The sequence below is a fragment of the Paracoccus indicus genome (genome assembly GCF_003056335.1).
Classification (GTDB): Bacteria; Pseudomonadota; Alphaproteobacteria; order Rhodobacterales; family Rhodobacteraceae; genus Paracoccus; species Paracoccus indicus.
In genome coordinates this window covers 112003-341585 of record NZ_PYWA01000003.1, presented here as the reverse complement: position 1 = coordinate 341585, position 229583 = coordinate 112003, and the positions used below count along the sequence as shown (strand labels likewise).

General features: G+C 65.2%; 212 protein-coding genes, 1 tRNA gene, 1 pseudogene, 2 riboswitches and 1 other annotated feature (2 of these 217 only partly in view). Of the genes and pseudogenes, 108 read left to right on the top strand and 106 right to left on the bottom strand.

Going from position 1 to position 229583, the window contains the following annotated elements:
* The 9 genes from hydA to DDE75_RS06910 form a co-directional block, all read left to right on the top strand.
* On the top strand, positions 1-992 hold the 3' portion of the coding sequence (gene hydA, locus DDE75_RS06950) for a dihydropyrimidinase (protein WP_108501640.1). Its footprint begins 460 nt before the window's first position; only the last 992 of its 1452 coding nucleotides appear in the window; the start codon falls outside the window, past its left edge; it ends in the stop codon at positions 990-992.
* Positions 993-995: 3 nt separating this feature from the next.
* Positions 996-1775 carry an ABC transporter ATP-binding protein gene (locus DDE75_RS06945; RefSeq protein WP_108501639.1) on the top strand — a complete coding sequence of 260 codons (780 nt, stop codon included), beginning with the start codon at positions 996-998 and terminating at the stop codon, positions 1773-1775.
* On the top strand, positions 1768-2643 hold the full coding sequence (locus tag DDE75_RS06940; RefSeq protein ID WP_108501638.1) for an ABC transporter permease: 876 nt from the start codon (positions 1768-1770) through the stop codon (positions 2641-2643). The genes DDE75_RS06945 and DDE75_RS06940 overlap by 8 nt, the downstream gene beginning before the upstream one ends.
* A complete protein-coding gene (locus DDE75_RS06935; protein WP_108501637.1) occupies positions 2640-3473 on the top strand; it encodes an ABC transporter permease in 834 nt (277 codons plus the stop codon). The genes DDE75_RS06940 and DDE75_RS06935 overlap by 4 nt, the downstream gene beginning before the upstream one ends.
* 34 nt (positions 3474-3507) lie before the next feature.
* Positions 3508-4491 carry an ABC transporter substrate-binding protein gene (locus DDE75_RS06930; protein ID WP_108501636.1) on the top strand — a complete coding sequence of 328 codons (984 nt, stop codon included), beginning with the start codon at positions 3508-3510 and terminating at the stop codon, positions 4489-4491.
* Between the two features lie 172 nt (positions 4492-4663).
* Positions 4664-5704: a TRAP transporter substrate-binding protein gene (locus DDE75_RS06925; RefSeq protein ID WP_108501635.1), complete on the top strand. Its 1041-nt coding sequence runs from the start codon at positions 4664-4666 to the stop codon at positions 5702-5704.
* Positions 5705-5706: 2 nt separating this feature from the next.
* Positions 5707-6228: a TRAP transporter small permease gene (locus DDE75_RS06920; RefSeq protein ID WP_108501634.1), complete on the top strand. Its 522-nt coding sequence runs from the start codon at positions 5707-5709 to the stop codon at positions 6226-6228.
* Positions 6225-7547 carry a TRAP transporter large permease gene (locus DDE75_RS06915; RefSeq protein WP_108501633.1) on the top strand — a complete coding sequence of 441 codons (1323 nt, stop codon included), beginning with the start codon at positions 6225-6227 and terminating at the stop codon, positions 7545-7547. The genes DDE75_RS06920 and DDE75_RS06915 overlap by 4 nt, the downstream gene beginning before the upstream one ends.
* Before the next feature lie 7 nt (positions 7548-7554).
* Positions 7555-9255 carry a thiamine pyrophosphate-requiring protein gene (locus tag DDE75_RS06910; RefSeq protein ID WP_108501632.1) on the top strand — a complete coding sequence of 567 codons (1701 nt, stop codon included), beginning with the start codon at positions 7555-7557 and terminating at the stop codon, positions 9253-9255.
* A 4-nt stretch (positions 9256-9259) separates the two neighbouring features.
* Here the strand turns inward: DDE75_RS06910 and DDE75_RS06905 are convergent, their stop codons facing one another.
* The 3 genes from DDE75_RS06905 to DDE75_RS06895 all read right to left on the bottom strand — a co-directional run bounded on the left by DDE75_RS06905 (position 9260) and on the right by DDE75_RS06895 (position 12307).
* Positions 9260-10711 carry an aldehyde dehydrogenase gene (locus DDE75_RS06905; protein ID WP_108501756.1) on the bottom strand — a complete coding sequence of 484 codons (1452 nt, stop codon included), beginning with the start codon at positions 10709-10711 and terminating at the stop codon, positions 9260-9262.
* An 892-nt stretch (positions 10712-11603) separates the two neighbouring features.
* A complete protein-coding gene (locus DDE75_RS06900; protein WP_108501631.1) occupies positions 11604-11915 on the bottom strand; it encodes an ETC complex I subunit in 312 nt (103 codons plus the stop codon).
* A gap of 80 nt (positions 11916-11995) precedes the next feature.
* Entirely contained in the window at positions 11996-12307 is a 312-nt protein-coding gene (locus tag DDE75_RS06895; protein WP_211659307.1) for a hypothetical protein, read from the bottom strand.
* 94 nt (positions 12308-12401) lie between these two features.
* Here DDE75_RS06895 and DDE75_RS06890 point away from each other — a divergent pair, with 94 nt between their 5' ends.
* Complete coding sequence (locus tag DDE75_RS06890; protein ID WP_108501630.1) at positions 12402-12680, top strand: hypothetical protein; 279 nt, start codon at positions 12402-12404, stop codon at positions 12678-12680.
* Here DDE75_RS06890 and uvrB read toward each other — a convergent pair.
* From uvrB to coaBC, 10 genes are all read right to left on the bottom strand, one after another.
* Positions 12677-14860 carry an excinuclease ABC subunit UvrB gene (gene uvrB / locus DDE75_RS06885; protein ID WP_108501629.1) on the bottom strand — a complete coding sequence of 728 codons (2184 nt, stop codon included), beginning with the start codon at positions 14858-14860 and terminating at the stop codon, positions 12677-12679. The genes DDE75_RS06890 and uvrB overlap by 4 nt on opposite strands.
* Positions 14861-14929: 69 nt before the next feature.
* A complete protein-coding gene (locus DDE75_RS06880; RefSeq protein ID WP_108501754.1) occupies positions 14930-16144 on the bottom strand; it encodes an NAD(P)/FAD-dependent oxidoreductase in 1215 nt (404 codons plus the stop codon).
* Between the two features lie 101 nt (positions 16145-16245).
* Complete coding sequence (locus tag DDE75_RS06875; protein ID WP_108501628.1) at positions 16246-17457, bottom strand: cysteine desulfurase; 1212 nt, start codon at positions 17455-17457, stop codon at positions 16246-16248.
* On the bottom strand, positions 17454-18047 hold the full coding sequence (locus DDE75_RS06870; protein WP_108501627.1) for a Yip1 family protein: 594 nt from the start codon (positions 18045-18047) through the stop codon (positions 17454-17456). Before DDE75_RS06870 ends, DDE75_RS06875 begins: the two co-directional genes overlap by 4 nt.
* Complete coding sequence (locus DDE75_RS06865) at positions 18044-18562, bottom strand: hypothetical protein (protein ID WP_245894643.1); 519 nt, start codon at positions 18560-18562, stop codon at positions 18044-18046. The genes DDE75_RS06870 and DDE75_RS06865 overlap by 4 nt, the downstream gene beginning before the upstream one ends.
* Positions 18535-19878, bottom strand: a complete 1344-nt coding sequence (locus tag DDE75_RS06860) for a SufB/SufD family protein (protein WP_108501625.1) — start codon at positions 19876-19878, stop codon at positions 18535-18537. Before DDE75_RS06860 ends, DDE75_RS06865 begins: the two co-directional genes overlap by 28 nt.
* A complete protein-coding gene (sufC, locus tag DDE75_RS06855) occupies positions 19878-20633 on the bottom strand; it encodes a Fe-S cluster assembly ATPase SufC (RefSeq protein ID WP_108501624.1) in 756 nt (251 codons plus the stop codon). Before sufC ends, DDE75_RS06860 begins: the two co-directional genes overlap by 1 nt.
* Positions 20634-20711: 78 nt before the next feature.
* Positions 20712-22232 (bottom strand): Fe-S cluster assembly protein SufB, encoded by a 1521-nt coding sequence (sufB, locus tag DDE75_RS06850; protein WP_108501623.1) that lies wholly within the window; start codon positions 22230-22232, stop codon positions 20712-20714.
* A 3-nt stretch (positions 22233-22235) separates the two neighbouring features.
* The gene (locus DDE75_RS06845; protein ID WP_108501622.1) at positions 22236-23318 is read right to left on the bottom strand and encodes a cysteine desulfurase family protein; all 1083 of its coding nucleotides are present in this window, start codon (positions 23316-23318) and stop codon (positions 22236-22238) included.
* The gene (coaBC, locus tag DDE75_RS06840; protein ID WP_108501753.1) at positions 23315-24523 is read right to left on the bottom strand and encodes a bifunctional phosphopantothenoylcysteine decarboxylase/phosphopantothenate--cysteine ligase CoaBC; all 1209 of its coding nucleotides are present in this window, start codon (positions 24521-24523) and stop codon (positions 23315-23317) included. Before coaBC ends, DDE75_RS06845 begins: the two co-directional genes overlap by 4 nt.
* A gap of 128 nt (positions 24524-24651) precedes the next feature.
* Between coaBC and DDE75_RS06835 the strand changes: the two genes are divergently transcribed.
* The gene (locus DDE75_RS06835; RefSeq protein ID WP_108501621.1) at positions 24652-26166 is read left to right on the top strand and encodes a YifB family Mg chelatase-like AAA ATPase; all 1515 of its coding nucleotides are present in this window, start codon (positions 24652-24654) and stop codon (positions 26164-26166) included.
* On the opposite strand, the gene gshB is transcribed toward DDE75_RS06835, so the two are convergent.
* The 3 genes from gshB to rsmI all read right to left on the bottom strand — a co-directional run bounded on the left by gshB (position 26163) and on the right by rsmI (position 28375).
* Complete coding sequence (gshB, locus tag DDE75_RS06830; RefSeq protein WP_108501620.1) at positions 26163-27113, bottom strand: glutathione synthase; 951 nt, start codon at positions 27111-27113, stop codon at positions 26163-26165. The two genes, DDE75_RS06835 and gshB, sit on opposite strands and share 4 nt — an antisense overlap.
* Before the next feature lie 66 nt (positions 27114-27179).
* On the bottom strand, positions 27180-27545 hold the full coding sequence (locus DDE75_RS06825) for a YraN family protein (protein WP_108501619.1): 366 nt from the start codon (positions 27543-27545) through the stop codon (positions 27180-27182).
* Positions 27545-28375, bottom strand: a complete 831-nt coding sequence (gene rsmI, locus DDE75_RS06820; protein ID WP_245894653.1) for a 16S rRNA (cytidine(1402)-2'-O)-methyltransferase — start codon at positions 28373-28375, stop codon at positions 27545-27547. Before rsmI ends, DDE75_RS06825 begins: the two co-directional genes overlap by 1 nt.
* A gap of 181 nt (positions 28376-28556) precedes the next feature.
* Between rsmI and DDE75_RS06815 the strand changes: the two genes are divergently transcribed.
* The 3 genes from DDE75_RS06815 to murJ are packed head-to-tail and all read left to right on the top strand — an operon-like array spanning position 28557 to position 34102.
* The gene (locus DDE75_RS06815) at positions 28557-29765 is read left to right on the top strand and encodes a penicillin-binding protein activator (protein WP_108501618.1); all 1209 of its coding nucleotides are present in this window, start codon (positions 28557-28559) and stop codon (positions 29763-29765) included.
* Positions 29766-29786: 21 nt separating this feature from the next.
* Positions 29787-32570, top strand: coding sequence for a [protein-PII] uridylyltransferase (locus DDE75_RS06810; RefSeq protein ID WP_108501617.1), 2784 nt, complete (start codon positions 29787-29789; stop codon positions 32568-32570).
* The gene (murJ, locus tag DDE75_RS06805; RefSeq protein WP_108501616.1) at positions 32567-34102 is read left to right on the top strand and encodes a murein biosynthesis integral membrane protein MurJ; all 1536 of its coding nucleotides are present in this window, start codon (positions 32567-32569) and stop codon (positions 34100-34102) included. The genes DDE75_RS06810 and murJ overlap by 4 nt, the downstream gene beginning before the upstream one ends.
* Here the strand turns inward: murJ and DDE75_RS06800 are convergent.
* Positions 34093-34794, bottom strand: coding sequence for a rhomboid family intramembrane serine protease (locus DDE75_RS06800; RefSeq protein WP_108501751.1), 702 nt, complete (start codon positions 34792-34794; stop codon positions 34093-34095). The genes murJ and DDE75_RS06800 overlap by 10 nt on opposite strands.
* A 76-nt stretch (positions 34795-34870) precedes the next feature.
* Between DDE75_RS06800 and trpS the strand changes: the two genes are divergently transcribed.
* The 3 genes from trpS (at position 34871) to DDE75_RS06785 (ending at position 38521) form a co-directional block, all read left to right on the top strand.
* Complete coding sequence (trpS, locus tag DDE75_RS06795) at positions 34871-35905, top strand: tryptophan--tRNA ligase (protein ID WP_108501615.1); 1035 nt, start codon at positions 34871-34873, stop codon at positions 35903-35905.
* 126 nt (positions 35906-36031) lie between these two features.
* Positions 36032-36087: a sequence feature (sul1 is cis-regulatory element that is thought to sense ions involved in sulfur or methionine metabolism; They are found in Alphaproteobacteria), on the top strand.
* Between the two features lie 67 nt (positions 36088-36154).
* Positions 36155-37651, top strand: coding sequence for a SulP family inorganic anion transporter (locus DDE75_RS06790; protein ID WP_108501614.1), 1497 nt, complete (start codon positions 36155-36157; stop codon positions 37649-37651).
* Positions 37652-37663: 12 nt separating this feature from the next.
* Complete coding sequence (locus DDE75_RS06785) at positions 37664-38521, top strand: universal stress protein (protein WP_170310932.1); 858 nt, start codon at positions 37664-37666, stop codon at positions 38519-38521.
* Between the two features lie 60 nt (positions 38522-38581).
* Here DDE75_RS06785 and DDE75_RS06780 read toward each other — a convergent pair whose 3' ends face one another.
* The 3 genes from DDE75_RS06780 to DDE75_RS17235 are packed head-to-tail and all read right to left on the bottom strand — an operon-like array spanning position 38582 to position 40488.
* Positions 38582-39577 carry a GGDEF domain-containing protein gene (locus DDE75_RS06780; protein WP_162798933.1) on the bottom strand — a complete coding sequence of 332 codons (996 nt, stop codon included), beginning with the start codon at positions 39575-39577 and terminating at the stop codon, positions 38582-38584.
* Complete coding sequence (locus DDE75_RS06775) at positions 39574-40140, bottom strand: heme NO-binding domain-containing protein (protein ID WP_108501611.1); 567 nt, start codon at positions 40138-40140, stop codon at positions 39574-39576. Before DDE75_RS06775 ends, DDE75_RS06780 begins: the two co-directional genes overlap by 4 nt.
* A gap of 57 nt (positions 40141-40197) precedes the next feature.
* Entirely contained in the window at positions 40198-40488 is a 291-nt protein-coding gene (locus tag DDE75_RS17235; RefSeq protein WP_162798932.1) for a DUF3572 family protein, read from the bottom strand.
* Positions 40489-40599: 111 nt separating this feature from the next.
* Between DDE75_RS17235 and DDE75_RS06765 the strand changes: the two genes are divergently transcribed.
* From DDE75_RS06765 to DDE75_RS06755, 3 genes are all read left to right on the top strand, one after another.
* Positions 40600-41991, top strand: a complete 1392-nt coding sequence (locus DDE75_RS06765) for a diguanylate cyclase (protein ID WP_108501610.1) — start codon at positions 40600-40602, stop codon at positions 41989-41991.
* Positions 41992-42071: 80 nt separating this feature from the next.
* Complete coding sequence (locus tag DDE75_RS06760) at positions 42072-42464, top strand: DUF983 domain-containing protein (RefSeq protein WP_108501609.1); 393 nt, start codon at positions 42072-42074, stop codon at positions 42462-42464.
* The gene (locus DDE75_RS06755) at positions 42461-43120 is read left to right on the top strand and encodes an NUDIX hydrolase (RefSeq protein ID WP_108501608.1); all 660 of its coding nucleotides are present in this window, start codon (positions 42461-42463) and stop codon (positions 43118-43120) included. Before DDE75_RS06760 ends, DDE75_RS06755 begins: the two co-directional genes overlap by 4 nt.
* Here the strand turns inward: DDE75_RS06755 and DDE75_RS06750 are convergent, their stop codons facing one another.
* The 8 genes from DDE75_RS06750 to DDE75_RS06715 form a co-directional block, all read right to left on the bottom strand.
* Positions 43121-43891 (bottom strand): enoyl-CoA hydratase-related protein, encoded by a 771-nt coding sequence (locus tag DDE75_RS06750; RefSeq protein WP_108501607.1) that lies wholly within the window; start codon positions 43889-43891, stop codon positions 43121-43123. It lies immediately after the preceding gene.
* A gap of 66 nt (positions 43892-43957) precedes the next feature.
* A complete protein-coding gene (locus DDE75_RS06745) occupies positions 43958-44428 on the bottom strand; it encodes a cytochrome c-type biogenesis protein (protein WP_108501606.1) in 471 nt (156 codons plus the stop codon).
* A complete protein-coding gene (locus DDE75_RS06740) occupies positions 44425-46389 on the bottom strand; it encodes a heme lyase CcmF/NrfE family subunit (protein WP_108501605.1) in 1965 nt (654 codons plus the stop codon). Before DDE75_RS06740 ends, DDE75_RS06745 begins: the two co-directional genes overlap by 4 nt.
* Before the next feature lie 101 nt (positions 46390-46490).
* Positions 46491-47003 (bottom strand): holin family protein, encoded by a 513-nt coding sequence (locus tag DDE75_RS06735; protein ID WP_108501604.1) that lies wholly within the window; start codon positions 47001-47003, stop codon positions 46491-46493.
* Entirely contained in the window at positions 46994-47605 is a 612-nt protein-coding gene (locus tag DDE75_RS06730) for a holin-associated N-acetylmuramidase (RefSeq protein WP_108501603.1), read from the bottom strand. Before DDE75_RS06730 ends, DDE75_RS06735 begins: the two co-directional genes overlap by 10 nt.
* A 97-nt stretch (positions 47606-47702) precedes the next feature.
* A complete protein-coding gene (ccmE, locus tag DDE75_RS06725) occupies positions 47703-48152 on the bottom strand; it encodes a cytochrome c maturation protein CcmE (protein ID WP_108501602.1) in 450 nt (149 codons plus the stop codon).
* A 25-nt stretch (positions 48153-48177) separates the two neighbouring features.
* Positions 48178-48990 carry a glutamate racemase gene (locus tag DDE75_RS06720; RefSeq protein WP_108501601.1) on the bottom strand — a complete coding sequence of 271 codons (813 nt, stop codon included), beginning with the start codon at positions 48988-48990 and terminating at the stop codon, positions 48178-48180.
* Between the two features lie 67 nt (positions 48991-49057).
* Entirely contained in the window at positions 49058-52447 is a 3390-nt protein-coding gene (locus tag DDE75_RS06715) for an indolepyruvate ferredoxin oxidoreductase family protein (protein ID WP_108501600.1), read from the bottom strand.
* Positions 52448-52608: 161 nt separating this feature from the next.
* On the opposite strand from DDE75_RS06715, the gene DDE75_RS06710 reads away from it, so the two are divergent.
* From DDE75_RS06710 to DDE75_RS06690, 5 genes are all read left to right on the top strand, one after another.
* The gene (locus DDE75_RS06710; protein WP_108501599.1) at positions 52609-53514 is read left to right on the top strand and encodes a LysR family transcriptional regulator; all 906 of its coding nucleotides are present in this window, start codon (positions 52609-52611) and stop codon (positions 53512-53514) included.
* A gap of 328 nt (positions 53515-53842) precedes the next feature.
* The gene (gene purL, locus DDE75_RS06705; protein ID WP_108501598.1) at positions 53843-56023 is read left to right on the top strand and encodes a phosphoribosylformylglycinamidine synthase subunit PurL; all 2181 of its coding nucleotides are present in this window, start codon (positions 53843-53845) and stop codon (positions 56021-56023) included.
* Positions 56020-57165: a bifunctional 2-C-methyl-D-erythritol 4-phosphate cytidylyltransferase/2-C-methyl-D-erythritol 2,4-cyclodiphosphate synthase gene (locus DDE75_RS06700; RefSeq protein WP_108501597.1), complete on the top strand. Its 1146-nt coding sequence runs from the start codon at positions 56020-56022 to the stop codon at positions 57163-57165. The genes purL and DDE75_RS06700 overlap by 4 nt, the downstream gene beginning before the upstream one ends.
* A gap of 3 nt (positions 57166-57168) precedes the next feature.
* Positions 57169-57663: a phosphatidylglycerophosphatase A family protein gene (locus DDE75_RS06695; protein ID WP_108501596.1), complete on the top strand. Its 495-nt coding sequence runs from the start codon at positions 57169-57171 to the stop codon at positions 57661-57663.
* Entirely contained in the window at positions 57663-58130 is a 468-nt protein-coding gene (locus tag DDE75_RS06690) for a CinA family protein (RefSeq protein ID WP_108501595.1), read from the top strand. The genes DDE75_RS06695 and DDE75_RS06690 overlap by 1 nt, the downstream gene beginning before the upstream one ends.
* On the opposite strand, the gene DDE75_RS06685 is transcribed toward DDE75_RS06690, so the two are convergent.
* The 11 genes from DDE75_RS06685 to DDE75_RS06635 form a co-directional block, all read right to left on the bottom strand.
* On the bottom strand, positions 58131-59171 hold the full coding sequence (locus DDE75_RS06685) for a threonine aldolase family protein (protein ID WP_108501594.1): 1041 nt from the start codon (positions 59169-59171) through the stop codon (positions 58131-58133).
* Positions 59168-59608: a YcgN family cysteine cluster protein gene (locus tag DDE75_RS06680; RefSeq protein ID WP_108501593.1), complete on the bottom strand. Its 441-nt coding sequence runs from the start codon at positions 59606-59608 to the stop codon at positions 59168-59170. Before DDE75_RS06680 ends, DDE75_RS06685 begins: the two co-directional genes overlap by 4 nt.
* Complete coding sequence (locus tag DDE75_RS06675; RefSeq protein ID WP_108501592.1) at positions 59608-60537, bottom strand: bifunctional riboflavin kinase/FAD synthetase; 930 nt, start codon at positions 60535-60537, stop codon at positions 59608-59610. The genes DDE75_RS06680 and DDE75_RS06675 overlap by 1 nt, the downstream gene beginning before the upstream one ends.
* 31 nt (positions 60538-60568) lie before the next feature.
* Entirely contained in the window at positions 60569-61012 is a 444-nt protein-coding gene (locus DDE75_RS06670; protein ID WP_108501749.1) for a MaoC family dehydratase, read from the bottom strand.
* 174 nt (positions 61013-61186) lie between these two features.
* A complete protein-coding gene (locus tag DDE75_RS06665; RefSeq protein ID WP_108501591.1) occupies positions 61187-62056 on the bottom strand; it encodes a TIGR01459 family HAD-type hydrolase in 870 nt (289 codons plus the stop codon).
* Positions 62056-62973: a manganese-dependent inorganic pyrophosphatase gene (locus DDE75_RS06660; protein ID WP_108501748.1), complete on the bottom strand. Its 918-nt coding sequence runs from the start codon at positions 62971-62973 to the stop codon at positions 62056-62058. Before DDE75_RS06660 ends, DDE75_RS06665 begins: the two co-directional genes overlap by 1 nt.
* Positions 62974-63121: 148 nt before the next feature.
* The gene (locus tag DDE75_RS06655; RefSeq protein WP_108501590.1) at positions 63122-63634 is read right to left on the bottom strand and encodes a CarD family transcriptional regulator; all 513 of its coding nucleotides are present in this window, start codon (positions 63632-63634) and stop codon (positions 63122-63124) included.
* Positions 63635-63950: 316 nt separating this feature from the next.
* A complete protein-coding gene (gene fdxA / locus DDE75_RS06650; RefSeq protein ID WP_108501589.1) occupies positions 63951-64289 on the bottom strand; it encodes a ferredoxin FdxA in 339 nt (112 codons plus the stop codon).
* Positions 64286-64621: an RNA-binding S4 domain-containing protein gene (locus DDE75_RS06645; protein WP_108501588.1), complete on the bottom strand. Its 336-nt coding sequence runs from the start codon at positions 64619-64621 to the stop codon at positions 64286-64288. Before DDE75_RS06645 ends, fdxA begins: the two co-directional genes overlap by 4 nt.
* Before the next feature lies 1 nt (position 64622).
* Positions 64623-67475, bottom strand: coding sequence for a helicase-related protein (locus tag DDE75_RS06640; RefSeq protein ID WP_108501747.1), 2853 nt, complete (start codon positions 67473-67475; stop codon positions 64623-64625).
* A gap of 9 nt (positions 67476-67484) precedes the next feature.
* Positions 67485-67994, bottom strand: a complete 510-nt coding sequence (locus DDE75_RS06635) for a tetratricopeptide repeat protein (protein WP_245894641.1) — start codon at positions 67992-67994, stop codon at positions 67485-67487.
* Positions 67995-68116: 122 nt separating this feature from the next.
* On the opposite strand from DDE75_RS06635, the gene DDE75_RS06630 reads away from it, so the two are divergent.
* Together DDE75_RS06630 and DDE75_RS06625 are read left to right on the top strand one after the other, a co-directional pair.
* The gene (locus tag DDE75_RS06630) at positions 68117-68401 is read left to right on the top strand and encodes an SCP2 sterol-binding domain-containing protein (protein WP_108501586.1); all 285 of its coding nucleotides are present in this window, start codon (positions 68117-68119) and stop codon (positions 68399-68401) included.
* 5 nt (positions 68402-68406) lie between these two features.
* Positions 68407-69351 (top strand): alpha/beta fold hydrolase, encoded by a 945-nt coding sequence (locus DDE75_RS06625; protein WP_108501585.1) that lies wholly within the window; start codon positions 68407-68409, stop codon positions 69349-69351.
* 4 nt (positions 69352-69355) lie between these two features.
* Here the strand turns inward: DDE75_RS06625 and DDE75_RS06620 are convergent, their stop codons facing one another.
* From DDE75_RS06620 to alr, 6 genes are all read right to left on the bottom strand, one after another.
* On the bottom strand, positions 69356-70297 hold the full coding sequence (locus tag DDE75_RS06620; protein WP_418304175.1) for a hemolysin family protein: 942 nt from the start codon (positions 70295-70297) through the stop codon (positions 69356-69358).
* Positions 70297-70791, bottom strand: a complete 495-nt coding sequence (ybeY, locus tag DDE75_RS06615) for an rRNA maturation RNase YbeY (RefSeq protein WP_108501583.1) — start codon at positions 70789-70791, stop codon at positions 70297-70299. Before ybeY ends, DDE75_RS06620 begins: the two co-directional genes overlap by 1 nt.
* Positions 70784-71860 (bottom strand): PhoH family protein, encoded by a 1077-nt coding sequence (locus DDE75_RS06610; RefSeq protein ID WP_108501582.1) that lies wholly within the window; start codon positions 71858-71860, stop codon positions 70784-70786. The genes ybeY and DDE75_RS06610 overlap by 8 nt, the downstream gene beginning before the upstream one ends.
* Positions 71861-72013: 153 nt before the next feature.
* On the bottom strand, positions 72014-72718 hold the full coding sequence (locus DDE75_RS06605; protein WP_108501581.1) for an ABC transporter ATP-binding protein: 705 nt from the start codon (positions 72716-72718) through the stop codon (positions 72014-72016).
* A complete protein-coding gene (locus DDE75_RS06600) occupies positions 72715-73479 on the bottom strand; it encodes an MlaE family ABC transporter permease (RefSeq protein ID WP_108501580.1) in 765 nt (254 codons plus the stop codon). The genes DDE75_RS06605 and DDE75_RS06600 overlap by 4 nt, the downstream gene beginning before the upstream one ends.
* Positions 73476-74492: an alanine racemase gene (gene alr, locus DDE75_RS06595; RefSeq protein ID WP_108501579.1), complete on the bottom strand. Its 1017-nt coding sequence runs from the start codon at positions 74490-74492 to the stop codon at positions 73476-73478. Before alr ends, DDE75_RS06600 begins: the two co-directional genes overlap by 4 nt.
* 166 nt (positions 74493-74658) lie before the next feature.
* Between alr and DDE75_RS06590 the strand changes: the two genes are divergently transcribed.
* From DDE75_RS06590 to DDE75_RS06570, 6 genes are all read left to right on the top strand, one after another.
* Positions 74659-76191: an acyl-CoA carboxylase subunit beta gene (locus DDE75_RS06590; protein WP_108501578.1), complete on the top strand. Its 1533-nt coding sequence runs from the start codon at positions 74659-74661 to the stop codon at positions 76189-76191.
* 205 nt (positions 76192-76396) lie between these two features.
* A complete protein-coding gene (locus DDE75_RS17230) occupies positions 76397-76552 on the top strand; it encodes a hypothetical protein (RefSeq protein WP_158529972.1) in 156 nt (51 codons plus the stop codon).
* A gap of 90 nt (positions 76553-76642) precedes the next feature.
* The gene (locus DDE75_RS06585; RefSeq protein WP_108501577.1) at positions 76643-77059 is read left to right on the top strand and encodes a hypothetical protein; all 417 of its coding nucleotides are present in this window, start codon (positions 76643-76645) and stop codon (positions 77057-77059) included.
* A 127-nt stretch (positions 77060-77186) separates the two neighbouring features.
* Positions 77187-77426 (top strand): hypothetical protein, encoded by a 240-nt coding sequence (locus DDE75_RS06580; protein WP_108501576.1) that lies wholly within the window; start codon positions 77187-77189, stop codon positions 77424-77426.
* A gap of 78 nt (positions 77427-77504) precedes the next feature.
* Positions 77505-77726 carry a hypothetical protein gene (locus DDE75_RS06575; RefSeq protein WP_072296023.1) on the top strand — a complete coding sequence of 74 codons (222 nt, stop codon included), beginning with the start codon at positions 77505-77507 and terminating at the stop codon, positions 77724-77726.
* A gap of 93 nt (positions 77727-77819) precedes the next feature.
* Positions 77820-79865: an acetyl-CoA carboxylase biotin carboxylase subunit gene (locus DDE75_RS06570; protein ID WP_108501575.1), complete on the top strand. Its 2046-nt coding sequence runs from the start codon at positions 77820-77822 to the stop codon at positions 79863-79865.
* A 76-nt stretch (positions 79866-79941) separates the two neighbouring features.
* Here DDE75_RS06570 and DDE75_RS06565 read toward each other — a convergent pair whose 3' ends face one another.
* A complete protein-coding gene (locus tag DDE75_RS06565) occupies positions 79942-80310 on the bottom strand; it encodes a DUF4174 domain-containing protein (protein ID WP_162798931.1) in 369 nt (122 codons plus the stop codon).
* 113 nt (positions 80311-80423) lie between these two features.
* Between DDE75_RS06565 and DDE75_RS06560 the strand changes: the two genes are divergently transcribed.
* Positions 80424-81095 carry a hypothetical protein gene (locus DDE75_RS06560; protein WP_108501573.1) on the top strand — a complete coding sequence of 224 codons (672 nt, stop codon included), beginning with the start codon at positions 80424-80426 and terminating at the stop codon, positions 81093-81095.
* On the opposite strand, the gene DDE75_RS17225 is transcribed toward DDE75_RS06560, so the two are convergent.
* On the bottom strand, positions 81061-81249 hold the full coding sequence (locus tag DDE75_RS17225; protein ID WP_162798930.1) for a hypothetical protein: 189 nt from the start codon (positions 81247-81249) through the stop codon (positions 81061-81063). The genes DDE75_RS06560 and DDE75_RS17225 overlap by 35 nt on opposite strands.
* Before the next feature lie 90 nt (positions 81250-81339).
* Entirely contained in the window at positions 81340-81882 is a 543-nt protein-coding gene (locus DDE75_RS06555) for a DUF4174 domain-containing protein (RefSeq protein WP_108501572.1), read from the bottom strand.
* Positions 81883-81939: 57 nt separating this feature from the next.
* Between DDE75_RS06555 and scpA the strand changes: the two genes are divergently transcribed.
* The 5 genes from scpA to DDE75_RS06530 all read left to right on the top strand — a co-directional run bounded on the left by scpA (position 81940) and on the right by DDE75_RS06530 (position 87762).
* Positions 81940-84072 (top strand): methylmalonyl-CoA mutase, encoded by a 2133-nt coding sequence (gene scpA, locus DDE75_RS06550; protein WP_108501571.1) that lies wholly within the window; start codon positions 81940-81942, stop codon positions 84070-84072.
* Between the two features lie 131 nt (positions 84073-84203).
* Entirely contained in the window at positions 84204-85028 is an 825-nt protein-coding gene (locus tag DDE75_RS06545) for a glycosyl transferase (RefSeq protein WP_108501570.1), read from the top strand.
* 3 nt (positions 85029-85031) lie between these two features.
* Positions 85032-85550, top strand: coding sequence for a hypothetical protein (locus DDE75_RS06540; protein WP_108501569.1), 519 nt, complete (start codon positions 85032-85034; stop codon positions 85548-85550).
* Between the two features lie 140 nt (positions 85551-85690).
* On the top strand, positions 85691-86980 hold the full coding sequence (locus DDE75_RS06535; RefSeq protein ID WP_108501568.1) for a homoserine dehydrogenase: 1290 nt from the start codon (positions 85691-85693) through the stop codon (positions 86978-86980).
* Between the two features lie 350 nt (positions 86981-87330).
* Positions 87331-87762 carry a hypothetical protein gene (locus DDE75_RS06530; protein ID WP_108501567.1) on the top strand — a complete coding sequence of 144 codons (432 nt, stop codon included), beginning with the start codon at positions 87331-87333 and terminating at the stop codon, positions 87760-87762.
* Between the two features lie 58 nt (positions 87763-87820).
* Here DDE75_RS06530 and DDE75_RS06525 read toward each other — a convergent pair whose 3' ends face one another.
* On the bottom strand, positions 87821-89023 hold the full coding sequence (locus DDE75_RS06525; RefSeq protein WP_108501566.1) for a phosphoglycerate kinase: 1203 nt from the start codon (positions 89021-89023) through the stop codon (positions 87821-87823).
* A gap of 195 nt (positions 89024-89218) precedes the next feature.
* Between DDE75_RS06525 and DDE75_RS06520 the strand changes: the two genes are divergently transcribed.
* The 7 genes from DDE75_RS06520 to glmM all read left to right on the top strand — a co-directional run bounded on the left by DDE75_RS06520 (position 89219) and on the right by glmM (position 97067).
* Entirely contained in the window at positions 89219-89725 is a 507-nt protein-coding gene (locus tag DDE75_RS06520; RefSeq protein WP_108501565.1) for a peptidylprolyl isomerase, read from the top strand.
* Positions 89718-90338, top strand: a complete 621-nt coding sequence (locus tag DDE75_RS06515) for a peptidylprolyl isomerase (protein ID WP_108501564.1) — start codon at positions 89718-89720, stop codon at positions 90336-90338. The genes DDE75_RS06520 and DDE75_RS06515 overlap by 8 nt, the downstream gene beginning before the upstream one ends.
* 76 nt (positions 90339-90414) lie before the next feature.
* The gene (locus DDE75_RS06510; RefSeq protein WP_108501563.1) at positions 90415-92955 is read left to right on the top strand and encodes a putative PEP-binding protein; all 2541 of its coding nucleotides are present in this window, start codon (positions 90415-90417) and stop codon (positions 92953-92955) included.
* A 543-nt stretch (positions 92956-93498) separates the two neighbouring features.
* Positions 93499-93876 carry a cell wall hydrolase gene (locus tag DDE75_RS17615; protein WP_335672035.1) on the top strand — a complete coding sequence of 126 codons (378 nt, stop codon included), beginning with the start codon at positions 93499-93501 and terminating at the stop codon, positions 93874-93876.
* A gap of 57 nt (positions 93877-93933) precedes the next feature.
* On the top strand, positions 93934-94725 hold the full coding sequence (locus DDE75_RS06500) for a dihydroneopterin aldolase (protein WP_108501745.1): 792 nt from the start codon (positions 93934-93936) through the stop codon (positions 94723-94725).
* A gap of 9 nt (positions 94726-94734) precedes the next feature.
* Positions 94735-95727, top strand: coding sequence for a dihydropteroate synthase (gene folP / locus DDE75_RS06495; protein WP_108501562.1), 993 nt, complete (start codon positions 94735-94737; stop codon positions 95725-95727).
* Positions 95724-97067 carry a phosphoglucosamine mutase gene (glmM, locus tag DDE75_RS06490; RefSeq protein ID WP_108501561.1) on the top strand — a complete coding sequence of 448 codons (1344 nt, stop codon included), beginning with the start codon at positions 95724-95726 and terminating at the stop codon, positions 97065-97067. Before folP ends, glmM begins: the two co-directional genes overlap by 4 nt.
* 5 nt (positions 97068-97072) lie before the next feature.
* Here glmM and DDE75_RS06485 read toward each other — a convergent pair whose 3' ends face one another.
* Both DDE75_RS06485 and dksA read right to left on the bottom strand, forming a co-directional pair.
* Positions 97073-98200: an FAD-dependent oxidoreductase gene (locus tag DDE75_RS06485; protein WP_108501560.1), complete on the bottom strand. Its 1128-nt coding sequence runs from the start codon at positions 98198-98200 to the stop codon at positions 97073-97075.
* A 73-nt stretch (positions 98201-98273) separates the two neighbouring features.
* The gene (dksA, locus tag DDE75_RS06480; protein ID WP_108501559.1) at positions 98274-98696 is read right to left on the bottom strand and encodes an RNA polymerase-binding protein DksA; all 423 of its coding nucleotides are present in this window, start codon (positions 98694-98696) and stop codon (positions 98274-98276) included.
* 175 nt (positions 98697-98871) lie between these two features.
* On the opposite strand from dksA, the gene DDE75_RS06475 reads away from it, so the two are divergent.
* Together DDE75_RS06475 and DDE75_RS06470 are read left to right on the top strand one after the other, a co-directional pair.
* A complete protein-coding gene (locus tag DDE75_RS06475; protein WP_108501558.1) occupies positions 98872-99711 on the top strand; it encodes an AAA family ATPase in 840 nt (279 codons plus the stop codon).
* A gap of 67 nt (positions 99712-99778) precedes the next feature.
* Positions 99779-101059 carry an O-acetylhomoserine aminocarboxypropyltransferase/cysteine synthase family protein gene (locus tag DDE75_RS06470; RefSeq protein WP_108501557.1) on the top strand — a complete coding sequence of 427 codons (1281 nt, stop codon included), beginning with the start codon at positions 99779-99781 and terminating at the stop codon, positions 101057-101059.
* A 34-nt stretch (positions 101060-101093) separates the two neighbouring features.
* Here DDE75_RS06470 and DDE75_RS06465 read toward each other — a convergent pair whose 3' ends face one another.
* Complete coding sequence (locus tag DDE75_RS06465; protein ID WP_108501556.1) at positions 101094-101990, bottom strand: SIMPL domain-containing protein; 897 nt, start codon at positions 101988-101990, stop codon at positions 101094-101096.
* Positions 101991-102205: 215 nt separating this feature from the next.
* Here DDE75_RS06465 and DDE75_RS06460 point away from each other — a divergent pair, with 215 nt between their 5' ends.
* A complete protein-coding gene (locus DDE75_RS06460) occupies positions 102206-105202 on the top strand; it encodes a hypothetical protein (RefSeq protein ID WP_162798928.1) in 2997 nt (998 codons plus the stop codon).
* A 28-nt stretch (positions 105203-105230) separates the two neighbouring features.
* On the opposite strand, the gene DDE75_RS06455 is transcribed toward DDE75_RS06460, so the two are convergent.
* Positions 105231-106253, bottom strand: coding sequence for a TraB/GumN family protein (locus DDE75_RS06455; RefSeq protein WP_108501554.1), 1023 nt, complete (start codon positions 106251-106253; stop codon positions 105231-105233).
* 195 nt (positions 106254-106448) lie between these two features.
* On the opposite strand from DDE75_RS06455, the gene DDE75_RS06450 reads away from it, so the two are divergent.
* Positions 106449-106736: a co-chaperone GroES gene (locus tag DDE75_RS06450; protein ID WP_072298366.1), complete on the top strand. Its 288-nt coding sequence runs from the start codon at positions 106449-106451 to the stop codon at positions 106734-106736.
* Positions 106737-106780: 44 nt separating this feature from the next.
* A complete protein-coding gene (groL, locus tag DDE75_RS06445; RefSeq protein WP_108501553.1) occupies positions 106781-108421 on the top strand; it encodes a chaperonin GroEL in 1641 nt (546 codons plus the stop codon).
* Positions 108422-108686: 265 nt separating this feature from the next.
* Here groL and DDE75_RS06440 read toward each other — a convergent pair whose 3' ends face one another.
* From DDE75_RS06440 to DDE75_RS06425, 4 genes are read right to left on the bottom strand one after another with little or no spacing between them, the layout of a single operon-like run.
* Positions 108687-110210 (bottom strand): Ppx/GppA family phosphatase, encoded by a 1524-nt coding sequence (locus DDE75_RS06440; RefSeq protein WP_108501552.1) that lies wholly within the window; start codon positions 110208-110210, stop codon positions 108687-108689.
* 55 nt (positions 110211-110265) lie between these two features.
* On the bottom strand, positions 110266-112431 hold the full coding sequence (locus DDE75_RS06435) for an RNA degradosome polyphosphate kinase (RefSeq protein ID WP_108501551.1): 2166 nt from the start codon (positions 112429-112431) through the stop codon (positions 110266-110268).
* A gap of 28 nt (positions 112432-112459) precedes the next feature.
* On the bottom strand, positions 112460-113164 hold the full coding sequence (locus DDE75_RS06430) for a P-loop NTPase family protein (RefSeq protein ID WP_335672034.1): 705 nt from the start codon (positions 113162-113164) through the stop codon (positions 112460-112462).
* Positions 113165-113176: 12 nt separating this feature from the next.
* Positions 113177-114385: an AI-2E family transporter gene (locus DDE75_RS06425; RefSeq protein ID WP_108501550.1), complete on the bottom strand. Its 1209-nt coding sequence runs from the start codon at positions 114383-114385 to the stop codon at positions 113177-113179.
* A 165-nt stretch (positions 114386-114550) separates the two neighbouring features.
* Here DDE75_RS06425 and proS point away from each other — a divergent pair, with 165 nt between their 5' ends.
* From proS to DDE75_RS06395, 6 genes are all read left to right on the top strand, one after another.
* Positions 114551-115912 (top strand): proline--tRNA ligase, encoded by a 1362-nt coding sequence (proS, locus tag DDE75_RS06420; protein ID WP_108501549.1) that lies wholly within the window; start codon positions 114551-114553, stop codon positions 115910-115912.
* 178 nt (positions 115913-116090) lie between these two features.
* Positions 116091-117275 carry an ABC transporter substrate-binding protein gene (locus tag DDE75_RS06415; RefSeq protein WP_108501548.1) on the top strand — a complete coding sequence of 395 codons (1185 nt, stop codon included), beginning with the start codon at positions 116091-116093 and terminating at the stop codon, positions 117273-117275.
* Positions 117276-117389: 114 nt separating this feature from the next.
* On the top strand, positions 117390-118172 hold the full coding sequence (locus DDE75_RS06410; RefSeq protein WP_108501547.1) for an ABC transporter ATP-binding protein: 783 nt from the start codon (positions 117390-117392) through the stop codon (positions 118170-118172).
* A complete protein-coding gene (locus tag DDE75_RS06405) occupies positions 118169-118999 on the top strand; it encodes an ABC transporter ATP-binding protein (RefSeq protein WP_108501546.1) in 831 nt (276 codons plus the stop codon). The genes DDE75_RS06410 and DDE75_RS06405 overlap by 4 nt, the downstream gene beginning before the upstream one ends.
* Positions 119000-119002: 3 nt before the next feature.
* Positions 119003-120010, top strand: coding sequence for a branched-chain amino acid ABC transporter permease (locus DDE75_RS06400; protein ID WP_108501545.1), 1008 nt, complete (start codon positions 119003-119005; stop codon positions 120008-120010).
* A gap of 12 nt (positions 120011-120022) precedes the next feature.
* Positions 120023-121354, top strand: a complete 1332-nt coding sequence (locus tag DDE75_RS06395) for a branched-chain amino acid ABC transporter permease (RefSeq protein ID WP_108501544.1) — start codon at positions 120023-120025, stop codon at positions 121352-121354.
* A 32-nt stretch (positions 121355-121386) separates the two neighbouring features.
* Here DDE75_RS06395 and DDE75_RS06390 read toward each other — a convergent pair whose 3' ends face one another.
* On the bottom strand, positions 121387-121899 hold the full coding sequence (locus DDE75_RS06390) for a CAP domain-containing protein (RefSeq protein ID WP_162798927.1): 513 nt from the start codon (positions 121897-121899) through the stop codon (positions 121387-121389).
* Between the two features lie 122 nt (positions 121900-122021).
* Here DDE75_RS06390 and guaA point away from each other — a divergent pair, with 122 nt between their 5' ends.
* From guaA to DDE75_RS06350, 8 genes and pseudogenes are all read left to right on the top strand, one after another.
* Positions 122022-123581, top strand: coding sequence for a glutamine-hydrolyzing GMP synthase (gene guaA / locus DDE75_RS06385; RefSeq protein ID WP_108501542.1), 1560 nt, complete (start codon positions 122022-122024; stop codon positions 123579-123581).
* Between the two features lie 89 nt (positions 123582-123670).
* Positions 123671-125194, top strand: coding sequence for a cryptochrome/photolyase family protein (locus DDE75_RS06380; protein ID WP_108501541.1), 1524 nt, complete (start codon positions 123671-123673; stop codon positions 125192-125194).
* Positions 125195-125248: 54 nt separating this feature from the next.
* Positions 125249-126049 carry a GNAT family N-acetyltransferase gene (locus DDE75_RS06375; RefSeq protein WP_108501540.1) on the top strand — a complete coding sequence of 267 codons (801 nt, stop codon included), beginning with the start codon at positions 125249-125251 and terminating at the stop codon, positions 126047-126049.
* Positions 126050-126127: 78 nt separating this feature from the next.
* On the top strand, positions 126128-127954 hold the full coding sequence (locus DDE75_RS06370; protein ID WP_108501539.1) for a M3 family oligoendopeptidase: 1827 nt from the start codon (positions 126128-126130) through the stop codon (positions 127952-127954).
* A gap of 114 nt (positions 127955-128068) precedes the next feature.
* Positions 128069-129249, top strand: a pseudogene (locus tag DDE75_RS06365) (dipeptidase).
* Between the two features lie 4 nt (positions 129250-129253).
* Entirely contained in the window at positions 129254-129637 is a 384-nt protein-coding gene (gene rbsD / locus DDE75_RS06360; protein WP_108501538.1) for a D-ribose pyranase, read from the top strand.
* Positions 129638-129700: 63 nt separating this feature from the next.
* Positions 129701-129847, top strand: a complete 147-nt coding sequence (locus tag DDE75_RS06355; RefSeq protein ID WP_108501537.1) for an entericidin A/B family lipoprotein — start codon at positions 129701-129703, stop codon at positions 129845-129847.
* A 161-nt stretch (positions 129848-130008) separates the two neighbouring features.
* The gene (locus tag DDE75_RS06350) at positions 130009-130392 is read left to right on the top strand and encodes a hypothetical protein (RefSeq protein WP_162798926.1); all 384 of its coding nucleotides are present in this window, start codon (positions 130009-130011) and stop codon (positions 130390-130392) included.
* Between the two features lie 75 nt (positions 130393-130467).
* Here DDE75_RS06350 and lepA read toward each other — a convergent pair whose 3' ends face one another.
* From lepA to DDE75_RS06335, 3 genes are all read right to left on the bottom strand, one after another.
* Positions 130468-132267, bottom strand: coding sequence for a translation elongation factor 4 (gene lepA / locus DDE75_RS06345; RefSeq protein ID WP_108501535.1), 1800 nt, complete (start codon positions 132265-132267; stop codon positions 130468-130470).
* A gap of 172 nt (positions 132268-132439) precedes the next feature.
* Positions 132440-133369 carry a DMT family transporter gene (locus DDE75_RS06340; RefSeq protein WP_108501534.1) on the bottom strand — a complete coding sequence of 310 codons (930 nt, stop codon included), beginning with the start codon at positions 133367-133369 and terminating at the stop codon, positions 132440-132442.
* Entirely contained in the window at positions 133366-134061 is a 696-nt protein-coding gene (locus DDE75_RS06335; protein WP_108501533.1) for an HAD family hydrolase, read from the bottom strand. Before DDE75_RS06335 ends, DDE75_RS06340 begins: the two co-directional genes overlap by 4 nt.
* Before the next feature lie 192 nt (positions 134062-134253).
* On the opposite strand from DDE75_RS06335, the gene DDE75_RS06330 reads away from it, so the two are divergent.
* The 6 genes from DDE75_RS06330 to DDE75_RS06305 all read left to right on the top strand — a co-directional run bounded on the left by DDE75_RS06330 (position 134254) and on the right by DDE75_RS06305 (position 139898).
* Positions 134254-134556 carry a hypothetical protein gene (locus DDE75_RS06330; RefSeq protein WP_108501532.1) on the top strand — a complete coding sequence of 101 codons (303 nt, stop codon included), beginning with the start codon at positions 134254-134256 and terminating at the stop codon, positions 134554-134556.
* 3 nt (positions 134557-134559) lie between these two features.
* Complete coding sequence (locus DDE75_RS06325) at positions 134560-135243, top strand: NAD-dependent deacylase (RefSeq protein ID WP_108501531.1); 684 nt, start codon at positions 134560-134562, stop codon at positions 135241-135243.
* 36 nt (positions 135244-135279) lie between these two features.
* A riboswitch (cobalamin riboswitch) is annotated at positions 135280-135466 on the top strand.
* 131 nt (positions 135467-135597) lie between these two features.
* Positions 135598-137412 carry a TonB-dependent receptor plug domain-containing protein gene (locus tag DDE75_RS06320; protein ID WP_162798925.1) on the top strand — a complete coding sequence of 605 codons (1815 nt, stop codon included), beginning with the start codon at positions 135598-135600 and terminating at the stop codon, positions 137410-137412.
* Positions 137399-138181 (top strand): ABC transporter substrate-binding protein, encoded by a 783-nt coding sequence (locus tag DDE75_RS06315; protein WP_245894640.1) that lies wholly within the window; start codon positions 137399-137401, stop codon positions 138179-138181. Before DDE75_RS06320 ends, DDE75_RS06315 begins: the two co-directional genes overlap by 14 nt.
* Positions 138178-139164 carry a FecCD family ABC transporter permease gene (locus tag DDE75_RS06310; RefSeq protein ID WP_108501528.1) on the top strand — a complete coding sequence of 329 codons (987 nt, stop codon included), beginning with the start codon at positions 138178-138180 and terminating at the stop codon, positions 139162-139164. The genes DDE75_RS06315 and DDE75_RS06310 overlap by 4 nt, the downstream gene beginning before the upstream one ends.
* A complete protein-coding gene (locus tag DDE75_RS06305) occupies positions 139164-139898 on the top strand; it encodes an ABC transporter ATP-binding protein (protein WP_108501527.1) in 735 nt (244 codons plus the stop codon). Before DDE75_RS06310 ends, DDE75_RS06305 begins: the two co-directional genes overlap by 1 nt.
* Here the strand turns inward: DDE75_RS06305 and parA are convergent.
* Complete coding sequence (gene parA / locus DDE75_RS06300; protein WP_108501526.1) at positions 139895-140533, bottom strand: ParA family partition ATPase; 639 nt, start codon at positions 140531-140533, stop codon at positions 139895-139897. The two genes, DDE75_RS06305 and parA, sit on opposite strands and share 4 nt — an antisense overlap.
* 539 nt (positions 140534-141072) lie before the next feature.
* On the opposite strand from parA, the gene DDE75_RS06290 reads away from it, so the two are divergent.
* Complete coding sequence (locus tag DDE75_RS06290) at positions 141073-142122, top strand: dipeptidase (protein ID WP_108501525.1); 1050 nt, start codon at positions 141073-141075, stop codon at positions 142120-142122.
* A 43-nt stretch (positions 142123-142165) separates the two neighbouring features.
* Here DDE75_RS06290 and DDE75_RS06285 read toward each other — a convergent pair whose 3' ends face one another.
* Both DDE75_RS06285 and hemA read right to left on the bottom strand, forming a co-directional pair.
* A complete protein-coding gene (locus DDE75_RS06285) occupies positions 142166-143479 on the bottom strand; it encodes a helix-turn-helix domain-containing protein (RefSeq protein ID WP_108501524.1) in 1314 nt (437 codons plus the stop codon).
* Between the two features lie 109 nt (positions 143480-143588).
* Entirely contained in the window at positions 143589-144818 is a 1230-nt protein-coding gene (gene hemA / locus DDE75_RS06280; RefSeq protein WP_108501523.1) for a 5-aminolevulinate synthase, read from the bottom strand.
* A gap of 164 nt (positions 144819-144982) precedes the next feature.
* Between hemA and DDE75_RS06275 the strand changes: the two genes are divergently transcribed.
* A complete protein-coding gene (locus DDE75_RS06275) occupies positions 144983-146368 on the top strand; it encodes a dipeptidase (RefSeq protein WP_108501522.1) in 1386 nt (461 codons plus the stop codon).
* Positions 146369-146411: 43 nt separating this feature from the next.
* Here the strand turns inward: DDE75_RS06275 and DDE75_RS06270 are convergent, their stop codons facing one another.
* Entirely contained in the window at positions 146412-147029 is a 618-nt protein-coding gene (locus DDE75_RS06270) for a lytic transglycosylase domain-containing protein (RefSeq protein ID WP_108501521.1), read from the bottom strand.
* Between the two features lie 295 nt (positions 147030-147324).
* Between DDE75_RS06270 and gatB the strand changes: the two genes are divergently transcribed.
* Positions 147325-148836 (top strand): Asp-tRNA(Asn)/Glu-tRNA(Gln) amidotransferase subunit GatB, encoded by a 1512-nt coding sequence (gatB, locus tag DDE75_RS06265; protein WP_108501743.1) that lies wholly within the window; start codon positions 147325-147327, stop codon positions 148834-148836.
* Between the two features lie 81 nt (positions 148837-148917).
* A complete protein-coding gene (locus tag DDE75_RS06260) occupies positions 148918-149220 on the top strand; it encodes a hypothetical protein (RefSeq protein ID WP_162798924.1) in 303 nt (100 codons plus the stop codon).
* A gap of 4 nt (positions 149221-149224) precedes the next feature.
* On the opposite strand, the gene DDE75_RS06255 is transcribed toward DDE75_RS06260, so the two are convergent.
* The 4 genes from DDE75_RS06255 to recA form a co-directional block, all read right to left on the bottom strand.
* Positions 149225-150019: a class II glutamine amidotransferase gene (locus DDE75_RS06255; RefSeq protein ID WP_108501519.1), complete on the bottom strand. Its 795-nt coding sequence runs from the start codon at positions 150017-150019 to the stop codon at positions 149225-149227.
* A 60-nt stretch (positions 150020-150079) separates the two neighbouring features.
* On the bottom strand, positions 150080-150379 hold the full coding sequence (locus DDE75_RS06250) for a DUF1330 domain-containing protein (protein ID WP_108501518.1): 300 nt from the start codon (positions 150377-150379) through the stop codon (positions 150080-150082).
* Positions 150376-153033 carry an alanine--tRNA ligase gene (gene alaS / locus DDE75_RS06245; protein ID WP_108501517.1) on the bottom strand — a complete coding sequence of 886 codons (2658 nt, stop codon included), beginning with the start codon at positions 153031-153033 and terminating at the stop codon, positions 150376-150378. The genes DDE75_RS06250 and alaS overlap by 4 nt, the downstream gene beginning before the upstream one ends.
* A 155-nt stretch (positions 153034-153188) precedes the next feature.
* Entirely contained in the window at positions 153189-154262 is a 1074-nt protein-coding gene (recA, locus tag DDE75_RS06240) for a recombinase RecA (RefSeq protein ID WP_108501516.1), read from the bottom strand.
* 241 nt (positions 154263-154503) lie between these two features.
* Between recA and DDE75_RS06235 the strand changes: the two genes are divergently transcribed.
* The gene (locus DDE75_RS06235) at positions 154504-155088 is read left to right on the top strand and encodes a sulfotransferase family 2 domain-containing protein (RefSeq protein ID WP_108501515.1); all 585 of its coding nucleotides are present in this window, start codon (positions 154504-154506) and stop codon (positions 155086-155088) included.
* A 3-nt stretch (positions 155089-155091) separates the two neighbouring features.
* On the opposite strand, the gene DDE75_RS06230 is transcribed toward DDE75_RS06235, so the two are convergent.
* The 3 genes from DDE75_RS06230 to DDE75_RS06220 all read right to left on the bottom strand — a co-directional run bounded on the left by DDE75_RS06230 (position 155092) and on the right by DDE75_RS06220 (position 159265).
* Complete coding sequence (locus DDE75_RS06230) at positions 155092-157191, bottom strand: ATP-binding protein (RefSeq protein ID WP_245894638.1); 2100 nt, start codon at positions 157189-157191, stop codon at positions 155092-155094.
* Between the two features lie 86 nt (positions 157192-157277).
* Complete coding sequence (locus DDE75_RS06225; protein WP_108501513.1) at positions 157278-158429, bottom strand: RsmB/NOP family class I SAM-dependent RNA methyltransferase; 1152 nt, start codon at positions 158427-158429, stop codon at positions 157278-157280.
* Between the two features lie 152 nt (positions 158430-158581).
* The gene (locus tag DDE75_RS06220; protein ID WP_108501512.1) at positions 158582-159265 is read right to left on the bottom strand and encodes a GIY-YIG nuclease family protein; all 684 of its coding nucleotides are present in this window, start codon (positions 159263-159265) and stop codon (positions 158582-158584) included.
* Positions 159266-159507: 242 nt separating this feature from the next.
* Here DDE75_RS06220 and DDE75_RS06215 point away from each other — a divergent pair, with 242 nt between their 5' ends.
* On the top strand, positions 159508-160032 hold the full coding sequence (locus DDE75_RS06215) for a redoxin domain-containing protein (protein ID WP_108501742.1): 525 nt from the start codon (positions 159508-159510) through the stop codon (positions 160030-160032).
* A 33-nt stretch (positions 160033-160065) separates the two neighbouring features.
* Here the strand turns inward: DDE75_RS06215 and DDE75_RS06210 are convergent, their stop codons facing one another.
* On the bottom strand, positions 160066-161397 hold the full coding sequence (locus DDE75_RS06210; protein WP_108501511.1) for a dicarboxylate/amino acid:cation symporter: 1332 nt from the start codon (positions 161395-161397) through the stop codon (positions 160066-160068).
* A 207-nt stretch (positions 161398-161604) separates the two neighbouring features.
* On the opposite strand from DDE75_RS06210, the gene DDE75_RS06205 reads away from it, so the two are divergent.
* From DDE75_RS06205 to DDE75_RS06190, 4 genes are all read left to right on the top strand, one after another.
* On the top strand, positions 161605-163281 hold the full coding sequence (locus DDE75_RS06205) for a sensor histidine kinase (RefSeq protein ID WP_108501741.1): 1677 nt from the start codon (positions 161605-161607) through the stop codon (positions 163279-163281).
* Positions 163281-164603, top strand: coding sequence for a sigma-54-dependent transcriptional regulator (locus DDE75_RS06200; RefSeq protein WP_108501510.1), 1323 nt, complete (start codon positions 163281-163283; stop codon positions 164601-164603). The genes DDE75_RS06205 and DDE75_RS06200 overlap by 1 nt, the downstream gene beginning before the upstream one ends.
* A gap of 110 nt (positions 164604-164713) precedes the next feature.
* Positions 164714-165775, top strand: a complete 1062-nt coding sequence (locus DDE75_RS06195) for a type III polyketide synthase (RefSeq protein ID WP_108501509.1) — start codon at positions 164714-164716, stop codon at positions 165773-165775.
* Positions 165775-166266 (top strand): isoprenylcysteine carboxyl methyltransferase family protein, encoded by a 492-nt coding sequence (locus tag DDE75_RS06190; RefSeq protein WP_108501508.1) that lies wholly within the window; start codon positions 165775-165777, stop codon positions 166264-166266. The genes DDE75_RS06195 and DDE75_RS06190 overlap by 1 nt, the downstream gene beginning before the upstream one ends.
* A gap of 9 nt (positions 166267-166275) precedes the next feature.
* On the opposite strand, the gene guaD is transcribed toward DDE75_RS06190, so the two are convergent.
* From guaD to xdhA, 4 genes are read right to left on the bottom strand one after another with little or no spacing between them, the layout of a single operon-like run.
* Positions 166276-167556: a guanine deaminase gene (gene guaD / locus DDE75_RS06185; protein WP_108501507.1), complete on the bottom strand. Its 1281-nt coding sequence runs from the start codon at positions 167554-167556 to the stop codon at positions 166276-166278.
* Complete coding sequence (gene xdhC, locus DDE75_RS06180; RefSeq protein WP_108501506.1) at positions 167544-168278, bottom strand: xanthine dehydrogenase accessory protein XdhC; 735 nt, start codon at positions 168276-168278, stop codon at positions 167544-167546. Before xdhC ends, guaD begins: the two co-directional genes overlap by 13 nt.
* Positions 168275-170581, bottom strand: a complete 2307-nt coding sequence (gene xdhB / locus DDE75_RS06175; RefSeq protein WP_108501505.1) for a xanthine dehydrogenase molybdopterin binding subunit — start codon at positions 170579-170581, stop codon at positions 168275-168277. Before xdhB ends, xdhC begins: the two co-directional genes overlap by 4 nt.
* A 2-nt stretch (positions 170582-170583) precedes the next feature.
* Positions 170584-172035 carry a xanthine dehydrogenase small subunit gene (xdhA, locus tag DDE75_RS06170; RefSeq protein ID WP_108501504.1) on the bottom strand — a complete coding sequence of 484 codons (1452 nt, stop codon included), beginning with the start codon at positions 172033-172035 and terminating at the stop codon, positions 170584-170586.
* A gap of 113 nt (positions 172036-172148) precedes the next feature.
* Here xdhA and DDE75_RS06165 point away from each other — a divergent pair, with 113 nt between their 5' ends.
* On the top strand, positions 172149-173066 hold the full coding sequence (locus DDE75_RS06165; RefSeq protein ID WP_108501503.1) for a LysR family transcriptional regulator: 918 nt from the start codon (positions 172149-172151) through the stop codon (positions 173064-173066).
* Here the strand turns inward: DDE75_RS06165 and DDE75_RS06160 are convergent.
* The 5 genes from DDE75_RS06160 to DDE75_RS06140 form a co-directional block, all read right to left on the bottom strand.
* On the bottom strand, positions 173047-174444 hold the full coding sequence (locus tag DDE75_RS06160) for a PepSY-associated TM helix domain-containing protein (RefSeq protein ID WP_108501502.1): 1398 nt from the start codon (positions 174442-174444) through the stop codon (positions 173047-173049). The genes DDE75_RS06165 and DDE75_RS06160 overlap by 20 nt on opposite strands.
* Before the next feature lie 114 nt (positions 174445-174558).
* The gene (locus tag DDE75_RS06155) at positions 174559-174909 is read right to left on the bottom strand and encodes a DUF2946 family protein (protein ID WP_162798923.1); all 351 of its coding nucleotides are present in this window, start codon (positions 174907-174909) and stop codon (positions 174559-174561) included.
* A 51-nt stretch (positions 174910-174960) separates the two neighbouring features.
* On the bottom strand, positions 174961-176214 hold the full coding sequence (locus DDE75_RS06150) for a urate hydroxylase PuuD (RefSeq protein WP_418304174.1): 1254 nt from the start codon (positions 176212-176214) through the stop codon (positions 174961-174963).
* A gap of 1 nt (position 176215) precedes the next feature.
* Positions 176216-176569 carry a hydroxyisourate hydrolase gene (gene uraH, locus DDE75_RS06145; RefSeq protein WP_108501500.1) on the bottom strand — a complete coding sequence of 118 codons (354 nt, stop codon included), beginning with the start codon at positions 176567-176569 and terminating at the stop codon, positions 176216-176218.
* A 106-nt stretch (positions 176570-176675) separates the two neighbouring features.
* Complete coding sequence (locus DDE75_RS06140; protein ID WP_108501499.1) at positions 176676-178154, bottom strand: nucleobase:cation symporter-2 family protein; 1479 nt, start codon at positions 178152-178154, stop codon at positions 176676-176678.
* Positions 178155-178475: 321 nt separating this feature from the next.
* Between DDE75_RS06140 and bhcR the strand changes: the two genes are divergently transcribed.
* A complete protein-coding gene (gene bhcR, locus DDE75_RS06135; RefSeq protein ID WP_108501498.1) occupies positions 178476-179288 on the top strand; it encodes an HTH-type transcriptional regulator BhcR in 813 nt (270 codons plus the stop codon).
* Between the two features lie 33 nt (positions 179289-179321).
* Here the strand turns inward: bhcR and DDE75_RS06130 are convergent, their stop codons facing one another.
* Positions 179322-180623 (bottom strand): NCS2 family permease, encoded by a 1302-nt coding sequence (locus DDE75_RS06130; RefSeq protein ID WP_170310931.1) that lies wholly within the window; start codon positions 180621-180623, stop codon positions 179322-179324.
* A 222-nt stretch (positions 180624-180845) separates the two neighbouring features.
* Here DDE75_RS06130 and puuE point away from each other — a divergent pair, with 222 nt between their 5' ends.
* The gene (gene puuE, locus DDE75_RS06125) at positions 180846-182252 is read left to right on the top strand and encodes an allantoinase PuuE (protein WP_108501497.1); all 1407 of its coding nucleotides are present in this window, start codon (positions 180846-180848) and stop codon (positions 182250-182252) included.
* Complete coding sequence (locus DDE75_RS06120) at positions 182249-183142, top strand: bifunctional allantoicase/(S)-ureidoglycine aminohydrolase (protein WP_108501496.1); 894 nt, start codon at positions 182249-182251, stop codon at positions 183140-183142. The genes puuE and DDE75_RS06120 overlap by 4 nt, the downstream gene beginning before the upstream one ends.
* 57 nt (positions 183143-183199) lie before the next feature.
* Here the strand turns inward: DDE75_RS06120 and DDE75_RS06115 are convergent, their stop codons facing one another.
* From DDE75_RS06115 to DDE75_RS06105, 3 genes are all read right to left on the bottom strand, one after another.
* The gene (locus DDE75_RS06115; protein WP_108501738.1) at positions 183200-184108 is read right to left on the bottom strand and encodes a DMT family transporter; all 909 of its coding nucleotides are present in this window, start codon (positions 184106-184108) and stop codon (positions 183200-183202) included.
* Positions 184109-184155: 47 nt separating this feature from the next.
* Positions 184156-184749, bottom strand: coding sequence for a LysE/ArgO family amino acid transporter (locus tag DDE75_RS06110; protein WP_108501495.1), 594 nt, complete (start codon positions 184747-184749; stop codon positions 184156-184158).
* A gap of 77 nt (positions 184750-184826) precedes the next feature.
* Positions 184827-185570 carry a YebC/PmpR family DNA-binding transcriptional regulator gene (locus DDE75_RS06105; protein WP_108501494.1) on the bottom strand — a complete coding sequence of 248 codons (744 nt, stop codon included), beginning with the start codon at positions 185568-185570 and terminating at the stop codon, positions 184827-184829.
* Positions 185571-185708: 138 nt separating this feature from the next.
* On the opposite strand from DDE75_RS06105, the gene DDE75_RS06100 reads away from it, so the two are divergent.
* Positions 185709-187487 carry an SLC13 family permease gene (locus DDE75_RS06100; protein ID WP_108501493.1) on the top strand — a complete coding sequence of 593 codons (1779 nt, stop codon included), beginning with the start codon at positions 185709-185711 and terminating at the stop codon, positions 187485-187487.
* A gap of 58 nt (positions 187488-187545) precedes the next feature.
* Here DDE75_RS06100 and DDE75_RS06095 read toward each other — a convergent pair whose 3' ends face one another.
* The 6 genes from DDE75_RS06095 to DDE75_RS06070 form a co-directional block, all read right to left on the bottom strand.
* Positions 187546-187773, bottom strand: a complete 228-nt coding sequence (locus tag DDE75_RS06095; protein ID WP_108501492.1) for a hypothetical protein — start codon at positions 187771-187773, stop codon at positions 187546-187548.
* 124 nt (positions 187774-187897) lie between these two features.
* Positions 187898-189676 carry an SLC13 family permease gene (locus tag DDE75_RS06090; RefSeq protein WP_108501491.1) on the bottom strand — a complete coding sequence of 593 codons (1779 nt, stop codon included), beginning with the start codon at positions 189674-189676 and terminating at the stop codon, positions 187898-187900.
* A gap of 137 nt (positions 189677-189813) precedes the next feature.
* The gene (locus DDE75_RS06085; protein WP_108501490.1) at positions 189814-190629 is read right to left on the bottom strand and encodes a TIGR00282 family metallophosphoesterase; all 816 of its coding nucleotides are present in this window, start codon (positions 190627-190629) and stop codon (positions 189814-189816) included.
* Positions 190630-190736: 107 nt separating this feature from the next.
* Positions 190737-190943, bottom strand: coding sequence for a cold-shock protein (locus tag DDE75_RS06080; RefSeq protein WP_072297281.1), 207 nt, complete (start codon positions 190941-190943; stop codon positions 190737-190739).
* Positions 190944-191109: 166 nt separating this feature from the next.
* A tRNA-Thr gene (locus tag DDE75_RS06075) sits at positions 191110-191184 on the bottom strand.
* A gap of 24 nt (positions 191185-191208) precedes the next feature.
* Entirely contained in the window at positions 191209-192843 is a 1635-nt protein-coding gene (locus DDE75_RS06070) for an ABC transporter permease (protein WP_108501737.1), read from the bottom strand.
* Positions 192844-193018: 175 nt separating this feature from the next.
* Between DDE75_RS06070 and DDE75_RS06065 the strand changes: the two genes are divergently transcribed.
* A complete protein-coding gene (locus DDE75_RS06065; RefSeq protein ID WP_108501489.1) occupies positions 193019-193894 on the top strand; it encodes a hypothetical protein in 876 nt (291 codons plus the stop codon).
* A gap of 49 nt (positions 193895-193943) precedes the next feature.
* On the opposite strand, the gene DDE75_RS06060 is transcribed toward DDE75_RS06065, so the two are convergent.
* The gene (locus DDE75_RS06060) at positions 193944-194195 is read right to left on the bottom strand and encodes a DUF2312 domain-containing protein (protein WP_108501488.1); all 252 of its coding nucleotides are present in this window, start codon (positions 194193-194195) and stop codon (positions 193944-193946) included.
* A gap of 104 nt (positions 194196-194299) precedes the next feature.
* Between DDE75_RS06060 and DDE75_RS06055 the strand changes: the two genes are divergently transcribed.
* From DDE75_RS06055 to DDE75_RS06045, 3 genes are all read left to right on the top strand, one after another.
* On the top strand, positions 194300-194527 hold the full coding sequence (locus tag DDE75_RS06055; RefSeq protein WP_170310930.1) for a hypothetical protein: 228 nt from the start codon (positions 194300-194302) through the stop codon (positions 194525-194527).
* A 17-nt stretch (positions 194528-194544) separates the two neighbouring features.
* Positions 194545-194994: a D-aminoacyl-tRNA deacylase gene (dtd, locus tag DDE75_RS06050; protein ID WP_108501487.1), complete on the top strand. Its 450-nt coding sequence runs from the start codon at positions 194545-194547 to the stop codon at positions 194992-194994.
* A 301-nt stretch (positions 194995-195295) separates the two neighbouring features.
* Positions 195296-196588, top strand: coding sequence for a DEAD/DEAH box helicase (locus tag DDE75_RS06045; RefSeq protein ID WP_108501735.1), 1293 nt, complete (start codon positions 195296-195298; stop codon positions 196586-196588).
* 65 nt (positions 196589-196653) lie between these two features.
* On the opposite strand, the gene DDE75_RS06040 is transcribed toward DDE75_RS06045, so the two are convergent.
* A complete protein-coding gene (locus DDE75_RS06040; protein WP_108501734.1) occupies positions 196654-197847 on the bottom strand; it encodes a multidrug effflux MFS transporter in 1194 nt (397 codons plus the stop codon).
* 127 nt (positions 197848-197974) lie between these two features.
* Here DDE75_RS06040 and DDE75_RS06035 point away from each other — a divergent pair, with 127 nt between their 5' ends.
* The 7 genes from DDE75_RS06035 to DDE75_RS06005 all read left to right on the top strand — a co-directional run bounded on the left by DDE75_RS06035 (position 197975) and on the right by DDE75_RS06005 (position 204056).
* Positions 197975-198547: a thymidine kinase gene (locus tag DDE75_RS06035; RefSeq protein ID WP_108501486.1), complete on the top strand. Its 573-nt coding sequence runs from the start codon at positions 197975-197977 to the stop codon at positions 198545-198547.
* Between the two features lie 101 nt (positions 198548-198648).
* Positions 198649-199794, top strand: a complete 1146-nt coding sequence (locus DDE75_RS06030) for a D-alanyl-D-alanine carboxypeptidase family protein (protein WP_108501485.1) — start codon at positions 198649-198651, stop codon at positions 199792-199794.
* Positions 199794-200390: a dTMP kinase gene (gene tmk, locus DDE75_RS06025; RefSeq protein WP_108501484.1), complete on the top strand. Its 597-nt coding sequence runs from the start codon at positions 199794-199796 to the stop codon at positions 200388-200390. Before DDE75_RS06030 ends, tmk begins: the two co-directional genes overlap by 1 nt.
* Entirely contained in the window at positions 200387-201499 is a 1113-nt protein-coding gene (locus DDE75_RS06020; RefSeq protein ID WP_108501483.1) for a DNA polymerase III subunit delta', read from the top strand. Before tmk ends, DDE75_RS06020 begins: the two co-directional genes overlap by 4 nt.
* Positions 201500-201502: 3 nt before the next feature.
* Entirely contained in the window at positions 201503-202300 is a 798-nt protein-coding gene (locus DDE75_RS06015; protein ID WP_108501482.1) for a TatD family hydrolase, read from the top strand.
* Complete coding sequence (locus tag DDE75_RS06010) at positions 202297-203115, top strand: MBL fold metallo-hydrolase (RefSeq protein ID WP_108501481.1); 819 nt, start codon at positions 202297-202299, stop codon at positions 203113-203115. Before DDE75_RS06015 ends, DDE75_RS06010 begins: the two co-directional genes overlap by 4 nt.
* Positions 203112-204056 carry an AEC family transporter gene (locus DDE75_RS06005; protein WP_108501480.1) on the top strand — a complete coding sequence of 315 codons (945 nt, stop codon included), beginning with the start codon at positions 203112-203114 and terminating at the stop codon, positions 204054-204056. Before DDE75_RS06010 ends, DDE75_RS06005 begins: the two co-directional genes overlap by 4 nt.
* 15 nt (positions 204057-204071) lie before the next feature.
* On the opposite strand, the gene DDE75_RS06000 is transcribed toward DDE75_RS06005, so the two are convergent.
* The 5 genes from DDE75_RS06000 to DDE75_RS05980 all read right to left on the bottom strand — a co-directional run bounded on the left by DDE75_RS06000 (position 204072) and on the right by DDE75_RS05980 (position 210830).
* A complete protein-coding gene (locus DDE75_RS06000) occupies positions 204072-205025 on the bottom strand; it encodes an ABC transporter permease (protein WP_108501479.1) in 954 nt (317 codons plus the stop codon).
* Positions 205026-205030: 5 nt separating this feature from the next.
* Positions 205031-206332 carry an ABC transporter permease gene (locus tag DDE75_RS05995; protein ID WP_108501478.1) on the bottom strand — a complete coding sequence of 434 codons (1302 nt, stop codon included), beginning with the start codon at positions 206330-206332 and terminating at the stop codon, positions 205031-205033.
* Between the two features lie 55 nt (positions 206333-206387).
* On the bottom strand, positions 206388-207464 hold the full coding sequence (locus tag DDE75_RS05990) for an ABC transporter substrate-binding protein (RefSeq protein ID WP_245894637.1): 1077 nt from the start codon (positions 207462-207464) through the stop codon (positions 206388-206390).
* Positions 207465-207578: 114 nt separating this feature from the next.
* On the bottom strand, positions 207579-208682 hold the full coding sequence (locus tag DDE75_RS05985) for an ABC transporter ATP-binding protein (protein WP_108501476.1): 1104 nt from the start codon (positions 208680-208682) through the stop codon (positions 207579-207581).
* A 213-nt stretch (positions 208683-208895) separates the two neighbouring features.
* Positions 208896-210830, bottom strand: coding sequence for a DEAD/DEAH box helicase (locus tag DDE75_RS05980; RefSeq protein ID WP_108501475.1), 1935 nt, complete (start codon positions 210828-210830; stop codon positions 208896-208898).
* Between the two features lie 228 nt (positions 210831-211058).
* Between DDE75_RS05980 and chrA the strand changes: the two genes are divergently transcribed.
* The 7 genes from chrA to DDE75_RS05945 all read left to right on the top strand — a co-directional run bounded on the left by chrA (position 211059) and on the right by DDE75_RS05945 (position 216816).
* On the top strand, positions 211059-212348 hold the full coding sequence (chrA, locus tag DDE75_RS05975) for a chromate efflux transporter (protein WP_108501474.1): 1290 nt from the start codon (positions 211059-211061) through the stop codon (positions 212346-212348).
* 40 nt (positions 212349-212388) lie between these two features.
* Positions 212389-212491, top strand: a riboswitch (TPP riboswitch).
* A 65-nt stretch (positions 212492-212556) separates the two neighbouring features.
* Complete coding sequence (gene thiD, locus DDE75_RS05970) at positions 212557-213360, top strand: bifunctional hydroxymethylpyrimidine kinase/phosphomethylpyrimidine kinase (RefSeq protein ID WP_108501733.1); 804 nt, start codon at positions 212557-212559, stop codon at positions 213358-213360.
* Positions 213353-214324, top strand: a complete 972-nt coding sequence (locus DDE75_RS05965) for an FAD-dependent oxidoreductase (protein WP_108501473.1) — start codon at positions 213353-213355, stop codon at positions 214322-214324. Before thiD ends, DDE75_RS05965 begins: the two co-directional genes overlap by 8 nt.
* The gene (thiS, locus tag DDE75_RS05960; RefSeq protein WP_108501472.1) at positions 214314-214511 is read left to right on the top strand and encodes a sulfur carrier protein ThiS; all 198 of its coding nucleotides are present in this window, start codon (positions 214314-214316) and stop codon (positions 214509-214511) included. Before DDE75_RS05965 ends, thiS begins: the two co-directional genes overlap by 11 nt.
* Positions 214512-214514: 3 nt before the next feature.
* On the top strand, positions 214515-215276 hold the full coding sequence (locus DDE75_RS05955) for a thiazole synthase (protein ID WP_108501471.1): 762 nt from the start codon (positions 214515-214517) through the stop codon (positions 215274-215276).
* On the top strand, positions 215273-215863 hold the full coding sequence (locus tag DDE75_RS05950; protein ID WP_108501732.1) for a thiamine phosphate synthase: 591 nt from the start codon (positions 215273-215275) through the stop codon (positions 215861-215863). The genes DDE75_RS05955 and DDE75_RS05950 overlap by 4 nt, the downstream gene beginning before the upstream one ends.
* Complete coding sequence (locus DDE75_RS05945) at positions 215860-216816, top strand: HesA/MoeB/ThiF family protein (protein ID WP_108501470.1); 957 nt, start codon at positions 215860-215862, stop codon at positions 216814-216816. The genes DDE75_RS05950 and DDE75_RS05945 overlap by 4 nt, the downstream gene beginning before the upstream one ends.
* Before the next feature lie 36 nt (positions 216817-216852).
* Here the strand turns inward: DDE75_RS05945 and DDE75_RS05940 are convergent, their stop codons facing one another.
* The 7 genes from DDE75_RS05940 to DDE75_RS05910 form a co-directional block, all read right to left on the bottom strand.
* Complete coding sequence (locus tag DDE75_RS05940; RefSeq protein WP_108501469.1) at positions 216853-217626, bottom strand: MetQ/NlpA family ABC transporter substrate-binding protein; 774 nt, start codon at positions 217624-217626, stop codon at positions 216853-216855.
* A 31-nt stretch (positions 217627-217657) separates the two neighbouring features.
* A complete protein-coding gene (locus tag DDE75_RS05935) occupies positions 217658-218332 on the bottom strand; it encodes a methionine ABC transporter permease (RefSeq protein WP_108501468.1) in 675 nt (224 codons plus the stop codon).
* Complete coding sequence (locus DDE75_RS05930) at positions 218322-219383, bottom strand: methionine ABC transporter ATP-binding protein (protein WP_108501731.1); 1062 nt, start codon at positions 219381-219383, stop codon at positions 218322-218324. The genes DDE75_RS05935 and DDE75_RS05930 overlap by 11 nt, the downstream gene beginning before the upstream one ends.
* A 199-nt stretch (positions 219384-219582) precedes the next feature.
* Positions 219583-221412, bottom strand: a complete 1830-nt coding sequence (locus DDE75_RS05925) for a response regulator (protein WP_108501467.1) — start codon at positions 221410-221412, stop codon at positions 219583-219585.
* Positions 221402-222265, bottom strand: a complete 864-nt coding sequence (locus DDE75_RS05920) for a CheR family methyltransferase (RefSeq protein ID WP_108501466.1) — start codon at positions 222263-222265, stop codon at positions 221402-221404. The genes DDE75_RS05925 and DDE75_RS05920 overlap by 11 nt, the downstream gene beginning before the upstream one ends.
* Positions 222262-225333 (bottom strand): response regulator, encoded by a 3072-nt coding sequence (locus tag DDE75_RS05915; protein ID WP_211659306.1) that lies wholly within the window; start codon positions 225331-225333, stop codon positions 222262-222264. The genes DDE75_RS05920 and DDE75_RS05915 overlap by 4 nt, the downstream gene beginning before the upstream one ends.
* Before the next feature lie 202 nt (positions 225334-225535).
* Entirely contained in the window at positions 225536-226087 is a 552-nt protein-coding gene (locus tag DDE75_RS05910; protein WP_108501465.1) for a cytochrome b, read from the bottom strand.
* Positions 226088-226183: 96 nt separating this feature from the next.
* Between DDE75_RS05910 and DDE75_RS05905 the strand changes: the two genes are divergently transcribed.
* The 4 genes in view from DDE75_RS05905 to DDE75_RS05890 are tightly spaced (each overlapping or abutting the next) and all read left to right on the top strand, a layout consistent with a single transcriptional unit that may run on beyond the window.
* Positions 226184-226891 carry a CDP-alcohol phosphatidyltransferase family protein gene (locus DDE75_RS05905; RefSeq protein ID WP_245894636.1) on the top strand — a complete coding sequence of 236 codons (708 nt, stop codon included), beginning with the start codon at positions 226184-226186 and terminating at the stop codon, positions 226889-226891.
* Positions 226891-228411: a sulfatase-like hydrolase/transferase gene (locus tag DDE75_RS05900; protein WP_108501464.1), complete on the top strand. Its 1521-nt coding sequence runs from the start codon at positions 226891-226893 to the stop codon at positions 228409-228411. The genes DDE75_RS05905 and DDE75_RS05900 overlap by 1 nt, the downstream gene beginning before the upstream one ends.
* Positions 228408-229319 (top strand): lysylphosphatidylglycerol synthase transmembrane domain-containing protein, encoded by a 912-nt coding sequence (locus tag DDE75_RS05895; protein ID WP_108501463.1) that lies wholly within the window; start codon positions 228408-228410, stop codon positions 229317-229319. The genes DDE75_RS05900 and DDE75_RS05895 overlap by 4 nt, the downstream gene beginning before the upstream one ends.
* Positions 229316-229583, top strand: partial view of a glycosyltransferase family 4 protein gene (locus DDE75_RS05890; RefSeq protein ID WP_108501462.1) — the 5' portion only. Its footprint extends 794 nt past the window's final position; 268 of the gene's 1062 nt are visible here — the first part of the coding sequence; the start codon lies at positions 229316-229318; its stop codon lies beyond the right edge, outside the window. Before DDE75_RS05895 ends, DDE75_RS05890 begins: the two co-directional genes overlap by 4 nt.

Here is a 229583-nt window from a genome sequence, read left to right as displayed (position 1 = left end):
CCTTGATGGTGAATGACGACGAACTGTTCGCCTCCTTCCGCCGCGTCGCCGATCTGGGCGGCATCGCGATGGTCCATGCCGAAAACGGCGACGTGGTGGCCGAACTCTCAGCCCGCCTACTGGCCGAAGGCAACACCGGCCCCGAAGCCCATGCCTACTCCCGCCCGCCCCAGGTCGAGGGCGAGGCGACGAACCGCGCCATCATGGTGGCCGACATGGCGGGCGTGCCGCTCTATGTGGTCCATGTCAGCTGCGAGGACAGCCACGAGGCCATCCGTCGTGCGCGCCAGCATGGCAAGCGTGTCTGGGGCGAGCCGTTGATCCAGCATCTGACACTGGACGAAAGCGAATATTTCAACGCCGATTGGGACCATGCCGCCCGTCGCGTCATGTCGCCCCCTTTCCGCAACAAGCAGCATCAGGACAGCCTCTGGGCCGGCCTGCAATCGGGCAGCCTGTCGGTCGTGGCGACAGACCACTGCGCCTTCACCACCGAACAGAAACGCTATGGCATCGACGATTTCACCAAGATCCCTAACGGCACCGGAGGACTTGAGGATCGGATGCCGATGCTGTGGACCCACGGTGTCGAAACCGGTCGCCTGACACCCAATGAATTCGTGGCGGCGACATCCACCAACATCGCCAAGATCCTGGGGATGTATCCCCGCAAGGGGGCCGTGCTGGTCGGTACCGATGCCGATCTGGTGGTCTGGGACCCCAAGGCCAGCAAGACCATCAGCGCCGGCAGCCAGCAGTCGGCGATCGACTACAACGTCTTCGAAGGCCAGCAGGTCACAGGCCTGCCGCGCTTTACCCTGACCCGCGGCGTCGTCGCCGTGACCGAGGGCAAGGTCGACAGCCGCGAAGGCCATGGCGAATTCGTCGCCCGCGAACCGCGCGGCCAGGTGAACCGCGCACTGAGTGCATGGAAGGACCTGACGGCACCGCGTCCGATCGCACGTGGCGGCATTCCGGCAAGCGGGGTCTGACGATTGGACGACACTGTAATCAAGGCACAGGGCGTCGGCCTGACCTTCCAGACCGCCGACGGCCCGATCCATGCGCTCAAGGACGTGGATCTGGATATCGACCGTGGCGAATTCGTCAGCTTCATCGGTCCTTCGGGCTGTGGCAAGACCACCTTCCTGCGCAGCATCGCCGCGCTGGAAACCGTGACCGCAGGGCAGATCAGCGTGAACGGCATGACGCCGGATCAGGCGCGCAAGGCACGGGCCTATGGCTATGTCTTCCAAGCACCAGGGCTTTATCCCTGGCGCACGATCAGGGGAAATATCTCGCTGCCGCTGGAAATCATGGGGTTTTCGCGCGAAGAACGCGCCAAGCGCATCGCCCATGTCCTGGAACTGGTCGAGCTGGAGAATTTCGGAGGCAAGTATCCCTGGCAGCTGTCTGGCGGCATGCAGCAGCGCGCCAGCATTGCCCGCGCGCTGGCCTTCGACGCCGACATCCTGCTGATGGACGAACCCTTCGGGGCCTTGGACGAAATCGTCCGCGACCGCCTGAACGAGGCACTGCTGACCCTTTGGGCCAAAACCCAGAAGACCATCGGCTTCGTGACCCATTCCATCCCCGAAGCCGTCTATCTTTCGACCAAGATCGTGGTCATGTCGCCTCGTCCGGGCCGGATCACGCGGGTCATCCAAAGCACCCTGCCCCGCGAACGCCCGTTGGAGATCCGCGACACGCCGGAATTCATCGCGCTGGCGCATGAGGTCCGCGAGGGGCTGCGCGAAGGGCACAGCTATGACTAGGGTCTGGCGAAATGCCGCGCCCGTCCTGACGGTCCTGATGGTCATCATCGCCATCTGGTATCTGGGCGCAGTCCGCATGAACGCGACATGGGAACGCGATCAGGCCGCCCGCGCGAGCGAGGAGCTGACCACGTCGCAGATGATCACCCGAACTTTGACGCAGGACCGCCCCATCCTGCCCGCACCCCATCAGGTTGCGGTGGGTCTTTATGACGGCATTGCAGGGCAGGCCATCACGTCGCGGCGCAGCCTGGTCTGGCACGCGTGGGTGACGCTGTCGGCGACGCTGGCAGGATTTGCCATCGGGGCGGGCGCGGGCATCCTGCTGGCCGTGGGCATCGTCCACAGCCGCAGCATGGACCAGTCGGTCATGCCTTGGGCCGTGGCCAGCCAGACCGTGCCCATCCTGGCCATCGCGCCGATGGTGATCGTGGTCTTTGCCAGCGCGGGCATCACGGGCCTGCTGCCCAAGGCGATCATCGCGGCTTGGCTGTCCTTCTTTCCGGTGTTGGTCGGCATGGTCAAGGGCCTGCGCACGCCCGACGCCATGCAGCTGGACCAGATGAAATCCTGGAGCGCCAGCGACAACCAGCAGTTCTGGCGGCTGCGCCTGCCGTCATCCCTGCCCTATCTGTTCACCAGCCTGAAGGTCGCGATCGCCGCCGCCTTGGTCGGCACCATCGTAGGCGAGCTGCCTGCGGGCGCCACGGCCGGTCTTGGGGCGCGCCTGCTCTCGGGCAGCTATTACGGGCAGACGGTGCAGATCTGGTCGGCGCTGTTCGCCGCCGCGCTTCTGGCGGCGGGTCTGGTGGCCATCGTCGGCATCATCGAAAAGGCGACACTGCGGCGCATGGGGTTGGCACGATGAACGCATTGCCCATCATCGGGGTCTGGCTGGGTGGTTGGGCGCTGAACATTTGGCTGGCCCGCTTCGACACGCGCCTCAGCCGCATGGCGGTGGCCGTGGTCTTTGGCGCGACCCTGCTGATCCTGTGGGAGATGGCCGTCAGGATCTATGCCATCCCCGCCGTCATCCTTCCCGCACCCAGCCAGATCGCCGCCAGCTTTGCAGCCAACGGCAGCATCCTCTGGACCGATTTCGTTCAGACCATCCTGCGCGGCGCGCTGACGGGCTGGCTGATCGGCGCGCTGGCCGCGATGCTGACCGCCATCGCCATCGACCGCAGCCCGTTCCTGCAACGCGGGCTTCTGCCCATCGGCAATTTCGTGGCCGCCCTGCCCATCGTCGGCATCGCGCCGATCCTGGTCATGTGGTTCGGTTTCGACTGGCAATCCAAGGCCGCCGTGGTCGTGGTCATGGTCTTCTTCCCGATCCTGGTGAACATGGTTGCGGGCCTGAAAGCCACCGACGCCATGCAGCGTGACCTGATGGCCAGCTGGGCCGCGCCCTATGCGGCGTCCCTGTGGAAGCTGCGCCTGCCTGCCGCGATGCCCTTCCTGTTCAACGGACTGAAGATCACCACGACGCTTGCCCTGATCGGCGCCATCGTGGCCGAGTTCTTTGGCAGCCCGACGCGGGGGATGGGGTTCCGCATCTCGACCGCCGTGGGGCGGCTGGATCTGCCGCTTGTCTGGGCAGAGATCGTCGTGGCGGCCATCGCGGGAACGCTATTTTATGGACTTGTTGCGCTGATCGAAAAGAAGGTGACGTTCTGGCACCCGTCGCAGCGCAAGTAACGGGGCACGCCCCACCAACAGGAGAGTTTGGGATATGAAACGACTGATGATCTCGGCGGCAGGAGTGGCCCTGATGGCGGGTGCGGCGCAGGCGAACGACCTGACGCTGCAGCTGAAATGGGTGACGCAGGCGCAATTCGCCGGTTACTACGTGGCGCAGGAAAAGGGCTTCTACGAGGAGGAGGGCCTGAACGTCACCATCAAGCCCGGCGGCCCCGACATCGCCCCCACGCAGGTTCTGGCCGGCGGCGGCGCGGATGTCGTCGTCGAATGGATGCCCGCCGCGCTGGCCGCCCGTGAAAAGGGCCTGCCGCTGGTCAATATCGCGCAGCCGTTCAAATCCTCGGGGATGATGCTGACCTGCCTGAAAGAAAGCGGCATCAGCGATCCCAAGACCGATTTCGCGGGCAAGACGCTTGGCGTCTGGTTCGCGGGCAACGAATATCCCTTCCTGTCGTGGATGAACACGCTCGGCCTGTCGACCGAAGGGGGCGAGGATGGCGTCACGGTCCTGAAGCAGGGCTTCAACGTCGATCCCCTGCTGCAAAAGCAGGCCGCCTGCATCAGCACCATGACCTATAACGAATACGGCCAGGTGCTGGACGCGGGCCTGTCCGAGGACGACCTGGTGACCTTCAAGTACGAAGACCAGGGCGTCGCCACGCTGGAGGATGGTCTTTATGTGCTGGAAGCCACGCTGGCCGATGATGCCAAGGTCGAGGATCTGGCCAAATTCGTGCGCGCCAGCATGAAGGGCTGGACCTATGCCGCCGAAAACCCCGAGGAAGCCGCCGAGATCGTGCTGGAAAACGACGAGACCGGCGCGCAGACGATCGAGCATCAGACCCGCATGATGTCCGAGATCGCCAAGCTTCTGGAAGGATCTGACGGCACCCTGGACGAGGCGGACTATCAGCGCACCGTCGATACGCTGCTGTCTGGCGGATCGGACCCGGTCATCGCCAAGGCGCCCGAGGGAGCCTGGGTCGCGACCGTCACGGACCGTGCTTTCCAGTAACATCAGCCACAGGGCCGTCGCCGCGGCGGCCCTGCCCTTTCGCGCTGTCATGCAGCGACGAAAATGTCCCATTATCGCCAAAATATGTCTATTCCTGCCGGATCAAATCCCCCCTAACATCACCCTTGGTTCGGCCGCCTGAGGAGATGCGCCGACCCAAAGGGAGGATATCATGATCAACCGACGGCAGATCCTTGCCAGCGGTGCGGCTGCGGTCGCCCTGCCGGCCTATATGCGCAAGGCCTGGGCGCAATCCCCGCAGGTCGACCTGAAGCTGCACCACTTCCTTGGCCCCAAGGCGCCGGCCCATGCCAAGATGCTGCAGCCTTGGGCGGACCGCATCCGCGAGCAGTCCGAGGGCCGCATCAACATCGAACTCTATCCGGCCATGTCGCTTGGCGGATCGCCTCCGCAATTGTTCCGACAGGTCGCCGAGGGGGTCGTCGACATCATCTGGACGGTGAACGGCTATACGCCAGGCCTTTTCCCGCGCACCGAGGTGTTCGAGCTGCCGACGATCTTCACAAACGATCTGGCTGCGGCGAACCTGGCCATGCGCGACATCTTCGATGACCATCTGGCCGCGGATTTCGCCGATGTGCATGTGCTGTTCCTGCATGTCCACGCGGGTCAGGCAATCCAGATGGCGCAGAAGATGGTGCGCAGCCCCGATGACACTCAGGGCCTGAAGCTGCGCGTTCCCGGACCCACGGGCAATGCGGTGGTCGAGGCGATGGGCGCAACCCCCGTCACCATGCCCGTCCCCGACCTGCCACAAGCGCTTGGCATCAGTGCCGTCGACGGCGCCCTGATCCCATGGGAGATCATTCCCCCGCTGCAGCTGTTCGAATCGACGCAGTACCAGATCGAGGGACCGGATCGGAACCGCTTCGGCACCACGACCTTCCAGGTCTCGATGAACAAGGCCAAGTGGGAGGGCATGGACCCCGAACTGCAGCAGATCTTCACCGACAACAGCGGCGAGGATTGGCTGCGCGAGGTGGCCGAGGTCTGGCGTGCCGCCGATGATTTCGGCATCCAGATGGCGGTCGACAACGGCAATGAACACGTCGTCCTGACCGAGGCCGAGATGGATGCCTTCAACCAGGTGCTGGCCCCCGTGGTCGACGATTGGACCGCCGCGCAATCGGGCTTCGACGCCGCCGCGCTGGTCGCTGCCGCCCGTCAGGCCATGTCGGACCGGCAGTCTTGACCATGTCACCCGACACGAATGTCCCCCGCGGGCTGATCTTCCGGATCACCCGCGGATGGGCGCTGATGGGGGGCGTGCTGACCATGGGGTTGGCGCTGATGACGGCGGGCAGCGCAGTATCCAACCTGCTGACCGGTCGCCCCTTCGCCGCCGATTACGAGCTGGTCAAGCATATCATCGCCATCGCGATCTTCATGTTCCTGCCCTATTGCCAGATCACCGGGGCGAACGTCTCGGTCGATATCTTCACCGAGCGGATGGGCGCCCGCAAGAAGGCTGCGATGGCGGTGCTCTCGTCGCTGCTGGCGCTGGCCTTCGCTGTGCTGATGCTGTTCCAGATGTACGGCGGGCTGCAAAGCTATCTGAAATACCGTGAGGTTACACCCGTGCTGAAGCTGCCGCTTTGGACGGCCTTTCCGCCGATCCTGATGTCGCTGGCCCTGCTGGCGCTGGCGGCCTGCGCGACGCTGATGATGCAGTGGCGTCAGGTGACATCGCCGGCTGACGACGGGGTGGAAGCATGATCGACAATTTCCTGATCGGCATCGCCGGGCTGGTCGCGCTGCTGGGCCTGATCGCGATCCGGGTGCCCATCGCCTATACCATGATCCTGATCGGCTTCACGGGCATCTGCCTGCAGTCGGGACCGGCCATCATCCTGAACCAGCTGAAGGATCTGGCCTACGCGCAATTCTCGAACTACGACCTCTCGGTCCTGCCGATGTTCATCCTGATGGGTGGGCTGGCGGCACGCTGCGGTTTGTCGGCCGATATCTTCCGGGGCGCCAATGCCTGGCTGGGCCGGTTCCGGGGCGGCGTCGCCATGGCATCCATCGCGGCCTGCGCGGGCTTCGGTGCGGTCTGCGGGTCCTCGACCGCGACGGCATCGACCATGGGCCAGGTCGCCATCCCCGAGCTGCGGAAATACCGCTACAGCGGCTCGCTGGCGACCGGCTGCATCGCGGCGGGCGGCACGCTTGGCATCCTGATTCCGCCGTCGGTCGTGCTGATCGTCTATGCCATCATCGTCGAGGTGAACATCGTCACCATGTTCGCCGCCGCCCTGATCCCGGGTATTCTGGCGACCCTGATGTTCATCGCGACCATCGCGCTTTATGTGCGCTTCGTGCCGGGGTCCGGTCCCAAGGCGCAGCCGGTGGGTCGGTCCGATCTGATCGCGGCAAGCATCGCCATGCTGCCCGTGCTGGTGATCTTCGGCGTGGTCATCGGCGGCATCTATGCGGGCATCTACAGTCCGACGGCGGCGGCGGCCATCGGGGTGGTGATGGTCGTCATCTACGGCGTGGCGCGCGGCAGGCTGGGTCTGACCGACATGGTCGAGGCCATGCTGGAGACCGCGCGCAACAGCGGCATGATCTTCCTGATCGTCTTTGGGGCAGAGCTGCTCAAGATCTTCATGTCGCGCGCGGGTGTTCCGCAGGCGGCGGCGGATCTTTTGCAGAACAGCGGGATGGCACCCATGACCATCATGGTGCTGATCATCGTCACCTTCCTGGTGCTGGGCTGCCTGATGGACAGCCTGTCGATGGTGATCCTGGCGATCCCCTTCTTCTGGCCCGTCGTCGCCGGATTGGACTTCGGCCTGTCACCGGATGAGACCAAGCTCTGGTTCGGCATCATCATCCTGGTGGTGGTGGAGCTGGGGCTGATCACGCCGCCGGTGGGCCTGAATGTCTTCATCATCAACGCCGTCGCCCGCGACGTGCCCATGCGCGAGACCTTCCGCGGCGTGATGCCCTTCTTCGGGTCCGAGATCCTGCGCATCGTCCTGCTGGTCCTGTTCCCCGCCATCGCGCTTTACCTGCCACGCCTGCTGCAATGAGGCTGCCATGACCGCCCCCTTGACCATGACCGCCGGCGGTGCGCTGCTGGCGCGGCTGAAACGCATCGGCGTCGATTACATCTTCGCCAATTCCGGCACCGATTTCCCGCCCATCATCGAGGGCCTGGCCGAGGCCTCTGCCAAGAACATCGATCTGCCGCAGGCCATCGTCATCCCTCATGAAGGTGCGGCCATGGCCATGGCGCATGGGTATTACCTTGCGACGGGCCGGTCGCAGGCGGTCATGGCGCATACGAACGTGGGGCTGGCAAATTGCGCCATCGGGGCGATCAACGCCGCGGTGGAACATGTGCCGGTCCTGCTGTTTTCGGGGCGGACGCCCACCACCGAACAGGGCAGACTTGGCGCGCGCACGGTGCCCATCGGTTGGGGGCAAGAGATGCGCGATCAGACCGCCCTGGTCCGCGAGGCCAGCAAATGGGACTATGAGCTGCGCTTTCCGGAACAGGTGACCGAGGTTGCCGACCGTGCCTGGGCCATCGCCAATTCGACACCCCGCGGTCCCGTCTATGTCAGCCTGCCGCGCGAGGTCCTGTGCGAGGCCGCCCCCGCCGAAGGGTTGGATCGCCCGCCCCTGATGCAGCCCACGACTGCCCATGCCAGCGCCGCGCAGATCAGGCAGGCGGCGCAGATCCTGGCCGAGGCCGAACACCCGGTCATCTTCGCCCAGCACGGCGCAGGCAGCCCCGAAGCCTTTGCCGCCTTGTCGGATATGGCTTTGGAATGGGGCATTCCGGTCTGCCAGTATTGGGCGGTCGGTCTTGCCATTCCCACCGATCACCCGATGGCCACCGGGCCCGACCCTGCCCCGCTTCTGGCCGAGGCCAATGCGATCCTGGTTCTGGATGCGCTGGCGCCTTGGGCACCGGATATCCACGAACCTGGGGCCGGTTGCCAAATCATCCAGATGGGTCAGGACCCGCTCTCGACACGCGTGCCGATCCGCAACTTTCGATCGGATCTGTCGATTGCCTGCGATACGGCCGACGGCATCCTGGCGCTTAAAGCGGCGATGGATGCACATGGTCCCGCCAAGCGTGCCGATCGCGTGGAACGGACAAGCCTGCGCAACGCCCGCGACCGGAGGCAGGTGCTGGAACGCGCCAAAGCGGGTGGTGCAGGTGCGATGACCAAGGACTACGTCAGCCTCTGCCTGTCGGAGGCGATCCTTGGTCGGGGTGCATCGGTCTTGTCCGAACTGGGATGTCCGATGGCCCCCATGACGCTGGATCACCATCAGGCGTGGTATCAGGAACCCCATGCGGGCGGTCTGGGCTGGTCCTTTCCGGCGGCCTTGGGGATGCAGCTGGCCGACCGCGACAGGTTGATCGTGGCGACCATGGGCGACGGGTCCTACATGTTCTCGAACCCCGTGGCCTGCCATCAGATCGCCGAGGCGCTTCAGCTGCCCCTGCTGCTGATCATTCTCAACAATGCCGAATGGGGCGCGGTCCGCCAGTCGGTGCTGGGCATCTATCCCGACGGCCATGCCGCGCAAGCCAACCGCATGCCGTTGACGCAGCTTTCACCGGTGCCGGACTTCACGCAGGTGGCCAAGGCCAGTTGTGCCTGGGCCCGCAGCGTTCAGGATGGCGCCGACCTGCCCGAGGCCATCACGGCGGCACTGGACCACATCCGCACGAACCGCAGCCTTGCGCTGCTGGACGTGCGGGTGCGGCCCGCGTGACCGATCAGATGGGATAATGCAGCGGGCCATCCTGAATGGTGATCCACCGCGTCTCGGTGAATTCCTGGATGGCGGACTGCCCGCCGAAGCGGCCATAGCCCGAGGCCTTGGTCCCGCCGAAGGGCATCTGCGCCTCGTCGAAGACGGTCGGACCGTTGATGTGGCAGATGCCCGCCTCGATGCGCCGGGCGACCGACATGGCCCTCATGGTGTCCCGCCCGAAGACCGCCGATGACAGCCCGTATTCGGTGTCATTGGCGACATGCACAGCCTCTTCTATGCCGGAAACCCGCACGATGGTGACGACGGGGCCAAAGGATTCCTCGTAATAGATGCGCATGGCGGGCGTCACGTGATCCAATGCGATGGCCGATATCAGCGTGCCGTCGTGATCCCCGCCGGCGATCATCTTGGCACCCTTGGCCAGGGCATCCTTGACCAGATCCTGAATGCGGCGTGCCGCCGTTGCGTCGACGACGCTGCCCAAGGGGGCCTCGCCCTTGGCGGGATCGCCAGCGCTCAGCGTCCGGACCTTGACCGCCAAAGCCGCGACGAATTCGCCAGCGATGCTTTCGTCGACAACCAGACGTTCGGTCGCCATGCAGATCTGGCCCTGGTTCATGTAGGCACCGAAGGCCGCCGCGGCGACGGCGGCCTCGATATCGGCATCGTCCAGAACGACCATCGGGGCCTTCCCACCCAGTTCCAGCAAGGCTGGCTTCAGATGCTTGCCTGCCAGTTCCGATATGATCCGCCCCACACGGGTCGAGCCGGTGAAGTTCACCCGGCGCACGGCAGGCTGGGCGATCAACGCCTCGACGATGCCCGGTGCGTCCTCGGGCGCGTTCGAGATGGCATTCAGAACGCCTGCAGGCAGGCCCGCTTCATGCAGCGCATCAATGATCAGGCGATGGGTGCGCGGGCAGATCTCGGATGTCTTCATCACCACGGTGTTTCCGCAGGCCAGCGGCATCGCGATCGAGCGCACCCCCAGGATCACCGGCGCGTTCCAAGGCGCCATCGACAGGACGACCCCTGCAGCCTGACGAACCGCCATCGCCATCGTGCCCGGCCTGTTCGAGGGGACGATCTGCCCGGTGATCTGCGTGGTCATGGACGCCGCCTCGCGCAGCATGTCGGCGGCCAAGGTCACGTTGAAGCCCGCCCAGCCTGCCGTTGCGCCGATCTCGGACGCCATGGCATCGACGAAAGCAGGCATCTTCTCCATCAGGATGTCGGCGGCCTTCAGCAGGATTGTCCGCCGCTCCTTGGGCGAACTCTGCGACCATTCGGGAAAAGCTGCCGCTGCCGCATCGACCGCGCTGATCGCATCTTCGACGCTGGCGGCCGAGGCCCGCGTCGCGGGCTGATTGGTAAGCGGATTCAGACGCTCGAACGTGGCGCCGTCGGTGGCGACGATATCCTTGCCGCCGATCATCAGTCCAAGTGTTTCCACGCTCAATGCTCCCTTGTCAAAAATATCGTTTCGGCTTTTGAAAATGCAATGGATCGTCGGAGGCGGCGCGCCGAGCGAGTGGCACACCGGCAGAGGGTCAACAGGTCCAGCCGGTAACTGCAACCGGCGACAACTGCGATATTCACCCTGCCTGGCGCAGGCAGCGGTCGTGATCCTTCGGACGCCCAAGTCCCGGCAACCGCAGCACCGGCTTGCGCAGGGACTGCCGCGACGATCGAGCGGAGCTCGGCATATGGATGACATCTCGAAGCGGGACTGCCAGCCATTTCAGTCGAACGGGGTTGCCCAGCCTTCATTTCACGCGACATGCACATTGCAACCAACCTTGCTTCGAGCATCTCATAATTGGGTGCCCCACCCCCGATGATACGTCGAGACGCGGCCCGTCGATACGCCCTCTCGTGGTGGCGGGAACGTCCTAATGTTTCGGGTCCGGGAACATCGGGTACGGGCATGATAACGCTCCTTTGTTTTCCAAGGATGAACTTTCCGCGCCCCTGTCCACCCTTCGTCATTACCTTCTTCCCACCTCGGGAGAGTTACCCATACATGCTATCGGTATTCCATTGCCCCTGACGTCCGTCCAAAGCCGAGGAGATCCAGAGCAGCGGTTGGCGCCAGTGCGTTCTGCCGACACGGGACTCGTCGACGCGATGCCTTCATCGATCAGCCATTGGCCGAGTGACCCCGCCAGATGCGCATCCAACTGCCATGACATCGAAACCTCACTGCGATGCTTCCTGCAAAGGCTAGGATCATTCTTGCACAAACTGAATAGACATTTTCGAATATTTTCAGGACTTTTCTTGTTGCCGAAACGAAATATGGCGGCCCAAGGGCCGCCATCCTTCAATCGATACTTTCAGCGCCATTAATGCGTCCAGGGCGCACGCCGGTCGGTGGCGAAATTCTCACCATAGCCGCGCGGGCGGATGTTGGCTGCGCGCTTCTGCGGTTGCTGCACGACGAAATCGTGGCCGTGTTCGCGGGCGTAGTCCTCGGCCTGCTTGCAGGTGTCGAAGCGCAGGCGGACCTGGCTCTGGGTGTCGCTGCTGCTGGTCCAGCCCATCAGGGGATCGACCTCGCGCGTGTCGGCGGGGGGGAATTCCAGCACCCAACCTTTGGTCTTCGCCGTGCCGGATTGCATGGCATTGCGGGCAGGTTGATAGATACGCACGAGCATTTCGGATATTCCTCGACCAGATGTGCGGCGTTTATCGCCAAATCCACGCAGCGGTTCAAGCCCCGGAACGCAGCGGCGCGTCAATCCGCTGCATCGGGGAAAGCGGTCGTCATCTGCGCCTCGCCACTTTGCTTGTCATAGATGCAGACGGCCACGTCCTGCCCCTGCCGCGTGGTCATGGTCACCAAGGCTACCGCGTAACTGTCCGAGCCATATTCGTTCAGCCGCAGATCGATCCGGGCTTCGGGGGCGGTGGCTGATGCAAGATCGGTGCAGGCTGCCCGCAGATCGTCACGCAACTGCGCCCATGCCTTGTCGGTCGAGGCGTGGCCTCCGGTTGGCAAGCCCACCGCAAGGAAGGCCAAGGCGGTTGCCAGATAACCATGTTTCACAACAGTCTTTCCTTCGAAGGGAACGCTTCGCGGCGCATCAGGTTTGATGACTGTGGCCTTTCCGGCTGCTCAAGTCACATGAGAGAACCGTGATATGCAAAAACTGAACCGCGCCACGGCATTCGCCCTTCCCGGTCTTCTGCTGACCTTGGCCGCCTGCGCGACGACGAACTATACCGTAAGCAGCCAAAGCTGCGATCTGCGCAGGCATCAGGCACTGGTAGGCCAGAACGTCGGCGGCATCACCCTGCCCCCGACGCTGCGCCGGCAAGAGGTGCCCTTCGGATCGCAGCCGCGGATGGCCAACGACCCTTCACGCCTGACGATGTATGTCGACGTGAAGGGCTGGATCGGACAGGTCGCCTGCGGTTAACCGCGCTTGGACCGCTTGTTGCCCCCGCGCTGTCCCGCGCGGCCGGCGGTCGAGCGTCCCGATGACTTGACGGCGGCATCGGCCGCCTGCTCGATGGCCGACTGACGCGCCATCGGATCGTCCGAGATCGCCAGATCGACCGCCTCGAGCCGTTTGACCTCGTCGCGCAGGCGGGCGGCTTCCTCGAATTCCAAGTTCTCGGCGGCCTTGCGCATCTGCGTTCGGATCGCGTCCAAGTGGGCGGCAAGGTTCGCCCCGATCAGCGGCTTGTCCACCTTGGTCGTGACACGCGACTGGTCGGTGTCACCCTGCCACAGCCCCGCCAGCACATCCTCGACGTTCTTGCGAACAGTCTGGGGCGTGATGCCGTGTTCCTCGTTATAGGCCATCTGGCGTTCGCGGCGCCGCTCGGTCTCGGCCATGGCGCGTTCCATGCTGCCGGTGATGCGGTCGGCATACATGATGACACGACCGTCTGCATTCCGCGCCGCACGCCCGATCGTCTGGATCAACGAGGTCTCGGACCGCAGGAAGCCTTCCTTGTCGGCATCCAGAATGGCGACCAGCCCGCATTCGGGAATGTCCAACCCCTCGCGCAGCAGGTTGATGCCAATCAGCACGTCAAAGGCGCCAAGGCGCAGGTCGCGCAGGATCTCGATCCGCTCGATCGTGTCGATGTCGCTGTGCATGTAGCGGACCTTGATGCCCTGTTCGTGCAGGTATTCGGTCAGATCCTCGGCCATGCGCTTGGTCAAGGTGGTGCAAAGCGTCCGCATCCCGGCGGCGGTGACGCGGCGGACCTCATCCAGCAGATCGTCGACCTGCGTTTCGACGGGGCGTATCTCGATCACCGGGTCCAGAAGGCCGGTGGGGCGGATGATCTGTTCGGTGAAGACGCCACCGGTCTGGTCCATCTCCCATTGCGCGGGCGTGGCCGACACGAAGACGGACTGGGGCCGCATGGCGTCCCATTCCTCGAACTTGAGGGGGCGGTTGTCCATGCAGCTTGGCAGGCGGAAGCCGTGTTCCGCCAGCGTGAACTTGCGCCGGAAGTCGCCCCGATACATTCCGCCGATCTGGGGCACGCTGACGTGGCTTTCATCGGCAAAGACGATGGCATTGTCGGGGATGAACTCGAACAGCGTGGGGGGCGGTTCGCCCGGTGCGCGTCCGGTCAGATAGCGGCTGTAGTTTTCGATGCCGTTGCAGACGCCGGTCGCCTCCAGCATCTCGATGTCGAAATTGGTGCGCTGTTCCAGGCGTTGAGCTTCCAGCAGCTTGCCCTCATCGGTCAGCTGCTTCAGGCGCATGGCCAGTTCCTGCTTGATGCCCTTGACGGCCTGCTGCATCGTCGGGCGCGGCGTCACATAGTGGCTGTTGGCGTAGATGCGGATCTGCTTGAAGCTGTCGGACTTCGCACCGGTCAGCGGATCGAACTCGGTGATCGCCTCCAGCTCGTTCCCGAAGAAATCGAACCGCCAGGCGCGGTCTTCGAGGTGGGCGGGCCAGACCTCGACCAGATCGCCGCGCACGCGGAAGCCGCCGCGCTGGAAGCTGGCGTCCAGGCGCTTGTATTGCTGCGCCACCAGCTGCCCCAAAAATTCGCGTTGGTCATAGCTTTCGCCGACGATCATATCCTGCGTCATCGCCGAATAGGTCTCGACCGAGCCGATGCCATAGATGCAGCTGACCGAGGCCACGATGATCACGTCGTCTCGTTCCAGCAGGGCCCGCGTAGCGCTGTGGCGCATCCTGTCGATGGCCTCGTTGATCTGCGATTCCTTCTCGATATAGGTATCGCTGCGGGCCACATAGGCCTCGGGCTGGTAATAGTCGTAATAGCTGACGAAATACTCGACGGCGTTGTCGGGGAAGAAGCCCTTGAACTCGCCGTAAAGCTGGGCGGCCAACGTCTTGTTGGGGGCCAGGATGATGGCGGGGCGGTTCGTCTCCTCGATGACCTTGGCCATCGTGTAGGTCTTGCCGGTGCCGGTCGCGCCCAGCAGCACCTGATCGCGCTCGCCCGCCTTGACGCCCTGCGACAGTTCCGCGATAGCCGTGGGCTGATCGCCCGCCGGCTTGAATTCGCTGTTCATGACAAAGCGTTTCCCGCCCTCCAGCTTGGGGCGGGTCACCTCGGCAAAGCGCGTCACGGGCGCGCTGGTGTTGTTGTGACCCATGAGGTTCCTGATCCGTTCGTGCTTGCGATCAAGATGTGTGCGGCAGACCCAAAGATCAACCGCCCCGCGTCACCCTTTCAGGCGGGCGGGCTGCAGGGCATCCCAACCCGCGCCCCCGTCCAGCTCATCTGCCAGAATTTCGGCAGTGACGGGACCAAGGGTGAAGCCCTGGTGCCCGTGCCCGAAATGCGCCCAGAGGTTCGGCTGATCGGGGATGCGCCCCACCAGGGGCAGCATGTCGGGCATGCAGGGACGGCGGCCGGTCCAGGGTTCGGCCTCGACCGGGGATCCCAGATCGAACAGCTCGCGCGCGGCTTCCTCGCCGTGGCGCAGCTGCGGCGGAGTGCTGCGCGGGTGCAGGGTCAACTCGGCCGCCGTGGCGATCCGCAGACCGCGGCGCATGGGTGAGAAGACGACGGAATTGCCGAAATCCGCGATGGGATGGTGCGGCGCGGCCTGCATCCGGTAGTGGCGGTGATAGCCGCGCTTGTAGACCATCGGCACCTTCAGCCCGAAACGCGACGTCAGCATCGGCGACCACGGCCCAAGCGCGACGATGGCATGTTCGCCCGAGGCCTCATCCACCACCCAGGCATTGCCCTTGCGGTGCAGATCGCCCGCATCGGCATTCACGATCTGCCCGCCCTGTCGCTGGAACAGCGCCGCATAGGCCGCGACCAACGCACCGGGGTCCGAGGAATTCCAGCTGTCCGACCAATGGGTTGCACCCAGAATATCAGCCTTGATCGAGGGCTCCATCGCGCGCAGTTCGGCACCGTCCATCAGGCGCGCTTCCACGCCGAACTCGGTCTTGAAACGCTCGGCGTTCTTCTGCGCTTTCGCCAGCTTCGCGGGCGTGCGGTGCAATTCGATATAGCCGTCGCGGCGGATGATGTTGTCGGCACCTGCCGCCGCGATCAGCGGTCCGTGGCGCTCGGTCGACTGACGGATCAGCTTGCCCCAGGTCACGGATGCCCGGCGGTGCGAGGCGGGCAGAGAATTGATGGCATATTTCCAGACTGCGCCCACCTGGGCTGCCAGCCCCGGCACGTTCCATTTGACGTCATAGCCGCGACCCATCGCAATCTGGATCAAGGCGGCAGGCTGCAAGGGCATGGCGTAGGGCTCGACCGCCTCGGTCTGGATCAGACCGGCGTTGCCGTAACTGGTTTCACGACCCGGCGATCCGCGATCGACGATCGTCACCTGATGGCCACGTGCCTGCAGGGCCAAACCGGTCGTCACGCCGACCATCCCCGCACCCAGAACCAGAACATCTGCCATCATGGCCTCCTGACTTGCTTTGGGTCAGGGATGCCCAGATCACTGGGACTGGGCAAGTTTTATCGGGCAATCTTCGACGACTGCCCGAAACTTTGCAAGAATCACGCGAAAAGGTCGTGGCAGAAGCTCAATCCTTCGACCAGACTGTCTACTTCTTCAACAGTGTTATACATGGCAAAGGATGCGCGAGCGCTGGCATTGACCCCGAAGAACTCCATCAGCGGCATGGCGCAATGGCTGCCTGCCCGCACCGCGATGCCGCGCTTGTCCAGGATGGTCGAGATGTCATGCGCATGCGCACCCTGCATCACCATCGAGAAGATCGCCCCCTTGTCGGGCGCATCCCCCTGGATCTGCAGCCAGTTCAAATCCCGGAACCGCGCGCGGGCGTGATCGCGAAGCTTGCGTTCATGGGCGGCGATGTTTTCCATTCCCAGACCCATCATGTATTCCAAGGCGACCCCAAGGCCGATCTGGTTGACGATGCCGGGGGTGCCCGCCTCGAACCGAAGGGGCGGATCGTTATAGGTGATCGCATCGCGGGCGACGGTCCTGATCATGTCGCCGCCGCCCATGAAGGGTCGCATCTCGGCCTGGCGATCCGCCTTGATCCAGATCGCGCCCGAACCTGAAGGCCCATAAAGCTTGTGCCCGGTGATGCAGTAGAAATCGACGCCAAGCGCCGCCACATCGACCGGCATATGGACCGAGGCCTGGCTGCCGTCGACCAGCACCGGCACATCCGTTCCCGCCGCGATCGCCGCAACATCCACAACGGTGCCGGTGACGTTCGACATGTGCGTGATGGCGATCAGCTTGGTGCGCGGGCCGACGGCTTCCAATACCTTTTCCGGCGGCAGGCTGCCGTCGGGTTCGGGTTCGACCCATTTCAGCACGACGCCCTGACGTTCGCGCAGGAAATGCCACGGCACGATATTGGCGTGATGCTCCATGACGGACAGGACGATCTCATCGCCTTCCTTCAGCATCGGCGCGGCCCAGCCATAGCTGACAAGGTTCAACGCCTCGGTCGAACCGGAGGTGAAGATCACCTCATCCTCCTGCGGGGCGTTCAGAAAACGCGCGATGATGCCGCGCACGCGTTCGTAATTGTCGGTCGCCAAATTCGACAGGTGGTGCAAGCCGCGGTGGACATTGGCGTATTCGCCCGAATAGGCGCGGCTGATCGCGTCGATCACCACCTGCGGCTTCTGGGCGCTGGCACCGCTGTCCAGATAGACCAGCGGCTTGCCGTTCACCTGCGTGGACAGGATGGGAAAATCGGCACGGACGGCGTTCACGTCAAAGCTCATTGCGGCATCTCCGGCAAAAGGCCAATCGAGGCGGCGAAAAATGACAGCAGAAAGCCCATGGCCAAAAGTGTCGCGAAAAGTCCCAGCATCACCTTGGGACCGCTGGTGAAACCATGCAGCGCCTTGGTGAACTGGACGGTTAGCCACAGGAACATGGCGATGGCCAGCAGCCCCAGCATGCCCGAGAGTGCAGGCAGCGCCAGCGACAGCACGATCTGGGCGATCTGGATCAACAGCAGCATCACCTCGATCCAGACGGTCAGCAGCAGCGCATCGGCAAAATGGCCCTGCCCGCCGAACATGCGCCCGACCCCCGTCATCAGGCCCGCGCCCACGACGATGGCGACCATCTGCATCCCCGCCATCACCAGCGGCTGCTGGACCAGCGAATACATCGGCGGCGTCTCGGCCGCCGGAACGGGGAACAGCATCGCCGCCAGATAGGCCAGCAGCCCCGAAACCGAGACCGCCAGCAGCAGCGCCATCCAGCGCACGGGCATCGGAAGGTTTAGCGCCATCAGCGTCTGTGCGCCACCCTCGGGGTTGCGGAGCGTCTGACGCACAAGCGCCTTGAAGTCGTCAAAGGTCATAAGCGTCTTACCAGTGCAGCGATGCCCGCACCCCAGATGAACAGGAAAGCCAGACCCGCGATGGTCTGGGTCAGCATCAGCGCGGGCCCCGGCCCGATCAGTCCGGCCACCATCCCCGCCAGCAGCATCGCCGGCGAAACTGCCAGCAGCGCCCAGAACAGCGCCAGCCGCGCGTCCTGCGGATCAAGCCGCCAAGGCGTCAGGCGCGACAGAACCGAGGTGAGCGCCGCCATGCCATAAGCCAACAACGGCATCATGAAGATCGTGCCCATGACAGCCCCACCGATCCGCGCCTCAAGCGGGATCAAGGGGTCCAGTGCCGCTGCACGCGCATGACCGGGGGCCTGCGCGATCAGCGAGATCAGCATGGCCACCATCAGCACCACCAGCATGACCCGGTCCGGCATACCGGAAAGGCTCCGCACCACCCGGCGCGGAGCCCACCAGCTTTCGATCACGCGCAGCACCATTCCGCCGCGCGCGGACCTCAGATCTGCGGGCGCGTTGTCAGCCACGCTTCCAACCGATCGTTGATCTCATCGCGCAGTTCCTCATCCTCGACCTCGGTAAGGGCATCCGCAAGGAAGGACAGCACCAGGAAGACGATGGCACGGTCATAGGGCACGCCGCGCGAACGCAGGTAGAAAAGCGCCTCTTCGTCGATGGCACCCGTGGTCGAACCATGCGAGCACTTGACGTCATCGGCATAGATCTCAAGCTCGGGCTTGGCGAGGAACTGGCTGTTCTCGTCCAGCAGCAATGCCTGGCTGATCTGATAGCCGTCGGTCTTCTGCGCGCCCGGCTTGACCAGGATCTTCCCTTGGAAGACGCCTGTTGCGCCGTTCTTCAGCACCTTCTTGAAGACCTGACGGCTTTCGCCGCGCTCGGCCCCATGGGTGATGAAGACGGTGTCGTCATGGTGGAAGGGACCGTTGTCGCCATCGCCCAGAACGGCAGCTGCGATATGGGCCACGGCATCGTCACCGACCATGTCGATGGCGCCTTCGTTGCGCATCAGCGTGCCATTGACGGCCAGGGTAAAGCTTTTCAGCTGGGCCTCGGCGCCGACGCGGGCGAAGATATGCGACAGGCCGACCTTGGGATCGACGGCCCGCTTGGCCGCGATATGGTGCAGCTTGGCGCCATCGGCCAGATCGACCTCGAGCATGCCGTTCGAGCGTGCGCCGACCATGCCGCTTTCCAGCAGGGTCATCTCGGCCCCCGTCTCGACGCGGATGACGTGATGCCAGACGGCATCGGCATCTTCCGTGCCGCGACGATAGAGGACATGCACCGGCTTCGAGGGCTTGCCGGTCACGCGGATCAGCAGGCCGTCATGGGCCACGGCGGTGTTCAGCGCCGCGAAGGGACGCTTGACCGGGGTCTGACCGGCCAGCTCCAGCTGGCCATACAGATCCGCGGACCAGTGGTCGCCAGCGGCATCCGCCTTGGCGAGGGTCGTGATCTCGATCCCTTCCAGCGACAGGTCGTCGGATGCGGCCTCGTCGAAGGCACCGTCCACGAAGACCAGCGTCAGCTTGTCGCGTTCGGTGAACAGCGGCGATTCAGCGCCATCTGCGTCGAAGGGCAGCGCCGCAGGCCGGGGCGCGTTGAACGCACGCGGGTCGGTATAGCGCCAGTATTCATCGCGCGGCGCGGGCAGGCCCATGGCACGCAGACGCGCCATGGCATCCGCGCGCGCCTCGGCGCTGAAGCCCGCATCGGGCATGGTGATCGCGGCAAGGCGATCTTCCAGTGCGCTGGCAGCCTTCGGATTGCCCGAAACCTGCGGCGTCACCTCATTGATGGGTTTGACGGCGGTATCGGACATCAATCGGCCTCCGCCAGCAGATCGCCGTAACCGTTGTGTTCGACTTCCAGTGCCAGGTCGGGGCCGCCCGACTTGATGATGCGGCCGTTCGACATGATGTGGACGACATCGGGTTTGATGTGGTCCAGCAGGCGCTGGTAGTGGGTGATGACCAGGAAGCTGCGATCGGGCGAACGCAGGGCGTTCACGCCTTCCGACACCAGACGCATGGCGTCGACGTCCAGACCCGAGTCCGTTTCATCCATGATGCACATGCGCGGCGACAGCATGGCCATCTGCAGGATCTCGTTGCGCTTCTTTTCACCGCCCGAGAAACCGACGTTGACCGGGCGCTTCAGCATTTCGGGACTGATCTGCAGTTCGGCGGCCTTGGCGCGGACTTCCTTCAGGAATTCGCCCGCAGTCAGCTCGGCCTCGCCACGCGCCTTGCGCTGTGCGTTCACGGCGGTGCGCAGGAAGGTCATGTTGCCGACGCCGGGGATTTCCACCGGGTATTGGAAGGCAAGGAACAGGCCGGCAGCGGCGCGAACCTCGGGGTCCATGTCCAGCAGATCTTCACCGTCCAGCGAGGCTTCGCCCTCGGTGACCTCATAGCCGTCGCGGCCCGACAGCACATAGGACAGGGTGGACTTGCCCGAGCCGTTCGGGCCCATGATGGCGTGAACCTCACCTGCGGGCACTTCAAGGGACAGACCCTTCAGGATCTGCTTGTCCTCTTCTTCAAGTTTGACGTGCAGGTTGTTGATTTTCAGCATAATTCCCTCAAACGGCAAAGACGCCCCCTTGGGCGCCGTGATATCAGGTGGCCGGGCCCCGAAGACCCGGCCGAATATTCAGCCCACCGAGCCTTCCAGCGAGATGGCGACAAGGGCCTGGGCTTCCATGGCAAACTCCATCGGCAGCGCCTGCAGCACCTCGCGGCAGAAACCGTTGACGACCAGGGCCACGGCCTCTTCCTCGTCCATGCCGCGCGAACGGCAATAGAACAGCTGGTCGTCGTCGACCTTGCTGGTCGTCGCCTCGTGTTCGACACGGCTCGAGGTGTTCTTGACCTCGATATAAGGCACGGTATGGGCGCCGCATTTGTCGCCGATCAGCAGGCTGTCGCACTGGGTATAGTTGCGGCTGTTGGTGGCACGCGGGTGCATGCTGACCAGACCGCGATAGGTGTTCTGCGCCTGCCCCGCCGAGATCCCCTTGGAAACGATCCGCGACTTGGTGTTCTTGCCCAGGTGCACCATCTTGGTGCCGGTGTCGGCCTGCTGCCAGTTGTTGGCGATGGCGATCGAGTAGAACTCGCCCTGGCTCTCCTCGCCGCGCAGGATGCACGAGGGGTATTTCCAGGTGATCGCCGAACCGGTCTCGACCTGCGTCCACATGATCTTGGAACGCGCGCCACGGCAATCGGCCCGCTTGGTCACGAAGTTATAGATGCCGCCCTTGCCGTCCTCATCGCCGGGGAACCAGTTCTGGACGGTGGAATACTTCACCTCGGCATCTTCCAGGACCACGATCTCGACCACTGCGGCATGCAGCTGCGCGATATCGCGCTTGGGTGCGGTGCAGCCTTCCAGATAGCTGACCGAGCTGCCTTTTTCGGCAACGATCAGCGTGCGTTCGAACTGGCCGGTGTTTTCGGCATTGATCCGGAAATAGGTCGACAGCTCCATCGGGCAGGTCACGCCCTCGGGGATGTAGACGAAGGACCCGTCCGAGAAGACCGCGCTGTTCAGCGTGGCGAAATAGTTGTCGGTGGCCGGAACGACCGTGCCCAGATATTTCTTTACCAGTTCCGGGTGATCGCGGATCGCTTCGCTGATCGAACAGAAGATGACGCCTGCCTTGGCCAGTTCATCCTTAAAGGTCGTGCCGACGCTGACGCTGTCGAAAACGGCATCCACGGCAACCTTGCGACCCTCGGCGGGGGCGTTTTCCGCGCCCTCGACGCCCGCCAGGATCATCTGTTCCTTCAGCGGGATGCCCAGCTTTTCATAGGTCGCCAGCAGCTTGGGATCGACTTCGTCCAGCGACTTGGGCTTTTCCTGCATGCTGGCCGGACGCGCATAGTAATACTGATCCTGATAGTCGATCTCGGGATAGTTCAGCATCGCCCATTTCGGCTCGGTCATGGTGATCCAGCGGCGGTATGCTTCCAGCCGCCAGTCGGTCATCCACTCCGGTTCGCCGTTCTTCTCCGAGATCAGACGAACGATGTCCTCGTTCACGCCTTTCGGCGCGTATTCCATCTCGATCTCGGTGTTCCAGCCGTATTTATAGCTGCCCATGTTCTGCACGGTCTCGACCGTTTCGCGGTCGACGCCTTCGCGCACGTCAAGATCGGTGGTACCCGTCATCCCTTATCCTTCCTTGGTGGCGGGCCCCTGCCCAGCCATTCCCGTCACGCCATTTCTATCGCGCCAGCGTGAATACGACTTTTCCCAGGCATCCGCAAATCGGTTGATCTGATCATCACCCAAAGCCGGGCTTATCGAGATACGGATCGCCGATTGCGCAAGCTGATCGTCGAAACCCATGGCCTGCAGCGTGCCACTAGCGCGAACCTTGCCCGACGAACAGGCCGAACCTGCCGAAATCGCAAAGCCCGCCAGATCCATCTGCATGACCTGGGTCTCGCCCTTCCACCCCGATGTAAGAAGGCATGTGGTGTTCGGCAAGCGCCGCGCGCCTTTTCCGGCGATGACGGCCTCGGGCGCGATGTCGCAGAGGCGTGCCTCCAGCAGATCGCGCCGCGCAGCGACCTCGTCCCAGAGGCCGTTTTCCAGATCGCGCTGCGCGGCCTCGGCCGCAGCGGCGAAGGCCAGGATGCCGATCAGGTTCTCGGTCCCGGCGCGGCGGCCCTGTTCCTGACCGCCGCCACGCAGCAGTGCCGGCACCTCGGTCCCCTTGCGCAGGACCAGCGCGCCGATCCCCTTGGGACCGCCCAGCTTATGCGCGCTGACAAAACCCGCCGTCACCCCCAGCCAGTTAAAGGCGAAGGGCACCTTGCCGAAGGCCTGTGTCAGATCGCTGGAAGCCAACCCCTGCGGCAGGTCCTGCATCACGCCGGTTTCGCTGTTGGCCAGTTGCAGGCTGGTCGTCGCCGGATCGCCCACGGTAACGAGGCCGTCCGCGTCCACCGACAGCGTCGCGTCGCACCAGACCTTGATGGCGCTGTGTTCGACCGGCGCACAGCGGATGCCGCCACCACCAAGGATCATCGCCGCCGCCTCGGTCGTGCCCGAGGTAAAGACCACATCCGCGCCCTCGGCCCCCAAGGCGACCGAGACCTGTTCGCGCGCCCGCTCCATCGCCATCTTGGCCGCCCGCCCCTCGGTATGGACCGAGGAGGGGTTGCCGCCGATCTCAAGCGCCTCGACGATGGCGGCCTTGACCTCGGGGCGCAGAGGGGTGGTCGCGTTCCAGTCCAGATAGCTTCTCATGTCGTCTTTCCATTCAGATGGTCGGCGATGCGGGCAGCCAAGCGGTCGGCTACGGCATCCTTGCCCATGCGGGGCCATTCCTCGGCACCTTGATCGTCGATCAGGGTGACGGCGTTTTCGGTCCCGCCCATGATCCCTGTCGCGGGACTGACATCATTCGCCACGATCCAGTCGCAGCCCTTGCGAAGGCGCTTTGCGGTCGCGTTGGCGATCACATCATTGGTTTCCGCTGCAAAGCCCACGACCAGATCGGGCCGGTCATCAGCGCGGCTGATCCAGGCCAGGATGTCGGGGTTTTCGGCCATGTCCAGCGCCGGTGGTCGGCCGCTGCCGTCCTTCTTGATCTTGCTGTCGGATGCGCCGACCACATGCCAATCGGCCACGGCGGCGGCCATCACGGCGGCATCGGCAGGCAGGGCCGCCCCCACCGCATCGCGCATCTGGCGGGCGGTTTCCACCGCGATGACATCGACACCAGCCGGGGGCAGAACCGCCGCAGGTCCCGTCACGAAGCTGACCCGCGCCCCCAAGTCCCGCAATGCGGCCGCGATGGCGGTTCCCTGCGCCCCGCTGGAGCGGTTGGCGATATAGCGCACCGGGTCGATGGGTTCATGTGTCGGTCCCGAGGTCACGATGACGTGCCGCCCCGACAGGGGCTGCGCCACAGGTGTCAACGCATCGCGGATGGCGGCGACGATCGCATCGGGTTCCGACATCCGTCCGGGGCCGTATTCGCCACAGGCCATGTCGCCGCTGTCGGGTCCCACGGTCAGGATGCCGTCGCCCTGCAGGGTCGCCAGATTTCGCCGCGTCGCGGGGTGGTCCCACATCCGCACGTTCATCGCCGGCGCGATCAGCACCCGCTTGTCCGTCGCCAGCAGCAGGGTCGAGGCCAAGTCGTTCGCCTGCCCCTGCGCCATCCTGGCCATCATGTCGGCCGTGGCGGGGGCGACTACGACCAGATCGGCATTGCGCGACAGCTGGATATGGCCGATCTCGGCCTCGGAATTGCGGTCCCAGAGGGTGTCGTGCACGGGCTCTCCCGCCAGAACCGACAGGGTCATCGGCGTGGTGAACTGCGCCCCCGCCGCCGTCAGGACGGGCGTGACCGACGCGCCCTCGGCTCGGATCAGCCGGATCAGCTGCGGGATCTTGTAGGCCGAGATGCCCCCGCCGACGATCAGAAGAATTCGTTTGCCCAGCATCCATTCGCCCCGCTTGCTTGCGCCCTGCACAGATAGCCGTCGCATCCCGATGCCGCAAGGAACAGGGATGCGTTAACCCATCCTTAACCCCGACCCGTTAACCATTCCGCGACATCCGGGGAAGAACCATGGTCGCCACCGCCTATTCCGTCGCCTTCGACGGCGTCGAAGCCCGCCTGGTCGAGGTGCAATGCGCTGTCGCCTCGGGTCTGCCCGGCTTTTCCATCGTCGGATTGCCCGACAAGGCCGTCAGCGAGGCGCGCGAAAGGGTCAAGGCGGCGTTCGGAGCGCTGTCGATTGCCATGCCAAGCAGGCGGGTCACCGTGAACCTCTCGCCCGCCAACCTGCCGAAAGAGGGATCGCATTTCGACCTGCCCATCGCGCTGGCCGTCCTGGCGGCCCTTGAGATCGTCCCTGCCGAGGAGGTCGCGCGCTGCGTCGCCTTGGGCGAACTGGCGCTGGACGGGCGGCTGGTGCGCGTCACGGGTGCCCTGCCCGCCGCGATGGCGGCATCCGAGGATGACCGCGCATTGCTCTGCCCGCGCGAATGCGGCCCCGAGGCGGCATGGGTCGGCGCGGTCCCGGTGCTTGCAGCAGGAACGCTGAAGCAGGTGGTCGATCACCTGACCGACCGTTCCCCTATCACCCCGGCCACCCCCGGCCATGGTGGCGATGCCCCGCCTGTCGGTTGCCTCTCCGAGGTGAAGGGGCAGGAACGCGCCAAGCGCGCGCTGGAAATCGCCGCCGCCGGTCGCCACCACATGCTGATGGTGGGACCGCCCGGTGCGGGAAAATCCATGCTGTCGGCGCGCATCCCCGGCCTGATGCCGCCCTTGTCGGCGCGCGAAGCGTTGGAGACCTCGATGATCCATTCGCTGGCAGGCACCCTGCCCGATGGCGGCCTGACCCGTCATGCGCCCTTTCAGGAACCCCACCACACGGCATCGGTCCCTGCCATCGTCGGCGGCGGGCGGGGTGCCAAGCCCGGCCAGATCAGCCTAGCCCATAACGGCGTGCTGTTCCTTGACGAGTTCCCCGAGTTTCCGCGCCAACTGCTGGACACGCTGCGCCAGCCCATCGAAAGCGGTGAGGTGATGGTCGCACGCGCGAATGCCCACGTCCGATATCCTTGTCGGTTCCTGCTGGTGGCAGCGGCAAACCCCTGTCGCTGCGGTTATCTGGCGGATCCGGCGCGGGCCTGTTCGCGGGCTCCGGCCTGTGGCGGCGACTATATGTCGAAGATATCCGGCCCGCTGATGGACCGCTTCGACCTGCGGCTGGAGGTGCCGGGCGTCAGCTATCAGGATCTGGACCGAGCCGCAGGCGGGGAAACATCGGCAACGGTCGCTGCCCGCGTGGCGCAGGCGCGGCAGGTGCAGGCGGAACGCTATGCGGACCATCCGCAGGTGACGGTGAATGCCGATGCATCCGGCACCCTGTTGGAACAGGTCGCCACGCCCGACGATGCCGGACGGGCGCTGATATCCAAGGCGGCAGAAAAACTAGGGCTGACGGCGCGGGGCTATCACCGCATCCTGCGCAGCGCCCGCACCATTGCCGATCTGGAGGGGGCGGACCAGGTTCAGGTCCACCACCTGGCCGAGGCGATCAGCTATCGCCTGCCCTTCGTCGCGGGCGGTTAGGCCTTTTCGGCCACGCGTCGTTCGATGGCCTCCCACATTGCCTCGGCGGCGTTGATGGCGTCGAACCGCTCCAGCTCCTGAATGCCGGTGGGGGAAGTCACGTTGATCTCGGTCAGCCAGCCGTCGATCACGTCGATGCCGGTGAAGATCAGCCCCTTTTCGCGCAGGACCGGGCCGATGCGCTTGCAAATCTCGCATTCGCGCTCGGTCAGGCCGATCTGTTCTGCGCGGCCGCCGACATGCATGTTCGAGCGGGCCTCACCCTCCATCGGGACGCGGTTGATCGCACCGACGGGCTCGCCATCGACCAGGATGATGCGCTTGTCGCCCTCGGTCACCTTCGCCAGATACTTTTGCGCGATCATCGGTTCGCGATTGATGCCCGCAAAGGTCTCCAGCAGCGACGACAGGTTCGGATCGCCGGGCTTCAGGTGGAACACACCCGCGCCGCCGTTGCCATAAAGCGGCTTGACGATGATCTCTCCGTGGCGTTCGCGGAAGGCGCGGAAGGCTGCCGGATCGCGGGCGATCATGGTGGGCGGCGTAAGGTCGGGGAAATCCAGCACCATCAGCTTTTCGGGGCAGTTCCGGACCCAGAAAGGGTCGTTGACGACCAGCGTGTCCGGATGCACCCGGTCCAGCAGATGGGTCGAGGTGACATAGCCCATGTCGAAGGGCGGGTCCTGGCGCAGCCAGACGACGTCGAATTCGGTCAGCTCGACCTCGGCCCAATCGCCGAAGGTGACATGGTCGCCCTGCTTGCGGCGCAGGGTAACGGGGCGACCGCGGGCGATGACGCGGCCTTCGTCATAGCGCAGCTGGTCGGCGGTATATTGGAACAGCCGGTGGCCGCGGGCCTCGGCCTCCAGCCCGATGCGGAACGTGCTGTCGGCATCGATCGAGACATCCTCGATCGGGTCCATCTGCAAGGCGACGTAAAGGCTCATGCTGCCCCTCCTGAACTTTGGGGATGTTGTGACCTGCGCCATTGACGGATGCAAGCCCGAGGGGCCTCAGGTGGCGTCGAAGGCGTTCGGGATCAAGTCGATGCGGCCCATTTCATCGACCAGAGCCGCGTCGAAGCGCATGGGCGCGTCCTGCCCCAGCCCCGCCTGTCCGCAATAGTCCTGCGCCGCCTGCATGATCCGCCCCATCTGGGCGGGCAGGATACGTTGGGCGGCGGCGGCATGGGTGGCGGCGGCCTTCACCTCGACAAAGACCACATACGGGCCGTCGCGCAGGATAAGATCGACTTCGGCCCCCGCACCGCGCCAGCGGGTTTCCAGAACGGTGGCGCCGCGCGATTGGTAAAGGCGGGCGACGGCCTCCTCGGCCATCTGCCCCGAGAGCGCCGCGACCTGACCGCGACGGCTGCGCATCAGCGCTGCCCCGCCAGTGCCAGCGCGCGCTGATAGACGTCCCGCTTTGGCAGGCCCAACTCCTGCGCGGCCTCGCGCGCGGCATCCTTGACGGACATGCTGGCCATGTGGCGCAGGATCATGTCGTCCAACTGCGCCTCGCCCACGACGACCTCGCCGGGGCGGTCGAGGACCATCACGACCTCGCCTTTCAGGGTCGCCATCCTCGGGTCGGCGGCCAGTTCCTCGGCGGTGCCGCGGATGACCTCCTCGAACTTCTTGGTCAGTTCGCGGGCGATGACGGTCATGCGCTTGGGGTCGATGGCGGCCAGGTCGGTCAGGGTGCGGTTCACGCGGCGGGGACTTTCGAACAGGATCAGCGTGGAATCCACCGCCGTCCAGGTCTTCAGGAAAGTCTGCCGCGCGGTCGCGGTCGAAGGTGGGAACCCCAGGAACATGAACCGGTCGCTTGGCAGCCCCGACAGCGAAAGCGCCACAAGCGATGACGACGGCCCCGGCAGGGCATGAACGCGTGCGCCTGCCTGCGCGGCATCGACGGCCAGCCGATAGCCGGGGTCGGCCACCAGGGGCGTGCCCGCGTCCGAGCAATAGGCGACGGTGGCCCCCTCGGCCAAAGCCGCCATCAGTGCCGGTCGGGCGCGGTCGCCATTGTGGTCGTGATAGGCCAGGATGCGCCGCCCGCGCAGGGGAATGCCGTGGATGTCCATCAGGTGACGCAGGACGCGCGTATCCTCGGCGGCCAGCATGTCGGCGCTGTTCAGCACGTCCAGCGCCCGCAGGGTGATGTCGCGGGCGGCCCCGATGGGCGTGGCCACCAAGTAGAGGCCCATGTCGAGGCGCACAGCCTCGACATGGGCGGTCAGGCGGCGGGCGGGTTCGGCATTGGGGTGGTCGGTCATCGAACCCTCGTTGTCTTTGCTGTGGCGGGGTGGCGCTGATTGCCAATCACGGGCGCAGGTCATAGTCTGCGACCATAAGCGTGCCTCGTATCATCTGACAGGGAAGTTTCACATGTTTGCATCCGCCACAACCCGGCCCGGACAGGGCCTGCGCCGGGCAGCGATCCGCACGACCGCAGTGATCTCGGCACTGTTCCTTGCCGCCTGCGATCCGGTCGCGATGACCGAACAGGCCAGCGGCCCCGAGATCGGCCAGATGATCGACCCCGGCCAGCCGGTCCGCGTGGCCCTGCTGGTCCCCGGCGGCACGCAGTCGCAAGAGATGGAATGGCTGGCCCGCAGCCTGACGAATTCGGCCAAGATGGCGGCGGCGGATGCCCAAGGTGCCAACATCGACCTGCGCGTCTATCAGACCGCCGGTTCCGAGGAGCAGGCCGTGGCGCAGGCCAATGCGGCAGCGGACGCCGGCGCGCAGGTCATCCTGGGGCCGCTGTTTGCGGGCAATGCCAATGCCGTGGGGCACGCGATGCTGCCGCGCAACATCAACGTGCTGACATTCTCGAACAACACCGAGGTCGCGGGCGGCAACGTCTTCACCCTTGGCAACAGTTTCGACAACATCGCCGACCGGCTGGTCCGCTATGGCGTCAAGCGCGGCAAGAAGAACGTCCTGCTGGTGGCCGAGGATGACGTCGCGGGCCAGCTTGGCGCCCGCGCCATCCAGACCGCCATCGCCCGCAACGGTGCGCGGCTTGCGGGGCGGGTCAACCACCCGGTCTCGATCTCGGGGATCGATGCGGCCACCCCGCGCGTGGCCGAGGCCGTCAAGTCGGGCCAGGTCGATTCGATCTTCATGACCGCCAACAACCAGGCCGTCCTGCCCTATCTGACCGAAAACCTGGCCAAGGCCGGGGTGCGTTCGCCCGTGACGCAGATGATGGGTCTGACCCGTTGGGACCAGCCGCGCGACCGCCTTGGCATGCCGCAGCTGGCCGAGGGCTGGTTCGCGATTCCCGACCAAGGCCTGCAGCAGCAGTTCGAGGCGCGCTATGCCCAGACCTACGGCGAGGCGCCCCACCAGCTGGCATCGCTGTCCTATGACGGCGTCGCGGCTATCGCCTCGCTGGCCCGCGCGGGCAAGCGCAACGCGCTGACCACCACCGGCCTGACGCAGCCCGCAGGCTTTTCGGGCGTGGCGGGCATCTTCCGTCTGAAGCGCGACGGCACCTCGCAGCGGGGGCTTTCGGTGGCCACCATCCGCGACGGCAACCTGGTCATCCTGGACCCTGCTCCGCGCAACGCCCGCGGCTTCGGGTCGTAATCTGGGACGGTACGACAGAACATGACAGACAATGGCGTCATCGACGGCGCCCCGGAAATGGCCGGGGCGCATTTTCTCCGTGACGGGGAGGAGCTGCTGCGGGCGCTTGATGCGCGCCTGCAGGGCATGACCGAACCCCGCCAGATCCGCAGCGAGACCGTCGCCATGCTGACGCAGGCGCGGGCAGACGAGATGCAGGCCATCGAGGCCGCCTTCGCCACCCACCCCCGCGCCGCCCGCGAAACCGTGCGTGCCATCGCCAATCTGACCGACCAGATCGTCACCGCGATCCACCACGTCGCCGTCACGCTGCTGCACCCGCAGGATGCGCCCTCGGACGGGGAACGCTTGGCCGTGCTGGCGGTCGGCGGATATGGACGGGCGGAAATGGCCCCGGCGTCCGACGTCGACCTGCTTTTCCTGACGCCCTGGAAGATCACCGCATGGGCCGAAAGCGTCGTTGAATCGATGCTCTACATGATGTGGGACCTGAAGCTGAAGATCGGCCATTCGATCCGAAGCGTCGACGATTGCCTGCGCCTTGGCGAGGGTGACATGACGATCCGCACTTCGCTGGTGGAACACCGATTGGTGACCGGCCACGCGCCCTTGGCCCAGGAATTGCGCCAGCGCCTGTGGGACGAATTGTTCGACCGCACCGTGCCCGAATTCATCGAGGCCAAGCTGGACGAACGTGCCGCCCGTCATGCCCGCCAAGGGGGCCAGCGCTATGTCCTGGAACCCAACGTGAAAGAAGGCAAGGGCTGCCTGCGCGACCTGCAGACGCTCTATTGGATCGCGAAATACATCCACCGCGTCGACCGCGCGGTTGAGTTGGTGGACCTTGGCGTCTTCACCCGCGACGAACATCTGGCCTTCTGGCAGGCCGAGGATTTCCTCTGGGCCGTGCGCTGCCACCTGCACCTAATATCGGGGCGTCCGGTGGACGTGCTGTCCTTCGACATGCAGGTCGAGGTCGCCCGCCGCATGGGCTATGCCGATACCACCGCGCGGCGCGGCGTCGAATACTTCATGCAGGATTATTTCCGCCACGCCACCCGCGTGGGCGAGCTGACCCGCGTCTTTCTGGCCGCGCTGGAAACCCAGCACGTCCGCACCGCCCCCTTCCTGGGTCGCCTGTTCCGTCGCAAGCGCAAGATGAAGCCGGGCTTTGCCGACCAGCAGGGTCGCCTGTCCTATGAATCCGAAGCCGGTTTCCTGGCCGATCCGCTGAACCTGCTGCGCATCTTCGAGGAAGCCCTGCGCACCGGCGTGCTGATCCATCCCGATGCGATGCGCCTTGTCGCCGCCAATCTGGACCTGATCGACGAGAAGGTCCAATCCGACCTCGAGGCGATCCGCATCTTCATGGACATGCTGCTGAAGCATGGAAACCCCGAACGCGCCCTGCGCCGCATGAACGAGCTGGGCGTGCTGGCCGCCTTCATCCCGGAATTCGAACCGGTCGTGGCGATGATGCAGTTCAACGTCTATCACCACTATACGGTCGACGAACATTCCATCCAGTGCATCGCCGCCTTGGCCGAGATCGAGCGCGGCGAACACCCCAAGAACCTGCCGCTGTCCAGCCAGATCATCGAGGCGGGGGTGAACCGCCGGGTCCTGTATCTGGCAACCCTGCTGCATGACATCGGCAAGGGCCGCCCCGAGGATCACTCGATCCTGGGCGCCCGCATCGCGCGGCGTATCGCCACGCGCTTCGGCTTCAGCCAGGAAGATATCGAAACCGTCGAATGGCTGGTGCGCAACCACCTGCTGATGTCGGATGTCGCGCAGAAACGCGACATCAGCGACCCCCGCACGCTGCGCGATTTTGCCAAGGCGGTGAAGACGCGCAAGCGGCTGGATATGCTGCTGGTGCTGACGGTCTGCGACATTCGCGGTGTGGGTCCCGGCACCTGGAACAACTGGAAGGCGGCGCTGCTGCGCACGCTGCACCAGGAAACCGCCGCCGCCCTTGAAAACGGGCTGGAGGAGCTGAACCGCGACAAGCGCCAGAACGAGGCGAAGCGGTCATTGCGCCACATGCTGATCGCCAAGGGCTGGGAGGCCCGCGCCATCCGCGCCGAGGCCGCCCGCCATTACGACGCCTATTGGCCGGGGCTGCCCACCCAGACCCACGCCGTCTTCGCGGAAATGCTGCGCGGCATCGGACCGGACGAAATCCGCATCGACCTGCGCGCCGATGTGGACCGCGATGCGACTCGCACAGCCTTCGTGCTGTCGGACCATCCGGGCATCTTCTCGCGCCTTGCCGGGGCGTTGACCCTGACGGGCGCCAACGTGGTCGATGCGCGGACCTATACCACGCGCGACGGCTATGCGACCGCCGTCTTCTGGGTCCAGGACGCCGAGGGTCATCCCTTTGCCGAAGACCGCCTGCCCAAGCTGCGCCAGACCATCCTGCGCACCCTCAAGGGTGAGATCGTCGCGCGCGAGGCCTTCGCCAGCCGCGACAAGCCGAAAAAGCGCAACCGGGAATTCAAGTTCCCGACCCATATCACCTTCGACAACGAAGGCAGCGACATCTATACCATCGTCGAGGTCGATACCCGCGACCGTCCGGGTCTGCTCTACGACCTGACGCGGACGCTGGCGGCGAACCACATCCAGATCGTCAGCGCGGTGATCGCCACCTTCGGTGCGCAGGTCGTCGACAGCTTCTATGTCAAGGACATGTTCGGTCTGAAACTCCACAGTGCCTCGAAACGCGAGGCGCTCGAAAAGAAACTGCGGACGGCGATCGCCGACGGTGTGAAACGGGCAGAGGCAGAACAGGGATGAAATCCGGACTGGTGCGTGGCTTCCTGGCAGTGGGAAGCTGGACGCTGATTTCGCGTGCGTCGGGATTTGTGCGCGACATTCTGATGGCGGCATGGCTGGGCACAGGCCCCGTGGCCGAAGCGTTCCTGATCGCGCTGTCGCTGCCCAACATGTTCCGCCGCTTCTTCGCCGAAGGGGCGTTCAACACCGCCTTCGTGCCGATGTTTTCCAAGAAGCTGGAGGATCATGCACAGGCGCAGCGCTTTGCCTCCGAGGCGTTTTCGGGGCTGCTGGCCACGGTGATGGTCCTGTCGGCCTTGGCAATGATCTTCATGCCGGGGCTGGTCTGGCTGATGGCATCGGGCTTCGCGGGTGATGAGCGCTTCGATCTGGCGGTGGAATACGGGCGGATCACCTTTCCCTATATCCTCCTGATCTCGATGGCCTCGATGATTTCGGGGGTCCTGAACGCCAATGGCCGCTTTACAGCGGCGGCGGCGGCACCCGTGCTGTTGAACCTGCTGTTCATTGTGGCAATGGGGTTGGGGCGCTGGCAGGGCTGGGATCTGGGGCTGACGCTGGCATGGGCCACGCCGGTCACGGGCATCGCACAACTGGCGCTGGTCTGGTGGGACGCGCATCGCAGCGGCTGGACGTTCCGCCCCCGCCGCCCGCGCCTGACCCCCGACATGCGACGCCTGATTGCGGTCGCCCTGCCCGCGGCCTTTGCCGGCGGCGTGGTGCAGATCAACCTGCTGGTCGGTCGTCAGGTGGGGTCGCGCTTCGATGGGGCGATCGGCTGGCTGTCCTATTCCGACCGCCTGTATCAACTGCCGCTTGGCGTGGTCGGCGCTGCGGTGGCGGTCGTCCTGCTGCCGGAACTGGCCCGCCGCATCCGCGCGGATGATCATGCGGGCGGCCAGTCGGCCTATAGCCGCGCGACGGAATTCGGGCTGTTCCTGACCCTGCCCGCCGCATTTGCCATCGCCGTCATCGCAGAGCCGATGGTGGCGACACTGTTCCAGCGCGGGGCGTTTTCCGCCTTTGATACCCAGCAAACGGCGGCGGCGCTGATCGTTTATGCCATCGGCCTGCCTGCCTTCGTGCTGCAGAAAATCCTGCAGCCGTTGTTCTTCGCGCGCGAGGACACGCGCACGCCGCTGCGCTTTGCTGTCATCTCGATGGTGGTAAACGCGGTCGCGGCCTTCAGCCTGATGCCCTTTCTGGGCTTCCTTGCGGCGGCGCTTGGGACGACGATCGCGGCCTGGGTCATGGTGGCCCAGCTGTGGCTGGGGACGCGCGATATGGGTCAGGCGGCGCGGGCCGATGCGCGGCTGGTCCGGGCCTTCCCGCGCATCTTGGTGGCCTCGGCGCTGATGGCCGCGGCCCTTTGGGGCATGCGCGAATGCTTGGAGGCTGCAGACGCCAGCCGCGGCGTCGGGCTGGCGATCTTGGTCTTCGGCGGCGCGGCGATCTATTTCTCGCTGGCGTTCATCACCGGGGCCTATCGCCTGTCGGAACTGAAAGCCGCCGTTCGCCGGGGTCAGCGCTGACGCAGCTGCGTCAGCGCGCGCTGTACCCCTCCGTCGACCAGCACGAAGCTGAGCGCGAAGCCCGTGGCAAAGCCCGCGACCTCGGCGATCCAACCGGTCCCGGCACCGCCGAAGACCAGGCCAAAGACCAGCTGGAAGGCCAACAACATGCCGATCAGCGTAAAGGCCCGCAGGCGGTTTGCATTCACCGCCGCCAGCTTGGTCCACAAAAGGAAGGTGAAAGCGCCGACCAAGCCATAGACTGCCGGATATCCGCCGATCAGCAGCGATGGCCGTGCCCCGATGATCTGCAGCACCGCCGCATAGATCGCTGCGCCACCGATGGCCGATCCCAGGAACAGCGCCACCACGGCCAGGGGCCGGAACTGCTGAGCCACCAGATTGCCAAGCGCCAGCGTGAAGACCACCACGAACAGCGCATGCGTCAGCGACGTATGGATGAAGCTGAAACTTAGCGCGCGATACATCTGATCCAGATCGAAGGCGCCCAAGGTCCACACCCGCTGGAACAACTCGGGCGGCAGGGCGGTCATGCGGATGGCGTTCAGGCGCAGTCCCACGCCCTCGGCGCCGCCCAGAAAGCCCGCCTGCCCCAAGGCGAAGGCCGCCTCGGAGGCGATGACGGGCAGGGTCAGCAACCAGATCACGGGCGGCAGCGGGTTCAGCGGGGATTCGGTCAGGCCTTGACGCATGGCGTTTCCTTGGCGGTTGCGGAAGTTTCCCCCAACCGCTAAGCCACGGGCCAGCAAATTCCAAGGCAGGCCGGTCATGTCAGAACCCACCAACAGCACCTTCCGCCCGCGCATCTTTTCGGGGATCCAGCCCTCGGGCGGGTTGACGCTTGGCAATTACCTAGGCGCGCTGAAGCGTTTCGCGGCCCTTCAGAGCGATCAGGCCGAAACCGTCTATTGCGTCGTCGACCTGCATGCGATCACCGTCTGGCAGGACCCGCAGGTGCTGCAATCGCGCACCCGCGAGGCGGCGGCGGCCTTCATGGCGGCTGGCGTGGACCCGACCCGCTCGATCCTGTTCAACCAGAGCCAGGTCAGCGCCCATGCGGAAATGGCGTGGCTATTCAACACGGTGGCGCGTGTGGGTTGGATGTACCGGATGACCCAGTTCAAGGACAAGGCGGGCAAGAACAGCGAAAACGCCAGCCTGGGCCTGCTGGCCTATCCGGCGCTGATGGCGGCCGACATCCTGACCTATCAGGCGACAGCGGTGCCTGTGGGCGAGGATCAGAAGCAGCACTTGGAGCTGACCCGCGACATCGCGGCCAAGTTCAACCACGACTATGGCGTGAACCACTTCCCCATCACCGAACCCCTGATCGAGGGCGTCGCCACGCGGGTCATGTCCCTGCGCGACGGGTCGAAGAAGATGTCGAAATCGGACCCCTCGGATGCCAGCCGGATCAATCTGACCGACGACTCCGATGCCATCGCCCAGAAGATCCGCAAGGCCCGCACCGATGCCGATCCCTTGCCCGGCCAGATGGAAGGTCTGAAGGACCGCCCCGAGGCGCGCAACCTGGTCAACATCTATGCCGCCCTTGCCGATGAGACCCCCGATCAGGTGTTGGCCCGCTTCGAGGGTCAGGGCTTCGGCGCCTTCAAGCCTGCGCTGGCCGAGGTCGCCGTCGAAGCGATGGCCCCGATCACCCGCAAGATGTCGGAATACATGGCCGATCCTGCGCAGATCGACGCGGTGCTGGCGGATGGCGCGGACCGTGCGGATGCCATCGCCCGGCCGATCCTGGACCGCACCAAGGAGATTATGGGCCTGCTGCGCACCCGCAGCTGAGCCAAGTTTCTGTCCGCAGAATGTGACCGCCATCCCTCAGGGGTGGCGGTTTTTTCCGTTTTCGGCGCGATTGCGGACCCAAGGCTTGCGATCACGGACCGGTTACGGCTATCAGCCTTTCAAACGACTGGACCCGGTGAGAATCCGGGTGGCTCTTCCGGCCGCCGATCCGCCGGACAAATCGAACCTTGCTTTATGCACGATGGACCCTGCGCGTGAAACGACGCCAAGGTCAGGAACGGATCAATCATGTTTTCAATCGAACAATACAAACGGGAATGGCTGGGCAACATCCGCCCCGACATCCTGTCCGGCCTGGTGGTCGCACTGGCGCTGATCCCCGAAGCCATCGCCTTTTCGATCATCGCGGGCGTGGACCCCAAGGTGGGCCTCTACGCCAGCTTCTCGATCGCGGTGATCACGGCGATTACCGGTGGTCGGCCGGGGATGATCTCGGCGGCGACGGCGGCGACGGCGGTGCTGATGGTCACGCTGGTGGCCGATCACGGGCTGCAATACCTGCTGGCAGCAACCGTTCTGGCGGGCCTGATACAGGTGGGCTGCGGGCTGCTGAAGCTGGGCTTCGTCATGCGCTATGTCTCGAAGTCCGTGATGACCGGTTTCGTCAATGCGCTGGCGATCCTGATCTTCATGGCGCAGCTGCCCGAACTGGACTTCGCGACGCCCGGCGTCACCTGGTTCACCTATGTGCTGGTCGCGGCATCCCTGGCCATCATCTATCTGTTCCCCTATGTCACCAAGGCCATCCCCTCGCCCCTGGTGACCATCGTGGTGCTGACGGCGCTGGCAATGCTGCTGGGCTGGGACGTGCGGACGGTCGGCGACATGGGCGCCCTGCCCGATACGCTGCCGATCTTCCTGCTGCCCGATGTGCCGCTGAACCTTGAAACACTGCAGATCATCCTGCCCTATTCGGTCGCCGTGGCGGTCGTGGGCCTGCTGGAAAGCCTGATGACGCAGAACCTGGTGGACGAGCTGACGGACACCCGCACCAACCGCAATCAGGAATGCATCGGCCAGGGCCTTGCCAATACCGCCACCGGCTTCATCGGCGGCATGGCGGGTTGCGCAATGATCGGCCAGTCGATGATCAACGTCAAATCCGGCGGTCGCGGGCGCCTGTCGTCCTTTATCGCCGGTGTCTTTCTGCTGATCCTGGTGGTGGGACTGGGCGATCTGGTCAGCCAGATCCCGATGCCGGCCTTGGTCGCGATCATGATCATGGTCTCGATCGGCACCTTCAGCTGGTCGTCCATCGCCAACCTGCGCACGCATCCGCGGTCGTCGTCGATCGTCATGCTGGCGACTGTTGCCGTTGTCGTCTGGACACACAACCTGGCCATCGGCGTGCTGGTCGGCGTCTTGCTGTCGGGCATCTTCTTCGCCGCCAAGATCGCCCAGCTGTTCCGCGTCCGCTCGACCATCTCGGATGACGGACGGGAACGCCGCTATATCGTCGAGGGGCAGCTGTTCTATGGTTCGGTCGAGGATTTCATGGCCGCCTTCGACTTTTCCGAGGCGCTGGACCGCGTCGTCATCGACGTCAGCGGGGCCCATATCTGGGACATCAGCTCCGTGCAGGCGCTGGACATGGCGATCCTGAAATTCCGCCGCGACGGTGCCGAAGTGCAGTTGATCGGCATGAACGAAGCTTCGGAAACCATCGTCGACAAGCTTGCGATACATGACAAGCCCGGCGCGATGGATAAACTGGCAGCGCACTGAGGGGGGATCGAGATGACCGAAAACATCATCGCATTGGTTGACGGGTCGGGCTATGCAGCCTCGGTCTGCGAACATGCGGCCTGGGCGTCGAAACTGACGGGGGCGCCCGTCCAGCTGCTGCACGTCATGGGACGACGCGAGGCTGCCGGCCCGCAGGACCTGTCCGGTGCCATCCGACTTGGCGCCCGCAGCGCCCTGCTGGAGGAACTGGCCACCTTGGACGCCCAACGCGCCCGCATCGCCAACGAGGCGGGCCGCGCCCTGTTGGAGGATGCGCGACAACTGACCGAAGGCGCAGGGGCCAAGGGTGTCACCACCCGGCTGGAACAGGGCGATCTGATCGAACGGACCGTCGGCCATGAAGCCCCCGATACCCGCTTGATCGTCATAGGCAAGCGGGGTGCCGCTGCGGATTTCGCCAAGGGGCACCTTGGTTCGAACCTGGAACGGATCGTCAGGGCCGCACGCAAGCCCGTGCTGGTCGCATCGCGGGCGTTCAAACCCATCCGCAAGGTTCTGGTTGCCTTCGACGGGGGCAGTTCCTCGCTGAAGGCCATCGAGCATATGGCCGCCAGCCCCGTCTTCAAGGATCTGCGGATCGAGCTGGCGATGGCCGGCAACACCCGTGAAAGCGCGCGCGATGCCTTGGATGAGGCGCTGCTGCGCCTGCGGGCGGCCGGGCTGCACGCCGAGGCGGTCGTTCTGGAGGGATCCGCCGACACCGCCCTGTCCGAACGCATCGAGACGGGCGGGCATGATCTGCTGGTCATGGGTGCCTATGGTCACAGCCGCATCCGCAGCATGATCATCGGTTCGACCACGACGCAGATGCTGATCGCCTGCAAGCTGCCGGTCCTGCTGTTCCGCTGAGACACCGGTCCGCGCGCAGATACCGCACCCCGAACTGGGTGCGGTATCTGCGATCACCGATCAGCCGATTGTCGCGCAGCCGCGCCCCTTTCGCTTCGAATCGTAGAGCGCGGCATCAGCCATCTCGAGCAGTCGTTCGGGCGTCTCGAGGCGGTCATGGCCCCAGATGATGACACCGATGCTGGCCGAGACCCGCAGATCCGAAAGCTCTGGTGGCGACAGCTCCTGGATGTTGGCAATCAGCCGTTCGGCGACATGGCCTATTGCAACGGGACAGGTCATTCCGCGCAGGATCAGCACGAACTCGTCGCCGCCGATCCGCGCAGCCGTGTCATCCTTGCGAACCAGGCCCTGCAGGACCGAGCCGACATCGCGCAACAGGTCATCGCCTGCCTTGTGGCCAAGCCGGTCGTTGACCTGCTTGAAGTGATCCAGATCCATGTGGACCAAGGCAAATGGCGTAGGCCTTTCGGTCCGCTCGTCGGTGGGTTGGCGCATGGCGATGGACAGCGCCCCCTCCAATGCCCGGCGGTTTCCCAGACCCGTCAGGGGATCGGTCTGCGCCTGCAGCAGCGCGACCTCTCGTGCGGCGGCCAGCTGCTGGTTGAAGCGGGACAATTCGGTCAGGACCCCGCGATTGGCTTCCTGCAGGAACAGCAGTTCCATGGCCAGATCGCTTGGGGCGAAATCGGCGTCCGTCAGCTGCGCCTTGCGGATCGCGCGGGTCAGCCCGATGCCAAAGCCCAGGTTCACCAGCATGTTGCCATCCGAAAGCCGCACACCGTGACCGCGCAACACCAAATCGCTGATGTGCTGAACCCGCAGGAACAGGCGTATCCCGCGATCGACGGCATTGCGGATAGCATCGATCGCCTCGGCGCCTTGGCCGGCACGACCGCTGATCAGGCAACCGTGCAACCCGCTGCGCAGACCCGGAACCAGTTTCAACAGGGTCGGACCGATCGACAGCACCGTTCCACGGTCGTTCAGCACCAGGTGCATCGGCATCAGCTGGCAGAGCGCCTCGACCGGCAGGTTCGCGATCGCGTTCTTCATGCCTGACCCGCCTCTGCCGCGCCGCATTGGATTGAAAAGAGCCGCCCTTCGGCAAATTGTTCGTCCCAGACCTCGATCCGGATAACCGTATCCTCGACCGAGATCAGGCACAGCGCCCCATAGTCGTCGGCCATGCCGCGGATCACCCCCGCCAGAACCGATTTCCACGTCGGTTCCGGGTCCAGCAGGACGACCCAGAACGCGTGGTCCTTGGCATCCACCTGCAGACGCGGCACCTTCAGACTGGGCAGCACCAGCTGCGCCCTGCCCGGCAGTTCCTCAAGTCGCAGCAGGAAATCCCTGAAGTCGCGCCCCGAAAAGCGCAGTAGACGCCGGACGGGTTCGATGCGTGTCATCCACGCGCCCAGATCCTCCAGCATTTCGCTGTGCGGTTTGGCCATGCGGAATGCGGCGCGCTGCAGGGACTCGGCGCCAAAGCCCGCCCCCAAGGGTGCGACCGCACCCCGCGCGACGGCCGCATCGTCCACGACGGACGCCACAAGCGCGTCGCCATACGTCGACCTGAGGAATTCCTCGATCCCGCGATTTATCAGTGAATTCATGCCACACCTCGATTCGGATCGACGGTAGCAACCAGGGGTGAATAAATCGCAAACGGCTCAGTCGGATTCCCAGCCATAGCTGCCGGGGCCTGCCAGCGCCGTGCGTGCCGCCATCACGTCGTGCGGACGCAGTTGCAGGGCCTGGGCGAATTCGTGGATGCGTTCATCACTTTCGACCACGAAATCCAGCAGGAAGACGGCAATGTCGGGCCTTTGCGCGATCTGGCGCAGATCGTCCGGGTTCAACCCGCTGGCGCCCATGAAATGCGACAGTTCATCAGGTCGTTCGACCAGCGCCAGAAGGATCTCGGTCGCCAGATCGTGGGCCTGTTCCGGGGTATATGCCATGCGATTTAATCCTTGTGCCGAAAATGTCGGTCCCGCGCCTCTGTGGAAACAATTTGTTAAACATTTGAGGCGAAATTGAAGTTCTGATGTCGAGACTCGCTGGATGGGTAGATGACGGCTCGTATCCTTGTCGTAGATGCCGTGGCAACCGCCCGCATCACATTGAAGGTCCGGCTTGCGTCGGTCTGCTATGACGTTGCGGCCGCAAGCAACACCGCCGAGGTCTTTGCCGCCGTCGAGAATGCCCGACCCGGCCTGATCATCCTGGGCGGCGATGCGGAGGACGCCGCGATGGTGGACGCCTGCCGTCAGCTGACCGGCGATCCCCGCACTGCCGATATTCCCGTCATGACATTGGTTCAGGGATCGCAGCGTCTGGCCGCCCTGCAGGCCGGGGCCATCGCGACACTGCCCCCGCAGGTCGAGGATCAGATGCTGATGGCGCGCGTCCGTGGCATCCTGCGCGACGCGGAACCGGCCAGCACCCCCGAACTGGGCATGGCCGAAGCCGCAGCCTCTTTCGCCCATGCCCGCAAGCCTCAGGTCGTGCTGATCGCCGATATGCCCGCCCGTGCACAGCGCTGGCGTCAACTGCTGTCCGAGCAGATGGATTGCCGCTTCGACATCAAGGACCCCGACGAGGCGCTGGCTGCGGCCACGGCGGGACGGAATGCGGATGTCTATCTGATCTCGGTCGATATCCGTACCCATGGCGACGGGCTGCAGCTGCTGTCCGAACTGCGGTCGCGTCAGGGGTCGCGCGATGCGGGCTTTGTCATCGCGATCGGACCCGATGCCGAGGAACTGGCCGCCTTCGCGCTGGACCTGGGGGCCAGCGACGTGGTGCCTCAGGACCTCGGGGGCCCCGAGGGCGCAAGCGCGGCGGCCATGTCGCTGAAGATGCTGCTGTCGCGCAAGACGCGGGGCGACGAACGCCGTGCCGAAGCGCAGCGCAACATGGTCTGGGCCATGACCGATCCCCTGACCGGGCTTTACAACCGGCGCTATGCCATTCCCAAGCTGTCGGCCATCACGCGCGATGCGCTGCTGGGCCATCAGGGGTTTGCGGTGTTCGTCATGGATTTGGACCATTTCAAGCGCGTCAACGACAGTTATGGTCACAGCGCAGGCGATGCGGTCCTGACCGAGGTCGCCGCGAGGTTCCGGGCGGCACTTGAGCCTGCAGGCCTGGCAGCCCGCATGGGCGGAGAAGAATTTCTGGGCGTCATTCCCGATTGCTCGGAGGATGAAGCCTGTGCCGTGGCCGAACGGCTGCGCAAGGCAATTGCCGCAAGCCCGGTGACGCTGCCGATGATCACGGGCGGTGGCAGGATCGCGGTGACGGCCTCGATCGGGGTGGCCACGGTGGCTCCGATGCAATGCGACGGTTGGCCCGATCAGGTTGCCCGCATGACACTGGAACGGGCGGATCGGGCGCTGCTTTCTGCCAAGGGATCGGGCCGGAACCGCGTCATATGCTCGCGCCCGGATCAGGCCGCTTGACGACCACTTCCAAATCGGTCCGCAAATGCCTAGGTTCAAGGCACCGGGCAGGCAGTCCGGCCCCTAGCAGGAGCATCGGCATGTCCCAATCCGAAAGCCTCGCGTCCGACACGCTGGATCGCCCGACCAAGCCCGCCATGCTGCGCGGTGCCATGTGCCGCTGTCCCGCATGCGGCGAGGGCAAACTGTACAAGAGCTATCTGAAGGTCAACGACCACTGTCCCTCCTGCAACGAGGCCCTACACCACCACCTGGCCGACGACGGGCCGGCCTATCTGACGATCCTCTTGGTTTCCCATCTGGGTGCGCCTTTGCTGCTGGCGATCTTCGTGGCCTATCGGCCCAGTGCCATGACCCTGCTGACCTCCTTCGGGCTGGGCGCCATCGTGCTGTCACTGCTGTTGCTGCCGGTCATCAAGGGTGGAATGGTCGGCTTTCAATGGGCACGCAGGATGCACGGCTTCGACGCATGACGACGCAGGTTCCCATCAGGGATGCGGCCACCATCATCGTTTTGCGGCGTGGTGCTGGTGAAACCCGCGTCCTGATGGGAATGCGCGGCGCAAAGGCGGTTTTCATGCCGTCGAAATTCGTCTTTCCCGGTGGTGCGGTCGACCCGCAGGATGCCCTGACCCCACTGGCAGGAAAACTGCCCAAGGACTGCCGCCGTCGTCTGGCCGATCAGGGCGACGCGATCGCCGTCGCCGCGCTGCGCGAGTTGGCCGAGGAGACCGGCCTGCTAATCGGGACCACGGGGGCATCCGCATTGCCGGGCTATGCCGAGGCCGGATTGATGCCCGACGCATCGGCACTGCGCTATCTGTTCAGGGCGATCACGCCGACGGGTCGCCCACGCCGCTTCGACGCGCATTTCTTCATTGTCGATTCCGCGCGGGTGCATGGCGATCCCGATGACTTCAGCCGCGCCTGCGATGAGCTTTCGCACCTGCACTGGGTCACCCTGACCGAGGCGCGCAATCTCGACCTGCCCTTCATCACCGAGGTCGTGCTGGCAGAACTGATCCAGCTGGTTTCGGGGCTGCCCGATGACAGCCCGCTGCCGTGCCCGGCCTCGGTGCCCTTCTTCGACAACCGGACGGAAGTGCCGACCTTCAGGCAGATCCTCTGATCATCGGCCTGTGAATGAGGGTCGGCGTTTTTCCAGGAATGCGGTGACCCCTTCGACGAAATCGGCACTGCGACCGGCTTGACCTTGCAGGCTTGCCTCCAACGCCAACTGCGCGTCCAGATCATTGCCTGCCGATGCCGCCACGGCCTGACGAACTGCAAGATAGGCCCCTGTTGGCCCATCGGCCAAGGTCCGCGCCCGCGATGCGACCACATCCGCAAACTGGTCGTCGGGAACGGACCGCCAGATCATCCCCCATTCCTGCGCCTGATCGGCCGAGATGGGCTCGGCAAACAGCATCATTCCCATTGCGCGGGCCGCGCCCACGCTGCGCGGGATGATCCATGTGCCACCGGCGTCCGGGATCAGTCCGATCCGCGTGAAAGCCTGAATGAAGCTTGCCCCTTGCGTCGCGATCACCACGTCCGCCGCCAGCGCCAGGTTCGCCCCGGCCCCCGCAGCCGTGCCGTTCACGGCCGCGATCACCGGCACGGGGCATTGCGTGATCGCTCGCAGCATCGGCTCGTATTCGTCCCGCAGCGTGCTTTCCAGATCGGCTGCCGCCGCCCGGTCGGTCAGGTCCTGACCCGAACAGAAGCCACGCCCGGCCCCCGTCAGCACCACGCAACGAACCGACGCATCAAGGGTGGTCAGCGCCTGCGTGATCTCTTGCCGCATCTGACTGTTCAGGGCATTCATGACCGCGGGGCGGTTCAATGTCAGCGTGGCAATGCCATCGCGGGTCTGGAATTCGATGGTCTGAAAGCTCATGTGCCCCCCTCCTGTTGGTCAGGGGATCATGCAGGATTGCCGGGCCGGGGAAAGCGCGACCCCGCGTCAGTCGGGTGCGTCTGCCTGCATGATGCGGTCCAGCCGCTTGCGTTCTTCGGGGGACAGTTCGGCCACCTCGGGCGATGCGATGTTGCGGGTCCGTAGAAAGCGCAGCCCCAGCAACAGCCCCAGCAGTGCCATCACCGGCCCCGCGGCCCAGAGGATCAGGTTGCTGCCAGTGGCTCGAGGCTCGAACAGCACGAACTCGCCGAAGCGATCGACAACATTGTCCATCACCTGATCGTCCGTATCGCCGGCGGTCAGCCGTTCGCGCACATAGAGCCTTAGATCGCGGCTGATGGCGGCGTTGGAATCATCGATGTTTTCGCCCTGACACACCGGGCAGCGCAGCTTTTGCGACAGTTCGCGCGCGCGGGCTTCAAGCGACGGATCGGACAGCACCTCATCGGGCTGAACGGCCAAGATGGGCGAGCCGAGCGTCAGCAGCACCGCTGCAAGTCTGATCGCGCCCCTCATTCCGCGGGCACCGCTTTGGCGGCCCTTGGCTTGGCGCTGCCTGCCGCGACGCGATAACGACGGTCCGTCAGACTGATCAACCCGCCAAGTGCCATCAGCAGCGCACCACCCCAGATCCAGTTCGCGAAGGGCTTGATATAGGTGCGGACCGCCCAGCCTCCGCCCGGCTGTTCGTCGCCGATGACGACATAGAGGTCACGCAGAAAGCCGAAGTCGATGGCAGCTTCGGTCGTGGGCATGTTCTGGACCGGATAGACACGCTTTTCCGGCTGAAGGATGGCGACCGTTCGACCATTCCGGCTGGCCTCGATCGTGGCCTGCTGGGCATAGAAGTTCGGACCGTCGTGACGTTCGACGGAAGTCAGAAGCAGCTCGTAGTTCCCGACCTCGAAGGGCTGGCCGACCTGAGCGACGCGCACATCCTCGACCTCCCACGCCTGGATCAGGGCGACGGCGATGAAGGTCACACCCAGACCCGCATGCGCGATGGCCTTGCCCCAATCGGCGCGCGGCAGACGCAGCAGGCGCGACGGTCCTGATTTGCCTGTCCGCGACCACAACTCGGACAAGGCACCGAAGACCAGCCAGGACCCAAGCCCTGCCCCGATGACCGCCAGCGCCGAATGTCCGGTCGAGACCGCGAAGACCAGAAGCATGACCGCGCAAGTCAGCACAAGCGCCCCGCGCAGGTGACGCAGCGACCGGCCAAGCGTCGCGCGTTTCCACGGAACGATGGATCCGACGGGCAGCATGATCGCCAGAACGATCATGAAGGGGGTGAAGGCCTGGTCGAAGAAGGGCGGGCCGACCGACAGGACGCGGCCCCAGACCATCTCGGCCACCAGCGGCCAGATGGTGCCGACGAAGACGACGAAGGCCGAAACCGCCAGCAGGACGTTGTTCAAGACCAATGCCCCCTCGCGGGACACGGGCGCAAAGACGCCCTTGGCTGTCATCACCGACGCCCGCGCAGCATAAAGCGTCAGCGCTCCTCCGACGAAGAAGGCAAGGATCGCCAGGATGAAGACCCCGCGTTCAGGGTCGTTGGCAAAACTGTGGACCGAGGTGATGACACCCGACCGGACGATGAACGTCCCGATCAGCGAGAATCCGAAGGCCATGATCGCCAGCAGGATGGTCCAGCTTTTCAACGCCTCGCGCTTTTCGACGACGATCGCGGAATGCACCAGTGCTGCGGCCAGCAACCAAGGCATGAAGCTGGCATTCTCGACCGGGTCCCAGAACCAGAAACCGCCCCAGCCCAATTCGTAATAGGCCCACCAAGACCCCAAGGCGATGCCGATAGTCAGGAACACCCAGGCCGCCAGCGTCCAGGGCCGCACCCACCGTGCCCATGCGGCGTCAACGCGCCCCTCGATCAGGGCGGCGACGGCAAAGCTGAAGGCCATCGAAAGGCCGACATAGCCAAGATAGAGGAACGGCGGGTGGAACGCCAAGCCGGGGTCCTGCAGCAGCGGGTTCAGGTCCTGCCCGTTGAACGGCGGATTGCCCAACCGCCAGAACGGGTTGGAGGTGAAGATGATGAAGGCGTAGAAGGCCGCGCCGATGGCCGCCTGAACGCCCAGCACCCGCGCCCGCAGGCTGGGCGGCAGGTTTCCCCCGAACAAGGCCGCCGCTGCACCGAACAGCGCCAGGATCGTCACCCACAGCAGCATCGATCCTTCGTGGTTCCCCCAGACACCGCTGATCTTGTAGAGAAGCGGCTTCGCGGTATGCGAATTTTCATAGACCAGCAGGACCGAGAAATCCGAGGTGACGAAAGCGATGGTCAGTGCGCCGAAGCTGATCAGCATCAGGATCAGCTGGGCCAGCGCCGCGGGTCGGGCGCTGTCCATCCAGCCGTGCCATCCCTTCGCGGCCCCCACCATGGGCACCGTCATCTGGTAAATGGCGACCATGAAGGCCAGGATCAGTGAGAAATGGCCAAGTTCTGCGATCATCAGGGGGTATCCTTTGTTGACCGCAGCATAAGCAAGCGACGAAGGAGGGAAAAGTCCCCCCTTCGTCCCGTCAGGTCAGTTTTGCGTGTCGTCGCCGCGGCTTAATCGCGCAGCGAGGCCGCCCAATCCCTCAGCGCCGCATTGTCGGCGAAATCATCCGAAGGGACGGTGACCACCTTTGCGACCGTCTTTTCCTCGGCGGGTTTGCCGGGCCAGACACGGTCGCGAAAATGATGTGCTTCCCGCGCACCGAAATAGAAGCCAACGATGGCCCCCAGCAGCCACCAGAGCGGTTCGGGCACCAGCTGCAACCCTTGCATCCGCAGTCCAAACCCCTCGGGGTCGATCATGGAATAGATGAACAGCGCCATCGTCCCCAAGGCCAGAAGCGGTCGAGGAACCCTGTTCAAGCCGTTGACGAAGCTGTCGAACCATCCCGTCGGAGCCGATGCAAATTCCTGCCCGTACTGGCTGATGGCGCGGGCATAGGCCTCCTCGTCCAACTCCATCCGGCGGGTGGCGTTCTGGGTGAAGACCTCGGCCATGCCGGTGGCAGCGCTGCCAAGGGCCGTGACGGTCGGTGCGACACCGATCAGGCGGTCGATCATACCCATTTTGCGGTCCTCTCACGATGTTGGGCCTGCGAAAGGTGGTATTTGGGGGCGATGAATTCCTCGGCGCGGGTGATCCAGCCACCCTTGCCGCCCGCATTCGTTCGTGCGTATTTGCGGCTGGCAGGGCGCTGTTCGGCCAAGGCATAGTAGTAATTCCGCCGTTCGATCCCATAGGCATCGCTGAAATGCAGCGGCGCGGCCTTGGCCGCCTGCGCCGCGGCGGCAATGGTCATCGGCCCGACCGCGCCATCCGCCGCGGTTGCAAATCCCATGCGTGTGACCAGCCGCTGCAGGATCTTCACCGCATTCGTGCCGGCGTTGACATACATGTCGAAAACGCTCGGTTGCACGGCCTCGGGCAGTTCGGCCAGGCGCGGCTTGCGGAAGTAATGCTCGACGAAGATCTGCTCGGCCTGCGCGCGGGTCAGGGAACGGACGTCAACCGCATCGACGCGACCATCCTTGTTCAGGTCCAGCCCAAGCGACTTCATGGTGCCAATGGTCACACCGAAGTTGGTCGCCCCACCGGGATCGTCGGGGTCGTTGACATACCCCCCTTCACGCATGACGATCTGTTGCGCAATCTGTTCGACGCTTTGCATGACACCCCCGTTTCGGGCAGCAACCGGATGCCGCCTCTGGCCGGGAAGGCTGCGTCTTCGGGGTTAATCTTGTCTTAACAAGCCGTGCGTTGCACGCTCAGCTGCCGGGTTCCTGATAGACACCCGAGGCCTTCAGCGTATCGACGACCTCTTTGGGCATGTATGTTTCGTCATGTTTGGCCAGCAGTTCGCGCGCCTCGAAGCGACCTTCGCGATACCAGCCCTTGGCAATGGTGCCCTGTCCCTCGCTGAACAGATCCGGCTTGGGGTCGTTGCCGACATAGCTGACGGGGATCTCGGCCAGACCGTCGGTGATGACGAAATCGAAGGCCACGCCCTCGCCCATCCGCATCGAGCCGTCCTTGACCAATCCGCCCAGCTGGAAGAACTCCTCGGGTTCGGGGGGCGTCTCGCTGACCTGGGTCGGCGAGCGATAGAGGTTGATCCCGTCGCTGAAGCCATAGCCGATCAGGGCCACCGCGATCACCAGCGCGACGGCCGCAGCCGCGATCACCTGTATGCGGCGCTGCTTCTTCAACGACTTCATACCCGCCATGGTATCCCTTCCCCCCTCAGGCCGCTTCGAATTGGATCGAGCGGCGCAGGAATTGCGTTGCCTTGCCCGAAACACGCTTCGGATCCCCGGTGGTCAGGAACTTCGAGACCTGCCCCGGACCGACGAATTCGGGCCTGCGCTGCAGATAATCGGCAAGGCTCTCGGCCACCAGCCCGGCCTGGCTGTAAACCTTGACGTTCTGACCAAGGGCCGCCTGGAAGGCTCTCTCCATCAGCGGGTAATGCGTGCAGCCCAGAATGGCCGCCTCGGGCGAGGGCATGCGGCGCAGCAAGGCCTCGACATGGCTGTGGACCAAGGCTTCGGCCAGAATTTCGTCGCCCATTTCAATGGCATCGACGACGCCACCACAGGGCTGCGCCTCGACGTCGACACCCACGGCGCGGAAAGCCAACTCGCGTTGGAAGGCGCGGCTGGCGACTGTGGCGGGCGTCGCGAACAGCGCGACGTTGTTCACCGCCACGCGACGGGGCGGCGAATTGTCGCCCCATCCGCGTTCGGTCAATGCCTCAATCATCGGGACGAAGACGCCAAGCACGCGCTTGTCTTCGGGAAGCCAGGTTTCCTGCATGCGCCGAAGGGCCGCGGCACTGGCGGTATTGCAGGCCAGGATCACCAGATCGCAACCCTCTTCCCACAGGCGTTCCACCGCGGCGCAGGTCAGCTGATAGATGTCGTCCGAGGTTCGCACCCCGTAAGGCGCATGCGCATTGTCGCCCAGGTAAACCAGCGGCACGTCCGGCAAACGGGCCGCAATCGCCTGATGGACCGTCAGTCCGCCAAGCCCTGAATCGAAAACTCCGACCGCCATCGCCCGTCCTCTTGTGTCGCGTGCCGCCCTTCATAGGGCGACACATCGGTTTTGCAAACGGTCCAGTTCACTCGGCCGCTTCACGGAGTGGTGCGTGCCCGGCGCGGAACTGCTGCAACAGCTCCGCCCGGCGGGTCGCTGCCAGATCGGCGGCCTTATCTTTGACCGGCCCATAGCCGCGAACCGACATCGGCAATTGCGCCAGTTCGATCGCCACCGGCATGGTGGCATCGGTGACGCCCGCGAAGACCTCGGCCATGTCGCGTTCGTATTCGCGGATCATCGCACGTTCACGACGGCGTTCGGCGGAATAGCCGAAGGGATCCAGAGGCGTGCCCCGCAGTCCCTTCATGGCCGCAAGCACCTTGAAGGCCTTCAGCACCCAAGGCCCGAACTCACGCTTCTTCGGGCGGCCATTCGCATCCTTGCCAGTCAGCATCGGCGGTGCCAAATGCAGCGACAGTCGGACATCGCCATCCCATTTCTGCGCCACCTGTTCCGCGGTCGTCAGGTGAAGACGCGCGACCTCGTATTCGTCCTTATAGGCCAACAGCTTGTAATAGCTTTCTGCGACGACCTCGCGCATCGGTGCGGGCGCTGCCTGCACCAACTTGGCAAATCGCTTGGCCAGACGCTTGCCCTGATAGCCGATCAGGCGCTCCTCGCGCAGGGCGACCGGATCCGCGGGCAGAGTGGATACCGTGGCAGGCTTGCGGGCCTGTTCCGGGAAAGCCATGGCCCAACGCCCGATCTGGAAGGCGCGCTGGTTTTCATCGACCTTCGCGCCGTTCAGCCTGATCGCCTCGAGGATCGTGTCCAGTTGCAGCGGGATCAGCCCGCGCTGCCAGCACGCACCCAGGACCAGCATGTTCGAATAAATCGAGTCCCCCAGCATCCGCAGCGCAAGATCATTGGCGTCAAAAAAGGTAACCTTGTCCTGCAGCCGCGCCTGAAGTGAGACCTTCAGCCGATCCGAGGGAACCTGGAAGTCGCGGAAGCGCGTGAAATCGCCGGTGATGATCTCATGGTCGTTGACGACGGCGCCAGTGCGGCCCTCGGTCATCAGCCCGATGGTCTTGGCGCCCGCCGTGACGACCAGATCGCCGCCGATGACACAGTCCGCCTCGCCCACGGCCACGCGGATAGCGCTGATGTCGCCGGGCTTTTCGGCAAGACGCAGGTGGATATGCACGGCACCGCCCTTCTGGGCCAGACCCGCCATCTCCATCATGCCCGCGCCCTTGCCGTCCATATGCGCGGCCTGCGCCAGAACTGCACCGACCGTCACGACGCCCGTGCCGCCGACGCCGGTGATGACGATGTTATGTGTGCCGTCGATTGTCGGCAGCTCGGGCATCGGCAGATCGGGCAGGTCGAAGGCCTGCGCCTTGAATTTGCGCAGCGTTCCGCCACGGACCGAGACGAAACTGGGGCAGAACCCCTGCACGCAGCTGTAATCCTTGTTGCAGCTGGACTGGTCGATCTGCCGCTTGCGGCCCAGTTCGGTTTCCAGGGGCACGATCGACACGCAGTTCGACTGGACCGAGCAGTCACCGCAGCCCTCGCAGACGTCGGGGTTGATCCAGATGCGGCGGTCGGGGTCGGGGAACTGGCCCTTCTTGCGACGGCGGCGCTTCTCGGCGGCGCAGGTCTGGATATAGAGGATCGCGCTGACACCCTTGGCATCTTCCAGGCCGCGCTGCACCTCCATCAACTGCGCGCGCTCTTCAAAGCGCAGCCCCTTGGGAAACTGGTCGCGATCGACATCCTCCTTCTCGTCATAGACCACGACCACCGGATCGACACCCATCGCCACCAGTTCACGCGCGATCTGAGAAGCGGACAGACCGCCCTCGTTCGGCTGACCGCCCGTCATGGCGACCGCATCGTTATAGAGGATCTTGTAGGTGATATTCGTCCCCGCAGCCAATGCCGCGCGGATGGCAAGGATCCCCGAATGATTATAGGTTCCATCGCCAAGGTTTTGAAAAACATGGTTTCTGGTGCTGAATGGTGCCTCGCCGATCCAGTTGGCGCCCTCGCCGCCCATATGGGTGAAACCCTCGGTCTCGCGGCCCATCCATTGCACCATGTAGTGGCACCCGATCCCCGCATAGGCGCGGCTTCCCTCGGGCAGCTTGGTCGAGCTGTTGTGCGGGCAGCCCGAACAGAACCATGGCGTGCGGGTCGCGATCTCGGGGGCGTTGTCGTTGCGGCGCACTTCCGTCAGCCGCGCAAGGCCAGCGCGCACCGCCTCGGTCCCGCGTCCCTCCTCGATCAGGATGCCGCCGATCTTCTGCGCGATCATCACCGGGTCCAGCGCATAGCGGGTCGGGAACAGTTCCTCCTTGGTGCGGTCGTGCTTCCAACCGTGGACGCGGCGACCGTGGCGATTGTCGAAGATCGCCTCCTTCAGCTGCACCTCGATCAGCTTGCGCTTTTCCTCGACGCAGACGACCAGTTCCAGATCCTCGGACCATTCCTGGATGGATTTCATGTCCATCGGCCAGGTCTGCCCAACCTTGTAGGTGGTCAGGCCAAGCCGCTCGGCCTCGGCCTCATCGATGCCCAGAAGCGACAGCGCGTGGACTAGGTCCAGCCAGTTCTTGCCGGCGGCCACGAAGCCGATCTTCGCGCCCGGCTTGCCCCAGACCTTGCGGTCGATGCGGTTGGCGCGGGAAAACGCCTCGGCCGCCCAACGCTTGTGATCGATCATCCGCGCCTCTTGCGCGACGGGCGTATCGCCGAGGCGGATGTTCAACCCGCCCTCGGGCATGGCGAAATCGGGCGTCACGAAGGACAGACGGTGCGGATCGCCATCGACAACCGCCGTCGCCTCGACCGTGTCCTTCATGGTCTTCAGGCCCGCCCAGACACCGGCGAAACGGGACAGGGCGAACCCATAAAGCCCATAGTCCATGATCTCCTGCACGCCCGCGGGCGACAGGACCGGCATATAGGCGTCGATCATCGCCCAATCCGACTGGTGCAGCACGGTCGAGCTTTCGCCCGTATGGTCGTCCCCCATCGCCATGACGACACCGCCGTGGCGCGACGATCCGGCCATGTTGGCATGCTTCATCACATCGCCCGTCCGGTCCACGCCCGGCCCCTTGCCGTACCACAGGGCAAAGACGCCGTCGTGACGCCCCTCGCCGCGCAGTTCCGCCTGCTGGCTGCCCCAGATTGCCGTCGCGGCAAGGTCTTCGTTCAACCCGGGCTGGAACAGGACATGGGCCTCGGCCAGCCGTTTCGATTCGCGCATCATCTGAAGGTCCACCGCCCCCAACGGCGACCCCCGATAACCCGTCACCAGACCCGCGGTATTCAGACCGGCAAGTTTGTCGCGTGCCGATTGCATCAGCATCAGGCGCACCAATGCCTGCGTTCCGTTCAACAATACATGACGTTTTGATAAATCGAGGCGATCCGCCAGCGAAAATTCCTGCTTGCTCATCCTGCCTATCCTCCAATGCCTGATGACCTTTGGGCCAGTATAGGTCAGAATAGCTGACCGACGAAGACAAAAAACTGTACGTGAGGTTACCTTGCAGGAATGCGGACTGCGGGTTAGGTCTGCAAAAATCGCATGGCTGATATGGCAGGAATGTAATACCTATGGACTGGGACAAGCTCAGAATCTTTCACGCGGTCGCGGATGCGGGCAGCCTGACGCATGCGGGCGACGTGTTGCACCTGTCCCAATCCGCCGTCAGCCGTCAGATTCGCGCGCTAGAGGAAGGGCTGGGCACGACCCTGTTCCACCGCCACGCACGGGGGCTGATTCTGACCGAACAGGGCGAACTGCTGTTCGAGGCGACCTCGTCCATGGCGCGCAAGCTGGACAGCGCCTCGGCCCGCATCCGCGACAGCGAGGAGAACGTCTTCGGCGAACTGAAGGTCACGACCGCCGTGGGCTTCGGCACCTTGTGGTTGGCCCCGCGTCTGGTCAAGCTCTACGAGAAATACCCCGACCTGCGCATCGACCTGATGCTCGAGGAGCGGGTCCTGGACCTGCCCATGCGCGAGGCCGACGTGGCCATCCGCATGAAGGAGCCCAGCCAGTCCGACCTGATCCGCCGTCGTCTGCTGAACATCCGCATGCGTCTTTATGCCAGCCCCGGCTACCTCGAGGCGCGAGGCATGCCGCAATCGCTGGCCGATCTGAACGATCACCGGTTGATCTGTCAAAAGCCCGACGTTCCGCAGGTGACGGCTGGTGCGCGCTTGGTGCAGGATCTGATGGCGCAGAATGTCGGATCGACGCTGACGGTCAACAACTACTTTGGTGTGTTGCAGGCCGTGCTGGCCAACCTGGGGATCGGCGTGCTGCCCGATTACCTGACCGCCAGCCACCCCGATCTGGTCCGCGTCTTCCCCGACCACGAATCAAGCGAAGTCCCCGTCTTCCTCGCCTACCCCGAGGAGCTGCGCCAAACCCGCCGTGTCGCGGTCTTCCGCGATTTCGTGCTCGAGGAGATCCAGGCATATCGGCGCCATCAAAGCCAAGCGGGTATCGAATAGGCTGCTTGCTTGATACTAAGGCAGCCTGAGGCGAACGTCTGCCATCAAAACAGGCATACAGCCTATGCGCGCAGCCATTCACTTCTTGCATGGCCGCTATGCTGCATACGCAGCATCAAAAGTCTTGCCAAGTTCACATCATGCACATAAATCGAGCTGAGAAGGCGATGTTCAGCGTAATCGCTAATCACCTTCTACCTCCCTGTTGGACTTAGGCCGGGCCTTGTGCCCGGCTTTTTTTTGTTCCGACAGGGCGAAAGCCACCCTTCCCATGACGGTGACAAGGCCCTAAAAGGCCCGTGATTTCATGCGCAGGAAGGGCCCAACCATGCAGGAACCGTCGATCACCCCGGAACTGATCGCCGCGCACGGGCTCAAGCCCGAAGAATATGACAGCATCCTGCAGATCATCGGGCGCGAACCGACCTTCACGGAACTGGGCATCTTCAGCGCGATGTGGAACGAGCATTGCTCGTATAAATCCTCCAAGAAATGGCTGCGCACGCTGCCCGTCGACGGCCCGCAGGTCATCTGCGGCCCGGGCGAGAACGCGGGCGTCGTCGATATCGGTGACGGGCAGGCCGTGGTCTTCAAGATGGAGAGCCACAACCACCCCAGCTATATCGAACCCCACCAAGGCGCCGCGACCGGCATTGGCGGCATCCTGCGCGACGTCTTTACCATGGGCGCACGTCCGATTGCCGCCATGGACGCCCTGTCATTCGGCCGCCCCGAACATCCCAAGACCGCCCATCTGGTCAAGGGCGTGGTCGAGGGGATCGGCGCCTATGGCAATGCCTTCGGCGTCCCGAACGTCGGCGGCGAGGTCCGCTTCCATGCCTCCTACGATGGCAACTGCCTGGTCAACGCCTTCGCGGCGGGCCTGGCCGATGCCGACAAGATCTTCTATTCGGCGGCCTCGGGCGTCGGCATGCCGGTCGTCTATCTGGGTGCCAAGACCGGACGCGACGGCGTCGGCGGGGCCACCATGGCCAGCGCCGAATTCGACGACACGATCGAGGACAAGCGCCCCACCGTTCAGGTCGGCGACCCCTTCACCGAGAAATGTCTGCTCGAGGCCTGTCTTGAACTGATGGCATCGGGCTCGGTCATCTCGATCCAGGACATGGGGGCCGCGGGCCTGACCTGTTCGGCCGTCGAGATGGGCGACAAGGGCGGCTTGGGCATCAAGCTGGTGCTGGACGACGTCCCGCAGCGCGAAACCAACATGACCGCCTACGAGATGATGCTGTCTGAGTCCCAAGAACGCATGCTGATGGTGCTGAAGCCCGAAAAAGAGGCCGAGGCCCGTGCCATCTTCGAAAAATGGGACCTTGACTTCGCCATCGTCGGCGAGACCATCCCCGAGGATCGCTTCCTGATCGTCCACCGCGACACGGTCATGGCCGACATCCCGCTGTCCAAGCTGGCGTCCAGCGCACCGGAATACGACCGTCCTTGGGTGGAAACCCCTGCCGCCGGTGACATGCCCGCCCTGCCCGCCATCACCCCCATCGAGGGTCTGAAGGCGCTGATCGGCAGCCCGAACCACGCGCACAAGGCCTGGGTCTGGCAACAGTATGACACGCAGGTCGGCGCAGACACGATCCGCCGCCCCGGCATGGGTGCGGGCGTCGTCCGCGTTCACGGCACCCGCAAGGCACTGGCCTTCACCAGCGACGTGACCCCGCGCTACGTCAAGGCCAACCCCTTCGAGGGCGGCAAGCAAGCCGTGGCAGAGGCCTATCGCAACGTGACCGCCGTGGGCGCCCTGCCCTTGGCCACGACCGACAACCTGAACTTCGGCAACCCCGAAAAGCCTGAAATCATGGGTCAGCTGGTTGGCGCGATCAAAGGTATCGGCGAAGCTTGCCGCGCACTGGACTTCCCGATCGTGTCGGGCAACGTGTCGCTTTACAATGAAACAGACGGCAGCGGCATCATGCCGACCCCGACCATCGGTGGCGTAGGCCTCATCGCCGATCTGGACGACCTGATTGCGGGGCTTCCCAGTGATGGCGACATGGCGCTGGTCATCGGCACCACGACGGGCCACCTGGGCCAGTCCGCACTGGCAGCCGAGGCCTTCGGCATCGAGGCGGGCGACGCCCCCCATGTCGATCTGGCCGCCGAACGCCTGCATGGCGAATTCCTGCGTGCGAACCGCGCCTCTTTCAGCTCGGCTACGGATCTTTCCGACGGCGGGTTGGCCTTGGCCGCCTTCGAGATGGCGGAGGCTGCCGGTCTGGGCATCACGTTGGACAGCACCGAAATCGCGCAGTTGTTTGGCGAAGATCAGGCCCGCTATCTGGTCGCATGCTCGGCCAAGGCGGCCGATGACCTGAAGGCTGCCGCTGACGAAGCTGGGGTTCCGGTTGTCGTAGTCGGCAGCTTCGGCGGCGACAAGGTCACGATGGGCGACGACAGCGTGGCCATGGCCGATCTGTCGAAGCTCTATCGCAGCGCCTTCGCCAAGGCGATCAAGGGCGACATGCCGGACCACGCATGACCGTCACGGCCCCCGCGGGTTATGCCGCCATCGTCACGGCGGCCGGACGCGGCACCCGCGCCGGGCCAGGCGACCCCAAGCAATGGCGCGAAATCGCCGGACGCCCGGTCCTCGACCGGGCGCTGGCGGCTTTTGCCGGGTTCGAGCGCGTGGTGCTGGTGATTCACCCCGACGACATGAGCGCGGCCATCGCACGCTATGCCGGACCTGTCACCATTGTCACCGGAGGCGACAGCCGATCCGCCAGCGTCCGTACGGGCCTGCAAGCGCTGGAGGGTCAGGCAAGCCATGTTCTGATCCACGACGGCGCAAGACCTTTGGTGTCGGATGCGGTCATCCAAGGCGTCATCGACGCGCTTCAGGCAGGCTCGGTCGCGGCAGCGCCTGCCTTGCCCGTGTCGGACGCGCTGTGGCGTGCGGAGGGTAACCGCGTTGCGGGCGCTGCATCGCGCGAGAACCTGTTCCGCGCCCAGACCCCGCAGGGCTTCCGCCTCGATGCCATCCTTGCCGCCCATCGTGCGCATCCGCAAGGGGCCGCCGATGATGTCGAGCTGGCGCAGTTGGCCGGGCATGCGGTGGACATCACGCCGGGTTCGGAAGACAATCTGAAAATCACCTATCCCGCCGATTTCGCGCGGGCCGAACGCATCCTTGGGGGTCGCATGGATATTCGCCTTGGCAACGGCTATGACGTTCACGCCTTCGGGCCAGGCGACCATGTCTGGCTGTGCGGCACCAGGATCGACCATGACGCCGGACTGGTCGGGCATTCGGATGCCGACGTCGGCATGCATGCCCTGACGGACGCGATCTATGGCGCGTTGGCGATGGGCGACATCGGACGACATTTCCCGCCCTCGGACCCGCAATGGAAGGGTGCCGACAGCAGCATCTTTCTGCATCATGCCGCCGATCTGGCCCGCGAGCAGGGCTTTCGTTTCGGCAATGCCGACGTGACCCTGATCTGCGAAGCGCCGAAGATCGGCCCCCATGCCGCCGCCATGCAGGACCGCCTTGCCCACATCATGGGACTGGAGGGCGGGCGCATCAGCGTCAAGGCGACCACCTCGGAACGCTTGGGCTTCACCGGACGGCGCGAGGGCATCGCCTCGATCGCCACTGTCACCCTGATCAAGGATTAACCCATGGAACGCCTGCTTTGCATCTGGTTCGGCGCGGGTCTGCTGCGCCCCGCCCCCGGCACCTGGGGATCGGCAGTCGCGGTGGCGCTTGGTCTGCAGCTGCACCGGATCGGGCATTTCCCGCTGCTGGCAGTTGCGACAATCGCGGTTACGGCCACGGGCTTCTGGGCCGTCGCACGCCACACCAAGGGCATGACCGACCCCGACCGCAGCGAGATCGTCATCGACGAGGTGGCAGGCCAATGGATCGCCCTGCTGTTCCCCTCGTTCGGGTTCTGGATGATGGGCCTGCCCACTGATAGCTTTCCCTATCCGGGCTGGGTCGCGGCCTTCCTGTTCTTCCGCCTGTTCGACATCTGGAAGCCGGGCGTCATTGGCCGCGCCGACCGTCGCCATGACGCCAAGGGGGTGATGATGGACGACCTCTGGGCGGGCCTTTTCGCGGGCATCGCCACGATGATCGCTGCCGCCGCCTTCCACATCCCGATGATGCTGTAATGCAGGCCTCCGAGGTTCTTCAGGCGGCACGCGACCGTGGCGTGATGATCGCCACCGCCGAAAGCTGCACCGGCGGGTTGATCGCCGGTGCTCTGACCGAGGTGCCCGGTTCCTCGGATGCCTTCGACCGCGGCTTCGTCACCTATTCCAACGCGGCCAAGCAGCAGATGCTGGGCGTCACCGCGGATACGCTGGCCGAATTCGGCGCCGTCAGCGAAGAGGTCGCGGCCCAGATGGCCGCAGGCGCTTTGCGCAATTCGGACGCAGGCATTGCCGTGTCGGTCACCGGCATCGCAGGCCCCGGTGGCTCCGAGCACAAGCCCGAGGGGCGGGTCTGCTTCGGCATCGCACAACCCTATGGCACGCGGACCGAGACGGTCGAATTCGGCGCGATCGGTCGCCACAACGTCCGCGCCGCGACGGTCCAACACGCCCTGCAACTGCTGCTGGACGCGCTGAAGGGCTGATCAGCCAGTAAGAATGGCCGACAGGGCCTGCACCTCGTCATCCGGCGTATCCCAGGCACAGACCAGGCGGATGGGGATCAGGTCCGTCCCCTCGACCGAAGGATCGGGCCAGGGGTAATAATAGGCCCCTGCCGATTGCGCACGTTTATGGGTTTCGGGACGGATCGCGGCAAAGACACCGTTCGATTGGACGGGCTGCAACAACCGGCCCCCTCCTGCCTGAACGGCCTGCCCCAGAACCTGCGCCTTGGCATTGGCCTGCGCCGCCAGATTGCGCCACAGCCCGTCCGTTGCCAGCGCCAGCATCTGCGCCGCCAGAAAGCGGTTCTTGGAAAAGACATGCCCCGCCTGCTTGCGGCGATAATCGAACCCCGCTGCGCGCGCCGGATCGAAGAATACTACGGCCTCTGCCCCCATGGCGCCGTTCTTGGTGCCGCCGAAGCACAACGCATCGATACCTGCCCGCCACGTCACGTCGGCAGGCGAACAGTCCAGATGGGCCACAGCATTGGAAAACCGTGCGCCGTCCATATGCAGGGTCAGCCCCGCTTCATGCGCCACGCGCGCCAGTTCGGCCACCTGGTCGGGCGTATAGACCGTTCCCCATTCCGTCGCATTCGTGATCGAGACCATGGCGTTCATCCCGCCGTTCAGCCCCTCGTCAGCACCTTCGGCGATGGCGCGGGACAGGATCTGCGGGGTCAGCTTGCCCCCCGTCCCGGGCAGCGTGACCAGCTTTGCACCATGCGAAAAGAATTCGGGCGCACCACATTCGCTGGTCTGAATATGCGCGTCGTCGTGGCAATAAATCCGACCATAGGGCGGGGACAGCTGCGCGCAGACAAGCGCATTGGCCGCCGTGCCGGTGGCCACGAAGCGGACCTCGGCCTCGGGGGCTTCCAGCAGGTCGCGGATGGCCTCTTGGGCCTCGGCGGTGATGTGATCGGCACCATAGCTTTTGGCGGCACCCGAATTGGCCCGCACCAGCGCTTCGATCACCGCGGGATGGGCTGCATGGACATTGTCCGAGGCGAAATTCATGACAGATCCTCGATGATGTGATCTTCCCAGTCATCTTCTTCGACCGACAGCTCGCTGACCGTCCATCCACGAACGCTGGCCCCGGCCTGATGCACCGTTTCGCGGTCGCCCGAGATCAGGTAGTGCCAATCGTAGAGCGGCTTGCCCTCGTGGCGCAGGCGATAGGCGCAGGTCGCGGGCAGCCACCAGGCGATCTCCTTGATCTTCGCCGGTGTCAGAACCACGCAATCGGGCACGAAGTCGTGGCGGTTGGCATAGCTGCTGCACTGGCAGGCCTGCCCGTCAAGCAGCTTGCAAGCGACGCGGGTGAAGGCCAGTTCGTTGGTATCCTCGAACTCAATCTTGTTCAGGCAGCATTTGCCGCAGCCGTCGCAAAGCGCCTCCCACTCGGTCGGCGTCAGCTTGGACAGAGGCTCTTCCCAGAAGCGGTCGCGCATCAGCGCCCCGCCAGGATGGCGCGGGCGTCGCGGGCATCCTGCGCGATCTGCTCGATCAGGGCATCGACGCCGTCGAAACTGGCCTCGTCGCGCAGGAAATCGACCAGGGCGACCGAGAGGTGGTGGCCGTAAAGATCGCCGTCGAAGTCGAACAGATGCACCTCGAGGTTGGGTTCGTTCCGCCCGAACATCGGACGAACCCCAAGCGAGGCGACCCCCTGGCACGGTCCCTTGTCCGGCCCCGTCAGGATATCGACCAGAACGGCATAGACGCCAAGGCGTGGCAGGTGCAGATCGTCCATGCGCAGGTTTGCGGTCGGCCAGCCGAATTCGCGGCCGCGCTTTTCACCATGCACGACCTCGCCCTCGATCCGGTGCCAATGACCCAACATCCGCTCCGCCTCATGGGTGCGGCCATCGGTCAGCGCCTTGCGGATCGCGGTCGAGCTGTATTGCTCGTCCCCCGTCCCGATCAGCGGCACGATGGTCACGCCGAAACCAAGCTCGCGCCCCAGGTCCTGAAGGGTCCGGGCAGTGCCTTTCCTGTCCTTCCCGAAACAGAAATCCGCGCCGACGGTCACATGCGACACGCCCAAGCCCTCGGCCAGAACCTGCCGCGCAAAGCCTTCCGGTGTCAGCCCGGCCAGAACCTTGTCGAAGGGCAATTCATAGAGATGATCGACCCCAAGTCGTGCCAAGCGATTGGCGCGCGCCTCGGGGTTCATCAGGCGGAAGGGCGGCGCGTCGGGGACGAAATACTGCCGCGGGTGCGGCTCGAAGGTGACGACCCCCAAGGGCGCGTCGCCGGCAGCGCGGGCGGCGTCGATGACGGCCCGGTGGCCCTTGTGAACGCCGTCGAAATTGCCCATGGCAACGCTTGCCCCGCGGGCATCTGACGGCTGTCCTGTCCAGTCTCGATGGATCTGCAATGCGCCCCCAATGGAACGCCCATGCGTCCCGTCAGTCGAACTTGCGGCTTGGGGCCAGCACGACCGCCTCGCCTTTCAGCACGACCCTATCGCCCACGAGGCAGCGGGTTGCAAGCGTGACACGCCTTTTTGAGTGATCGATCGTCTCGACCGTCACTTCGGCGCGGACGACGTCGCCGGGACGCACCGGAGCCATGAACATGAGCGTCTGGCCCAGATAGACCGTGCCATGCCCCGGCAGCTGTTCCCCGATCACCGCCGAGATCAGCCCCGCCGTCAGCATCCCATGGGCGATGCGCCCTTCGAATATCGTGTCGCGCGCATAGTCATCGTCCAGATGCACCGGGTTTCGGTCGGTCGAGACGGTGGCGAACATCTGGATGTCTTCATCGGTGATCTGCTTTTGCAGATGGCGGGACATGCCCACCTCCAGATCCTCGATGACAATGGTGCCCTTCGGGAAGTTGTCCAGCATGTCGTGATCCATTCGCCTGCCGCTGCATCTTGGTTCATGCTGCATAGCAGAAACGAAATAGAAGCGCAATAAAATGTCCTGAATGGCGCAATTTCGGGAATTATCTGTCTGACTGGCCGAGACATATAAAAAGCCCGCACGAGGGCGGGCTTTTGAAGTTAGATGTAGCGCAGTTCAGCGAAGACGCCCTATCGCATAGGCAGGTAATCGGTGCCGCGCATCCAGCCAATCGCGCAGTTTGTCGGCGTCGGGGTTTTCCACGTCGCTGCCGAAGGCATCCGCCGCCAGTCCGCCCGTCACGAAGATCGAGTCGATCCCCTGCTGCATTGCACCAAGAATGTCGGTATCGATGCCGTCCCCCACGGCAAGACAGCGGGCGTCGGACCCAAGGCCCATCAACTGCCGCGCCCGATCATAGATCGGGGCGTGGGGCTTGCCGTAATACAGTGCCTTGCCGCCCATGCTCTCATAGAACTCGGCCAACGCACCGGCGCAATAGATGCGGGTGTCGCCCATGTCCACGACCAAGTCGGGGTTCGCACATAGCATCACCAGCCCACGGTCGATCGCGTCTTGGAAACGATCGCGGTAATCCTCGGGCGTTTCGTTCAGTTCATCGAAGGGACCCGATGCGACGATGCCCTCGGCCTCGGACAGTTCGACCCGGCTGATGGCAGGGCTGTTCACATGGGCCTGCGGAATATCGGTGAAGAAGCCGTCATCCTTCGCCAGCCCGATGTGCCAGACCTTGCAGCCCACGGCACCCTCGAACATCGCGTCCTGTGCCGCATCGCCCGAACTGACCACCAGATCCCAGGCATCGCGCGGAACGCCCATCCGGTCCAGCTGAGCCACGACATATTGGTTCGGGCGCGGCGCATTGGTCATCAGGCAGACCTTGCCGCCTTGGGCGCGGAACGCCTGCAAGGCGGCGACGGCCGCGGGATAGGGCTGCTTGCCGTTGTGCAGACAGCCCCAGAGGTCGCAGAACAGCGCGTCATAGCTGGCCGAAATCTCGGCCAGCGACTGAAGGATGCGGGTCATCAGACGGCCAGGACCGGGATGATCTGCTTCTTGCGGCTCATGACGCCCGGCAGAACGACGGTATCGCCTGTGACGGTAGCGGCAAAGCTGCGCTCGGCGACCTGCTTGACGAAGTCGTTGGGAACCAGAAGGGTCGCTTCCTCGCGCAGGATGTCGACGATGAACAGCAGCACCTCGTCGGCGCCGTCGGCGGCGGCGACGGCGGGCATGGCGGCCATCAGCGCGGCCTTGCGGTCCAGCAGGACCTGCGGCGCGGTCGTTTCCAGAACCGAGACGCGCAGCTTCTTGCCGCCCAACTCGTATTCCTTGCTGTCCATCCGCAGCAGCGCGTCGTCGCCGAAGGCGCTGACGTCCGACTTCGCGGCAAACATGTCGGCGGCGAATTCGGTGATGTTCACGCCCAGATCGGCGGCCAGCTTCTCGGCCACGGCACGGTCATGCGCGGTGGTGGTCGGGCTGCGGAATTCCAGCGTGTCGGACAGGATGCAGGTCAGCATCGCGCCCTTGATGCCTTCGGGGGCACGCGCCATGTCGTCACCGATCAGGTCGTACATGATGGTGGCGGTGCAGGCCAGCGGGCGGATGGTGATGTTGATGGGCGCACGCGTCTTGATGCCGCCGGCCAGCAGGTGGTGGTCGATGATCTCGATCACATCGGCATCGGCCAGCGACGCGGGCAGCTCGGCGGGGTTGTTGGTGTCGACGATGACGCATTTGTCGCCGGCAGCCACATCCGCGATGATTTCCGGCTTGTCCAGGTTCCAGCGGGTCAGCATCCAGGCCGCTTCGGTATTGGGTTCGCCCTGCAGGACCGCCACGGCGGGGGTCTTGCGGACTTCGTTCAGATACCATGCCCAGATGATGGGCGAGCCGGTGGAATCCGTGTCGGGGGAGGTGTGGCCGAAAACCTTGATCATCATACGCCTCGATCGTTCTGCAGGGTGGGTTTGTCGCCGGGGTTATAGGCGGGACGAAAAGCGTTGTCCACGTTTGGAACATCGGCTTCTTCACGAAGAAAGGGCGCCCCCTGCGGGACGCCCTTTCAATTTATGCGTGATCGTACGATCAGGCGGCCGCGCGCGAGGTCAGGACCTCTTCGACGCGCTTCTGGGCGCCGCCTTCGTCAAGGCCGACAACGGCTGCGACTTCGCGGGTCAGACGGTCCAGTGCGGCCTCATAGAGCTGACGCTCGGAATAGGACTGTTCGCGCTGATCATCGCTGCGGTGCAGGTCGCGCACCACCTCGGCAATGGCCATCAGATCGCCCGAGTTGATCTTCTGTTCGTATTCCTGAGCACGACGCGACCACATGGCACGCTTGACGCGGGCCTTGCCCTTCAGCGTCTCCAGCGCGCGGTCGATCAGATCCGGCGTCGACAGGCTGCGCATACCGATTTCGGTGGCGCGGGCGGTCGGGACGCGCAGGGTCATCTTGTCCTTGTCGAACGAAATGACGAACATCTCAAGCTTGAGACCGGCAACCTCCTGTTCGTCGATGGACACGATCCGGCCGACACCATGGGCGGGATAGACGACGAAGTCATCGGGGCGGAACTCGTTCTTCTTGGATTTCGACATCTGGCTTCCTTATGGTGGTGTCCTCAGGCACGGACACAAGGGCCCGCAGGAGGCTATCGCCACCTTCGGCCCGTTCGGTTTTCACTTATGCTCCGGCCCGGCAGAGGGCGCGGAGAACGGCAGCATCGGGCATAAACCCGAAAGTGCCCCTGACTTTCGCCAGAAGCACGTCTAGGGCATATATAACATAAAAATGACGCTGGAAAAAGCGGTCGTATGCAGATTACCGAAACTGACCGCGACAGGGCTTTCCCCATCGCGGCAGCGGCTTGCATGTCAGCGCGGTCGGTTATGCACCCTGCCCGCGCGAATCATCTCAGTCGCCCGCACCCGGCGCTTCCGAGAAGTATTCTTCCAGTTTGCCTTCCTTGCCGTCCATTTCGGCGGCGGTCGGCAGCGGGTCCTTCTTCTGCGTGATCACGGGCCATTGCTCGGAATACTTGCGGTTAAACTCGACCCATTTTTCCATGTCCGGCTCGGTATCGGCGCGGATGGCATCGGCGGGGCATTCGGGTTCGCAGACGCCGCAGTCGATGCATTCGTCGGGATGAATGACCAGCGTGTTTTCACCCTCGTAGAAACAATCCACGGGGCAGACTTCGACGCAGTCGGTATATTTGCACATGATGCAGTTGTCGGTCACGACATAGGTCATCTGGGCACTCTTGTCTTGAGGTTCGCGATGTCACTAGACCCATCCGAGGGATCAATCAACCCATCGTCATCGTCCAGATACATCAGGCTTGCTTCCGAGGCAGGGCCGCGACGGTCGGCCATATCGACGACCGTCACGTAACGGATCTGCTGATAGGCCGAGATGCGCAGCCTGTCACCGATGCGCACCGTCTTGCCGGGCTTGCGGCAGGGCTGGCCGTTCACCCGGATGCCGCCCGCTTCGATGCGGTCGGCAGCCAGGCCGCGGGTCTTGAAGAACCGCGCAAAGAACAGCCATTTGTCCAGCCGCAGACCCGCAGCCGCTTCACTCACGTCAGGATTTGTCCTTCAGCGCCGCCAGGATGGCGAAGGGGCTGTCGGGGTCGGCCTTCTTTTCGGGACGCGAGGAGAAGGTCTTGGGACCCGCATTCGCAGGCTTTCCGCCCTTCTTGGGGCCGCCGGGCTTGCCCTGACGGTCGCGGCGTTCGCCATGAGGCGCGGCGTTCTTGCCACCCTCGCGGCGCGGGCCACGGTTGCCCTGCGGACGCTCGGCACGGTCGCCCTGCGGACGATCCCCTTGCGGACGGCGGTTGCCGCGCGGCTTGGGTGCCCATTTGAAGGTGTAGAACACCTCCATCTCTGGCGGTGCGACATCCTCGGACGGGGCTTCGGTTCCCTCGGCGGCGGGGGCTGCGGGATGCTCGGCCTCCCATTTGGCGCGGGTTTCCGCGGCCAGCACCGATTCCTCCTCGGTCATGGGCGCGGCCGAGGCCTCACCCTCGGGCGCAGGCGTCACGACCGGCGTTTCGGTCGATTTGACCTTCGGGCGTTCGCCCTTTTCGGCCGAATAGCCCAAGCCCTGCATCAGTCCCGAAAACTGCTCCAGCGTCATGCCGGTGATCGACAGCATGTCGGGATTGGCCTCGAAGCCGCCGCGCGTGTCCTGTGCACGCAGCAGATCTGCCAGTCGCTCCAGCATGTCGATGCGGATCGCGCGTTCGCCGGCCGGACGATAGCCGGACAGCGTATAGACCTCGGACGGCAGGTCGCTGATATGCGGGATGGTCACCAGGCCCGGGGGCGGGCTTTCGGGGAATTCGTTCAGACCCTTGGACAGCGACCACAGCACCAGACGCAGGCGCGTCGGCGCGGGCTTCAGCAGCGCGGGCATGAAGATGGTGAACTGGCCGAAGCGCACGCCATGCTTTCGCAGGGCCCCGCGCGATTCCTGGTCAAGTTCCTTGACCTCGGTGGCGACGCCTTCGCGCGGCAGGACGCCAAGTGCCTCGACCATGCGGAAGGCGAAACCGCGGGCCAGACCGGTCAGGGTCTCATCCTTCTGCAGGCCCAGCAGGGGCTCGAAGGCGGCGGCGATCTTGCGGTCGATGAAATGCTGCAGGCGGCGGGTGACCTTTTCGGCGATCTCGGAACCGGCTTCCTCGTCGACGAAGGCCTGCACGCCGGGGTGCAGCGGGTCCGACCCCGCGACCAGCTTGCCGATCGCCTGTTCGCCCCACATCAGGCCACCCTGTTCGGTGAAATCCATCTCGGTGTCGGGGGCGTTGTAGAAACGGTCCGCCCGCAGGTGGAATTCGGGGCGCAATGCCTCGTAGCCGGCGCGGTTCAGCATCTTCGCCTCGTCCGCCGAAGCGGTCTGGTCGGGGCGGAAACGGAATCCTTCAAGACGGCCGGCGAATTCGCCCTCGACCGTCACTTCGCCCTTGTCGTTCACTTCGGCCACAAGGCTCTCCTTCTGCTTGAGCCGGCGCATCAGCACGGACGTGCGCCGGTCCACAAATCGTTGGGTCAGCGCCGCGTGCAACGCGTCTGACAGGCGGTCTTCTACAGCGCGTGTCTCGCCGCGCCAATGCTTTTCGTCCTGAACCCAACCGGTTCTTTGCGCGACATAGGTCCATGTGCGGATATAGGCCAGCCGCTTCGAGATGGCGTCGATATCCCCATGCGTCTTGTCGATCCGCTTGATCGAGCGGTCCAGCCAATCTGCCGGGATGGTCCCATCCTGCAGGAAGCCGAAGATTCGCGCCAGCAGCGTCGCATGCTCCATCTGGCTGATGCCGCGAAAATCGGGCACGCGGCAGACGTCCCACAGCAGCCGGACGTCCTTGCCGCCGCGCACCCGGTCCTTGATCTCGGGCAGTTCGCGCAGGATCTTCAGCGTGGCGACGTCATCGGCCTCGCGTCCGCGGCCCAGAAGCTCCTGACCCGATCCGGCCTCCAGGCTTTCGACAAGGCGGTCCATGGTGCCGAATTCCAGCCGCGCGTTCCGCCAGACAAGACGACTGATCGGAGCAAAGCGGTGGTTTTCCAGCGCGTCAACCAAACCGGGGTCCAAGGTCTCTGCCTCGCCCGTGACGCCGAAGGTGCCGGATTCGGTGTGACGCCCTGCCCGACCGGCGATCTGGCCCATCTCGTGCGGGAACAGCTCGCGCACGCGGCGGCCGTCGAACTTATGCGTGGCGCTGAAGGCCACGTGCTTGATGTCGAGGTTCAGGCCCATCCCGATGGCATCCGTCGCCACGAGGTAATCGACCTCGCCACTTTGATACATCGCCACCTGCGCGTTGCGCGTCCGGGGCGAAAGCGCGCCCATGACGACCGCACAACCTCCCTTCTGGCGGCGGATCAGTTCGGCCATGGCATAGACGTCATCGACGCTGAAACCCACGATGGCGCTGCGGGCAGGCATGCGCGACAGCTTCTTCGACCCCGCCCAGGAAAGCTGCGACATGCGCGGGCGCTGTACGAAATGCACGTCGGGGATCAGCGCCGCGATGGCGGGGCGCATGGTCGAACTGCCCAGCAGCAATGTCTCCTTGGTGCCGCGCATGTTCAGCAGGCGGTCGGTGAAGACATGGCCGCGGCCCGGATCGGCGCAAAGCTGGATCTCGTCGATGGCGACGAAATCGGTGGCGATGTCGGGCATGGCCTCGGTGGTGGCGACCCAATACTGCACGCGATCGGGGATGATGCGTTCCTCGCCCGTGACAAGGGCCACGACGGAAGGACCGCGTGCCTTGACGATGCGGTCATAGACCTCGCGCGCCAAAAGGCGCAGCGGAAGCCCGATGACGCCAGTGCGATGGCCCAGCATCCGCGAGATGGCCTCATGCGTCTTGCCGGTGTTCGTGGGGCCCAGGATTGCGGTGACCCGTCCGCGCGTCATCATGTTCATGGCCTAGATATCGGTACCGATTGCCTTGCGTTCCAGACGTGCGACGCCATCAATTGCCTCTTGCTGATGGGGGTGGATCTTCAGGCTTTGGCGATAGGCCGAAAGGGCGCGGTCGTCATCGCCCATCTCCTCCAGCATGCTGCCCAGCTGGGTCAGCGCCTGGAACTGGCGCGGTTGCAATTCCAGCGTGCGCGCCAGGTCGGCCATGGCGGGACCGAAGTCCCCCGCAGCCGCATAGGCCGCGGCCCGCGCTTGAAACCCCGTGGCGAAATCCGGCGCATGGTCGGTCAGCGCCGTCAGATGACCGATGGCCGCCGGAATGTCGCCCATGTCCAGCGCATCCTCGCCGCGCTTCAGCAGCAGGTCCATCGCCGCCGAACCGGATTTCGACCATTCGCGCAGGATGTCGCTTTCGGCAATGCGCCACCCCTCGCCCTCGGGGTTTGCAAGCCGCGCGAAGGCGTCGTCCTGCGCCATGGCAGGCAGCGACGCGGCAAGAACGATGAAAATCATCAGCACCTTGTGTCGCAATGCCGTCACGGCAGTATGGAAAACCTGTAAGGACGCCTTCATATGATAAGGTGTAACCCGGCCAGCAGGCGGGGTGCCAGCCAAAGCGCACTATGAGGTACAAAATGAGCGATGTTGTGAACGCAGCCGTCCGCAAGTTGGGCGAAAAGATCGACAGCTTCGATTCGACCGCGAAATTCGTGATCGAGGATGAAGGCGCGATCATGATCAACGAAAATGGCGTTCACGCGGGCGACGAGGAGTCCGAAGTGACCCTGACCGCCAGCCGCGACACCTTCGAAGGCATCCTGAACGGCGACATCAACCCCGCCACCGCCTTCATGACCGGCAAGCTGAAGGTCGACGGCTCGATGGGCGTCGCCATGCAACTGGGCCAGAAGCTGTCTTGAGCCCCATGCAGCAGGCGCCCTTCCATCAGCTTCCCGACGATGGGCTGGCGCCTGCCAGCGCCTTCTTCGTCACGGCCGATGATGGAAGGCGCCTGCGCATTGCCCTGTGGCAACCCCGAGGGAAGCATACCAGCGGGACGGTCCTTCTGTTTCCGGGCCGGACCGAATACGTCGAGAAATATGCCCCTATCGCGCATCGCCTGACCGATGAAGGTTATGCCGTCCTCGCCATCGACTGGCGGGGACAGGGCATGTCGGACCGGCTTCAGGACGATCCCCGCCCGGGGCATATCACGGAATTTTCGGACTATCAGCGCGATGTGGAACAGATGGTCGCCGTGGCCGGGCAGCATGAGTTGCCTCGGCCTTGGCACCTGCTTGCCCATTCGATGGGCGGCTGCATCGCTCTGGCCGCGCTGATGAACGGTTTGCCGGTCAAAAGCGCCGCCTTTTCGGCACCCATGTGGGGCATCAGCCTGCGCCCCTTCCAACATGGGGCAGCGCGCGGGATCGCCAGCCTTGCGGGGCGGATCGGACGCGGCGGCAATGTCGTTCCGGGCAGCGGGGGCGCGTCGGATACCTATGTGCTGGACGAAAGCTTCAACGACAACTTGCTGACCGGCAATGTCGACGAATGGGCGCGCCTGGTGCGCGAGGCTGCAAACTGGCCGCAGCTGACCATCGGTGGCGCCAGTTTCGATTGGGTCGGCCAGGCATTGAACGAATGTTCCCGCCTGTCCCGGCTCGCCTCGCCCGATATTCCGATGCTGGTGGCCTTGGGGTCCGAGGAGAAGGTGGTCGCGGCGCAGGCCATTCGCGACCGCGCCAAGCGTTGGCCCAATGGGCGCCTGCTGGAGATCGCAGGCGCGCGTCATGAGATCATGATTGAGACCACCGACCGCAGGAATCAATTCATGGCGGCAATGCTGGCCCACTTCAGGGCCAGCTGATCAATCAGTCTTCGCGCTCGGGGTCATTCTGCAGGGCGACCGGGCGATCCGAGGGCGTACCCACGCTTGGCATCCGCAGACGGATGCGCTTCAGACGACGGGGATCGGCCTCGACCACCTCGAACTCAGCCCCCGAGGGGTGGCTGATGACCTCGCCCCGCAACGGGACGCGTCCCGCCAGCATGAAGATCAGACCGCCAAGGGTGTCGACCTCTTCGTCGACCTCCTCGTCCAGCAGGTGAAGGCCGGTTTCCTCCTCGATGTCGGACAGGCTGGCGCGAGCTTGGATGAACCACTGGCCGGGCTTTTCGCGAACCCAGAGGCCCCCCTCGACCTCGTCGTGTTCATCTTCGATCTCGCCGATGACCTGCTCGATCAGGTCTTCGATGGTGACCAGCCCGTCGACGCCGCCGTATTCGTCGATAACCAGCGCCATATGCGTCCGCTTCTGCTGCATCTGTTGCAACAACACGCCGATAGGCATCGAGGGGGGGACGTAAAGCAGGGGGCGAAGCATGGGTCGCAAGGTGAACTTGCCACCTTCGCCGAAACCGTGTTTCAGCGCCAGATCCTTCAGGTGCAGCAGGCCAAGCGGGCTGTCCAAGGTGCCGCGAAAGACCGGAATTCGGGAAAACCCATGTTCGCGAAACATCTCGACCAGATCGGGAAGGGTGATGTTTGCGGGCGCGGCGATGATTTCGACCTTGGGGATGGCCACGTCATCGACGCGCATCCGGCGAAGGTTGACCAAGCCCGGCTTGCCGGAATGGCGGTCTTCGGATCCTTGATTCTCATCGTCTTGTGATTCGGAATTGGTCAATGCGTGAAAGACCCGACCGAAGAAACCGCGATTGGGACTTTCGCGCTCTTCATCCTCGGACATGTCGACCCTGCGGGCAGGCATGTCGTCGTTGGAATAGTCAGGTAATCGAGCTTCCGAATTCATCAGTCTGTCTCCCGATAGGGGTCTGGAATGTCCAGCGTCGCAAGGATTGCACGCTCGGATGCCTCCATCAGTTCGGCATCCGGGTCGTTCAGGTGATCATAGCCCAAAAGATGCAACGTGGCATGCACCAGCAGGTGGATCACATGATGGTCGAAGGGCTTGCCCTGCGCCTGTGCTTCGGCGAGGCAGGTGTCATAAGCGATCGCGATATCGCCCAATTCCTCACCCTCGGGCAGCATGGGACGTTCGCCGGGGGCGTGGGGTTCGGGGTCTTCCGAGGGCCAGGACAGCACGTTCGTCGCCTTGGGCTTGCCCCTGAAATCGGCGTTCAGCGCCGCGATACGGGCGTCGTCGCAGCCCATGACCACGACCTCTCCGCCGGTTTCCACCCATTCGAGGGTCGCAGTCACGGCGGTGGCCGCCAACCCTTCAAGGTCGGCGGCCTGCCATCTGTCGTCTTCGATGACGCAATCGACCGTTATATCGTCAGCCATCGCTTCGCATTGCACGGCGCGGAACATATTGGCCGCGCGCTTCCTCTGTCTGGCCGCGGGCCACTGCCGCGATTTCCTCGGCGTCATACGCCTTGATGATCCGCGCGACAAGCGGGTGACGCACGACGTCATCGGCGGTGAAATAGCTGAAGCTGATGCCCTTGACGTCCTTCAGGACCTTTTCGGCATCGACAAGCCCCGACTGCATGCCGCGCGGCAGGTCGATCTGGGTGCGGTCGCCGGTGATGACCATGCGCGACCCTTCCCCAAGACGTGTGAGGAACATCTTCATCTGCATGCTGCTAGCGTTCTGCGCCTCGTCCAACACCACGAAGGCGCGCGACAGGGTGCGCCCGCGCATGAAGGCCAGGGGTGCGATCTCGATCCGCTTTTCCTCCATCAGCTTCTGCATCTGCTTGCCGGGAAGGAAGTCATTCAGCGCATCATAAAGCGGCTGCATGTAGGGATCGACCTTCTCCTTCATGTCGCCGGGAAGGAAACCGAGACGCTCGCCCGCCTCGACCGCGGGGCGCGACAGGATGATCTTGTCGACCTCGCCCTGGATCAGCATGGTGACGCCGACCGCGACCGCCAGATAGGTCTTGCCGGTGCCGGCAGGTCCGATGCCGAAGGCCAGTTCATGCTGGAACAGCGAGCGGACATAGGCCTTTTGCGCGTCGGTACGCGGCTCGACCGATTTCTTGCGCGTACGCAGTTCGAAGTTCCCTTGGGCGAACATTTCCAGCTGCTCGTCGCGGGTCACCTCGCTTGCGGGTTCGACACCCATGCGGAGCGCGGCCTCGACCTCGGCGGGGGTGACGGGGCGGTGCTGTTCCAAGCGTGCATAAAGGCCGTTCAGCAACTGCGCGGCCTCGGATTGGGCCTCGGGGCCGCCGACGATGGCAATCTGGTTGCCGCGGCGCAGGATATGCACGCCCAAGGCTTCCTCGATCCGCGCCAGATGGGTGTCATTGGGACCGCAGAGATCGATCAGCAGGCGGTTGTCGGGAAACTCCAGCAGGGTTTCTGCCGAAGGGGTGGCGACGGGGGGCGTTGGGGAAAGACCCAAATGTTTCTCCTGCTCAGGCGTCTGTTGTCATGGTGGCAAGCCACGGGGATTCGCACAAGCCGATGTTGGCGGCATCCGCGACAGTTGTGCCGCTGATTTCGGCAGAACTTTTGCGATCGCACAAAAGTTGCATTCGATATTGGCATTCGCGGGCTATTTCGCCACCCCGTCGCCCAAAAAATCGGCCAGGGCCGGGGCGTCAGCCATCCGGGTGACCGGACCGTCGTGAACGATTGTCCCGCCCTGCAACAGGGCGACCCGATCACCGATGGCACGTACCGAATCCATGTCGTGGGTGATGGTGATCGCCGTGGCCCCGGTCTGGGTGACGATGTCGCGAATCAGCGTGTTGATGGCGCGTGCGCGGATCGGGTCCAGCCCGGTCGTCGGTTCGTCGAAGAAGATGACCGAAGGGTCGTCGGCAATGGCGCGCGCCAGCCCCACCCGCTTGGCCATGCCGCCCGAGAGTTCGGCGGGCATCAGATCGGCGGTCTCGGGGCCAAGACCCACGCGCGCCAGCTTGTCCAACGCAATAGGACGGGCCTTGGCGTCGGACATCCTCTGGCGCAGGCGGAAGGCGACGTTCTGCCAGACCGACAGGCTGTCGAACAAGGCCGCGCCTTGGAACAACATGCCGAAGCCTGCCATGAAACCCGCGCGGTCGATGGGCCTGCCGTTCCAAGTGACCTGCCCCCGGTCGGGCTGCACCAGCCCCAGGATGCATTTCAGCAGCACCGATTTTCCGGTGCCCGACTGCCCGATGACGCAGAGGCTTTCGCCCTGCCCCACCTGCAGGTTCACACCGGCCAGCACGCGTTTCGGACCAAAAGACTTGTGCAGGTCGTGCAGCGCGATCATCGGAAGAACAGCCCTGTCAGCGCGAAATTCGCGGCAAGGATGCCGACGGCGGCCGCCACCACGGCCTGCGTGGTCGCGCGCCCCACGCCCGCCGCTCCGCGCGAGGACCGCATCCCGAACCAGCAGCCCGACAGCGCCACGATCAGCCCGAAGACCGCGCCCTTGATCAGCCCCGAAGCAACGTCCCAGAATTCCAGATAGGCCCAGCTGTTGGCTATATAAGTGGCCGAGTTGAACCCGAGCGATCCCGCGCCCACCAGCCATCCACCCATGATCCCGATGATGTCGCCCACCGCGACCAGCACCGGCAGCGACAAGATCGCGGCCCAAAGGCGCGGCGTGACCAGCCAGCGGACCGGATCGGTGGACAGCGTCACCAGCGCGTCGATCTGTTCGGTGACGCGCATGGTGCCGATCTCGGCCGCGATGCTGCTGGCGACGCGGGCCGCAACCATCAGGCCGCCCAGCACCGGCCCCAGTTCGCGCACCATGCCGATGGCCACGATGGCGGGAACGACGTCGCCCGCCTGGAAACGCTCACCCCCGGAATGGATCTGCAGGGCCAATGCCGCGCCGGTAAACAGGGCCGTCAGACCGACGACGGGCAACGACAGCCAGCCGATCTGCAGCATCTGCACCGCAAGCGCCCGCAACCCATGGATCCGCAGCCCACCAAGCCCACGCCCGGCAAAGATCGCGACCGCCCCGATGCCGCGCGTCAGGCGCAGCGCGGCGCGGCCGACCGTCCGGATGGGTGTCACGGATAGGTCCGCTGGTATCGTTGCCGCAGCGAGGTCAGGATCTCGTATCCGATCGTCCCGGCCAAGTCGGCCAGGCGGTCGATGGGCTGATGGACGCAGATAAGGTCCAGCGTCGGCGGCACGACCTCCAGCGCCGTCACATCGACCGTGATCAGGTCCATCGAGACCCGCCCCACGATCGGGCAGGCCACATCGCCCGCATACATCTGCGCCCCCGTGCCCGAAAGCGCCCGCAGGATGCCGTCGGCATAGCCCGCATCGACCGTGGCGATCTGGCAGTCGCGTTCGGCCCGCCAAGAGGCGCCATAGCCGACCGTCTCTCCGGCTTTTACGTCGCGGGTCTGGATCACGCGGGGTGACAGGGTGACAGCCTGCTGCGCTTCGGCATAGGGCATGCCGCCGTACATGCCGATCCCTGCGCGGACCATCTCGAAGTGATAATCCGGCCCCAGAAGGATGCCGCCCGTCGCCGCCAGCGAACGCGGCACGTTGCAGCCGTCGGTCATGGCGCGGAAGGCTGCCAGCTGGGCCGCATTGGCGGGATGATCGGGTTCATCGGCGCAGGCCAGATGCGACATGATGAAAGCGGGACCGGCGGCCAGCGCCTCGGTGCGGATGGCGGCCCATTCGGCGGCCTCCATCCCAAGGCGGTTCATGCCGCTGTCCAGCTGGATGGCAAAGGGCTGGCCGGGGCGCATCGCGCGATCGCGGAAGAACTGTTCGGGGCTGTTCAGGACCGGAACCAGCCCGGTCAGATCCTCGCCCACCATATGACCGGACAGGACGTTGATGGTGGCATCGTCGGGCAGAAGCGCGCGGATGGCCTGCCCTTCCGCGGCCAGGGCCACGAAGAAATCGCGCGCGCCCGCCTGATACAAGGCCGGCGCAATCCGCGCGGCGCCCAAACCATAGGCATCGGCCTTGATCACCGCTGCCGCCCCCGCACCGGGGGCTTTCGCCGCAAGCGCGCTGTAATTGGCCATGACGGCCGAAATGTCGATGTGCAAACCCATGGCGCTGGATTGCCTCCGCTCCGCCTCAAGGTCAAGTGCCGCCGCAATTTCGCAGGTTTGCATTTTGCCGGTGCCTAAATTTGCGTCGTTTGCAAATGTTCCCGATTTTTCTTTGCTGCACCTGCATCACCCGCTAGCGTGACCTGATGACATCAAGGGGGCTTCCATGACCGACATTCTGCAAGAGCTTGAGCGCCGCCGCAGCGAGGCCCGTCTTGGTGGCGGACAGCGGCGCATCGATGCCCAGCACGGTCGGGGAAAACTGACGGCCCGCGAAAGGATCGAACTGCTGGTCGACGAGGACAGCTTCGAGGAATTCGACATGTTCGTCGCCCATCGCAGCACCGACTTCGGGATGGAGGCCGACCGCCCCTATGGCGACGGCGTCGTCACGGGCTGGGGCACGATCAACGGGCGCATGGTCTATGTCTACAGCCAGGATTTCACCGTCTTCGGCGGCAGCCTGTCCGAGACCCACGCCCAGAAGATCTGCAAGATCATGGACATGGCGATGCAGAACGGTGCCCCCGTCATCGGGTTGAACGATTCGGGCGGTGCGCGCATTCAGGAAGGCGTCGCGAGCCTTGCGGGCTATGCCGAGGTGTTCCAGCGCAACGTCATGGCATCCGGCGTCGTGCCGCAGATCAGCGTGATCATGGGACCCTGTGCGGGCGGCGCAGTCTATTCGCCCGCAATGACGGATTTCATCTTCATGGTTAAGGATACCTCCTACATGTTCGTGACCGGCCCCGACGTGGTCAAGACCGTCACGAACGAGGTGGTTACCGCCGAACAGCTGGGCGGTGCAGGCACCCATACCAAGAAATCCTCGGTCGCGGATGGCGCATTCGAGGATGATGTCGAGGCCCTGACCGAGATCCGGCGCCTGTTCGACTTCCTGCCACTGAACAACCGCGAACGCGCGCCCACCCGCCCCTTCTTCGACGATCCCGCGCGGATCGAGCCCAGCCTGGATACGCTGATCCCCGACAACCCGAACCAGCCCTATGACATGAAGGAGCTGATCGCCAAGGTCGCGGATGAAGGCGACTTCTACGAGATCCAGAAGGATTTCGCCGCCAACATCCTGATCGGTTTCATCCGGATCGAGGGTCAGACCGTCGGCGTCGTCGCCAACCAGCCGATGGTGCTCGCGGGCTGCCTGGACATCGACAGCAGCCGCAAGGCCGCCCGCTTCGTGCGCTTCTGCGACGCCTTCGAGATCCCGATCCTGACGCTGGTCGATGTGCCGGGCTTCCTGCCGGGCACCAGCCAGGAATACGGCGGCGTCATCAAGCATGGCGCAAAGCTGCTCTTCGCCTATGGCGAGGCGACGGTGCCCAAGGTCACGGTCATCACCCGCAAGGCCTATGGCGGGGCCTATGACGTGATGTCGTCCAAGCACCTGCGCGGTGATTTCAACTATGCCTGGCCCACGGCTGAGATCGCGGTGATGGGCGCCAAGGGTGCGGTCGAGATCCTCTATCGCAGCGAATTGGGTGATGCCGACAAGATCGCGGCCCGCACCAAGGATTACGAGGACCGCTTTGCAAACCCCTTCGTCGCCGCCGAAAAGGGCTTCATCGACGAGGTGATCCAGCCACGATCAACCCGCCGCCGCGTGGCACGTGCATTCGCCAGCCTGCGCGGCAAGCGACTGACGAACCCGTGGAAAAAGCACGACAACATTCCGCTGTAACCGCCGGGGAAGAAACGCCGATGCACAACTGCGTGAATGATGCAGCAAGGCCACAGGGCGCCCGGCATGTGCAGGGGGCCATCAGCGATGCCTGTCTGAAGCGGGGGCGCGATTGTATCATCGCCCGCAAGTCGGCCATCGAACAAGCCGACTGCAACCCGAGCAGTAGGACGCCCCGGCGTCCCCATCACAGGAGCGTTTCTCCATGTCCAAAAAGATCATCCTCGGCCTGGTGCTGGTTTCCGCCTTCGCCGCCTGCCAGCGTCAGCAGCCCGCCGACGTCTATGTGCCCACCGCGCCCGCAGCGCCGATGGTCAACCCCGTCACGACCGAGCCTGTCTATCAGGGCAAATTCGGCTAAGACGCACCGTCCGACAATCGTGCGCGGGCGGCCTGCCTGCCCGCGCGCAGCCCAAGCCGCCCCCGCGCATCACAGCAAAGGGGCCATGCCATGCTGAAGCATCGCGGCTTTCCGGGGCGCCTTCCCGGCTCAGATTACCAGTTCACCATCCGGCGGGAAAACCGCAAGAAGGGTGCCACCCCCATCACGCGCCGCGAAAGGTTCAAAGACCGTCGCGCCCCCGACAGGCGCGCCGACGCGGGCTTCCTGTCGGCGCTGATCGCGCATTTCGGCGACCAACCCTTCGAACGTGGCAACCTCGATGCCGGACGCCTCGGATGGCTGATCGGCCGCGAGGTCAAGGCGGTCGGCGAATTCGACCCTGCCAGCTATGAACAGCTGCTGCAGGTCGACATGGCCGCCGCCGAAGCATCCTTCCCCGAACTTTTCGCCAAGGACAGTCCGCCCGAATTCGATTGGGACGACATGGACTGGGACGACATGGACGAGGACGGGAACGACATCTGATGGGCGAATTGGCGCTGAACCTGTTGATGTCACACGCATGTCAGTTTGACGTCGCGGTTCGGTATGCGATAACCCCAGATAATCCACAACCGGCCGGAACACGGCCTCTCAAGACAGGCAGTCTATCATGCAAAAATCGCTCATCATCCGCCTTGGTGGCATCTCGGCTCTGGTTCTGGGCTTGGCCGCTTGCGACCCCAACATGCAGACCGGTCTGTCGCCGGACGCACAGCGCGCCGCAGGCGGTGCAGTTGCCGGTGCCGTCATCGCCAAGGCGCTTGACGAAGACATCGCGACCGGCGCGGCCCTTGGCGGTGCAGCCGGCGCGCTTTGCGACGACGCGGGCGTCTGCCAGCGCCGCTACTGATCCCTCCGGCCTAACTGGCGAACCATTCGGGCGGGGGCGGCGTTTCGTCCCTGCCTCTTTCAAGACAGGATCTGACACATGTCCAAGACATTTGCCGTTGCTGCCGTTCTCAGCGCCTTGGCGCTGGCTGGTTGCACCCAGAACATCCAGCCGACCGACGTCGATCGCGCGGCCATCGGCGCCGCAGCCGGCGCCACGATCGCCAAGGTCGGCGGTCGCAAGGAAAGCGACATCTACAAGGCTGCTGCCATCGGCGCGGCCGGTGGTGCGCTGTGCAACGACGTCCGCCTCTGCCAATAACACCCTGATCCGCGCCTCGGCGCGATCTGCACTGATTGCCGTCCAAAGCCATGCTTTGGGCGGCTTTTTCATGTTCCGTCCTGGGAGGAGCCCATGTTCAAGAAGATCCTGATCGCAAACCGGGGCGAGATCGCATGCCGTGTCATCAAGACCGCCCGCAAGATGGGCATCGCCACGGTGGCGGTCTATTCCGACGCTGACCGCAATGCGCTGCACGTCAAGATGGCGGATGAGGCGATCCATATCGGCCCCGCGCCCGCCAACCAGTCCTATATCGTGATCGACAAGATCATGGATGCGATCCGCCAGTCGGGGGCCGAGGCGGTCCACCCCGGATACGGCTTCCTGTCGGAGAACCGCAAGTTCGCCGAGGCGCTGGAGGCCGAGGGCGTCGTCTTCATCGGCCCGCCCTCAGGCGCGATCGAATCGATGGGCGACAAGATCACCTCGAAGAAGCTGGCGCAGGAGGCGGGCGTCAGCACGGTACCCGGATACATGGGCCTGATCGCCGATGCCGATGAGGCCGCGAAGATTAGCGACCAGATCGGCTATCCGGTGATGATCAAGGCCAGCGCCGGGGGCGGCGGCAAGGGCATGCGGATCGCATGGAACGCCGGTGAGGCCCGCGAAGGGTTCGAAAGCTCGAAGTCCGAAGCCGCCAACAGCTTCGGCGACGACCGCATCTTCATTGAGAAATTCGTCACCCAGCCCCGCCATATCGAGATCCAGGTCCTGGCCGACAGCCATGGCAACGCCGTCTATCTGCACGAACGCGAATGTTCGATCCAGCGGCGCAACCAGAAGGTCATCGAGGAAGCACCCTCGCCCTTCCTGGAAGAAGCGACACGCCGTGCGATGGGTGAACAGGCCGTCGCCCTGGCAAAGGCCGTCGGCTATACCAGCGCGGGCACGGTCGAATTCATCGTCGATGGCGACCGCAACTTCTATTTTCTGGAAATGAACACGCGACTTCAGGTCGAACATCCGGTGACAGAACTGATCACCGGCGTCGATCTGGTCGAACAAATGATCCGCGTGGCCGCAGGCGACCCCCTGCCCTTTGAGCAGTCGGACCTGAAGATCAACGGTTGGGCAATGGAAAGCAGGCTCTATGCCGAAGACCCCTATCGCAACTTCCTGCCCTCGATCGGCCGACTGACGCGGTACCGCCCCCCCGCCGAAATCGCCGCCGGTCCGATGGTCACCAGTGGCAAATGGCTGGCACAGGGCACCGCGTATGGCGAAACCGCCGTCCGCAACGATACCGGTGTCTACGAGGGCGGCGAGATCAGCATGTTCTATGACCCGATGATCGCCAAGCTGTGCACCTGGGCCCCCACCCGCGCGCAGGCAATTCAGGCGATGCGCGTCGCGCTGGATGAATTCGAGGTCGAGGGCATCGGCCACAACCTGCCCTTCCTGTCGGCGGTGATGGATCACCCCAAGTTCGCATCCGGCGACATCACCACCGCCTTCATCGCCGAGGAATATCCCGACGGCTTCCAAGGCGCGCAGTTGGACGCCGATGCGCTGGAACGCATCGCCGCCGCCGCCGCTGCCATGCATCGCGTCTCCGAGATCCGCGACACGCGCATCAGCGGCCGGCTTGGCAACCACGAACGTCGTGTCGGTGAACATTGGGTCGTCTTTGCGGCTGACCAGGAATGGCAGGTCAGGATCGTTGCCGACAGCGATGGCGCCGATGTCCACATCAACGATCGTCGCATCCGGATCGAGAGCGACTGGCGCCCCGGCCAGTCCTTGGCGCAGCTCGAGGTTGAAGGCCAGCGGATGGTCCTGAAGGTCGACAAAATCGCGGCGGGCTTCCGCATCCGCAGCCGTGGCGCCGACCTTAGGGTCTATGTCCGCCGTCCGAAGGCCGCCGAACTGGCCCGTCTGATGCCGAAGAAGCAGGCGGCGGATACCTCGAAGTTCCTGCTTTGCCCGATGCCGGGGCTGGTCGTCAGGATCAATGCGACCGTTGGCGACGAGGTGCAGGAGGGGCAGCCCCTTGCCACCGTCGAAGCGATGAAGATGGAAAACATCCTGCGGGCCGAACGGAAGGGCGTGGTGAAATCCGTGAATGCCGCCCCCGGCGAAAGCCTGCGTGTCGACGACGTCATCATGGAGTTCGAATGATCAAAGCCCCCGCATCATGTCTGCCCCCCACGTCTGCCACACCGTCAGGTGCGGCCCGGGGCGGCGATGCCGGGTGTCATCCGTCGGCTTCACGCTGTCGCATGGGCATGCTGTCGATCAGGCTGATGATCTGCGCAGGATCGACCAGCGTCGTCTGCGACAGCTTGACCCTGCCGTCCTTGCCGATCAGCAGCACCGCGAAACCCGTTCCGACCCTGTCGCGAACATCGGCAGCGCCCGGACCTTCGGTCAGGACCACGACCTGGCGTTCGACCAACGCGGGTGTTTCGGTGCGCAGGGCGTCCAGTTGCGCCTCGACCTCGGGGCCGTCGCCCAGCACGACCACGGGCCGCGCCGTCCATCGCAGATCGTCCAGCGTGCCGGTTTCGATCGGGGTGATCCGTAGGGTGGTCGCCCCGCTACGCATGGTGTCGGCGGGGGACATCACAGGGGCGGACGCCAAAAGCAGCGCGGTAAGACAGGCCTGTCGCATCGAATTCTCCTATGGCTTGCAGATAGGACGCCCCAGTTCGCGCAACAGTTCCCGCCGAGGCTGCCATGCCGCCGCTTGACGCCTATCTTAGCCCGCAATCTCAGCAGGCGGTGATCGCGGGGCTGTTCCTGTCATTCGGTTGGGTAGTGGTGGCGGCCCAGACCCGTCGCCGCGACGCCCGCCTGCGCCGTGAACGCGAGACCGACATCCAGCGCGCCCTTCTGGCCGAGATCCGCGCCCACGTCGTGGCGCTGGAACAGCAGACGCCCACGGCCAGCGATGCTGCAGTCTTGATCGCCCGCATCCGATCGGGCGATTTCGTGCCCACGCTGTCGTCGCAGGCGAACGACCGCATCTTTGCCGCCGTGATCAGCGAATTGCACATCCTGCCCGCACCGGTGATCGATCCGATTGTGCTGTATTACAGGCTGCTGTCGATCATGGAGGCGCTGGCCGGCGATCTGCGACGGATCGCGCGGCGCGACGGCGAACGTGCGGCGCAGATGATGGGGGACTATCTGTCGCTGATGGCCGAGACGCGGGATTGCGGCATCCATGCCATTCGCGTCCTGACCGAGTGCCTGCGGCACGGGCCCGAAGCCGTGGAACAGATGCTGGATGCGGATGATGCTGAAGCCTTGGCGATGATCGCCCGCCAGCTTCCCGATGAGCTGGCGCAGATGCGTGGTCGTCTGGACGCCGTCAATAGCCGATCTTCGGACCCGAGAGGCCGGTGATGGGACGCAATCCGATAGCACGCACGATCTCATTGGCGCGGCTCAGCACGGGCTTCTTAACCTCGGGGCGGGCGGTCTGTTCGGGGCGGCGTTCAGGCGTCGCCTGCGTCTTGGCGACGGTCCGGATGGAACGATCCTTGCGTGGTTCTGCCATGATAGACCCCCTGCTTGGCGCGGATAATCCGCGACTGTTGCCTTATGATATAAGAAACGCACCGCATTTCCACAAGTTTCCTGTGCCCGATCACCGCGATACGCTGCCGCGCCCGATTTCCTGTCGCCGCAGCGGCAGACGGTCGATGGCGCGGCCGATCTCGCGCACGTCCCAAGGCGAGGGCCTGCGGATCTTGATCTGCCCGTCCTTGTCGATCAGCACCAGCGAAAACCCCCGAGGATGCAGGCTGCGCCGCCAGATGCTGTCGGCTGCTGGATCGGCGTCAAGGATCACCACCGCGTCACGCACCGCCAAGGCCGCAGCACCGCGGCGCAAGGCCTCGACCTGTTCGATGAAGGCCGGGTCGCCCTCGGTATCGGCAAAAACCACGATGGGGCGGCTGTTCCACAGGAAATCATCGGGGGTGGCATCATCTGCGGACAGGAAGCTGACCTCGGGCGGGACGATGCTGGCAGGATCCTCGGGCTCGACGCTGGTCTGCGCGATGGGCGGCAGGCGTGCGGGGTTCGGTCGAACGGCGGTTTCGGGGTTCGGGACGTCGGGCGGCGGCGCATCGCGCCCGGGGCCCATGGCCGACAGGGCCATCACGAAAAACAGGAATTTCAACTTCATCGGCACCTCGTCTTCCCTTGAATATAGGGGCGAACGGGCCGCGGGAAAGGATGGATCATGACAAAACCCACGCTTCAGGACTGGCGGACCCTTGCCCAGAAGGAACTGAAAGGCCGTGATCCCGATGATCTGACATGGGACACGCTGGAAGGAATCCCGGTCAAACCGCTGTACACGCAGGAGGATGTGGATGGGCTGAACCACTTGGGCACCCTGCCCGGCATCGCGCCCTTCACCCGTGGTCCGCGTGCGACAATGTATGCAGGGCGTCCGTGGACAATCCGCCAGTATGCGGGCTTTTCCACGGCCGAGGAATCGAACGCCTTCTATCGCCGGGCGCTGGATGCGGGTCAGCAGGGCGTCTCGGTCGCCTTCGATCTGGCGACCCATCGCGGCTATGACAGCGACCATCCGCGGGTCGAGGGCGATGTCGGCAAGGCGGGCGTGGCCATCGACAGCGTCGAGGACATGAAGATCCTATTCGACGGCATCCCGCTGGACAAGGTGTCGGTGTCGATGACCATGAACGGCGCCGTCATCCCCATCCTGGCCAGCTTCATCGTCACGGGCGAGGAACAGGGCCACGACCGCGCCGTCCTGTCCGGCACCATCCAGAACGACATCCTGAAAGAGTTCATGGTGCGGAACACCTACATCTATCCGCCCGAACCCTCGATGCGGATCATCTCCGACATCATCGAGTTCACCAGCTTCGAGATGCCGCGCTTCAACAGCATCTCGATCTCGGGCTATCATATGCAAGAAGCGGGCGCGAACCTGGTGCAGGAGCTGGCCTATACCCTGGCCGACGGGCGCGAATACGTGCGCGCGGCCATCGCGGCGGGCATGGATGTCGATGCCTTCGCGGGGCGGCTGTCCTTCTTCTTCGCCATCGGCATGAACTTCTTCATGGAGATCGCCAAGCTGCGTGCCGCGCGCCTGTTGTGGCACCGCATCATGTCGGAATTCGGCGCGAAGAAGCCCGGCAGCCTGATGCTGCGGACGCATTGCCAGACCTCGGGCGTGTCGTTGCAGGAACAGGACCCCTACAACAACGTGGTCCGCACGGCCTATGAGGCGATGTCGGCAGCATTGGGCGGCACGCAGTCGCTGCACACCAACGCGCTGGACGAGGCCATCGCCCTGCCCACCGATTTCAGCGCCCGCATTGCGCGGAACACGCAGCTGATCCTGCAAGAGGAAACCGGCATCACCAATGTCGTCGATCCGCTGGCGGGCAGCTATTACATCGAAAGCCTGACCGCCGAGCTGGCCGAGAAGGCATGGGCCCTGATCGAGGAGGTCGAGGAAATGGGCGGCATGACCAAGGCCGTCGCATCGGGCATGCCCAAGCTGCGGATCGAGGAAACCGCCGCCCGTCGTCAGGCCCTGATCGACCGGGGCGAGGATGTGATCGTCGGCGTCAACAAGTACCGCAAGGACAAGGAAGACCCGATCGACATCCTGGACGTGGACAACGTCAAGGTCCGCGCCTCTCAGGTCGCGCGGCTGGAACGCATCCGCGCCACCCGCGATCAGGCCGCCTGCGATGCCGCGCTGGCCGAACTGACCCGCCGCGCCCGCGAGGGTGGCAACCTGCTGGAGGCAGCCGTCGAGGCCGCCCGCGCCCGTGCAACCGTCGGAGAGATCAGCATGGCCATGGAAGACGAATTCGGGCGTCACCGCGCCGAGGTTAAGACGCTGGCCGGCGTCTATGGCGCCGCCTATGAGGGCGACGAGGGCTTCGCCCAGATCCAGCGCGACGTGGAAACCTTCGCCGAGGAGGAAGGCCGCCGCCCCCGCATGCTGGTCGTCAAGATGGGTCAGGACGGCCACGACCGCGGCGCCAAGGTCATCGCCACGGCCTTCGCCGACATCGGCTTCGACGTCGACGTCGGCCCGTTGTTCCAGACCCCCGAGGAAGCCGCGCAGGACGCCGTGGACAACGACGTCCACGTGGTGGGCATCAGCAGCCAAGCCGCCGGTCACAAGACGCTGGCGCCTAAGCTGATCGAGGCGCTGAAGGCACAGGGTGCGGGCGACATTCTGGTCATCTGCGGCGGGGTCATCCCTCAGCAGGATTACGAGTTCCTGCAGAAGGCAGGGGTCAAGGCGATCTTCGGGCCGGGAACCAACATTCCCTCGGCCGCGGCGGATATCCTGAAGCTGATCCGCGCCAACCGCCCCTGATTGCGTCCCGCGATGGCCGGGGGCTTCGCACCCCCCGGCCCCCCTGCGTTATCACGCGTTTATGCCACCGGCAGGCGTTGTCTTGGGCGCGGTCGTGTGAAACCTTGGGGAAGCAATGGCAAGGACCTGACATGAGCGACGGACGCAACGGGGCGATCAAGCAGATCATCTGCATCAAATGGGGCACGAAGTTCGGGCCGGAATACGTAAACCGGCTGCATGCGATGGTGGCACGCAACATCACGCCGCCCTTCCGGCTGTTCTGTTTCACGGACGACGGCACGGGGCTGCACCCCGATGTGGCGGTCAGGCCACTGCCCGAGTTCGCCTATGACGCCCCTGTGCGGACCAAGGGAAAATGGCCCAAGTCGCGCCTTTGGGGGGATCTGGGCGATGTCACGGGCGTCGTGCTGTTCCTGGATCTGGACGTGATCGTCACGGGCAATCTGGACCCCTTTTTCGAATTTGGCGATCCAAATGACACCGTCCTAGGCCGCAATCCGAATACGCCGCTGGAGAAGATGGGCCAGACATCCGTCTATCGCATGACGGTGGGCAATCTTGCGCCGTTGCAGCAGATCTTCCGCGCCGATCCGCAGGGGACCGCCGATCAGTACAAATATGAACAGCGTTTCGTGACCCGCAATGCGCCGGGCGGCGTCAAGTTCTGGCCCAAGGGATGGCTAGCGCATTTCCGCTTCCACTGCATCCCGAACTTCCCGATGAACTATCTGCGCGAACCGCGTATCCCCAAGGGCACGCGCATCGTGATGTTCCCCGGCAACCTCAACCCGCCCGATGCCATCGCGGGCCGGTGGGACGAGGCCGACCCGATCCGCACCCCCGGTCAGCACCTGAAGGCGGCCTTCGCGTCCGACCGCCGCGAAAGCTTCCTGAAACATGTCCGCCATTATGTGCGCCCGACGGCATGGGTCGACAAGCTGTGGCGGGAATGAGCCATGGGCCTGCCCCGCGCCCCTGACCGCCTGCCCGACGAGATGGCGCTGGCCATCGGTCATGCCGTCGCCGCCTTCGGCTTTCTGGAGGAAGCGCTGAAACGCGCGATCTTCTCCCTCACGCGCAAGGGCCTTGGACAGGACGCCAGCGAGGCCGCGTTGCAGGCGTGGCTGCAGCGGATGGAAGATATCGCCGATGACACCCTGGGGACGCTGATCGACAGCTTCGTCGCCTCGGCCAAGGGGGCCGAGGATCTGGACGTTCTGGCCCGCGACCTGCGACGATTGCGGGTGCTGCGGAACCTGCTGTGCCATGCCTCGTGGCGGCCGGGCGAGCGGCCCGGCATGTGGCACCCGACCTTCATCAACACGCGCGGCGAACGCCATCCCGACGATATGGCGGCCGAGGACGTCACCCAGATCCGCGACGACACGCTGTCGGCAGCGCGGCGCGTCGTCCGCATCATGCGTGCGACCGGCATCGAGGGGCAATGGGCCGGCATGGCTGATGTGACGCCCTGAGCCGACCCTGCGACGACCGTGACATTTTCGGCGCGTGTCACCTGCCAGATCGGGTGTGATGCGCATCAGGACCCTTTTCACGCGTTGCAGAACGGGCCGTCACAGGCTAACACCCGCGAAATCAAAGACGAGAGGCACTCATGTCGTCCCCCCTCCGCCTTGGCATCGCCGGGCTTGGCACCGTCGGGATCGGTGTCGTCAAGATCATTCAGAAGCATGCCGACATGCTGGCCAAACGGTCCGGCCGAGAGGTTTGCATCACCGCCGTTTCGGCCCGCGACCGGATGAAGAACCGCGATGCGGATCTGTCCGCCTATCGGTGGGAAACCGACCCCATGGCCGTGGCGACCGCCGATGACGTCGATGTCTTCGTCGAGCTGGTTGGCGGCGACGAGGGCGTAGCCCGCGACACGATTGAGGCCGCGCTGCGGTCCGGCAAGGATGTCGTCACCGCCAACAAGGCGCTGCTGGCGATGCATGGCCATGAACTGGCACAACTGGCAGAAAGCACCGGCCAAGTGATCCGCTTCGAGGCGGCGGTCGCAGGCGGCATTCCCGTTATCAAGACGATGACCGAATCCATGGCCGGCAACCGGATCAACCGTGTCATGGGCGTCATGAACGGCACCTGCAACTATATCCTGACACGGATGGAAAGCGCCGGACTGCCCTATGAGGCCGTCTTCGAGGAAGCCCGCCAGCTGGGATATCTCGAGGCCGATCCGAACCTCGATGTCGGGGGCATCGATGCAGGCCACAAGCTGGCGATCCTGTCGTCGATCGCATTCGGCACGCAGGTCAGCTTTGCCGACGTCGAGATCGAGGGCATCGAGCGCATCAGCATCGACGACATCCGCCGCGCCTCGGACATGGGATACCGGATCAAACTGCTGGGCATTGCACAGATGACCGCACGTGGGCTGGAACAGCGCATGTCGCCCTGCCTGGTCCCCGCGGACAGCCCCTTGGGGCAGCTGGTCGGTGGCACCAACATGGTCGTCATCGAAGGCGATGCCGTCGGCCAGATCGTCCTGCGCGGCGCCGGTGCGGGCGAAGGTCCGACCGCCAGTGCGGTGCTTTCGGATATCGTCGAGATCGCGCGCGGCGTCCGCCTGCCGGTCTTCGGCCAACCCGCCGGTGAGCTGAAGGCCGCCCTGCCCGCCCGCACGGCCGTGCCCGCAGCCTATTACATCCGGCTTGAACTGCAGGACAAACCTGGCGCCTTGGCCAAGGTTGCGACGGTCCTGGGCGATGCCGGCATCTCGATCGACCGGATGCGTCAATACGGACAGCATACGCCGGCCAGCGTGCCGGTGCTGGTAGTCACCCACAAGACCACCCCCGAGGCTATCGATTTCGCCATCGAGGCCCTGCCGCGGACCGGTGTTCTGGTCAGCGACCCGGTTGAACTACGGATCGAGGAAGTCTGAACCGAAGGGGGCCACGGCGGCCCCCTTTTCAAGTCTGCAGAATCACCTGTTCCGCCTTTCAATCGCAGGTAGATACGTGGAAGCTGCATTCTTCAAATGATTGCGCAGGGACAGACAGACGCCCGCTAGATCGCGTAGCGTCATGATGTGCAGGTCGATGGCCATCAGCTATCAACAAGCGGGTTGTTCTGAAACGACAAATCGCTCAAGCGATCCCGCGCGGGGTTCGCCTGATCCGCAGCCGTGTAACGTGGTCAATAAAACCTTAATCAAAGGCTCATGGCCGCAGCGATCCGGCGGGTCGATAGACGGGGATATTCCTTAACGCCCTGTCATCGAAAGGCACGTTCATGAGTATCCCGCTTGGCAACCAGCATCTGTCACTTTTCGGCGTCCGGCCCTTGGTCGCACAGGACCTGACTGCGGATCAACGCAACATCTTTCAACGGCCCATAACCGTAGCTGCCGAAGGCGTGACCGAGGTGGCCGAAGGCAGATCCTCGAACGGCGCAAGCGGTGAATCCTCTGCGGAATGGCTTCGCAAGGCCGAAACATATCGCAGCAGCGCCAAAGCGGGACAGCAGGCAGAGGCCGTGCAAGTGGAACCGGTACAAGATGGGACGCAATCCGCGCCCGTGCAGGCCGTGGCGGCGGAACCCGAAGACTATGCCCCCACGGCACCCGAGCCGATTGCGGCAACCCCCGCGCCCCAGCCTCAGCCAGCGCCCGCCAGTCCGACGCCCCCGCGGTGGGGTTGGCTGGGAAAGCTGTTCGGCGGCTGAGGCATGAAAAAACGGGGCCGCGTCTGCGACCCCGTTTCCCCGAGTTTGCGGTCTGGCCTCAGTGCTTGGCTGCTTCCAGTGCCGCAACGCCGGGCAGAACCTTGCCTTCCATCCATTCGAGGAAGGCACCGCCCGCCGTCGAGATGAAGGTGAAGTCCTGCGCCGCGCCCGCCTTGTTCAGCGCCGAGACGGTGTCGCCACCACCCGCAACCGAAACCAACAGGCCGTTGCGCGTCAGTTCGGCGGCAACCTGCGCGGCGGCATTGGTGGCCGCATCGAAGGGCTCGATCTCAAAGGCACCAAGCGGGCCGTTCCAGATCAGTGTCTTGCAGGCGGTCATCGCCTCGCGCAGTGCCTCGACGGTCTGGGGGCCGGCATCCAGGATCATCGCGTCGGCGGGGCATTCCGCAACCGGCAGCGTCTCGCTGGCGGCACCCGCCTTGAATTCGCGTGCGACCACGATGTCGACCGGCAGGTGGATCTTGCAGCCGGTCTGATCGGCCTTTTCCAGGATCGCCTTGGCGGTATCGGCCATGTCGCGTTCGGCCAGCGACTTGCCGACCTCGATGCCCTGAGCGACCAGGAAGGTGTTGGCCATGCCGCCGCCGATGACCAGGTGGTCGACCTTGTCGATCAGGTTCATCAGCAGGTCCAGCTTCGAGGACACCTTGGCACCGCCGACCACGGCCATGACCGGACGCTGCGGATCGCCAAGCGCGGCTTCCAGCGCCAACAGCTCGGCCTCCATCAGGCGACCTGCGCCCGCGTTCAGCAGACGGGCCAGCCCCTCGGTCGAGGCATGGGCGCGGTGGGACGCGGAAAACGCGTCGTTGATATAGGCACCGCCAAGCGCCGCCAGCGATGCGGCGAAGGTCGCGTCGTTGGTCTCCTCACCCTCGTGGAAGCGGGTGTTTTCCAGCAGCGCGATCTGGCCGGGTTCAAGCGCGGCGACGACGCGCTTGGCGGGACCGCCGATGCAATCGTCGGCAAAGACGACGGGCTGGTCCAAGGCCGCTTCCAGCGCCGGGACGATCTGCTTCAGGCTCATGCCCTCGACCCGCTTGCCCTTGGGGCGGTCGAAATGGGCCAGCAGAACGGGAATGCCGCCCTTGGACTGGATGTCCTTGACGGTCGGCACGATCTTGTCGATGCGCGTGGTGTCGGTCACCTGACCGTTTTCCACGGGCACGTTCACGTCGACCCGGGTCAGGACGATCTTCCCATCAAGATCCATGTCGTCGAGCGTGTTGAACTTGGCCATGAGGCGTCCTTTCGGGCTGTGCGCGTTGTCTTGGCTTGTCCCCGATGGCGGGCGTAACGTCAACTGTGGCGATCACCGTGCTTGTGCAGCTTCCCGCTTGCCGGGCATCTGCAATGGCCGCGTCACGGTTTCGCGCGTTGCCCTTGGGCCGGACAATGCCTAGATCAGGTGTCGAACATGCCAAAGGAGGGCCTCATGGCCGACTACAAAGACCCCGAGAATACCATCATCATCACCCTCAAGGACGGCCCCGTCGTCATCGAGCTGCTGAACGATGTCGCCCCCAAGCATGCCGAGCGTATGAAGGAACTGGCCCGCGCCGGTGCCTATGACAACGTCGCATTCCACCGCGTGATCGACGGCTTCATGGCGCAGACCGGCGATGTCGCCAATGCGAACATGGAAAAGGACTACAACCCCGGCCGCGCAGGCACCGGCGGATCGGACAAGCCCGACCTTCCTGCCGAGTTCAGCAAGCTGCCGCACGACCGCGGCACCATCGGCGCCGCACGTTCGGCCAACCCGAACAGTGCCAACAGCCAGTTCTTCATCAACTTCAACGACAACCACTTCCTGAACGGTCAGTACACGGTCTATGGCCGCGTGATCTCGGGGATGGAGCATGTCGACAAGATCCAGCGCGGCGAGCCGCCGGTGAACCCCGACCGCATGATCTCGGTCAAGGTGGCCGCAGATGCGTAACCTGACCCTGATCCCCGCCTTCGTCGCGCTTGGTGCCGGATCGGCGCTGGCGCAGGCCGCCAACCCGCAGGTCGAGGATACCGACGGCCCGAACATGGTCATCGAGGTGGCCGACGCCGCCGGCGAATCCAAGGGCACCATCGTCCTGGACCTTCGCGAGGACCTGGCCCCGAACCACGTCGCCCGCCTGGTCGAGCTGACCAAGGAAGGCGCCTATGACGGCGTGGTCTTCCACCGCGTCATCGAGGGCTTCATGGCTCAGACCGGCGACGTTCAGAACGGCAAGCAGGGCGAAGACACCGCCAATGCCGGGATGGGCGGTTCGGACAAGCCCGACCTCGAGGCCGAGTTCACCGAAGCCGAATTCGACCGCGGCACCGTCGGCATGGCCCGCGCCATGGACCCCAACAGCGCGAACAGCCAGTTCTTCATCGACCTGGCCCCCGCCCCCTTCCTGAACGGCGAATATACCGTCGTCGGTCAGCTGATTGATGGCTGGGACGTGCTGGACGCCATCAAGAAGGGCGACAGCGCGGCCAATGGGTCGGTGACGGAACCCGACTACATGATGAAGGTGACCATCGCCGAAGAAGAAGAAGGCGAAGACGCCTGATCTGACAGGGAAAGGGGGCCTCGGCCCCCTTTTTCGCACTTGCGGCACAGCCGCGGCGGGGCCATGCTGCCGCGCAATGAACACGCAGGAACTCTCAGAGGCGACGCTGATCACCCCCTCGGGGCGGATCGACCGGGCACGCCACGGCTGGCGGGCGAAATGCCTGCAAAGGCTGGTACGCATGGACCTGCCCGTGCCGCGCAGCTTTGCCATCTGCTGCAACACCGTCCGCCTGATCGCCCAAGGGCGCAGCATCCGCCCCGAAGTGCTGGACGACATCCTGTCGGGCAGCGGGCTGGTCAGCGTGCGCCCCTCGGCGGTGATGCCCGAATGGGGCGGGCCGGGGACGGTGCTGAATGTCGGCATCAACGATGAACTGCACGCCAAGCTTGCGGAACAGATCGGACAGGCCAACGCCGATGCCGTCTATCTGTCCTTCGTGCAAAGCTATGCCATCCATATCGCGCGACTGGACCCCGACATGTTCACGCAGGACGGCCCCGACGCCCTGGCGCAGGCCCTGCGCAGCTATCGCGACGAAATGGACGCCCCCTTCCCCCAGGACCCGGCCGAGCAGCTGTCGCAGGTGCTGCGGTCCATGGCGCGGGCCTGGGACGGCCCCACGGCCCGCCTGCTGCGCCAGGCCAAGGGCGCACCCGCCGATGCCCCGCTTGGTCTGGTGGTGCAGGAGATGGCCTTGGCGCTTGGGCCGGGGCTGTGCGGGTCTGGCTCGATCCAGTTCATCGATCCGGTGACCGGCACCCCGCGCGTGACGGGTCGTTTCCGTGGCCAACATCATGGCGGCGCCATCGGCGTGGGTGCCGAGACGATGTATCTGACCCGCGACGACCGCGGCCCCGCGTTGGAAGAGACCGCCCCCGACATCTTTGCGACCCTCTGCGAATTCGGCGCGGCCTCGCGCAAGCGCCTGCGCGAGGAGATGCAGATCGAATTCGTCGTGACCGAGGGGCGCATCTCGGTCATCGACGCGGTGCGGGTGGCACGCGGATCGCGGGCTGGCGTGCGCATCGCCGTCAGCCTGGCCCGCGACGGCATCATCCCCCATGACGAGGCGCTGATGCGCGTCGAACCCCGCGCCTTGGCCGATCTGCTGCACCATCAGGTCGATCCGCGTGCCCCCCGCGACCTGATCGCGCGCGGCATCGATGCCAGCCCCGGCGCGGCAACCGGCTATCTGGTCTTTTCCGCCACCGCCGCACAGGCCGCCAATGCCCGCGGCGAGGCCTGCATCCTGGTCCGCCGCGAAACCGGCCCCGAGGATATTCGCGGCATGCATGCCTCGGTCGCGGTACTGACCGAAAGGGGCGGCACCACCAGCCATGCGGCGGTGATCGCGCGCGGGCTGGGCCTGCCCTGCATCGTGGGCGCCAGCGGCATCGCCGTCGATGCGCGCAACCGCACGCTGCGGGCCGGAGATCGCACCCTGAAGGAAGGCGAGGTCATCACCATCGACGGCAGCTCGGGTGAGGTGCTGGCAGGCAGCGCCGTCCTGCTGCCCCCCGCGCTGGACGACGCCTTCACGCAGCTGATGGATTGGGCGTCCCAGGCAGGCGGGCTGAAGGTCCGTGCCAATGCCGACACGCCCGAGGACGCCAAGACCGCCCGCCGCTTTCAGGCGCAGGGCATCGGACTGTGCCGGACGGAACATATGTTCTTCGACGCCGATCGCCTGCCCGCCATGCGCGAGATGATCTTTGCCGACAGTCCCGACGACCGCCGCCTGTCGCTGGAACGCATCCTGCCGATGCAGCGCAAGGATTTCAGCAGCCTGTTCGAGATCATGGCCGGTCTGCCCGTCACCATCCGCCTTTTCGACCCGCCGCTGCATGAATTCCTGCCCCAAGAACGCGAGGGTATGCGCGAACTGGCCGAATCGCTGGACCTGCCCCTTTCGGACGTCATTCGCCGGGTCGAGGCACTGACCGAGTTCAATCCCATGCTGGGCATGCGCGGCGTCCGCCTTGGGATCACCGTCCCCGAGATCTATGACATGCAGGCCCGCGCCATCTTCGAGGCGACGGTCGAGGCCAGTCGCAAGGGCGACCCCGTCGTCCCCGAGATCATGATCCCGCTGGTCAGCGCCATGCGCGAGGTGGAACTGGTCAAGACCCGCATCGACGCCGTCGCCGCCGCAGTGCGCAACGAAAGGCGGGCCGATTTCACCTATCGTCTTGGGGTAATGGTCGAAACGCCCCGCGCAGCGCTGCGGGCGGGCGATATCGCGGCGCATTCGGCGTTTCTGTCCTTCGGGACGAACGACCTGACGCAGATGACCTATGGCCTGTCGCGCGACGATGCGGGTCGTTTCATGGGCACCTATGTCGGTCAGGGCGTCTATGCCGAGGATCCGTTCCACGTTCTGGACGAAGACGGCGTGGGGGAACTGATCCTGACCGGCGTTCAACGCGCGCGCAGGCAATCGCCCGGCATCACCATCTCGGTCTGCGGCGAACACGGCGGCAATCCCGAATCCATCGCCTTCTGCCATGATGCCGGGGTGGATTACGTGTCCTGTTCGCCCTTCCGCGTACCGGTGGCCCGATTGGCTGCCGCCCAATCAGCGATACGCAGCCGGAACAGCCGCGAATCCCTGTGATTCTTCAACTTTCAGTTGAGCCAGTGCCACCGCCCCTCAGCGGCCATTTCGTCGGTTTGTGCTGAATCCTGCCGTTAGCCTGAAAATTCGGTGGCGGATTTCTGCCAGAAACGGCCGGATTTCCGCAGGTTCCGCGTCTCACGGGGATGTGGGCTGGCGTTGCCGGTCGCGAAAACCCTAAGTCCAGCGCCAGACCGCGCGTCCCCTTCAGTCTGCCCTGAAGCAAGCGCCTTAACGCCCTCTCAACGGGTGCCTGATATAGGACTGTTCATGCCCATGCTGCTGTCACGGCTGGCGCACGTCTGCTTTTGTGCCGCCACTGCCATACCCCTTATCGCGACAAGCGCCTCTGCCGGTGGCAGCGGGTCGCTTTTCACCTCGGAAGCCGGGTTCTTCGGCTCGTTGCAGGCTGCGGCGAACATGCCGCGCCCTACGCCGCTTCTATACACGGATGCCGAACCTGTGAAAGTGCAAATTTCACCGGATGAACCTGTCGCGCAGCTGCATCTGGCAAGCACCAAGACACGGTATTCAAAGGAAGATTTGAACTGCCTTGCCGAAGCGCTGTATCATGAGGCCCGCGGCGAGGGTGCGCAGGGTCAGCGCGCCGTGGCCGAGGTGATTCTGAACCGCGTCGACAGCCGTTCCTTCCCCACCAGCGTCTGCGGCGTCATCCGTCAGCCCAGCCAGTTCAGCTATACCATCGGCGGCCGCAAGCCGATCCGCAACAAGGCCGCCTATTTGCGCGCCGTGGACATCGCGCGGGACGCCTTGTCGGGGGCGCCGCGCCAGCTGACGGGCGGCGCGACCTACTTCCACACGCCCGCCGTCCGCCCTGCGTGGTCGCGCCGTTTTCAGAAGACCGTCCAGATCGGACGCCACATCTTCTATCGCACCGGACAGCGCATCGCCTCGAACTGAGGGGGTGGCTGATCGGCGGGGCTTGTCCAGCGCGCCGATTTCCTGTGAATGGCGGTCATGGAACAAGCTGACCGTATCTTTCTGCGCGACCACGTGCTGTCCGCCGACATCGGCGCTTTCCAGTCCGAACGAGGGCTGGAGCAGCGGCTGCGCTTCAACATCACCGTCGACCTGCGTCACAGCGTGTCGGGCAGTGACGATCACGTCGATCACATCCTGTCCTATGACGTGCTGACGCAGGCCGTCACGACCGCGCTGGCCGATCAGCGCTATAATCTGGTCGAAACCTTGGCCGAGAAGATCGCCGCCGAGGTTCTGGCCCATCCCCGTGCGGCAGAGGTCGCCGTCACCGTCGAGAAGCTGGACCGCGGTCCGGGTGCGCTTGGGGTTTCGATCACACGCCGCGCCGCGCGGCTTGACGCGACAGGCGTGACTGCCGAACCCGTAATCATGGTCCATGCCGAGGGTGCCCCTTTGCCCGAGGGCGGGCTGATCATCGTGCCGCAGCCACCCGGCCTGCCCCTGCCCAAGGGTGGCAATGATCGCCGGATTGCGCTGCTGGCGATGGATCAGGCCGCATGGGCCCTGGCCGGAGCGTTGCAGCTGGAAGTCGCCGAGACCCGCACCGAACTGGACGCCGCTGCCTTGTCAGGCCAGCAGGTGGTCTGGGCGCCAAGCCGCCTTGCCGCCGATGAGGCCGCCGCGGGCCAGACCGCCGAAAGCCTGGGGATCTGGTTGGCCATGCGCCTGCAAGCCCGCAGCCTGATCTTCGCGCTGCCGAAGGACGCCCCCCTGCCCAAGGTGGACGACCAACTTCATGCCAGCATCGAACGCATCACGCTGCCCTGAGGAACCCCCATGTCCAACAGCCGCGTCTATTACCGCCCCATCCCGCAAGCCGAACGAGCCCGCTGGCCCCTTGCTGGCGGCTGGACTGGCTTCACCCTGCTGGAGCGTCTTCAACGTGGGCACGCACCGGTGGTCGTCTCGGAAGCGCCTGACGATGTGATGCAGGCGCTGACGGCCCCTCGCCCGCCGATCATGGGGCTGGCCATGGACCGCCCGCGCCTGATGGGCATCGTCAATGCCACCCCCGACAGCTTTTCCGACGGCGGCAGCTATGATGCCATCGACCAATCACAATCGCTGATCGACCAAGGTGCCGATATTCTGGACATCGGCGGCGAATCCACCCGCCCCGGTGCGACCGAAGTCCCCGTCGCGGATGAGATCGCCCGTATCATGCCCGCCATTCGGGCGATGTCGGGCGCGGTGCCGGTCTCGGTCGATACGCGCAAGGCGGCTGTGGCCCATGCGGCGCTGCAGGCGGGGGCTGCGATGGTCAACGATGTGTCGGGCTTCGATTTTGACCCGGACCTGCCTTCGGTCGTGGCCGAAAGCGGTCGTCCAGTCTGCCTGATGCACGCGCAGGGTCTGCCCCAGGACATGCAGGACGACCCGCGTTATGACGACGTGGTTCTGGACGTCTATGACGCCTTGCAAGATCGCGTCGCCCGTGCCCGCGCGGCGGGAATTCGCGCGGACAGGATCGTGATCGATCCCGGCATAGGATTCGGCAAGACCGAGGCGCATAATCTGGCCATCCTGCGGCGCATCTCGCTGTATCATGGCTTGGGCTGTCCGATCCTGCTGGGGGTGTCGCGCAAGCGCTTCATCGGCCGGATCGGCGGGGCAGAAGAACCGCGGGACCGCGCGCCCGGAACGCTGGCGCTGACCATCGCCGCCGTGGCGCAGGGCATTCAGATCCACCGCGTCCATGATGTCGCGGAACACGCACAAGGGCTGCGCCTGATCGCCGCCCTCAACGAGAACGGAAGGACGGGGACATGAGCAGGAAGTTTTTCGGAACCGACGGGGTTCGCGGACGCGCCAACACCTATCCCATGACCGCCGAGATGGCGCTGCGCCTTGGTGCCGCCGCGGGGCGCTATTTCCGCCGCGACGGGCGCAACCGGCACCGCGTGGTGATCGGCAAGGACACGCGCCTGTCGGGTTATATGCTGGAAAACGCCCTGACGGCGGGGTTGACCAGCACCGGCATGAACGTGCTGCTGCTGGGGCCGGTGCCGACGCCTGCGGTGGGCTTCCTGACCCGCTCGATGCGGGCGGATCTGGGGATCATGATCTCGGCCAGCCACAACCCGGCCGAGGATAACGGCATCAAGTTCTTCGGCCCCGACGGCTTCAAGCTGTCCGACGAGGCCGAGGCCGAGATCGAGGCCATCGTCGCGGGCGAGATCGAGCCCGCCCAGCCCCGCAACATCGGTCGGGCCAAGCGCATCGACGACGGGCGAGGACGCTACATGGAATATGCCAAGACCACCCTGCCCTCGGGGTTGCGGCTGGACGGGCTGAAGGTGGTGCTGGATTGCGCCCATGGCGCGGCCTATCGCGCCGCACCCGATGTCCTGTGGGAACTGGGCGCCGATGTCATCCCGCTTGGCGTGAAGCCCGATGGCTTCAACATCAACGACGGCGTCGGCAGCACCCACCCCGAGGCCTGCGCCGCCGCCGTGCGCGAACATGGCGCGCATCTGGGAATCAGCCTTGATGGCGATGCCGACCGCGTGGTGATCGTCGATCAGAACGGCAAGGTGGCCGATGGCGACCAGATCATGGCGCTTCTGGCCTCGCGTTGGGCCACGCAGGGGCGCCTGGCGGGCGGGGCGCTGGTGGCGACCGTCATGTCGAACCTGGGGTTGGAGCACTTCCTGCAGGCCCGCAACCTTCGGCTGGAGCGCACGCAGGTGGGCGACCGCTATGTGGTCGAACGCATGCGCGAGGGTGGCTTCAACCTGGGCGGCGAACAGTCGGGCCATATCGTCATGACAGACTATGCCACCACGGGTGACGGCCTGGTCGCGGCGATGCAGGTGCTGGCGGCCATGGCCGAAACCGGTCAGCCCGCAAGCGAGCTGGTCGCGCAATTCCAGCCGGTGCCGCAGCTGCTGAAGAACGTACGCTATGCCGCCGGTGCCGATCCGCTATCGCAGGACGCCGTCCGCAAGGTCATCGCCGACGCCGAGGCGCGTCTGGCAGGTTCGGGGCGCGTGCTGATCCGCAAGTCCGGGACAGAACCCCTGATCCGCGTCATGGCCGAAGCCGAGGATGAGACCACCCTGCACGAGGTCGTGGACGGCATCGTCGCCGCGGTCGAGGTCGCGGCCTGAATCCCTTACGGGCAGTCCGTCATCGGATCATAGTCGTAAAGCCAATCGAAGCGCCCCGGCATCAGTCGGGGCGCAAAGCGATCCGCCAGCCGCAGCACGCCATGCGCCGCCCGCCTCTTGACCCCCTGCAGGTGATAGTTGCGGGCGTTGTCATTGGCGGCCTGCACGATGCGCGTGACGCGCGGCTGCCGGATCGCCTGATATCGCGCCAAGGCGGCCCGCGTGTCGGGGTCGGCGTCAAGACAGGCGGCGACGGTCCAGGCATCCTCGATCGCCATGCCGGCCCCCTGCGCCAGAAACGGCAGTGTCGGATGGGCCGCATCGCCCAGCAGCGCCATCCCCTCATCGTGCCAACGCGGCGCAACCGGATGGCGGAACAGCCCCCAGATCGAGACATCCCGCACCTGCGACAGCCAGCCCGGGACGGGTCCGCCGAAGCCCGCAAAGGCCGCCCGCAGGTTTGCCGGATCATCGGCGTGGGACCAGCCCTCATCCTGCCATTCGTGTCGTTCCAGCACCGCCACGATGTTGCGGATGCCATGCGCCAGCGGATAGCTGACCAGATGCCGCCCCGGTCCCATGAAGACCTGCGCCACGGCCTGATCGGCCCCCGCATCTGGAATGGTCGCACGCCACGCGCTCTGGCCGGTGAAGAAGGGAACCTGCTGGCCGTTCAGATGCTGGCGCAGGGGGCTTCTCAGCCCGTCGGCTGCGATGACCAGCCCCTCGGGCGGCGTCTCGATCCGCTGTCCAAGGCGCAGCGTGACACCTGCATCAAGGGCGGCCCGATGCAGGATCTCGATCAGGCGGGGGCGGTGGATGACCAGAAATCGCGCATCGGGGCGGTGACGCAGCAGGTCCATCCGCAGGACGACCCGGCCCGCATCGTCGTGCAGTCGCACCCCGGTGTTGCGCAAGGCATGATCCGCCAAGGCGGGCGCCAACCCCAAGGCATCCAGCACCCTGACCGCATTGGCCGAGATCTGGATCCCCGCGCCGACCTCGGACAATTGCGGCGCCTGTTCCAGCACCGTGACCTGCGCCCCGCGACGGGCCAAGGCGATGGCGGCGGTCAGGCCGCCGATCCCCGCGCCGATCACGCTGACGCGCCGGCCCTGCAATGCCTTGGTCATCCCCGGCCCCCTGTCGTGAAAAAGCCCCGCCGATGACCGGCATCGGCGGGGCGGTCGTCGCGCCGTCGCGACCTCAGTCGTCGCGGTGCACGCGTTCCTTGCGCTCGTGGCGTTCCTGCGCCTCGAGCGTCATGGTCGCGATGGGGCGGGCATCAAGGCGGCGCAGGCTGATCGGCTCGCCGGTCATGTCGCAATATCCGTATTCGCCGGTCTCGATGCGGCGCAGGGCCGCGTCGATCTTGCTGACCAGCTTGCGCTGGCGGTCGCGCGTGCGCAATTCCAGCGCGCGATCGGTTTCTTCGCTGGCGCGATCGGCCAGATCGGGCACGCTGCGGGCGCTGTCCTGCAGCCCTTCAAGCGTTTCGGCCGACAGGCCCTGCAATTCCTGCTTCCAAGCTTCAAGCTTGCGACGGAAATATTCGAGCTGAAGCTCGTTCATGAACGGCTCGTCCTCGGCGGGGCGATAATCCTTGGGAAGAAAGGTCTGGGCTTTCATTACGTCCTCCGGCGGCGCCGGGCGGAGCAAAAGTTTCCGGCACCTTGCGCGCCCCATTAAAGTATGACTGCCTGCTTGTCACTATGTTTGAACGGCCTAATTCGAAGGAACCCGAAGCTGCCGGCCATGAAACGGGCAAATTCGGCCAAGCGGTTCACCAAAAAGGAGAGTTTGGATGCAATTCACGGGGACGGACCGATATGTCGCACCGCCCGATCTGGCGGTCGCCGTCAACGCCGCGGTGACCTTGGAACGCCCGCTGCTGGTCAAGGGCGAACCGGGAACCGGCAAGACGGAACTGGCGCGGCAGGTCGCGGCCAGCCTGGGGATGCCGATCATCGAATGGCACGTGAAATCAACGACCAAGGCGCAGCAGGGGCTTTACGAATATGATGCCGTCAGCCGGTTGCGCGACAGCCAGTTGGGCGATGCGCGGGTCAACGACGTCGCAAACTATATCCGCAAGGGCAAACTGTGGCAGGCCTTCGAGGCCCCGTCCCGCGTCGTGCTGCTGATCGACGAGGTCGACAAGGCCGATATCGAATTCCCGAACGACCTGTTGCAGGAATTGGACCGGATGGAGTTTCACGTCTATGAAACCGGCCAGACAATTCGCGCGGCGCAAAGGCCCGTCGTGATCATCACCTCGAATAATGAAAAGGAATTGCCCGACGCATTTCTGCGCCGCTGCTTTTTCCATTATATCCGCTTTCCAGATGCGGAAACGCTGCGCGCCATCGTGAATGTCCATTATCCCGACCTGAAGCCGCGCCTGCTGGACGAGGCGCTGACGCAGTTCACTGAACTGCGCGAGGTGCCGGGCATGAAGAAGAAGCCCTCGACCAGCGAATTCCTGGACTGGCTGAAGCTGATCCTGGCCGAGGATCTGGCCCCCGAGGATCTGAAGCGCGATCCCGCCACGATGCTGCCCCGCCTGCACGGGGCGCTGTTGAAGAACGAACAGGATGTCGCGCTGTTCGAAAGGCTGGCCTTCATGTCGCGCAGGCAGCGCTGAGCGTCGGGCTTGCGGCGCGGGCCCTGCCCCGCCTAGGCTGGCGCCGCAACACATATGGGAGGGTTTCATGATACAGGGCTTCGACACGACGGCCATTCACGCGGGCGCAGCCGCCGATCCGGCCACGGGCGCGCGGCAGGTGCCGATCTATCAGACGACGGCCTATGCCTTCCGCGATGCCGACCATGCCGCCGCCCTGTTCAACCTGCAAGAGGTCGGCTTCATCTATTCCCGCCTGACGAACCCCACCGTCGCGGCGCTGCAATCGCGCATTGCCGCGCTGGAGGGCGGCGCGGGGGCGGTCTGCTGTTCGTCCGGCCACGCGGCCCAGATCCTGGCGCTGTTTCCGCTGATGGAGCCGGGGCGCAACATCGTGGCCTCGACCCGGCTTTACGGCGGCACGGTCACGCAGTTCAGCCAGACGATCCGGCGGTTCGGCTGGTCGGCGAAATTCGTCGATCTGGACGATCCGCAGGCGGTGAGGGATGCCATCGACGACGACACCCGCGCGATTTTCTGCGAATCGATCAGCAATCCGGGCGGTTACGTGACCGACATTCCCGCCGTTGCCGCCATCGCCGATGCTGCGGGCATCCCGCTGATCGTGGACAACACGCTGGCCACCCCCTATCTGTGTCGCCCCATAGAGATGGGAGCCACCCTGGTCGTCCACAGCCTGACCAAATACATGACCGGCAACGGCACGGTCACCGGCGGCGTCGTGGTCGACAGCGGCAAGTTCGACTGGTCGGCCAGCGACAAGTTCCCCAGCCTCTCGGCCCCGGAACCCGCCTATCACGGGCTGAAGTTCCACGAGACCTTTGGCAATCTGGCCTTCACCTTCCACGGCATCGCCATCGGGTTGCGCGATCTGGGCATGACCATGAACCCGCAGGGCGCCCATTACACCCTGATGGGGATCGAGACGCTTGGCCTGCGCATGCAGCGCCATTGCGAGAACGCGCTGAAGGTCGCGCAATGGTTGGAAAACGACCCGCGCGTCGTCAAGGTCACCTATGCGGGGCTGGAGAGTTCGCCCTGGAAGGCCACGGCGGATCGGCTTTACCCCAAGGGCGTCGGCGGCCTCTTCACCTTCGAGATCGCGGGCGGCTATGAGGCCGCCGTCAAGCTGGTCGGCGCGCTGGAACTGTTCAGCCATGTGGCGAACCTGGGCGATGCGCGATCGCTGGTGATCCATTCGGCATCCACCACCCACCGCCAGCTGACCGAGGATCAGCAGCGCGCCGCAGGTGCCGGCCCCGAGGTCGTGCGCCTGTCCGTCGGCATCGAGGATGTCGAAGACCTGATCGCCGATCTGGATCAGGCGCTGGCCAAGGCGACGGCCTGAGGGCATCGGGGGCCATCTCGGCCCCCGAACCTTGTCAATTTGCCGGGGCGTCCGTTTCGGGCAGCGGCTCGACGATGCCGGGCACCACGGGTTCGTCGGGCGCGGGCGCGCCGTCGCCATGCATCGGCACATCGCCGCCCTTCATGCGGTGATGCTTCGGCCCTTTCGGCTGCATCGGCGCGCAGGCCCCATCCCCCGTCAGCGCATAGTCGATATCCACGCGCGACGACATCTCCATCTCGCCGGCCTGCACGGGCACGCTGTCGGCCATGGAAGCCTCCATGCGCATCATCGGGCGGGGGCCGCCGCCGCTGCTCTGGCTGTCGCGGATGGAAAGGACCGGGCCAAGGGTCAGGCCCGCAGCCTCGGCCAGAACCTCCGCCTTGCGGCGGGCGTCGGCGACGGCCTGCTTGCGGGCGTCGTCCTGCGCATCGGCGCCGTCTTCGCGCGAAAACGCGATGCCGTTGATCTCATTGGCGCCTGCGCTGACGATGGCGTCCAACACCTCGCCCAAGCGGGCCAGGTCGGTGACGCGCACGCTGACCATGTTGCTGGCCTGATAGCCGGTGACGGTTGGGGCGCGATCCTCGTCGTATTTCATCAGCGGGTTCAGGTTCAGCCCCGAGGTCTGGATCTGCGCCTGATCGATCCCCGCATCGGTCAGCGCCTTGACGACCGCCGCCTGCTGTCCCGAGTTCTGGTCCATCGCGGCCTTGGCGCTGTCGCCCTGGGTGGTCACGCCCAGCTGCACGGTCGCCATGTCGGGCGCGATCCGGGCCAGCCCCTCGCCCGTCACGGACAGGCGCGACACCTCGGCCCCCGCGCCGCAGGTCATGCCGGGGGCTGCCATCGCCGATGTGGACATCAGGCCAAGCGCGGCCACGCCAAGCGCCCATGCGCGGGCCTTGGAAAACTGCAGGTGCGACGCCATGGATGATCCTCCTTGATCGTGTCATCGAACGTTTCGTTCCATGCGACATTCATGCACCCCGACCGCTGCCATGCCTAGGGCACGTGGTGTCGAAAGCGGTCACAGTTCTGCCAGTTCTTCTTTCAACGTTCCACAATTTGCGGTAGTGATGGGTAAGGTCAACGACATCATGCGGCTTAAAATGCATGGTGCAAATCGAGCAGCGAACCACACAGATGAACCAGCATGCCGCGCCCCCCGAATTCGCCATGAGCTTCACCCAGGAAGCCGTCCAGCTGGAACGTCGCGACGGTCCGGAATGGCGCCCCCTGGGACAGGCCCGTTTCACCGGTGACGATCTTGCCGCAGTCCTGATCTCACTTCGCGATCAGGCGGGCGGCGGAGGGGGCGAGTTGGACACGATCCTGGTCATCCCCGACGATCAGGTCCTTTACACGACGCTGACGGTGCCCTTCGGCTCGGACACCCCTGCCACGATCGCGCGCGCGCTGGAAGCCTCGACCCCCTACAAGGCGCAGGATCTGGTCTTCGACTGGTGTCCGGCCGTGAACGGCGACATCGAGACCCTGCGCGTCGCCGCCGTTGCCCGCCGCACCCTGACCGAGGCCGAGGATTTCGCCCGTGCACAGGGGTTCCGCCCCTCGGGGTTTCAGGCACGGCCGAACGACGACCGCTTCGAGGGTCAGCCCGAGTTCGGAACCTCGCGCCTGGCGCAGGAACAATTCGATCGCCGTCCCTTCAGCGACCCCGACCTGATCCACGCGCGGGTGACCGCCCCCTTCATCGAACCTGCCGAGGCCCCCGCAACCCCGCCCAAGGCCGAACCGGAGCCGGTCGTCGTGTCGCGGATCACGCCGCATACCGTCGTGACGAAAGCCACCCGCAAGGACGCCAAGCCGCTGGTCGCCACCCCCGCCGCCGCTGCCGAGGGCAGCGCTGCGGTGATCCGGCATGGTCAGAATGCGCCACTGACTGCCAAGCGCCTGTCGCCGCGGGCCGAGGCCGTGCATAACCGCGCCGCCGCCGCCCGGGCCAATCGCAAAGCTGCCGCAGCCGCGGCACCCGCGACCGGCGTTGCCGCCAAGCTGAGCAAGCTGGACCCGACGCGACTGCCGGTGATGGTCGGCGGGTTGGCGATTGCCGTTGTTCTCGGATTGGTCGTCTTCGGCGGTGAAAGCCAGCCGGTGATCGAAGCCGATCCCGAGCCGCAGCGCACCGCCGCCGTGCAACCATCCGAGCCCGCGCCCCAACCCGCACAAGCCCCCGTGGCCGAAGTTCAGGACCCCGCCACCAGCTTCCCCACGAATGCCCTGCCGCCGCTGCAGATGCCTCAGCCCGTGGGTGAAGGCATGCTGCGCGAGGGACCCGAGGCGGAACCGGCAGCCGCCGAAACGCCGGTCGAAGACGACCCGCTGACGCGTGCATTGGCCGATGCGATGGCCGCCAATCCTGAACCCGAACCTGTCGCGCAAAGCCTGACGGACGACCAGCTTGCCGCCGTGACATTGCTGCCGCGTCAGATCTCGACAGCCGAACCTGCCGCAGCGCAACCAACGGCCCCCATCGCCAGCGAGCCACAGCCCGTCGGCGCTCCCCTGACGTCCCAGACCGCAGCCACCGAAGCACCCGCGCCGCGACAGGAACCCGAGCCGGCCCAAGCCGCCGTGCCCGCCGAAAGGCCCGTGGCCGCCCCCGCCGCCACCGCAATCAGTCGCGCGGTCAACCTGAAAAGCTCGGCCCGACCGCCGCGGACGACGCCTGCGCGCGCCTCGACCCCCGCAGCGCCCGAGGCACGCCCGCGCGTGCCCTCGAACCCGCTGCCGTTCGAGGATGGGGCATCCTCCGCCCCCGCGCCCCGTGTCGCGGCCAGCCGCCCGCCCGAACGTCCGACGCGCGCTGCCACCCGCCCTGCTGCGCCCGCAGCGGCCCCTGTCGCCGCGCCGGCACCTGCGTCAGCCCCTGCACGCCCTGCGGCGGCCGCGCCTGCGGTAAACCTTGGGGCACGACCGCCCAGCATCACGCGCCCGGCGCGCAGCCCTCAGGCGGCGGAAACCGCGGCGCCTGCTCCGGCGCCCAAGGCTGCGCCCTCGACGGCGGGCCGCCCACCCGCGCGACCGCAGGATCTGTCGCAGCTGGAGGAAGGCAGCGCCGCCGAGGATGACGCCCCGCGCCAGTTGACCCAGGCCGAACGCAGCCTGCTCGAGCGGCAGCTGCGCGATCTGCGCACCGCCCAGGCCGGCAATGCCGGTTTCAGCGCCAAGGAACGTGGACTTGTCTTCCGCCTTGCCGATGCCCGCCCGGTGCGAAAGCCGGTCTCGGTCAGGGGGCCGTCGCAGAAGGCGGTCGAATCCGCCGTGGCACAGGCTGTCAGCAGTGGTCGTCCCGAACCCAAGGCCGATGCCCCGAAGGCCGACAACGCCCCCCCTGCGGTCCGGGCCACGGCTTCCGGTGCCATCGCCGGTTCGCAGCGTCCAAGCGCCAAACCCCGCAGCAACGGTTCGGCCAGCCTGTCGTCGGCGGCTGTCGATGCAGCCGTCGCCTCGGCCATCGAAGATCGTCCCGCGGCGGGTTCAGTCGCGCTGACCTCGCTGGCGTCATCGGCGCTGCCGCCGCGCCGCGCCGCGCGCGCGGCCCCGGCGGCTGCCAATGCCATGGTGGCGACTGCCGCACCCGTGGCGGCAGCCATGGCGCCCTCGGCTGCTGATCGCCAGGCAGCCGAACAGGCGGCCGCCATGGCCGAACAACGACGGCAGGATGAAGAGCTGCAGGCCCAGGCCGAGGCACGCGCCCGTTCGCAGGCCGCAGCCGACGCCCGCGCCGAGGCGCAGGCCCGCGCTGCCGCCGAAGCCCGCGCCCGCGCTCAGGCCGAGGCCGAGGCGCGCGCCGCTGCCGCCCGCAACCAGCAGTATCGCCCCCCCGAGATCGACGCCGAACCCGATGTCGTCGCAGCAATCCCGCAGGGGGCCAACGGCTCGGCCGGGTCCAGCGCGACGGTGAAGGATGGTATCAAGCTGAACAGCACACAAATCATCGGCACCATCGGCGCCGGCCAGGCCAGCCGTGCCTTGGTGCGCCTGTCGAACGGGCGCGTCCTGACGCTGCGGATCGGCGACAAGATCAACGGCGGTCAGATCACCGCCATCGGCGATAGCCGCATCACCTATCAGAAGCGTGGTCAGGCCTATGCCCTGGGCGTTCTGAACGGCCAGTGATCACGAGACCCTGCGCAACTGCGCAGGGTCAGCCATCCAGACGCTGGATGTCGTAACCCTGTTCCTGAAGCAAGTTCAGGACACCAGCCTTGCCGGGCAGGTGCAGCGCACCGAAAGCCGCGACGATACCCTTGCCATCAGCCTTCGCGTTCTCGGCCCCCGTGGTCAGCACCTCGATCCATTTGCGATTGCGGCTGTCCATCAGGCGATCCTGCGCCAAGGCCATCTGGGCATCGACCTCGGACTTGGGCAGGCCCGAATTGTCATAGGCGTCGAAGCGCCCAAATTCCCAGATCCGCCAGACGTCGCCGCTGAAATAGGCGTCCGTCAGGGTCACGGCGTAATCGTCGGCATGGGCGGCCGAGGGCAAGGCCGCGCGGATCATGTCGACCTCTTGCGCAGGTGACAGGTCGGAATAGAGATCGAAGATGGTGTCCCAAGGCTCCAGCGCATGAATGGGCTTTTCCTGCTGTTGCGCCTGATGCACCAGCAGGTGATCCAATCCGCCGGTCTTGCCACCCGATTGCGCCATCGCATCCAGCATGCAGGGCGAAATGCCCAGCATCATCGACACATACCAGGGCCGCAGACGCGAGGTGATGACCGCAGGCGATCCGCGATCCGACATGGCCTGCGACAGCCGTTCCCATTCGTCGGGCGACAGTCGCTCGGGCAAGGTGGGGCCGTCGGCATCGACCATCAGGCCGGGATCGGACTTCAGCGCCTCGGTCAGGCGGGCCTCCTCACGCGGGCCGGCCTCGACATAGAGCGCGGCGGCATCGGCGATGACGGGTTGCAGGCGTTGCACCATGGCAGCATGGCGGTCGTCGCCGAAATGATAGGTTCCCACCAAGGTAATCTGCCGGTCCCCCTTGCTGGCGCGGTACAGCAGCCCCTCGCGGAACGGCACGTCGCGCACGGCTTCGTCGATCTGCGCCTTCTTGTCAGCAGGCATCGTGTCGAACAGGTTGCGACCTTTGCATTCATCGGCCCAAGCGGGCGCCGACAGGGACAGGATGGCCAGCGCGGCGGCTTTCAGGACATGTCGCATCGCGTCTTTCCAAATGCGTGGCAGATGTCGCGCAGGCTGTCACGAAATGCCCCCGGCTTCCAGCGGACCGATGCAAAATCCCCCCTCAAGCCCGTTGACAGTGTCGTGTGTCGGCCCTAGATCAACGTCATTGGCACTCGCAGCCGGTGAGTGCCAACAACGAAACACTGCAACCTGAAACATCGGAGTGTTCACATGGCATTCAAACCGCTGCAAGACCGCGTTCTGGTCCGCCGCGTCCAGTCGGAAGAAAAGACCAAGGGCGGTCTGATCATCCCCGACAACGCCAAGGAAAAGCCCGCGGAAGGCGAAGTCGTCTCGGTCGGTGATGGCGCACGCAAAGACTCGGGCGAGCTGATCGCACCCTCGGTCAAGGCAGGCGACCGCGTGCTGTTCGGCAAATGGTCCGGTACCGAAGTCACGGTCGACGGCGAAGAGCTGTTGATCATGAAAGAAGGCGACATCCTGGGCGTGATCAGCTGATCCCCGGATAGTCCCTTTCTTCAAACAAACTTCAGGAGATTCAAATGGCAGCTAAAGAAGTCAAGTTCGGCACCGACGCACGCGACCGGATGCTGAAAGGCGTCAACGTCCTGGCCGACGCCGTCAAGGTGACCCTGGGCCCCAAGGGCCGCAACGTCGTCATCGACAAATCCTTCGGCGCACCCCGCATCACCAAGGACGGTGTCTCGGTCGCCAAGGAAATCGAACTGTCCGACAAGTTCGAGAACATGGGCGCCCAGATGGTCCGCGAAGTCGCTTCGCGCACCAATGACGAAGCCGGCGACGGCACGACCACCGCGACGGTGCTGGCCCAGGCCATCGTCAAGGAAGGCATGAAGGCGGTTGCCGCGGGCATGAACCCGATGGACCTGAAGCGAGGCATCGACTTGGCCACCTCGAAGGTCGTCGAGGCCATCAAGGCCGCTGCACGTCCCGTGAACGACACCGACGAAGTCGCCCAGGTCGGCACCATCTCGGCCAACGGTGAAGCCTCGATCGGTCGCCAGATCGCCGACGCCATGCAGAAGGTTGGCAACGAGGGTGTCATCACCGTCGAAGAAAACAAGGGCATGGAGACCGAAGTCGAAGTCGTCGAAGGCATGCAGTTCGACCGCGGCTACCTGTCCCCCTATTTCGTGACCAACCCCGACAAGATGGTCGCCGAAATGGAAGACGCCTACATCCTGCTGCACGAGAAGAAGCTCTCGTCGCTGCAGCCGATGGTTCCGCTGCTGGAAGCCGTCATCCAGTCGGGCAAGCCGCTGGTCATCGTCGCCGAGGATGTCGAAGGCGAGGCCCTGGCCACGCTGGTCGTCAACAAGCTGCGCGGCGGCCTGAAGATCGCAGCCGTCAAGGCACCGGGCTTCGGCGACCGCCGCAAGTCGATGCTGCAGGACCTCGCGATCCTGACCGGCGGTCAGGTCATCAGCGAAGATCTGGGCATGAAGCTGGAAAACGTCACCATCGACATGCTGGGCCGCGCCAAGAAGGTCACGATCAACAAGGACAACACCACCATCGTCGACGGTGCCGGTGAGAAGTCCGAGATCGAAGCCCGCGTCAGCCAAATCCGTCAGCAGATCGAGGAAACTACCTCGGACTACGACAAGGAAAAGCTGCAGGAACGCGTTGCCAAGCTGGCAGGCGGTGTCGCAGTCATCCGCGTCGGCGGCATGAGCGAAATCGAAGTGAAAGAGCGTAAGGACCGCGTCGATGACGCCCTGAACGCAACCCGCGCAGCCGTCCAGGAAGGCGTCGTCGTCGGTGGCGGTGTTGCCCTGGTCCAGGGTGGCAAAGCCCTGGAAGGCGTCACCGGTGCAAACGGCGACCAGGACGCAGGCATCTCGATCGTTCGCCGCGCGCTGGAAGCTCCGATGCGCCAGATTGCCGAGAACGCAGGCGTCGACGGCGCTGTCGTGGCCGGCAAGGTCCGTGAATCGACCGACAAGGCCTTCGGCTTCAACGCCCAGACCGAAGAATATGGCGACATGTTCAAGTTCGGCGTGATCGACCCCGCAAAGGTCGTCCGCACCGCGCTGGAAGACGCAGCTTCGGTTGCCGGTCTGCTGATCACCACCGAAGCCATGATCGTCGAAAAGCCCGAGCCGAAAGGCCAGGCCGGCGGCGGCATGCCCGACATGGGTGGCATGGGCGGCATGATGTAATCATCCCCCTGCCTACCGGCAGATACCAAGAAGGGCGCCCTGCTGGGCGCCCTTTTTCTGTTCCGGATATTGACGATGGCACGCGCCGATGGTCGGTCCCGAACCGACGGCATTCGTCAGCCGCACATCGAACACCTTATTGGCAAGGCACCATGCGACCGCCGCACTGCATCATTCGGGGCGATCGATGAAAACTGCCAACCGGGGACATGACCCGGTCGGGTTGCTCATATCGGCGCACGCTCCGCGAAAGATGCGCGGAGTGTCAGGTTATGACGCCCTCGACCTTCATGGATTTGCACAGCGACTGGAAACGCGACCGGGCGACCTCGCCCATCAGGGCACGCCCCGTCCTGGTCAGGCGCAGCGTCACGCTTTCGCCCGGCACATGCTTCAGCGAAGCGGCGCCCGCCAGATCGTCGATGGCGAACATGGCACCGAAACGCATGGCCTTTCCCAGGATCTCGGCTGCCAGGATCTCATCCTCGGAGAGCAGCGCGAACAAGGGCGCGAACTGCGACTGCGCGCGATTGTTCTTGTAACGGTGCAGAAGCGCCAGTCCCAGATATATCCGCTCGGGGTGGCTGAGGGCGGCCATGTTGGCGCGCGTGACATTGTCGAAACAAGCTTCGGCGCGGTAATCGGGATGGGCGCGCCAGGCCGTGTCGTGCAGCAGGCAGGCCGCCTGCATCAGGCGATCGCTTTCGGGCGCAAGGTCCGGAAACAGAGGCAGCAGGAAGTGATACAGCTTCTTGCCGAAACCGGGCATGCGCGCCATCTGCTTTTCGGTGAAGCGCGCGGCCTCGATCAGCGGATCCCGACGGCGCAACGTATCGGACATATGTTCGTAAAGCAGACCTTCGCGTATCCCGAAGCTGGAAACCGCCAGCTCCTTCGGGACGAAGACGTCGATCAGCTGCGACAGGACCTTGCTGGCCAAGGGCACCAGTTCGATCCGGGACGAGGATATGCCGACCTTGCCGCGCAGCGTGTTCAGGTCGTATTGTCCCATCCATTCGATCGTCTCGGCGACCGAATCCGGGCTCATCCGGTATTCATGCAGCACGGTCATCGGATAGTCGGTGCGCTCCATGTCCAGACGCGCGATGGCCCGCCAGGACCCCCCGACCAGATAGATGCGCTCGTGATCGGTGCCGACCTGATCGGCCAGATCGGACAGGATCCCCGTGATGTGATCCTGCAGCTTGTCCGGCGGAACCTGCTGCAGGCGGAACGGCCCAAGCTGCGAGGTGACGCGCTTGCCAACCTTGCCGTTTTCCACGACCGCCAGTTCCAGAGAGTTGCCGCCAATGTCGCAGACCAACCCCTTGGCATCCGGCCAGCCCAGCAGCACCCCCTGCGCCGAAAGCCGCGCCTCCTCCTGACCGTCGATGACGAAAAGCTTCAGACCGGTTTCCTTCTCGACCCGCGCCTGGAAGGCGGGGCCGTCCTCGGCCTCACGCACGGCGGCGGTGGCGACGCAGGTCAGCGGCTGGATGTCCATGCTTTTGGCAAGGGCCGCGAAACGGGCCAACGCGGAAAACCCACGCTCGACCCCCGCGGGGTTCAGGCGGCCGGTGGTGGCCATGTCCTGCCCCAGCCCCGCCATGACCTTTTCGTTGTAGAAATAGGCGGGCGACCTGGCCGCGCCGTCGAAGACGACAAGACGGATCGAGTTCGACCCGACATCCACGACGCCGACCCGTTTCAGTGACCGCTTGGGCAGCTTCGAGAACTTGCGACCGAATGGCTCGATCTTCTGTCCGCTGGTGGTTCGCACCCCGTTCATGGTTCAAGCCTTTCGCTATGCCCTCAAGGTTCCTTGGCCCGGCAAGGCCAGGTCGTCAATCGGAAGAATGTGTCAGCGCCGGAACGTCCCGCGCCCCTGCCGTGCCCCGCCCCGACAGCGAGGGGTTCTCCATGAAGAACCGGTGGCAGTTGAACAGATCGTCGCGTCCCTGCGGGAGGTAACGCAGGAAGCGGCCATCTGGCTGCAACAGCCAGCTTTGCGCCTCGTCGGCCATGTTGGCGGCCATGACCTGGTTGACGATCTGCGCCTTGACCGTGTCGTTGCGGCATTCGACCAGCGTTTCCACCCGGCGGTTCAGGTTGCGGTCCATCCAGTCGGCCGAGCTGATGAAGACCCGCGACTTGATCGATGGCAGCCCGTAGCCGTTGCCGAAACAGACGATGCGCGAATGTTCAAGATAGCGCCCGACGATCGACTTGACGCGGATATTCTCGGACAAGCCCTTGATACCGGGTCTGATCCCGCAGATTCCACGAACGACGAGGCTGATTTTGACGCCTGCCTCGCTGGCGGCATAAAGTGCCTCGATCACATCGGTCTCGGTCAGCGAGTTGACCTTGACCCAGATTGCGGCGGGACGGCCTTGGCGGGCAAATTCCGCCTCGGCTGCGATCAGCGCGATCAGATGGGCCTTCAGATCGATGGGCGAGATCGACAGGTTCTCAAGACCCGCCGGCTGCACATAGCCCGACAGATAGTTGAAGACCTTGGTCGCATCGCGGCCCAGTTCAGCGTCGCAGGTGAACAGCGACATGTCGGTATAGATCCGCGCCGTGATCGGGTGATAATTGCCCGTCCCATAGTGGGTATAGGTGACCAGCGCGTCGCCTTCTCGCCGCACGATGGTGCTGATCTTGGCGTGGGTCTTGTAGTTGACAAAGCCATAGACGACATGCGCCCCCGCCCGTTCCAGCCGCCGCGACTGGCGGATATTGGCAGCTTCGTCGAAACGCGCCTTCAGTTCGACCAGCGCGGTGACGGATTTCCCGGCCTCGGCCGCCTCGCAAAGCGCATCGACGATGGGGCTGTCGCGGCTGGTGCGATAGAGCGTCTGCTTGATCGCCAGCACGTCGGGATCGCGCGCCGCCTGCGCCAGAAAGCGCACCACCATGTCGAAGGTCTCATAGGGGTGGTGCAGCAGCATGTCCTTTTGCCGGATGGCGGCGAACATGTCGCCGTCATGGTCCTGCACGCGTTCGGGCACGCGGGGCGTGAAGACGGGCCACAGCAGATCGCGTCGGCTGTCCAGCACCAGTTCCGAGAGGTCGGCCATGCCCAGCAGGCCCTCGACCTCGATCACCTCGTCGGCGGTCACCTCCAGCTCGTCCATGATCAGGCGGCGCAGGCGGTCCGGCGCGCCGGATGTGATCTTCAGCCGGATGACGCTGCCGCGTCGGCGGCGCTTCAGCGCGGTCTCGAATTCGCGGACCAGATCCTCGGCCTCCTCCTCGACCTCCAGATCGCTGTCGCGCAGCACGCGGAAGCTGCAATGCCCGACGTCGCGATAGCCCGGGAACAGGCTGGCCAGATGCATCAGCAGCAGATCTTCAAGGCGCAGGAAGCGTTCGCCCCCCGGCAGGGGCACGAAGCGCGGAAGCTGCGCCGGAATGGGCAGCAGCGCCTGCATCTGCCGCCCGTCGGTCTCGCGTGCCAATTGCAGCGCCAGTGAGAAGCCGGTGTTGGGGATGAAGGGGAAAGGATGCGCGGGGTCGATGGCCAGCGGTGACAGGACCGGAAAGACGCGGTTCTGGAAATAGCCGTGCAGGAATTCCTCTTCGGCGCGGGTCAGGCGCTGGCGGGACAGGATGACGATGCCCGTCTGCTCCATCTCGCGGCGCAACCCGTTCCAGACGCCCTGCTGCGCCGCCATCAGCCGCCGCGCATCGGCGTTGATCAGCGCCAGCTGTTCGGCAGGCAGCAGCCCATCGTCCGAGGGGGTCGTACTGCCCTCGCGCACCAATTCGCGCAGGCCGGCCACGCGGGTGGTATAGAATTCGTCCAGATTGGTCGCGCTGATCGACACGAAGCGCAGCCGTTCCAGCAGCGGCACGCGGGGATTGCGCGCCTCGTCCAGGACGCGCCAGTTGAAGGACAGCCAGGAAAGCTCTCGGTTGAAGAAGCGGTTGGCCCCCTGCGGCACACCGCCCGGCAGCACCTTGGGTTCCGGAAAGGGCGAGCGGAGGAAATCGGCTTGGGTCATGTTTTTCCAGGGACGTCGGTTGGGGCGATCATGCGTCAGCCTCGGACAGCTTGTCCAGCAGCTCGGCGGCAATGCGGCGGGTGACGGGGCCTTTCTGCGCCATCGCGGCGTGATCCATCGCCGTGACCAGCCGACGGGCCAGCCCCAGGTCGCGGTCCATGTGCAGCGACAGCCAGTCGATCAGCCCGGCAGACACGGCCAGCTGACGGTCGGCGAACAGCTTGACCAGCACCGCCGCCAGCAGCGCCTGATCCGGGGGACCAAGGTGGACCTGCGGCATGGCATCCATCCGCGAACGCAGGTCCGGCAGCACCAGCCCCCAATCGCGCGGGGGCCTGCGCGCCGTGATCAGCAGCAGGCAGTCGCGCGGCCCGCAGAGGTTCCACAGGTGGAACAGTGCCTGTTCGACCCCGGCGGCAAAGCCCGCGTGATCGGCATCCTCGACGACGATGGCGCCACCCTCGGAGGCCAGCATGTCGGGCGCATCGGGCCGCAGGGCTGCCGCCGCAATCCGACGCGCGCCGTTTTCCGCCGCCCAGAAGGCCGCCATATGGGTCTTGCCCGCGCCCTCGGGGCCGATCAGCAGCATCCGCCCGTCGGGCCAGGACATGGGCGCATCCAGCACCGCCAGCGCATCCCGGTTGGCCGGGGCGGGCAGGAAGTCGGACCTTGCGTGGGCCGGTGGCGTCGTCAGATCTAGGGTCAGCTGGCGGGAGGACGAGGTCGGGATCACGCAGCCTCCGGGTCAGTCCGTCGACCGGCGAAGCAGGTCTTCCTGCATCACCTCGATTTCCTGCTGGCCACGGGCGTGATCGGCGGCCAGCCGGGCTTGGCGCATGCTGTCGCGGACAGTGCCGGCCGGCACGATTTCCACCAGGATCGGCATGTCGGGATCTGAAGGCGCCACCTGCCCGGTATAGAGCGAACTTTCGCGATAGCGCGCGATCAGGAAGCGCGCCAGCACCCCAAGCGCCGCCGCCATCGGAACCGCCATGACCAGCCCCACGAACCCGAACAGCGCACCAAAGACCGACAGCGCAAGCAACAGCCAGACCGGGTGCAGGCCGACATGGCCGCCAACGATCTTGGGCTGCAGATAATTGCCCTCGACCACCTGACCGATGCCGAAGATGGCGATGACGGCGCCGATCCAGACAGGCTCGCCCCAGAAGCTGAACAGGGCGACCCCGATGGCCGTCGCCCCGCCGATCAGCACGCCGACATAGGGGATAAAGGACAGGCAGGCGGCCATGATGCCGATGAAGAAACCGAAGGGCAGCCCCACGATCATCAGTGCCAAGGCGTACCAGATGCCCAGGATCAGGATGACCAGCGACTGCCCACGCAAAAAGCCCGACAGCGCCTCGTCGATCTCGGAGGCCAGCTGACGGACCGTGGCGGCATGTTCGCGCGGCAGGTGGCGATCCACGGCCTCGACCATGTTGTCCCAGTCCAGCAGCAGGTAAAAGGCCACCACCGGAACGATGACCAGCAGCGCGATGGTTCCGATCACCCCGCGCACCGACCCAAGGATGGTCGAGGCAAAGCTGCCCGCGCGTTCGCCGATGGCGGTCTGCAGGTCGGCCAGCGTCTTGTCCAGCCCTGCCCCCTGCGGGATGGTGCCCGGAAAGCGGTTGTCGACGAAGGCGCGCGCCTGGTCCAGCATCTGGGGCGCGGTCTCGATCAGGGCGCTGGCCTGACGGATCAGGACCGGCATGATCAGCAGGACCACCGCGACGAAGACAAGGACCACGACGAAGGTGATGACCACGACCGACATGGTGCGCGACAGGCCCAACCGCTCCAGCCGGTCGGCGACGGGGTCCAGCAGATAGGCGACCCCTGCCCCCAGGATGAATGGCAGAACCGCCTGGCCCAGCAACCACAGCGTCAGCAGCAGGGTGACGGCCGCCACCCCCCACCACATGATCTGCTTGCGAACGGGGATGCGCATGAACCTGCCCTTGTGATCTGATCTTCCACCCGAATGTGACCCTCCGCGACGCCGGTTGCAAGCGCCATGCGCCCCCATGACATGCGGCGGCGGGGCCGCAGGTTCTTGGCAAGTGGCCGCCGGTCCTGTAACCCTGCGCCAAACCGCTTTGAAGGACCGTTCCCCATGCGCATGTCGCGTTATTTCCTGCCCGTACTGAAGGAAGACCCCAAAGAGGCGCAGATCGTCAGCCACCGGCTGATGCTGCGCGCGGGCATGATCAAGCAGCAGGCGGCGGGGATCTATTCCTGGCTGCCGCTCGGTTTCAAGGTGCTGCGCCGGATCGAGCAGATCGTCCATGAGGAACAGCAGCGCGCCGGCCACATCCCGATGCTGATGCCGACCCTGCAGCCCGCCGACCTGTGGCGCGAATCCGGCCGCTATGACGATTATGGCGAGGAGATGCTGCGCATCCGCGACCGCCAGAAGCGCGACCTGCTCTATGGTCCCACGAACGAGGAGATGATCACCGACATCTTCCGCAGCCACGTCAACAGCTACAAAGAGCTGCCGATGACGCTGTATCACATCCAGTGGAAGTTCCGCGACGAGATGCGCCCCCGCTTCGGCGTGATGCGTGGCCGCGAATTCCTGATGAAGGACGGCTATACCTTCGACCTGACCAAGGAAGACGCGCTGCACGCCTATAACCGCCACCTGGTGACCTATCTGCGCAGCTATGAACGGATGGGCCTGCAGGCCATTCCGATGCGTGCCGATGGCGGTCCGATCGGCGGCGATTACACCCATGAATTCCTGGTGCTGGCCGAAACAGGCGAATCCGAGGTCTTCTATGACAGCCAGATCACCGACCTGAAGTTCGGCGACCGCCAGATCGATTACGACAGCGTCGAGGAATGCCAGGCCGTGCTGGAGGAATTCACCAGCCGCTATGCCCGCACCGACGAGACCCACGATCAGGCCATCTTCGATCAGGTCCCCGAAGAACGCCGCCGCACGGCACGCGGCATCGAGGTCGGCCAGATCTTCTACTTCGGCACCAAGTATTCCGAACCGATGGGCGCAACGGTCGTCGGACCCGACGGGGCACATGTCCCCGTCCACATGGGCAGCCACGGCATCGGCGTCAGCCGCCTGCTGGGTGCCATCATCGAGGCGAACCACGACGACAAGGGCATCATTTGGCCCGAGGGCGTGACCCCCTTCCACGTCGCCATCGTGAACCTGAAGCAGGGCGACGCCTCGACCGACGGCGCCTGCGAGGCGATCTATGCCGAACTGCAGACGCGCGGTCTGGACCCGCTCTATGACGACCGCAACGAACGGGCGGGGGCGAAATTCGCCTCGATGGATCTGATCGGTGCACCTTGGCGCATCACGGTCGGCCCGCGCGGTCTGGCCAACAACGTGGTCGAGCTGACCGACCGTCGCAGCGGCAAAAGCATCGAGATGTCGGCCCGCGATGCCATCGCCCGCGTCCAGCAGATCTATCAGCCGATCCTGGGCCTTTCGGTTCAGGACAAGTGATCCGGCACGACCGGCGGCCCTGCGTCGCCGGTCGGTCCCCGCATGGCGCGGATTGGCGCAGCGTCACATTGTCAATCTGTCCAAAAACCATGCAGATCGGCGCGACATGGCGCTTTCTTTTTCCCTAACCCGCTTCTAACGTCACCCTCAGGACAACGTTCCAACTGGGAGACGACCAATGAAAAAACTTCTTCTTGCGACCGCCGCCGGTGCATTGATGGCCGGTGCCGCTGGTGCTGAAGAAATCAAGCTGGGCGTATCGCTCGGCTTCACGGGACCGCTGGAATCCATGGCCCCCGCCATGCAGCAGGGTGCCGAAATGGCAATGAAAGAGGTCAGCGACAGCGGCCTGCTGCTGGACGGCACGACCGTCGTGTCGGTCACCGGCGACAGCACCTGCATCGACGCCGCCGCAGCCACCGCCACCGTGGAACGCCTGATCGCCGCCGAAGGCGTCAAGGGCATCATGGGGGGCATGTGCTCGGGCGAGACGATCGCCAGCCTTGAAAACGTCGCCAAGGCGAACGGCATGGTGATGATCTCGCCCTCGGCCACCTCGCCCGCGCTGACCACGATCGAGGATGACGGCCTGTTCTTCCGCACCGCGCCCTCGGATGCACGCCAGGGCGACGTCATGGCCGACATCGTGCTGGGCCGCGACATCAAGTCGGTCGCCGTTACCTATACCAACAACGATTACGGCAAGGGCCTGGCCGACAGCTTTGCCAAGGCGTTCGAAGAAAAGGGCGGCAGCGTCACGGTCAACAGCGCCCATGACGATGGCAAGGCCGACTATTCGGCCGAGGTCGCCGCACTTGCCGCCGCCGGTGGCGACGCGCTTGTGGTCGTAGGCTATGTCGACCAGGGTGGTTCGGGCGTGGTCCGTGCCGCGCTGGATACCGGTGCCTTCGAAACCTTCGTCTTCCCCGACGGCATGGTCGGTTCCGCGCTGGAAACGAACTTCGGTTCGGAAATCGATGGCAGCTTTGGCCAGAACCCTGCCGCCGACGGCCCGGGTCGCGAAACCTTCCTGACGATGGCCGAGGAAGCGGGCTTCGACGGCTCGGGCGCCTTCTCGGGCGAGGCTTACGATGCCGCGGCGCTGATGCTGCTGGCGATGGCCAAGTCGGGCTCGACCGATCCCGCGACCTACAAGGGCAGCGTCATGGATGTCGCCAACGCCCCCGGCGAGGAGATCCTGCCCGGTGAACTGGCCAAGGCGCTGGAGATCATCAACGGCGGCGGCGATGTCGACTATGTCGGCGCCACCGCAGTCGAACTGATCGAGCCGGGTGAATCCTCGGGCACCTTCCGCGAGGTCGAGTTCAAGGATGGCAAGATGGAAGTCGTCGGCTATCGCTGAGCCGGCCTGACCGACAGAAAGCCCGGCATCTTCGCGGTGCCGGGCTTTTCGCAATGATAATAGCCTGTTGCAGGCAGTTCTTCGCCAACGACGTGAAGACAGGGAAACAAAGACATGATCAGGGTCGAAGACCTTCACAGACATTTCGGCGGGTTTCGCGCCGTCGATGGCGCCAGCCTGACGATCGAGACCGGATCGATCACCGGGCTGATCGGCCCGAACGGCGCGGGCAAATCGACGCTGTTCAACGTGATCGCGGGCGTGCTGCCCCCCACCTCGGGGCGGGTCTTCATGGACGGCGAGGATATCACCGGCCTGCCGCCCCACGCGCTGTTCCACAAGGGCCTGCTGCGGACCTTCCAGATGGCCCATGAATTCGCCAGCATGACCGTGCGGGAAAACCTGATGATGGTCCCCGGCATGCAGTCGGGCGAAACCATCTGGAAGACCTGGTTCCAGCGCGGCCGCATCGCCCGCGAGGAAGCCGAACTGCGCAAGAAGGCCGATGAGGTTCTGGATTTCCTGACCATCCGCCATCTGGCCAACGAACATGCGGGCAACCTGTCGGGCGGCCAGAAGAAGCTGCTGGAACTGGGGCGCACGATGATGGTCGACGCCAAGATCGTCTTTCTGGACGAGGTCGGCGCAGGCGTGAACCGCACGCTGCTGATGACCATCGCCGACGCGATCATCCGGTTGAACAAGGAACGCGGATACACGTTCTGCGTCATCGAACACGACATGGATTTCATCGGTAAGCTCTGCGATCCCGTCATCGTCATGGCCGAGGGCAAGGTACTGGCACAGGGCAGCGCATCCGACATCATGCAGAACGAACAGGTGATCGAGGCCTATCTGGGCACCGGTCTGAAGAACAAGGACATGGTGGGCGCATGAGCGGACAGAACAGCTTTGGCAATCGTGGCAATCGCGATGCCTCGGTCGTCAACACCAAGGGCATGGGCACCATCGACGGCACCCGCAGGTCCGGCCCGGTGGGCGAGGGGCGCGCGGGCGATCCCTTCCTGATCGGCGAGGCCATGACCGGCGGATACGGCAAGGGCGCCGACATCCTGCATGATTGCACCATCTCGGTCGAAAAAGGACAGATCGCCGTGATCGTCGGCCCGAACGGCGCAGGCAAATCCACCGCGATGAAGGCCATCTTCGGCATGCTGAACCTGCGTCAGGGCAGCGTGCGCCTGAACGGTCAGGACATCACCGCGCTGAACCCGCAGGACCGCGTCAAGGCGGGCATGGGCTTCGTGCCGCAGGTCAACAACATCTTCCCGTCCATGACGGTCGAGGAAAACCTGGAAATGGGCGCCTTCATCCGGAACGACGACATCCGCCAGACCATGCAGCAGGTCTATGACCTGTTCCCCGCCGTGGCCGAGAAGCGCCGTCAGGCGGCGGGTGAGTTGTCGGGCGGCCAGCGCCAGCAGGTGGCCGTGGGCCGCGCGCTGATGACGCAACCGCAGGTCCTGATGCTGGACGAACCGACCGCGGGCGTCAGCCCCATCGTCATGGACGAATTGTTCGACCGCATCATCGCCATCGCCCGCGGCGGGCTGCCGGTGCTGATGGTGGAACAGAATGCGCAGCAGGCGATGAACATCGCCGACAAGGCCTATGTGCTGGTGCAGGGCGCGAATGCCCATACCGGCACCGGCGCCGAACTGATGGCCAATGACGAGGTGCGCCGCACCTTCCTGGGGGGCTGAGCCATGGATATCCTGAATGCCCTCGTGGTCTTTCTGAATTTCGTCTTCATTCCCGCCGCCGCTTATGGCGCGCAGCTTGCACTGGGTGCGCTTGGTGTCACGCTGATCTATGGCATCCTGCGGTTTTCCAACTTCGCCCATGGCGACACCATGGCCTTCGGCACTGCCGTCGTGATCCTGGTCACTTGGGGCCTGCAATCCATGGGCGTCTCGCTTGGGCCGCTGCCGACTGCGCTGCTGGCCCTGCCCTTCGGGATCGCGGCCACTGCGGCGCTGGTGCTGGCCACCGACCGGGCGGTCTATCGCTTCTATCGCGTCAAGAAGGCAGCACCGATCATCTTGGTCATGGCCTCGGTCGGCGTGATGTTCGTGATGAACGGGCTAACGCGCCTGCTGATCGGCGTCAGCGAATACCGTTTCGACGATGGCGCGCGCTTCATCATTAACGTCCGTGATTTCCGCGAATGGAGTGGCCTTCCCGAGGGTCTGGCCTTGCGCAGCACGCAGGCGCTGACTCTGGTCGTCGCGGTCATCGTCGTGGCGGCTCTGTTCTGGTTCCTGAACCGCACCAAGTCGGGAAAGGCCATGCGCGCCTATTCCGACAACGAGGACTTGGCCCTGCTGTCGGGCATCGACCCCGAACGCGTCGTGCGCCTGACATGGATCATCGCCGCCAGCCTGGCGACCATCGCAGGCACGCTTTACGGCTTGGACAAGTCCTTCAAGGCCTTCAACTATTTCCAGATCCTGCTGCCGATCTTTGCCGCCGCCATCGTGGGTGGCCTCGGCAGCCCGCTCGGCGCCATTGCGGGTGGGTTCCTGGTCGCCTTCTCCGAAGTGGCGGTCACCTATCCTTGGGTGAAGGTCGTAGGCTACCTGGCCCCCGGCTATGAACCGGGCGGGCTGATGCAGCTTCTGGGGACGGAATACAAATTCGCCGTCAGCTTCGTCATTCTGATCGTGGTCCTGCTGTTCCGCCCCACGGGGCTGTTCCGCGGCAAGTCGGTGTAAGGGGGAACGGATATGTCCAACACTCGTCAATCCGCGGGTTACAGCGCTTGGCGCGCGCCCATCCTTTTCGCCGTTCTTGCGATCCTCTTCGTGCTGGAAGGCACCGTTCGGAACAGCATGTTCTCGGGCAGCTGGAACACCTCGCTGGCGATCCTGAACATGGGGCTCTTGTCGGCCATCACCGCCTTGGGCGTGAACATGCAATGGGGCTATGCGGGCCTGTTCAACGTCGGCGTCGTGGGCTTTCTGGCGCTTGGGGGGCTTGCCCCGGTGCTGGTTTCCCTGCCGCCGGTGGAAAACGCCTGGCAGGCCGGGGGCAGCAGGCTGCTGGCGGCGCTGGCCGTGGGCGTGGGGGTCCTGGCCATCGCCAAATTGGTCTGGACAAGGACCCGCAGCGGGCTTGCCATCACGGCGATCCTGATCGCGGGCTTCGTCGCCTATCGCTATCTGTTCGACCCCGCCGTTATCGCGATCGAGGCGAACAACCCGTCTCGCCACGGCAATATCGGCGGGTTGGGCCTGCCGGTGCTGCTTTCATGGCTGGTCGGTGGCCTTTTTGCTGCCGTGGCGGCTTGGGCCATCGGCAAGGTCGCCCTCGGCCTACGCTCAGACTATCTGGCCATCGCCACGCTTGGCATCGGCGAGATCATCGTCGCCGTCATGAAGAACGAGGACTGGCTGGCGCGCGGGGTGAAGAATATTACCTCGATCCCGCGCCCCGTCGCCTATGAGGTCGACCTGCAGAACAACCCCGATTTCGTCGGTTTCGCGCAAAGCTGGGGCTTCCAGGCCGCCGAGGCGTCGGGGATCTGGGTCAAGCTGTCCTACATGACGCTGTTCCTGGTCGTGCTGCTGGTGCTGATCCTGCTGGCCGAACTGGCATTGAAATCGCCTTGGGGCCGCATGATGCGCGCCATCCGCGACAATGAAACCGCGGCCGAGGCGATGGGCAAGGACGTCACCCGCCGCCACCTGCAGGTCTTCATCCTGGGGTCTGCGGTGATCGGCATCGCGGGCGCGATGATGGTGACGCTGGACGGGCTGCTGACGCCCACCAGCTATAACCCGCTGCGCTATACTTTCCTGATCTGGGTCATGGTAATCGTTGGTGGGTCGGGCAACAACTGGGGCGCGGTGCTGGGCGCGGTGACCATCTGGTTCCTGTGGATCAAGGTCGAGGTCTGGGGCCCTGCGCTCATCGGCCTGCTGACCGCCGCCATGCCTGACGGCCCGCTGAAGCTGCACCTCTTGGACAGCGCGCCGCATATGCGCTTCATCGCGATGGGGCTGGTGCTGCTTCTGGTGCTGCGGTTCGCGCCAAGGGGCCTGCTGCCCGAGAAATGAAAAACGGGGCGCCACTGGCGCCCCGTTTCATCTCAGCAATCGTTGCCCAGAACCGCGCTGTGCCACATGCGCCCGTCCGAACTGCGCGCCGATCCCGTCCCGATCTCATAGCTCAGCTGACCCAGAACCTGTTCGCGGTTCGGGCCGGGCACCATCCAGGTTGCCACTGTGGCGGGCGCGCTGCTCCCCGTCCCGACCAATTGCGTCACGCCGCAGGTCGGATAACCGACCGCCCTTGCCCGATCGACCACGTTCGACCCATTCGATCCGGCCACATCGGCACGCCCCATGCGAGCCATGTCGCAGGCATGGGATGCCGCGATGCGGTTCAACAGCTCGCTTTCGGTCAGGGCGGTCTTGCCCTCGGTCGCGCGGGCGGCGGCGATGCCTTCGCGCAATTGCTGGGCCGCCAAGGCGTCACCTGAACATTGCAGGGCCAGCGCCTCTTCGGCGGGGGACTGCGGTCGGCCGAGGCCCGGAAACCCCGATTGGCACCCGGCAAGGGCCACGACGGCAGATGCTGCAATTAGGGAAACCTTGAACATGACGAAACCTCGGTTGCTGACTGGATACATTTCGGCCCAACGCCAAGGGGTTGCACGGGTTCCGCGCGACCACATGGCGCGAAGGTCTTGCAAGGGCGCAAAAGCGCGCTTAAAGCGCAACCATGACCCAGCACCAGCGCCTCTTGATCATCGACTTCGGCAGCCAGGTGACGCAGCTGATCGCGCGTCGCCTTCGCGAACTGAACGTCTATTGCGAAATCCACCCCTTCAATTCGGTGACCGACGCGTCGCTGCGCGAGATGGCCCCTCAGGCGGTCATCCTGTCCGGCGGCCCGGCCAGCGTGACGCAGGAAGACAGCCCCCGCGCACCCCAAGCGGTGTTCGAGATGGGCGTCCCCGTCTTCGGCATCTGCTATGGCCAGCAGGTCATGATGGAACAGCTGGGCGGCAACGTCGAAGCGGGCCATCACGCCGAATACGGCCGCGCCTTCATCGCCCCGGCCCCCGGCCACAAGCAGGACGGCATCTTCGCCGGCCTGTTCGGAACCGGCCGCGAGGAGGTGTGGATGAGCCATGGTGACCGCGTCACCAGCCTGGCCCCCGGCTTCGAGGTGATCGGCACCTCGCCCAATGCGCCCATGGCGATGATCGCGGATGAGACGCGCCATTTCTATGCCGTCCAGTTCCACCCCGAGGTGCATCACACCCCGAACGGCCGCACCATGCTGGAAAACTTCGTCCGGCTGGCGGGCTTCACCGGCGACTGGACGATGGCCTCCTACAAGGACGAGGCGATCCGCAAGATCCGCGAACAGGTGGGCGACCGCAAGGTCATCTGCGGGTTGTCGGGCGGCGTCGATTCGTCGGTGGCGGCGGTCCTGATCCACGAGGCGATCGGCGACCAGCTGACCTGCGTCTTCGTCGACCACGGCTTGCTGCGGCTGAACGAAGGCGACGAGGTCGTCAAGATGTTCCGCGACAATTACAACATCCCGCTGATCGCCGCGGATGAGGCCGACCTGTTTTTGGGCAAGCTTGAGGGTGTCTCGGACCCCGAAACCAAGCGCAAGATCATCGGCGGTCTGTTCATCGACGTCTTCCAGAAATACGCCAGCCAGATCGAGGGCGCGGATTTCCTGGCGCAAGGCACGCTTTATCCGGACGTCATCGAAAGCGTCAGCTTCAGCGGCGGGCCTTCGGTCACGATCAAGTCGCACCACAACGTCGGCGGTCTGCCCGAGAAGATGGGCCTGAAGCTGGTCGAGCCGCTGCGCGAGCTGTTCAAGGACGAAGTCCGCGAGCTGGGCCGCGAACTGGGCCTGCCCGAGAGCTTCATCGGCCGCCACCCCTTCCCCGGCCCGGGCCTTGCCATCCGCTGCCCCGGAGAGATCACCCGCGAGAAGCTGGAGATCCTGCGCAAGGCCGACGCCGTTTTCATCGACCAGATCCGCAAGCACGGTCTCTATGACGACATCTGGCAGGCTTTCGTCGCGATCCTGCCGGTGCGTACCGTGGGCGTGATGGGCGATGGCCGGACCTATGACTTTGCCTGCGCCCTGCGCGCCGTGACCTCGGTCGACGGGATGACGGCGGATTACTATCCCTTCACCCATGAGTTCCTAGGTGAAACGGCGACCCGCATCATCAACGAGGTCAAGGGCATCAACCGCTGCACCTATGACATCACCTCGAAGCCTCCGGGCACGATCGAGTGGGAATAACGGGCGAATGGGAATGACGCGGCACCACGTCGCATGATCATCGGGGAACGCGCGGGGAAACCTGCGCGTTTCTGCGTTTTGGGGGGCCGATGACAAACCTGATCCTGATCCTTGGCGACCAGCTGACCGAAGACATCGCCGCCCTGCGTGCCGCCCGAGAGGGCGATGTCATTGTCATGGCCGAGGTGATGGCCGAGACGACCTATGTCCGCCACCACCCCAAGAAGATCGCGCTGATCCTGACCGCCATGCGCAAATTCGCCGAACGGCTGCGGCAGGCCGGTTGGCAGGTCGCCTACACGACGCTGGACGATCCCGAAAACAGCCAGAGCATCCCGGGCGAACTGCTGCGCCGCGCGGCCGAACATGACGCGCAGGACATCATCGCGACCGAGCCGGGCGAATGGCGGCTGATCCAAGCCTTGTCCGACATGCCCCTGCCCGTCCGCCAGCTGCCCGACGACCGCTTCCTTGCCACCCATGCCGAGTTCGGGGATTGGGCCCGTGACCGCAAGGAATTGCGGATGGAGTGGTTCTATCGCCTGATGCGCCGCAAGACCGGCCTGCTGATGGAGGGCGACGAACCGGCAGGTGGCAAGTGGAACTATGACCACGACAACCGCAAGCCCGCCGCCCCCGACCTGTTCCGCCCCCAGCCTCCGCGGTTCGCGCCAGATGCCGTGACGCAGCAGGTGCTGGACCTGGTCGGGGACCGCTTCGCCGAGAATTTCGGCAATCTGCTGCCTTTCGACTATGCCACCGACCGCAAAGGCGCGTTGCAGGTGCTGGATCATTTCATCAACCATTCGCTGGACCTCTTCGGCCCCTATCAGGATGCGATGCTGACGGATGATCCCTTCCTGCACCATTCGATCCTCTCCCCCTATATCAACTGCGGGCTGCTGTCCCCGGCCGAGGTCTGTCAGGCGGCCGCCGACGCCTGGCAGGCGGGCAAGGTGCGTCTGAATTCGGCCGAGGGCTTCATCCGCCAGATCCTGGGGTGGCGCGAATTCATGCGCGGCATCTATTTCCTGGAAGGTCCGGATTACACCAGCCGCAACGCGCTGGACCACCACCGCAATCTGCCCGGCCTCTATTGGGGGGCGGAAACGCAGATGAACTGCCTGTCCCACGCCGTCGGTCAAACGCGGGATCATGCTTATGCCCATCACATCCAGCGCCTGATGATCACCGGCAATTTCGCCCTGCTGGCGGGGATCGACCCGGCGCAGGTCCATGAATGGTATCTGGAAGTCTATATCGACGCCTATGAATGGGTCGAGGCCCCGAACACCATCGGCATGAGCCAGTTTGCCGATGGCGGTGTCGTCGGGTCGAAGCCCTATGTCAGTTCCGGCAATTACATCAACAAGATGTCGGATTACTGCAAAACCTGCGCCTATTCGGTGACAGCCAAGACCGGCGACAAGGCCTGTCCTTTCAACCTGCTCTATTGGGACTTCCTGATCCGCCACCGCGACCGCCTGCAGGACAACCCGCGCATCGGGCGTGCCTATGCAACCTGGGACCGGATGGAAAAGGACCGCCGCGACACCGTCCTTCAGGATGCCGCAGCGTTTCTGGAACGGATGGAGGCGGGCGAAACCGTCTGATCAGCTTGACGCCACCGCAGTCGCCGGGGATAGCTGGGCCAAAAGGGGACCGACATGAGCTGCGCCTGCGGACATCACCATGCCACCACCACTGACGACAGCGGCACGCCTGCGCGGCTTTCGGTGCCGATGGTGGCGCTGCACGGCAGCCTGACCTGCACCGACATGGCCCAATTGTTGACGGCCCTGTCGCTGCTGCCCGATCACGTCGACCTCAGCCGCGCCGAGCCGGGATGCCTGCGCTTCGACATCGCCCAATCCGAGGACCCGATGGTCTGGACCCTCTCGGAGGTTTTTGCCGATGCCGAGGCTTTCGCCGCCCACCAGGCACGGACCGCAGGCAGCACTTGGGGCCGCGACAGCCGCGATCTGACGCGCGACTTTCACCGCCACGACCTGCACCCCCTGATCCGCGCCGAGGTCCTTGGCGATCACGCCGCGCTGGACCTGCTGTTGATGGCGGCCTTCGGATCCCCCGCCGAGGCGCAGCTGCTGCGCGGGTTGCGTGACAATGGCGATCTGGAGATGTCGCTGGTGGCCCATGCACAAGGCGTGCCCGTCGGTCATGTCGCCCTGTCGCGCCTGACGGCTGATCGTCCGGCACTGGCGCTGGCACCATTGGCGGTGCATCCGGCCCTGCAGGGCCGCGGCCTCGGGACGGCTCTGGTGCATATGGCGCTGCAGGCCGCAGGCGAGCGTCCGGTGGTGGTGCTGGGCGATCCGGCCTTCTATGCCCGCATGGGCTTTGCCCCCGCCGACCTGCAATCGCCCTATGCCGGCCCCGCGCTGCAGATATTCGGTGATCTGCCCAAGGGCAGCGTCATCGCCCATGCCAAGGCCTTCAGCGATCTTTGACCGCCACCCCGCGGGTGCATCTTGCGCCCGCCCCATGCAGGGTCCACATCTGTCGCAACAGACGGAAAAGGATATGACATGGCAGACCCGCAGGTTTTCGACGCAGCCGACACCGCCAAGGCACGCACCGCCCCCGATCTGGGCACGCTTCCCGAATGGGATCTGACCGACCTCTATCCCGCGCCCGACAGCCCGCAGTTGAACGACGATCTGGCGCAGCTTGAGAAGCTGGTCCAAGGCTTTGCTGCCGATTACCAAGGCAAGCTGGCCGATCTGACGCCTGCGCAGATGCTGGAATGCATCGAGACCTATCAGCAGATCGACATCATTGCGGGCAAGCTGATGTCCTATATCGGGCTGCGCTATTATCAGAACACCACCGATCCGACCCGCGCCAAGCAGATGGGCGACCTACAGGCCCGCATCACCGACATGACGACGCCGCTGGTGTTCTTCAGCCTTGAATTCAACCGCATCCCCGAGGCGACCTATCAGGCGATCTTCGACGCCCCTGACGGACCCGCGCGTTATCGACCCGTCTTTGATCGGATGCGTGCCATGCGCCCCCACCAGCTGTCGGATGAGCTGGAACAGTTCCTGCATGACAATTCGGTCGTGGGTGCCTCGGCCTGGAACCGCCTGTTCGACGAAACCACCGCCGCCCTGACCTTCGATGTCGATGGCGAAACGCTTGGCATGGAGGCCACGCTGAACCTGCTGACCGACCACGACCGCGCGCGCCGCGAGGCGGGTGCCAAGGCGCTGGCCAAGGTCTTTGGCGAAAACGTCGGTCTGTTCGCGCGCATCCACAACACGCTGGCCAAGGAAAAGGCCATCGAGGACAAGTGGCGCAAGATGCCGACCCCGCAATATGGCCGCCACCTGTCGAACCACGTCGAGCCAGAGGTCGTCGAGGCGCTGCGCAATGCCGTCACCGCCGCCTATCCGCGCCTGTCGCACCGCTATTACGCGCTGAAGGCGAAATGGCTGGGGCTGGACAAGCTGCAGGTCTGGGACCGCAATGCGCCGCTGCCCACCGAGAACCCGCGCAATATCGACTGGCCCGAGGCCCGCAGCACCGTCCTTGACGCCTATGCCGGCTTCGACCCCAAGCTGGCCGAGCTGGCCGAGCCCTTCTTCGACCACGGCTGGATCGATGCCGCCGTCACGCCGGGCAAGGCGCCGGGTGCCTTTGCCCATCCGACCGTCAGCACCGCGCATCCCTATGTGCTGCTGAACTACCTGGGCAAGCCGCGCGACGTGATGACCTTGGCGCACGAACTGGGCCACGGCGTCCACCAGCGCTTGGCGGCTGGCCAGGGCGAATTGCTGTCGTCGACGCCCCTGACCTTGGCCGAAACGGCATCGGTCTTCGGCGAGATGCTGACCTTCCGCGCCCTGCTGGCCAAGACCACCGATCCGCAGCAGAAAAAGACCCTGCTGGCCGGCAAGGTCGAGGATATGATCAACACGGTGGTCCGCCAGATCGCCTTCTATGACTTCGAATGCAAGCTGCATGCCGCGCGGGCCGAGGGCGAGCTGACCCCCGACGACATCAATGCGCTGTGGATGTCCGTGCAGGCCGAGAGCCTTGGCCCGGTCTTCGAATTCATGCCGGGGTACGAGACCTTCTGGACCTATGTCCCGCATTTCGTGCATTCGCCCTTCTACGTCTATGCCTATGCCTTCGGCGACGGCTTGGTGAACGCGCTCTATGCGGCATACGAGGACGGCCTGCCCGACTTCCAGTCCAAGTATTTCGAAATGCTGTCCGCGGGTGGGTCCAAGCACCACAAGGAACTGCTGGCCCCCTTCGGGCTGGACGCATCCGATCCGGCCTTCTGGGACAAGGGGCTGTCGATGATCGAAGGATTCATCGACGAATTGGAAGCCTTGGAGGACTAAGGCGACGGCGGGGACCGCGTCGGTCCCCGCCGCGTTCACCATATCGCATGCACAAGCTTGCCCCCGTGCCCGTTTCCGGACAGGCTTGATCGGAACGGCGTGGGGGGACTGTCGATGTGGAAGAAGCTTGCTTTGGGGGCCGCGCTGCTGGTCGGATGTGCGGTGGCAGCCTTTCTGACCTTTGCGCCGCCCTATGTCGAACGCATGATGAACCCGGTTACGATGCCCGCCGAGGGTTGGCCCGTCTCGGATCAGGCGCGTGCCCTGCATCAGACGCTGACGATCGGCGATCTGCACGCCGATTCCCTGCTGTGGGACCGTGATCTGCTGCGGCAGGTCGAACGCGGACACACGGATGTCCCGCGCCTGCTGCAGGGCAACATGGCGCTGCAGGTCTTCACGACCGTCACCAAAAGTCCGCGCGGTCAGAACTATGACCACAACAGCGCCGAGGCGGGTGACAACATCACGCCCCTGTTCATCGGGCAGTTGCGCCCGCCACGGTCGTGGTTTTCGCTGCGCGAACGCGCGCTTGTGCAGGCCGAGGCCTTGGCGGATGCCGCCGCCCGCGCCCCCGAACACCTTCGTATCATCCGCAGCCGTCAGGATCTTGAACGCCTGTTGCAGGACCGCGCGAAGGGGCAGCAAGTGCTTGGCGGGCTTCTGGGCTCCGAAGGCGGCCATCCCTTGGAGGGAGATCTGGCCAATCTTCAGGTCCTATACGACGCGGGTTTTCGATTGATGGGGCTGACCCATTTCTTCGACAACCAAAGGGCGGCAGTTTGCATGGGCAGGATGCGGCTGGCCTCAGCGAATTTGGCCGACAGGTCGTCCAGCAGATGGTGGAACGGGGCATGGTGATCGATCTTGCCCATGCCTCGCCCGCGATGGTGCGTGACGTGTTGGCCATCCCCGACACACGGCCCGTCATCTCGCATACGGGGATCGCCTCGCATTGCCCCAGCCCACGCAACCTGTCCGATGACCTGATGGCGCAGATTGCGCAATCCGGCGGGCTGATCGGCATCGGCTTCTGGTCGGACGTCGTCTGCGGCAAGACCCCGGCCGATGTCGCAGGCGCCATCGCCGCGGCCATCCGTCTTGCGGGCGAGGATCACGTCGCGCTCGGCTCGGACTGGGACGGATCGGTTGATTCCCCCTTCGATGCGGCGCATCTTGCGGCGCTGACCCAAGCGCTGATCGACCAAAGCCTGACTTCGGATCAGATCGCCAAGGTGATGGGCGGCAACATGATGGAATACCTGCGGCAGACCCTGCCCGAAACGGACGGATGACGACATGAAACGAACCACCCTGCTGCATGCCGAACTGTCGGGCCTTGTCGCCGCGATGGGGCATGGCGACCTGATCGTCATCGGCGATGCGGGCCTGCCCGTGCCGCCCGGCGTCCGCTGCATCGACCTGGCCCTGACGCGCGGCATCCCCGGCGCCATGCAGGTGCTGGACGCCTTGCTGAGCGAACTGACCGTCGAGCGGTCCTGCATCGCCACCGAGGCGTCTGACGAATTGGTCGACGACTTTATCCGCCGCCAGATCGGCACGGTGACGCGCCTTTCGCATGACGACTTCAAACGCGAAACGGCCAGGGCCCGTGCCATCATCCGCAGCGGCGAATGCACCCCCTATGCCAACATCTGCCTCTGGTCGGGCGTCGCCTTCTGATGCGGAACCCACGGCGGTCGCCTGCGTTTCAACCTCAGATGGCGATCAACAGGAGACTGATCCATGCAAAAAAAGATTCTCGGGCTTAGCGCCGTTCTGGCAATGATGGCACTTTCGGCATGCGAAACCGTGCAAGGCGCGGGACGCGACATCTCGACCGCGGGCGCCGTGGTTCAGCAGGAAAGCGCCGAGGCGCAGGCCGGCATGTAAGCCCCGGCCATCTGACAGGACGGCCCCCACAGCTTGACTGGCGGGGGCCTTCTTATTGGACAGGAACGGCAGACGCCGCCCGTCGTGATTTGCATCACATGCATATCTGTGGAAGCATTCGTGGCGGGTCATCCAATCGTCCACAATGGAGGAGACTTCCCATGCGAATGCTTGCAATCATGCTCTTCGCCCTGCCCCTTCCCGCATCGGCCTTCACAGCCCAGAACGGGATGGAGGCGCAGCAGCTGAACCAGACCGACATCGCCGTGCCGTTTGAAAGCGGACGTCTGACCACCGAATACTGGTGCGCGGCGGGCGATCTGGCCCAACAACAGATGCAGCAGCCGGTGTCCGCCAGCATCTGGCGCGCGACCCCCAAGCCCCGCAACAGCGGCGAGGGGCTGACCTTCACCCTCGATGAAAGCCGCAAGGCCGAAGGTGCGGGCCTTTCTGAATTCGGCTCGGGCGAACACGACGGGGCCATTTCGGTCGGAACGGCCGTATCGGCCTATTGCGACCCGATCATCCCGGACCTGATGAACTGATCATTCGTTCGGGATCCAGATGGCAAACAGGGCCCGCAATGGGGCCCTGTGCGTTTGATTTCGTGACAGCCTGTATCAGCTGTCCATCTTGAGCGCCTGGATAAAGGCAGTCTGCGGGATCTCGACCTTGCCGAACTGCCGCATCTTCTTCTTGCCGGCCTTCTGCTTCTCCAGCAGCTTCTTCTTTCGTGTGGCGTCGCCGCCATAGCATTTGGCCGTCACGTCCTTGCGCATCGCCGACAGCGTTTCGCGCGCGATCACGCGGCTGCCGATGGCCGCTTGGATCGGAATCTTGAACATGTGGCGCGGGATCAGTTCCTTCAGCTTTTCAACCATGGCGCGGCCCCGGCTTTCGGCACGGTCGCGATGCACCATCATCGACAGCGCGTCGACGGGTTCGTCGTTCACCAGAATCGACATCTTGACCAGGTGATCCTCGCGGTATTCGCTGATCTGATAGTCGAAGCTGGCATAGCCCTTGGTCACCGACTTCAACCGATCGTAGAAGTCGAAGACCACCTCGGCCAGCGGCAGGTCATAGACCGCCATGGCGCGGCTACCCGCATATGTCAGGTCCATCTGGATGCCGCGACGGTCCTGGCACAGCTTCAGCACATCGCCGAGGTATTCGTCGGGCACCATGATGGTGGCCTTGATGCGCGGCTCGGTGATGTGATCGATGATCGAGGGGTCGGGCATGTCGGCGGGGTTGTGCAGGTCGATGACCTCGCCGTCGCGCATATGCAGCTTGAAGACCACGCTTGGGGCGGTGGTGATCAGGTCCAGATCGTATTCACGCTCCAGACGGTCGCGGATCACCTCGAGGTGCAGCAGCCCAAGGAAGCCGCAGCGAAAACCGAAACCAAGCGCGGCCGAGGTCTCCATCTCATAGCTGAAGCTGGCGTCATTCAGCGCCAGTTTCTCGATCGCGTCGCGCAGGGGTTCGAAGTCGTTGGCGTCGACGGGGAACAGCCCGCAGAAGACGACGGGCTGCGCAGGCTTGAAGCCCGGCAGAGCCTTCTCGGCGCCTTTCTTCTCGGTCGTGATCGTATCGCCCACGCGGGTGTCGCGCACCTGCTTGATCGAGGCGGTGAAGACGCCGATCTCGCCCGGGCCCAGCTCCGGGATGTCCTTCATGGCGGGCGTCAGCACGGCCAGACGGTCCAGGCGATAGGTCGCGCCGGTCTGCATCATCTTGACTTGATCGCCCTTGCGCACGACGCCGTCCATGACGCGGATCATGACGACCACGCCCAGATAGCTGTCGTACCAGCTGTCCACCAGCATGGCCTTCAGCGGCGCATCGCGGTCGCCCGTGGGTGCGGGCAGCCGGTTCACGATGGCCTCCAGCACGTCGGGGATGCCCACGCCGGTCTTGGCGCTGATGGACACGGCCTCGCTGGCGTCGATCCCGATGACATCCTCGATCTGCGCCTTGACGCGATCGGGCTCGGATGCGGGCAGGTCGATCTTGTTCAGCACCGGCACGATCTCGTGGTCGGCATCGATGGCCTGATAGACGTTGGCCAGCGTCTGCGCCTCGACGCCCTGCGTGGCGTCCACGACCAGCAGCGAGCCTTCGACGGCGCGCATGGACCGGCTGACCTCATAGGCGAAGTCGACATGGCCGGGCGTGTCGATCAGGTTCAACACATAGGTGCGCCCATCCTTGGCAGGATAGTTGATGCGCACGGTGTTCGCCTTGATGGTGATTCCACGTTCCCGCTCGATATCCATGCTGTCCAGCATCTGGGTCTTCATGTCGCGTTCGGCGACAGTCCCCGTAAGCTGGATCAGCCGGTCGGCCAAGGTGGATTTGCCGTGGTCGATATGAGCCACGATCGAAAAATTGCGGATGAGGGACAACTCGGTCATGGCCGGGCTATACTGGGTTGCGCGGGCCGCGAAAAGAGGATTTCGCAGCCCGCACGCGTTTGTTTCGGGCGACGCTGCGACAAGGGGCGCCGGATGCGGCCAAAGGCGCGCGCGTTCGGTGAACGCGCAGCCGGCAAGGCCCCTCGATGGGGCCGTGGCCGGCTTGCCCGTTTCAGGTCAGCGGACCGTTGCCCGGACGCATTGCCCCGGCCAATGGCTTGCGGCGCAGCCCGGCCTCGCGCCACATGGCATAGCCACCCGCCCCCGCGATCAGCGCCGCCCCCAGCAGCATCGGCAGATCGGGCCTTTCGCCGAAGACGACCAGCGCCACAATCAGCGCGAATGCCAGCCGGGAGTAGCGGAAGGGTGCCACCACGGATGCCTCGCCCATGCGCGACGCTGCCACCAGCGCGGTATAACCCAGAACGCCGAAAACCAGCGTTCCCAGCAGCAGCGCCGCCTGCAGCGGATCGGGCATCACCGCAGGCTCGCCCCCCAGCACGGCCAAGACCAGACCGGCAGGCACCATGGCCCCATAGGCCGAGGCCGAGAGCTGGTCCGAGGGCACACCCTTGGGGATCCGCCGCGTGGCCAGATCACGCAGCGTCAGCCCAACCACCCCCATCACCGCCAGCAGCATCGAGGGATGGAACGCCGCCGTGCCCGGCCTCAGGATCAGCAGAACCCCCGCAAACCCCACCGCGACCGAGGACCAGCGCCGCCAGCCCACCTGTTCACCCAGAAACAGCGCCGCGCCCAGCACCAGCGTCAGCGGCAGCACCTGCAGGATGGCCGATGTCGTCGCCAATTCACCCAGCGCCAGCGCCGTGACGAAACCGAAGGCGCCGATGATCTCGCCCAGATTTCGCAGGGCCACCATCGGATGCAGCAGGTCCCGCGTCCACATCGCCTGTCCCTGCATCGCCAGTTTGGCCCAAAAGACACCCAGCGCCGCCAGCCCCGTGATCGCCAGCAATTCCCAGACCGGCATCGTGGCGGTCAGCGTCTTGATGAAGGCATCCTCCAACGCGAACATCGCCATGGATGCGCTCATGAACAGCGATGCGCGTCCATTGTCGGACAGGCGGCTGAAGGCGCTCATGCCGATGCCTCCAGTTCAGCGACCAAGGCGGGCAGATCGCCGATGGTCGCCAATTCGCGCAGCCGTGGATGATCGGGCGTATCGGCATGTTCGGCGATCCATGTCAGCCCATGGGGGATATGGACACCCCAGCCGCCGATCTGCAGCACCGGGATCACGTCGCTCTTCATCGAATTGCCCGCCATCAGGAAGCGCTCGGGCGCAATGTCATGGGTGTTCATGACCCGCGAATAGGCCTCGGGCGTCTTGTCCGCCAGGATCTCGACCGCCTCGAACATCTCGGCCAAAGCGGATGCGGCGACCTTGCGTTCCTGGTCCATCAGGTCGCCCTTTGTGATCAAAATCAGCCGCCGCTCCTGCAGCCCTTCCAGTGCCTTGACGACACCCGGCATCACGTCGACCGGATGGGCCAGCATTTCGCGCCCCATCTCGAGGATACGCCCGATGGTCCGCCCGTCTACGTTTCCATCCGTCAGTTCCACCGCCGTCTGCACCATCGACAGCGTGAACCCCTTGATGCCATAGCCATAGCGGACGAGGTTCGCGCGTTCGACGTCGTACAGGCGGGATGCGATGGTCTCGGCATCGCCGTGATCGGCCAGCAGGGCCGTGAATTCGGCCTCGGTCACGCGGAAGAAGGTCTCGTTCTCCCACAGGGTGTCATCCGCATCCAGTCCGATGGCTTCGATCATCCCGCACCTCCTGCATTCGCGACCATATCTGCACGGAATGCAGTTGGATGACGCCCCATGCAACCCCCTGCCGCCGCCAAGACGATTGAGAAACGGCCCACGTTTTGGTATCAATGGGAACCGCCTGGGCAAGAAAGACCGGAACCAACCGGCATCCCCGGCATCCGAGGACGAGAATCGAGGAGACAGCCCATGCTGAACCGTCTGGTGATCGCGGCAGCCACCATCGTGCTGACCACCCCCCTGGCCATGGCCGGACCCATCGACAATGCCTGCGTGCGTTCCGACCGCGCCCGCGGCAACGCCCCCCTGTGCGGCTGCATCCAGCAGGTCGCCAACCAGACCCTGTCGCGGTCCGACCAGCGCAAGGCCGCCGCCTTCTTCCGCGACCCGCATCGTGCGCAAGAGGTCCGCACCTCCAAGCGCGATTCGGACAACTCGTTCTGGCGCCGCTATCGCAACTTCGCCTCACAGGCTGAGCGTCTCTGCCGCTGACCGATGCGCATCACCGTCCTGACCGGCGCGGGCATTTCCGCGGAAAGCGGGTTGGCGACCTTTCGTGCCAGTGACGGATTGTGGGAAAACCACAGCATCATGGATGTCGCCACGCCTGAAGGTTTTGCCAAGGACCCTGCGCTGGTCCATGCCTTCTATAACATGCGCCGCAAGGCCGCGCATCAGGCCCAGCCGAACGCCGCGCATCTGGCCCTGCCCAAGCTGGCGACGCATCACGACCTGACCTTGGTGACGCAGAACGTGGACGATTTGCATGAACGCGCAGGCAGCCTGGACGTGATCCACATGCATGGCGCATTAAACCGGGCGTGCTGCGCCGCCTGCGGGTATGACTGGCCCGCGCCCATGGTCATGACGCCCCAGGACCCCTGTCCGGCCTGTGGCAAACCCTCGATCCGCCCCGACATCGTCTGGTTCGGGGAAATGCCGCTGCACATGGAACGCATCTGGCACGCATTGGAGAACAGCGACCTGTTCGTGGCCATCGGCACATCGGGCAACGTCTATCCCGCAGCGGGCTTTGCCCAGCACGCCGGGCGCAACGGTGCGAAATGCCTAGAACTGAACTTGGAGGCCAGCGTCAATGCCGATGATTTCGATCAGCAGATCCTCGGCCCCGCCAGCGTGACAGTCCCCGCATTGGTCGATGACCTCTGCGGCGCCTGACGCCCGATAAATCTTGCGTAACGGGGGCGTGATGGGCTAGTGCCATCCTGCCTCGGTTCCGGGTTCGCCCGGTGAAAAGGGAACGCAGTGAAAATCTGCGGCTGCCCCCGCAACTGTCAGCGGTCAGCAAGGTCGGATATGCCACTGTCCCCCGTGGGGATGGGAAGGCCCGGTCAAGCGACGACCCGCCCAGCCAGGAGACCTGCCGAGCGCGATCACCCAAAGCATATGCGGGGCGCATATGTGAAACGGATCTTCCGTCGAGGTGGTATTCGCCGTTGGGGTCCCTTGGGACCGCAACTGACCATACCCGCCCGGACGCAACAGGTCCGGGCATCCCGAAGGATGCAGAACGTGCCCTTGTTGTCCCGCCTTTGCCTTGCCACCGCCCTGACCGCCCCCTGCATTGCCGCCGCGCAGGAAGCGCCCGTCATGCTGCCCCCCATCATCATGTCGGCCAACCAGACCGCGTCCCAGCCGGGCCGCACAGGCGCCGACGTCCAGATCGTCACGCGCGAGGATCTGCATCGTGACGGGACCACGCGCCTGGTGGATTACCTTGCGACGCTGCCGGGGGTCTCGGTCACCTCGAACGGCGGGTTCGGCACGCAATCGACGCTGCGCCTGCGCGGTCTGCCGACGCAATACGTCAAGGTCCTGGTGGACGGCATCGACGTCAGCGACCCCTCGGCCCCGCAGATCCGTTTCGACGCGGGCGCCATGCTGACCGGCGACATTGCCCGGATCGAGGTGCTGAAGGGTCCGCAAAGCGCGCTCTATGGCTCCGAGGCGATCGGTGGCGTGGTCTCGATCACCACGCTGGACGCAGACCGCCAAGGGCTGCACCAGCAGGCGGGCGTGGAATACGGCAGCAACAACAGCACGCGCCTGTCCTATGGCGTGCAGGCCGCCAATGACACCCAGCGCGCCGCCCTGACGGTGCAGCATTACGAAACCGACGGCTTTTCGGTCGCCGATGAAAACGACGGCAATACCGAGGACGACGGCGCCCGGGCGACCCGCGTCACCCTCTCGGCCAGCCAGGACCTGACGCCCGCGCTGACGGTGGGCGTTGCGGGCTTCTGGCAGAAGACCCGCGTGGATACGGATGGCGACTTCCCGGTGCTGGTCGACAATGCCGACCGCAGCGCGGGCATCATGCGCGGGGCACGGGTCTTTGCCGATTACACCATGGGTGCGACCGAACACGGGCTGTCGGTGCAGCGCAGCGAAACCTCGCGGCAGGAAACCTTCGGGGGCTTCACCTATCCCTATGAGGGTGAGCGGACCGAATACGCCTATGACGGGTCCACCCTTGTGGGGCAGGACGTGACACTGGCTTGGGGTGCCAGCCACAGCGACGAACGCTTCCAGGGCGATGCCACCGACGCACGCTATCTGACCAATTCGCTCTATGCCGAGGCACAATGGGTCGCCACGCCCGATCTGGATATCGCCCTGTCAGCACGTCACGATCACAATTCGCAATTCGGCGGCAAGGAGACCGGGCGTCTGGCCATTGCATGGCGGGCAACCGATAGCATCACCCTGCGTGGCCAGCACGGCAGCGGCTATCGCGCACCCTCCCCCTATGAGCTTTATGCCACATGGGGCGGCAACCCGGACCTGACCCCGGAAACCGCCATCGGCACCGAGATCGGCTTGGATTACGCCCCCACCGCCGACAGCAGCTTCGGCGTGACGCTGTTCCGCACGAAGATCAACAATCTGATCGACTATTCGCTGGACGACTTCGATTATCAGCAAATCACCGGCGACAGCCGCACCCAAGGGATCGAGTTGACCGGCGAAACCGCCATCACCGACCGCATCCGCCTGTCGGGCAACCTGACCTATACCGATACCCGCGACCCAAACGGCGATCCGCTGAACTGCGTGCCCGAACGCAGCGCGACGCTTCGGGTCGCGGGCGATCTGGACACCGCCACCCGCGCCAGCCTTCAGGCGGTCTATCAAGACGGGCTACTGGATGACGGGTCGGAAATGCCCTCCTTTACCGTGCTGAACGCCCAGATCGAGCGCGACCTGACCCCCACCACCACCGGCTATCTGCGGGTCGAGAACCTACTGGATCGCGAATACCAGGTGCTGGAGGGCTATGGCACATCCGACCGGGCGATCTTTGCGGGGCTGCGTGCCTCTTTCTAGGCTGGCACTGATGGTGGCGCTGGTGGCGACACCGGCGCTGGCGGCCCCTGCGCGGGTTGTTTCCATGAACCTCTGCACGGATCAGCTGGCGCTGATGCTGGCGGCACCGGGGCAGCTGATCTCGGTCGGCAGCTATGCGCAGGACCCCGACCTGTCGCCCATGGCGGATGCCGCGAAGGCGCTGCCCGCCAACCATGGCCGCGCCGAGGAAATCTATCTGATGGCCCCCGATCTGGTGCTGACCGGACAGTTTTCCGCGGGGCCCGCCGTGCGGATGCTGCAGGACCTGGGCATCCCGGTGCAGATCCTGCCGCCCGCCGATACCATCCCGCAGATCCGCGACCAGATCACCCGGATAGGCGATCTGCTGGGACGGCAGGATGCGGCGCGCGATCTGCTGGCGCGCTTCGACGAGGGGCTGGCCCGGATCCCGCAGCGGACCAAGGGGCGTGCGCTCTTCTATGACGCGAACGGCTTCACCGCGGGGGGGCAGACGCTCTCCGACACCATCCTGACGCGGGCGGGCTGGCAGAACATCGCCGCCGATCTGGGCATCACCGGCCCGGGGGCGCTGCCCTTGGAACAAATGGTCATGGCCACCCCCGATCTGATCGTCACCGGCGCCCGCTGGCCCGGCCAGTCACGGGCCGAGGCGATCCTGGATCACCCCGCGCTGCGCCATGCCGCCAAGGTGCCCACGGTCACCACCGACAACACATGGATCTGCGGCACGCCCTTCATCCTGACCGCCATCGAGAACCTGCCATGACGCCCCTCTTCCGCCTGCTGGTCGCGCTGGTGCTGGCGCTGTTCGTCACTTCGCTGCTGATCGGACCTGCGGGGGTGGGCGCGCTTGCCAGCCTAAAGGCGCTGGTGCTTGGCGGTGACGGCCCCCTGCCCATTGTCATGCGCCAGATCCGCCTGCCGCGTGCGCTGCTTGGAGTGGCCGTCGGCGCGGGGCTGGGGCTGACCGGCGCCGCGATGCAAGGCTATCTGCGCAACCCCCTGGCCGAGCCGGGGCTGATCGGTGTCTCGGGCATGGCGGCCCTTGGGGCGGTGATCGCCATCCAGACGGGGGCCTCGCTGGCCTTCGCGCTGGCGCTGCCCGCGGCGGCGCTGGCGGGGGCAGCCATCGGCATCGGGTTGCTGGTGGCGCTGGCCGGCCCACGCGGAGGCTCGGTCACGCTGATCCTGGCGGGGGTCGCGATCTCGGCCATGGCGGGGGCGGGAACGGCCCTGGTGCTGAACCTCTCGCCCAACCCCTATGCCGCGAATGAGATCATCTTCTGGCTGATGGGGTCGCTGGCCGACCGGTCGCTGGTCCATGTCGCGCTGGCCCTGCCGCCGATGGCATTGGGGGCAGCGCTGATCGCCACCACGGCCCGCGGCCTTGATGCACTGACCCTGGGCGAGGCTGCGGCGCAGGCCCTCGGCATCGACGCCACCACCCTGCGCTGGCGGCTGATCGCCGGGGTGGCGCTGATCGTCGGGCCCGCGACGGCGGTTGCGGGGGCCATCGGCTTTGTCGGGCTGGTGGTGCCGCATCTGTTGCGCCCCTGGGTCGGGGCACGGCCCTCGCGGCTGCTGCCCGCCTCGGCGCTTGGCGGGGCGGCGCTTCTGCTGGCTGCCGACATCGCGGTGCGCGTCATCACCCCCGAACGCGACCTGAAGCTGGGGGTTCTAACCGCCATCGTCGGCGCCCCGCTGTTCCTGCATCTGATCTGGAAAACCCGCAGCGGGGGACGCATCTGATGCTGAGGCTTGAAAACCTGTCGGTGATCCGTCGCAACCGCCCGGTGCTGAAAGGCATCGACCTGACCGTTGGCGCGTCCGAATTCATCGGCCTGATCGGCCCGAACGGCGCGGGAAAATCCACCCTGATGGAGGCCGCCCTTGGCCTGATCCCCGCCACGGGGCAATCGTCGTTGGCACAGTTGCCCGCCGCCGCCCGCGCCCGCCACGCCGCCTATCTGCCGCAGGCGAAAGAGATCGCATGGCCCGTCAGCGTCCGTGATCTGGTTTCGCTCGGTCGTCTTGCATGGCCCGGTGGCGGGGGCACCTCTGCCGACCGGCAGGCCATCGACCGCGCCATCACTCGCATGGGGTTGCAGGATTTTACCCATCGCACCGCGCAGCGCCTGTCGGGGGGTGAGCAAGCCCGCGCCCTGATCGCCCGCGCCTTGGCGCAGGACACGCCCCTGCTGCTGGCGGATGAGCCGATCGCCGGACTAGACCCCGCCCAGCAACTGGCGACCATGCGATTATTCGCGGAATTGGCGCGTGAGAGGCGCGGTGTCGTGGCCTCGATCCACGATCTGGGGCTGGCTGCGCGGTTCTGCACGCGGCTGGTCCTGCTGGCCCAAGGGCGCATCATCGCGGATGGCCCGCCGGATGAGGTGCTGCGGGACGATCTGATGACCCGCGCCTTCGGCATCACCCTGTGCCGTGTCCAGACGCCCGACGGGCTGGCGATCCTGCCGGTCTAAACCTCAAGCCGGGCCAGAACCTCATCGGTCAGGGCGGCCATCTCGGCGCGGGCGGGACCTGACCTGGCGGTCTCGGTGGCGCCCAAGCCCTGCCCAAGCGTCTCGGCATATGCGACACGATTGGCGATCTGGACGTCGGCGACGCTGGCACCCAGTTCCTGCGCCTTTTCAGCCACTTCCGCGGATAACCTCGTGTTCGGGCGCGCGCGGTTAAGCACCACCAGCACATCGGCTTTTTCGCGCCGCGCCAGGTCCAACACCCCCTCGGTCGCCCAGAGGTCCACATGGCTGGTCGCCACCGGCACCAGCACCAGATCGGCCACCTTGAGCGATGGCCGCAGATCGCTGTCGATCTTGGGCGGCGTGTCGATGATGACGAAATCGAAGCGCTTCTTCAGCTTCTCGCTCTCATAACTGGCACCCCAGGCCGATGAGGTCGAGAAGTCCATCGCCTCATCCTCGCCCTGCGCCTGCATGCGTTCCATGAACCAGCGGCCCATGCTGCCCTGCGGATCGGTATCGACAAGGGCCACCGAATGACCGCGCGCGTGCAGCGAGACCGCCAGGTTCACCGCCAGCGTGGTCTTGCCCGAGCCGCCCTTCTGCTGGGCCACGGTGATGATGCGTCCTGCCATGCGCGGTTCCTTCTGCTGTCCCTTGCGGCAAGGTTAACAGGCGGCGGGGCAATTGCACGACTATAATGCAGCTGCAGCATCAGCGGTCGAAGACCGACTGCACCTCGTACATCACGGGCTCGAAGCTTTTGCACATGGCGTGGATCTCTCGGTTGCGGCGGCGCATCTCGGTGCTGCGCAGCATCGCCTGGTAATCGCCGCGCGCGTTCCACTGCGAATAGGTGGCGATCCGGGTCTGTGCGTCGTTCAGATGGATCGCCCCGCCAAGGCAGCCCGGCTGCTGGCTGCTGGCTGATGACCTGTTCCCAGGCCGCCGTCAGCAGATCAAGCACGTCATGCGCGCTGCCCGGGGTCACCTCGAATGTCGTGATGACGGTCTGGCCGGTGAAATCCGGCTGGATCTGTGGCATGTCGGTCCCCCTTCCCGTGATGGACCTTCAGCGTAATACCGTCCCGCGATTCCGCAAAGCCCGCAGATGCCATTGCGCCGGGGCTGCAGGCTGTGCATCTTGCCCCCGAACAGCACAGGAGCAGCGCATATGGTCCGGATCTTCGATGGACATAACGACTTTCTGCAACGCGTGGTGGCCGCCGGTGCGGGCGGCACCGATCTGTGGCTGAAGGGCGACGGCATGGGGCATCTGGACCTGCCCCGCATGCGGCAGGGCGGATTGGCGGGCGGCTTCTTCGCCATCTGGATCCCCGCGTCCGAGGGATACAGCGACCCCGACGCCCAGCAGAAGATGGAGAACCCGCCCTTCCACATGCCCCTGCCTGCCGAAATCCCCGCCGATGAGGCGCTGCCCCAGGCATTCGCCCAGGCCGCCGCCCTGATGGCGCTGGAACGCACGGGCACGCTTGGGATCGCCCGCAAGGCATCCGATCTGACCCGGCTGATGGATCAGGGCCGCATCGCCGCCATCATGCACATGGAGGGGATCGAGGCCATCCGGAACCCCGACGACCTGCATCTGTGGCATGCCGCCGGTCTGCGGTCACTGGGGCCGGTCTGGTCCCGTCCGACGCGCTTTGCCGAAGGCGTGCCCTTTGCCTTCCCCGCCTCGCCCGACATCGGCGGCGGGCTGACACAGGCGGGGCGCGAAATCGTGGCGGAATGCAACAACCTTGGCATCATGCTGGACCTGTCGCATCTGAACGAGGCGGGTTTCAACGACATCGCCGCCATGTCCGATGCACCCTTGGTCGCCAGCCACAGCGGTGTTCATGCCATCAGCGAAAGCTCTCGCAATCTGACCGACCGGCAGTTGCGCCAGATCGCGGACAGCAAGGGGCTGGTCGGGCTGAACTTCGCCTCCAGCTTCCTGCGGCCGGACGGAAAACGCCTGCCGCTTCAGGATCTGGACGTGATGCTGCGCCATCTGGACCATCTGCTGTCGATCCTGGGCGAGGATGGCGTGGCCTTCGGGTCGGATTTCGACGGCGCGCTGATGCCGCAGGACATCCCCGATGCCGCCGCCCTGCCGCGCCTGATCGACGCCATGCGCAACCACAGCTATGGCGAGGCGCTGATCGCCAAGATCGCCTGCGACAACTGGCTAGGCGTTCTGCAGCGGACTTGGAAGGACTGACCGCTGAAACGAAAACTGCCGGGCGCGATGCCCGGCAGTTTCATTATTCGGTGGTTTCGGCCGACTGATCGGGATCTGGCGCGATCTGCGCCATGGCGACCATCTGCGCCAGTTCGGGGTCCGAGCTGACATCGGCCAAAGCATAGCGTTCGGTCAGGCTGTCCGTCGACAGTTCGACCTTGCTGACGACCTGCGCCCCCGGAGCTGCGGGACCATAGGTCTGGCCGTTGACCGCGAAATAGACCGCGCCCGAATTGCCGGTGCGCAGACGGGGCGCCTCTTCCAGCTTGGGCAGGGTGAAGCGTTCGCCCGCATCCATGATCTTTTCCAGCAGCACCGTGCCATCGGCCGAGGTGACGCGCACCCAGGCAGGGCGGACGGCCATCAGCTGCACCTCGGGGGCGTCGGGCGCGACGGTGCGCACGGCGGTCTCGGCCGGGGCAGCCGCTTCGGCGTTGGCCACGCGCGGGCCAAGCTGGGCCTGATCGGCCGTGGGTGCCACGGGACCTGCGACCTCTGCCGCGGTCTGGGGCTGCGGGAACTGGGTGACCTTGCCCGCCGATGCGATAATCGAATCCACGCTCGGGCCGCCATCCAGCAGACCGGGATCGATGGCCGCGATCGGCCCGTCGCGCGCGGTCATCACCGGCGCTTCTAGGATCTGCGGACGATAGAGGCGATCCAGCGCCTCGGGCTGGGGAAGATTGCGGGCGATGTCCGCACCCTCGGCCCCGTCCAGCGAGGGATCGGCCAGACCGGCCCCCTGCGTCGGGTCCAGTTCGGTGACGATGCCCGGCATGTCGTCGCCGGGGGTCAGGGTGACGCGCTGGACTTCTTGCAGGACGGCATAGCCGCCATAGGCCAGACCGCCGATCAACGCCATCAGAACGAAGATCGCCCCGATCGCGCGCGGTTCGATATCCGACCAGAAGCTTTGTTCCTGCGGGATGAACAGCGCACGAGGGTTGGCCAGCGCCTCGGCAGGGTCCGAAGGCCGACGTGCGGGCTTGGGACCCGATGCCGAAGGCGCCATGCCATGCGTGGGCATGAAGCCCGATTCTTGGCAGAAGCGACGGAAGGTCCAATCCGGGTCCATGCCCAGATAACGCGCATAGGATCGGACATAGCCCGATACGAAGCTTGGCGTGTCGAAAGAGGAGATGTCGCAATTCTCGATGGCCGCGACATAGGATGCCCGGATCCGCAATTCGCGTTGCACATCAAGCAGCGATTTGCCCAATGTCGCCCGCTCACCGCGCATCAGGTCGCCCAGACGCGTGTCATCGTCGAGGAACTGGTTGTCGTCCTCCACTTGCGCGAACTCCTCTGCTGGGTGTGTTGCCCGCAGCCTGCTCATCCCGAATGCCTCATACGACGGTTATGCAAGCTCTCCGAATCGGAGAGTCATGCTGCTTCTTTACCCTCACGTTATCACGCGGGCGAGAGCAGTTCACGGGGGGATTTGTCTATGCGCTCAATTCCGCGCGATTCAGCGCGCAATGCGACCAGAGCGTATCCATCGCGCCTACCAGGTGATCGATCTGCTTGGGATCGTGCACCGGAGAGGGCGTGAAGCGCAGGCGTTCCGTGCCGCGCGGGACGGTCGGGAAGTTGATCGGCTGCACATAGATGCCGTAATCGCGCAGCATCATGTCCGACAGCGCCTTGCAGTGGACCGGATGGCCGACATGCACGGGCACGATGTGGCTGCCGTGATCGATGATCGGCATGCCAAGCGACTTCAGCCGCATCTTCAGGATGCGGGCGTGCAGCTGCTGGGCGTCGCGCAGCTTCTGCCCCTCGGCCGTCTTCAGGAAGGCGATGGAGGCTGCCGCCCCCGCCGCAACCGTGGGCGGCAGCGAAGTGGTGAAGATGAACCCCGGCGCATAGGAGCGGATCGCATCGCACATCTTGGCGCTGGCCGCGATATAGCCACCGAAGACACCGAAGGCCTTGCCAAGGGTTCCGTTGATGATGTCGATGCGCCCCGACAGCTTGTCACGCTCGGCCACGCCGCCACCACGGGGACCGTACATGCCCACCGCATGGACCTCGTCCAGATAGGTCAGCGCGCCGAATTCCTGCGCCAGGTCGCAGAGCGCCTCGATGGGGCCGAAATCGCCGTCCATGGAATAGATGGACTCGAAGGCGATCAGCTTGGGGGCTGCGGGATCGTCAGCCTCCAGCAGTTCGCGCAGATGGGCGACGTCGTTGTGACGGAAGATGCGCTTGGCACCGCCGTTGCGCTTGATCCCCTCGATCATCGAGGCATGGTTCAATTCGTCCGAATAGATGATCAGCCCCGGAAACAGCTTGGGCAGCGTCGAGAGCGTCGCATCATTGGCGATATAGGCGCTGGAGAAGACAAGGGCCGCTTCCTTGTCGTGCAGATCCGCCAGCTCGGATTCCAGCCGCTTGTGATAGACCGTGGTGCCGCTGATGTTGCGCGTCCCGCCCGAACCTGCGCCGGTGGCGTCAAGCGCCTCGTGCATGGCGGCCAGGACGACGGGGTGCTGCCCCATGCCCAGGTAGTCGTTGCCGCACCAGACGGTGATTTCCTGCTGCTGACCGTCCGGACGGTTCCAGACGGCTTGCGGAAACCGGCCTTTCGCGCGTTCGATATCGATGAAGGTCCGATAGCGGCCTTCGTCGTGCAGACGCGAGATCGCCTGGTCCAATGCGGCATCATATTTCATTGCGGGCGTTCCCTTGCATAGCTGGCTGGGTGCGATCATGGTCCGACCACGCGCGGCACGTCCTAAATAAGCGGCAAGTCGCGAAAATGACAGGTCAAAAACGTCATGCTGGGACAAAAGGTCCAGTCTGAAAATTGACAAATACGCTCGGAAAGGCGGGAAACATGGTGGAAAACGCATCGATGCAGGACATGCTGACGCAGCTGGATCAGGGTCTGGATGCCGCGCTGGACCGGCTGCAGGACTTCCTGCGCATCCCCTCGATCTCAACCGATCCGGCGCATAAGGGCGACGTGCGGCAGGCGGCGGAATGGCTGGTCGCGCAGCTGCGGAACCTTGGCTTCGAGGTGACGCTGCACGACACGCCGGGTCATCCGATGGTGGTGGCGAAATCGCCCGCGGGCGATGCGCGGCCGGTGCTGTTCTATGGCCATTACGACGTCCAGCCCGTCGATCCGCTGGAACTGTGGAACAGCCCGCCCTTCGAACCCGCCATCGAGGACACCCCCGAGGGTCGCGTCATCCGCGGTCGCGGTGCATCCGACGACAAGGGCCAGCTCATGACCTTCGTCGAAGCCTTCCGTGCGTGGAAGACCGTCCACGGCAGCCTGCCCACCGACCTGACCCTGCTGTTCGAGGGAGAGGAGGAATCCGGCTCGCCCTCACTTCGGCCCTTCCTGCATGAACATGCCGACGAATTGCGCGCCTCGGTGGCGATGATCTGCGACACCAGCCGCTATTCCGACGGCCGCCCGGCCATCACCACGCAGCTGCGCGGCCTTGTCGGGCAAGAGGTCGTCATCACCGGCGCCGACCGCGACCTGCATTCGGGCAGCTTCGGCGGGCTGGCCGCCAACCCCATCATGATCCTGTCGAAGGCGCTGGCCGCGCTGAAGGACGACATGGGGCGCGTCACCCTGCCCGGCTTTTATGACGGCGTGGCGGAGCTGACCCCGGAACTGGCCGCCGACTGGCAGGCGCTTGGTTTTGACGCCGCCGATTTTCTGAGCCGCGTCGGGCTGAAGGACCCCATCGGCGAAAAGGGCCGCACCGCGCTGGAGATGGTGTGGAACCAACCCACAGCCGAGATCAACGGCATTGCGGGCGGCTATGCGGGCGAAGGCTTCAAGACGGTGTTGCCCGCCCAGGCCCGCGCCAAGGTCAGCTTCCGCCTGACCGGCCAGCAGGACCCCGAGGCCATCCGCGACACCTTCCAGGCCCATGTCCGCAGCTTCGTCCCCGCCGATTGCCGGGTGGAATTCCACGACCACGGCGCCAGCCCCGCCAGCAGCATGGACATCAGCGACCCGGCCTTTGCCGCCGCCAAGCAGGCATTGAGCGACGAATGGGAACAGGAGGCCGCCTTCATCGGCGCCGGCGGATCTATCCCCATCGCGGGCGACTTCAAGCAGATCCTAGGCATGGATTCGATGCTGATCGGCTTTGCCCGCGATGACGACCGCATCCATTCCCCGAACGAGAAATACGACGTGGAAAGCTTCGCGAAAGGCGCGCGGTCCTGGGTGCGCATCCTGACCGCCCTGCGCTGACGAAAAGGGGCGGCACCCGGTGCCGCCCCTTCATCATGTCCGATCAGCCCTCGACGCTGCAATAGCTTTGGCTGCTGGTCCAATTCGCGATATCGGCCCGCTTCGAGGCGCTGCGCATCGGCGCCCAGTCCCGCGCCACGCCGCGCCAGCCGTTGCCATCATGGGCGACCGCATTGTCGCGTTCCACCTGATGCGTCATGATCTTGACCGCGCAGGCCATGTTGTCCGATCCATTGCGGATATTGCCCGTGCAACCATAGTTGCGCCAGGTCGCGGGCGCGATCTGCATCAGGCCCAGCCATTTGCCACCGCCGCCCGCCGCCTGCGGGTTGTAGGTGCTTTCATGCTTGGCGACCGCCGACAGCAGACCCGCCCAGAAGGCCTTGCGCCCAGTTTGGGTCAGCTGGCGATAGTTCGGGCAGAATTCGTTGATGTCATGCGGGACGCGCGACATGATCGTCGCCCCCTCGCGGTCCAGCGCGGCCAGCGTTGCGGTGGTCCATGCATCGGACCCACCCTTGGCGTCCCACCGCATCGGCGGCTCGGCGACCAGGGCCAGCTCTTCGGCCTCCGTCTTCACGGCCTCGGCCTTGTCGGCACCCGGCGTCGTGGAACAGGCGGCAAGAACGGCCAGGGCGGCCAGGGACAGCGCAGCGCGCATCGGAACCTCGTGGGTCAGTTTCGTCAGGCATTGGCTTAGAGGAAGCCGGAAATGCCGCAAGCGACGGCTTCGTGCGTCGGCGGGAACGTGCCACCCGTCACGCGATCGAATGACGGATTCCCGCCGATAGGCCACCAGATCACGTAAAATGACACGCGTATTTCGTTTGGTGCCGCCCGTGTCACGATTCGTCGGGCGAATGACAGATGGCAGCGCGGCAGGCCGTGACAATCCCATGGCCTTGCCCTAAAACCCGGCCCAAAGACAGATCCGCCGCACGATGAGGCCCAATCCGATGCTAGACCTGACCTATACCGCCCCGCAGCCCAAGGTGATCCAAGGCGCCAAAAGCGATTGGGAGCTTGTCATCGGGCTGGAGGTGCACGCCCAGGTCGCATCGAATGCCAAGCTGTTCTCGGGCGCCTCGACCGAATTCGGGGCGGAACCCAACAGCAACGTGGCCTTCGTGGATGCCGCCATGCCGGGCATGCTGCCGGTCATCAACGAATTCTGCGTGGCCCAAGCGGTCCGCACGGGACTGGGCCTGAAGGCCGATATCAACCTGCGCAGCGCCTTCGACCGCAAAAACTATTTCTATCCGGACCTTCCGCAGGGCTATCAGATCAGCCAGCTCTATCACCCCATCGTGGGCGAGGGCGAGATCATCGTCGACATGGGTCCGGGCGTCGCCCGCCGCGTGCGGATCGAGCGCATCCACCTGGAACAGGACGCGGGCAAGTCGATCCACGACATGGACCCCAACATGTCCTTCGTCGACCTGAACCGCACCGGCGTCGCCCTGATGGAGATCGTCAGCCGCCCCGACATCCGCGGCCCCGAGGAAGCCGCCGCCTATGTCGTCAAGCTGCGTCAGATCCTGCGCTATCTGGGCACCTGCGACGGCAACATGCAGAACGGCAACCTGCGCGCCGACGTGAACGTCAGCGTCTGCAAGCCCGGCGCCTATGAGCGCTTCCAGGAAACCGGCGATTTCAGCCATCTGGGCACGCGCTGCGAGATCAAGAACATGAACTCGATGCGCTTCATCCAGGCCGCCATCGAATACGAGGCACGCCGCCAGATCGCCATCATCGAGGATGGCGGCGCGGTCGTGCAGGAAACGCGCCTCTATGATGCAGACAAGGGCGAGACGCGGTCGATGCGGTCCAAGGAGGAAGCGCACGACTATCGCTATTTCCCCGATCCCGACCTGCTGCCGTTGGAAATTGAGCAGGCCTGGGTCGACGACATCGCCGCCGCCATGCCCGAGCTGCCCGATGAGAAGAAGGCCCGCTTCGTCAAGGACATGGGCCTGTCGGAATATGACGCGGGCGTGCTGACCGCCGAACTGGAAAACGCCAACTTCTTTGAGGCCGTGGCCGCGGGCCGTGACGGCAAGATGGCCGCGAACTGGGTCATCAACGAGTTGTTCGGCCGGTTGAACAAGGAAGGACTGACGGTCCAGACCTCGCCCATCTCGGCGGCGCAGCTGGGCGGCGTGGTCGATCTGATCGCCAAGGGCGACATTTCCGGCAAGATCGCCAAGGACCTGTTCGAGATCCTCTGGACCGAAGGCGGCGATCCCGCCCAGCTGGTTGAGGAACGCGGCATGAAGCAGGTCACCGACCTTGGCGCCATCGAGGCCGCCGTGGACGAGATCATCGCAGCCAACCCCGCACAGGTCGAAAAAGCCAAGGCCAATCCCAAGCTGGCGGGCTGGTTCGTCGGTCAGGTCCTGAAGGCCACGGGTGGCAAGGCCAACCCCGCCGCCGTCAACGAACTGGTCGCCAAAAAGCTGGCCCAGTGACATCATGACCCCGTCCGCATCGGGCGGGGTCTCTCCTTTTCAAATGGGCGCAGCCCTTTTTTCGTGAATGGCAGGATGCAGATGGGTGTTTCTGAACCGGGCTTTGAATATTCCGTGGTCGCGGCCCCCTCGCGTGGGGAAAAGGACAAGGACGCCAAGACCCCGACCGATCGCTATGCGCTGGCGCTGACCGCACAACTGAACAGCATGGCCGCCGAGGGTTGGGAATATCTGCGCGCCGACGTCCTGCCATCCGAGGAACGCAGCGGTTTGACCGGACGCACCACCGTCTATCACAACGTGCTGGTCTTCCGCCGCGCCACCGGCAAGGCCAAGGCGGCCCCCAAGCCTAAGCCCGAACCGGCAATCGACCCCAAGTTCTAGGGCATCAAGCCACCGCCCGAAGGCTGTCGGGACAGAAGCTGCTGATCTGGACGGTATCGCGTTCAAAGATGCAGAAGCTGCCCGGTGGGACCTCGGACCAATCGGCCTGATCGGTCTCCAGCGGCTCGGACACCACGGCCCATCCCTGCCGCGACGCCGACCAGCGATGATAGAGCGACGGGGCATGATCGTCGCTGCTGTAGCGCAGGGCGTAAAGCCGTTCACCATCCGACATCGCACAGGCGGCGCGGACATGCGGGGCGACGCCACGCTGCCGCGCCAGATCGCCCATCAGACCGATCGCGCCCTGCATCGCGGCCTTCGGATCGCGGTCAAGACCCAGCCCAAGCGCGATCAAAAACAGCGCCTCGCTGTCGGTCGCGCCCTTGCGTTCGCAATAGAGATCATCGGGGATCAGCGCATCGGCATGGCGGCGAAAGCCGTCATAGCCGCCGAACTGCCCGTTGTGCATGAAGCTCCAGCGGCCGACGGCGAAAGGATGGCAGTTGTTGCGGCTGGTCGCCGTCCCGGTCGAGGCCCGCACATGCGCCATGAACAGCCCAGACCGCACCTGCGCCACAAGGCTGCGCAGGTTCGGATCGGACCAGGCGGGCAGGACATCGCGGTAAAGCCCCGGCTCGGGGCGTTCGCCATACCATGCGATGCCGAAACCATCGGCATTGACGGGCGTGGGGCAGCGCATCGCGCCCTGCGCCTGCCGGATCAGCGAATGCGCCGGCAGGCTGACGATATCCTCAAGAAAGATCGACTGGCCCAGATAGGCCGCCCAACGACACATGCCCTGCCCCTTTGCGTCTTCTTTGTGACAGAGCTAGCACAAAGGTATGACGCGATCACCTTATTCCGCAGCGGGCGGCGTTTCCTCGACGATCACGAGGTCGCGTTCGCTTGCGCCTTTGGCATGTGCCAGCGCCGCTTGGTATTCACTGCTGTGATAACAGGCAACCGCGGCCTCGAGGCTGGGGAAGCGGGCGACAACGTTGCGCGCGCGGTCGTTGCCCTCCAGCTGGTGATAGCGACCGCCGCGGGCCAGGAAGACGCCGCCGTGCTGGGCAATGGCGGGACCGGCCTCCTTGGCATAGCGACCATAGGCCTCGGCGTCGGTGACGGTCACATGGGCAATCCAGAGCGCGGTCATGCGGTCTCTCCGATCAGGGTTTCGACTTGGGCGAAGGCCGCATCGGCGGCGTCAAGGCCGGGCGCACCGCCCTGAGCACGGTCGGGACGGCCACCGCCACCCTTGCCACCAAGGGCTGCGGTCGCCGTCTGCACGATGGTAACGGCGCTGAGGCGGTCGGTCAGATCGCCCGTGACGCCTGCGGCCACCGTCGCCTTGCCGTCAGCTTCCGCCAGAACCAGCACGACGCCGCTGCCCAGCTGGGACTTCATCTCGTCGACCAGGGCCCCAAGCTCCTTGCCGCCCACGCCCTCGACCTTGCGGCCGATGAACTTGATGCCGGCGATCTCTTTTGCTTCCGAGGCTCCGCCGCCGCCCATGGCCAGCTGGCGCTTCAATTGCGCAACCTCATTGGCCAGCGCCTTGCGTTCGTCGGCCAAGGCGCGGACGCGGTTCACCACCTCGGCGGATTGCGCCTTCAGGATGCCCGCGATCTCGGTCAGCTTGCGGTCGGCCTCACGCAGGTGGTCCATCGCCGCCTGCCCCGTCAGCGCCTCGATCCGCCGCACACCCGCGCTGGAGGCACTGTCGCCCAGCAGTGCAAAGGCCCCGATATCACCCGTGCGGGCGACATGCGTGCCGCCGCAAAGCTCCAGCGAATAGGTCGCGCCATCGGCGCCCTTGCCGCTGCCGTCCAAGCTGCCCATCGAGACAACGCGAACCTCGTCGCCGTATTTCTCACCAAACAGCGCCTGCGCGCCCAGGCCGCGTGCGTCGTCGGGCGTCATGATGCGCGTGACCACATCGCTGTTCTGGCGAATGAAATCGTTCACCTCGGCCTCGATCTTCGCCATCTCCTCGGGGGTGACGGCGTGATTGTGGCTGAAATCGAAGCGCAGGCGGTCAGGCGCATTCAGGCTGCCGCGCTGTGCGACATGGTCGCCAAGCGCACGGCGCAGCGCCTCGTGCAGCAGGTGCGTGGCCGAGTGGTTGGCGCGGATCGCGCCACGGCGGTCGTGATCGACCGTCAGGGTCGCGCCCTGACCGCGGCTGATGGTGCCCATGGTCACTTCGGCCATATGGATGAAGACCCCGGCGACGCGCTTGGTGTCGGTCACGCGGGCGGCACCCGTGTCGGTCTTGATCAGGCCGGTATCACCGACCTGGCCACCGCTTTCGCCATAGAAGGGCGTCTGGTTCACGACGATGCTGACCGTCGTGCCCTCGCCCGCCTCGGCGGTTTCAGTGCCATCGGCCACCAGTGCCAGAACCTGCCCTTCGGCGGTTTCGGTGTCATAGCCCAGGAATTCCGTAACGCCGTGCTTCTCGGCCATCTCGAACCAGACCGAGGCATCGGCAGCCTCGCCCGAGCCGGACCATGCCGCACGCGCCATGCGCTTCTGTTCCGCCATGGCGCTGTCGAAGCCCTCGGTTTCCACTGCACGGCCCTTTTCGCGCAGCGCGTCCTGCGTCAGGTCCAGCGGAAAGCCGAAAGTGTCATAGAGCTTGAAGGCCGCCTCGCCCGGAAGGTTCGCGCCTTCGGGCAGCTTGGCCAGCTCGTCGTCCAGCAGGCGCAGGCCGCGGTCCAGCGTCTGGCGGAAGCGGGTTTCCTCGGAACGCAGGGTCTCCTCGATCATCGGCTGCGCGCGGGTCAGTTCGGGATAGGCCGCGCCCATCTGGCGCACCAGTTCGGGCACCAGCCTGTGCATGACCGGATCCTGCGCGCCCAGCATATGGGCATGGCGCATCGCGCGGCGCATGATGCGGCGCAGGACATAGCCGCGCCCTTCGTTGCTGGGCATCACCCCGTCGGCCAACAGGAAGCTGGTCGAACGCAGGTGGTCGGCGATGACGCGGTGATGCACCTTGCCGGGACCGTCGGGATCGGCGCTGGTAACATTCGCGCTGGCCTCGATCAGGCTACGCATCAGGTCGGTGTCGTAATTGTCGTGCTTGCCCTGCAGAAGCGCGCCGATGCGTTCCAGACCCATGCCGGTGTCGATCGACTGCATGTCCAGCGCACGCATCGAGCCGTCCTCGAACTGTTCGTTCTGCATGAAGACGATGTTCCAGATCTCGATGAAGCGGTCGCCATCCTCATCCTTGCTGCCCGGAGGGCCGCCCCAGATCTTGTCGCCGTGGTCGAAGAAGATTTCCGAGCAGGGACCGCAGGGGCCGGTCGGGCCCATCTGCCAGAAGTTGTCGCTGGTCGGGATGCGGATGATGCGATCGTCGGTCAGGCCCGCGACCTTCTTCCACATGTCGGCGGCTTCGTCGTCGGTGTGATAGACGGTGACCAGCAGGCGGTCCTTGGGGATGCCGAATTCCTTCGTCAGCAGTTCCCAAGCATAAGGGATCGCCTCGGCCTTGAAGTAATCGCCGAAGCTGAAGTTGCCCAGCATCTCGAAGAAGGTGTGGTGGCGGGCCGTATAGCCCACATTGTCCAGATCGTTGTGCTTGCCGCCTGCACGAACGCATTTCTGCGCCGTCGTCGCACGGGAATAATCGCGCGTCTCAAGCCCGGTGAACAGGTTCTTGAACTGCACCATCCCCGAGTTTGCGAACATCAGCGTCGGGTCGTTGCGCGGCACGAGCGGGCTGCTGTCCACAACGCGGTGGCCGTTCTTTTCGAAATAGCCAAGGAAGGTGGATCGGATGTCGTTCAGACTGGGCATGGCGGGCCTTCATCGCAAATATGTTCTGGCTGCTTCCGGCCGTGCCGGACTTGCTGCTTGGTCTATCGCCAGCCCGTGCGGCTGTCCAGCAATCGCAAACGAAAGCGCGCGGAGGATACCCTCCGCGCGCCCGTCAGATCAGGTCATGACCGGGATCAATCCTCGGTCAGGGCCTCGTTGTCGCCGCCTTCATCGCTGCCGAATTCCAACCCGTGGCTCGCGCGGATCTTGTCCTCGATGGCGAAGGCCACCTCGGGGCGGTCGCGCAGGAACTGCTTGGCGTTCTCACGCCCCTGCCCGATGCGCTCGTCGCCATAGGAATACCAAGCACCCGATTTCTCGACGACGCCGGCCTTCACGCCAAGGTCGATCAATTCGCCAACCTTGCTGATGCCCTCGCCGTACATGATGTCGAATTCAACCTGGCGGAAGGGCGGCGCGACCTTGTTCTTGACGACCTTGACGCGGGTCGTGTTGCCCGTCACCTCGTCGCGGTCCTTGACCGCGCCGGTGCGGCGGATGTCCAAACGGACCGAGGCATAGAACTTCAGCGCGTTGCCGCCCGTCGTGGTTTCAGGGTTGCCGAACATGACGCCGATCTTCATGCGGATCTGGTTGATGAAGATCACCATGCAGTTCGAACGCCCGATGCTGGCGGTCAGCTTGCGCATCGCCTGGCTCATCAGGCGGGCCTGGCTGCCCATCTGCATGTCGCCCATGTCGCCTTCGATCTCGGATTTCGGTGTAAGCGCCGCGACCGAGTCGACCACGACCAGGCTGACGGCGCCCGAACGCACCAGCGTATCGACGATTTCCAGCGCCTGCTCGCCCGTGTCGGGTTGGCTGATCAGCAACTCGTCCAGGTTCACGCCCAGCTTCTTGGCGTATTGCGGGTCCAGCGCGTGTTCGGCGTCGACGAAGGCGCAGACGCCGCCCTTCTTCTGTTCCTCGGCCACCACATGCAGCGTCAGCGTGGTCTTGCCCGAGCTTTCGGGCCCGAAGATCTCGATGATGCGGCCCTTGGGCAGACCGCCGATGCCAAGCGCGATGTCCAGGCCAAGCGAGCCGGTCGAGGTGGCCTCGATCTCGGCCACGGGACTGTCCTTGCCCAGCTTCATGATCGAACCCTTGCCGAACTGGCGTTCGATCTGGGACAGGGCGCTTTCCAGCGCCTTCTGCTTGTCTGCTGTGCGTTTGTCGGTCATGTCGAAAATGCTCGCCTGTGCCATGTCATTCCCATCGTTATTTCACAGCCCACCGGACTGGGCAATCACCTCAACGGAACGAATGTTCACGTCCTGTTCGCACATACATGCGCCATCGCCCCCCGGTTTTCAAGCATGGCGTGGTTAATAATTGATTCGCCTTTTTGACCTTGACCCGCCGCTGGTTAACAAAGCGTTTACACCGTGGCGCACGACAGCTATCCACGGCCCGATTGCAGCAGACCAATGATCGGAGCGACTGCGAATGCTGATATTTTGGGAACAGAGACTGGTCTTTCTTGCGACCCCCAAGACCGCCTCGAGCGCGATCGAGATGTCGCTGGAATCGCTGGCCTCGGCAGCCTTGCAGCGTCCCGCGCAGCTGAAGCACACCGATATAGGCACCTATCACCGCCACCTCGGGCCTTGGCTGAAGGCGCAGACCGGTGAGCGGTTCACCACCGTCGCCCTGATGCGCGAACCCGTCGACTGGCTGCGCAGCTGGTATCGCTTCAAGCTGCGCGACGACCACGAGGATCCCCAGCACGCGATGGACGGCGTCAGCTTTGCCGATTTCGCCAACGACTACGCGCTGGAAGGCGGCCCCGAGGCCTTGGGCATCGGAACGCAGGGCGCCTTCCTGACCGAGGGTCTGCGCAGGGTCGATTGCATCTTCCAATATGAACGCATCCAGGATTTCGTCGATTTCCTGGAAACCCGCCTCGATTGCGCGATCGAGCTGCCGCGCATCAACGTCCCGCCCAGTGTCGATGTCCATCTGGACACCGCCGCCGAACGGAAGTTGCGGCAGGCCATGGCCTTCGATCTGGATCTCTACGACACGCTATAGCGGTCAGTGCGGGTCCGGCGCGGCAAGCTGCGTGCGGACCATTTCGGTCAGTTCGGTCAGCGTGAAGGGCTTGGCCAGAAAGGCCGCATCGGGCACCGGCACCTGCCCGTCGACGAAGATGTCCTCGGTATAGCCGGACATGAAGATCACGCGGGCCTGCGGGATCAGCTTCAAGGCCTCGCGCACCCATGAGGGGCCGTCGAGCCCGGGCATCACCACGTCGGTGACGAAGATGTCGATCTGGCGGTCGCCCTTTTCCAGCAGTTCCAGCGCGGCCTCACCCGAGGCAGCCTCGGCGACCTCGAACCCCTTCAACTTCAACGCGCGGGATGCGAAGGCGCGCACGGGGGCCTCATCCTCGACCAGCAGGACGCGGCCGCGGGGACCTGTCGCCAGCTGATCGGTGCGCGTCGCCGGAACGGCCACGGGTGGCGCCTTCAACAGCGATCGCGCATGCGCCGGCAGATAGATGGTGAAGGTCGTGCCCTTGCCGATCTCGCTGTCACAGAAGATGTAGCCGCCGGTCTGCTTGACGATGCCGTAGGCGGTCGAGAGGCCCAGGCCCGTCCCCTCACCCGCCTTCTTGGTGGTGAAGAAGGGGTCGAAGATCTTCTCAAGGTGATCAGGCGCGATACCGCCGCCCACGTCGCGCACGGTGATCGCGACATAGTCGCCCTGCGCCAGTGTCACCCGGTCGCGATGTTCCGGCGTGGCCAGGTGAACATTCCGCGTCTGGATGAGGATGTCGCCCCCGGCAGGCATCGCATCGCGGGCATTCACCACCAAGTTCATGATCACCTGTTCCAGTTGGCGCTTGTCGGCGCGGATAGCGCGCAGGGCCGGGTCGTGGGTGATGGTCAGGCCGACGCGTTCGCCCACCAGACGGTTCAGCAGATGGGTCAGATCGGCCAGCGTGTCGCGCAGGTCCAACATCTGCATCGTCAGCGTCTGCTTGCGCGAGAATGCCAGCAACTGTCCCACCAGCGCCGCAGCCCGGTTGGCGTTCTGGCTGATCTGGTCCAGGTCGGCGAAATCCGGGTCGCCCTTGTCATGGCGCAGCATCAGCAGGTCGCAATGCCCGCTGATGGCGGTCAACAGGTTATTGAAATCATGCGCGACACCCCCGGCCAGCTGCCCGATGGCCTGCATCTTCTGGCTCTGGGCGAATTGCGCCTCCAGGGTCTTCAACTCGCTGGCGTCGGTCAGAACGGCGATGATCTGATCGGCCGTGAAGGGATCGCGGGCCAGCCCAACCTGGAAATGACGGTCGCGCATCTCGCCGTTGCGGCTGTCCGGGTGACGCAGGCGCAGCATCTCGGTCCGGTTGACGGCGCGCCCGGCGCACATGTCGGACAACCAATCGGCCAGGGGCCTGCCCGGCCCATCCAGCAGTTGCGCGATGTTCTGGTCCAGCGCGTCGGTCAGCATGCCGTCCAGCAGGGCCCGCGCCGCCGCATTCGCGCGGCAGATCACCCCGTCGGACCGCAGCCGCAGCAGCGCCACGGGAATGGCGTCGAATTCGTCGCGATCATCGACGTCGTCCAGATCCAGAGCGACTTGGAAAGGCTCATCCACCTGTCCGGCACGCAGATAGGACCAGATCTGCAGCGGTGCATCCGGCAAAGAGCTGAGCGTCAGGACATCGCCTTCCGGCAGGGACATCTCGGCGCTGCCGAGGCGCAGGGCACGGGTCGACATCTGCCGCAGCTGACCATCGGCATCGGCACGAAAACGGGTCATCAGCGACAGGATGTTGCGCCCGGTCAGATCCTCGAATCCCAGATGGGCGGATTGGTTCTGATAAAGCACCAGCCCATCGGCATCGCAGAGCCAGATCGGTTCGGCGGCGGAGGCGACCTCGGATCGGATCGCCGAAAGCGCACGGCGCGCCGCCATTCCCCGCGACAGATGCGACAGCCCGACCGCCCCGCTCAGCAGATACCAGGCCACGCCGACGGTACCTGCGGCAACCGCCGTCAGCCCTGTCGCGGCCCCCGGCGCCACCGCCAGGATGCCCGCCCCCGCCACCATAGGCGTCAGCAACAGCGGCACGGCCGCCAACGCCCCCTTGGGCAGCCCTGCGTGTTGGTCCAGATGCGCCATTCGAATCGTCCTCTTGCCCCTTGACGATCCTCTGCCTAGCCGACCCGGTCTTAACAGGGCGTTAACTTTGATCCCGCGCCGGGGCATCAGTCGCCGCGCACCAGCACCGCCAGATAGAAGCCGTCGCTGGCCGTCTGCGGCGTCCAGGTCTGCTGCTGTTGCAGGGCAAAGCCCGGATGTCGCGCAAGGAAGGCCCGCAGCTGGTCCCCGTTCTCATCGTCAAGAACCGAGCAGGTCATATAGGCCAGATGCCCGCCCACGCGTACCATCGGTGCGACCTGATCGAGGATCTGGGCCTGCACCTCGGTCAGACGCACCAGCTGATCCTGCGTCAGCCGCCACTTCGCGTCGGGCGTTCGACGCCATGTGCCGGTGCCCGAACAGGGGACATCCGCAACGACCAGATCATAGGTCCCCTCGGGCTTGCGCAGGATGCGGACGGGGACGCCCGCGCGTTCGGCGCGTTCGGGCAGATCGCCCATGCGGGCGGGCAGCGCGTCATGCGCCTCGTATCGGGCCTTGGGCTGACGCGCGGCCAAGGCCAGCGTCTTGCCCCCGCCCCCCGCGCAATAATCCAGCACCCGGTCGTCGGGGCGCAGCGGCAGTGCCGCGCAGGCCAGCTGCGGGGACAGGTCCTGCAATTCGATCCCGCCATCGCGATACAGGCCCGACCGCGCGACGGCGCGTTCATTGCCCAAGACCTTCAGCGCGGTGGGCAGATCGTCGGCGGCGCGGGTGGGAATATCCTCGGCGGCCAGCTGTTCCATGGCGCTGTTAGGGTCGCAGCGCTGCGGGTTCACGCGCAACCAGACGGGCGCGCGATCGGCCATGGCCGCAGCCACCTGCCCCGCCTGATCCCCAAGCGAGGCATGCCAGCGCGGCCTGATCCAATCGGGCAGATCATCGGGCAGATCGGTGGGCGGGACATGGGCCGCCTCGGCCTCGGTCAGGGGGCCGGGCGAATGTCCCTCGCCCGAGAAGAGATCCGCGATCGGCAGGTCGTTGCGACGGGCGTGCCCGATCATCAAACCGCGACCGTCAAGCGACCCGCCAAGGGCCGCCAGACTGTCGCGCTGACGCAGCGCACCAAAAACCAGATCGCGCAGTTTGGCGCGGTCGCCCGAACCGGCGAAGCGGCTGCCCCGCGACCAGCGCAGCAGCGCCTGTTCGGCAGGCATCCCCGCCAGCACCTGATCCAGAACCGAGATCGCGGCGGCAATCCGTGCCCCCGGCGTCACGTGACAGGCCCGTTGTGGGAAAATTCGATGCGCATCTGTCAGCCCCCTTGCAGCCTGCCCAACGTGAACGGCGTCCGGCCTAGCATGGTGGGAACCATGCGCTCAACCGCAGGGCGGCTGCAAGCGGGTCCCCACGTCAGAATACCGTGACCTCAGAAGGCCTGTGGCCGGACGCGCACGAAAGGCAGCCACGCCAGCAGCGGGATCGGCGCCAGGGCGGCAATGTGGATCAGCCCCGGCACGTCGCGCATCACCGCCAGCCGCATCAGGTATCGCGCCATCGCAAGGCTTTCCGAAGGCGCACGCCCGAAGATGCCGTCGATATAATCACGCCCGAACTCCCACACCGGCATCGCGGACGCCCCCGAGATCAGCGCCGCGATCAGCGCCAACAGCAACGGATAGAGCACCAGCCCCAGCAACCCCAGCAGCACCGCACCCGCGATCTTGCAGCCCAGCACGACGTTATAGGCGACACTGGCCTTGCGCAGCACCGGCGACACCGCCAGCACATCCCCCCAGGATGCGTCGAACCATTCCGTTCCGATGGTATCGGCCTGCCGCCCGCGCAGGGCACGGTGGAAGGCGCCCTCGATGGTGCGGGCGCGGCGGTCGTGGATCACGAACTCGATGATCGGCTTTTCGGGAAAGGCCGTCGCCTGTTCGGCCACGCGCGACAGGCCCCGGCTGGAATAGCCGATCTTGATGCGCCGCGGATGGCTGGGAAAGCGGTATCCGTAGACGATGTTGGGATTGGTCGGCGATCCGACGATTACCGTCCGGGACAGGTCGAAGCTGCCGCGCACGGTCCTGAGTTGCTTGCCTTTGACGCCCAAGGACAGGTTCCTTCATGTGCCGGACCCGCGCACCGGGCCTTCTGATGGCCGGCGGTCGTGAAACGTATCAGGAACCAGCCTTAGCCTTTTGAACCGAATTAGGAAAAACAATCGTCCTGCGCAAGAACAAATGGTTAACACTGGCAGTGATTCACACAATCGTTTGCGCGCCTTCGTGCAACCGTCGGGCAGGGACAGCGTTGGGCCGCGAATTCACCGACACCAAGCGGAGATACGCCACGATGACCCATCACAGCACGCCCATCCCCGGACAGCTTGCGCCCCTGATCACGGCCAAGAACCATCAGGACAATGCCTTCGCCCTGCCCGCCACCCCCGACAACCGCATGACGGCGGTCTTCTTCTATCGCGGCATCCATTGCCCCATCTGCAAGAAGCAGATCGAGGAGTTGGCACGCCGTCAGGGTGAATTCCGCGATCTGGGCGTGGATGTCGCCGTTATCTCGATGGACGACCGCGAAAGGTTCGACCGCCAGCAGCAGGAATGGGACTTGGGCGATCTGCACATCGGCCATGATCTGACCGAGGAATCCGCCCGTGACTGGGGTCTGTTCATCTCGGACAAGGAAAAGGACGCCGAGCCCGCGCGCTTTGCGGAACCGGGCATCGCGATCCTATATCCCGATGGGCGGATCTATGCGATGTATCTGCAGAACGTCCCCTTCGCCCGTCCGACGACGGATGACCTGCTGTCCGGGCTGAAGTTCATTCTGGAAAACGATTATCCCATTCGCGGGACTGCATGAACGAAGGGAGGCCGCTGTGGCCTCCCTTTTCCTTCACTGACCGTCGGGGATCAGGGCACCCTCGGTCGCCTCGGGCAGGTTGCCGTTCAGCGCGGCATTCAGCTGGTCGCGATCCAGCGCGCCTTCCCACCGGCTGACGACGACCGTGGCCACCGCATTGCCGATGAAATTGGTGATCGAGCGACATTCCGACATGAAACGGTCCACCCCCAGGATCAGCGCCATCCCCGCCACCGGCACCGTCGGCACCACCGACAGCGTCGCGGCCAGCGTGATGAAACCCGCCCCCGTGACGCCCGCAGCCCCCTTGGATGACAGCATCGCCACCAGCAGCAGCAGCACCTGCTGTTGCAACGACAGATCGGTGTTCGTCGCCTGCGCGATGAACAGTGCCGCCAGCGTCATGTAGATGTTGGTACCGTCCAGGTTGAAGGAATAACCCGTCGGCACGACCAGCCCCACGACGGGACGCGCGCAGCCCGCCCGCTCCATCTTCTCCATCAGCGAAGGCAGCGCCGATTCAGACGACGATGTGCCCAGCACCAGCAGGATCTCGGTCCGCAGGTAGGCGATCAGCTTGAAGATCGAAAAGCCGTTCAGCAGGCAGACGGTCCCCAGGATCACGACGATGAACAGCGCCGAGGTCAGATAGAAGGTGCCGACCAGCGCCGCCAGGTTGGCCACCGCGCTGATGCCGTATTTGCCGATGGTGAAGGCGAAGGCCCCGAAGGCGCCGATGGGGGCGGCCTTCATCAGGATGTCGACGACGCGGAAGATCGCAAGGCTGGCGCTTTCGAAGACGGCCAGCACAGGCTTGGCCTTCTCGCCGATCAGGATCATCGAGATCCCGAACAGGATCGCCACGAACAGCACCTGCAGGATGTTGCCCTCGACGAAGGCCGAAACCAGCGTGCTGGGGATGATGTCCATGACAAACCCGGTCAGCGAGGTCTCATGCGCCTTCTGGGCATAGCCCGTGACCGCGCTGGCATCCAGCGAGGCCGGATCGATGTTCATGCCGCTGCCCGGCTGGATGACATTGGCGACGATCAGCCCGACGATCAGGGCCAGCGTGGAAAACGTCAGGAAATAGGCAAAGGCCTTGCCCACGACCGAACCGACGCCGCGCAGACTGCCCATCCCGGCCAACCCGGTGACGATGGTCAGGAAGATCACCGGCGCGATGATCATCTTGACCAGCTTGATGAAGCCGTCGCCCAGGGGCTTCAGCGCCTCGCCGGTCTGGGGGAAGAAATGGCCGACCAGCGCCCCGCAGATGATGGCGGTCACGACCTGGAAATAGAGGTGGGCGTAGAAGGGCTTGGGGGTGCGCGCCCGAGGTTGCGCGGATGGATCAAACTGCATGAGGTCTCCTCCTACCTTTGCGTGTGACGGAAATGTTGCGGGCAGGATAATGATTGCGCGGAACATCCGAAGGGCTGGCGCGCATGACTGCAATGCGTTGAAAACATGGCTTTCCTGCCCCGGACTCGAGGGTAGGATGTGTGGTTTCCCACACGCGGCGACCCTGCTAGTGTGGAAAACGAAACAGCCGCCGGACACGCTCCCCTGATGCCGATCCCCCTGAGAGACGATGATTCGCCCCGCCTGACATCGCGGCGTCTTGCCATGAACGCGCTGGCCGTTGCGCTGATGGTGGTCGTGCCGCTGGCGACATGGCATCTGACAAGGACCGCCGCCATGGCACGCCTGACGCAAGAGGCGGCTGCCATCGCCCAGACACGCGTTCTGGCGTTGGACAGCGTCCTTGATCGCCAACGCGCCGTGGCCGTGGTCCTGTCGGTCGACCAGCAGGTCATCGCCACCCTGCGCGACGGGCGCATCTCGGACCCCGAGGTCTCGGCCAAGCTGGATCTGCTGCGCGCCGAGACGCAAAGCAGCGTCATCTATTTGATGGATGCCCAAGGGCGGGCGGTGGCGGCGTCGAACTGGGATCAGCCGACCAGTTTCGTCGGCCACGACTATGGGTTCCGCGATTATTTCCGACAGGCGATGCAGAACGGTACGGGTCAGGAATATGCGCTTGGCACGGTCAGCGGTCGGCACGGGCTTTATCTGGCCCATGACATCCGCGACGAGGGCCGCCCCATCGGCGTCATCGTCGTCAAGATCGAGTTCGACCAGCTGGAGCGCGCATGGGCCCGCGACAGCGACGCGACCTTCGTGATGGGCGGCGATGATCGGGTGCTGATCTCCAGCCGGCCCGAGCTGCGGTTCCAGCCCCTGCCCACATCCCGCGGTGTCCTGACCACCCGTGCGCCCCTGCGCCGCAGCGACTGGCAGTTGGTCGTGCAGACCTCAACCGCGGGGCCGCGCCGTCTGGCGGCACTGGCTGCGGGGACGGCGCTGCTGGTGGTGATGCTGGGCGGGATCATGGCCGCGCTGATCGCGGCCCGGATGCGCCGCGCGGCACGGCAGGCCCGCGCCCAGGCCGCCTATCGCGCCGATCTGGAGCAGGCGGTGCAGGCCCGCACGCGCGACCTCTCGGATGAGATGCGCGAACGCAAGGCGGCCGAACAGCGCCTGATCCGCCTGCAATCCGATCTGGTGCAGGCCAACAAGCTGGCGACCCTCGGCCAGATCACCGCAGGCGTCGCGCACGAGCTGAACCAGCCTCTGGCCACCATCCGCCTGCTGGCGCAGAACGGTCAGGCCCTGCTGCCCGCCCATGCGGCGCAGGCCACCGGAGACAACCTGACCCGCATCATCGGCATGACCGACCGCATCGCTACCATCACCGACCGCCTGCGCGGCTTTTCCCGCAAGGCGACGGGCGCGATGCAGGCGGTCTTGCTGCAAGGGTCGATCCAGGCGTCGCTGATGCTGACGGCCAGCCGACGGCGGGCCAACGCCATGCGCTTTGACCTGCCCGATCTGCCCGACGATCTGTTCGTCCATGCCGAATCCGTGCGGTTGGAGCAGATCCTGGTGAACCTGCTGACGAACGCCCATGACGCCCAGCACGACCGCCCCGACCCTTGGATCCGGCTGCGGGCCAACTGGGACGCTGCGACCGTGACCCTGACGATCACCGATAACGGGCCGGGGCTGGATGCAGATGGCGCGGCGCGGCTGTTCACCCCTTTCGCCACCGACAAGCCGCAGGGCATGGGGCTGGGGCTCGTCATCTCGCGCGATATCGCCCGCGACTTCGGGGGTGACCTGACCCTCGATCCCGCAACCCCCGGTCAGGGGGCCACCTTCCGCCTGACGCTAAGGAGAGCCTGATGCCCCAAGCCCCCTGCATCTGCCTGATCGACGATGACGACGACCTGCGTGCAGCGCTGGCGCAGATGCTGACCATTGCGGGCATCGCCGTGCGGGACTTTGCCACCGCCGATGCGGCCCTGCAGATCCTGGACCCCGACTTCGACGGCGCGGTTCTGACCGACGTGCGCATGCCCGGCATGGACGGGTTGCAGCTGTTCCAGCATCTGCACGACATGGACGCCGATCTGCCGGTGATCCTGCTGACGGGGCATGGCGATGTGGATATGGCGGTCAGGGCGCTGCATGCGGGCGCCTATGACTTCCTGACCAAGCCCGTCGACACCGAGGTTCTGACCGCCGCCCTGCGCCGCGCGCTGGCGGCCCGCCGGCTGGTGCTGGAAAACCGCCGCCTGCGTCAGTCGCAAAGCGATATCGCGCTGGCACATCCGCCGCTGATGGGCGACAGCCTCGCGATGCGGCAGCTGCGCGACAGCCTGACCCGCGTGGCCGAGGCGCAAAGCGATGCGCTGATCACCGGCCCCGGTGGGGCGGGGAAATCGCTGGTGGCACAGGCCATCCACCGGCATGGCCCCCGCCGCGCCAAACCCTTCGTCGTGCTGGATTGCGCCGCCCTTTCGCCCGACCGGATCGACGCCGCGCTGCTGGGGTCCGAGCCCACGCCGAATGCCAGACACGCCCGCACCCCCGGCCTGCTGGAGAAGGCGCATCGGGGCGTCTTGTGCCTTGATGACGTGGCCGCCCTGCCGCAAGCCGCCCAGACCCGCCTGCTGAAGCTGGTCGAGGCGGGCGAGTTCTGGCCCGCAGGCGCCGCAGCCCCCCGCCCCCTGGACCTGCAGATCATCGCCACCGCCGAAAGCGAAACCCAGGGCGATCTGCATCCGGGTCTCTACTATCGGCTGTCGCGTGCCATCGTGACGGTGCCGCCGCTGTCGGCGCGCGCGCAGGACGTGCCGGCGCTGTTCCGCCACTTCCTGCAATCGGCGGCGGATCGACTGTCGCGCAGCGTGCCGCCCCTGACCGATCTGGTGCTGGCCCATCTGGCGACCCACCGCTGGCCCGGCAACCTGCGAGAGCTTCAGGCCTTTGCCGAACACCACCTTCTGGGGTTGGAGGGCGCGCCGGGCCACACGCCCCCCGCCCGCCCCGCGCTGGCCCAGATGGTTGCCACCTACGAGGCCGCGCTGATCCGCGACACCCTGCGCGACTGCCAGGGGCATGCGACGCAGGCGATGCAGATGCTGGGGCTGCCGCGCAAGACCTTCTATGACAAGCTGGCGCGCCACGGCATCAGACCCGGCAGCTTTCGCGACCCTGCGTAGGCGGCCCTTGGTGGAACGCTTTCGGCGGATCGGGTGTTATGGCTTCGCCCGACTGGACAGTCTGCGACGATCGTTGATGCGTATCGGGATCCGCGTTGCAAGGAATACCGATGCCCGTTTTTCTGCATGGCCTGTCGACCGCACTTCCACCCAACCGCCTTGACCAATCCGATGTCGAAGCCCGTGCCGCCCTGATTTTCGGCGACCGCTATCCCCAGTTCGACCGCCTTGCGCGCACCTTCGGAACCTCGGGGATCAAGCATCGGTATTCGGTCATGCCCTTGGACTGGTTTTCCCAAGACCATGGATGGAAGGACCGCAATGACGCCTATCTGATCGGCGCGGACCAGATGTTCGTCGATGCCGCGGATCGGGCCCTGAGCGATGCCGGATGGCGGGCCGATCAGGTCGATTGCGTGGTCACCGTGTCATCGACCGGCATCGCAACACCCACGATCGAGGCTCGGGTCTTCACCCGGATGGGGTTCCGCGACGACATTCTGCGCGTGCCCTTGTTCGGGCTGGGGTGCGCGGGCGGTGTCTCGGGGCTGTCGGTCGCCCAACGTCTGGCGGATGGGGCCGATGCCCCCAAGGTCCTGCTGGTCGTGATCGAGGCCTGCTCGCTGTCCTTCCGCACCGACCGCCTGCAAAAGGCCGACATCATCGCGACCGTCCTGTTCGGTGACGGCGCAGCGGCGGCTTGCCTTTCGTCCGATCTGCCCGCCAAGGGGCCGCATGTGCAGTTGGGCAAGGGTTTCCAGAAGATCTGGCCCGATACGCTGGCGATCATGGGGTGGGACGTGGATCAGACCGGCCTCGGCGTCGTCTTCGACCGCTCGATCCCGAACTTCGTTTCCGAGCATTTCACCCAGGCCGCGGATCAGGCCCTGTCCGCATCCGGGCTGACGCGCCACGACATCGACCGCTTCGTCTGCCATCCGGGCGGCGCAAAGGTGGTCGAAGCCATCGAAGCCTCGCTGAACCTGACACCCGGCGTGCTGGACGCCGAACGCGAGGTGCTGCGCGACACCGGCAACATGTCCGCACCCACGGTGATGTTTGTGCTGAAATCGGTGCTGCAATCGGGCGGCACTGGCCAGATGATGGCCTGCGCGCTTGGGCCGGGGTTCACCGGGTCCTTCCTGCCGCTTCACGTCTCGGCGGGGATCTGATGCCGATGGCGACGCTGCTGTTTCTAGGCTTCATCCTGCTGCAGCGCGGGGCCGAGCTGGTCATCGCCCGCATCAACACGCGCCGCCTTCTGGCCCGCGGGGCACATGAGGTCGGCGCCGACCACTATCCCTTCATGGTCGCCATGCATGCGCTGTGGCTGATCTGCCTGGTCGTCTTCGGGCACGACCGCAACGTCGATCCATGGTGGCTGGGCGCCTTCGCGGTCCTGCAGATCCTGCGGCTGTGGATCCTGGCCACCCTGGGGTCGCGCTGGACCACGCGTATCATCATCCTGCCCGAGCCGCTGGTCCGTCGCGGCCCCTTCCGCTTTCTGCGCCATCCCAACTATACCCTAGTCGTCGCCGAGATCATCGTCGCGCCGATGGTTCTGGGGCTGGTCTGGGTCGCCGCGCTGTTCACCCTGTTGAATGCCCTGATGCTGTGGGTGCGCATCAGGGCGGAAAATGCGGCGCTGGCGCCGCTGCGCTAGGGAAGTCGGTCAGCGCTGCTTGCAGGGCCGACCGGCGACATAGGTCTGCGCCACGGCCCGGTCGTCGCCCATGATCTGCAGGATGAACAGCTCTTCCGCCAGCGTTTCGGCGCGTTCCATTCGCAGGTCCATGGCGGGCGTCGCGCGGGCGTCCAGCACCACCAGATCGGCGTCGGAACCCGGCGCCAGCGTGCCGATCCGGTCCTGCATGCCAAGGGCGACCGCATTTCCGCGCGTGGCCCAATGGAAGGCCGACAGAGGGTGCAGCTTCTGCCCGCGCATCTGCAGGACCTTGTAACCCTCGTTCAGGGTTTGAAGCATGGAATAGCTGGTCCCACCGCCGACATCGGTTGCGATGCCGCTGATGACGCCCGCCTCGCGCAAGCCCGCCTCGTCGAACAGGCCCGATCCCAGGAACAGGTTCGAGGTCGGACAGAAGACCGCACGGCTGCCGGTTTCGGCCATGCGGGCGATCTCTCGCGGATGCAGATGGATCGAATGGCCCAGCAGCAGCTTGTCGGACAACAACCCGTTCTGTTCATAGATGTCCAGGTAATCCCGTGCTTTGGGATAGAGGGAAAGGGTGAAGTCGATCTCGTCCCGGTTTTCGGACAGATGCGTCTGGATGTGGCAATCGGGATGCTCGGACGCCAGCTGCCCGGTCATGGCCAGCTGTTCCGGGGTCGAGGTGATCGCGAAGCGCGGCGTAATCGCATAGCGTTGCCGCCCCTTGCCGTGCCAATCGCGGATCAGGGCCTTGCTGTCGTCATAGCCCTGTTGCGGCGTGTCCAGAACCGCGTCGGGCGCATTGCGATCCATCATCACCTTGCCCGCGACCATCGCCATGTCGCGGTCATGGGCAGCGGTGAACAGAGCCTCGGCGCTGGTCTTGTGGCTGGAACAGAAGGCGACCGCCGTCGTCGTTCCATGCGCGGTCAGCTGGTCGAGGAACAGCCCGGCCATACGGGCCGCATGGTCGGGGTCGGCGAAGCGTGCCTCCTCGGGGAAGGTGTAGGTGTTCAGCCAGTCCAGCAGCTGCGCACCCCAGCTGGCGATGACCTGCACCTGAGGAAAATGCAGATGCGGGTCGATGAAGCCCGCCATGATCAGATGCGGACGGTGGTCCGTTTCGGGCAGGTCGGGACGTGCCAGATCGGCATGATCGCCCACGGCGACGATCTGGCCGTCCTGGACGACGATCGCACCGTCTTCCCAAAAGCGGTGATTGTCCTGCGTTTCGGCAGGATCGGCATGAAAGTCGAGGACGCGGCCCCGGATCAGATGCTGCATGGGTCTTTTTTCGGAAGGGGTACTGCGGTGAGCCTGCCGATCACTTCGGCGGCGGTGAAGGCGGCGATGACCTCGGGGCGCTTGTCCGCCGATTGTCCCGCGCCGATGGGGCAGACCAGCCGCGAGGTGTCGATGCCCGTGGCAAAGCGTGCGAACTGCGCGCGTTTCGTGGCACTGCCGATCATGCCGACATAAGACAGATCGGGGCGTGACAGGGCCTCGGACGCCAGCAGGAAATCCAGCGCATGGTCATGGGTCAGAATGATGATTGCCGTGCCGGGACGGGCATCACGGATCAGCGCCTCGGGCAGCGGGGTCACACGCGTCACGATGCCAGGGGCCGCCAGCGACAGTTCCTGCGCCCGCTGGTCGATCAGCGTAGCATTGACAGGCAGCGGTTGCAGCGCCAGCGCCAGCGCCCGCCCGACATGGCCCGCGCCAAAGATCAGCGCGTCGGGATGATCCTGCGGGGTTGGTCCCTGCCGGTCCAGCTCCAGCACGACCCGCCCACCGCAGCATTGCCCGATCTCCGGACCCAACGGCACATCCATCCGATCCGTTTCCGACCCCTGCAACAGCATGACCCGCGCGCGGTCGATGGCCATGTATTCCAACTGGCCGCCACCGATGGTCCCTTGGACGCTGTCGGGGCCGACGAACATCTCGGCCCCCACGTCGCGCGGGGTGGACCCGCGGGCGGATATGACGCGGATGCGGATCATCCGCGCAGGCGGTCCACCGCCATCAGCACGCGTTCGGGCGTGGCGGGCGCATCAAGGCGGGCCGGTTCGCGGTAATCGGCCATGGAGGCGACGGCCATGTTGATCGCCTCGAAGACGCTGATGCCAAGCATGAAGGGCGGCTCGCCCACGGCCTTGGAGCGTTTGATGGTGCGCTCGGCCGCCTCGGACCATTCGACCAGCTTGACGTTGAAGACGCGCGGTCGGTCGCTGGCCAAGGGCACCTTGTAGGTCGAGGGCGCATGCGTGCGCAGCCGGCCCTTGTCGTCCCACCACAGCTCCTCACTCGTCAGCCAGCCGGTGCCTTGGACGAAGGCACCCTCGGCCTGGCCCTTGTCGATGGCCGGGTTCAGGCTGCGGCCCACGTCATGCAGCACGTCGGTCCGGTCGATGACATATTCACCGGTCAACGTGTCCACCGAAACCTCGGATACCGCGGCACCATAGGCATAGTAATAGAACGGCCTGCCCCGCCCGGTCGAACGGTCCCAATGGATCTTGGGCGTCTTGTAATGCCCCGATGCGGAAAGGTTCACCCGCGCCATATAGGCGGCGGCGATCACCTCGGTGAAGGGGATGGCGGTATCGCCCGCCATGACGTGGTTCGGCACGAAGGCCACCGCATCAGGGGCCACCTGCCAGCGTTCGGCAACGAAATCCACCAGCCGCGCCTTGATCTGCTCGGCCGCGTCCAGCGCCGCCATCCCGTTCAGGTCAGTCCCCGAAGACGCTGCAGTGGCCGAGGTGTTGGGCACCTTTTCCGTCGTGGTCTTAGTGATCTTGACGCGGGCGATGTCGCATTGGAATGCCTCCGCCACGACCTGCGCGACCTTGGTGTTCAGCCCCTGCCCCATTTCGGTGCCGCCATGGTTCAGCATGATCGAGCCGTCGGAATAGACATGGACCAGCGCACCGGCCTGATTGAACCATGTCGCGGTGAAGCTGATCCCGAACTTGACCGGTGTCAGGGCGATTCCCTTGCGAATGACGCCGCCCTTCGCGTTCCAATCCAGCACAGCCTGACGCCGCGCCTGGTAATCGCTGCTGGCTTCCAGCTCGTCCAGGATGCGTGGCAGGATCTGATCGTTGACCTCCTGGTGATAGGGGGTCAGCTGGCCGTTTTCATAGAGGTTCGCGCGCCGGACCTCCAGCGGGTCGCGGCAAAGGGCATAGGCGATCTCCTCGATCATGCGTTCGGCCACGATCACGCCCTGCGGACCACCAAAGCCGCGGAATGCGGTGTTGCTGACCGTGTTCGTCTTCATCGGATGGCTGCTGACGCGCACATCGGGATAGAAATAGGCGTTGTCGGCGTGGAACAGCGCCCGATCCGTCACCGGCCCCGACAGGTCCGAGGCGAAGCCGCAGCGCGCGTACCAATCGCCCTGAACGGCGCGGATCTTGCCCGTGTCGTCGAAGCCGACTTCGTAATCGACCACGAAATCGTGGCGCTTGCCGGTGGCGATCATGTCGTCGTCGCGGTCGGGGCGGATCTTGACCGCCCGCTTCCAGCGCTTGGCGGCGATGGCGGCCACGCAGGCAAACAGGTTCATTTGCGTTTCCTTGCCGCCGAACCCGCCACCCATGCGCCGAACGTTCACGACGACCGAATGGCTGGGCACCGTCAGGGCATGGGCGACCAGATGCTGCACCTCGGACGGGTGCTGGGTCGAGACGTTGATGGTCATGTCATCGTCCTCGCCCGGCACGGCCATGGCGATCTGCCCTTCCAGGTAGAAGTGGTCCTGCCCGCCGATCTCGAACCGCCCGCTGATCCGGCGCGGGGCGGCGGCCATGCCCTGATCGGCGTTGCCCCGGCGCAGGGTCAGGGGCTCGGTGACATAACCCATCCCCGCATCACGTGCGGCAATCGGGTCCAGCGCATGGGGCAGTGCGTCATAGGTGATCTCGGCCTTATGGGCGGCCCGACGCGCCTGATCGCGGGTCTCGGCCACGACGGCAAAGACCGGCTGTCCCCAGAACAGGACGGTTTCTTCGGCAAAGATCGGTTCGTCCTTCTTGCCATTGGCCGAGACGTCGTTGATGCCCGGAATGTCCTTGGCCGTCAGCACGCCGATGACGCCGGGATGGGCCAGAGTCTCGCTGAAATCCATGCTGGTGATCGTGCCATGCGCGCATTGCGACAGCCCCAGATAGGCATGGACCAAGCCGTGCGGTTCGTTCAGGTCGTCGGTATATTCGGCGCGGCCCGTCACATGCTTGGCGGCGCTGTCATGGACGGTGTCCTGATGGGCCTGCCCGCGCAGGATGGTATCGTCTTTCATGGTCAAGCCCCCAGGGTTTCGGTCAGGCGGACCGGCAGGCCCGGCTCGGATTGTTCCAGCCAGAAGCGGCGGAACAGGTTCTGCGCCACGCGGGCGCGATAATCGGCGCTGGCGCGCATGTCCGACATGGGCGTGAAGTCATCGGCGACGGCGCGGGCAGCGGCCTCGAAGGTCGCCTGCGCCATGGGCTGCCCCTGCAGGGCAGCCTCGGCGCGGGCGGCGCGTTTCGGGGTGGCGGCCATGCCACCGAAGGCCACGCGGGCATCTTCGATGATGCCGTCCCGCACCGTCAGGCAGAAGGCGGCGGCGACCGCCGTGATGTCGCTGTCGCGCCGCTTGCTGACCTTATAGGCGGCAACGATGGCATCGGGGCGCGTCGGGATGATGACGGTCTCGACGAATTCGGCCAACTGGCGGTCCTGCTTGCCGTAATCGATGAAGTAATCCTGCAGCGGCAGCTCACGACGCTGGTCGCCTCGGCGCAGCACGATCCGCGCCCCAAGCGCGATCAGCAGCGGCGGCGTATCCCCGATGGGCGAGCCATTGGCGATATTCGCCCCGATCGTGCCCATGTTGCGCACCTGCCAGCCACCAATCCGCAGCCAATAGTCATAGGCCGCCGGAATGTGCTGGCGGATCAGCGGCGCGGCCTCGGAATAGGTGACGCCTGCGCCGATATGCAGTTCTTCGTCAACGACTTGCACCGACTTCATCAGGTGACCGATGAAGATCGCCGGGCTGATGTTGCGCATGAATTTCGTGACCCACAGGCCCACATCCGTGGCACCCGCGACCAGCGTCGCCTTGGGTTCATCCAGCAGCACCTGCGCCAGATCGTCGGCATCGGCGGGAATGATGGCGCGGTCGCCGTCGCGGTCCAGATCGACACGTCCCGCAGGCATCGCGGCCAGCCGCGCGGCCACGGCATCGCGTTCGTGCATCAGCGCATCGGCGGCCTGCCCGCCTGCGCGACCGGCGGCAAGGGCGGCGGTGATGATCGGCTCGTATCCCGTGCAGCGGCAGATGTTGCCCTGCAGCGCGATCTCGATATCAGTGGCACTCGCATCGGGTTTGGTCATCCACAGGCCATAGAGCGCCATGACGATGCCCGGCGTACAGAATCCGCATTGACTGCCGTGATGTTCGACCATTGCGGCCTGAACCGGGTGCAGCCCGCCATCGGGGCCTTGCAGATGTTCGACCGTGACGACATGGCAGCCGTGGCAGGATGCCAGCAGGCGGATGCAGGCGTTGATCGGCTCATAGACCAGCCCGCCTTCGGTCGGACGCCCCAGCAGCACGGTGCAGGCGCCGCAGTCCCCCTCGGCGCAGCCCTCCTTGGTGCCTCTCAGGCGGCGCGCGATCCGCAGATGATCCAGCAGCGTGTCCGAGGCGCCGACCTGCGACAGCGCAACCTCTTGGTCGTTCAACAGAAAACGCAGCTGGGTGGTCATGGTGTTCCTTCCTGGCGGGCATCGCGTCGGGCAGCTTATGCGGGAAAAGGGGATTGCGGAATTGGCAGCGACGTAGAAGACTTTACATGAAACGTTGAAAGCCAACCACCACCATGTCCTATCTTGAAAGCCTGCGGGTCTTCGTTCGCGTGGTCGAGCTGGGCTCGATCACCGCCGGAGGCAGGGATTTGCGCCTTTCACCGGCAGTTGCCTCGAATCGTATCAAGGATCTTGAAAATCGCTTCGGGCTGCGCCTGCTGAACCGCACCACCCGCAAGCTGACCACGACCGAGGTTGGCCGCGCCTTCTATGACCACGCCCGCCGCGTGATCGAGACCCTGGACGAGGCCGAGGCACTGGTCAGCAGCTTTTCGGGCAAGCCGCAGGGCGTGATCCGCCTGACCGCGCCATTGGGCCTGGGGCGAAGGCTGGTCGCGCCGCTAATCCCGGCCTTCTGCGCAGACAACCCCGGCGTCGAGTTCCGCCTGCGCCTGTCGGATCGCAGCGTCAATATTGTCGAGGATGCCATCGACCTTGCGTTCTTCCTGGGCGAGCCTGCGGATTCCGCGCTGAAATGGCGCAAGATCGCGGATTGCCCGCGGGTGCTGGTGGCATCCCCGCGCTATCTGGCCGAACACGGCACGCCGCAGGTGCCCGATGATCTTTCGGCACACAACTGCCTTCTGCTGCGCTATCCGCGCAGTCCGGAATATTTCTGGACGCTGACGACCGAGGACGGGCCGCGCAAGATGATGGTCTCGGGGCGGTTCGATACGGATGACGGCGATGTGCTGACATCATGGGCGCTGGACGGGCACGGCATCGCCAACCGCCCCGAATACGAGGTCTCCGATGAACTGCGCGAGGGTCGCCTGATCCGCCTGCTGCCGCAGACGCCGCCGATCCCCGCGCAATTCGGCTGCCTTGCCCCCCACCGCCGGCTGCAGGACCCCAAGGTCCGCATGTTCGCCGATTTCGCGGTCAGGGAATTGAAGCCGGTGTTCCAGCCGGTCAGCCAAATACCCGCCTGAACGCAGGCACGCGGGTCAGCAGCAACCGGTCGGCCAGAAGGGCCGCCACCATGGTGACCCCCGCCATCGGAAAGACCACGCCGATCACGCAGCCCAAGACGACCGCCCCGCGCCACAGGGGCATGTCCGAGGGCATCGGCGGCGGCACCAACCGCATCTGCCCTGCGGGCCGACGCTTCCACCACAAGACCACCCCCGAAACGCACAGGAAGATCACCGCAAGGCAGAAGGCGGTATTGGCCAACACGCTCCACAGTCCCAAGGTGCCCATGTGCAGGGCAATCCCGACCGCCATCGCCTTGCCCGCCCATGAATAATCCCCAAATCCGACGTCGGCCAGGATACGGCCGCTGTATTGGTCGATATGCACGGTCCGGTCGGTCGTGGGGTTCAGGCTGTCGGTGTTCATCGAATCCCGGGCCAGCGTCCAGACGCCGGTGTCGCCCTTGGGCATCATCATCTGATAGCGCCCCTGAAACCCGATGCTGCGGGCCAGCGCATCAACGCTGTCGATGGTGACGGGCTGGCCTTGGGGAATGCCCGTGACGCCCGCCTCTGACCCTGACGCGGGCATCGGGGTCTGTTCCAACGCCCAAGCCACCTGCTTGGGGCCGTCATTCATGCTGCCATGGGTCACGTCGGACAAGGGCACCGCGTCCCATTTGGCGGCAGGAAAGGTGGACCAGGCCTGAGTCAGCTTCTCGCCCCAGACACCGGACCATGCCAGTCCCGAGACCAGAAAGAAGACCATCACGACCGAGATCCAGATCCCCACAGTACCATGCAACGACCGCCACAGCGCGCGACCGCGTGCCATCGGGTTCGGGATCAGCGCGCGCGCCCATCCGCCTTGGCGCGGCCACCACATGTAAAGCCCCGTCGCCATCAGCACGACCCCAAGCGAGGCCGCGATCTCTAGCATCCGGTCGCCGGTCACCCCCAGCAGCAGCGAGGAATGGATGTTATCCGCCAGATCATACCACCCGCTGCGGCGCGGGAAGCTGGTCACGACCTGCGCCGTATAGGGGTCGACGGCGACGGTCTGGGCGCCCGATGGGCTGTCGATGCGGAAGATCGCGGCCAGGTCGGGGCTGCGGGGTGCGACGTATTGCACTGGCTGGCCATCGGGAACGGCGGCGATCGCCACCGCCGCCTGCAGATTCAGGCTGGTCGTCTGGCCCTGTGGCGTGACAGGGATGCGTTCGCCGTCGCGCCCATCCAGATGGGCGATCCACAGCATCATCATGCCGGTCACCGCCAGCACCAGAAAGAACGGAACGACGAACAGCCCCGCATAGAAGTGCCAGCGCCAGGCAGCACGATACAGCTTGGCGCCCTTGTTGGCGGCGTCCAGCGCCGCGGTTCGGGTGGTTGTCATGGCAGGTCACGACGCGAAGCGCCGCCCTCCGGGATGGAAGAAATTCGGGTCATGGGATTGGTCCTTGGGCATGGCCGCGCCATGCTGGTTTCACTGTCAGACGATGGGTTCTGATCAGGCGCGCGGTGGTGCGCGGGCGAAACCGTCCAGAGGTGCCTGCATCGGCCGCCACAGGTGATCGGCGGTCCGGGGTTGAAAACGGCTGGCCAGCCGGACCCACAGCGGAGGCATCGGTGTGGCGACATGATCAAGGGCATGAACCAGCAAGCAGACATGGTCATGAGTGGCGGCGTTTTCCTTTTCCGTGTCACGCCGATCCAGCGAAACCTCGACCAATCCATGACCGGTGCAGATAACCACCGCGTGGTCGTCGATGACACCCATATCCGCAAGCGCCGCCGAGGATTTCGGCAGCACCACGCCAAGGATCACCCCCAGCAGCAGAACAAGGCGAAGCATATGCATCATCGCGTCCTGTTACCGCGCCGCAACCCGCCTGTTAAGCCGAAAATGCCGTCAGAGACCCGCCATGCCAAAGGTGCCGACCTGGCGGAACCAGCGGATGATCTGGCGACGCTCGTCGTCCTCCATGCCGGTGATGTTGGCGGGGGGCATGGCGTCGGTCAGCCCCGCCTGAACATAGACCTGACGCGCGGCCCGCGCGATGTCGGTGGGCGTTTCAAGAAACAGCCCGCGCGGGGCGTGATGGATCCCCTCCCACGCGGGTTCGCGGGCATGGCACATGGAACAACGGCCGATGACGGTCTGCGCGACGTCCTCGAAACCCTCTGCTTCGGCGAATTTCGCCTCGGCCGGGGTGAAGGGGCGCGCCATCGCGTCCTCGTAACTGTCCTGGTTCAGCCCAAGCGCCGAGAGCCACATGATGGCCACGAACAGCATCACCGTGACCGCCCATGTCCACCACTGATAGCCCTTGCGCGCATGCATCGTGTTAAAGAAATGCCGGATGGTCACGCCCATCAGAAAGATCAGCGCCGCGATCAGCCAGTTGTATTCGCTGGCGAAGGCCAGCGGATAGTGGTTCGACAGCATCAGGAAGATGACCGGCAGCGTCAGATAGTTGTTATGCGTGGACCGCAGCTTGGCGATCTTGCCGTATTTCGGGTCCGGCGCGCGTCCGGCCTTCAGGTCGGCGACCACAATACGCTGGTTCGGCATGATGATCAGAAAGACGTTGGCTGTCATGATGGTGGCGGTGAAGGCCCCCAGATGCAGCAGCGCCGCGCGCCCCGTGAAGACTTGATCGTATCCCCAGCCCATCACGACCAAGGCCACGAACAGCAGCAGCATCAGCACTGTCGGGCGCTGACCCAGTGGCGATTTGCACAGGCCGTCATAGATCAGCCAGCCGATGGCCAGTGATCCACCCGACACCAGGATCGCCTGCCAGATGGCCAGATCGGCCTTGGCCGGATCGATCAGGAACAGGTTCGCCCCTGCCCAATAGGTGACCATCAGCAGCGCGGCCCCCGACAGCCAGGTCGAATAGCTTTCCCATTTGAACCATGTCAGATGCTCGGGCATGCGCTCGGGGGCGACCAGGTATTTCTGGATGTGATAGAAGCCGCCGCCATGGACCTGCCATTCCTCTCCATGGGCGCCTTTCGGCATGCCGGGGGCCTTCTGCAGACCCAGATCCAGCGCGATGAAGTAGAAGGACGACCCGATCCAGGCGATCGCGGTGATGACATGGGTCCAGCGGACGGCGAAGGCCAGCCATTCCCAGATGATGACGGTATCGGGGATCATCTCAGCTGCCCCTGTAGGTCGAATAGCCGAAGGGAGAGATCAGCAGCGGCACATGATAGTGGTCATCCTGCGACATGCCGAAGCGGATCGGAATGACGTCCAGAAAGCGCGGGCTTTCGGGCGGGATGCCCGTGGCGTCCATCCAATCGCCCGCATGGAATTCCAGCTCATAGGTTCCGGTGGCGAAGTCGGATTGCGGCAGGATCTGGCTGTCGGTGCGGCCGTCGTCGTTGGTGACCAGACGCGCGATTTCGGTCCGGGCGTCGCCGTCGAGGCGGAACAGGACCACCGTCATGCCGCGTGCCGGTTGGCCGCGCGCTGTGTCCAGAACATGGGTGGTCAGGTAACCCGGCATCTTGGTCCTCCGCTGATTATGCTCGGTTTGTTGATAACCGATCCTTCCTTGCGCACGAGATGGCCTGCGCGCAAGGCAGTCTTTAGAATTCCTGTATAATCGACCCTCAGTGATCGGCCAGCTTGCCGGCGGCGCGCAGTTCATCCTCATCCGCGGCGGGGGCACCGTTATAGAACCAGTTCAGCAAAACCGCGCTGATCGCCGCCAGCAGGATGCCCGAGTGGATCAGCGGGTGGATGGCATGTGGCATCCATTGCTTGAAATCGGGGGCGACCACCGGGATCATCGCCATGCCGATGCTGATGGCCACCACGAACAGGTTGTGCCGGTTGCCGGTGAAGTCCACCCGCGACAGGATGCGCACGCCGGTCGCCGCGACCATGCCGAACATGACCAGCCCCGCTCCGCCCAGGACCGTGGTCGGCAGGCTTTCGACCAGCGCGCCCATCTTGGGGATCAGCCCCAGCACGATCATAATGACGCCGCCCGCCACGCAGACAAAGCGCGACCGGACCCCCGTGACGCCCACCAACCCGACATTCTGGCTGAACGAGGTATAGGGGAAGGTGTTGAAGATGCCGCCCAGCATGGTGCCCAACCCATCGGCGCGCAGGCCCGCGGCAAGCTGCTTCTGGGTGACGGGACGGGCGCACATTTCGGACAGGGCCAGGAACATGCCGGTGGATTCGATCATCACGACGATCATCACCAGCACCATGGTCAGGACCATCACCAGGTCGAAGGTCGGCAGGCCGAAGTGGAAGGGCGTGATCAGCGCGAACCATTGCGCATCCGCCACGCGGTCGAAATGCATCATGCCCAGCATGGCAGCCGTGATGCCGCCGACGGCGATGCCGATCAGGACGGCGATATTGGCGATGAAGCCGCTGGCAAAGCGCGACACCAGAAGGATCGTCCCCAAAACCAGCGCCGCGATGGCGATATTGCCGCTTGCCGCGTAAAGCGGGTTGGCGACGGTGGGGGCCAGACGCACGCCCTCGGGGACGTCGCCTGCGGCGATGGCCTGTTCCAGCCATGCGGCCTGCGCGGGGTCGACCAGCTTAGGTGCGGTCGGGCCGACCTGCAGGCCGAAGATCCAGTTGATGCCGATGGGCATCAGGCTGATGCCGATGGCCAGAATGACCGTGCCCGTCACGACGGGTGGAAAGAACCGAAGCATGCGGCTGATCAACGGTGCCAGCAGGATCGCGATCAGACCCGCCGCGATGATCGCACCGAAGAGCGCCCTCGCCCCATCAGATCCGGGGTTCCCCGATGCGATGGCCACCATCGGACCGACGGCGGCGAAAGTGACGCCCATCATCACGGGCAACCTGATGCCGAAATACTGCGTGGCACCAAGGCTCTGGATCAGGGTGGCGATGCCGCAGACGAACAGATCGGCCGAGATCAGGAAGGCCACCTCGGATGGCGACAGTTGCAGCGCGCGGCCCACGATCAGCGGCACGGCAATTGCGCCCGCATACATCACCAGAACATGCTGGAACCCAAGCGTGATCAGCTTGGGTGTCGGCAGACGTTCGTCGACGGGATGCACCCCCGCCGCGCCGGTTGTTTCGCTCATGTGATCACCCCCTCTGGCAGTATGTCGCGACAAGTCTGCGCCCGGCCCCTGGCAGGGAAAACGGATTTCATGCCGTGGGACGGACGAATACCGGCAATGCCTGCAGAATTTGCAAACCGGATGACCTGACGCGATGTGGCCGCGCCCTCCTCGGCGCCGGAAAAGCGTAGCATCGGCCTTGGCATCGCGCCATTTTTCTGGAAAAAGCCTGCGCATCGTGGAAGAAAGCGAAAAGCGCTGCAAGCTCAGCAGCTTGCGTTTTCCAATAGCCTCTGCGGATTTTCGCCCCGCAGCACATGCAATCTTAACGGAGCATAGAGAATGGCCGATCCGATCCGCCGCCGGGGCCGCCCCAGGAAATCGCAACCCGAGGCCCCCGGCACCGTGCAGGCTCTGGATCGCGCCCTGGACCTGCTGGACCTTCTGGCACTGCGCTCGGGGCTCACCCTCAGCGAGATTGCGGAACAGGCGGGGCAGCCGCCCTCGACCGTGCACCGCGTCCTGCACACACTGGCGCAGCGCGGGATGGTGGAAAGCGATCCGACCACGCAGGCCTGGAACATCGGCCCGGCGACCTTCCGCCTCGGCTCGGCCTTCATGCGCCGCTCGGGCATCGTCGAACGCGCCCGCCCGATCCTGCGGGCGCTGATGGAACACACGGGCGAGACCGCAAATCTTGGCATCCTGCAGGGCGACCACGTGCTGTTCGTCAGCCAGGCCGAGACGCAGGAGACCATCCGCGCCTTCTTCCCGCCCGGCACGCGGTCGCCGCTGCATGCCTCGGGGATCGGCAAGGCGCTGCTGGCCTTCGGTCGCGACGACATCTTCGACGCGCTGGTCCGGTCCGGCAGACTGGAACGCTTCACCGACAAGACGCTGGCCGATCCCGATGATCTGCAGGCCGATCTGGCCCGGATCCGCCACCGCGGATTTTCCTTCGACGACGAGGAAAAGACCCGCGGCATGCGCTGCATCGCGGCCCCCGTCTTCGATCTGTCGGGCGAGGCGATCGCGGGCATCTCGGTCAGCGGGCCCGCGCATCGGATCGGCTCCGAACACGTCAAGACGCTTGGCGCGGTGGTCGCGGCCGCAGCCGCATCCCTGACCGAGGCGATGGGCGGCGCGACCCGCTGACCGCGCCCGCCCCCTGTGATCAGTGGCCTGTGATCAGTGGCCGCCGAAGAAGGCGTATTTGGCGACGAACAGCGCGGCGATCACCCAGGTCGCCGCATGCACCTGCCGCGCCCGTCCCGTCAGCAGCTTGACCAGCGCATAGCTGATGAAGCCGAAGGCCAGGCCGTTGGCGATGGAATAGGTGAAGGGCATGGCGATGGCCGTCAGGACGGCAGGCGCGGCCTCGGTCACGTCGTCCCAATCGATCTCGGCCAGCTCGCGCAGCATCAGCGTGGCGACATAGAGCAGCGCCGGAGCCGTGGCATAGGCCGGGACAGACCCCGCCAGCGGCGCAAAGAACATCGCCAGCAGGAACAGCACGCCCACGACCACCGCCGTCAAGCCCGTGCGACCGCCCGCCTGCACGCCCGAGGCGCTTTCGACATAGGCCGTCGTCGAGGAGGTCCCCAGAAGCGACCCCGCCGTGATCGCGGTCGAATCCGCCATCAGCGCCCGGCCAAGGTTGGGGTTGTCCTGCGTCGGACCCTCGGCCAGCAGGCCCGCCCGCTTGGCCACGCCGATCAGCGTGCCGGTGGCGTCGAAGACCTCGACCAGGACCATGACCAGCACGACCTGGAAGATGCCATAGGTCAGCGCCCCCATCACGTCCAGCTGCAGGAAGGTCGGCGCGACCGAGGGCGGCATCGAGATCACCCCGCCGAACTGGCTGACGCCCAGGGCGATGGCCGCCACGGTGATGACCAGGATGCCGATCAGGATCGACCCGGTGACCTTCAGCGCATCCAGCGCCACGATGATGAAGAACCCCGCGATGGTCAGCAACGTCCCCGTAGCCGTCAGATCGCCCAGGGCCACCAGCGTCGCGGGGTTGGCCACGATCAGCCCCGAGGATTTCATCGCGATGATCGCCAGGAACAGCCCGATCCCCGCCGCGATGGCGCTGCGCATGGATGCGGGAATGCCCGCGATCAGCCAGCTGCGGATGCCGGTGATCGACAGGAACAGGAAGATGATCCCGCTGATGAAGACCGCCCCCAGCGCCTGCTGCCAGGAAAAGCCCATGACGCCCACGACGGTAAAGGCGAAGAACGCGTTCAGCCCCATGCCCGGCGCCATGCCGATGGGCCAGTTGGCCCACAGCCCCATGACCAGCGACCCGACCGCCGCCGCAAGGCAGGTCGCCACGAAGACGGCGTCGCGGTCCATGCCGGTCGTGGACAGGATGTCGGGATTGACGAAGATGATATAGGCCATGGTCAGGAAGGTGGTGATCCCTGCGATCACCTCGGTCCTGACGGTGCTGCCCTTGTCTGACAGCTTGAAGAAGCGTTCCATGATTGTCCCCCTGGCGCGGCTCTGACGGCCGCCTTTGGGGCGCAGCTTGGTGGCTGCGTCAGGCGGTCGCAATTCTCCCCTGCCCGTAAGTCTTTCAACGCGATTTTGAAAGACCCCGGCGATCTTTGCCTTTTCCTTGATACAGAATTCTGCATCCGGCGCTTGTTCCCGCGCGCGCGACGGGCTTTGGTGACGTTGCGACACCAAAGCCCGGAGGACTATATGCGCTACAGCCGCGATCTGTCAGGATATGGCGAAACCACGCCAGACCCCCAATGGCCCGGCGGCGCGAAGATCGCCGTCCAGTTCGTCGTCAACTATGAAGAAGGCGGCGAGAACAGCATCGAACACGGCGATGCCGCATCCGAGGCCTTCCTGTCGGAAATCATCGGCGCCCAGCCCTGGCCCGGCAAGCGGCATTGGAACATGGAATCCATCTATGACTACGGCGCGCGTTCGGGCTTCTGGCGGCTGCACCGTCTGCTGAAGGACATCCCCGTCACCGTCTATGGCGTCGCTACCGCGCTGGAACGCAGCCCCGAACAGGTCGCCGCCATGAAATCTGCCGGATGGGAGATCGCGACCCACGGGCTGAAATGGATCGACTATCGCGACATCCCGCGCGAGGTCGAGGCCGATCACATCGCCCGCGCGATTGAGCTGCATCGCCAAGTGACCGGCGAACGCCCCTATGGCTTCTATCAGGGCCGCACCTCGATGAACACGGTCGCGCTTGGCTGCGAGGAAGGCGGCTTCGCCTATCTGGCCGACACCATCGCCGACGACCTGCCCTATTGGCATGTCCACGACAGCAAGCCGCAGCTGATGGTGCCCTATACGATGGACGCCAATGACATGCGCTTTTCCAGCGGCCAGGGCTTCGGCACGGGGCAGGAATTCTTCGACTATCTGCGCGACAGCTTCGACATGCTTTATGCCGAAGGGAAAGCCGGTGCGCCAAAGATGATGTCCATCGGGTTGCACTGCCGCCTTGCGGGCCGCCCCGGACGCGCCAAGGCCATCCAGCAGTTCCTGGACCACTGCCGCGCGCATGAGGGCGTCTGGTTCGCCAGCCGCCTCGACATCGCCCGCCACTGGGCCGAGGTCCACCCTTACCAGCCCCGCACCCGCCCCTCCGAAATGTCACGCGACGATTTCGTGGCCCGCTTCGGCGGCATCTACGAACATTCACCCTTCATCGCTGAACGGGTCTGGGACGCCGAGATGGGGGCGGTCCACGACACGCCCACGGGCCTTTCGGGCCGCATGGCGCAATTCTTCCGCGCCGCCAGCGACGAAGAACGCCTTGGCGTGCTGACCGCCCACCCCGATCTGGCCGGAAAACTGGCGCAGGCCAAGCGCTTGACCGCCGACAGCAGCGCCGAACAGGCCAGCGCGGGACTGGACGCCCTGACCGATGCCGAGCGCGCCGAATTCACCCAGCTGAACGACGCATACGTCGCCAAGCACGGCTTCCCCTTCATCATCGCGGTGCGCGACCACGACAAAGCGGGCATCCTCTCTGCCATGCAGGCTCGCATCGACAACGACACCGCGACCGAACGCGCCACCGCCGAGGCGCAGGTCATCCGCATCGCAGAACTCCGCCTGAAAGAGGCCCTGACATGAACGACCAGCCCCCCAAAGGCGCCCCCACCGGGGACATCGCGCAACTGCCGCCCGAACCCGCGCAGCGCATCCCCTATGCCGGTCCCGTCGCGGGCCTGCCGCCCCAGACCGGGATGACGACGGATACGGCCATCTTCACCGATGCCTATGCCGTTATCCCCCGCACCGTCATGCGCGACATCGTCACTAGCTATCTGCCCGGCTGGCACGGCATGCGCATGTGGATGCTGGCCCGCCCCCTGACAGGGTTCGCGGAAACCTTCAGCCAGTATATCGTCGAGCTGGCCGAGGATGGCGGCAGCGACACCCCCGACGACGACCCGCAGGTGCAGCACGCTATCTTCGTCACCGGTGGCGATCTGCAGATCACCATCGACGGCACCGATCACCAGCTGACGCCCGGTGCCTTCGCCTATGTCCCGCCCGGATCGCCTTGGAAGATCTGGAACCGGACCGCAGGACCTGCAGGCTTCCACTGGTGGCGCAAGCGTTGGCAGCCCGCCGCGGGCGTGTCGAAACCCGACCCGATCGTGGTGCAGGAACAGGACATCGCCCCTTCGATGATGCCCGACACCGATGGCGCATGGGGCACGACGCGCTTCATGGATCCCGCCGATCTGCGCCACGACATGCATATCACGGTCGTGACCTTCAAGCCCGGCGGCTCGATCCCCTTTGCCGAAACCCACGTGATGGAGCACGGCCTCTACGTGCTGGAAGGCAAGGCCGTCTATCGCCTGAACCGGGACTGGGTCGAGGTCGGCCCCGGCGACTACATGTGGCTGCGCGCCTTCTGCCCGCAGGCGTGCTATGCAGGCGGGCCGGGTCCGTTCCGCTATCTGCTCTACAAGGACGTCAACCGTCACGCACCGCTCTGGGGTCATCGCTGACGCCCACAGCAGGGGGTCCGGGGGGCGCGCAGCTCCCCCGGACGTCGCGGGACGCAATCAGACCTTGGTGGCCCCCACGACCGGAGTCTTCATCCGCGCCTTCAGCCGCGCCTCGCGCCAGGTGATATAGCTGATCGCCCCGATCATCAGCCCGCCGCCCAGGATCACCCAACCGTCCAGAGGTTCGCCGAAGACCAGAACCCCGATCAGGCTGGCCCAGACCAGCTGCAGGAAGGTCACCGGCTGCGTGACCGTCAGGGGGGCCGCAGCAAAGGCCCGTGTCATGGTGTAATGCCCGGCCGTTGCAAAGACCGCGACCAGCCCCAGCCAGCCCACCTGACCCCAGGTCGGCGTCACCCATTGCGCCCATGCCAGCGGAGCCAACCCCACCGCCACCGTCAGCGACATCATCGCGACCACCACCGACGCCGGCACGCGTTCGGACAGGCGCTTGGCCACCAGATAGGACGACCCGAAGGCGACCGAGGCCATGACCTGCGACAGATGCCCGACATCCAGCGCCCTCAGCCCCGGACGCAACACGATCAGCGCCCCCAGCAGCGCCACCGCGATGGCGGCGATGCGGCGGGCGGCCAGTTTTTCTCGCATGAACAGGGCTGCGCCGATGGTGACGATGATGGGGTTCAGGAAGCCGATGGCCGTCACCTCGGCGATGGTGATGCGCGACATCGCAAAGAACCACGCGACCACCGCTACCACGTGCAATGCGCCACGCAGGGCGAACATGCCCCAGACGGGCGCGGGAAAGCCGCGCCGCAGGGCGGGCCAGACCACGGGCATCAGGAAGACCAGCCCGATCACAAAGCGGATGAAGGCCGCCTGTGCGGCGGGCAGCGCCCCGTCCAGCCCCCGCACGATGGTGTTGACCGCCACGAAGCAAAGCCCCGTGGCCAGCATCCAGCCGATCCCGATCATATCGCGCGAGGTGGTGTTCTCATTTTGCATGATCTGCACCTGCCGCCTTTCCAGCGACAAGGCAAGTGCGTTCGGTGTCAGTCCAGCGCCAGCCGCAGCGCAATGGCCCACATGACACAGCCGACGCCGAATTCCAGCCACTGCCAGGCGACGGGTTTGCGGAACAGCGGCTCCAGCAGACGCGCGCCATAGCCGAGCGAGAAGAAGAACAGGAACGAGCCCGTCACCGCCCCTGCCCCAAAGACCCCGGGCGAAGGCCATTGCGCCGAGATCGCCCCCAGCAGCACCACGGTATCCAGCCAGACATGCGGGTTCAGCCAAGTCAGCGCCGCGATGGTGGCCAGCGATGCCCCCAGCCCGCGCATCTGGCCCTCGGGGCGCAGGGCCTCGCCTCCGCGCCAAGCTGCGCGGAAGGCCCGCAGGCCATAGACGGCCAGAAAGACCACGCCGCCCCAACGCATCGCCTCGAACAGCCACGGCCAGCGCAGCCCCGCTGTCGCCATTCCCGCGACGCCCAGCACGATCAGCAATGCATCCGACAGCGCGCAGAACAGGCAGATGGCGAAGACATGCCGCCGCAGGATGCCCTGCTTCAGGACGAAGGCGTTCTGCGCCCCGATCGCCAGTATCAATGACATCCCGGTGCCCAGCCCCGCAAGATATGACAGCATCCCCATCCCCCGTCGTGAAAGATCGCCGGCGCAGCCTTGCCGCCCGGCGATCCCTGTCTTCGGCGATACCCGTGATCCTACAGGCTGGCCGCCAGATCCTCCGAGATGTCGAAGTTGCCGATGACGTTCTGCACGTCGTCGTCATCCTCCAGCGTGTCGATCAGCTTCATCAGCTTCTGGGCCGTTTCCACGTCGGTGATCTCGGTCGGGGCCTGCGGCTTCCAGATCAGCTTGGCGGTCTCGGATTCGCCCAAGGATGCTTCCAACGCGGTCGCGACCTCGTTCAGGTCCGTGTCGGCGCAATAAATCCAATGGCCCTCATCATCACTCTGGACGTCGTCGGCGCCCGCCTCGATGGCGGCCATCATGACGGTATCGGCATCGCCCACGCTGGCGGGATAGACGATCTCGCCCACGCGGTCGAACATGAAGGCGACCGAGCCGGTCTGCCCCATGTCACCGCCCGACTTGGTGAAATAGCTGCGGACGTTGGATGCCGTGCGGTTGCGGTTGTCGGTCATCGCCTCGACCAGCAGGGCGATGCCGTTCGGGCCGTAACCTTCATAGCGGATCTCGTCGTAGTTGTCGCCCTCGCCTGCCTGCGACTTCTTGATGGCCCGGTCGATCACATCCTTGGGGACGGATTTCGACTTGGCTTCCTTGACGGCCATGCGCAGGCGCGGGTTCTTGTCGGGATCAGGGTCGCCCATCTTGGCGGCCACGGTGATTTCCTTGGCCAGCTTCGAGAACAGCTTCGAACGCTGAGCATCCTGCCGGCCCTTGCGATGCTGGATGTTGGCCCATTTTGAATGACCTGCCATGTCGGGTCGCCCTTCACAATTCCATTGAAAACCTCGCGCGCTTTTAGTCCACAGGATGGGTGCATCGCAAGACGAACCGGAATGCCACCTGCCGCGTTCGATGCGACGGCCCGGACGATGGCCCGCAAGAGGACACACATGACCCCCCAACAGATGATGCTTTTCGCCCTTCTGGGCCTGATGATCGCGATGATGCTCTGGGGGCGGTGGCGATACGACCTCGTGGCCTTCGGGGGGCTGATGGCGGCGGTCCTGATGGGGATCGTCCCATCCGAGGATGCGTTTTCCGGTTTCGGCAATCCCACGACGCTGATCGTGGCGCTGGTGCTGATCGCGACGGCGGGGTTGAACCGGTCGGGCGCCGTGGCGCGGCTGGCGCGACTGATCGCATCGCGGCCCCGCGGCACCACGGCGCATGTGCTGATCTTCGGGACGGTCGGCGGGATCCTGTCGGGCTTCATGAACAACATCGCGGCCCTTGCCATGCTGATGCCCGTCGATCTGCAGACCGCGCGCAAGGCGGGCCGCCAGACCGGCCTGACGCTGATGCCCCTGGCCTTCGCGACCATCCTTGGCGGCATGCTGACGCTGATCGGGACGCCGCCGAACCTGATCGTTTCCGGCTTCCGCGCCGATGTTCTGGGCGAGCCCTATCGCATGTTCGATTTCCTGCCCGTGGGCGGGGCAGTGGCCGTGGCGGGGATCGCCTTCATCGGGCTGGTCGGCTGGCGGCTGATCCCCGGCGCGCGGGGCGACGGCCCAAGCGACGCGGACGGTCCGCAGCGCCGCTATGTCGCCACCCTTGTCGTGACCGAGGCCAGCCTGACCAGCGCCCGCCTGATCGCCGAGGCCCGTGCCGAGGCCGCCAAGGCCAATGTCCGTATCGTCGGCCTGCGTCGCCACGGTCAGGACATCGCGGGCAATCTGGACGAACAGACCATCCTGGACGGCGATGTGATCATCCTGCGCGCCGACCCGCAGGCCCTGGACGAGTTTCGATCAACCAACGACCTCGCCTTCCCCGATGGCCGGATGGAGCCGCGCGCCCGCAAGGATGCCGAGGGTCAGCAGCTGATCGAATGTCTGGTGCCGCGCGCCTCAGCCATCGCCGCCCGCTCGGTCCAGTCCTTCGGGCTGACGAACCGCCATGACAGCGTGATGATCGGCATGCGCCGCCAAGGTCTGGCACAACGCCGCGACCTGTCGCGTCAGACGCTGCAATCGGGCGACATGCTGCTACTGCTGGTTCCCGAAAGCCGGATCGAAGACATGCTGGCCGCCACCGGCCTGCTGCGGATCGACGGCGGCAGCCTGTCGGTCCAGCGCGAACGGCACATGCGCTCGGCGGTGGGGCTTTTCGCGCTGGCGGTTCTTGCAGCCTCGCTTGGGGTGACGACCATGCCGATCGCGCTTGGCTGCGTGATCATCGCCTATGTCCTGTTCGGCGTGCTGTCGATGCACGAGCTTTACGACCACGTCGATTGGCCGGTCATCGTGCTGCTGGGCTCGATGATCCCCCTGGGCCTGGCGCTGGACCAGACCGGAGGCTCGGCGCTGATCGCCCAAGGTTTGGCCAGCCTGACGCAGGGCTATCCCGCCTGGATCGCGCTGGTGCTGCTGATGGCGGCCACGATGATGCTGTCGGATGTGCTGAACAACAACGCCACCACCATCATAGCGGCCCCGGTCAGCATCCGCTTGGCCGAACAGCTTGGCGTCCAGCCCGATGCCTTCCTGATGGGGGTGGCGGTGGCGGCCTCCTGCGCCTTCCTGACGCCGATCGGGCATCAGAACAACACGCTGATCCTAGGCCCGGGGAATTACCGCTTCGGCGATTACTGGCGGATGGGTCTGCCGCTGGAGATCATCGTGATGGCCGTATCCGTGCCGCTGTTGCTGATCGTCTGGCCCCTGTAACGCAAAACACGGCCCCGAAAGGGCCGCGATACACGTCTGCGGTCAGGCCGCAAATGGCTTACAGTGCGGCCGAGCCGCCCAAGATCCGACGGATCTCGCTTTCGCGGGTCGTGCCCTTGGCCGCCAGGTCCTCGTCGGACAACTGGCTCAGCTTGTTCAGAGAACGCATCTGGGGGCTTGCTTCGGCCAAGGTGACCATGAAGCGCCCGATGGCACGGAACGGAGCCAGCAGAGCGCTGGTCGGAAATGCTGCGGTCTTGTGGCCGGCAGTTGCGATAGTCGCCATGTGGAAACTCCTTGCGATTAAGTCGTTTCCTCCCCTGCCGCTATAGATCGTCGTTCCGGCCCCGGATCACAACCGACGATGCTGCATGGCAGCATTGCGGCCCGCGAAAGGTTACGCAAGGGCGTCAGAGCGGCCAGATCAGCGGGATCAGCATGGATGCCACCAGCGCCATCAGCAGGTTCAGCGGCAGGCCGACCTTGATGAAATCGGCAAAGCGATAGCCGCCCGGACCATAGACAAGCGTGTTCGTCTGATAGCCAATGGGCGTGGCGAAACTGGCCGAAGCCCCCATCATCACCGCCACCACCAGGGGCCGCGGATCGACACCGAGCGAATTGCCCAGGCTGATCGCCAGGGGTGTCACGATGACCGCCACGGCATTGTTCGTCACCGTTTCCGTCAGCGATGTCGCCAGCATGTAGACCGCAAGCACCAGCGCCCAATGCGGCAGCGTTGCAAGCCAAGGCGCGACCTGATCGACGACCAGCTGCACCGCCCCGCTGTTTTCCAGCCCCGCGCCCACGGCCAGCATGGCAAAGATCAGCGCCATCAGGCGGCCATCGACAAAGGACAGCGCCTCATCGGCGTCGATGCAGCGCGTGCCAAGGACGACCGCCACCCCGATGAAGGAAAGCAGCAGAATGGGCGCGACCTCGAAGGCGGACAGAACGACGACGCCGACCAGCGTCGCCACGACGATGGGCGCATGGCGGCGGCGATAGGCACGGTCCGAGGGGGCCGTCACCTCGACCATGTCCATGTCGCTGGCAAGGCGCTGGATGTCGGTCGATGCGCCCTCCAGCAGCAAGGTGTCGCCGACGCGCACGACCAGATCGTCCAGCTGACGGCCGATGTTCTGGTTCTTGCGGTGGGCCGCCAGCACATAGACGCCATAGCGGCGGCGCAGACGCATCGACCCGAGGCTGCGCCCGACCATGTGGCAGCCCGGCGTGATCAGAACCTCGACGGTCGAGGTCTGGACCGAGGACAGCTTGTCCACCATCCGCAGTTCCTTGTGGGTCTGCAGGCCCAGAACCTCGGACATGGGGGTGCGGAGGACGACGCGGTCGCCTTCCTCCAGCAGAACGGATTCGAGGTCGCGGCGCAGCGAGGCATCGCCCCGCAGCACGTCGATGACCCGGGCACTGTCCCGGGCGAAGATGTCGACCTCGTCCAGCGATTTGCCAATCAGGGCCGAACCTTCGGGAATGGCGACCTCGGTGAAGAACTTCATCTTGCTGCGGCCCGACAGCAGCTGCGACATGGAATCGCGGTCGGGCAGCAGGCGCGGCGCGAAGATCAGCAGATAGGTGACGCCCACGATGGCCATCGGCAGGCCCACCCAGGTGATCTCGAAGATGGTGAAATGCTCCATCCCCGCCGTTCGGGCGACACCGTCCACCAGCAGGTTTGTCGAGGTCCCGATCAGGGTCATCGTGCCCCCCAAGATCGACAGGTAGGACAGCGGGATCAGCAGCTTCGAGGGGGATTTCCCCATTTCCTTGGCCAGCTGCATGAAGATCGGCATCATCACCACGACCAGCGGCGTGTTGTTCACGAAGGCCGACATCGCGCAGACCAGAACCGACACGGACCCCAGGGTCAGGATCGGATGTTCGCCTGCATGGCGGGCGGCGCGTTGCCCGATCCAGTCCAGCGCACCGGTCCGCACCAACCCCCCCACGATGATGAACATGAAGGCGATGGTCCAGGGGGCCGCGTTCGACAAGACGCCCGAAACATGGCTGACGTCCAGGATGCCGAGGCAGAGCAGCGTGACGGCGCCGATGATGGCCGTGACTTCCGGGGGGTATGTCTCTCGGATGAACAAGGTCAGCATGGCGATGATGATGAAAATGGTCACCACCGCACCGGTCATCCCGGTCAATTCAAATCCGAACATTCAAAACCTATTCCCAGGGCGGGCGCCGCGTCCCGCATTCGCGGCATATTGCGCCGGAAGACCGAAGCCCCGCAAGCGGTCTTAGCAACTGCGGCACCCGGTCCGTGGCACCCATGACCACGGACCGGGCAAAGGTGTCAGGCGGGATGCGTCTGCGCCAGACGCCCGCCGTCGCGCACCGGATGGATGGCCTTTGCCATGCCGGTCCTGTCGTCGGTTTCGACCAGCACGCCCGACAGCGTCGCCTCGCCGTCGGCGGGGGTGAAGCGGTCGCGGGGCATGCCGGTGATGAAGCGGCGCATCGGCTCGGTCTTTTCCATGCCGATGACGCTGTCGTAATCGCCGCACATGCCGGCGTCCGACAGATAGGCCGTGCCACGCGGCAGGATCTGCGCATCGGCGGTCGGCACATGGGTGTGGGTCCCCACGACAAGGCTGGCACGCCCGTCGCAGTAATGGCCCATGGCCATCTTCTCGCTGGTGGCCTCGGCGTGGATGTCGACCAGGATGGCCTGCACCATCCCGCCCGGCGGATGGGCGCGAAGCACGCCGTCCAGCGCCGAGAAGGGATCGTCATAGGGCCGAGACATGAAGACCTGCCCCAGGGCCTGGGTGATCAGCGCCTTGCGGCCCCGCGCATCGCTGATGATCGTGGCACCCCTGCCCGGCGCGTCGCGGGCAAAGTTCAGAGGGCGGACGATCCGGGGTTCCTTGTCGATGAAGGGCATCATGTCCTTTTGATCGAAAGCATGATCGCCAAGCGTCAGGCAATCCGCGCCCGAATCGAGAAGCAGCTGCGCGTGACCGGCGGTCGCCCCGCGCCCCCCGCTGGAGTTTTCGGCATTGACCACCACAAGGTCGGCCTTCAACCGTGCCCGCAGACCCGCCAGACGTTCGGAAATCGCACGACGGCCGGCACGGCCCATCACATCGCCTAGAAACAGAATTCGCATATGGTCGTGCTAAGCCAAACTTGCCCGACCCTCAAGCCGGGACGCCAGAACGGAAAAAGGGCCACCCATGCGGGCAGCCCTTCGAAACGTCGCATCCAAAGGATGGATCAGGCGAACTGAACGTTCGTTGCCGATTCGCGACCGTCGCGGCCACGCTCCAGCTCATAAGTCACCTTCTGGCCATCGGCGGGAGCCGACAGACCAGCGCGCTCAAGAGCGGAGATGTGCAGGAACACGTCCTGGCGGCCGCCTTCCGGTTGAATGAAGCCGAAGCCTTTGGTGCTGTTGAACCATTTCACGGTGCCGTTGGCCATCGTGAGATCTCCTGTCAGTTATGCCACCCGCAGTATGCAGTGGCTTGGCCGGTCAGATTAACAAAGCAGACTGAAGCCGGAAGCAGACAGGATGCAGAGAATTTAACGTAGCAAGGCACCATATAGGGCAAACTGCCCCAGCTGACAAGTGTTCATCAGGAAATCTTGGTGCCGGCTGAGGGATTTGAACCCCCGGCCCCCTGATTACAAATCAGACGCTCTACCACTGAGCTAAGCCGGCATTCCCGTTGCAAATATCGCGCGTTCACGGCTTGCGCAAGTCATCCTTGCGACCACCGAGGTTGGTCCGTGCCAGAAGCGCGACCGCCAGGATGCCCACGGCCATCACGACCAGGGCGGCGGGGGCGGCATTGCCCAGATCCTCAAGACTGGCGCGTTCATGGGTGCGGGTGGCCAGCGTTTCGTAATTGAAGGGCCGCAGCAGCAGCGTGGCGGGCAGCTCCTTGACGCAATCGACGAAGACCAGCAGCAGCGCCGCCCCCACCGATCCGCGCATCAGCGGCAGATAGACGTCGCGCAGCACGCCCGCATTATCGCGTCCCAAGGATCGCGCAGCCATCGGCAGGGATGGCGAAACGCGCGTGAAGGCCCCGTCGATGGCGCCCTGCCCGATGGCGAAGAAGCGCACCGTATAGGCGAAGACGATCGCCGCCCCCGTGCCGGTCAGCATCAGCCCCGGATCGGTGCCGGTCAGCGCCAGCCATGCGTCGGCCAGACGGTGATCCAGCGCCGCCAGCGGGATCAGGATGCCCACCGCCAGCACCGCCCCCGGCGCGGCATAGCCGACCGTCGTCACCGGCTGCAGCAGGCGCGGCAGCGCCCGTCCCGACAGCCGCGTGCCATAGACCATGACCAGCGCCATCGTGACCGTCAGAACCGCCGCCATCGCGCCCAGACTGACCGTGTGCCATGCGGCCTTGCCCAGCCCCGGCGATACCCAGCCTTCGGGATAGGCCAGCGCATAGGACAGGATCACCCCCACCGGCAGCACGAACCCCATGGCGAATGGCAGGATGCAGGCCAGCATCGCCCCCAGGCCCGGCACCAGCGACAACCGCTGACGCTGGATGGGGCGCGGCTGGCGGGCGCTTTGGTGATAGCGGGCGTTCCGGCGGCCAAAGCGTTCCCACAAGGCCAGAACGACGACGATCAGCAGGATGACGCAGGCGATCTGCGCGGCCCCGCCGGCATTGCGGCGTTCAAGCCAGGTGGTGAAGATGCCGGTGTTCAGCGTCTGGACGCCGAAATAGCTGACGACGCCGTAATCGGCGACGGCCTCCATCATGGCGATGGCCGAACCCGCCACGATGGCCGGACGCGCCAGCGGCAGCCCCACGCGGCGGAACAGCCCCCAAGGGCCGGTGCCAAGGGCGCGGGCGACCTCGTAGGCGCTGCCCGATTGTTCATGCAGCGCTGCGCGCGTCAGCAGATAGACATAGGGCGCCTGCGCCGCCGCCATGACGACCACCGCGGCCTCCAGCGATCTGATGCGCGGGAACCAGTAGTCGCGGGCGGTTTCCCACCCGAACCAGCCCCGCAGCGCGATCTGCACCGGGCCCGAGTAATCGAGGAAATCCGCCAGCGCATAGGCCCCGATATAGGCCGGCACCGCCAGGGGCAGCAGCAACAGCCATTGCAACCAGCGCCGTCCGGGAAAGTCGTACATGCTGACCAGCCAGGCCGAACCGGTGCCCATCGCCGCAGCCAGGGCCCCCGTCCCCACGGCCAGGATGACCGTATTTCCGAAGTATCGCGGCATCACCGTGGACAGCAGATGCGGCCAGATGTTGTCGGTCGGATTGGCGGCGATCCAGACCACCGCCAGCACCGGCATCAGCACAAGTGCGGCCACGATGACGGCGGCCAGGGACCAGCCCATGCCACCCCCCTGTCGCAGGGCGGTGTCGTGACGGCGCCGGGGCGTTCGGTCTGAGGCGGTGCTGGTCATGCCGGTTGCGATATGCCAAAGCGGTTTGACTGTCCACGGCGGACAGGTAATCTGCACCCGAAAGCGGGCCGCAAGGGCGCGCCAATGACAAGACGGGACAGCGACGATGCAGATGGTTTTTCACATGGGCGTTCACGCCACTGACGGTGACCGGCTGCTCAAGACCCTGCTGAACAACCGATCCGCGCTGCAGAAGGCCGGGACCGAGGTCGTGACCCCGAACCGCCATCGCGGCATGTTCGACGAGGCGTTGAAGTCGCTGGACGGCGGCTCGGCCACCGTCGAGATGGAACAGATCATGCTGGACGCCATGCTGGACAGCGACCACACGTCGCGGGTGGTGATGTCCACGCCGACCTTCATGGGGGCGCCGGGTCGTGCGGTGGGTCGGGACGGGCTTTATCCGCAGATGGGCGCGCGGGCGGCGGCGCTGGCGCGGCTGTTCCCCTCGGCGCAGGCGGAATTCTACGTCGCATTGCGCAATCCCGCCACGCTGCTGAGCGATATCCTGCCGCAGGTGGCGGGGGGCGACTACACTGCCCTGATGCAGGGCTGCCATCCGCTGCAGCTGCGCTGGCGGACGGCGATCCAGAACCTGGTCCGCGCCGCGCAGGGCCGCCGCATGGTCGTCTGGTGCCACGAGGATGTTGCCCTCATCTGGCCCGAGATCGTGCGCATCGTCGGCGGCCTGCCCGCCAATGTGCCGCTGTCTGGCGGGTTGCTTTACATGCATGAGATCCTTGGCGACATCGGCATCGCCCGGCTGCGCGACGCGATGGGCATCCAGGACCAGGTCTCGGTCACGCAGCGGCGCCAGATCTATGGTGACGTGCTGCAGAAGCACGCCCTGCCCGGCACGCTGGACCAGGTCATCGAGCTGCCAGGTTGGACGCAGGAAATCGTCGATCAGGTGACCGACAACTATCGCGCGGATGTGGCGGAAATCGCCGTGCTGCCGGGCGTCGAATTCATCATGCCGTAAGGGACGCCGTACGGGACTGGGGGCCGGGACGACGCCCCGGCCCCTTGGATCAGCCCATGCCCAGGGCGGTCTTGTACATCTCGAGGATGGCTTCCTCCTCGGCGATATCGTCGCGGTCGCGTTTACGCAGGGCGATGATCTTCTTCATCACCTTGGTGTCGTATCCGCGGGCCTTCGCCTCGGACATGATTTCCTTCTGCTGTTCGGCGATGTCCTTCTTTTCGGCTTCCAGCTGTTCGAACTGTTCGATGAACTGGCGCAGTTCGTCTGCGGCCACGCCATAGGCTTGATCGTCCGACATGTCATTCTTCCTTCCTGAGCTTTTGGACGATGTGTTAGGCGGTCTTGTTGCGGGGTGCAATCGCCGCTAGGGCGGCGCGAGGCGTGAATACGAGGGGATGCGACATGACGATTTTCGATTGGCTGATCTGGACGGGTGCTGCGCTGACCGTCGTGGGCCTTGCCGCATTGGTCTGGTGCATCTGGACGGTCGCGCGCGCCAAGGCGCAGGGACTGGACGATGAAACCCTGCGCGTCCGCATGCGCAAGGTGCTGGCCGTGAACATGGGCGCGCTGGCGGCATCCTGCATCGGACTGATGATGGTCGTCGTCGGCATTTTCCTGGCCCCCTGACCCGAAGGGAAACCGAGATGAGAGTTCTTGTCCAACGCGTCTTGGAGGCCTCGGTCAGGGTGGATGGCGACATCATCGGCCAGATCGGCGAAGGTTTGCTGCTGCTGGTCTGCGCCATGCAGCGCGATGACGAGGCCGCGGCCGACAAGATGGCCGCCCGTGTCGCCAAGCTGCGCATCTTCCGCGACTATCAGGGTCGGATGAACCGCGCCCTGGCCGATACCGGCGGTGCGGCGCTGGTGGTCAGCCAATTCACGCTGGCCGCCGATCTGCGCAGCGGCAACCGCCCCGGTTTTTCGCAGGCAGCAGTCCCCGAACTGGGGGAAAGGCTGTATCGGCGCTTTGCCGAAAGCCTGCGCGCGCAGGGGATCGCGGTCGAAACCGGGCGCTTTGGTGCCGACATGAAGGTGTCGCTGCTGAACGACGGGCCGGTCACCATCTGGCTGGACAGCGCAGACCGCGCTTGACTTTCGGGGCAGGCTGCCCCATCTGCACCCCATCGCCAACCGCTGCCGCGTGAGCAGTCGCAAGCATCGCTTGTCATGGCGGCGATACCCATTCCAGTTTCCCATTCACGCGGGGAGGCATGCAGGCACCCTCGTATCTCGCCTGCACCCCTGCAATACGCCGCGACATCGTTTGCGCGGCCCATGCCTTTGCGTCCGATACGAGGGATGCATGGCTTGAAAGTCCTTGATGGAACAGACCAACACCCGCCGCCGCCCGAACCGTGGCGGCAAATCCGCCCCCCGCCTGTCGCCGCAAGCCATGGCCAACGAAGGCCGCCGCGCCCCCGCCCGCGATCCGCTGGCCACCGGTCCCTTTGCCGATATGGGCATCGACCACCGCATCAATTCGAACATCGACGCGATGGGCCTTAAATCGCCCACTCCGATCCAGGAACAGGGCATCCCCGCCATCGTCGAGGGTCGTGACGTGCTGGGCCTGGCGCAGACCGGCACCGGCAAGACCGCCGCCTTCGGCCTGCCGATGCTGACCCGCCTGATCAAATACGGCAAGAAACCCGACCCGCGCACCTGCCGCGCGCTGATCCTTGCGCCGACCCGCGAACTGGCCACTCAGATCGCCACCAACATCGACGCCTATGCCGAAGGCACGCCGATCCGCAGCTATCGCGTGGTGGGCGGTGCCTCGATCAACGTGCAGACCGAGCGTTTGTCGCGCGGCGTCGACGTGCTGATCGCCACCCCCGGCCGCCTGATGGACCTGATCGAGCGTCGCGCCATCAGCCTCGAGGCCACCACCTATCTGGTGCTGGACGAGGCTGACCAGATGCTGGACATCGGCTTCATCCACACCCTGCGCAAGATCGCGCGGATGCTGCCGCGCGAACGCCAGACGCTGATGTTCTCGGCCACCATGCCGAAGCTGATGCAGGAACTGTCGGACACCTATCTGACGAACCCGGTCAAGGTCGCCGTGAACCCTCCGGGTCAGGCCGCCAAGAAGATCGAACAGGGCGTCCATTTCGTCAGCCAGGGCGACAAGGCCACCCTGCTGGCCGAATACATGTCCAAGCACACCGGCGAATTGTCGATGGTCTTCGGCCGCACCAAGCATGGTTGCGAGAAACTTTCGAAGCTGCTGGACAAATGGGGCTTCGCTGTCGCCGCGATCCACGGCAACAAGAGCCAGGGCCAGCGTGAACGCGCGCTGGAATCCTTCCGCAAGGGCGAGATCAAGGTCCTGGTCGCCACCGACGTGGCAGCCCGCGGGTTGGATATCCCCGAGGTGGCGCATGTCTACAACTACGACCTGCCGAACGTGCCGGAAAACTATGTCCACCGCATCGGCCGCACCGCGCGTGCCGGTCGCGACGGTCGCGCCGTGGCCTTCTGCGCCCCGGCCGAGGTCGGCGAGCTGCGCGCCATCGAGAAGGCGATGAAGAACGCCATCCCCGTCATCGGCGGAGAGGTTCCCTTCGGTGCGCCCCCTGCAGGCGGCCCGCAGCGCGGTCGCAAGTTCGGCGGTCCGGACAACGGCGGCAACAAGCGCCCCGCACGCCGCCCCTCGCGTGCGCCGAAAGGCCGTCAGGCCTGAGGCATCAGCAGGAATGAAAAAGGGCCGCAGGATCAGCATCCTGCGGCCCTTTTTTCATGCAGCCTTCAGGCCGCGCGCAGGCGCAGCCTCGGCAGGGACAGCGCCGCCGTGGCCCATGCCAGACCCGCGCAGGTCGCAATGGCCGGCACCATGGTCGATGCGGTGTTGTTCATGAACGGCCCCGTCAGCGCGATCATCAGACCGCCCGTCAGCATCTGGAACGTCCCCCCAAGCGAGGATGCCAGCCCCGCGATATCGGGATGCGGGTCCAGCGACATCACCATGGCGGTGGGCATGACCAGCCCCAGGAAGGCATAGGACAGGAACAGCCCCGCCATCACCACCGGCAGCGCGTTAAACCCCGACCAGACGACCAGCGTGGTCAGCAGCGCCATTCCCGCAAAACCGGTGATCGCGATCGAGATCACCCGCTCCATCCCGAAACGCTCTGCCAGCCGTCCCGCAAATTGCGATGCGCTGAAGAAGCCGATGGCATTGGCCGCGAAGGCCAGCGAAAAGCCCGTGGGGCTGAGGCCATATTGCTGCGTATAGACGAAGCTGGCGCTGGAGAGGAACACGAAGAAGCTGGCCATGCCGAAGCCTCCGATCATGGTCAGCCCCATGAAGCGGCGATCCGACAGCAGGCGCTTGGCACCCGCCCACATGACGGCGCCGCGCACCGGATGTCGGCGTTCGGGCGGCAGGGTCTCGGGCAGGGCAAGGACGATCAGGCCGAAACTGAGGATCGATGCGACGGCCAGCACGGCAAAGATCTCGCGCCAGCCGCCCCATGCCAGGACCAGCGATCCGGTCAGCGGCGCCAGCATGGGCGAGATCGAGATCACGATCATGATCGCCGCCATCATCCGCGCGGCCGCGGGTCCGGTCGCCACGTCGCGGATGACCGCGCGCGGCACCGCCATCAGCGCCGCAGCACCCAAGCCCTGCACCGCCCGCGCGGCGATCAGCCAGCCAAGTGTCGGCGCCATCGAGGCGGCGATGGTCGCGATGCTGAACACCCCGACCCCGATCATCAGCGGCCGCTTGCGACCAAGCGCGTCCGCCATCGGGCCATAGATCATCTGCGCCAGCCCGAAGACCAGGAAATAGGCCGTCAGCGTCAGCGCCGCGCCCGCCTCGGAGGTCCGCAGATCGCGCGCCACCTCGGGCAGCGCGGGCAGATACATGTCGATGGCAAAGGGGCCGACGGCGGACAGAAGGCCCAGCACCAGGGCCATGCGGAAGAAGGGATCACGCATCATGGCTGACCTTGTGAAAATTCGGTTGATGGAAATGGGCCGGATCTGCCGACACCCGTGGTTCTGACATGCGCGCCGCGTCAGGGCAACCTTGATGGCCGCCCGGGACGGCGCTATGGGCTGACGGATGGCCAAGCTCTATTTCAACTACTCGACCATGAACGCGGGCAAAAGCACGATGCTGCTGCAGGCGTCCTACAACTACCGCGAACGCGGGATGCAGACGCTGCTGCTGACGGCGGCGCTGGACAGCCGCGCGGGCACTGCCCGCATCGCCAGCCGCATCGGCATCGCCGACGAGGCGCAGGTCTTCGACGAGGGGACCGACCTTTTCGCGCTGGCGTCTGGCGTCATTCCCGGCATCGCCTGCGTCTTCATCGACGAGGCGCAGTTCCTGACCCGCGATCAGGTCTGGCAGCTGGCGCGGGTGGCCGACGATCTGGGCGTGCCCGTCATGTGCTATGGCCTGCGCGTCGATTTCCAGGGCGAGCTGTTTCCAGGATCGGCGGCCCTTCTGGCCCTTGCCGACGACATGCGCGAGGTGCGCACCATCTGCCATTGCGGCAAGAAGGCCACCATGGTCATCCGCCGCGACGCCGAGGGCCGCGCCATCACCGAAGGCCAGCAGGTGCAGGTCGGCGGAAACGAGACCTATGTCTCGCTCTGCCGCAGGCATTGGCGGCAGGCCGTGGGGCAGTGAACAGGAACCGGTGATCAAATTTTCCCCATCGCGGGAAGGGCGCGTTGCGGGCCGGGGGGTCATGATGTAACCATCTGCCCAAAAGAGGCAGAGGACATATCATGCGCGCATTTTTCCTGAAGGTCGTAGCCTTGCTGGCACTGGCGGCACCCGCGCAGGCATTCGACACCAATGCCACCTCGGCATGGGTCTATGATGTGCAGACGGGCACGGTCCTGATGGAAAAGGATGCCGACAAGCCGATCCCGCCCGCCTCGATGTCCAAGCTGATGACCCTCTACATGCTGTTCGAGGCACTGGACGAGGGCCGCGTCCAGATGGACACCCAGCTGCCCGTCAGCAGCCGCGCCCGCGCCATGGGCGGCTCGACCATGTTCCTGAACGAATTGGACCGCCCCACCGTCGAACAGCTGATCAAGGGCATCATCGTCCTGTCGGGCAACGACGCCTGCGTGGTCGTCGCCGAAGGCCTGGCCGGGACCGAGGACGCCTTTGCCCGCCAGATGACCGAACGCGGCAAGCAGCTCGGGCTGGAAAACTCGACCTTCCGCAATTCGAACGGCTGGCCCAACCCCGAACACCGCATGTCGACGCATGATCTGGGCACCGTCGCCCGCCTGCTGATCGAGAAGTTCCCCGAGTATTACGAGTTCTTCGGCATGACCGAGTTCCAATACGAGGATCGCGCCCCCTCGAACCGCTACAACCGCAATCCGCTGCTTAAGCTGGGCATCGGCGCGGATGGCCTCAAGACCGGCCACACGCAGGAAGCGGGCTATGGTCTGGTGGGATCGGCCGTGCAGGACGGACGCCGGGTGATCTTTGTTATCAGCGGTCTGGACAGCGACCGCGCCCGCGCCGAGGAATCCGAGCGTATCGTCAACTGGGCGTTTCGACAGTTCACCATGCAGAACCTTGTTCCGGCTGGCGAAACCGTCGTCGATGCCCCGGTCTGGCTGGGCACCGACAGCCATGTCGGCCTGACCAGCGAAAAGGGCGTCAACGTGCTGGTCCCCGCCGGCGCGCAGGATCAGGTCAAGGTCGAGGTGGTCTATGACAGCCCCCTTCCCGCCCCCATCGCAAAGGGCGAACAGGTCGGCAAGCTGGTCGTCACCATCCCCGGCACCCGCGACACGGTGACGCCGCTTGTCGCCACCGAGGACGTCCCCGAAGCGGGCTTTCTGGGCCGTATGAAGGGTGCCGTGATGCAACTGGGTCAACGCGCCTACAGCGCCGTCCGCAGCTGATGCTGATCAGCTTCGAAGGGATCGACGGCTGCGGCAAGTCCACTCAGGCCCGCCTGCTGGCCGATGGTCTGCGGGCGCAGGGGCGCGACGTCCTTCTGACCCGCGAACCCGGCGGTAGCCCCGGCGCCGAAGAGATCCGCCGCCTGCTGGTCGAAGGTGCCGGTGAACGCTGGTCGCCGGAAACCGAATGCCTGCTGTTCACCGCCGCCCGCCGCGACCATCTGGAACGCAGCATCCGGCCCGCCTTGGCCGCCGGTCAGGTGGTCGTTACCGACCGTTTCGCCGACAGCACCCGCGTCTATCAGGGCGCGGCGCGGGGCGATCTGCGTCAGGTGGTGGACCGGTTGCACGACCTGATGATCGGCACCGAACCCGACCGCACCTTCGTCATCGACATCGCCCCCGAAACCGGGCTTGCCCGCGGCATGGCCCGCGGCGGGTCCGAGGATCGCTTCGAGAGCCTCGGCCTTGGGTTCCAGCAGCGTCTGGCCGCGGGGTTTCGGGCGTTGGCCGCCGAATACCCCGACCGTGTACGGCTGATCGACGGCAGCGGCACCCCCGATCAGGTCGCCGCCCGCGTGATGGCGGCGCTGTGAAGACCGATCCCGACGATATCCCCGAACCCGACCGCGTTCCGGGCGCACCCCATCCGCGCCACACGCCACGCGTCATCGGGCAGGATCACGCCATCGCGGAATTCGTGCAGGCCGCGCGCAGCGACCGCCTGCACCACGCTTGGCTGCTGACCGGCCCGCGCGGCGTGGGCAAGGCCACCATGGGATGGGCCATTGCGCGCTGGCTGCTGTCGGGCGCCGAAAGCGCCGACATGCGCACCGATCCCGACACCCCCGAGGCGCGTCGCATTAGCGCCCTGTCCGAACCGCGCTTGCAGCTGATCCGCCGCCCTTGGGACGACAAGACCGGCCGCCTTCGCGCCGAGATCACGGTCGATGAGATCCGCAAGCTGCTGTCCTTCTATCACCTCTCGTCCGCCGAAGGCGGGCGCCGTATCGCCATCATCGATGCGGCCGACGACATGAATGTTCCCGCCGCCAACGCCCTGCTGAAAGTGCTGGAGGAACCGCCCAAGGACGCGCTGATCCTGCTGATCGCGCATCAGCCCGCGCGCCTGCTGCCCACCATCCGTTCGCGCTGCCGCACGCTGCGCCTGATGCCGATGAAGCCCGCGCAGATGGGCGGTATCCTGGCCGATCAGGGCATCGACGAGGACGCCGAGGCGCTGGCCGCCCTCTCCGACGGATCGGTGGGCGAGGCGCTGCGTCTGGCGGGCCAAGGCGGGCTGGACCGCTATCAGCAGCTGGTCGATCTGTTCGCCACCCTGCCCCGCATGGACCGTCTGGCGGCGGCGAGATTCGCCGATGGGGCGGCGGGTCGCGCGGGGGCCGATGGCGATCCCTTCGATCTGACCATCACGCTGCTGGATCGCTTTCTGGTGCGGCTGGCGCGTGCGGGTCTGATGGGCGCACCTCTGCCGCAGGCTGCCAAGGGCGAAGGCGCGCTGATGGCCCGCCTGTCGCCCGACGATCTGGCCGCCCGCACATGGGCCGAGGCGCAGGCGCGCCTGTCCGCCCGCGCCCGCACAGGTCGGGCGGTCAACCTTGACCCTGCGGCGCTGGTGATGGATATGGTTCTGGAACTGGCGCAATTGCCGCCCGCGCAATCCGCCCCGACAGCCAAAGGATGACCTATGCAAGACGCGGCCCCCCCGCCGATCGTGGACAGTCATTGCCATCTGGATTTCCCCGATTTCGACGGCGAACATGACGACCTGATTTCCCGTGCGCAGGCGGCCGGCGTGTCGCGCATGGTGACCATCTGCACCCGCCTGCGGCTGGAACCCCAGGTCCGCGCATTGGCCGAGGCGCATGACAGCGTCTTCTATGCCGCCGGCACCCACCCGATGAGCGTGGCCGACGAACCCATGGCCTCGGTCGAGGATCTAGTCGCACTGGCAAGCCACCCGAAATTCGTGGGCATCGGTGAAACCGGACTGGATTACCACTACACCGCCGAAAGCGCCGTGGCGCAGCAGGAAAGCCTGCTGATCCATATCGAGGCCGCGCGCCAGACCCGCCTGCCCCTGATCATCCATTCCCGCGACGCCGATGACGACATGGCCCGTATCCTGACCCGCGAACACAAGGCGGGCGCATTCAGCTGCGTCATGCATTGCTTCAGCAGCAGCGCCGAGCTGGGCCGCGCGGCGCTGGATCTGGGCTTCTATTTGTCGATGTCGGGCATCGCGACCTTCCCGCGGTCCCAAGACCTGCGCGACATCTTTGCCGCCGCACCGATCAACCGCATCCTTGTTGAAACCGACAGCCCCTATCTGGCCCCGAAACCGCATCGCGGTCGGCGGAACGAACCGGCCTATGTCGCTAGGACGGCCCAAGTGGGGGCCGAGGTCTTCGGGATGGATTACGCCGATTTCGCCGCGCAGACGACCGCGAACTTCGACCGCCTGTTCTGGAAGGCCGCACGATGATCCGCGCCACGATCCTTGGCTGCGGATCGTCGGGCGGCGTGCCACGCCTTGGCGGGCGTTGGGGCGCCTGCGATCCGCAGAACCCGAAAAACCGCCGCCGCCGCTGTTCACTGCTGGTGGAACGCGACGGGCCGGACGGCACCACGCAGGTGCTGATCGACACCGGACCCGATCTGGTCCCGCAGCTGCTGGATGCGGGCATCGCGACCTTGGACGCTGTCGTCTATACCCATGCCCATGCCGACCATGTCCATGGCATCGACGACCTGCGCCAACTTGTCTTCAACGCCCGTCGCATCCTGCCGCTCTGGGCGGACGAACCCACCGCCGAGGCACTGCAATCACGCTTCGGCTATGTCTTCGAAACGCCCGAGGGCAGCTTTTACCCGCCCATCTGCCAGCTGAACCCGATCGCGGGACGCATCAGTATCGACGGCCCCGGTGGCGTGATCGAGATGATCCCCTTCCGCGTCCAGCATGGCGAGATCACCGCATTGGGCTTCCGCATCGGCGGTCTGGTCTATCTGCCGGACGTCTCGAACATCCCGCAGGCCGCCTGGCACCTGATCGAGGATGCGCCCATCTTCATCGTCGATGCCCTGCGCTATGAACCCCATCCCAGCCACGCCCATCTGCAACAGGCGCTGGACTGGATTGAGGCATCCCGCAGCCCGCAGGCGGTTCTGACCAACATGCATATCGACATCGACCACGACACGGTCGCGCTTGAGACCCCCGACCATGTCATCCCGGCCTTCGACGGCATGACCATCACGACGACCGCCGAAACCCCCGATCTGCCCCCCGCGGCATGAGCGCGCTTTTCACGATCATCCTGCCTGTCTTCCTGATCGTGGGCTTCGGCTATCTGGTGTCATGGCGCGGCTGGTTCCGCCCCGAGGGCGTCGACGGGCTGATGTCCTTCGCGCAGAATTTCGCCGTGCCGACGCTGTTGTTCGCATCCATGGCACGACTGGACCTGGGGACCGAGTTTCGCATTCACCTGCTGATCCCCTTCTATGCAGGCGCATTCAGCAGTTTCCTGGTCGCATGGGCAGGCGCCAGGTTCATCTTCAAGCGCCCGCCCGTGGATTGCGTCGTCATCGGCTTCGTCTGCCTGTTTTCCAACACGCTGCTGCTGGGAGTGCCGATCACCGAACGCGCCTATGGCCCCGACGCATTGGCGGGCAATTGGGCAATCATCTCGATACATTCTCCGCTGCTTTATACCTTCGGGATCACGATGATGGAGTTCACCCGCGCCCGTGGCAGCGACCTGTCGGTGGGCCGGGTGGCGCTCAGGGCGCTGTCGGGCGTGCTTCGGACGTCCCTGGTCATCGGCATTCTGCTGGGGCTGGCCATGAACCTGCTGATGCAGGCGGGGCTGGTGATGCCGACGGGCTTCTGGGACGGGGTGGACATGATCGGGCGCGCGGCATTGCCGGCGGCGCTGTTCGGGTTGGGCGGCGTGCTTTACCGTTATCGCCCCGAGGGCGACATGGCGACCATCGCCATGTGCTGCGCCTGTTCGCTGATCCTGCATCCGGCCATCACCTTCGGGATGGGGCATCTGTTCGGGCTGGATGTGGCGGGGATGCGTTCGGCGGTGCTGACCGGGGCCATGGCACCGGGGATCAACGCCTATCTGTTCGCCAACATCTATGGCGCGGCAAAGCGGGTCGCGGCCTCGACCGTGCTGGTCGCGACCGCCATTTCGACCCTCAGCATCTGGATGTGGCTGGCGATCCTTCCCTGACCGCCAACCGACAGGTCATTGCGGGGACAGCCCGCGGATGCGTTCGGACCGGCGGCGCAGCAGTTCCACCGTCGTCAGCAGCGCGATCGAGAAGATCACCAGCAGCGTCGCCACCGCCAGGATGGCGGGGCTGATCTGTTCGCGGATCCCGTTCCACATCTGGCGCGGGATGGTCTGCTGTTCGGGACCGGCGATGAACAGCACGGCCACGACTTCGTCGAACGAGGTGACGAAGGCGAACAGCGCCCCGGACACCACGCCCGGCAGGATCAGCGGCATGGTGACCCGGAAGAAGGTCACCCGCGGGTTCGCCCCCAAAGATGCCGCCGCGCGGTTCAACGACTGATCGAAGCCCACCAGTGTCGCCGTCACCGTGATGATGACGAAGGGAATGCCAAGCGTGGCATGGGCCAGGATCACCCCCAGATAGCTGCCCGCCAGCTTGCCGCATTGCGGGTTCAGGCCGAAGATCGTCAACAGCTCGCAGGGGTTCGAGTAGAAGAAGAACATCCCCGTCGCCGTGATGATCAGCGGCACGATCATGGGCGAGATCAGGATTGCCATGATCGTCCGGCGGAAGGGCATTTCCGGACGCGACAGGCCAAGCGCCGCCAAAGTGCCAAGCGATGTCGCCACGATGGTCGAACAGACGCCGATGATGATCGAGTTCTTCGCCGCCTTGACCCATTTCGCATTCGCCCAGGCATCCGCCCACCACGACATGTCGCGGGCTGCGTCGGGCGCCTGCATCCCGAAGGTCAGCAGGCTGTCGTACCAGCGCGTGCTGTAGCCTTCGGGGTCGAAGGACAGCATCTTTTCAGTGAAGGTGAAATAGGGCTCGGCGTTGAAGGACAGGGGCATGATGACGATGATCGGGGCGATCAGGAAGAAGAAGATCGCCACGCAGATCGCCACATAGGCATAGTGCCAGACACGCTCCAGCGGGGTTGCATAGGATGGTACGGCCATATCGGTTACCCCAGCTTCAGGTTGTCGACGCCCACCAACCGGTCATAGAGCCAGTAGAGGACAAGAACCGCACCCAGCAGCAGGGCGGCAAGGGCGGCGGCCATCGACCAGTTCAGGGTCGAGGTCATGTGCTGCGCGATCATGTTCGAGATCAGCTGCCCCGAGGAACCGCCGACCAGCGCGGGCGTGATGTAGTAGCCGACCGCCAGGATGAAGACCAACATGGCCCCTGCCCCCAGCCCCGGCAGCGTCTGCGGGAAATAGATGCGGCGAAAGGCCGTCCAGCTGGTCGCGCCAAGGCTGCGCGCGGCCCGGACATAGGACGGGTTGATCGTGCGCATCACGGAATAGAGCGGCAGGATCATGAAGGGCAGCAGGATATGCGTCATCGCGATGATGGTGCCCGCCTGGTTGTAGATCATCTGAAGGCGCTGCCCGCCTCCGATGACGCCCAGCCAGACCAGGATGTCGTTGATCACGCCCTGCTGCTGCAACAGCACCATCCAGCTGGTGGTGCGCACCAGAAGCGATGTCCAGAAGGGCAACAGCACCAGGATCATCAGCAGGTTCGATTTCCGCATCGGCAGGGTCGCCAGCAGATGCGCGATGGGAAAGCCCAGCACGAAGGTCAGCGCCGTGATCAGCCCCGACAGCCAGAAGGTCCGCCAGAACAGCATCAGGTAGACGCGCTGGTTTTCGTCGACCTGCTGGATGTTTCCGTCCGCATCGCGGGTCCGGTCGACCGACGCCAGGTAGAAGTTCGCGGTATAGGGGGTCGAGACCTCGCGCATGGTCGCCCACAGCTGCGGGTCGGCCCATTCCTCGTCGATCTCCAGCAGGGTCTCGCGATAGGGCGGCTCGATCCCCTTGCGGACCTTGCGCCCGGTCGAGGTGAACAGCGAGCGCGTCCCCGGCATGTCATAATTCACGCGGGTGCCGACGACGCCGATGTTGCGCGCCTCGGCCGATGCCTGAAGGTCGGCGGCCAGCGCCTGCCACGCCGCGTCATCGGGCTGGGTCCCACGCTCGGTCTGGGCGAACCAGGCCGAGATGTTCGGCATGTTGGCCGAGAATCCGTCGTTGTGGAAGGATCGCTGCAGCATCTGGCCGATGGGCACCACGAAGGTGATGACGATGAAGGCCAGCAGGGGCAGCACCAGAAGGAATGCCTTGCGGCGCGCGCGCGACTGGCTGCGGGCCAGGGCCCGGACCAGCGGCTTGCCGTCTGCGGTGGTCAAGGGCTGCGTCGCGACACCCGATGCGGTGGTCGTGATCGCAGCATGCGGATCAAGTGCGGTATTCGCCATGTCGTCCCCGATATTCGGAGCCGTCACCCCATGACCGGGATGACGGCGTTTTGCATCAGGAAGAGGCGAGCCAGCTGTTGAAACGCTCGCTCAGTTCGGCGGCGTGGTCGGCCCAGAATTCCGGGTCGTCCAGAACGGCGCTTTCAAGGTTCTCGGGCGAGGTGGGCATATGAGGCGCCATCTCGGTCTTGCCGTCCTTGTACATGCCGACCAGCTCGGCCGAGGATTTGCGCGCCGGACCATAGCTGATGTACTGCGCCTGATCTGCCAACCGTTGCGTGTCGGTGGCGAACTTCAGGTATTCCATCGCGGCTTCGGGGTTCGGGGCATCGACCGGGATGACGAACATGTCCAGATCCATGTACTGGCCGTCCCAGATCACTTCAAAGGGCTGACCCTCGCCGACCATGGCGTCGAAGATGCGGCCGTTGTAGGCGGTGGTCATGCTGACCTCGCCGTCGGCCAGCAGCTGGACGGGCTGGGCGCCGGCTTCCCACCAGACGACGTCGTCCTTGATGGTGTCCAGCTTGTCGAAGGCACGCTGCACGCCCTCATCGGTGCCAAGGACGTCATAGACCTCGGCAGCGGGCACGCCATCGGCGATCAGCGCCAGATAAAGCGTGCGCTTGGGGTTCTTGGGCAGGCCGCGCTTGCCGGGGAAGGTCTCGGTGTCGAAGAAATCGACCGCCGAGGTCGGGGCGTTATCCGTGAACTTGGTGGTGTTGTAGGAGATCACCGTGCCCCAGACGATGTTCGCCACGGCGCAATCCAGCAGCGCACCGTCGACGAAATCATCGGCGGCGGCGGTGCCATCGGGGGCTGCGGGCAGCATGTCCGGATCGATCTCGACCAGCGCACCTTCGTCGCACAGGCGGATGGCGTCCGAGACCTCGACGTCGAAGACATCGCCGGTGACGTTGCCGGCCTCGACCTGCGCGCGCAGGGGCGTGGCGGGGTTGTCGGCGGCGATCATGTTGACCTTGATACCGGTCTCTTCGGCGAAGGGCTTGTTGTAGGCTTCGACCTGGCTGGCCTCATAGGCGCCGCCCCAGGAGACGACGTTCACTTCCTGCGCCGAGGCGCCGAATGCGATGCCGGCCAATGCGGTGGACATGATAAGCGTGGTTTTCACGGTAAGCTCCCTTGTGGAATTATGCCGGACTTTCCGTCCGTTTCATTTGCCCCCGTGGGGGCGTGGCCGTCCGGCAAGGATCGCCGGACCGCAATTCGTGGGTGGCGATCCCGATCAGACCGGGTCCAGCGCGCGGGCGTCCTCGGGGTGCCAGCCGATGCGCACCGACTGACCGGCGTGCAGATGGGTCTGGCCGATGGTGTTGCGCATCTTCATGACGAAATTCTCGGACCCCGCGACCCGCAGGCGGGCGCGCAGGATGTCGCCCATGTAGATCACCTCGATCACCTGTGCCTCGATGGTATGGGCACCGTGGGGCATCATCTCGGGCTTGAACTCGACCCGTTCGGGCCGGATCGAGACCGTGGTGCGCTGCCCCTTCTCGCGGATGTTGACGGCGGTCGCATCGATCAATCCGCCATCGTCCAGACGCACCAAGGCTTTTTCGCCGTCCAGCTGTTCGATGGTCCCCGCCAGCGCGTTGTTTTCGCCGATGAAGCCCGCGACAAAGCTGTTCTGCGGCCGTTCATACAGCTCGGCCGGGGGGGCAAGCTGCTGGATGCGCCCGTCGTTGAAGACGGCCACGCGGTCAGACATGGTCAGCGCCTCGCCCTGGTCGTGGGTGACATAGACGACGGTGATGCCCAGCTGTTCGTGCAGATGCTTGATCTCGAACTGCATGTGTTCGCGCAACTGCTTGTCCAGCGCGCCAAGCGGTTCATCCATCAGGACAAGCTGCGGATCGAAGACCAGCGCGCGCGCCAGGGCGATCCGTTGCTGCTGACCGCCCGACAGTTGCGCCGGACGGCGGTTGATGAACTTGCCCATCTGCACCATGTCCAAGGCCCGCTTGACGCGGGTCTCGCGTTCGTCGCGCGGCATGCCGCGCACCTCCAGCGGGAAGGACAGGTTTTCGCCCACGGTCATATGAGGGAACAGGGCATAGTTCTGAAACACCATGCCGATGCCACGCTTGTGGGGCGGCACCTGGTTGATCGGCTTGCCATCCAGGCGGATTTCGCCATGGGTGGCGGTCTCGAAGCCTGCCAGCATCATCAGGCAGGTGGTCTTGCCCGAACCCGACGGTCCCAGCATGGTGACGAATTCGCCCTTGCCGATGGAAAGGTTCAGGTCTTTGACGACAAGTGTCTGTCCGTCATAGCTTTTTTGCACATGCTCGAATGCGACGAAAGCCTCGCCGTGTCGGTCGTCCAGCAAAAGGCGCTCTCCCTGTTGTCGGTTTCTTGTTCAGCGCAGGTGCAGGTTAAGCGGGCATCCGCCCATCATGCAACAAATATTGTATGCCTACATGACGATATGAAAACGCGCCCGACAGGCCTGTCAGACCTGGGGCGCGCTTGTTTCTTCTGGTGATCGGTGTGCCAGCGGCTTTGCCTGAAATTCAGTCAGGACGCCGCCGAAGCATGCAGATCAATCGGGGCGCTTGCCGCCCTTGCGGTGGGGCTTGCCGCCCGCGGGCTTGTCGAAGCGGGGCTTGCCCTTGGCGGCCCAAGCGGGCTTGCCGGCACCGCCGGGCTTGCGCGGACCCGCGCCATCGGCCGAGGACTTCTTCTTCCACGCCTTCACCGCAGGCTTGGGGCCTTCGGTGCGCGGATCGGCCAGACCGGCATCGTCGGGAATCCAGCCACCCTTGGCGGCGCGGACGCGATCCTGGTGACCCACGTCATCCTTGCGGCGCGGCGCAGGCTTGCCGCGTGCGGGACGATCTTCGCGCGGGCCGTCGTAACGGGGGGCACGGGGCGCGCGTTCGACCGGCGCATCCAGATCGGGTGCACGTTCCATGCGGCGCATCGTCACCTCGGGGGTGATCTCCATGAAATCGCCGAAGCGGTCGGCGACCTCCTGGGCGATCTGCACATAGCTCAGGTCCTGCTTGACGCGGATCGCGCCGATGCCGTCGCGGGTGATCCCGCCCGCATCGCAGATCTTGGGCAGCAGCCAACGCGCCTCGGCGCGGCCCGAATGGCCGACCGACATGGTGAACCAGACCGAGGGGCCGAATTCGCGCGGCGCACGGGGTGCCATGGGCGCGGGCGGGGCCTGCGTCTCCATCAGCTCCTCGGCGGCGGGACGGCCTTCGCGCCACATGCGCAGGAAGGCGACGGCCACCTGTTCGGCGCCGAACTTTTCCAGCAACTGAGCGGCCAGGGGCGCGTCTTCGCCCGGCGCGTCGCGCAGGGCTTCGTGTTCCAGCATGCGCTGGTCGTCGCGTTCGCGGACCTCGTCGGCGGAAGGTGCCTTGGCCCATTCGGCCACGACCTTGGCGTTCTGCATCAGGCGCTGCGCGCGCTTGTAATCCGAGGACGGCACGATCAGCGCCGAAACACCCTTGGACCCGGCACGGCCCGTGCGGCCCGAACGGTGCAGCAGGGTTTCGGGGTTGGTCGGCAGATCGGCGTGGATCACCAGCTCCAGCCCCGGCAGGTCGATGCCGCGTGCGGCGACATCGGTCGCGATGCAGACGCGGGCGCGTCCGTCGCGCAGTGCCTGCAGCGCGTGGGTGCGTTCCTGCTGGCTCAGCTCGCCCGACAGGGCGACGCATTTGAAACCACGGTTGGACATGCGGGCCAGCAGGTGGTTCACATTGGCGCGGGTCTTGCAGAAGACGATGGCGGTCTGCGCCTCGTGCATCCGCAGCAGGTTGAAGATCGCCGGTTCGCGGTCGCGGGCCGTGACGCTGTAGGCGCGATAGGCGATGTCGCCGTGCTGGCGCGCCTCGCCCATGGCGGCGATGCGCAGGGCGTCGCGCTGGAAATCACGGGCCAGCTTCTCGATCGCGGGCGGCACCGTGGCCGAGAACATCAGCGTGCGGCGTTCCTCGGGCGCGGCGGCCAGGATGTATTCCAGGTCGTCGCGGAAGCCCAGGTCCAGCATCTCGTCGGCCTCGTCCAGGACGGCGGCGCGCAGCGAGGTCAGATCCAGGCTGCCCCGGTCGATGTGGTCGCGCAGACGGCCGGGCGTGCCGACGACGATCTGTGCGCCCTGCTGCAGGTTGCGCCGTTCGGTGCGGTAGTCCATGCCGCCAACGCAGGTCGCGATGCGCGCTCCGGTGCCGGCGTAAAGCCACTCCAGTTCCCGCGCGACCTGAAGGGCCAGCTCGCGCGTCGGCGCGATGGCCAGCGCCAACGGGCGGTCGCCATCAAGGCGCTGACCGTCCAGCAGCAGGTTCGCGCCGATCGCCAGGCCGAAGGCCACGGTCTTGCCCGAGCCGGTCTGCGCCGAGACCAGAAGGTCGCGCCCCTGGGCCTCGTCGGCCAGAACGGCGGATTGCACGGAGGTCAGGCTGTCATAGCCTTTGGAAGCCAGCGCCGCCTGAAGCGGTGCGGGGAAGTTCAATTCGGTCATTTGATTCGCCAAATGGGGGGTGTCATTCACCCGATGAGCGGCACCCCGTCCCTGCGACCGGCCCACCCTGCACCCGCCGCCCCGGACATGCGGAGCCAAAGAGGGGTTCCTAGTGCAGGCGCGTCGCAAAGTCCACCGATGATCTGAACTGATTTTCCCCCCGGCTTTTCCTTGACTTGGCACCGTCGCGCGGCCCTGATGCGCGCGCCCCCCGGACAGAGGTTTTCGATGCCCGAAACAGCCCATCCCCCGATCAAGGATGCCGTCGCCACATGGGCACGGATCGCCGCGCTCAGCTTCGGCGGGCCTGCGGGCCAGATCGCCGTCATGCACCGCATCCTAGTCGAGGAACGCCGTTGGATCGACGAGGATCGCTTCCTGCACGCGCTGAACTTCTGCATGCTGCTGCCCGGCCCCGAGGCGCAGCAGCTGGCCACCTATATCGGCTGGCTGATGCATGGCGTGCGCGGGGCGCTGATCGCAGGGGTGCTGTTCATCCTGCCCGGCGTGGCGGCGATCATGGCGCTCAGCATGGTGTATGTCACGCTTGGCGATGTGGGCATCGTGGCGGGGATCTTCTTCGGGCTGAAGGCGGCGGTGCTGGCGATCGTGGTGCAGGCGGTGATCCGCCTTGCCGGGCGGGCGCTGAAGGGACCGGCACTGCGGATCATCGCCGGGGCGGCCTTCGTGGCGCTTTTCGCGCTGGATGCGCCCTTCCCGCTGGTCATTGCCATGGCAGCGCTGGCAGGCGCGCTGATGGGCGGCAGCGTCCCCGCCCCAAATGCGAACCCCCTGCTCGCGCAGAACGCGGGCGCGGCCCGTCGGGCGGCGGGTTGGGCGCTGGTACTGTGGATGGCGCCGGTGGCGGCGCTGATGCTTCTGGCGCCCGGAAGCGTCTTCACCGACATCGCCACCTTCTTTTCGCGACTGGCGGTCCTGTCCTTCGGGGGCGCCTATGCCGTCCTGGCCTGGGTCGGGCAAGAGGCCGTGGGCCATTACGGCTGGCTTGAACCCACCCAGATGCTGGACGGGCTCGGCATGGCCGAAACCACCCCCGGACCGCTGATCATGGTGCTGCAATTCGTGGGTTTCATGGCGGCATACGGCGCGGACCAGGCCCATCCGCTGCTGGCCGCCGTGCTGGGCGGGCTGCTGGCAACCTGGGTGACATTCGCGCCCTGTTTCGCCTTCATCTTCCTCGGCGCCCCCTTCATGGAGGGGTTGCGCCGCAGCGCCCGCCTGTCGGCCGCCCTGCGCGCGGTCACCGCCGCCGTCGTGGGCGTCATCCTGAACCTTGCGGTGTGGTTCGCCATCCACCTTATCTGGCAGCAGACCGTTCCTTGGCGGGCAGGCCCGATCCGGATGGATGTGCCGGTCATGACCTCGTTGGACCCCGTGGCCGCGCTGCTTTCTGCCGCGACACTGGTTGCAGCCCTGTGGCTTCGACCGGGCATGGCGACCCTTTTGGGCGGGGCGGCGCTGGCGGGGATCGCGCTGCAGATGGCGGGGCTGACCTGATCCCCCTTGCGGGCCATCCATCATCCCGCTAGCCTTCAGATGCAAACCGTTGGGGTGCCCCGTCACAGGGGCTGAGAGGCTTCAGCCAACCCATCGAACCTGATCCGGGTCATACCGGCGGAGGGAACGGTGCAGATGATCGCGGGTCCGCCCCGCCCTTTGTTCCCCCTTGCGCCGTCATGTCCCCCGACCGCACAAGGAGGCCATCTTGACCGCTATCGCCCTGACCATCGCCGGATCGGACTCCGGCGGAGGCGCCGGCATCCAGGCCGACCTCAAGACCTTTTCCGCACTTGGCGTTTATGGCGCCAGCGTCGTCACCGCCCTGACCGCCCAGAACACCCGCACCGTCGTCAGCGTCCAGCCCGCTGGCCCCGCCATGATCGCGGCGCAGATGGCGGCGGTCTTCGACGATCTGGACATTGGCGCCATCAAGCTGGGGATGCTGGGCGATACCGATGCCATCCGCACGGTGGCAGAGGGGCTGCGAGGCTGCGACCTGCCCATCGTGCTGGACCCGGTGATGGTGGCAAAATCGGGCGATACCTTGCTGCCCGATGATGCCATCGGCGCATTGCGCGACCTGCTGCTGCCCCGCGCGACCCTGCTGACCCCGAACCTGCCCGAGGCCGCGCGCCTGACCGGCACCGCCACTGCCCGAACCCGTGATCAGCGTCTGGATCAGGCGCAGGCGCTGATGGGCATGGGCGCACAGGCGGTGCTGATGAAGGGCGGGCATGCGGAAGGTCCCGAGTGCCTCGACCTGCTGGTCACACCGGACGGCGTGGTCGAATTGACCGCCCCGCGCCACCCGACGCGCAACACCCATGGCACCGGCTGCACCCTCTCGGCGGCCATCGCGGCGGGCATGGCGCAGGGGCTGCCGCTGTCCGATGCCGTCACGGCGGCCCATCGCTATCTTCAAGGCGCGATCGCGGCGGCGGACAGCCTTACGGTCGGACATGGGCACGGTCCGGTGCATCATTTCCACGCGGTCTGGTCCCATGCGTGACATCACCGTCATCGGCGCGGGCGTCGCGGGGCTGTTCGCGGCATGGCACCTGTCGCAACAGGGCTGGCACCCGCGCATCATCGACCGGAACGGTCCCCCCGGCCCGCATGGCTGCTCGTGGTGGGCTGGCGGCATGCTGGCCCCGATCTGCGAAGGCGTCACCGCTGATCCGCTGATCGCCCGCCTTGGGGCGCAGGCCGCCGATGACTGGGCGCAGGTCACGACCGTCACCCGACACGGCACGCTGGTCGTCGCGCTGGACCGCGACCGGGCCGAGCTGTCGCGCTTTGCCCGCCGTGCGCCGGGCCACGTCATGCTGGACGGCGCGGCGCTGGCCGAACTGAAGCCCGATCTGGCCGACCACCGCCACGCCCTGCATATCCCGCCCGAAGCTCATCTCAACCCCCGTCAGGCCCTTGCCGATCTGCTTGCCGCCCTGCAGGATCGGGGCATCACCGTCGAGACCGCCGAAGCGGACGCGCAGGATATCGCAGGCCCGGTCATCGACGCCCGCGGCATGGCCGCCTCCCTTCCCGACCTGCGTGGCGTCCGGGGCGAGATGATCGTGCTCCATGCCCCCGACATCACCCTGACGCGCCCCGTGCGGCTGCTGCATCCGCGCCATCCACTGTATGTCGTGCCGCGCGGCGGTGGCATCTTCATGCTAGGCGCCACCCAGATCGAGAGCGACGCCCGTCGCCCCATCACCGCCCGCGCCCTGCTGGAGATGCTGTCGGCCGCCTATGTGCTGGACGCCCGCTTTGCCGAGGCCAGCGTGCTGGAAACCGGCACCGACCTGCGCCCAGCTTTCCGCGACAACATCCCGCGCGTGACGGTTCGGGGCCGCGTGCTGCATCTGAACGGCCTCTTCCGTCACGGCTATCTGATGGCGCCCGCCCTTGCCCGACAGGCCGCCGACTATCTGACCCACCAAACCCGTGGAGAGTTGATCCATGAAGATTGAGCTGAACGGCACCCCCCGCCAGATCACCGCCACAACAGTTGCCGATGCGCTGGTCGAATTGGGCTGGGCCGATGCCCGCGTCGCCACCGCGTTGAACGGTGATTTCCTGCCCGCAACGGCCCGCGCCACGCAGCCACTGCAGGACGGCGACCGGCTGGAGGTTCTGGCCCCCATGCAGGGAGGGTGAGCCATGCGTGATTTCTATGGCGTGACGCTGGACAGCCCGCTGATGCTGGGTACGGCGCAATACCCCTCACCCGCCGTGATGCAGCAGGCCTTTGCTGCCTCGGGGGCCAGCGTGGCGACGGTATCGCTGCGACGCGAAAGCGGTCAGGGGCAGGCCTTTGGCCAGATCGTACGCGACCTGGGCATCCACATCCTGCCCAATACCGCCGGTTGCCACAACGCGCGCGAGGCGATCACCACCGCCCGCATGGCCCGCGAGATCTTCGAGACCAACTGGATCAAGCTGGAGGTAATCGGTCATGCCGACACGCTGCAACCCGATCCCTTCGGCCTGCTGGAAGCCGCCGAGACGCTGGCCGCGGATGGCTTCGAGGTCTTCCCCTATACGACCGAGGATCAGGTTCTGGCCCAACGCCTGATCGACGCGGGCTGCCGCGTGCTGATGCCCTGGGGTGCGCCCATCGGGTCCGGCATGGGTCTGAACAATCGCTATGGCCTTCGCACCCTGCGTGAGGCTTTTCCCGACATTCCGATGGTGATCGACGCAGGCATCGGCCTGCCCAGCCACGCCGCCGACGCGCTGGAGATGGGCTTCGACGCCGTCCTGCTGAACAGCGCCGTGGCGCAGGCGGGCGATCCGGTGGCGATGGCGCGCGCCTTCGGGCTGGCCGTGCAGGCCGGGGCCTTGGCCGCAGGGGCCGACCCGATGGGGGTTCGCGACATGGGCGCACCCTCGACCCCGCTGATCGGAAAGGCATGGCTGTGATGTTGCCGCGTTTCTACCCGATTTTCGATGATGTCAGCTGGCTGGAACGCGCCCTGCCTCTTGGCGTCAAGCTGGTGCAGCTGCGTATCAAGGACCGGCCCGTGGATCAGCTGCGCGACCAGATCCGCCGATCACTGGCGCTGGCGCGTCAGCATGGCGCGACGCTGGTCGTCAACGACCACTGGCAGATCGCCATCGACGAGGGCGCCGATTGGCTGCATCTGGGGCAAGAGGATCTGGACCATGCCGACTTGCCCGCCATCCGCCGCGCGGGCCTGCGCTTGGGGCTGTCCACGCATGATCATGCGGAATTGGAATGGGCCCTGGCCTGCAACCCGGATTACATTGCATTGGGGCCGGTCTATCCAACCATCCTGAAGAAGATGCGGTGGCATCAGCAGGGGCTGGAGCGTGTCACCGAATGGAAGCGCCTGATCGGCCCCATCCCGCTGGTCGCCATCGGCGGCTTCACGGTCGACCGCGCCAAGGGGGCCTTCGATGCGGGCGCCGATGTCGTCGCCGCCGTCACCGACATCACCCTCAACCCCACCCCCGAGGCCCGCATTCGCGAATGGCTGACGACATGAGCCGCTATGCTCGCCAGATGATCCTGCCACAGATCGGCGCCTCGGGTCAGGACCGGCTGTCGCAGGCCCACGTGCTGATCGTCGGCGCGGGGGGCTTGGGTGTCCCTGCGCTGCAATATCTGGTCGGCGCAGGCATCGGCCGGATCACCCTGATCGATGGCGACGTGATCGAGGAGACGAACCTGCACCGCCAGCCGATCTATCCGATGCACGCCATCGGCCAGCCCAAGGCGCAGGTTGCGGCGCAGGTGATGGCGGCGATGAACCCCGAGGTGCAAATCGACGCCCGCACCGAATGGCTGGACCCCGCCAATGCGGCCAGGCTGGTCGCGGGGGCAGATGTCGTGCTGGATTGCGCCGACAGCTTCGCGGTTAGCCTGACGCTGTCGGATGCCTGCCTTGCCGCAGGCGTGCCGCTGATCGCGGCCTCGGCGCTGGCGATGTCGGGATATGTGGCGGGCTGCTGCGGGGGCGCACCCAGCCTGCGGGCGATCTTTCCGGATCTGCCCAAGGGCGGCGGGACCTGTGCGACGAATGGCGTCATGGGACCGGTCGTGGGGATGATCGGCGCACTTCAGGCGCAGATGGCGATGGCGGTGCTGCTGGGCCTGCCCGACAGCCCCTTGGGTCGGCTGATCAGCTTCGACGCCGCAACATGGCGCATGGGCGGGTTCCGCTTCGACCGCGCGCCCGAGCCGAAGGATCCTCTGCCCTTCATCGGACGCGCTCAGATCACCGACCAAGACCTGCTGATCGACCTGAGGACCGAGGCGGCACCCTTCCGCCCCGACGCCCACCACATCCCGCCCGAGGACATTGCTGGACTGTCCCCGCCCGACAACCGCCGTGTGGTGCTGGCCTGCCGGACGGGGCTACGGGCGCATCATGCGGGGCAGGCCCTGCGCGATGTCTGGGCAGGCAAGATCGCTCTGATGGCCCTGCCCGAGGCATGAAAAAAGGGCCGCCCCATCGGGACGGCCCTGAGCGCGTTACCAAGAGGTGAGGACGGCGCCTTCGTATTTCTCGTCGATGAAGGTCTTGATCTCATCGCTCTGATAGGCCTCGACCAGGGTCTTGACCCACGGCTCGTCCTGACGTCCCTCTTGGACGACGATGATGTTCACATAGGGGCTGTCGGCCTTTTCCATCGCGATGCTGTCATTGCGCGGCGACAGGCCCGAGGCCAGCGCATAGTTCGTGTTGATGATCGCGATATCGGCATCGGCCAGCGCGCGGGGCAGCTGGGCGGCGTCCAGTTCCAGGAAGTTCAGGTTCTTGGGGTTGTCCTGCACGTCCAGCGGGCTGGGGACCAGACCCGTGCCCTCGGCCAGCGTGATCACGCCCAGATCCTGCAGCAGCAGCAGCGCGCGGCCACCGTTGGTCGGGTCGTTCGGAATGGCGACCTGCGCGCCGTCTTCCAGATCGTCGACCGATGTCAACTGGTCGGAATAGATGCCCATGGGCGTGGTGATGGTGGTGGCGACCTCGGTCAGGTCGAAGCCGCGATCCTTCATCTGGTTTTCCAGATAGGGGCGGTGCTGGAAGCTGTTGGCGTCCAGATCGCCGTCCGCCAGCGCGGTGTTCGGCACGACGTAATCGGAGAACTCGATGACGTCGATGTTCAGGCCCATCGGCTCGGCGACCTTGGCGACTTCTTCCATGATCTCGGCGTGTTCGCCGGGGGAAACACCGACCTTGATGTCTTCGGCCATGGCAGCGGTCCCAAGGGCAAGGGCGGAAACGAATGTGGTCAAACGCAGCATTGGGGCGTTCCTTTCTTGTCTGTTCGGAAAATCAGTGGCCGCGGTTGCGGGCGGCGCGGCGGTCGACGCGGGCGGCGATCCATTCGCCAAGCGACTGGACCAGCTGCACCATGACGATCAGAATGACGACAACGGCCAGCATCACCTCGGGCATGAAGCGCTGATAGCCATAGCGGATGCCCAGATCGCCAAGCCCCTGCCCGCCCACGGCCCCGACCATGGCCGAATAGCCGATCAGGCTGACGGCGGCCAAGGTCAGGCCCAGGGTGATGCCGGGCAATGCCTCGGGGATCAGGACCTTGCGGACGATCTGCATCGGCGTCGCCCCCATGGCGCGGGCGGCCTCGATCAACCCGGCCTCGACCTCGCGGATGGCGTTTTCGACCAGGCGGGCGATGAAGGGCACGGCCGCCAGCGTCAGCGGCACGATGGCCGCGTTGGTGCCGATGGACGTGCCGACGATCATCCGCGTGAAGGGGATGATCGCCACCACCAGGATGATGAAGGGCACCGAGCGTGCCGCGTTCACCACCAGGCCCAGCACCTTGTTGATCCAGGGCGCCGACAGCAGCTCACCCCGCTGCGAGGTTGCCAAGAAGACCCCCAGCGGCAGCCCCCCAAGCGTGCCCAGCACCGCCGAGATGGCGACCATGTACATCGTCTGCAGCGTGGCTTCCCACAGGATCGGGATCAGGTTAGCGGACATATCCCAGCACCTCCGTCGTCAGGGCGTGGCGTTCAAGAAAGGCGCGGGCCTCGGGGGCACGCGGGGCGTCGATGGACAAAAGCAGATTGCCGAAGGGATGGGGGCCGATCTCCTCGATGGCACCGGCCAAGATGTTGGCGGCGATGCCCAGCTCGGTCGCCAGCATGGCCAGCATCGGGTCGGTGGCATGCTGCCCGGCGAAGGTCACGCGGATCACCTCCTGGGCGGGACCGTCGGGGCGGTCCAGCGTCATTCGGGACGCGACGAAGGCCGGCAGGGTCGCGCCGGTGACGCCCGACAGGAAGGACCGCGTGGTGCCGTGGTTCGGCTTGGCAAAGACATCATAGGTCGGGCCGGATTCGACGATGCGGCCACCCTCGATGACGGCCATATGGCTGGCGATGTCGCGCAGCACGGCCATTTCATGGGTGATCAGCAGGATGGTCAGCCCCAGGTCGCGGTTGATCTGGGACAGCAGCTCCAGCACGGTCTGGGTGGTTTCCGGATCCAGGGCGCTGGTCGCCTCGTCCGACAGCAGGACCTTGGGGCTGGTGGCAAGGGCGCGGGCGATGCCGACACGCTGCTTCTGACCGCCCGACAATTCCGCCGGATAGCGGTCGCGCAGTGCCGAAAGGCCCACCTGATCGACCAGCTGATCGACCCGCGCCTTGATCTGACCTGCGGGCGTGCCCGCGATCTCCAGCGGCAGGGCGACATTGCCCCAGACTGTCCGCGAGGCCAGCAGGTTGAAGTGCTGGAAAATCATCCCGACGTCGCGGCGGATGGCGCGCAGGTTGCTGCCGCGTGCGCCGCCGACATCGCGACCGGCCACCTTGACGCTGCCCTCGGTCGGGCGTTCCAGACCGTTCACCATGCGCAGCAGGGTCGATTTCCCCGCACCGGACCGGCCGATGATGCCCGTCACGCTGCCCGTCGGAACGGTCAGCGACACGTCCTGCAACGCCATGACCCGGTCGCCGCCGGATTTCGGGAAGGATTTGCCAAGCCTGTCGAAGATGATCGCCGCATTGTCTGGGGGCGTACCGCTCATGGTGTCCTGCTTATCCTCGGTGCAAAGGGCGACCGGATGCCTGAAAGCGCGGCCATGTGCAAGCGCACCCGGCGACCGGGTTTGCCAGACCGCAGAACGCGGTGCGGCGATCGGGTGTTCCATGCCGAACATGCGGTCTTGGCAAGGCCACCACATGGAACGGCCTTGCCGCGACCAGCGCGCTGCCGGAACGCTGTTCTTATTGCGCGGCCTGCACGAAATCGCGGGCCAGCAGGCCGGTCAGGATCGAGCGCAGCATGTCGGGGCGGAAGGGCTTTTCGATCAGGGGCGCCTGATCGTATCCCTCGGGCAGATGTTCGCGCCCATAGCCCGAGACAAAGCAGAACTGCACCCCGCGCTGCGTCAGCAGGGCCGCGACGTCGTGGACAGGTTCACCTTTCAGGTTGCCGTCCAGCAGCGCGATATCGACGTGATTGCTGCGGATCTTTTCCAGCGCCTCGGCGACGGTGCGGGCGACGGCGACGACGGTCGCACCCGCGTCCTCCAGCTCGTAGCGCAGGTCCAAGGCCACCAGGGGTTCGTCCTCGACCAGCAGGACGCGGCAATCCGACAGGCTGGCGGGGCGTTCGGCAACGGGAGACGCGGCGGGTTCGGAACTGGGCTGCAAGGTCTTCAGGCGCGTGACGCCGTCGGACAGACGGATGGTCCAGATCACCCCCTCGGGGTTCCATTCAGCACTGGCCGAGGCATTGTCGCCCCCACCCGCCGCCGTGATCAGCGTGGTGCCGAAACCGCTTTGTTCGGGCGCCGTGACGGTTGGGCCACCGATTTCGCACCAAGTCAGCCGCAGTTGGCCCTGCTCCAACGCCCAATCCAGATGCACCATGCCCCCCGGCACCGACAGCGCGCCGTATTTCGCCGCGTTCGTGCCCAGTTCATGCAGCGTCAGCGCAAGGCGCAGCATCGTGTCGGGGGCCAGATCCACCAGCGGGCCGTTCCGCCGCAAGCGTTCGCCGTCCAGCGTTCCGGAACTGATCTGATCGTCGATCAGCTGATCCAGCGGCGCGCTGGTCCAGGTCGCATCCGACAGGATCGAATGCGCGCGGGCCAAGGCCTGAAGGCGTCCGCCGAAGCTGGTCTCGAACTGGGAAAGGCTTTCGGATTGGCGCAGGCTCTGGCGGGCGATGGCCTGAACATTGGCCAGCGTGTTCTTGATGCGGTGGTTCAATTCCCCGATCAGAAGCGAGCGGACCTCCTCGGCCTGCTTGCGTTCGGTGATGTCCAGGATCTGCAAAGACAGCGACTGCTGCCCCGCGCCGTCCGACAGGACCGAGCCATAGACTTCGCAGCTGATCGCTCCGATGTCGGCGTGATCCAGCTGCAATTCGCCGGAAAAGCGCGGGGCGCTGTCGGATGGGGCCTGCAGCCATGCCGACAGCAGCCGTTCGGCGTCCTCGTCCAGCCAGCCGCATTCGGTGCCCTTGGTGCCCAACAGATCGGCCTTGCTGCGCCCGAACATCCGTTCGGCCCCCTGCGACCAGTCGCGGATGCAGCCCTTGCTGTCCAGCGTGACGAAGGCCAGCGGAGAATTGTCGGCATGGGCGCGCAGCTGCGCCATGGCGCGGTCGCGGTGCATGGCGATCTCGCGCAGCTCGTCGCGCTGGCGGGCCAGCTCCTTGGCCTGCTTGCCAATGCGGAAGAACACCTCGGCCTTGGATTTCAGGATGACCGGGTCGATCGGCTTGAAGATGTAATCGACGGCCCCGGCCTCGTAGCCGCGGAAACGACGTGCCTCGTCCATCTCGGCGGCGGTGACGAAGATGATCGGCACGCTGCGGGTCCGCTCGGTCGAGCGCATCAGCTCTGCCAGCTCATAGCCGTCGGTGCCGGGCATCTGCACGTCCAGGAAGGCCAACGCATAATCGTGCATCAGCATCAGTTCCAGCGCCTCGCTGGCCGATCTGGCCCGATCGACGATCAGGCCGTCGCGCCGCAGCAGGGCCTCCAGCGCCATGATGTTCTCGGGGATGTCGTCAACGATCAGGAATCTGATGGGGTTATGGGGCATTCAGCATCTCCTGGTCGGCGTTGCGGCGCCAGATCCGGTCGGGTTCGTCAAAGGTCGAAAAGGCCGCCGCATGGGCGGAAAAGCGCAGCGTTTCATGGGAACCCAGCCCTAGGAAACCGCCGCGGGTCAGCGCCTCGGCAAAAAGCCCAAGCGTGCGGTCCTGCAGCGTGGTGTCGAAATAGATCAGCACGTTGCGGCAGGATATCAGGTGCACTTCCGAAAACACCTGATCGGTGGCCAGGTTGTGTTCGGTAAAGACCGTGCGCGACCGCAGTTCACGGTGGAAGGCCGCGCGACCATAGGCGGCGGTGTAATGATCCGACAGCGACCCGCGACCACCCGCTTTCTGATAGTTCTGCGAAAAGACCGGCAGGCGGTCGATGTCATAGACCCCCGCCTCGGCGCGGGCCAGGGCACGGCGGTTGATCTCGGTCGCGTAAAAGAGGGTACGGTCGAACAGCCCCTCCTCCTTGAACATGATGGCCATCGAATAAAGCTCTTCGCCATCGGCGCAACCCGCCACCCAGACCTTCAACGAGGGGAAGGTCTGCAGATGGGGCAACACATCGCGGCGCAGGGCCAGATAGTAGGCGGGATCGCGGAAGATCTCGCTGACCTGCACGGTCATGGCGTCGATCACGTCGGGCAGCACCGCCGGTTCGTGCAGCAGACGGCCCTGCGCCTCGGACAGGGTCGCGCAGCCCAGCCTTTCGCGCGCCAGATCGGCCCGCCGCGCCAGGGACGCCCGCGAATAGGACCGGAAGTCATAGTGGAACCGCCGGTTCAACGCCTCGAGGAACAGGTCCAGTTCGATGTCTTCGCCGGGTCCGGCGGGAACGGGTGCGACGCTCATCGTGGCATCCAGACACGGGTCAGGGACAGCAGCTTGTCCACGTCAAGCGGCTTGGGCAGGTAATCGTTGGCGCCTGCCGCCAGGCACTGGTTCTGATCCTCGGCCATGGCCTTGGCGGTCAGCATGATGATGGGCAGCGTCTTCCAGCGGTCGATCTTGCGGATCTCGCGCGTGGCGGTCAGCCCATCCATCTCCGGCATCATCACGTCCATCAGCACCAGGTCCACCTTCGGCGCCGCCCCATCGTTGATGCGGCCAAGGGCGTCCAGCGCCTCGCGGCCGTTGCGGGCGATCTGGACGGTGGCACCGTGCGGTTCGAAGACGCCGGTCAGGGCATAGACGTTGCGGATGTCATCCTCGACCACCAGGATGCGGCGGCCCTCCAACTGGGCGTCGCGGTTCAGGGATGCGGCCAGCATCTCGCGCTGTTTCTCGGGCAGGTCGCTGACCACCTGATGCAGGAACAGCGTGACCTCGTTGATCAGGCGTTCGGGCGATTTCGCGCCCTTGATGATGATCGACTTGGAATAGCGGCGCAGGCGCTGCTCCTCTCCCTCGGAGAGGGCGCGGGCGGTATAGACGATGACCGGCGGGAAAGAGGCCGTGCCGTCCCCGTCCAGCTGTTCCAGCAGATCGAAGCCCGATGCATCGGGCAGCGTCATGTCCAGCACGATGCAATCGACGGTTTCCGTGCGGCAGACCTCCAGCGCGGCGGCGGCGGTGCCGGCACCCACGGTCTCGACCTCATCGCTGGCCAGAAGCGCCTTGAGGCCTTCCATCTGGGCGGGGTCGTCCTCGACGATCAGCACACGGCGCAGGCGCTGCTCCATGCGGCTTTCCAGATTGCGGATCGCGGTGGCCAAGGTATCGCGCTGGATCGGCTTCATCATATAGCTGATGGCCCCCTGGGCCAGCGCCTGCTTGGTGTAATCTTCGGCCGAGACCATGTGCACAGGGATATGGCGCGTGCTGGTATCGCGCTTCAGACGGTCCAGCGCCGACAGGCCCGAATGGTCGGGCAGACCCACATCCATGACGATGGCATGCGGCAGGAAGTGGCGCGCGGCGCGCACGGCATCATCGGCGCGGCCCACACAGATGCAGCGGAACTGCAATTCCTGCGCCAGTTCGTAAAGAAGCTGTGCGAAAGCGGGATCATCCTCGACCACCAGCATGACGCGGTCGCCGGGGCGGGTGATCTCGCGGTCATCCTCGATCCCGTCCAGCGCCCCCAAGGTGATGCTGTCATCGGTGATTTCGGGGGCCGCGGGCGCGGTCGGCATGGCACGCGAGGCGGTGGGTTTTCGCGATGCGGGGGCGTTGGGCAGGATCAGCGTGAAGACGCTGCCCTTTCCGGCCTCGCTGCTCAGCGTCACGCGACCGCCCAGCAGATCCGCCAGTTCGCGCGAGATCGAGAGGCCAAGCCCCGTCCCCCCGAAGCGGCGCGAGATCGTGCCGTCGGCCTGGCGGAAGGCCTCGAAGACGGCCTCCTGCTGGTCGGGCGCGATGCCGATGCCGGTGTCATGGACGGCGAAGGCGATGCCCTGCGCCACCCGCGTGACCTTCAGCGTGATCCGCCCGCGTTCGGTGAACTTCAGCGCGTTCGAGATGAAGTTGCGCAGGACCTGCTCCAACCGCTGCCCGTCCGTTTCCAGCGTGGCAACGTCGGGCGCGACCTCGGCGGTCAGTTCCAACCCCTTGGACTGGGCCTGCACCTCGAAGGCGCGGACCAGCTTCTTGGCGACATCCGCCGGTTCGATGGCATCGCGGGCGACCTCCAGCTTGCCGGCCTCGATCTTGGAGAGATCGAGGATATCGTTGATCAGCAGCAGCAGATCCTTGCCCGAGCTTTCGATCGTTTCGGCCCAACGCACCTGTTCGGGCGTCAGCGTCTTGCCCCGGTTCTCGGCCAGCAGCCGCGACATGATCAGAAGCGCATTCAGCGGCGTGCGCAGTTCATGCGACATATTGGCGACGAATTCGGACTTGTAGCGGCTTTCGCGCGCCAGTTCGGCGGCCTGATCCTCCAGCATGCGGCGCGAGCGGGCCAGCGTGTCGCGCTGTTCCTCAAGCTCCTGCGTCTGGCTTTCCAGCAGCGCGTTCTGCTGTTCCAATTCGGCCTGCTGGGCTTCCAGCCGTTGCTGGCTGTCCTGCAGGGCGCGGGTCTGCTCCTCCAGCTCCTCGTTCGAGGAGGCGAGTTCTTCCGAGTGGCTGCGCAGTTCCTCGGCCTGGAGGCGGGTTTCCTCAAGCAGTTCATGCAGTTGCGCGCGATATTGAACGGACCGCAGCGCGATCCCCAAGCGGTCCGAGGTCCGGTCGAACAGATCGCGCACGCGTTCCGGCACCGGCTTGTCGAAGCCCATTTCCAGAACGGCGTTCACATGCCCGTTGTCCAGCAACGGCACCAGCACCACGCGCCCCGCGCGACCCCGCGTCAGACCACTGGACCAACCAAGCGCGGCGTCGGAGGGCAGGTCCAGTTCCAAGACCTCGCCCTCGGTGATGCAGCGGCCCAGATGGCCCTCCGCCGCCGACACGCGTTCGGCAAGGGCGGCTTCGTCGACGCCCCATGTGGCCAGCCGGTGCAGGCTTTCACCCTCGCGCGCGTAGATGACGCCTGCTCGGGCATCGACGCGCTGTGCCAGGCTGCGCAGGACCTGCTGGCCGAAACGCTCGGCCGAAAGTTCGCCTTGGATGGCACGGCCGATCGCTACCTGCCCCTGCTGCACCCATTCGGTATGGAGCAGACGCTCGCGTGTCCGGATCATAGCCTGACCGCCGATCCCCAGGCCCAGATAGACCAGCCCCGCCATGGATCTGTTGGCAATCGCCACGCCGGTCCCGAAAGAGGCCTCGTCGAACATGAAGCCAAGCCCCATGCCAGCGCAGGCCACGACCGCCACCAACACCGGCGCCACGGGCCAGGGGCACATGAACGACAACACCAGCGGCAGCAGGTAGATCAGCCAGACAGCCGTCCCCAGCGGGAACATCAGATCGAGGGCGAAGACACCCCCCAGTGCAAGAACGACCGCGGCAAGGATCGTCAGGTTCTTCTTGTCGTACACGAGGGCTCCTGCAGGGTCGACGCCATCCGCCAGATCGACGGTTCCCGTCGAACGCGGCTGGACGCCGTTTTGTTCATTCGATGTGAGTAAATATTTGATAATATTGCGGCGGTCGTGGAACCAGGCCGATGCCGTCCAACGGCGCATCCTAGGCATGCCCCGGATCGAAGTCGACCGCAAAGCATCAACCGCTGCCGCAGCGTCAGTCCCGACCGCCGATCGGCCACATCCGCGACCAGACCCCGTCGCGACGGATCAACGCATGATGCAGCGCCGCCCCGATGTGCATGGCCAGCAAGCCGATCAGCAGGAATGCCGCGACTTCGTGCACTTGGCTGGCGGCTTCGCCGAAGGCCTTATTGCGGGCGACCATCGCCGGAACGCCCAGAGCGTCCAACGCCTCGATCGGATAGCCCCCTGCCCGAACCCGCAGATAGCCGGTTACAGGCATCACCACCAGCAGCACATAAAGCGCCAAATGCGATACAGCGGCGATGCGGCGTTGCCAAGCCGGCATCTGTGGCGGCAGGGGCGGAGCGGGATGGGTTGCCCGCCAGACGATCCGAAGGACCACGATCAGGAAAAGGACCACGCCGATGTTCTTGTGAAACAGGAACAGCGCATCCTGCAGCGCCCGTGGCAAACCGTCGCGCACCATGATCAGCCCTGCGGGGATCATCAGAAGAATACCGATCGCCACCAGCCAGTGCAGGACTTGCGCGGTCGTGCCGTATCGAGTTGCTCTGTCAGCCATTCCACCATGGTATCACGACCGCGCCACGGGGCAAGCGTCTGCTTGACGCCGCCAAGCGCTGCCATATCCTTGCGCGATGCACGCAAGGCCCCTTCCATGACAGCCCACCCTGAAACCGGACAGCACAGCGGCCTGCCTTCGGGCATGCTGCCCTCGGGGGTGGCCGCCCTTGCCCTGACCTGGGCGACGGCGCTGATGCTGGGACATCAGCAGCCCCTTCTGGCGCCCGCGCTGTTCCTGCCCACCTTTGCGGCGGTGGCTTGGCTGACCCAGCGCCATTATCCGCATGTCCGGTTCGGGGCGGCCAATACCATCACCCTGCTGCGGGTGTCGCTGACGGTGGCGCTTCTGGTCTCGGTCTGGATCGGGCCGGTGACGGGGTGGACGGTGGCAGGCGTCGCCGCGGTCGCCTTGGCGTTGGACGGGGTGGACGGCTGGCTGGCGCGGCGACAGGAACTGACCTCGGGGTTCGGTGCCCGCTTCGACATGGAGGTCGATGCCGCCCTTGCCCTGATCCTGGCCTTGCACGCCCTGCGCGGCGATCCCGTCGGCCCCGAGATCATGGTGCTGGGCGTCATGCGCTATCTGTTCATCGGTGCCGCATATCTGCAGCCCTGGCTTTCCGCGCCGCTTTATCCCAGCTGGCGGCGCAAGGCGATCTGCGTGCTGCAGATCGCGACGCTGATCGCCCTGCAACCGCCCATCATGCCCGACGGCGTCGGCATCATCCTGGCGCGCATCGCAGCCGCGGCCCTGATTTGGTCGTTCCTGCGCGACATCCTGTGGCTGAGGGCGGAGCGGTGATGCGTCTTCTGGCCGCCCTTCTGTTGCTGCACGTCGCGACCACCCTGCCCGATCCACGCCAACTGCCCGGGCTGGACATGGCGGTCCTGGCGCTTCTGCTGGCCATCTGCGGGCGCAGCGCCTTGGGTCGTCTGCTGCAGGGGTTGGCGACGATGGTGTTGATGCTGATCGTGATCCTGCAGCTGGCCGATCTGACCATGGCCGAGAGCCTAGGCCGCCGCTTCAACCCCGTGGCCGATCTGCCGTTGATCGACGCGCTGGTGCGCCTGCTGGCGGGCACCGTCGGCGTTCTGGCGGCGATCGGTGCCTGCATCGGGGCACTGCTGGTCGGGGGTCTGCTGGGATGGGCGATCTGGTGGTCGCTTGGGGTCGTCCGCCGCGCTGGCAAGTGGTCCTTTCTGTCTGTCTTGGCCATCGGCGCCCTGGCGGCGATCAGCCCCACCACGCCCGGTCTGACCTTCGCCCAGGACCGTCTTCAGCTTGCGGCCCGCACCGTCACCCAGCTTGCCGAGTTCCGCCGTCAGAGCGAGACCGATCCCATGCGTCGGCTGGCCGCCCCCCTGTCGATGATCGACCGCGATGTGCTGGTCATCTTTCTGGAAAGTTACGGCCGGACCAGCTTCGACACGCCCTTCTATGCCGATGTGCATCTGCCCAGACTGCAAGACGCGCAGGCGCGGCTTTCCGCGGCGGGACTGGCAATGCGGTCGGGTTTCCTGACCTCGTCCACGCATGGCGGACAAAGCTGGCTGGCCCATGCCACCTTCCAGAACGGTCTGTGGATCGGCGATCAGACGCGCTATCAGGCCTCGGTCGCCAGCGATCGCTGGACGCTGTTCGATCACGCCCGACGCGCCGGCTTCCGCACGGCGGCCATCATGCCCGCCATCACCCGCCCCTGGCCCGAGGGCACGCGCATGGGCTTCGACACCGTCCACGCCGCCGACGATCTGGGCTATGCCGGTGAACCCTTCAACTGGGTTACCATGCCCGACCAGTTCACCCTGACCGCGACCGACCGCATCCGGGAACAAGGGGATGATCCCCGCAGGCTGTTCGCACAGGTGGCGCTGATCTCCTCGCACGCGCCTTGGACGCCGGTGCCACGGATGGTGAATTGGTCCGATGTGGGCGATGGCACGGTCTTCAACCGAATGGCCACCGAAGGTCCCACCCCCCGTCAGGTCTGGCGCGACCGGGAAACCGTGCGCCAGCATTACCGCGATGCCATCGACTATACCCTGCAGGCGGTCATGGAATATGCCGAACGCAATGCCTCGGACCCGCCGCTCTTGGTGCTTCTGGGCGACCATCAGGCAGCCAGCAGCATCGGTCTGGATCAGCGCCGCCAGGTACCCATCCATGTGATCGGCCCTGAGGCGCTTGTCGCACGCAGCGCCGAATGGGGGCTGACGCCGGGCCTGATCCCCCCGGCAGACGCAGCCCCCATTCCGATGGAATCCATGCGCGACAATCTGTTGCGGAGCTTTTCGCCCCCCGAGGACGTTCCCCCCGCATGACCCTGACCAAAGCCCTGCAAATGCTGACCGCCCTGCTGCTGCTTGGCCTGCTGTTCGCGGGGCTTGATGGTGGACAGGCCCTGTCCCTGCTGAAGCAGGCGGATCTTGGATGGCTGGGCGCAGGGTTTCTGGCATTGACGGTGCAGACCCTGCTGTCGGCGTGGCGCTGGCAGTTCACCGCGACCCGGCTTGGCCAGCGGCTGAGGATCACCCGCGCGATCCGTGAATATTACCTTGGACAGGTCGTCAACCAGTCGCTGCCCGGAGGGGTTCTGGGCGACGCCGGCCGTGCCTACCGGGCCCGCCATGACGCAGGTCTGGGGCGTGCAGGGGCGGCCGTGATGATCGAGCGTGCCTTCGGTCAGTTCGGCCTGCTGGCAATCATGCTGACGGCTTGGGTGGCCCATGATGGTCCGGCGTTGCCCCGGACGATCAGCGGCCTGGTCGGCGCGATCTGCCTTGGTGCCGGGCTTCTGGCAGCGGGCCTGCTGATCCTGTCATGGTGGAAAGGGTGGCTGGCGCTGGTCCGGCCCGCCATTCTGGGCGGTGGTGCACTGCCCATGCAGATCGGCCTGAACATCGCCATTGCGGGCCTGAACATCGCGGCCTTCGCCTGCTGCGCTTATGCGACCGGCACGCCGATCGGCACAGGGCAAGCCGCGCTTTATGTGCCGTTGATCCTGCTGACGATGGTCGTTCCGGTGACGATCAGCGGTTGGGGCATCCGCGAGGGTGCCGCCGCCAGCCTGTTCCCGATGCTGGGTGCCAGCGCCTCGGCGGGTTTGGCGGCCAGCACGGCCTTCGGATTGCTGTTCCTGCTCAGTACGCTGCCCGGGCTGCTGGTGCTGATCCGCCCGGGTGATGCTGCGCCCCGGTATCCCGAACCAAAGTTGACGGTGGACCCATGACCCGACCCGCGAATTTCGCCCTGCCTGGCGACATCACCACGCTGACCGGCGGCTATCTCTATGACCATCAGCTGGTCCAGGGGTTGCGCGACCAAGGAAGGCCGGTACAGGTCGTGCAGTTGCCCGACAGCTTTCCGACACCGGATGATCGCGACATGGCACGGGCCATCGACCAGCTGCGCGCCCTGCCAGCCGATCAGCCGGTCATCATCGACGGTCTAGCTTTCGGTGCGCTGGATACCAAGGCGTTGGCTTCGGTGCGTG

Excerpts from the sequence above, each read along its gene's own strand:
- DDE75_RS06450 (WP_072298366.1), top strand. The coding sequence starts at position 106,449 with ATGGCATTCAAACCGCTGCAAGACCGCGTTCTGGTCCGCCGCGTCCAG.
- DDE75_RS06515 (WP_108501564.1), top strand. The coding sequence starts at position 89,718 with ATGCGTAACCTGACCCTGATCCCCGCCTTCGTCGCGCTTGGTGCCGGA.
- dtd (WP_108501487.1), top strand. The coding sequence starts at position 194,545 with ATGAGAGTTCTTGTCCAACGCGTCTTGGAGGCCTCGGTCAGGGTGGAT.
- DDE75_RS06205 (WP_108501741.1), top strand. The coding sequence starts at position 161,605 with ATGCCGATCCCCCTGAGAGACGATGATTCGCCCCGCCTGACATCGCGG.
- DDE75_RS06340 (WP_108501534.1), bottom strand. The coding sequence starts at position 133,369 with ATGAGCGCCTTCAGCCGCCTGTCCGACAATGGACGCGCATCGCTGTTC.
- xdhB (WP_108501505.1), bottom strand. The coding sequence starts at position 170,581 with ATGAAAGACGATACCATCCTGCGCGGGCAGGCCCATCAGGACACCGTC.
- rbsD (WP_108501538.1), top strand. The coding sequence starts at position 129,254 with ATGAAACGAACCACCCTGCTGCATGCCGAACTGTCGGGCCTTGTCGCC.
- DDE75_RS06355 (WP_108501537.1), top strand. The coding sequence starts at position 129,701 with ATGCAAAAAAAGATTCTCGGGCTTAGCGCCGTTCTGGCAATGATGGCA.
- DDE75_RS06510 (WP_108501563.1), top strand. The coding sequence starts at position 90,415 with ATGAACACGCAGGAACTCTCAGAGGCGACGCTGATCACCCCCTCGGGG.
- DDE75_RS06235 (WP_108501515.1), top strand. The coding sequence starts at position 154,504 with ATGCTGATATTTTGGGAACAGAGACTGGTCTTTCTTGCGACCCCCAAG.
- guaA (WP_108501542.1), top strand. The coding sequence starts at position 122,022 with ATGACCCAGCACCAGCGCCTCTTGATCATCGACTTCGGCAGCCAGGTG.
- DDE75_RS06590 (WP_108501578.1), top strand. The coding sequence starts at position 74,659 with ATGACCGACATTCTGCAAGAGCTTGAGCGCCGCCGCAGCGAGGCCCGT.
- DDE75_RS06190 (WP_108501508.1), top strand. The coding sequence starts at position 165,775 with ATGCCGATGGCGACGCTGCTGTTTCTAGGCTTCATCCTGCTGCAGCGC.
- DDE75_RS05920 (WP_108501466.1), bottom strand. The coding sequence starts at position 222,265 with ATGAGCGTCGCACCCGTTCCCGCCGGACCCGGCGAAGACATCGAACTG.
- DDE75_RS05905 (WP_245894636.1), top strand. The coding sequence starts at position 226,184 with ATGACAGCCCACCCTGAAACCGGACAGCACAGCGGCCTGCCTTCGGGC.
- DDE75_RS05995 (WP_108501478.1), bottom strand. The coding sequence starts at position 206,332 with ATGGCGAATACCGCACTTGATCCGCATGCTGCGATCACGACCACCGCA.
- DDE75_RS06735 (WP_108501604.1), bottom strand. The coding sequence starts at position 47,003 with ATGGGTATGATCGACCGCCTGATCGGTGTCGCACCGACCGTCACGGCC.
- DDE75_RS06310 (WP_108501528.1), top strand. The coding sequence starts at position 138,178 with ATGACGCCCCTCTTCCGCCTGCTGGTCGCGCTGGTGCTGGCGCTGTTC.
- DDE75_RS06685 (WP_108501594.1), bottom strand. The coding sequence starts at position 59,171 with ATGAATTTCGCCTCGGACAATGTCCATGCAGCCCATCCCGCGGTGATC.
- xdhC (WP_108501506.1), bottom strand. The coding sequence starts at position 168,278 with ATGATCCGCATCCGCGTCATATCCGCCCGCGGGTCCACCCCGCGCGAC.
- DDE75_RS06165 (WP_108501503.1), top strand. The coding sequence starts at position 172,149 with ATGTCCTATCTTGAAAGCCTGCGGGTCTTCGTTCGCGTGGTCGAGCTG.
- DDE75_RS06860 (WP_108501625.1), bottom strand. The coding sequence starts at position 19,878 with ATGTCCGATACCGCCGTCAAACCCATCAATGAGGTGACGCCGCAGGTT.
- trpS (WP_108501615.1), top strand. The coding sequence starts at position 34,871 with ATGTCAGAACCCACCAACAGCACCTTCCGCCCGCGCATCTTTTCGGGG.
- DDE75_RS06485 (WP_108501560.1), bottom strand. The coding sequence starts at position 98,200 with ATGACCAAGGCATTGCAGGGCCGGCGCGTCAGCGTGATCGGCGCGGGG.
- DDE75_RS06425 (WP_108501550.1), bottom strand. The coding sequence starts at position 114,385 with ATGCGCATCCCCGTTCGCAAGCAGATCATGTGGTGGGGGGTGGCGGCC.
- ccmE (WP_108501602.1), bottom strand. The coding sequence starts at position 48,152 with ATGAAGTCGTTGAAGAAGCAGCGCCGCATACAGGTGATCGCGGCTGCG.
- DDE75_RS17225 (WP_162798930.1), bottom strand. The coding sequence starts at position 81,249 with ATGGCAGAACCACGCAAGGATCGTTCCATCCGGACCGTCGCCAAGACG.
- DDE75_RS06670 (WP_108501749.1), bottom strand. The coding sequence starts at position 61,012 with ATGCTGGACAACTTCCCGAAGGGCACCATTGTCATCGAGGATCTGGAG.
- DDE75_RS06105 (WP_108501494.1), bottom strand. The coding sequence starts at position 185,570 with ATGGCAGGTCATTCAAAATGGGCCAACATCCAGCATCGCAAGGGCCGG.
- DDE75_RS06605 (WP_108501581.1), bottom strand. The coding sequence starts at position 72,718 with ATGATCGCGCTGCACGACCTGCACAAGTCTTTTGGTCCGAAACGCGTG.
- DDE75_RS06250 (WP_108501518.1), bottom strand. The coding sequence starts at position 150,379 with ATGACCGCGCTCTGGATTGCCCATGTGACCGTCACCGACGCCGAGGCC.
- DDE75_RS06745 (WP_108501606.1), bottom strand. The coding sequence starts at position 44,428 with ATGAGGGGCGCGATCAGACTTGCAGCGGTGCTGCTGACGCTCGGCTCG.
- DDE75_RS06465 (WP_108501556.1), bottom strand. The coding sequence starts at position 101,990 with ATGGCGTCGCACCTGCAGTTTTCCAAGGCCCGCGCATGGGCGCTTGGC.
- DDE75_RS06925 (WP_108501635.1), top strand. The coding sequence starts at position 4,664 with ATGATCAACCGACGGCAGATCCTTGCCAGCGGTGCGGCTGCGGTCGCC.
- DDE75_RS06030 (WP_108501485.1), top strand. The coding sequence starts at position 198,649 with ATGCGCGCATTTTTCCTGAAGGTCGTAGCCTTGCTGGCACTGGCGGCA.
- DDE75_RS05930 (WP_108501731.1), bottom strand. The coding sequence starts at position 219,383 with ATGAGCGGTACGCCCCCAGACAATGCGGCGATCATCTTCGACAGGCTT.
- DDE75_RS06040 (WP_108501734.1), bottom strand. The coding sequence starts at position 197,847 with ATGCGTGATCCCTTCTTCCGCATGGCCCTGGTGCTGGGCCTTCTGTCC.
- DDE75_RS06090 (WP_108501491.1), bottom strand. The coding sequence starts at position 189,676 with ATGTTCGGATTTGAATTGACCGGGATGACCGGTGCGGTGGTGACCATT.
- DDE75_RS06015 (WP_108501482.1), top strand. The coding sequence starts at position 201,503 with ATGCAAGACGCGGCCCCCCCGCCGATCGTGGACAGTCATTGCCATCTG.
- DDE75_RS06140 (WP_108501499.1), bottom strand. The coding sequence starts at position 178,154 with ATGAGCGAAACAACCGGCGCGGCGGGGGTGCATCCCGTCGACGAACGT.
- DDE75_RS06700 (WP_108501597.1), top strand. The coding sequence starts at position 56,020 with ATGACCGTCACGGCCCCCGCGGGTTATGCCGCCATCGTCACGGCGGCC.
- DDE75_RS06410 (WP_108501547.1), top strand. The coding sequence starts at position 117,390 with ATGATCAGGGTCGAAGACCTTCACAGACATTTCGGCGGGTTTCGCGCC.
- DDE75_RS06930 (WP_108501636.1), top strand. The coding sequence starts at position 3,508 with ATGAAACGACTGATGATCTCGGCGGCAGGAGTGGCCCTGATGGCGGGT.
- DDE75_RS06055 (WP_170310930.1), top strand. The coding sequence starts at position 194,300 with ATGACGATTTTCGATTGGCTGATCTGGACGGGTGCTGCGCTGACCGTC.
- DDE75_RS06775 (WP_108501611.1), bottom strand. The coding sequence starts at position 40,140 with ATGAATTCACTGATAAATCGCGGGATCGAGGAATTCCTCAGGTCGACG.
- DDE75_RS06720 (WP_108501601.1), bottom strand. The coding sequence starts at position 48,990 with ATGGCGGTCGGAGTTTTCGATTCAGGGCTTGGCGGACTGACGGTCCAT.
- DDE75_RS06740 (WP_108501605.1), bottom strand. The coding sequence starts at position 46,389 with ATGATCGCAGAACTTGGCCATTTCTCACTGATCCTGGCCTTCATGGTC.
- DDE75_RS06620 (WP_418304175.1), bottom strand. The coding sequence starts at position 70,297 with ATGAATTCGGAAGCTCGATTACCTGACTATTCCAACGACGACATGCCT.
- folP (WP_108501562.1), top strand. The coding sequence starts at position 94,735 with ATGTCCAACAGCCGCGTCTATTACCGCCCCATCCCGCAAGCCGAACGA.
- DDE75_RS06665 (WP_108501591.1), bottom strand. The coding sequence starts at position 62,056 with ATGACCCGCATCCTTCAGTCGCTGGCCGAGATTTCGGCCAGCTATGAC.
- DDE75_RS06010 (WP_108501481.1), top strand. The coding sequence starts at position 202,297 with ATGATCCGCGCCACGATCCTTGGCTGCGGATCGTCGGGCGGCGTGCCA.
- DDE75_RS06440 (WP_108501552.1), bottom strand. The coding sequence starts at position 110,210 with ATGAACGGGGTGCGAACCACCAGCGGACAGAAGATCGAGCCATTCGGT.
- DDE75_RS06325 (WP_108501531.1), top strand. The coding sequence starts at position 134,560 with ATGCGCATCACCGTCCTGACCGGCGCGGGCATTTCCGCGGAAAGCGGG.
- glmM (WP_108501561.1), top strand. The coding sequence starts at position 95,724 with ATGAGCAGGAAGTTTTTCGGAACCGACGGGGTTCGCGGACGCGCCAAC.
- ybeY (WP_108501583.1), bottom strand. The coding sequence starts at position 70,791 with ATGGCTGACGATATAACGGTCGATTGCGTCATCGAAGACGACAGATGG.
- DDE75_RS06560 (WP_108501573.1), top strand. The coding sequence starts at position 80,424 with ATGCCGCCGCTTGACGCCTATCTTAGCCCGCAATCTCAGCAGGCGGTG.
- DDE75_RS06200 (WP_108501510.1), top strand. The coding sequence starts at position 163,281 with ATGCCCCAAGCCCCCTGCATCTGCCTGATCGACGATGACGACGACCTG.
- DDE75_RS06690 (WP_108501595.1), top strand. The coding sequence starts at position 57,663 with ATGCAGGCCTCCGAGGTTCTTCAGGCGGCACGCGACCGTGGCGTGATG.
- DDE75_RS06660 (WP_108501748.1), bottom strand. The coding sequence starts at position 62,973 with ATGATCAAGGTTTTCGGCCACACCTCCCCCGACACGGATTCCACCGGC.
- DDE75_RS05940 (WP_108501469.1), bottom strand. The coding sequence starts at position 217,626 with ATGCTGCGTTTGACCACATTCGTTTCCGCCCTTGCCCTTGGGACCGCT.
- DDE75_RS06635 (WP_245894641.1), bottom strand. The coding sequence starts at position 67,994 with ATGATTTTCATCGTTCTTGCCGCGTCGCTGCCTGCCATGGCGCAGGAC.
- groL (WP_108501553.1), top strand. The coding sequence starts at position 106,781 with ATGGCAGCTAAAGAAGTCAAGTTCGGCACCGACGCACGCGACCGGATG.
- DDE75_RS06585 (WP_108501577.1), top strand. The coding sequence starts at position 76,643 with ATGCTGAAGCATCGCGGCTTTCCGGGGCGCCTTCCCGGCTCAGATTAC.
- DDE75_RS06290 (WP_108501525.1), top strand. The coding sequence starts at position 141,073 with ATGGTCCGGATCTTCGATGGACATAACGACTTTCTGCAACGCGTGGTG.
- DDE75_RS06785 (WP_170310932.1), top strand. The coding sequence starts at position 37,664 with ATGACCGAAAACATCATCGCATTGGTTGACGGGTCGGGCTATGCAGCC.
- DDE75_RS05925 (WP_108501467.1), bottom strand. The coding sequence starts at position 221,412 with ATGCCCCATAACCCCATCAGATTCCTGATCGTTGACGACATCCCCGAG.
- coaBC (WP_108501753.1), bottom strand. The coding sequence starts at position 24,523 with ATGCTGGGCAAACGAATTCTTCTGATCGTCGGCGGGGGCATCTCGGCC.
- DDE75_RS06940 (WP_108501638.1), top strand. The coding sequence starts at position 1,768 with ATGACTAGGGTCTGGCGAAATGCCGCGCCCGTCCTGACGGTCCTGATG.
- DDE75_RS06535 (WP_108501568.1), top strand. The coding sequence starts at position 85,691 with ATGTCGTCCCCCCTCCGCCTTGGCATCGCCGGGCTTGGCACCGTCGGG.
- DDE75_RS06815 (WP_108501618.1), top strand. The coding sequence starts at position 28,557 with ATGTTTGCATCCGCCACAACCCGGCCCGGACAGGGCCTGCGCCGGGCA.
- lepA (WP_108501535.1), bottom strand. The coding sequence starts at position 132,267 with ATGACCGAGTTGTCCCTCATCCGCAATTTTTCGATCGTGGCTCATATC.
- guaD (WP_108501507.1), bottom strand. The coding sequence starts at position 167,556 with ATGCAGCATCTGATCCGGGGCCGCGTCCTCGACTTTCATGCCGATCCT.
- DDE75_RS06545 (WP_108501570.1), top strand. The coding sequence starts at position 84,204 with ATGAGCGACGGACGCAACGGGGCGATCAAGCAGATCATCTGCATCAAA.
- DDE75_RS06520 (WP_108501565.1), top strand. The coding sequence starts at position 89,219 with ATGGCCGACTACAAAGACCCCGAGAATACCATCATCATCACCCTCAAG.
- DDE75_RS17230 (WP_158529972.1), top strand. The coding sequence starts at position 76,397 with ATGTCCAAAAAGATCATCCTCGGCCTGGTGCTGGTTTCCGCCTTCGCC.
- DDE75_RS06370 (WP_108501539.1), top strand. The coding sequence starts at position 126,128 with ATGGCAGACCCGCAGGTTTTCGACGCAGCCGACACCGCCAAGGCACGC.
- DDE75_RS06890 (WP_108501630.1), top strand. The coding sequence starts at position 12,402 with ATGCAAAAACTGAACCGCGCCACGGCATTCGCCCTTCCCGGTCTTCTG.
- parA (WP_108501526.1), bottom strand. The coding sequence starts at position 140,533 with ATGGCAGGACGCATCATCACCGTGGCCCAGCAGAAGGGCGGCTCGGGC.
- DDE75_RS06880 (WP_108501754.1), bottom strand. The coding sequence starts at position 16,144 with ATGGCAGATGTTCTGGTTCTGGGTGCGGGGATGGTCGGCGTGACGACC.
- DDE75_RS05980 (WP_108501475.1), bottom strand. The coding sequence starts at position 210,830 with ATGACCGAATTGAACTTCCCCGCACCGCTTCAGGCGGCGCTGGCTTCC.
- uraH (WP_108501500.1), bottom strand. The coding sequence starts at position 176,569 with ATGCCGGGTTACCTGACCACCCATGTTCTGGACACAGCGCGCGGCCAA.
- DDE75_RS06525 (WP_108501566.1), bottom strand. The coding sequence starts at position 89,023 with ATGGCCAAGTTCAACACGCTCGACGACATGGATCTTGATGGGAAGATC.
- scpA (WP_108501571.1), top strand. The coding sequence starts at position 81,940 with ATGACAAAACCCACGCTTCAGGACTGGCGGACCCTTGCCCAGAAGGAA.
- DDE75_RS06780 (WP_162798933.1), bottom strand. The coding sequence starts at position 39,577 with ATGAAGAACGCGATCGCGAACCTGCCGGTCGAGGCGCTCTGCCAGCTG.
- DDE75_RS06695 (WP_108501596.1), top strand. The coding sequence starts at position 57,169 with ATGGAACGCCTGCTTTGCATCTGGTTCGGCGCGGGTCTGCTGCGCCCC.
- DDE75_RS06760 (WP_108501609.1), top strand. The coding sequence starts at position 42,072 with ATGTCCCAATCCGAAAGCCTCGCGTCCGACACGCTGGATCGCCCGACC.
- DDE75_RS06920 (WP_108501634.1), top strand. The coding sequence starts at position 5,707 with ATGTCACCCGACACGAATGTCCCCCGCGGGCTGATCTTCCGGATCACC.
- DDE75_RS06150 (WP_418304174.1), bottom strand. The coding sequence starts at position 176,214 with ATGATCCCCGATACCGTCATCATCTGGGAATGGCTGGCCTTCGCCGTC.
- DDE75_RS06335 (WP_108501533.1), bottom strand. The coding sequence starts at position 134,061 with ATGATCGAAGCCATCGGACTGGATGCGGATGACACCCTGTGGGAGAAC.
- murJ (WP_108501616.1), top strand. The coding sequence starts at position 32,567 with ATGAAATCCGGACTGGTGCGTGGCTTCCTGGCAGTGGGAAGCTGGACG.
- DDE75_RS06655 (WP_108501590.1), bottom strand. The coding sequence starts at position 63,634 with ATGTCGAAATCCAAGAAGAACGAGTTCCGCCCCGATGACTTCGTCGTC.
- DDE75_RS05945 (WP_108501470.1), top strand. The coding sequence starts at position 215,860 with ATGAGCCGCTATGCTCGCCAGATGATCCTGCCACAGATCGGCGCCTCG.
- DDE75_RS06070 (WP_108501737.1), bottom strand. The coding sequence starts at position 192,843 with ATGGGCTGGTCCCTGGCCGCCGTCATCGTGGCCGCACTTGTGCTGATG.
- DDE75_RS06110 (WP_108501495.1), bottom strand. The coding sequence starts at position 184,749 with ATGCTGTCATATCTTGCGGGGCTGGGCACCGGGATGTCATTGATACTG.
- DDE75_RS06800 (WP_108501751.1), bottom strand. The coding sequence starts at position 34,794 with ATGCGTCAAGGCCTGACCGAATCCCCGCTGAACCCGCTGCCGCCCGTG.
- DDE75_RS05900 (WP_108501464.1), top strand. The coding sequence starts at position 226,891 with ATGCGTCTTCTGGCCGCCCTTCTGTTGCTGCACGTCGCGACCACCCTG.
- DDE75_RS06255 (WP_108501519.1), bottom strand. The coding sequence starts at position 150,019 with ATGTGTCGTTGGGCGGCCTATCTGGGCCAGTCGATCTTTCTTGAGGAT.
- uvrB (WP_108501629.1), bottom strand. The coding sequence starts at position 14,860 with ATGGGTCACAACAACACCAGCGCGCCCGTGACGCGCTTTGCCGAGGTG.
- recA (WP_108501516.1), bottom strand. The coding sequence starts at position 154,262 with ATGGCACAGGCGAGCATTTTCGACATGACCGACAAACGCACAGCAGAC.
- DDE75_RS05955 (WP_108501471.1), top strand. The coding sequence starts at position 214,515 with ATGCGTGATTTCTATGGCGTGACGCTGGACAGCCCGCTGATGCTGGGT.
- DDE75_RS06575 (WP_072296023.1), top strand. The coding sequence starts at position 77,505 with ATGTCCAAGACATTTGCCGTTGCTGCCGTTCTCAGCGCCTTGGCGCTG.
- DDE75_RS06095 (WP_108501492.1), bottom strand. The coding sequence starts at position 187,773 with ATGGCGACTATCGCAACTGCCGGCCACAAGACCGCAGCATTTCCGACC.
- DDE75_RS06275 (WP_108501522.1), top strand. The coding sequence starts at position 144,983 with ATGGTGGAAAACGCATCGATGCAGGACATGCTGACGCAGCTGGATCAG.
- chrA (WP_108501474.1), top strand. The coding sequence starts at position 211,059 with ATGCCCGAAACAGCCCATCCCCCGATCAAGGATGCCGTCGCCACATGG.
- DDE75_RS06390 (WP_162798927.1), bottom strand. The coding sequence starts at position 121,899 with ATGTTCAAGGTTTCCCTAATTGCAGCATCTGCCGTCGTGGCCCTTGCC.
- DDE75_RS06060 (WP_108501488.1), bottom strand. The coding sequence starts at position 194,195 with ATGTCGGACGATCAAGCCTATGGCGTGGCCGCAGACGAACTGCGCCAG.
- DDE75_RS06035 (WP_108501486.1), top strand. The coding sequence starts at position 197,975 with ATGGCCAAGCTCTATTTCAACTACTCGACCATGAACGCGGGCAAAAGC.
- DDE75_RS05895 (WP_108501463.1), top strand. The coding sequence starts at position 228,408 with ATGACCCTGACCAAAGCCCTGCAAATGCTGACCGCCCTGCTGCTGCTT.
- DDE75_RS06330 (WP_108501532.1), top strand. The coding sequence starts at position 134,254 with ATGCTGAACCGTCTGGTGATCGCGGCAGCCACCATCGTGCTGACCACC.
- DDE75_RS06260 (WP_162798924.1), top strand. The coding sequence starts at position 148,918 with ATGGGTGTTTCTGAACCGGGCTTTGAATATTCCGTGGTCGCGGCCCCC.
- DDE75_RS06765 (WP_108501610.1), top strand. The coding sequence starts at position 40,600 with ATGACGGCTCGTATCCTTGTCGTAGATGCCGTGGCAACCGCCCGCATC.
- DDE75_RS06460 (WP_162798928.1), top strand. The coding sequence starts at position 102,206 with ATGAACCAGCATGCCGCGCCCCCCGAATTCGCCATGAGCTTCACCCAG.
- DDE75_RS06395 (WP_108501544.1), top strand. The coding sequence starts at position 120,023 with ATGTCCAACACTCGTCAATCCGCGGGTTACAGCGCTTGGCGCGCGCCC.
- hemA (WP_108501523.1), bottom strand. The coding sequence starts at position 144,818 with ATGAAATATGATGCCGCATTGGACCAGGCGATCTCGCGTCTGCACGAC.
- DDE75_RS06580 (WP_108501576.1), top strand. The coding sequence starts at position 77,187 with ATGCAAAAATCGCTCATCATCCGCCTTGGTGGCATCTCGGCTCTGGTT.
- DDE75_RS06065 (WP_108501489.1), top strand. The coding sequence starts at position 193,019 with ATGCAGATGGTTTTTCACATGGGCGTTCACGCCACTGACGGTGACCGG.
- DDE75_RS06500 (WP_108501745.1), top strand. The coding sequence starts at position 93,934 with ATGGAACAAGCTGACCGTATCTTTCTGCGCGACCACGTGCTGTCCGCC.
- DDE75_RS17235 (WP_162798932.1), bottom strand. The coding sequence starts at position 40,488 with ATGGCATATACCCCGGAACAGGCCCACGATCTGGCGACCGAGATCCTT.
- gshB (WP_108501620.1), bottom strand. The coding sequence starts at position 27,113 with ATGAGCCTTTACGTCGCCTTGCAGATGGACCCGATCGAGGATGTCTCG.
- purL (WP_108501598.1), top strand. The coding sequence starts at position 53,843 with ATGCAGGAACCGTCGATCACCCCGGAACTGATCGCCGCGCACGGGCTC.
- gatB (WP_108501743.1), top strand. The coding sequence starts at position 147,325 with ATGCTAGACCTGACCTATACCGCCCCGCAGCCCAAGGTGATCCAAGGC.
- DDE75_RS06285 (WP_108501524.1), bottom strand. The coding sequence starts at position 143,479 with ATGAGCAGGCTGCGGGCAACACACCCAGCAGAGGAGTTCGCGCAAGTG.
- alr (WP_108501579.1), bottom strand. The coding sequence starts at position 74,492 with ATGGGTTTGCACATCGACATTTCGGCCGTCATGGCCAATTACAGCGCG.
- DDE75_RS06640 (WP_108501747.1), bottom strand. The coding sequence starts at position 67,475 with ATGATGACGCGCGGACGGGTCACCGCAATCCTGGGCCCCACGAACACC.
- xdhA (WP_108501504.1), bottom strand. The coding sequence starts at position 172,035 with ATGACCACCCAGCTGCGTTTTCTGTTGAACGACCAAGAGGTTGCGCTG.
- DDE75_RS05935 (WP_108501468.1), bottom strand. The coding sequence starts at position 218,332 with ATGTCCGCTAACCTGATCCCGATCCTGTGGGAAGCCACGCTGCAGACG.
- DDE75_RS06155 (WP_162798923.1), bottom strand. The coding sequence starts at position 174,909 with ATGCATATGCTTCGCCTTGTTCTGCTGCTGGGGGTGATCCTTGGCGTG.
- DDE75_RS06350 (WP_162798926.1), top strand. The coding sequence starts at position 130,009 with ATGCGAATGCTTGCAATCATGCTCTTCGCCCTGCCCCTTCCCGCATCG.
- DDE75_RS06900 (WP_108501631.1), bottom strand. The coding sequence starts at position 11,915 with ATGCTCGTGCGTATCTATCAACCTGCCCGCAATGCCATGCAATCCGGC.
- dksA (WP_108501559.1), bottom strand. The coding sequence starts at position 98,696 with ATGAAAGCCCAGACCTTTCTTCCCAAGGATTATCGCCCCGCCGAGGAC.
- DDE75_RS06455 (WP_108501554.1), bottom strand. The coding sequence starts at position 106,253 with ATGCGACATGTCCTGAAAGCCGCCGCGCTGGCCATCCTGTCCCTGTCG.
- DDE75_RS06570 (WP_108501575.1), top strand. The coding sequence starts at position 77,820 with ATGTTCAAGAAGATCCTGATCGCAAACCGGGGCGAGATCGCATGCCGT.
- DDE75_RS06750 (WP_108501607.1), bottom strand. The coding sequence starts at position 43,891 with ATGAGCTTTCAGACCATCGAATTCCAGACCCGCGATGGCATTGCCACG.
- DDE75_RS06825 (WP_108501619.1), bottom strand. The coding sequence starts at position 27,545 with ATGCGCAGCCGTCGCGGTCAGGTCGCGGCGCTCTCGGGGCAGATGGCC.
- DDE75_RS06115 (WP_108501738.1), bottom strand. The coding sequence starts at position 184,108 with ATGCAAAATGAGAACACCACCTCGCGCGATATGATCGGGATCGGCTGG.
- DDE75_RS06270 (WP_108501521.1), bottom strand. The coding sequence starts at position 147,029 with ATGCGCGCTGCGCTGTCCCTGGCCGCCCTGGCCGTTCTTGCCGCCTGT.
- DDE75_RS06715 (WP_108501600.1), bottom strand. The coding sequence starts at position 52,447 with ATGAGCAAGCAGGAATTTTCGCTGGCGGATCGCCTCGATTTATCAAAA.
- rsmI (WP_245894653.1), bottom strand. The coding sequence starts at position 28,375 with ATGGGCCTCTACTTGGTGGCCACGCCCATCGGGGCCGCCCGCGACATC.
- DDE75_RS06790 (WP_108501614.1), top strand. The coding sequence starts at position 36,155 with ATGTTTTCAATCGAACAATACAAACGGGAATGGCTGGGCAACATCCGC.
- DDE75_RS06835 (WP_108501621.1), top strand. The coding sequence starts at position 24,652 with ATGGTCGCCACCGCCTATTCCGTCGCCTTCGACGGCGTCGAAGCCCGC.
- DDE75_RS06160 (WP_108501502.1), bottom strand. The coding sequence starts at position 174,444 with ATGACAACCACCCGAACCGCGGCGCTGGACGCCGCCAACAAGGGCGCC.
- DDE75_RS06910 (WP_108501632.1), top strand. The coding sequence starts at position 7,555 with ATGACCGCCCCCTTGACCATGACCGCCGGCGGTGCGCTGCTGGCGCGG.
- DDE75_RS06215 (WP_108501742.1), top strand. The coding sequence starts at position 159,508 with ATGACCCATCACAGCACGCCCATCCCCGGACAGCTTGCGCCCCTGATC.
- DDE75_RS06810 (WP_108501617.1), top strand. The coding sequence starts at position 29,787 with ATGACAGACAATGGCGTCATCGACGGCGCCCCGGAAATGGCCGGGGCG.
- DDE75_RS06100 (WP_108501493.1), top strand. The coding sequence starts at position 185,709 with ATGACCCCCCAACAGATGATGCTTTTCGCCCTTCTGGGCCTGATGATC.
- alaS (WP_108501517.1), bottom strand. The coding sequence starts at position 153,033 with ATGCCCAGTCTGAACGACATCCGATCCACCTTCCTTGGCTATTTCGAA.
- sufB (WP_108501623.1), bottom strand. The coding sequence starts at position 22,232 with ATGACGGGTACCACCGATCTTGACGTGCGCGAAGGCGTCGACCGCGAA.
- DDE75_RS06045 (WP_108501735.1), top strand. The coding sequence starts at position 195,296 with ATGGCCAACGAAGGCCGCCGCGCCCCCGCCCGCGATCCGCTGGCCACC.
- DDE75_RS06000 (WP_108501479.1), bottom strand. The coding sequence starts at position 205,025 with ATGGCCGTACCATCCTATGCAACCCCGCTGGAGCGTGTCTGGCACTAT.
- DDE75_RS06875 (WP_108501628.1), bottom strand. The coding sequence starts at position 17,457 with ATGAGCTTTGACGTGAACGCCGTCCGTGCCGATTTTCCCATCCTGTCC.
- DDE75_RS05965 (WP_108501473.1), top strand. The coding sequence starts at position 213,353 with ATGCGTGACATCACCGTCATCGGCGCGGGCGTCGCGGGGCTGTTCGCG.
- DDE75_RS06230 (WP_245894638.1), bottom strand. The coding sequence starts at position 157,191 with ATGGCGCATCTGGACCAACACGCAGGGCTGCCCAAGGGGGCGTTGGCG.
- DDE75_RS06405 (WP_108501546.1), top strand. The coding sequence starts at position 118,169 with ATGAGCGGACAGAACAGCTTTGGCAATCGTGGCAATCGCGATGCCTCG.
- sufC (WP_108501624.1), bottom strand. The coding sequence starts at position 20,633 with ATGCTGAAAATCAACAACCTGCACGTCAAACTTGAAGAAGAGGACAAG.
- DDE75_RS05910 (WP_108501465.1), bottom strand. The coding sequence starts at position 226,087 with ATGGCTGACAGAGCAACTCGATACGGCACGACCGCGCAAGTCCTGCAC.
- puuE (WP_108501497.1), top strand. The coding sequence starts at position 180,846 with ATGCGCTACAGCCGCGATCTGTCAGGATATGGCGAAACCACGCCAGAC.
- DDE75_RS06005 (WP_108501480.1), top strand. The coding sequence starts at position 203,112 with ATGAGCGCGCTTTTCACGATCATCCTGCCTGTCTTCCTGATCGTGGGC.
- DDE75_RS06870 (WP_108501627.1), bottom strand. The coding sequence starts at position 18,047 with ATGACCTTTGACGACTTCAAGGCGCTTGTGCGTCAGACGCTCCGCAAC.
- DDE75_RS06935 (WP_108501637.1), top strand. The coding sequence starts at position 2,640 with ATGAACGCATTGCCCATCATCGGGGTCTGGCTGGGTGGTTGGGCGCTG.
- DDE75_RS06080 (WP_072297281.1), bottom strand. The coding sequence starts at position 190,943 with ATGGCCAACGGCACCGTGAAATGGTTCAACAGCACCAAAGGCTTCGGC.
- DDE75_RS06555 (WP_108501572.1), bottom strand. The coding sequence starts at position 81,882 with ATGAAGTTGAAATTCCTGTTTTTCGTGATGGCCCTGTCGGCCATGGGC.
- DDE75_RS06305 (WP_108501527.1), top strand. The coding sequence starts at position 139,164 with ATGCTGAGGCTTGAAAACCTGTCGGTGATCCGTCGCAACCGCCCGGTG.
- DDE75_RS06630 (WP_108501586.1), top strand. The coding sequence starts at position 68,117 with ATGAGCGATGTTGTGAACGCAGCCGTCCGCAAGTTGGGCGAAAAGATC.
- DDE75_RS06845 (WP_108501622.1), bottom strand. The coding sequence starts at position 23,318 with ATGAGAAGCTATCTGGACTGGAACGCGACCACCCCTCTGCGCCCCGAG.
- DDE75_RS06565 (WP_162798931.1), bottom strand. The coding sequence starts at position 80,310 with ATGTCCCCCGCCGACACCATGCGTAGCGGGGCGACCACCCTACGGATC.
- DDE75_RS06195 (WP_108501509.1), top strand. The coding sequence starts at position 164,714 with ATGCCCGTTTTTCTGCATGGCCTGTCGACCGCACTTCCACCCAACCGC.
- DDE75_RS06530 (WP_108501567.1), top strand. The coding sequence starts at position 87,331 with ATGAGTATCCCGCTTGGCAACCAGCATCTGTCACTTTTCGGCGTCCGG.
- tmk (WP_108501484.1), top strand. The coding sequence starts at position 199,794 with ATGCTGATCAGCTTCGAAGGGATCGACGGCTGCGGCAAGTCCACTCAG.
- DDE75_RS06710 (WP_108501599.1), top strand. The coding sequence starts at position 52,609 with ATGGACTGGGACAAGCTCAGAATCTTTCACGCGGTCGCGGATGCGGGC.
- DDE75_RS06415 (WP_108501548.1), top strand. The coding sequence starts at position 116,091 with ATGAAAAAACTTCTTCTTGCGACCGCCGCCGGTGCATTGATGGCCGGT.
- DDE75_RS06400 (WP_108501545.1), top strand. The coding sequence starts at position 119,003 with ATGGATATCCTGAATGCCCTCGTGGTCTTTCTGAATTTCGTCTTCATT.
- DDE75_RS06085 (WP_108501490.1), bottom strand. The coding sequence starts at position 190,629 with ATGCGAATTCTGTTTCTAGGCGATGTGATGGGCCGTGCCGGCCGTCGT.
- DDE75_RS06375 (WP_108501540.1), top strand. The coding sequence starts at position 125,249 with ATGAGCTGCGCCTGCGGACATCACCATGCCACCACCACTGACGACAGC.
- DDE75_RS06475 (WP_108501558.1), top strand. The coding sequence starts at position 98,872 with ATGCAATTCACGGGGACGGACCGATATGTCGCACCGCCCGATCTGGCG.
- DDE75_RS06380 (WP_108501541.1), top strand. The coding sequence starts at position 123,671 with ATGACAAACCTGATCCTGATCCTTGGCGACCAGCTGACCGAAGACATC.
- thiS (WP_108501472.1), top strand. The coding sequence starts at position 214,314 with ATGAAGATTGAGCTGAACGGCACCCCCCGCCAGATCACCGCCACAACA.
- DDE75_RS06470 (WP_108501557.1), top strand. The coding sequence starts at position 99,779 with ATGATACAGGGCTTCGACACGACGGCCATTCACGCGGGCGCAGCCGCC.
- DDE75_RS06730 (WP_108501603.1), bottom strand. The coding sequence starts at position 47,605 with ATGCAAAGCGTCGAACAGATTGCGCAACAGATCGTCATGCGTGAAGGG.
- DDE75_RS06625 (WP_108501585.1), top strand. The coding sequence starts at position 68,407 with ATGCAGCAGGCGCCCTTCCATCAGCTTCCCGACGATGGGCTGGCGCCT.
- DDE75_RS06540 (WP_108501569.1), top strand. The coding sequence starts at position 85,032 with ATGGGCCTGCCCCGCGCCCCTGACCGCCTGCCCGACGAGATGGCGCTG.
- DDE75_RS06915 (WP_108501633.1), top strand. The coding sequence starts at position 6,225 with ATGATCGACAATTTCCTGATCGGCATCGCCGGGCTGGTCGCGCTGCTG.
- DDE75_RS06120 (WP_108501496.1), top strand. The coding sequence starts at position 182,249 with ATGAACGACCAGCCCCCCAAAGGCGCCCCCACCGGGGACATCGCGCAA.
- bhcR (WP_108501498.1), top strand. The coding sequence starts at position 178,476 with ATGGCCGATCCGATCCGCCGCCGGGGCCGCCCCAGGAAATCGCAACCC.
- DDE75_RS06210 (WP_108501511.1), bottom strand. The coding sequence starts at position 161,397 with ATGCAGTTTGATCCATCCGCGCAACCTCGGGCGCGCACCCCCAAGCCC.
- proS (WP_108501549.1), top strand. The coding sequence starts at position 114,551 with ATGCGCATGTCGCGTTATTTCCTGCCCGTACTGAAGGAAGACCCCAAA.
- DDE75_RS06130 (WP_170310931.1), bottom strand. The coding sequence starts at position 180,623 with ATGGAACGCTTCTTCAAGCTGTCAGACAAGGGCAGCACCGTCAGGACC.
- DDE75_RS06755 (WP_108501608.1), top strand. The coding sequence starts at position 42,461 with ATGACGACGCAGGTTCCCATCAGGGATGCGGCCACCATCATCGTTTTG.
- fdxA (WP_108501589.1), bottom strand. The coding sequence starts at position 64,289 with ATGACCTATGTCGTGACCGACAACTGCATCATGTGCAAATATACCGAC.
- DDE75_RS06435 (WP_108501551.1), bottom strand. The coding sequence starts at position 112,431 with ATGACCCAAGCCGATTTCCTCCGCTCGCCCTTTCCGGAACCCAAGGTG.
- DDE75_RS06680 (WP_108501593.1), bottom strand. The coding sequence starts at position 59,608 with ATGCGCGACCGCTTCTGGGAAGAGCCTCTGTCCAAGCTGACGCCGACC.